The organism is Alteribacter salitolerans, from assembly GCF_016901055.1.
In the GTDB taxonomy this organism is placed as follows: domain Bacteria; phylum Bacillota; class Bacilli; order Bacillales; family Salisediminibacteriaceae; genus Alteribacter; species Alteribacter keqinensis.
Map to the genome: position 1 here is coordinate 1 of NZ_JAFEUX010000003.1, position 230,686 is coordinate 230,686.

Here is a 230,686-nt window from a genome sequence, read left to right on the forward strand (position 1 = left end):
CTGACGTCAGGGGAGCAAGCTCCCCATCAGTCCGCTCGACTTGCATGTATTAGGCACGCCGCCAGCGTTCGTCCTGAGCCAGGATCAAACTCTCCATAGAAAGTTTGATGTCTCTGACATCATTTAATTCATTCATTGACGGGATAATTTGTCATTATCCCACGTTTCGCTTGGCTTTTTGTTTAGTTTTCAAAGGTCACTGTCTTTCGTTTAGCGCTTGGCTTGTTTCCGAAGCGACTTGATTATCATACCATTTTCCGTTAACTTCCGTCAAGTTTTTTCTTAATCTTTTTTAAGAAGAATTTGATGATTATGTTATCACTGGAAAATGTTTGTTGCCTTGTCTTGAGCAACGAATATAAATATACCATGCGACTCACATGGAAACAAGAAGTTTTTAATAAATATTTTAAAATAATTTTACAGTCTTAATAAAATGGCTAATCGACTTTGGAATCAATAAACAGGGAAGTGGCATCAGAGAGTTTAAAAAGTTCGTTGGATGTTAACATGCGTAGAATAGGGCGGGTAGGTTCATTACTCTGTAAAAATACTATTACCCCTTCTTCCCCATTTGTTAAACGTACTTTTTCTCCAATTTTTAAATTAATCAACAGTGATTTTATTTTATCGATTACTAAAGGATCCAAAAGGCCGAAACATTCTTTACCTATGATCTCCAAAACCTTATATGGCGGCTGCCTCTTTTGATAGGGACGTTCGCATGTCATTGCATGGTACATGTCTGCTGCTGCAATAATTTTTGCAAACTGGTGGATACGGTCTCCTTTTATTTTGTTCGGGTATCCGCTGCCGTTTTCCCGTTCATGATGCTGAAGGACTCCTAGACGTGCCTGTTCAGAAACTCCCGTAACTCCTTCCAGCATGGAAAAACCATATCGTGGATGATCGTGTATTTCTTTAAACTGACCTTTCATGAGATTCTTATTTAACAGAATAGTGGAAGATACTTTTGACATTCCGCAATCCGCCATCAAAGCGCTGATCCCCAGCTGTACCAGATCTTTTTCCTGCAGATCAAGCCGTTCTCCTATCATATAACTGAGAACAGCCCTTGCTATGGCATGATGATAGTTGTAGTCAGTTACTGTGGACTGACGATGTAAGTGCAGCAGAATTTCAGGTTCAGGTTTTTCGGAAATGATTTTTAATAGAAGCTGCCGAATTCCATATGCGTCTATTTTTGTCCCACCCTGCCATTTTACAAAGAGCTTCTTATAATCTGCTACTGCTTCTTTGTAATTAATAATAAAATTGGCAGAGGGCTGAACACTCTCTTTATGATTATGAATTGAATCTGCTTCTGTAATTATTTCAGAAGGAGAAAATATCCTTCCATCTGTCAGCTTCGCTTCTACAGGGACATCCTGAATAAAAAAGAGTTTCAGGATAGTAATGTGCTTCTCAGTAATCGTTGTATTCTTTTTTATAAGAGGGCTGGTCCCCTTTTTATAGACGTCTTCTGAAATAATGCATCCCGGAACCAAATCGTTTATTTTTACTCTCATCTGAATACTCCCCTTGTTCTTACATACCTATAATTCCATATGAAAACGAAGCAATAGTCAATCGGACTATCTTTCCTTTTGATACGGCTCTGTATCTGCTTTTGCCTGAACTATCTATAACGCTTTTAAATATGAGAGGACAACATATAAACAAACGCCCCGCCGGATCCCGGCAGGGCGTTCAAGTACATTATTCTTCTGTGCCACTTTCAGAATCGGCCGTCTCATTTGCCGGCGGTTCTTCTTGTGTATCTTCTTCTGCTTCTTCCGGTGCACCTTCTCCGTCCACATCTTCATCGATTTCTTCATCCTCGATGTTAACGAGGGCGACAGTGGATACGTGTTCTTCGTCTCCTACACGGATAAGTCGGACACCTTGAGTGTTCCGGCTTGTCTGGGAGATTTCGTTTACGTGCATACGGATGATAACACCTGAAGTTGTAATAATCATCAGATCATCGTCGTCGGAAACGACTTTAAGAGAAACAAGGTCACCGTTTTTGTCAGTGATATTGCATGTTTTAATCCCTTTACCGCCACGGGTCTGGACGCGGTATTCTTCAATAGTGGTACGCTTTCCGAATCCTTTTTCCGTAACAATAAGAACATCCTGGTCTTCATGGATGATATCCATCCCGACTACTTCATCGTCGTTTTGGAGAGTCACTCCTTTAACCCCGGCTGCTGTTCTTCCCATAAGGCGGACATCTGATTCGTGGAATCGGATGGACATCCCTTTCTTCGTCCCTGCAATCATTTCCTGTTCTCCGTCGGTCAGACGCACGCCGTGAAGTTCATCTTCATCACGAAGATTGATAGCAAATAACCCTACTTTACGAATATTGGCGAACGCACTTAAGACTGATCGTTTCGTTACACCGTGTTTGGTCATAAAGAACAGGTACTTGTCATCTTCAAATTCTTCAATCGGGATGACAGTACTGATGTACTCATCCTGATCAATCTGCAGAAGATTAATGATTGGAATTCCTTTTGCCGTCCGGCCAAGGTCAGGGATTTCATACCCTTTCAAGCGGTACACTTTTCCTTTGTTTGTAAAGAATAAGAGTACGTTATGGGAATTTGTAATAAACAGATGCTGTACAAAGTCATCCGTATGCGTTCCCATTGCCTGAATACCTCGCCCGCCCCGCTTCTGACTTCGGTAGGTGGATACAGGCATACGCTTGATATAACCATTGTGACTCAGGGTAATAACAACATTTTGACGCGGAATAAGGTCCTCGTCTTCAAAGCTGTCTTCACCCAGTGTAATGACTGTCCGCCGGTCGTCACCGTAGCGGTCTTTAATATCAGTAAGCTCTTCGCGGATAATTTCAAGGACCTTTTCATTATCAGCCAAAATGGCTTTTAATTCCTGAATGCGTGCAAGAAGATCCTGGTACTCGGCTTCAATCTTGTCACGCTCGAGACCGGTAAGACGCTGCAAACGCATATCGAGGATGGCTTGAGCCTGCTCGTAGCTAAGCTCAAAGTTTTCCATCAGGCCGTTACGGGCAATATCTGTTGTCTGGGAGCCGCGGATAAGTGCGATGATTTCATCAATATGATCAAGTGCAATACGCAAGCCTTCGAGAATGTGAGCCCGTGCTTCTGCTTTTTTCAGTTCAAACGCTGTTCTTCTCCGGATAACTTCGATCTGGTGATCGATATAGTGGGAAAGAACAGAACGAAGGTCAAGGACTTTCGGCTGCCCGTTTACGAGAGCCAGCGTATTAATACCAAAGCTTGTCTGAAGAGCGGTTTGTTTGTAAAGGTTGTTCAACAGAACGTTGGCATTTGCATCTTTACGAAGCTCGATGACAATTCTCATCCCTGTACGGTCTGATTCGTCACGAAGATCTGTGATGCCGTCAATCTTTTTATCCCGCACAAGCTCGGCAATTTTTTCAATCAGTCTTGCTTTGTTTACCTGATACGGAAGCTCCGTCACAATGATGCGCGGCTTGCCTTTAATTTCATCAATTTCAGCTTTCGCACGAATGATAATCGAACCTTTACCAGTTTCATAAGCTTTACGAATGCCGGAAATTCCGACGATTTCTGCAGCTGTTGGAAAGTCTGGTCCCGGAATGTATTCCATGAGATCCTGGTTCGTAAGATCACGGTCCTTACTCAGGGCAAGAACACCGTCGATGACTTCATTCAGGTTATGAGGTGGAATATTAGTAGCCATTCCTACAGCAATCCCTGATGCTCCGTTAACTAAAAGGTTTGGAAATCTCGCTGGAAGGACGATCGGTTCGCGCTCGCTTCCATCATAATTATCCTGATAATCGATTGTATCCTTATTGATATCCCGGACGACCTCCATGGATATTTTTGCAAGTTTTGCTTCAGTGTAACGCATCGCTGCAGCTGCATCTCCGTCCACAGAACCGAAGTTCCCGTGTCCGTCAACGAGCATATAACGATAGCTGAAGTCCTGCGCCATCCGCACCATCGTTTCATAAACGGCAGAGTCACCGTGCGGGTGATACTTACCGATTACTTCCCCGACGATACGTGCGGATTTTTTATAGGCTTTATCCGGTGTCATGCCGAGTTCGTTCATGGCATACAAAATACGGCGGTGTACGGGCTTTAATCCGTCTCGTACATCCGGCAGTGCACGGCTGACGATAACACTCATGGCATAGTCCATGAAGGACGTCTTCATTTCCTGACTAATATTTATTTCTTTTACTCTGGATTGGTCTTGCTCAGACATTGCGCTTACCTCCGTTTTCTCTTAAGTCAAACGGGTCGGTATGATCCGTTCAGCTGTTCATTTCACATGAACATGTTAGCCTCTGTATTTAAAGACAGAAGCCCATGCAGGTGAAGGTTCACACTGCATGGCCACTGCATCTCTTTTATACATCAAGATTTTTCACGTAGTGGGCATTTTCCTGGATAAAGTCCCGACGTGGTTCTACCCGGTCTCCCATTAACATTTCGAAGACCTGATCAGCCAGCATCGCGTCTTCCATCGTCACTTGAAGTACTGTCCGGTTCGACGGATCCATTGTTGTTTCCCAAAGCTGAGTAGGGTTCATCTCCCCTAAACCTTTGTAACGCTGCAGACCTGGTTTTGGACTATCCGGAATTTCCGACAAAATCCTCTCCATTTCTTTCTCGTTATAGGCGTAGTGCACAACTTTCCCCTGTTGAATCTTGTATAGCGGCGGCTGTGCGATATAGATGTACCCTTCCTCAATCAACGGTCTCATATAACGGTACAGGAATGTAAGGAGAAGTGTCCTGATGTGGGCTCCATCAACATCCGCATCAGTCATGATGATGATTTTGTGATACCTTGCTTTTGTAATATCAAAGTCCTCGCCAATTCCAGTTCCAAGTGCAGTGATAATCGCCCGGACTTCATTGTTGGACAGGATTTTATCCAAACGTGCTTTCTCTACGTTAATGATTTTCCCCCGCAGCGGCAGGATTGCCTGGAAGTGACGGTCACGTCCTTGTTTAGCCGAACCACCGGCAGAGTCACCCTCTACGATATAAATCTCAGAAATAGACGCATCCTTTGAAGAGCAGTCTGCTAATTTCCCAGGCAATGAACTAACTTCAAGAGCTGACTTACGACGGGTCAGTTCACGGGCTTTTTTAGCCGCATCTCTTGCTCGGGAAGCAAGAATTCCTTTCTCCACAAGCTTACGTGCAACAGAAGGGTTCTCAGCCAGAAACTTGGATAAATGCTCTGTAAACAGGGAATCTGTAATCGTACGGGCTTCACTGTTTCCAAGCTTGGTCTTTGTCTGACCTTCGAATTGCGGATCCGGGATCTTTACGCTGATGATCCCCGTAAGTCCTTCACGGACGTCATCGCCCACAAGGTTTGGATCTGCTTCTTTAAACATATTGTTCCTGCGGGCGTAATCATTAATTACCCGGGTTAAAGCTGTTTTGAATCCGGACTCATGCGTCCCGCCTTCATGGGTATTGATATTATTGGCAAAAGAATAGAGGTTGCTCGCAAAGCCTTCGTTATACTGAATTGCGATTTCTATTGTCATGCCGTCTTTTTCGCCTTCCAAAAAGATCGGTGGCTCATGAATCGGTGCCTTTGTACGGTTTAAATGTTCTACGAATGAAGCAATACCGCCTTCATAGTAATACTCGGAACTTTTATCTTCTTCCCGCTCATCTGTAATAAAAATGCGCAGTCCTCTGTTCAGGAATGCAAGTTCACGCAGTCGGTTTGCAAGAATATCGTAGTCATACGTTTTCGTTTCAGTAAAAATTTCAGGGTCTGGTTCAAAACGGATAATCGTTCCCTGCTTTTCCGTATCGCCGATAACAGCAAGGTCTTCCTGAGGTACACCTTGTCTAAACTGCTGATAGTGAATTTTGCCTTCTTTATGAACTTCCACTTCCAGCACTGTTGAAAGGGCGTTTACTACAGAAGCCCCTACACCGTGCAGTCCCCCGGATACTTTGTATCCTCCGCCGCCAAATTTACCACCGGCATGGAGGACAGTCATAATAACCTCAACTGCAGGGCGGCCCATCTTCTCATGAATTCCAACCGGAATACCACGGCCGTTATCTTCAACTGTGATGCTGTTGTCTTCTCCGATCGTCACGCGGATCGTATCACAGTGCCCGCCCATCGCTTCGTCAATACTGTTGTCCACAATCTCCCACACTAAGTGGTGCAGACCGCGTACACTCGTGGAACCGATGTACATACCCGGGCGCTTTCTTACGGCTTCCAGGCCTTCTAATACTTGAATCTGACTTTCATCATAGGATTGCTGTTGATCAATGGTCACACTCTTCACCTACACTTCTTTGCAGTGGATGCACTGCATGGAATGATAATGTTAATAATGATTTCAATTAAACGATGAATCTTTATTTTCCGCTTTTTCGGTCTCATCTTCATCAAAGTCCACAGCCACGTTTGCACGCCGCTTCAGGGTGAGCGATGAAATTGGTGAAAGATAGACGCGTTCTGCAGTTATAACAACTGACTTCACGAGATCCGGCGATATCTGTGTAATGTGGTCCTGTTCTTTCCCGTTAGTCAAAAAATCCTGGTTATCCTGCGACAATCCTCTGCTTTGATGATCAAGAATAGCCACTACATCTTTTGAACGAATCACCGTATCTCCGCCTAAATGGATAAACATATGAACCACCTCATTCTTTTCGCTTGACCGTTCCTTGTTCAACATAAAACAAACGGGCGTTCTGCAGCGTTTCGTGGTGTATACCGTCCACACTCGTTGTTGTTACAAACGTTTGTACTTTCCCCTGTATAGCATCGAGGAGATGGGATTGACGGTAATCATCCAGTTCAGATAATACGTCATCTAATAATAGAATCGGATATTCGCCGACTTTTTCATAGATTAATTCAATTTCTGCTAACTTCAGCGACAAAGCGGTTGTCCGCTGCTGCCCCTGAGAACCGTAGGTCTGTATGTCCCGGCCGTTAACAAAAAATTTCAAATCGTCCCGGTGAGGACCGATTAATGTTGTACCGCGAAACACTTCCCGGTCTCCCATATCATCAAACGCCTCTGTTATCTTACTTTTCATTGTCGACAAGTCCATGTCTTCTGATACGTCACATGTGGGAATATATCTAATCTCCAGCTTTTCAAGACCCCTGCTTATCTCAAAATGTATATCTTCGGCCCATTGCTGAAGTTTCTTTAAAAATGAAAAACGCTTCTGAATCACTTCTGCAGCAGACTCTGTCAACTGTTCAGTGATGACACTCAGCATTATATAATCCTCGTCTTTCCTGGATTTCTGCATGTTTTTCAATAACTGGTTCCGTTGTTTCAGTACTTTATGGTACCGGGCCAGATGGTAGAGATAGAGAGAGTGGATCTGTCCCATTTCCATATCCATAAAGCGCCGTCTTACCTGCGGACTCCCTTTTACCAGATTCAGATCCTCAGGAGCGAACATGACGATGTTGCACGTACCGATGTATTCACTGAGCCTGTTCTTTTCAAGGTGGTTAAGCTTCACTTTCTTTCCGCGCTGTGAAAATATCACTTCCATCTGAAGCGGGCCTGTCCTTTTTGTAAGTTTGCCTTGGATCTTTGCGAAGTCCTGGTCCCATCGTATAAGTTCTTTGTCCCGCGGTGTCCGGTGTGACTTAGCCATTGCAAGTACGTAGATGGCTTCCATCAAGTTTGTTTTACCCTGTGCGTTTTCCCCGATGATCACGTTCACTTCATTTTCAAAAGTCACGTGTACTTCCGGATAATTACGATAGTTTTTGACTGTCAGCTCGTCAATTTGCACGTTGAACCTCCTTGCCTGTCACAGGCAGGGAGCCGTTTATTCAAGAACAAACGCTTCGCCGCCTTCAAATCTAACAATGTCTCCAGGGTATAACTTTCGCCCTCGGCGGGTTTCTTCCTCATCATTGACGTAAACGATGTATTCCTGCAGAAACCATTTGGCCATGCCGCCGGTATCAATGACCCCTGTCTCTTTTAACAACTGTCCAAGCGTCATGTATTCACCTTCGATTTTCACCGCTTCTTCCATCGATGGTCACTCACTTTCCGATTCCTGATATTTGCGCCTGATTATGTAAAAACGCAAATGGCCTCAAACTATATTGTACTAAAAGATGGACGATTTAGCCAACTTTCATTGTATGTTTAGTATAACCATTCGACATATTCCATGTAAAAACGACCTACTTACATGAATCCCTATCTATTTTACGTTGGTTTTCTTAAGCATGGAGGTTGATTTCCGCTCTTTTACGCTTTCGGATTCTGATCATAGCCATCAAGATAAGGGATTGTACCAATTTATAAAGCTGTTGGTGTAGATGCAGCCGGAATGTCCTTCGCTTTCCGCGGAGGTGTCGGCGAGCCTCCTCACTTCGTTGCGGGGTCTCTCCCGGCCCCCACTTCCGCAGGAGTCTGTGGACATTTTGGCTACATCGACTCTCATTCACAAAATACGAAGGTTAACAAAAGTTAAAAATGAGATCGTCCGTAGATTATGACCGACGATAATTCTTATTTATAGCAAAGAGGAGATTCTTCATGAAGAAACAGGATGTAAAAGTCATGAGAACCCAAACAAAATACAATCTCATTTTTAAGTACACTAGGGCGGAAGGCGTCCGCCTGGAGCTGCTAAAATAATCCTAAGAGGCTCAGACAACAAAATAAAATCAAATGCTGACTTCTTTTACTCCCTTATCACAAAGCTGAGGCCGGTTTATATACTTTACTAGCTTCTTTTCAAACGACAACGGTTTCAAAAGAGCGATTTTAAAAAGCTGCCGGGTCAGGCTACAGCCCGATCCGACAGCTTTATTACCTCTGGAATTAATACGTTCTTACAGGTGAAAAAAGGTGCAGCGTATAGTCATGATCCACAGGTTTTAATACAAACGGACTCATGGCCCCGGTGAAATCTACATGTATTTCAGAAGAATCGACAACCTTCAGAGCATCGATGAGGTTTTTCCCGTTAAAGGATATGCGGAGCTCTTCCCCGGTAAGCTCAATCGCTTGCAGATCTTCCGTTACTTTTCCAACTTCAGGAGTTACTGAAGTAATCTCAATCTGTCCGTTATCCATTGTTTTCAGATTCACGACATTGTTCTTACCGTCTCTTGAAAGAAGCAATGAACGCTCAATCGCCTGAAGAAGAACTTTAGTATCGAGCTTCAGTCCTGTTTTAGACGTTGTCGGAATCATGTTCTCTGTTGCGGGATAGTTGCCGTCAAGAAGCCGTGAGAAGAACAAGATGTTCTCAGCTTTAAACAAAATCTGATTTTCTGTGACGATAATATCGATCCATTCTTCAGAGTCGTCGAGAATCTTACTTAGTTCACCCAGGCTGCGCCCAGGGATAATCACATTTGAAAATTCAAGATCATCAGTATTGGTCTCCACTTTCGCTTTTCTCATTGCGAGACGGTGGCTGTCTGTTGATGTACAAATCAGTTCTCCGTCTTCAATCTTCCAGTGAACACCTGTGAGCACTGGTCTTGTTTCTACAGTGGAAACAGCAAAGCCAGTCTGGCGAATGATATTTTTCAGGAGATCTGTCGGCAGCTTAAACACACTGTCCTCTTCAATTTGAGGAAGGCGTGGATATTCTTCCGGATCGAGTCCATTAAGGTTAAAAACCGAAGAACCTGATTTCAGTGTCGTTGCGAACTGGTCCTGCACAGTCACTTCAATCTTGTTTTCAGGAAGTTTTTTTACAATATCCGCGAATACTTTTGCCTGAAGAACAATGCTTCCTTCTTCCTCAATTTCCACGTACTCGTTTTCATCATCCTCTTTTGGAATAAAGCATTCAATAGAAATGTCAGAGTCACTTCCTGTCAGTGTGACACCTTCTTCTGACGCATCAATTTTGATACCTGTAAGAATTGGAATCGTCGTTCTCGATGAAATGGCTTTTGATACGTGTTGTACGCTTTGCACAAATTGTTCCCGTTGAATAGTGAATTTCATAGTTTTCCCCTCTTTTCATTTCGGTTGAATCTTTATTTATCTCAGTCGGTTTTATTATTTATTTTTAAGAATAAAAGAACGTAGTAATCGTAATAGGCGCTGTGTAAATGTGGATAAGTGAGAAAAAACCCAGAAGGGACAAGTTATCCACCTGTGGACAAGCTGTTGATAAACCTGTACCGGTTATTCACAATGTGCACAGAAGCAATCAGCCTGATTTTAGTTGATCAGTAATGTTTTGTACCTGCTTTTGCAGTTCCTGATCACTCGTCAGAAGCCTTGAGATTTTTTCGTGTGCGTGAATGACAGTTGTGTGATCACGTCCTCCGAATTCCCCGCCGATTTTCGGCAGTGAATTATCCGTCAGTTCTCTTGAGAGATACATGGCGATCTGTCTTGGAAATGCGACAGTCTTTGTACGTTTTTTCGCTTTCATTTCTTCTACACGCACGTTGAAGTTTTCTGCTACTGCACGCTGCACATCTGTAATAGTAATTGTTTTTGGCTTGGAGTTCGGAATAATATCCTTTAATGCAACAGCTGCAAGATCGGCATTCATGTCCTGGTTAATAAGGGAAGAATAGGCAACAACACGGATTAGTGCCCCTTCAAGTTCACGGATGTTCGTATCAATTTGATTGGCAATATAAAGCATGACTTCATTAGGAATATCAAGATTTTCTGCTTTTGCTTTTTTACGAAGTATGGCAATCCTGGTCTCCAGATCCGGTGGCGTGATATCTGTAATCAGCCCCCACTCAAACCGCGAACGAAGTCTGTCTTCGAGTGTCGGAATTTCTTTTGGCGGCCTGTCACTGGAAATAACAATCTGCTTCCGTTCCTCGTGCAGTGCATTGAATGTATGGAAAAACTCCTCTTGAGTCTGTTCTTTTCCTGCAAGGAACTGAATATCATCTATTAAAAGCACGTCCACATTTCGATATTTATTGCGGAAGTTGACGGCTTTATTATCACGGATGGAATTAATAAATTCGTTTGTAAATTTTTCCGAACTTAAATAAACCACCTTTGCATCAGGATTATGATCAATTACATAATGGCCGATCGCATGCATTAAGTGGGTTTTCCCGAGTCCGACCCCACCATAAATGAAAAGTGGGTTATAAGCTTTGGCCGGAGCTTCCGCCACTGCAAGGGAGGCAGCGTGTGCAAAGCGGTTGCCGCTGCCGATGACAAATGTATCGAAAGTATATTTAGGATTCAGCATATGCTTTGGTGTTTCATTATCATCTTTCACAGCAGGTTTTTTCGGCTGCTTCATCTTCTCTATCAGATCCAGATTTTCTTCCTGCTCGTCTTTTGGAATTACAAAACGGACATGAAGCTCTGCTCCTGTCAATTCCTGCAGTGTTTCTGAGATCAATCCGGAATACCGGTTTTCAAGCCAGTCCCTGGCAAACTCATTTGGTGCCACTATTGTCATTGTATCCTGGTCAATGGCTTCAGCTTTTGTTGATTTAAGCCACGTTTCAAAGCTCGGTTTACTGACTTTCTCTTCAATATTTTTGAGGGCCTGTTCCCAAAGATCACTTAAATTCTCCAACCGTCTACCTCCTTCAACTTACATTCTGTTCCACAACAGATGAGCCGACCACTTTATTAGAAAGTCAGCTTGTATAACAATTGTATAACGCTAGAAATAATGTTGAATATATATTAATGGGTATACAATGTGGAAAAACAGTATTATAGTAGAAACTCAGAAATACACGTTGTGCACACCTGTGTGGATAAAACAATCAAGATGCCGTGTATAACTATCCACAAAGTTGTACACAGCTGTGGATAGTTATCATTTTAACACAGGTTCTCCACTGAAAAAACAAGAATATATTATCAAAAAAGAAGAACGCCCTCAATAAGTTTCGCGAGTTATCCACAAAGTTCCACGGGTTGTGTTTTTCTTTTTTCCACAACACAAGATCATGTGTAAAACTTGTCGAAAGGCCTGTGTGGAAAACGAAAATAATGTAGAAAGTTGTCCACAGCATATTTTTTGCCCGTACTGTACAATGCATTTATTAAAAGAACTCTTGAAAGACTTCGCGTTTTAAAGCGGTGTTGATTTCTGCTTTCTTTAATGTGGATGATTGGGGACCCGGATCAAGGGTTATACCAGGGGATGAAAAGTGTGAGCTGCAACGACATTTTTTAGAAAAGGCGTTGATTGGAGTGAATGCGCGAAACTCCTGCGGGAAAAGCGAGTTCCGGGGAAACCCCGGAAGCGCAAGGGGCTGAGGATCGAGCCGCTCGCGGAACGTGCAATGAGCGCAAATCAACATCTAACTTTAAGAGCCTGTTTTAAGAAAATGGACTTCTTTTTGAGTGTCCTCTTCTTTCTCTCGGCGACTGAAGTTATGCCCACGGAAAGCGTCCGCCTGAAGCAGAATGTACCTTTATAAGAGCAATAACCTTTACGAAAAGCGTTTAATAAAGATCAATGGAGTATAAAAAATTCAGGAGAAGAAATTTGACTGGATCCCAGGGGAAAATGAACTGTTTTTTAAAAAGGAAGATTCTGTTCAGGAAATAACCTTGACATTCAGCCCGGGAATTTTTATACTTTACAAGACTGTTTATATGGATATTTCCCAGGAGGTGTAAATAGATGGGTAAACCAACTTTCAATCCCAACAACCGTAAGCGTAAAAAAGTACACGGTTTTCGTAATCGCATGAGTACGAAAAACGGCCGTAGAGTATTGGCGAATCGTCGCCGTAAAGGAAGAAAAGTACTATCTGCTTAAAAAAGGCCACTGACCGCTCAGTGGTCTTTTTTTCCTTATCGAGTTAGCGACGGGGGATCAATGACATCAGTGCGGTCGGTAATGAGGGGAACAATGGGGCTGAACGCTCCTTGTTCCCATCTTTCATGTGTGCACCTGATTAAAACCCGGCCTTACGTTGTCTGGTTTTTCATGCGTGCATTAGATATAATGAAATTTGAGTGTCATTCGGGCTCTTTTCAAGTTAAAATTAAAATGCCCGGCTGAACAAAGGTGGACATCCCCATGAAAAAGCGCTATCGGCTGAAAAAAAATCAGGACTTTCAACTCGTTTTCAAAGGCGGCTTCTCTGTAGCCAACCGCCAGTTTGTTGTTTATCAGAAAAAGACACAGGAAAATGACCATTTTCGTGTCGGGCTGTCTGTGAGCAAAAAAGTAGGCAATGCGGTAACGAGAAACAGAGTGAAACGTCTGATTCGTGAAGTGATCCGTGAAGTTGAACCGCAGATGAAAAAGCAGCAGGATTATGTGATTATCGCCAGAAAGCCGACAGCAGAAATGAATTTTCATGAAGTCCGTAAAAGCCTGCTTCATGTCCTGAAGCGTGGAAAGATTATTAAACCCGCAGGCGGCAGAAGCGTGAAGTGAGGTCATGAAAAATGAAATGGCTGTTTATTGGCCTGATCCGATTTTACCAGAAGTACATTTCCCGGTTTACACCGCCCACCTGCCGATTTTATCCAACATGTTCCCATTACGGAATTGAGGCGTATCAACGGTTTGGGGCGCTAAAAGGGACATGGCTGACGGTTAAAAGAATAGTGAAATGTCAACCCTTTCATCCAGGAGGGATTGACCCCGTTCCTGAAAAAAAAGACAAATCATCCGTGTGATAATGATATAGATATTTTTATGCTTCAATGAAAGCAAGGGAGGATCCATCGTGTTAAGAAAATTTGGATTAGTGTCAGTCTTACTCTTTTTAATGGTCATTATGACGGGCTGTTTTAACATTAATGAGCCGATCAACAGTACAAACGGCGGCATCTGGGACAGCTATTTTGTTTATCCTTTGTCCTGGTTGATGATTACGATTGCTGAAGCATTAGGAAACAGCTATGGTTTTGCGATTATTATCGTAACGATTTTACTTCGTATACTTATTTTACCGCTTATGATCAAGCAGACGAAGAGTACGAAGGCAATGCAGGCACTTCAGCCTGATATGGCAGCTCTTCGTGAAAAATACAGTGCAAAAGATCAGCAGACGCAGCAGAAATTGCAGCAGGAAATGATGCAGTTGTTCCAGAAACATGGAGTAAACCCACTTGCAGGGTGTTTCCCGATTCTGATTCAAATGCCGATTCTGATTGCCTTTTACCACGCGATCATGCGTACACCTCAGATTAACCCGGGAGTCGACCCTTCCTATACAGGTGATCCTCAGCAGTTCCTGTGGTTTGAACTTGGTATGGCAGATCCGTATTTCATCCTTCCGCTGATTGCGGGTGCAACAACATTTATTCAGCAGAAGATGATGATGGTAACAGACAACCCGCAAATGAAAATGCTTATGTATATCATGCCGGTCATGATCATGGCATTCGCCGCGTTTTTCCCGGCTGCACTTGCCCTTTACTGGGTTATCGGTAACATCTTTATGATTGTTCAGACATATTTCATTACAGGTCCGAATGTTGGAAAAGATAAGAATGCTGAGCCGAACACAGGGGGAGCGAAGAAATAGTGAAAAAAGTGACTGTTTCAGGTAAAACTGTTGATGAAGCGATCGAGCTGGCCATTGAAAAGCTAGGGGTAAGCCGCGAACAGGCTGATATTCGTATTATTGAAGAAGCTCAAAAGGGTTTTTTAGGCATCATCGGAGGCAAACCAGCTGTTGTTGAAGCAGCTGTGAAGCCGGATCCGTTAAAAGAAGCCCTGACGTTTTTGCGTGAAACCATCGATAAGATGGGAGTTACGGCAAGTGTTTCCCACGAAGTGAACAAGGATACGGTCTCCTTTAATATTGAAGGGGAGGAAATCGGGATCCTCATCGGGAAAAGAGGCCAGACGCTCGATTCTCTTCAGTATCTTGTTAATCTTGTAGCGAACAAAAATTCAGAGCAGTATTTAAGAATCGTACTTGATGCAGAAGGATACCGTGAGCGCCGCAGGGAATCTCTTGAGAAGCTCGCACTCCGTCTTGGAGACAAGGCATTAAGGACCGGACAGGAGGTCCGTCTTGAGCCAATGAACGCCCTTGAGAGAAAGATCATTCATACGACGCTTCAGAATGTAAAGGGCGTAGGCACGTATTCGGATGGAAAAGAGCCGAACCGCCGTATCGTTGTTACACCTAAATAATCAACCAGTCACCTGAGAATTCACTTTTAAACGGAAACCCGCTGCATGTGTGGCGGGTTTTTTTATTGATGTTGACCCGAAAGGTTGATTTTTACCTTTTGGGTCAATATCGAGGCAATGAGCGGAGTCATTGCCAATCTACTGTGACCTTTTGAGACACCTTTTATAGGTCGGGTGGCATGCGTAATTTGTCGTAATATGACTAATTCTCTTTAAATCGCCGGAAGTTCTGCAAAAATGCTTCTGAAGTTTGCATAAACGGACCGAAGTTCCTCATAAAATCACCGAAAGTCTGCAAAAACAGGCTGAAGTTCTCCATAATTTTTCTCCCTGAATTATTGCTCTCAAAACTCTCTCATCTTTTGCTGCTTTTACCCCACTGATTTTGTATTGTATAAACAAATAGTGTGGATAACGATACCACCGGACAGTTACCCACATGTGGAAACGGTTATATTGACTTATTTTCGTCCAAGCTGATAAGGGATACTGTGGATAAAAACATCTTTTTCATTTACCTGCTGCCCGGACAGCACTTCAGTTTCCTTTATTGTCCTTTTGTTAAAAAGGCTATTGTGGTATTCTAATATTTTGGATACAGTTTTTTATTTACCCAATTAACAATAAATGATCGAATAAATGAATGAAGCGAAAGAGAGGTGAAGGGGAATGGAACTTGATACAATCGCAGCGATTTCAACACCGATGGGAGAAGGAGCGATCGGGATTGTAAGAATCAGCGGAGATGATGCGATCGCCATTGCAGACCGCCTGTATAAAGGGAGACGTACCCTCACTGAAGCAGACACCCATACCATTAACTACGGACATATTGTTGATCCGAAAACAGAAGAAACAATTGAGGAAGTTATGATCAGTGTGATGCATGCGCCGAGGACTTTCACAAAAGAAAACCTGGTTGAGATTAACTGTCACGGGGGACTTGTTTCTGTAAACCGGGTTTTGCAGATGGCTTTAAATGAAGGAGCGAGACTTGCAGAGCCTGGTGAGTTTACAAAGCGTGCCTTTCTAAACGGCCGCATAGACTTGTCTCAGGCAGAAGGAGTCATGGACTTGATCCGTGCGAAAACGGACCGTGCAATGAATGTGGCCATGAGTCAGGTAGAGGGACGGTTGTCGAGCAGGATTCAAAAGCTCAGACAGGAACTTTTAGAAACGGTTGCTCATGTAGAAGTGAACATTGATTATCCCGAATACGACGCAGAAGAGATGACTCTGGATATCTTAAAGGAGAAAGCAGGATATGTAAGAGATGAGATCAATCATTTACTGCAGACCGCCCAGCAGGGAAAAATTCTTCGTGAAGGTCTGTCCACGGTTATTATCGGCCGGCCAAACGTAGGGAAGTCATCTTTGTTAAACAGTCTTGTTCATGAAAACAAAGCGATTGTAACCGATATCCCCGGAACGACGCGTGACGTTATTGAGGAATATGTGAATGTTCGCGGCGTGCCTCTTCGCCTGCTTGATACTGCAGGAATCAGGGAAACAGAAGATGTAGTAGAGAAAATCGGAGTTGAAAGATCAAGGAAGCTTGTAAGTGAAGCCGAACTCGTTCTTTTGGTCCTGAACAATAATGAATCGCTCACGGAAGAAGACGAGAAGCTCCTCACAATCAGTGAAGGCAGAGACTCAATCATCATCGTTAACAAGACGGATCTTGAGTCAAAGCTTGATATGGAACGGGTGAAGGAACTGGCAGGGAGCCGCACCGTTCTTACAACGTCCCTTTTGAAAGATGAAGGCATTGACGAACTTGAAGAAGCAATCAAGGAGCTCTTTTTTGAAGGAGACCTTGATTCAGGTGATATGACGTACGTGTCGAACTCCCGTCACATCGCTCTGTTAAATCAGGCGAGCAGGACGATTGACGATGCCCTGTCATCTGTAGATGCAGGCATGCCGGTAGATATGGTTCAAATCGATATTACAAAAGCATGGGAACTGCTTGGTGAAGTGATTGGTGACAGCGTGAATGAAAGCTTGATTGATCAATTGTTCTCCCAGTTCTGTTTAGGAAAATAAATGTACGTGTACGAAAGTTTGATTAAGGAGGTAAATCCCATGAATTATCAAGGTGGAGAATATGATGTTATTGTCATCGGTGCAGGTCATGCAGGGGTGGAGGCAGGGCTTGCTTCTGCCCGCATGGGCGCAAACACGCTTATGCTGACCCTTAACCTGGATGCTGTTGCCTACATGCCTTGTAACCCCTCAGTCGGGGGGCCTGCAAAGGGAATTGTCGTACGGGAGATCGATGCACTGGGCGGCGAAATGGGCCGTAATATCGACAAAACCCATATTCAAATGAGGATGCTGAACACAGGTAAAGGGCCTGCAGTACGTGCACTGCGTGCGCAGGCAGACAAATTTTTGTATCAGCATGAAATGAAAAAGACCATTGAGGAAACACCGAACCTGTTATTGCGGCAGGGGATGGTCGAAGAGCTCATTATTGAAGACGGAGTTTGTAAAGGTGTTGTGACCCAGACAGGTGCCGAGTACCGTTCGAAAGCGGTTGTTGTTACTACGGGAACATACCTTCGGGGGAAAGTCATTTTAGGTGACCTCGCATACGACAGCGGACCGAACAACATGCAGCCGTCGGTAAACCTGAGCCATAACCTGAAAGATCTCGGCTTTGAGATGGTCCGCTTTAAGACCGGAACACCGCCTCGTGTAAACAGCCAGACGATTGACTATTCAAAAACGGAAATTCAGCCGGGGGACGATGTTCCACGAGCATTTTCGTATGAAACGACTAAATATATAACGGACCAGCTTCCGTGCTGGCTTACTTATACAAATGATGAGACGCACGAAATTATTAACAGCAATCTTCAGCGTTCACCAATGTATTCAGGTATGATCGAAGGGACAGGACCAAGATACTGTCCGTCAATTGAAGATAAAATTGTCCGTTTCAGCGATAAACCCCGTCACCAGATCTTCCTGGAACCGGAAGGAAGAAATACGTCAGAAGTTTATGTACAGGGGCTTTCAACGAGTCTTCCCGAAGATATCCAGCTGAACATGCTTAAGACCATTCCAGGTCTTGAAGAGGTTCGGATGATGCGGCCGGGCTATGCGATTGAGTATGATGCCATGGTACCAACCCAGCTATGGCCGTCACTTGAAACGAAAAAAATCGACTCTTTATTTACAGCAGGTCAGATTAACGGCACGAGTGGATACGAAGAAGCAGCCGGGCAGGGCCTCATGGCCGGGATCAACGCTGCACTTAAAGTCCAGGACAAAGAGCCATTAATTCTGGATAGATCTGATGCGTATATCGGCGTTTTAATTGATGACCTCGTGACAAAAGGGACAAACGAGCCGTACAGGCTGCTAACGTCCCGGGCTGAATACCGTCTCCTGTTGAGACATGACAACGCCGATCTCCGCCTCACAGAGCGCGGACACGAGATTGGCTTGATCTCAGACGAGCGATTTGCCCGTTTTGAAGAGAAGAAACAAGCGATTGCAGGCGAGATTAAACGACTTGAAAAAACTACTATTAAAGTTTCCGATGAAGCACAGGCTCTCCTTGAATCGATTCCTTCTTCGCCATTAAAAGACGCCATGAATGCAACGGTTCTTTTAAAGAGACCGGAAGTGAACTACAGCCATGTAGCACAGCTGACACCGCCACAGAAGGAACTGGACGAAGACGTGCAGGAGCAGGTGGAGATTCAGCTGAAGTACCAAGGGTATATTGCCAAGCAGCTTGAGCAGGTTCAGCGTCTTAAGAAGATGGAAACAAAGAAACTTCCAGTGGACCTTGACTATATGTCCATCAGCGGACTGGCCATGGAAGCGAGACAAAAGCTTTCAGAAGTACGTCCACTTACGATGGCCCAGGCATCCCGGGTATCGGGTGTGACACCGGCCGATGTCTCTGTTCTGCTTGTTTACATGGAGCAGGGCCGGTTAAAAAAAGTGCACGCATCAAATAAAGCTGAATCCTGACGTCAGCAGAAAAGGTGAGAGCATGAACGTACAAGAATTTCAACAAGAGCTTAAAAAAAGAGGAATCACTCTGAGCGATCATCAGCTGTCTCAGTTTGAGCGTTACTTTCACATTCTCGTAGACTGGAATGAACGCATGAATCTCACAGCCATTACTGACAAAGAAGAAGTCTATTTAAAGCATTTTTTCGATTCAGTTTCGGCGGCTTTTTACCATGATTTTAATTCAGTTGAAACAGTAGTGGACATCGGCGCCGGAGCCGGCTTTCCAAGCCTGCCCCTTAAAATCTGCTTTCCGCATCTTGACGTGACGATTGTCGATTCGCTGAATAAGCGGATCACATTTCTTCACGCGCTGGCAGAAGAACTCGATCTGACAGGGGTATCGTTTTATCATGACCGGGCAGAAACGTTCGGTAAGAAAAAGGAACACCGTGAACACTTTGATGTGGCTATGGCTCGTGCAGTGGCAAGACTGCCTGTTTTAAGCGAGCTGTGCATTCCTCTCGTAAAAAAAGACGGCACATTTCTCGCAATGAAAGGTGCAGGAGCAAAAGATGAGCTCAGCGAGTCGAAAAAGGCATTCTCCCTTTTAGGCGGGGAACTGATTGAAGCGAATCAATTTACCCTTCCTCAGGAAGAAAGTGAACGATCCATTATTAAAATCAAAAAAGTGAAGCAGACCCCGGGTAAATTTCCACGAAAACCGGGCACTCCGAACAAGCAGCCCCTGGCGTAAAACGCGACTGAATGAATGATTCGGAAAAAGAGACAGTGAAAAACCACGATTTTTAGCGTAATTTTTACCCGTAGTCTAGCAGGATTCTCTTGTGATTTTCTCGAAATGGAGTAAGGTAGTTTTCAGAAGGTGGTGTCGCCATGAAGCAGTCGTTTTCACGCTTGTTTGGCTTGAATGAAAAACAACAAGAAGAAGTTGAAGTGAGTGACAGAGAGGAAATAAGGCAGCTTCCCGTTGCAGATATTGTTCCGAACCGGTACCAGCCCCGTACTGTGTTTCAGGATGAACGAATTGAAGAACTGGCTCAGACGATCAAGACCCACGGCATTATTCAGCCGATTGTCGTCCGTGAGCGGGACGGGAAATTTGAGATTATTGCAGGAGAACGTCGCTGGCGTGCAGTAACCAAGCTTGGGTGGGAAACGATTCCCGGCGTAGTAAAAGAATTTAATGATGCCCAGACGGCATCCGTTGCACTTATTGAAAACCTGCAGCGGGAAGGATTAACCTCCATAGAAGAAGCGATGGCATATGCAAAGCTGATCGATATTCACGGTCTCACACAGGAAAGTCTTGCTCAGCGACTCGGGAAAGGGCAGTCTACTGTTGCAAATAAACTGAGACTCCTGCACCTTCCCCAGGAAGTACAGGACGCCCTCATGGGCCGCTTGATTACAGAACGCCATGCACGTGCGTTAATTTCACTGAAAGATGATGAAAAACAAATCAAACTCCTTGCTCGGATTATTGAAGAGGAACTGAACGTAAAGCAGACTGAAGAACAGGTTAAGCGCATGATTGAACCAAAACCGGAAAAGAAAAAGCCGATCCGTAAAGGTTATTCCAGGGATATGCGTCTGGCTATGAACACGATCCGCCAGTCCCTCGACATGGTGGCGCAGTCCGGAATGGAGCTGGATACAAACGAAGAAGAAAATGATGATTACTATCAGTTCACAATCCGTATTCCTAAATCGTAAATGAACGTATACAAAAAAGCATTCGGCCTCTTTTTAAACAGGGCGAATGCTTTCTTTTTTTGGGGAAATGGACTAAACCGTTAATCCCGACTGCAAACCCGTTAATCAGCCAAAAAAAGGATTGCACTTTTATGCAGTCCTTAGACAAGGGTCTTATTTTTCCAGAAGGGGAATATAAAACACAAGTGTTCTGCCGTCAAGTGCTGCCTGCAGGCGGTAGACAAGCTGGTGTCCGGCGTCATTGGCCTCTTTTGTGGTCAGTTTTCCTTGTTCGTAATGATCTGCCCACTGCATCACGGCCTTTTTTACGAGAGGGGAAATTGTCAATTCTCCGATTTCAAGGTTAGCTGCGCAGTGAGAGCACGTAAGGGGATTCTCACTGTCTGACTGCAGGTGAATTGATTGTAAAGGTGTTTCGCATAAACAGTACATCGTCTGATCAGCCTTTCTTCTAGGAATGGTCGACATTTTTCCTGATTATCTATATAGGTATTTTATCATTTTTCTCAACCGTACTTCCGTTTTTCGGCGGTTTTCGTGGTAAAATAAAACGAGTTACAGAATATTTCGATCGTTTCGGAAAATAGCGACCAGAATGTTTTTATCATGCAGAAAGAATCAGTTTCACTTAATAAAGGAACGTGAAGTCAGGTAGGTGACGAGATGGGAAAGGTAATTGCCATCGCAAATCAGAAGGGCGGCGTCGGAAAAACGACGACTGCAGTTAATTTAAGCGCGTGTCTTGCTGCCCAGGGACAGCGTGTGTTGATCATTGACGTAGATCCACAGGGAAATACAACGAGCGGGGTTGGTATTGATAAAGGTGATATTGATGAGTGCATTTATAATGTCCTTGTTGAAGATGCAGACCCAAAAAAAGTGATTCAGCCTACGTCGACGGAACGACTTCATATTCTGTCATCAACGATTCAGCTGGCAGGTGCAGAAATAGAGCTTGTTCCGACTATTTCCCGGGAAGTAAGATTAAAGCGGGCAATCGATCAGGTAACAAAAGATTACGACTACATTATTATCGACTGCCCGCCATCTCTCGGGCTTTTGACGATTAATTCTCTGACTGCTGCGGACAGCGTGCTTATTCCGGTGCAGTGCGAGTACTATGCTCTCGAAGGCCTCAGTCAGTTACTGAATACAGTGAGGCTCGTACAAAAGCACCTGAATCAGCAGCTGGCGATTGAAGGCGTTCTGCTTACAATGCTGGATGCACGGACAAACCTCGGTATACAGGTGATTGAAGAAGTGAAAAAGTACTTCCGGGAAAAAGTCTTCCAGACGATTATTCCAAGGAACGTCCGTCTTGGTGAAGCACCGAGTCACGGTGAACCGATTATTACGTACGACCCCCGATCCAAAGGGGCCGAAGTATATACAGAACTAGCGAAGGAAGTGGTGTCAAATGGGTAAAGGTCTAGGAAGAGGTATTCAGGCACTCTTTCCGGATGATGAAAAGCAAGAAAAAGTCGATGAGATCAGCATCAGTGAGCTCAGGCCGAACCCTTATCAGCCGCGGAAGCAGTTCAGTGACGAAGCAATTGACGAATTGAAGACGTCCATTGCCCAGCATGGAGTACTTCAGCCGATTATTGTAAGAAAAAGCATTAAAGGGTACGAAATTGTTGTTGGAGAACGCCGGTTCCGTGCTGCAAGAGCAGCGGATTTAAAAACGATCCCGGCTGTCGTGCGGCAGCTCACAGAAGATGAAATGATGGAAATCGCACTGATCGAAAACATTCAGCGGGAAGACCTGAATGCTCTGGAAGAAGCGAAAGCCTATCAGAAATTGATGGAGCATCTCCAGATTACACAGGATGAGCTGGCGAAAAAACTCGGTAAGAGCCGTCCCCATATTGCCAATCATTTAAGGCTTCTTCAGCTTCCCCAGCTTGCCCAGCAGTTTCTCGCTGAAGGAAAGCTCTCCATGGGACACGGCCGTGCCCTTCTTGGATTAAAAAATAAAGAGCAGATTCCGGCAACGATTCAAAAGGTCGTTAACGAAAAGCTGAGTGTAAGACAGCTCGAAGAATATGTTCAAAAGGTCAATGTAGCCGTTTCACGTGAAACGAAGGACAAAAAGAAACAGGTATCCCCATTTGTCAGAGAACGGGAAGCATCACTGAAAAAATATTTCGGCACGAATGTACAAATTAAGCAAGGTAAGAAAAAGGGCAAGATTGAGATCGACTTCTTTTCTGAGGACGATTTGGACCGGATTCTTACGTTACTCGACCGTGAAGGATAACAATGATCGTAAGTGAGACCATCCCCGACGGTGGTCTTTTTTTGCTTAGTACGAGTTGGATCGGAGGGATAGGATGATTTATTTGGACAATGCTGCTTCAAGTTTTCCAAAACCTGAAGGCGTAGCCGAAGCGATGTCGGAAGCGGTTCTTCATTACGGGGCTAATCCCGGAAGAAGTGGTCACCGTCTGTCAAGAAAGGCGTCTTCAGTTATCAGAGACTGCCGCAAAGAACTGGCTGCTTTATTTGACTGTCAAAAAGAGGATCGTGTGCTTTTTTATCAAAATGCCACGACAGCGCTGAACCAGGCAATCTCCGGCTTTCCTTTTCAAAAGGGGGATCATATCGTTGCCACAGTGTTTGAACATAATGCTGTCCGCCGTCCGTTGGAACGGCTGAGAAAAGAAAAGGGTGTAGAGGTAAGCTATATGGAGCCTGATGAAACTGGAAGCTTTACGAAAGGTGTTTTGGAAAGCGCGCTTAAGCCTGAGACCAGAATGGTCGTTGCCACACATGCATCGAATGTGACAGGGGAGATCCTCCCGGCTGCCCAGTGGGGAGAGGTGTTAAAACAGCGGAAAGAGACCGTTTTTTTAGTCGATGCTTCTCAGACAGCCGGAATTATTCCTGTTTCAATGAATGACGGCATTGATATGCTTGCATTTCCGGGTCATAAAGGAATGCTGGGTCCACAGGGAATCGGTGTATTGATGGTTCAGCCGGGAATTGAACTTACCCCTCTGATTTACGGTGGTACCGGCAGCCATTCCGAAGAACCTGGTCAGCCTGATATCTGGCCGGAAGGGATGGAGAGCGGCACGCTGAATACGCCGGGTATTGCAGGCCTGCTTAAGAGCGCGCAGGCGCTGAAGGCTGTCGGAGTAAAAAAGATTGGGGAACATGAACGAATACTTGGGCAGATGCTTGCAGACGCCCTGGGGAAAATAAACGGTGTTCGTGTTTTTTCAGGAAAAGGGGAAAGACTTGGGGTCGTTTCATTTCTGATTGAAGGAGTGGATGCACATGAAACAGCGATGATTCTGGACCAACACTACGACATTGCTGTACGCAGCGGTGTTCACTGCGCTCCTTTGTCCCATCAGTATCTGGATACGTCAAAAAGCGGACTCGTCCGGGCAAGTGCAGGATTGTATAATACAAAAAATGACATCCAGACCCTCGCTCGGGCAGTGGAAGAGATAAAAGAAGGTTTACTTGGATAGGAGAATGACAGATGGTGTTACTCGGTACTCTCGTAAATGGATTGACTATCATTATCGGGGCTTACATAGGAGTTAAGCTGCAACGCATTCCGGAAAAGATGAAAGAAACAGTGATGAAAGCCATCGGTCTTGCCGTCATTATCCTGGGAATCACGATGGCTCTTGATGGCCAGGAATTTCTTCTCGTTATTTTCAGTCTCGCTCTGGGAGGAATCCTTGGGGAACGTATGAATATTGAAGGGAAACTCAATCAGTTGGGCGGCGTTCTTGAGAAAAGAATGAAACGAGGCAGTGAAAGTTCTAATATTGCAGAAGGGTTTGTAGCAGCCACACTGTTATTTGTAGTAGGTGCTATGGCGATTATCGGTGCCTTGGACAGTGGACTTCGGGGAGATCATTCGGTACTTTTGACGAAGAGTGTCCTTGATGGTTTCTCTTCCATTATCTTTGCGGCCACACTCGGGATTGGTGTGATGTTCTCTTCCATTCCAGTCATCCTTTATCAAGGATCGATTGCTCTTGGGGCAGCATATATCGTAGCGTTTGTACCGGAAGAACTTCTTGATTTAATGGTCAGTGAAATTACTGCTGTGGGCGGGATTATGATTCTCGCGATTGGGTTAAACATTGTCGGGATTAAACCGGTGAGGGTGGCGAATCTGCTTCCGGCAATTCCTCTTGCAGTGTTGTTCGTTTTCATTATCAATACGATTGCATAAAAAAAGTCTGCCTCAGAAAGGTCTGTTCGCCTTTTGAGGCAGACTTTTTATGTCTGTGATTTTGTCTGTGTGAGTGTTGGCCAGGTGAACTTCTTTCTTGGTGCAGAGAGACCCCGTGTAGCATGGATAATAGCTTTGGACATTACTTCTGCCATTTCCATGACAACAGAAAGGCGGGTATTCTGCAGGACCATCATCTCCATAAATCCTCCCACATTGACAATACCCGTCATGTGATAGTCACCGACCGGAGGCAGCTGTTTTTTTACAGCAGATCCCGGTTTCAGGGGACCATCAGCGAGACAGACATAGCCGACACTGGTTGAGCGTCCGAGACAGGCATCGATGGCTAAAATCAGTGGATTATCGTACGTATGTTCAATATGTGCGAGTGTTTCTTCCAGATTAACGGCGTGTACCGGGTTCGTGAGCGTTCCGTACACATGATAGCTTCGTACAGGCTGTTCTTCCAGCCTCTTTCCGATGAGCGGACCAAGACTGTCACCTGTTGACCGGTCCGAACCAATACATACAATCACCAGACCCCTTTTCTTTTCAGCTGCCAGCATCGTCTTAAGATGGGTTGACAGTTCAATAGCAGCGTTTGTGTCTTTAGCATGGATGCGGTAAGGGGAAGGGCGGTGATTTTGAAAAAGTTGTCCACGAAACATCATACAACCCCCTGTTCCCAAATAGTATTAACAGTATACGGAATCTTTCACGAATCTATACGTCCCAAAAATGGCAGGAAGAGGGGAAAGAGACCATGTGGCTATCAGGTTTAAAATGGATGTTTCTGATTATAGGCACCATTATTGGTGCAGGCTACGCTTCAGGGAGAGAGCTGTGGGAGTTCTTCGGAAGTGAAAGCGGCCTGGCCATCGTATTATTTGCAATTCTGTTTTTCATTTGCTGTTACGTACTGATGACAATCAGCCATCAGAACCGGACAGAACATTATATGCCTGTATTGAGGAAGCTGATGGGGAAACGGCTTACAGGTGTCTATGATTATATGATCATTCTCTATTTGTTCTCCACAACCATTATTATGATCGCGGGTGGAGGAGCTACCCTTGAGGTTCTTCATATCCCTTACTGGTACGGTGTATCCATCATTTCAATGCTTCTTGTGCTGCTCTTTGTGTGGGGGATATCCGGAATGACCTCCATGAATGCCGTCATCATCCCGGTCCTCATTGTATTTTTGGTTGGTACGCTCTTTGTTTTTCAGTGGACCACAGGGTTTGAAATTACCTTTGATTTAACTGCCCAGCATAACTGGCCCACAGCGTTTACATTTACAGCTTTAAACATCCTTCCACTTGTAGCGGTGCTGGCAGCTATCGGGAAAAAAATCAGACATCCAGGTGAAATCTGGATTGCCAGCTTCGGAAGTGCACTTGTTATGGGGGTTATTTCATTTTTGTATAATGAGTCACTGCTGATTGTAGCTCATGAAGTAATGTTATATGAAATACCCTTATTTGCTATTTTGAAGCATTATCCTTACTTTATGGTTCTCGTCATGTCCGGCCTCCTGTGGGCTGCCATCTACACAACAGCGGCTTCTGGAATGCTCGGACTTTGTACAAGGTTCAGGGAATATGTGAGCCTGCCTTTCTGGCTGATTGCTCTCGTTCTGACTGCGTTGATGATTCCACTCACAACCATTGGGTTTTCAACTCTTATTGCTATACTTTATCCGCTGTACGGGTTACTAAACCTCTACATTCTTGCTGCGATTCTTCTTTATCCGATTCTCCACCGCTTTGATGAAAGGCCGGTTCCTTAAGCAGGAGTGAAATTGAAAGAATGGAGGGAAATCCTCTTTACTAAACTTAGTGGTAGTGTTGTATAATATCAGCAAAGGAACGAGGGCGAAGAGGTGATTAATGATGCCGGACAAGACATTTCAACTGCACGATGTTGTCGAGATGAAAAAGCCTCATCCGTGCGGGGAGAACCGGTGGAAGATTATTCGGATGGGAATGGATATCCGTATCAAATGTATGGGGTGCGACCACAGCGTCATGCTTCCAAGAAAAGAGTTTGGTAAAAAAATGAAAAAGGTGCTTGAACACCACGAAGAATAAAGGGCATGCCCGCGACTCTGAAAAAGAGCTGCGGGCTTTTTTGCAGGTTATGAATCTGAGGGGCAAAACCTAACCACACACCGTCTTGCGCTTTTGCCTGAGACTATCTATAATTGGGAAGGATGAAATTGTCGCGAAAATCACGTAATTATAGACGAAATAAAAACGTAGGTTGTCCGCCGGGCGGGCAAGCACGACGAATAAAGGAGCATGCTTTATGGCATTAACAACAGGAATCGTTGGTTTACCAAACGTAGGAAAATCAACACTATTCAATGCAATTACCCAGGCAGGAGCGGAGTCAGCCAACTATCCGTTCTGTACCATTGACCCGAACGTGGGGATCGTGGAAGTACCCGACGAAAGACTCGACAAGCTTACAGAACTGGTTGATCCCCATAAAACAGTTCCGACTGCCTTTGAATTCACAGACATTGCCGGTATCGTTGAGGGAGCCAGCAAAGGGGAAGGGCTCGGAAACAAATTCTTATCACACATCCGTCAGGTAGACGCAATCTCTCACGTTGTCCGTTGTTTTGAAGACGAAAACATCACTCACGTGTCGGGGAGCGTAGATCCGATCCGTGATATTCAGATTATCAACCTCGAACTTATTCTTGCCGATATGGAAACAGTGGAGAAGCGTCTGGCGAAAGTGAGTAAGATGGCTCGCCAAAAAGACAAGGATGCTATGTTCGAGCTTGAGATCCTTGAAAAATTCCGTGATGCTTTTGAAAACGAAATGCCGGCACGAAGCGTAAGTCTCACAGAAGAACAGGACAAGTTTGCAAAAGGTATGCACCTTCTTACTAAAAAGCCGGTTCTTTACGCGGCAAACGTAAGTGAAGACGAAATTGTTGATCCGAGCAGCAACGAAAACGTGCAGAAGGTCCGTGAGTTTGCAGCGCAAGAAAACTCTGAAGTAATTGTTGTCTGTGCGAAAATTGAATCTGAAATTGCCGAGCTTGACGGTGAAGAAAAGCAGGAGTTCCTTGATGACCTGGGCATTGCTGAATCAGGGCTTGATCAGTTGATTAAAGCTGCCTACAATCTTCTCGGTCTTGAAACGTACTTTACTGCAGGTAAGCAGGAAGTCCGTGCGTGGACGATCAAGCACGGTACCAAAGCACCCCAGGCTGCCGGTGTGATTCACACCGACTTTGAGCGTGGATTTATCCGTGCTGAAGTCGTTGCCTACGAGGATCTCGTAGCTGCAGGAAACATGACTGTGGCGAAAGAAAACGGGAAAGTCCGTCTTGAAGGAAAAGAGTACATTGTAAAAGACGGAGACGTCGTTCATTTCCGTTTCAATGTGTAATATAAAAATGAGAAGAACTCCTGCTGGGGAAGCAGGGGTTCTTTTTTTGTCGTTTTTGCAGGGTGGGGGGGTCTTTGAGCAGGTAATCGCTTGGCGATTTATGATTTTTAAGGAGCCGGGTAAATGGATTCAGGAATGATGTTTGATTTTAAGGAGTCTGTTGGCAGGATTAATGAAAAACGAATCATATTCAGGAATAGGGAAGAAGATTTAAGGATAAAAATTTTCTTTTTAAGGGATCTATCGATTACTTTCAGGAATATGCAGGCTGTTGCTGAAAGATCATTTTCGGAAACACCGTTATAATCATGCAGCCGAAATGGCCGAGACTACCGCGGTAGTGGGAGTCCGGGTGAGACCCGCAGTGCGGAGTACGAGGAGGCTCGCCGGCACTGCAGCAGACAAGGCAACAACATCAATATTCTCCTAAATTCCTATAATTTCTTATTAACGACTCAGGAACTCATATCCTCATTTAAATATTCCATTTATAAAAAAATCCCCATCAATCTTGTCTTTTCAAAAAACACCTGCTATAATTGACAATTGCGAGCAAAAGAGAAATATGCTTGCTCCTTGCTCCTCAAAACGAGGAGCCGCTAAGTCCAAAAGGAGGTGGAAAAACATGCGCAAATACGAAATTATGTACATTGTACGTCCTAACCTTGAAGAAGCAGCTACTAAAGAAATCGTAGAACGTTACAACAAGGTTTTGACTGACAACGGCGCAGAAGTGGAAAAGGTTGAGGAAGTAGGAAAGAAACGTCTTGCTTACGAAATCGATGACTTTAATGAAGGTTACTACGTAATCCTTAAAGTGAACTCTAACCCAGAGGCCATTTCTGAGTTCGATCGTTTGGTGAAAATCAACGAAAACATCTTACGCAGAATCGCTGTTCGCGACGACGAATAGCAGGTAAATAAAGATTAAAAGAATGGGGAGGAGTTCGACTTATGATTAACCGCGTTGTGTTAGTCGGAAGACTGACAAAAGATCCTGAGTTACGCTATACAGCAAACGGCATTGCAGTTGCAACATTTACACTTGCAGTTAACCGTCCTTTTTCCAACCAGCAGGGAAACCGTGAAGCAGACTTTCTGAACATTGTTGTTTGGAGAAAGCAAGCGGAAAACGTAGCAAACTACTTGAAAAAAGGTAGCATGGCCGGTGTGGACGGACGAGTTCAGAGCCGCAGCTACGACAATAACGAAGGACGCCGCGTCTTTATCACGGAAATTGTAGCTGAGAGTGTACAATTCCTTGAAACAAAAGGCGGAGGCGGTGGTGGAAACCGCGAGCAATCCGGCGGCGGAAACTACGGTCAAAGCAACGATGGTTATCAAAACAACCCAGGTCAGCAATCCGGCGGACGTGGGGGACAGTCGGACTTCTCAGATGACCCATTTGCAAATGACGGCAAACCAATCGACATTAATGATGACGATCTGCCGTTCTAATCACGCTTTAAATGACGTGTAAATATAAAAATTCTAAAAGAAGGAGGGGTTCAAATGGCCCGTCGTGGACGTCCAAAACGTCGTAAGGTTTGTTTCTTCACTGTAAACAAAATTACGAAAATCGATTATAAAGATGTAGACTTGCTTAAACGATTCGTTTCTGAGCGTGGAAAAATTCTTCCTCGCCGTGTAACAGGAACTTCTGCAAAGTACCAGCGTCAATTGACTCGCGCAATCAAGCGCTCCCGTCAAATGGCACTACTTCCATTCGTTACTGGTGAGTAATTACCAGCTCGAAAAACCCGTTACCTATTTGGTAGCGGGTTTTTGGTTATTTAGCTGTACCCACTGCATTTGTGTTGAAGAATAACCATTATACGATTAATTTTTTTTGCGATGATACCTGATCAGACGTTCCAGGGCTCATCTGTTTGATTTTGTTCTTTCTCTTTATCTCATGCTACAATAAGAAACGATGAAACCGTATGTGAAACGAGGGAACCAATGATGAACGAAACAAGCCCGATCAAAGAGGGCGCTTTATATATAGGGATTTACCTGCTCCTGATTATGGCAACACTGTTTGTGCCGGTGATCAGTCTGTTCACGATGTTTTTACTTCCTGTCCCGTTTATTATTTTTGCAGCTAAACATGGGTTAAGGCCGGCAATCTTCTTAATGACAGTAAGCTTTGCTGTATTACTGATCATTGCCTACCCGCTGGCCATAATCTTTACCATCACGTTTGCTTCGACCGGGGTCGTCATCGGCGAACTTTACCGGAGAAAGAAAACAGCTTTTGGTGTTCTCCTTGGCGGTTCCCTGACATTTATTGCAGCCATTATTTTAAACTTCATAGGAAGTATCGTCATTCTTGATGTTCATCCAATCGAGAGCGTTCAGGACGTGCTCTATGAATCTGTTGAGACAACAGAATCACTACTGCCGATGCTCGGTCAGGACGACACATTTGAAACGGCAGCCGGGTTCATTGACGGACTCACAACGGTAACGCCGGCATTGTTTATTATCCTGGGGATCTCTTACGCTTTTACAGTCCAGTGGATCGCGTCATTTATTCTGAGAAAAAGAAAAGTGGACGTCACTAGGTTTCCACCTTTGCGTGAGTGGGGTTTTCCGAAATCATTTATCTGGTATTATCTGATTATGTATATCTTTATCTACTTTGTGGATATGGAAGAAGGGTCAGCCCTTTATATGGCTATGTATAACCTCCTTCCGATCCTGGAACTGATCATGGTAATCCAGGGTCTTGCATGTATCTTTTTCTTTTTCCATGTGAAAAAAATTCACAAAGCAGTGCCGGTGGCTATTTTATTTTTGGGAATCCTTTTCCCACCTTTACTGTATCTCATCCGCATTTTAGGTATAATTGATTTAGTGTTTGACCTAAGGAAACGAATGGACACAAACAGGTAGGAGTTGTGAGGAATGCCTAATTTCTTAATGAAGCGGTGGCATGGCTATCACGTCGTGGCGTTACTGGGGATTGCCATCTTATTTACCGGAATTTTAACCTATTATCAATGGCAGATCGGCCTGGTCGGCTTTCTTGGTATTGCCATCGTTTTTATATTTGTTTTGAGAGCCCGCATCCAGTTTGAAAAAGATCTGACGGAGTATGTGTCCACACTATCATACAGAGTCAACAAAGCTGGTGAAGAGGCAGTGATGAAACTGCCGATCGGGATGGTCCTCTATAACGAAGCAGGGACCATTCAGTGGGTTAACCCGTATATGTCCGCTCTTCTTGCAGATGACGTACTTGGGGAGAATGTTGATATTATTTCTGAAGACCTGCCTGTGCTGATGGAAGATGAGGGAAAAGAGTTTCTCCTTACTCTGGGAGAACGGAAATACCGGGTTGTCAACGAATCGAATGAGCGCCTTCTGTACTTTTTTAATGCTACGGAAGAGCAGGAAATAAAAGAACTGTTCGAACGGGATAAGACCGTTATCGGACTCATTTATCTTGATAACTATGACGAGGTCACACAGGGGATGGAAGACCAGCTGAGAAGCAAACTTCTGACCCACGTCACAAACGTATTGAATTCTTGGGCGAAAGATCAGGATATCTTTCTCAGAAGGATTGCCTCGGACCGGTTTATTGCGATCTTTAACGAAGAAGCCCTTTATAACCTGGAAGAAGACCGCTTTACGCTTCTGGATGAAGTGAGAGAAGGTACCGCCCAGGAGAAAGTAGCTCTCACCCTCAGTATCGGTGTGGGTAGCGGGCATTCGTCCCTCCGCGAGCTTGGCGCTCTTGCCCAGTCAAGTCTGGACCTGGCTCTGGGCCGTGGCGGGGACCAGGTGGCCATCAAACAGAGCGATGGTAAAGTACGTTTTTACGGCGGAAAATCAAATGCTATGGAAAAACGTACGAGAGTTCGTGCAAGGGTCATTTCACATGCAATCCGGGATTTTGTAAAAGAAAGTGACCGGGTCATTATTATGGGTCATAAAAACCCTGATATGGATTCCATCGGAGCGGCCATCGGAATGCTGAAGATCGCTCAGGTAAATAACAAGGACGCCTTTATCGTCCTGGATCCGGACAATGTGAACCAGAGTGTTCATAAACTGCTTGAAGCCATTCAGGATCATGACGATCTCTGGGCTCATTTCATTACCCCTGAGGAAGCCCGGGAGGAGATGACAGATGAGACCCTGATGGTCGTGGTAGATACACACAAACCGTCCCTTTGTATTGATGCAAAACTTCTGGATCGTGTGGAGCGGATTATTGTTATAGACCACCACAGAAGAGGCGAAGAATTCATTGAAGAAGCGGTACTCGTCTATATGGAGCCATATGCTTCATCAACAGCAGAACTTGTGACAGAGCTCCTTGAATATCAGCCGAACCATCCGAACCTCGATGTTCTGGAAGCTACAGCCCTGTTATCGGGTATTATCATAGATACGAAGAGCTTTGCAATCCGTACGGGATCGCGAACGTTCGATGCTGCGTCGTATCTGAAAAGTCAGGGTGCGGACACGACATTAGTGCAAAAGCTGATGAAAGAAGATCTGGATCAGTATGTGAAGCGGGCGAATTTAGTCGAGAGAGCATATATTTACACTGCCGGTACGGCCATTGCCAGGGGTGAGGAAAACCAGACCTATAACCAGGTGCTAATCGCTCAGGCAGCAGACACTCTGCTTACGATGAATAACGTGGTCGCCTCGTTTGTCATCTCCGAACTGGAAGACGGCCGTGTGAGCATCAGTGCCCGCTCCCTTGGTGAAATTAACGTGCAGGTTATTATGGAAAACATGTATGGCGGAGGTCATCTGACCAATGCAGCTACCCAGATCTCCGGAATGTCACTGGAAGAAGCGGAAGACTTACTGAAAGAGAAAATAGATAATTATTTTAAAGGGGGACAATCGTGATGAAAGTGATTTTCCTGCAGGATGTAAAAGGAAAAGGCAAAAAAGGGGAAGTTAAAAACGTGGCAGAAGGGTATGCACGAAACTACCTTCTGAAAAATAATCTCGCAGTGGAAGCGAACAGCGGGAATATGAAAGACCTTGAAATGAAAAAAGAAAGCCAGAGTAAAAAGGCCCAGCAGGAACTGGAAGAAGCGGAAGCCTATAAGGATAAGCTTGAAAAAACAACAGTTGAAGTAAAAGCGAAAGCAGGAGAAGGCGGGCGTCTTTTCGGTGCTGTAACGAGCAAGCAAATCGCCGATACGCTTAAGAAAATGAAGATGAAAGTCGACAAGCGTAAGATCGACCTAGATGACCCGATCCGGGCATTGGGGTACCGAAACGTCGATATAAAAATACACCCGAAAGTCACGGCTACTGTAAAAGTCCATGTGATAGAAGAGTAAGATCTACCCTGCTGCAGGGACTGTTTCCTGCAGCTCAGACTCACTAATGAAGGGGCGATTCCTATGAGTGATCTTTTTGCTGATCGTACCCCGCCACAGAATATTGAAGCAGAACAAGCCGTGCTTGGTGCCATCTTTATTGATGATGAAGCCATCGTCACGGCTTCTGAGCGCTTAGTACCAGACGACTTTTACCGTGCTGCGCACCAGCGGATTTACACGGTGATGCTCACACTTTCTGAAAAAGGAGAGCCGGTCGACCTTGTCACGGTTACGTCTGAACTGCAAACGCGTAAGTGGCTTGAAGAAATTGGCGGTGTGACGTATCTCAGTGATCTCGCAAATGCTGTACCTACGGCGGCAAACGTCGAATATTACAGTCAGATGGTTGAAGAAAAATCTCTGCTCAGAAGGCTTATTCGGGTAGCCACAAACATTGCAGCTGACGGCTATGCAGCTGAAGATGAAGTAGACGCCATTTTAAACGAAGCTGAGAAGACCATTCTCGAAGTTTCTCATAAAAAGAATACGAGCGCATTTAAAGACATCAAAGACGTTCTTGTAAATGCCTATGACAACATTGAAATGCTTCAAAATCAAAGCGGGGAAATTACAGGGATTCCAACAGGGTTTAAGGAGCTGGATTCCATGACAGCAGGATTCCAGCGAAATGACCTTATCATTGTGGCAGCCCGTCCGTCTGTAGGTAAGACGGCTTTTGCCTTGAATATCAGTCAGAACGTAGCTACGAGAACCGATGAGAACGTAGCGATTTTCAGTCTGGAGATGGGGGCAGAGCAGCTGATCATGCGTATGCTCTGTGCTGAGGGAAACATTGACGCCCAGCGCCTCCGTACAGGTGATCTGAATGATGAAGACTGGCAGAAGCTGACGATGGCAATGGGAAGCCTGTCCAAGGCCGGAATCTACATTGATGACACCCCTGGCGTAAGAGTAAATGATATTCGTGCTAAATGCCGCCGTCTCAAGCAGGAAAAAGGCCTCGGGATGATCATGATTGACTACCTTCAGCTAATCCAGGGTGACGCCCGAAGCGGTGAAGGCCGTCAGCAGGAAGTAAGTGAAATCTCCCGTTCCCTGAAAGGGCTGGCACGTGAACTTGAGGTGCCGGTTATTGCACTGTCACAGCTGAGCCGTGGCGTAGAGTCCCGTCAGGACAAACGCCCGATGATGAGTGACATCCGGGAATCAGGAAGTATTGAGCAGGACGCCGATATCGTAGCCTTCCTCTACCGTGATGATTACTACGATAAAGAGTCCGAGAACAAAGATATCATTGAAATCATCATCGCCAAGCAGCGTAACGGTCCGGTAGGGACGTGCGAACTGGCTTTCGTAAAAGAATTCAACAAGTTCGTGAATCTTGAACGGCGTTACGATGAGGGAAGCATTCCCCCAGGTGCGTAACAGTTCATCCCCCTTTCTGCCTGGAGCGGAGAGGGGATTTTTGTTTGTGCCGGGTAGAAGGTGTGGGTGAGGTGTGTCGTATTTTGTCGTATTCTCTTTAAATCTACTAAAGTTCTGCATAAATGGAGGAGAACTCTTCATAAATCGTCCCGAAGTCTGCATAAATGGCTCTAAATTATTTATAAATCACAAAAAGTTCTCCATAAAATTTACAAGCACACCATTCAGTCCACTCCCATCCTATTCAAACCCTCTTACACACGAACAAAGAATCTCGAAATCTCTCTAATTGTTCGGATTTGAGTTGACTCATGAACATTCTATTGATAAACTTACTGTGGTTTAATGAAAAGCTAAAATTCAGGGAACGTTAAAAGCGTTAAATATAAGTGGAGGTGCTCATCCATGCCATCGGTTGTTGTGGTAGGAACTCAGTGGGGAGACGAAGGAAAAGGAAAGATTACAGACTACTTGTCTGAACAGGCGGAGCTCGTTGCCCGCTACCAGGGAGGAAACAATGCTGGACATACGATCGTGTTCGGTGGTGAAAAGTACAAGCTTCACCTCATTCCTTCAGGGATTTTTTATAGTGATAAAACATGTGTTATCGGGAACGGAATGGTTATTGACCCGAAAGCACTCGTAAAAGAGCTGAAGTATCTTCATGACAAAGGCGTCGATACGAGCAACCTTCGTATCAGTAACCGTGCCCATGTTATTCTTCCATATCACTTAAAGCTTGATATCGTAGAAGAAGAAAGCAAAGGTGCAAACAAAATTGGTACAACAAAAAAGGGGATCGGTCCGGCATACATGGACAAGGCAGCACGTGTAGGTATCCGTATTGCCGATCTTCTTGATAAAGAAACGTTTGAGGAAAAGCTCGATATCAATCTTCGTGATAAAAACCGTCTTCTCGAGAAAGTGTATGAAGTAGAAGGCTTTAAAAAAGAAGACATTTTAGATGAGTACTTTAACTACGGCCAGGAAATTGCCCATTATGTAACAGATACGTCAGTTGTTTTAAACGACGCTCTTGATTCAGGACGCCGTGTATTGTTTGAAGGTGCCCAGGGAGTAATGCTTGACCTCGACCAGGGTACGTACCCGTTTGTTACATCATCCAACCCGATTGCCGGAGGTGTAACGATTGGATCCGGTGTTGGTCCTTCTAAGATCAACCATGTTGTCGGTGTATCAAAAGCGTATACGACACGTGTAGGTGATGGTCCTTTCCCGACAGAATTAACAGACGAAATCGGTGACCGGATCCGTGAAGTAGGTAACGAATATGGAACGACGACCGGACGCCCCCGCCGTGTAGGCTGGTTTGACAGTGTTGTTGTCCGCCACGCGCGCCGTGTAAGTGGAATTACAGACTTGTCTTTAAACTCCATTGACGTTCTTTCAGGAATTAAAAAGCTTAAAATTTGTGTTGCTTATGAATACAAAGGGGAAATCATTGAGGAATTCCCGGCAAGCCTTAAAGTGCTGGCTGAGTGCAAACCGGTATATGAGGAGCTTGACGGCTGGGACGAAGACATCACAGGTGTGAAGTCTCTTCATGAGCTCCCTAAAAACGCTCTGTATTACGTGGAGCGGGTATCACAGCTTACAGGCATCCCATTGAGTGTATTCTCTGTAGGACCTGACAGAAGCCAGACAAACATGGTCCGCGGTGTATTTGCATAAAATCATTTTCAAAAAAGCCAGACCTGCATGACGGGAAACCGTTGTGCAGTTTTTTTATGGGAGTGAATTAGTTGAATACGATGAATCGCTCGATCGCGAAATGGGAAAAGTATTCAACCAAAGCGGTCATCAGATGGTCCTCCATTTAAGAAGCAACAGTCACAACCATTCAGGAATAAATGGCTGTACACGTCACATTTAAAGTTCATCAGCTTCAGCAGGTAAATGTGAACGGACGTAAAAAGCATGACAATAAGCACCACCATAGAGATAAAGACAAGGGGAGAAGATAAAAACAGCTGAATTTTATTTGACAGTAACTGCGCTTATTGCTTCAAAGGAGTTCACCATAAAGGATCTCCTTTTTTATGTGATCAAAAATCACTGTCAAAAAGACGGTTAGCCTGCTTTTTTCAGGGGAAGTATAAAGTAAATCTCTACTTTCTTTAATGAATAGTATGAAATCTATTGCAAACTTGAATATAATCCGTTATTGTTGATAAGGATGTTTTGTGAAGGAATCCTATTTGTAAAAAAACTTTTCAAAATGTCTTGCATTGATCTTTAAAAGGTGATAATATATTCCTTGTCGCCAAGAAATGAGCCATTAGCTCAGTTGGTAGAGCATCTGACTTTTAATCAGAGGGTCGAAGGTTCGAGTCCTTCATGGCTCACCATTTTACTTTTTATACCCCACAGTGGCCCGTTGGTCAAGTGGTTAAGACACCGCCCTTTCACGGCGGTAACACGGGTTCGAATCCCGTACGGGTCACCATTTTAAATAAAGATTTGCTTTATTTAAAGGCTTAGGGTATAATAAGTTTTGTTGCTTCACATACTTAATAAGGTGAAGAGAACAACATCATTTCTAAAGCGTCACTTTGTAACGGCGCGGGATGGAGCAACGAGCAGTACATCGTTGCATAAACCCCAAGTTGCCTCGACGGATATACTGCGTAGCATAAGCTTGCAGAGGAAGAGGTAGCATCTTGTTTAGCATCGTCCGTATGCTATGTAACGGCGCGGGATGGAGCAGTCTGGTAGCTCGTCGGGCTCATAACCCGAAGGTCGGAGGTTCAAATCCTCCTCCCGCAACCAATTTAACATTGCTTGCCCGGCATATTTTTTTTGCAAAAATGACCGGACGTGCAGTTTCATAGACTATAGATTACATAATCATTGTTTAAGGTCCCGTGGTGTAGCGGTTAACATGCCTGCCTGTCACGCAGGAGATCGCCGGTTCGATCCCGGTCGGGACCGCCATTTAAATGTTGGCTCGATAGCTCAGTCGGTAGAGCAGAGGACTGAAAATCCTCGTGTCGGCGGTTCGATTCCGTCTCGAGCCACCATTTTATACTAATTGCTGGCCTAGCTCAATTGGTAGAGCAACTGACTTGTAATCAGTAGGTTGGGGGTTCAAGTCCTCTGGCCAGCACCACATATATATATAATATCAAACCTATTCTGAAATACAGGATAGGTTTTTCTTATGGGATTACATCTCAATTCGCAGCAAATCGTCTGATGACATACACTAGAATCCGACGCGGTTTTACAATTAATGACACGAATAATACAATTCATTTACAGATTTGTGATAGAACCCACTATTGGAACGAGTTATGATAGAATGATTCCGGATAAGAGTAGGACAATATATCTACTTTTTACCAGCAACAAGAAAATTCTGGAGGACTATATGTTTACTCAAACCAATTCTGTACAAAATATACTCACATACATAGGAATGGCTGTACTCGGTCTTACAGCATTTCTTCTGCTCTCTTTTCCTGCTTCAGCTCAAATACCTGATGATGACAGTGTAGAGGCAGACCAATCAGAGGGAATCAGCACGCTATATCATGTTCACTACGGTGACACATTTGTCGGGTTTGTTGATGATAAATCTGAAGTATATGACATTGTCGATGAGAAAGTGGATGCTTTCGACGAAGATGATGAAGTCCGCCTCACTACAGCGGAGGAGCTTCAGGTTATTCCCGAGCGTGTTTTTCATGCAAAAGCCCTTAATGATGTGACGATTGAAAAATTGGAAGAAATCCTTGAAATTAAGGCAGAGGCCCATGAGCTTACTGTAGATGGTGAACATGCGGGTTATTTAAGCGCTGCTTTTGAAAAAGAAGACTTTATCCGTTTCTGGAAGCTTGAATATGTAACGGAAGATGAACTTGATGTCTTTGAAAAAGATGAAGACGTGGAACTTGAAGAAGGTGACACAATGATTCTTGATATCTATTTATCTGACGATCTTGAATCAGAGGAAGTTCTTGTGGATCCTGACGAACTTCAGTCAAAGGAAGAGCTTGTAGAGATTTTGGAAACAGGAGCTCATGATGAAACAGAATATGAAGTTGAGGAAGGAGATGTGCTGGGAACGATTGCAGCAGATCATGACCTTTCTGTTAAAGAGCTTCTTGATGCAAACGAGGACCTGGATGAAGAAAATTCAATAAGTGAAGGTGACACTCTGACTGTTTACAACAGCGCACCTCTTTTGCATGTTGTTGTAGAAAAGGTGAAAAAAGAAAGTAAAGAGATTCCCTATGAGACAAAAACGGAAGAAGACAGCGACATGGATAAAGGCAAGACGGAAGTGAAGCAGTCTGGTGAAGAAGGCGAGAAAGTAGTAGAAAAGAAAATAATCTCTGAAAATGGCAGTACCGTTTCTACTGAAACGGTTGAAGAAGAGACCGTTTCAGAGCCTGAAGACCGCATCGTGATAAAAGGGACGAAGGAAACGGCGTCCCGTGGAAGTGGAAAGCTTGAATGGCCGGCTGTCGGAGGTTATATCTCAAGTCCAAAAGGACAACGCTGGGGACGACTCCATAAGGGAATTGATATCGCCCGCCCTTCAAGTCCTGAGATCAGGGCAGCAGAATCTGGAACGGTGACGTCGGCAAAAACGGAGAGCGGTTATGGAAAAACGGTCCGCATCCGTCACAGTAACGGGCTGGAAACATTATACGCCCATCTTGACAGTATGAGTGTAAGCGCCGGTGATTCCGTATCGAGAGGAGAAGATATAGGGATCATGGGTGAAACCGGAACAGCAACCGGCGTTCATCTGCACTTTGAAGTGTACAAAGATGGAGAGCTTGAAGACCCTGAAGATTACGTTAGCAAGTAAAAAATATTACTAAAAGAGGCTGTGTCAGACATATGACGCAGTCTTTTTTTTGGCCTTTATCGTAAAGGTTGTTACAGATTGTCAGAGACCCCTGTGGTATTAGGGACTAGGCAAGACGCCGCAGAGCTTCAGGAAAGCACTGAAAAAATCAAAAGCTGTAATTTACTTAACCACATTAGGGATCTGTTGTCGCCAAAAAGAATAATTTCTACTAAAAGATCTTAAAACTTTATTTTTATAAAGATCATTATTGTTTTAAAAAGCGTTGAATGCAGCAAAGCTGCGTGTTGCTTCGACACAGATATCTGCGTAGCGTTACTGGTAGAGAAAGAAGCAGGTATAAGCCTCCTGTAGGCTCACCGGCGTCTCCGCGGAAAGTGCAATAAGCGTAAATCAACAGCTGAGTTTAAAAGAGCCACTCTAAAAGAAGTGCGAACAGTATCATTGTTATAAAAACAGCGTTTTTAATAACCTATCAGACTGGTAATTTACCAGTTTCGTGCAGGTACAACCTTGACTGCAACTGTGATAGAATATAAGAGGATACGTCTGGAAAATCGGCAATTTTAACAAAAAGTGTGCGGGTTTAGAGCCGCAACGGACTATAAATGGAAGCTGGTGGTAAAATGGACAAGCAAAAAATCCTTGTGGTTGACGATGAGCAGCCCATTGCAGATATTTTACAGTTCGGATTGGAAAAAGAAGGGTTTAACGTGATTTGTGCCTACGACGGCAATGAAGCCGTTGAAAAAGTAAAAGAGCACGTACCTGACCTTATATTATTAGATATTATGCTTCCGTACAGAGATGGAATGGAAGTGTGCAGGGAAGTCCGTAAAACGTATGATATGCCTATTATTATGCTGACTGCGAAAGACTCGGAAATTGATAAAGTACTCGGCCTCGAACTCGGAGCAGATGATTACGTAACAAAGCCTTTCAGTACACGGGAGCTTATTGCCCGTGTTAAAGCAAACCTGCGACGTAATCAGAAGTCCCAGGAGCCTGAGCAGGATAACAAGGACATTCAGGTCGGACCGCTTCTTGTTCAGCCTGATGCCTACCTGGTGACGAAACGCGGTGAGCCGATTGAGCTTACTCATCGTGAATTTGAGCTAGTGCATTATTTAGCGAAGCATCTTGGACAGGTCATGACACGGGAGCACCTGCTTCAGGCGGTATGGGGGTATGACTACTTCGGTGACGTACGGACAGTGGACGTTACGGTCAGACGCCTTCGTGAAAAAGTAGAAGACAACCCTAGTCATCCGACATGGATTGTCACAAGACGCGGGGTTGGTTACTACTTACGCAACGCAACCGATCAGGAGAGTTGATTGAATGAAAAAGGTGCGCTTTTATAAGTCAATTCACGTAAAGATCGTTATTATTTACGTGCTTTTGATTTTAATAGCGATGCAGGTCATCGGTGTATATTTTTCGCAGCAGCTTGAAGACAGGCTGGTTGAGAACCATAGTGAGATGATAAGTGACAGAGCGAACCTTCTGGTCTATAACGTTCAGCAGGAGATTCTTGAGGAGCGGGAAGAGGGCGATGAAAGTCTTGAGAGTGATATTAATAATGTTCTTGATCAGCTCTTTGATATAGCCAACGCAAAGGCCCAGGTTGTGGATTCAAACAAAACCATTATCGGCACTTCCGAACAGGAGGAGCGTATAAGGCTTGAAGGTCAGCGGACGACCAACATGCGTATTACACGGACGCTTGTCACAGGACAGGGCGATACCATTCCTATGAGGCGTGAGCTTGACGGAGACCGGGTTTCAGTTATTACCGAGCCTGTGTTTGATGTGGAAGAAGGCCAGGATATTATCGGGGCCATTTACATTGAAGCCTCTTTGGAAGATATTTATGCCCAGGTGCAGCAGATTAACCAGATTCTTATGACAGGTACGGTCATTGCCCTTGCGATCACCGTTGTCCTTGGCGTGCTTCTGGCGCAGACCATAACAAGACCGATTGTAGACATGAAGAAACAAGCACATGTAATGGGAAAAGGGGATTTCTCCAGAAGTGTTACAGTTTACGGAGATGATGAGATCGGTCAGCTTGCCCGTGCTTTTAACAATCTGACAATAAAACTCCAGGACGCTAACGCCACGACAGAAGGGGAGCGGCGAAAGCTTTCCAGCGTTCTTACTCACATGACAGATGGGGTTATTGCAACGGATAAAAACGGAAATGTGATTTTGATGAACCGTCGTGCAGAAGAGATGCTGGAGCGCACTCAGGAGGAGACCCTCGGTGAAAAACTGACGGATGTACTGCACTTAAAAGGGGTTATGAAGATGGAGGATCTGTATGATTACAACGATCCGCTTCTTCTTGACATGGATACAGTGGAGGATGACTCCTTCTTCGAGGCGCATTTCTCTGTTATTTCAAAAGAAAATGGTGAGCAAAACGGGCTTATTGCTGTATTGCATGACGTAACGGAGCAGGAAAAAGTCGAACAGGAGCGCCGTGAATTTGTAGCAAATGTGTCGCATGAGCTCAGAACGCCTCTCACTTCCATGAAAAGCTACCTGGAGGCGCTGGCTGATGGCGCACTGGATACGGATGTGGCACCCCGTTTTATTAATGTCACGCAAAATGAAACCGAGCGGATGATTCGTCTCGTTAATGATTTACTGCAGCTGTCAAAAATGGACAGTAAGGACTACCAGATGACGATGAATTCCATGAACCTTACATCATTTGTGGAGCAGGTTCTTGACCGCTTTGAAATGTCGACAAAAAACCAGTCGATTACATTTAAGCGTAAGCTCCCCGATGAACCGCTGTTTGTTTACGGTGACCGGGATAAACTGACGCAGCTTCTTGATAACATCGTATCCAATGCCGTGAAGTATTCACCTCAGGGCGGTACGATTACATGCAGTGTGAAAGTGGAAAAAGGACGCGTGATTATCAGCGTGCAGGATGAAGGAGTCGGTATCCCGAAAGACAGTATTCCGCACGTGTTTGACCGTTTTTACCGAGTGGATAAAGCAAGAACAAGGAGCCTTGGGGGGACCGGACTGGGCCTTGCGATTGCCAAAGAAATTATCAACGCCCACGGCGGCGATATCTGGGTAAGCAGTGAGTGGGGCAAAGGAACACGAATGTCGTTCAGCCTGCCGGTTCCTGAGGAGGCGAAAGAAGCATAATGGCCATGGAACATTTTAAAACCGTCCTTCTTTGGATTCTCATTCTCACAAGTGTGGGTCTGACCTATTCAATCTGGACCTTTCAGCCTGATTACAGTCCTCTTGGTTCGTCGGAAACAATTGAAAGTCCTGATATAGGAGAGCAGAAGTCATTTTCTGATTTTCTTATGCCTGAAAGTATAACTGTTCATGAAAATGATATTCATTACTGGCTGGCTCCCGGGGAAGAGCGCTTTATGACGCAGATCGAAGCGATACTTGATTTTGAGTATGAGCGTGTGCTTGATATCTCCAGGAGGGAAGTGCCGCAGCTGAATCAGCCGGCCCGGGCGCTGGATTTCAAGTTTAAATCTCCGATCCCCGGAGACGTGATTAATGAGCTTTTCGACTTTGGGGAACAGTCAATGGGAATTACAACAGTAGACAGGATCTATCTGTCAAGGTCCAATACATCGTCAGCGAGTGAAGTGGTTGCCCGTTTTATTTCCTATGCAGATGAAGAAATCTATCAGGTTGATGCCAATATCAGCTATGAACAGCTCGTTGCCTTATATGAAGGAGAACGAGAGCACCTTTATGAAGCGGAAGGTCTTGAGTTTGAAGAAGGAACGTACGGCAATTATGCCTATCTCCCTCTTGAACCACCGCCAATGAGAGAGCTCACATATAACTGGGATTCGACTTCAGAGCAGGATATGCGCACGGTGATGTTCAGCGATCCTGATTTTGTAACAGAGTACCAGCGGGGTGCAACCGTTCGTATGTATTCAGATGGAAGCCGTTTCCTTGAGATCACCCGCCGCGGAAGTGGAAACGTAATGAAGTTCGAGCATCAGCGTACAGGGACTTTTGATGAGGATGAAACAGATACCCACGTATTAATTGATGCGATGGATTTTATCAATACCCGGGGCGGATGGACCGAGAGCTATACCATCGATGAATGGCAGCATGGTTTTAACGACACGGTTTTGTATCGTTTAAATATGGATGAGCTTCCGGTCCTTGCCGGATCATCGAATCAGGATCTGTACTTTACGAAAGAGATAACCCGTTCGGGCAGTCAGATTACGAAGTACGAGCGTCCTCTATTCCGCCTTGATGGGCAGTTTGATCAGGATAAGGTTACACCTCTTGAATCACTTGAAGAAGTTCAGTCCTATTTGGAACAGATGGAAGAGTTTGATCCCCGCAGTATTGAAGATATGCGGATTGGTTATTACATGGACAGTTCCAGTAACTTCATGATTTTTTACCCGGACTGGTTTATTAAACGGGGGAACTGGCAGCGGTTTAGTGAAATCCGGGAAGAGTATGAGAACCGCGAAGATGAGGAAGTTGAAGAAGAAACAGAGGAGGAAGCATAGGATGGACTGGAGCAGAGCAAAAACAATCCTTATTGTTACGTTTTTCTGCCTGAATGTGTTTCTGGTGTATCAGCTGATCGAAAAGCGCAGTGATTCAAGCCAGTTAGGCGTAATGGCCCAGCCCAGCTTCCAGGACCTCCTCCAGAACCAAAACCTTGAGATTGAGCTTAGTGATCCAAGCCGGACACCAACAGGCTATCACGTAACTGGATTTCCAAGAGCGTTTAATGAAGAAGAAGTGAAGGTTGATTACGAAGGTCAGGAAGTGGAGATCGACCGGCAGGAGTATGAAATTGTCGTTGAGCTTGAGGAGTCCCACAGGCTCATTCCGAGCAATTTGTCCGGAAGTGTAAACGCCTTTCTTGGAGGAAATCTCTTAAACGGGGATGAGTATGCCTTCGGGTATTTTAACGAAGAAGAGGGTTATATCCGCGCTTTTCAGACTCACAAAGATGAGCTTCTCCGTTATTTAAGCGGAGATTCCCATGTGAAGCTTGAAGTAAATGAAGACATGGAAATTGAGCGGTATTCACAGCGCTATCTCGACCTCACGCCGCAACTGGAACAGGAGCAGGAGCTGATTTCACCTCTTCAGGCAATTGAAGCGCTTATTGAAGCGAACCTGGTGGGGACGGACCTGACGATCGATGATGATGATGTTGAACTGGGCTATTATAATGTCTATCAGAATGAAGTGAGTGCACCGGAGTTTTACGCACCGATGTGGCGTATTATGCTCGATGACCGTTACCGTTATGTGAATGCTCTTGACGGGGATGTTGTGCGAAACCGAAATGACTGACTGGAGTGACATACAGCATGAGCTTACGATTCAGTGTGTTGGCCAGTGGAAGCACAGGCAACGCAATTTATGTTGAAACGGACAATCAGCGTGTGCTTATTGATGCGGGGTTGAGCGGGAAGAAGATGGAAGCGTTATTTGAAAAGAATGACCTTGATCCGTCTTCCCTTGACGCCCTGTTTATCACTCATGAGCACAGCGATCATATTAAAGGTGCCGGTATTTTTGCCAGGCGCTATCAGCTTCCCATCTATGCGAACGCAAAAACGTGGAACGCCATGGATTCCATGCTCGGGAAGCTTACACCGGACCAGAAGTTTCATTTTGAAGTGGAAGATACGAAAGTATTCGGCGACATGGATGTACAATCTTTCGGTGTTTCCCACGATGCGGCAGAGCCTATGTTCTTTACCTTTGCCCACGGCGGCCGGAAGCTGTCGGTCATCACCGACACCGGCTATGTGAGTGAGCGGATGAAAGGGATTGTGGGCGAAGCCGACGCTTATGTTTTTGAATCCAATCATGATATGAATATGCTTCGTATGGGACGGTATCCGTGGAGTGTGAAGCGGCGGATCCTAAGTGATCTTGGTCACGTATCCAACGAGGATGCGGCACACGCCATGGCAGATATACTTGATACGAATAACAAACCGACGAGCATTTACCTGGCTCACCTGAGTAAAGATAATAATATGAAAGACCTTGCCCGTATGACGGTCAAACAGACGCTGGAGGAAAGAGGCTACCAGGAAGGAAAGTCACTTAAGCTTTATGACACCGACCCTGACCGCCCGACAGCCCTGACGACCGTCTAAGCAATGAGCAGAACCACTGTCCCCCGTTTAATGGACAGGGAGGAAGCCATTGCTTTTTTATTACCGGAAATAGTCTAAAATTCGTCAAAATGGGAAATCGTATTTGTGTATGGAAAATTATCAAAAATAACCAGTCTGAATAGACGGGAAACGCTGGATTTTATAAAATATAATCAAAGTATGAGAGCTTGGACTCGGTACTTTTCTCACCCATGGTGAGAGGTTCTTCTTTACAAAGAAACAGAGTTTATAAAGGAGGGTCATGGAATGGGGTATTACGATAATCATACACAGTCCCGCAGCAGCAAGGAAAAGCGGTCTTCAAAAAGGACAGGCGCTGCTTCTTTTCTGGGGGCGGTGTTTGGCGCACTTCTCGTTGTATTTTCAGTCCCTGTTCTGGCATCCAACGGCTTTTTGCCCTACGATGTGGTGCCGAAAACAGCGGGAAATGAAGAAGCTGTGGAGACGATGACAGAGAGCGGGGAGGCAGTCCCTGAGATGCAGGGCGTAAATGTAGCCGTGACCTCTGAAGTCATTGAAGCAGTCGAACAGGTAAACGATGCTGTAGTAGGTGTTGTAAATATCCGCCAGACATCCGGCGGAGGCTTTTGGGAACGCGGCGGTGAAGGTACAGGATCAGGTGTTGTTTATAAAAAGGATGGAGACAATGCCTTTATTGTAACCAACCAGCACGTGATCGACAGTGCACAGGAAATTGATGTGACGCTCTCAGACGGCTCGCGTATTCCTGCAGAGCTTGTTGGAGAAGATGCCCTGACAGATTTAGCCGTACTTAAAGTAGACGCAGAAAAAGTAGATACAGTTGCTGAGTTTGGGAATTCTGACACATTACGACCGGGAGAGCCGGCCATTGCGATCGGGAACCCTCTCTCCTTTGAGGGATCAGTGACACTGGGTATTATCAGTGCCGTAGAGAGAAGCATTCCGATCGATACTAGCGGGAACGGCCAGCCGGACTGGAATGCAGAAGTGCTTCAGACCGATGCAGCCATCAACCCGGGTAACAGCGGAGGAGCTTTGTTAAACATACAGGGACAGGTAATCGGCATTAACTCTATGAAGATTGCCCAGCAGTCCGTCGAAGGAATCGGATTTGCCATTCCGACTGCGATTGCCGGTCCGGTCATTGAAGATTTGGAGGAGTTTGGAGAAGTGCGGAGACCGCAAATCGGTGTCTATATCCGTTCGTTGCAGGAAATTCCAAGCTTCCACTGGCATGATACACTGGGACTTCCTGAAGAAGTAACCGGCGGTGTGTATGTAGAAGGAACAACAGAAGGTTCCCCTGCGGCTGACGCAGGCATGCGCGAAGGAGACGTGATTGTGGCCCTGGACGGGGAAGAAGTTAAGGATACCCACGACCTCCGGAAGTTCCTTTACACAGAAAAGTCGATTGGTGACACTGTGGAAGTGACGTTTTACCGTAACGGTGAAGAGAAGCAGGTTGAAATGACACTGGAGCAACAGATTTCTTAGATGTCAGGACCAGGAGATAAGCGTCCCCTGGTTCTTTTTGTTGTCCGTTAAAGATTGGTGTCGAGAGGTCCTTACAGGATTTTATGGATAGTCAGGTCGTTCGTCAGACTTTACGCTGGATGGTCTGCACGATACCTTGGCTTTGAACCGATCTTTCTATACAATAGAGAAGGTATGAATAAGTTATCCATAAATGTGGATAAGTTATATGGATATCATTTCCCATATCTTCTGCAACTTAACGGAGAGTAAGGGTTTACAACAAAAAGTTATCCACAGAACCGTGTTGATAACTGAATATAAAGAAGAGAAAAACAACGATACAGGAGGACTAGATGATGTATTTCAGCTGCAGTGAGCACATAGATATGGCAATCGAGGATATTGTCGATTATTACGCTCTTCCACCAAAAATCGACAAACTCACAGAGGAAGAACAGTTGTCCACAGCTTGCAAATACTGTGATAGCAAGGCTTTGTACCGAATCGACAAATAACTCCACAGAAAAACTGTGGAAATGTGGATAACTATTGTGGAAAACTATTCTGAGAGGGGTTATGCACCTGTGAATATCACCATCGTAACCGTCGGAAAACTAAAAGAGAAGTACTTAAAACAGGGAATTGCCGAATACACCAAACGCCTGTCGGCTTATGCGAACGTTCAGGTTGTGGAAGTTCCTGACGAGAAAGCACCTGAAAACATGAGCGAAGCAGACATGCAGATCGTCAAAGAAAAAGAGGGAGCGCGGATCTTAGGGAAAATCAGCCCCGACACCCACGTAATCGCCCTGGCCATCGAAGGACAGAAATGGACGTCGGAGCGCCTCGCCAAAGAAATGGATAACCTGGCCACCTACGGCAAAAGCAAAGTCGCCTTTGTGATCGGCGGATCAGTCGGTCTGAGTAATGAGGTCTTGCAGCGTGCGAACGGAAAGCTGTCGTTTTCAGATATGACATTCCCGCATCAATTGATGAGGTTGATTTTAGTGGAGCAGGTGTATCGGGCGTTTAAGATTAATCGGGGTGAACCGTATCATAAGTAGATGAAGTTTTAAAAAAAATTTCGTAAGCGCAAAATAGGGTAGACAAGTTCCAAAGACCTGACCAAAAATTCACTTTCCTTACAAATACACTCTATATTTTTCATAATCGGGAGATACTCCACCTTCATGATTGGAAATATAATTTCCGACCTCCATGAGTATTTTATTAGACATAATAAGTACTGAGCTCATTCACATTCCTGTTTGATAGTTTTTTCACTCGTATTACTTTCTCCTTTAGTCTACCTCGTTTCCGACTGCATATAATCCAATTTCCTTGTTCAAAATATTCCTTAGCTCAGCTGTTTCTCTTAAAACTGAAGCGTCAGTGTTCTTCCTATATTAGTTTAATTATCATTTATTGGAACGGAAAAAACAGGTCCACATATAATGATCAGAACTAAAAACAAAGGAGAGGTCAGTAATGATTCATCCAGACACTGAGCTTCGCTATGTAAATGATGAAATAGGGTTTGGAGTGTTTGCGACAAAGTTCATTCCAAAGGGAACAATAGTATGGGCACTAGATGATTTAGACCAAGTGCTCGATCCTTCCTTCGTTGAGAGTCTTGATTATCAAAGGAGAAATCAGGTAAAAAAATATTCGTATCGAGATCATAAAGGAAGATACATTCTTAGCTGGGATTTAGGACAATTTGTAAATCACAGCTTCAAAGCGAATTGTATAAGTACGCCTTATGATTCGGAAATTGCCATCAAAGACATCGAACCAGGGACACAGTTAACGGACGAGTATGGCTGTTTGAATTTAGAGGAGCCATTTGCATGTCTACCTGAAAAAGGAGTGGAGAGAACTTACGTATGTAAGGACGACTTACTCGAGTATTACAAAGAATGGGACCAATTACTTTTAAATGCTTATCAATTTGTTGACAAAGTTGAACAGCCGCTTGGTTTCCTGATTCCAAGCGAGGATAAAAAGAAAATGAAACTTGCTGCAGAACAGAAAGAAGTAATTGAGTCAATAAAATCTCTTTACTTTGAAGACAAACCATAGGGGGAAGAGATGTCGTTTACTATTGTAAAGGCGATAAAGTCATCGAGACGCTCTCTCAGGATAAATCCTATTTTAGCTGATAAAATAGGCCTAAATAAGAAAAGAAAGAGAATAGGCATTTGTTATGGAAATCGTCAATATGAAGTAACAATGTATATAACTAAAAAGGTATCTAAGGAAGTTATTAAAATAGATCAAAGCAGTATTGATAAATTAATGATTGATACTTGCTATCGTTATAACTGCCAATATGAAGATGGTAAATTAATCATTGGTCCTTTAATAGGTCTACTATTCACTCATAAAAAAAGATATTTAGAAAAGCGTTTTTCTAATGAAGATAAGAAAAAAAGGTATGACGTCTATGCAAAAATGATGGAAAAGATAGGTGGGGTAATTTATTTTTTTGCAACGGATCAAATAAATTATCGAAAAAAACAAATAAAAGGGTATGTCTATAACAAATCTACATCTACTTGGGATGAAAAGGTTTTTCCTTTTCCGGGAGTTATTTATCGTAAGTTGTCCGTATCAAAGGAGTTAGAAAAGAAAATGAAAGGAAAGATATTAAATTCATATCGTTTTAATAAATATGAATTTTGGAAAATGTTAAAGGACCATGATAAAATAGCAAAACACTTACCTGAAACGACCAATGAGATTACAAAAAGCAGGTTAGACGATCTATTAAGAAATTATGATACAGTAATATTAAAGCATACAAAAAAGAAATTAGGATATGGAATCTACCTAATTACAAGGGAAAAAGATAACTATATCGTTACAAAAAACTTAACATATGACTCTATCTGTATATCTAATGATGAAATGGTAGAATTCTTAGAAAAACATAAGGATAATTCTATCTTTCAGCAATTTATTTCTTTAAAAACGTATGAAAATCGAAAAATTGACTATCGTTTAATATTCACAAAGGATGTAAAGGAAAAATGGGAATGTAAAGGTATTCTAGGTTGGTTAGGTGCTGTTGGAGGGTTTACCATTCATACGTTAGTTGAAACGAATGGGCGAACACTTGAAGAGATGCTTAAAATACAATTTGATTATACCCCAGAACAAATAGCAAGAAAGAAAGAGGAAATGATAAAAATTGGAAAGGAAGTTACTGTGGCATTAGATGCAACTGAACACCTGTATATGGATTTTGGCTTAGATTTTGGGTTAGATGAAAATGAAAAGATCTGGATCTTTGAAGCAAATGTACACCAACAACTTTTGTCTCCTCTTTATCTTGATGACTATGATATGTTTGAACAAATTATAGAGTGTGTCATAAGGTATTTAGAGAAAAAAGCTATGAGCTAGCATTTGGATGTGCTAGCTCTTATTTTTTTATTAAGATAATTATACAAAGATGAACATAGTTACAAAGCGTTTATAAAAATGGTATTAAAAAATGTTCTTTATGTTGGTAGTTAGGAAAGTGAATTAAAAACCTTACTTAGATATAACACGGTGAACCTTGTCACAAATATTCATCAAGCTCATTTCCATAATGCTGTTCATCACAGTGACAAAAAGCTTTTATACTTTTAAACCATCTATAATATATTTTTATTTGCCTTCGGTACCAAATAAGCAGGCATTTCCTCGTCGAGCTCCCAGACAATACTCATTGGTTTACTTCCTGAATGCTTGATATACTTGGCTGTTCCTAAAAAGATAAAAGGGGACGCGATGCTTCCTTTTACTTTTTTGTATTCCCTGACAAACAGGGCAATTTTGCTGCCGTTTTTACGGTGGTGAATGTATCGTTGACTGGTCGGGCTTTCTTCACTTACCCGGCTTTGTGTCTGCCAGTGAAAGAGTTTTTCATTAATCGCATAATCCTCGTAAAGAGTGGAGGGGGAGAAGTCCTTTTCTGATTTGTTCAGCGTAATGAAGAAGATGTCCAAGTCCTTGTCTTTAATGTGTTTGACTCCTTCACGAAAGGCCGGGCTTTTTTCCTCGCTGTAAAAATCAAATCCTGCAAGGATCTGGGCTGTTGAGTACTGGCTGTGAACCTGAAGCGGGCATGGGAACTGAAAGTTTGATTCCAGCTCAATTGTTTCCAAATTATCATAAAGGACAGCTAAAATCTGTTCTATTTCATAAACAAATCCCGGGTGTTCGAGAATTTTTTCTGTTCCTTCATGAATAGAAGAGAACCCTTCTTTTTCAGGATGACGTTGATAAAAAGAATAATAAAACATGTTGATCATAAGTTCCTGTTCTTTACTCTCTATTTGTCTATCTTTAATATACTTTCTTAAAAATGCCAGCAGCTTCTGAGAATTCAGGTGAAGCAAGTTGGGGAGGCGGCTTGTAAGCCACTTCTCTTTTTCATAGTAAAAATCATCAATAAGGTCTGCTTCAGCTGACAGTCGAAGAAAGCTTCGATCCTTATTTCCGCCATAAAAATCATAGAGGTCAAGATGATAATGTGTAAGAACGTTATTCAGTGTTACAGGCCAGCCGGTATCCTGTTCAAAGGTCTTCAGCTTGGATATAAGATTGCCTTTCGTGTTTGTGGAAGAGCGAATGTTTCTTAGGATATATTCTTTAGCCTGCTTTTCCAGTTGAACAAAACAGCCTTTCGGTATGTTGAAAAAGCCATTCTCAACATAGTGTTGAACGGAATGTTTGGACTTACCGATTAACGATCGCAACTTTTCCTCATAGGAATAGTTCAGGTGAGCTTGTCCGACGAAGTCCAAAACAGTTAGACACTCTTTATCTTCATGAAGCCGAAGACCACGGCCTAGCTGTTGAAGGAAGACAGTTAAGCTTTCGGTTGGCCTGAGAAACAGGATCGTATTAATTTCCGGTATGTCGACGCCTTCATTGTATAAATCAATGACGAAAATAAAATGAATTTTCCCGGATACAAGCATCCTTTGCGCTTCTGAACGAACTTGATGTTTTGAGCCTCCATGCAACGCGATGGAAGGGATACCCGATTTGGTGAAAAAGTCAGCCATATACTCTGCATGAGTAATTGAAACACAAAAGCCCAGTCCTTTTACATCACGGACATCGGTCACATATTTCTGGAGACTTTTGATGATCTGGCTGCTTCGTAAATCATTTGACGTATACACGTGCTCGAGAGCTTTTGTGTCGTATCCTCCTCTTGACCATTTGAGATCTGATAAATCAACAGTGTCTGTTACACAAAAGTATTGGAAAGGACTTAAAAGTTTCTGGTTTATGGCTTCCGTCAGCCTCATCTCAGCAGCAATATGGTGATCGAAGTAAGGCAGAATACTTTTTCCATCCATCCGTTCCGGTGTTGCGGTCAGTCCCAGGAGAATGTCCGGTTTAAAATGAGTGAGCAGTGTTTGATAGGAGTCGGCAGCTGCATGGTGAAACTCGTCGACAATGATCATATCGTAAAAATCATGCGTGATGTGCTGGTGAAGCTCTTTACTGTTTAAACTTTGGATACTCACAAAGAGATGATCAAAGGAAGCAGGGTGGTGGGAGCCTGTGAGCATGTCACCAAAGTCCGTTTCCCGCAAAATCGTTCGAAAGGTTGCGAGACTTTGTTTCAATATTTCTTCACGATGAGCCACAAATAATAGTTTAGCAGGCCCGTTGGTTAACTTACGGTACCGTTTATAATCAAAAGCAGAAATCACCGTTTTGCCAACACCGGTAGCAGCTACGAGAAGGTTTTTATACCGGTGATGAACCTCACGCTCAACGTGAAGCTTCTCCAGGATCTCTTTTTGATAATAATAGGGCTGGATATCAAACAAGTATTGAACAGCGGTCTCAGCAACCGAGGCGCTTTTATCCAGTGCCAGCTTCAAAGTTTTTTGGTCTTCCTTATTTTCATGATGAAACGGTTTGAATTCCCGGTCATTCCAGTAGCTTTCAAAAGTGGCTTCACATTTTTTCAGTACATCAAAAGAATCCTTTTCTGTTATTTTCAAATTCCATTCCAAACCAGAGGTGAGAGCAGGGTTTGAAAGGTTGGAAGAACCGATATAAGCTGTACTGAATCCCGTTACTCTTTTGAAATGATAGGCTTTTGCATGAAGTCTAGTTCGTTTTACGTCATAAGAAATGCGGATGTCTATGTTGGGCAGCCGACTGAGCTCCTGTATGGCTTTATAATCCGTTGCCTCCATATAGGAAGTGGTGATAACTCTGAGGCTTCCTCCATTTTCAGTAAAGGTCTTCAGTTCATCCAGAATAATACGGAGACCGCTCCATTTAATAAAGGAAACAAGCATGTCAATCGAATCAGAGGAGAGGATTTCTTTTTTCAGCTCCCCCAGCATGTTTGGCTCATAGCTGGAACCAGTGAACAATGAGCTCTCCGAAATAGGTGTAACCGGACGAATGACCTCTTGCTTCTTTATACTTCTCGTAGTATTCATCTTCCAGTAAATATGGGTTAACACTTCACCTTCTTCGGCTATCTGTAATGAATCAAACTCGCTTTCATCCAGCCTCTGGTTCAGCAGTTGAATAATCTCATTACAGGTTTGAATCTGTTTAAGCAAGGCATTGCCATCATCCTTTTCCCGCTCACGAACATGCTGCAAAGCCTTTCTTGTAACAGAACTAATGTAAGATGATAAAACCTTTCTCGCCTCTTCCACATCCAAAGGTATACGGCCAATATCAATATCCGAATCCGATTGAGCTAACTCTTTATACAGTTTCTGGCTGATGATCTCTTCATAGATCCCCTGTTTCATCATTGCAGGTGTCCTTTCATTGATTCTGGATTTATTTGGTATGATTGTACCAGGTGCAATCCGTTGTTACCACACGTTTCCTTTGATTTGAGAGATTTATAGCAAAAAAGAAAAGACCTTCTCATGAGAATGAGAAGATCTTTTAAAGTTTTATTAATAATGAAACAAGGTTTGATAGAATTATTGAATTTCTACTCCATTTACAAATAGTGTACCGGTACTTGAAACAAGCTCGACACTTTTAACTTTATGGCCTGAGTTTCCAGGGAATTCATCACCAACTTCAGGAATGTTTCCTTCCGTAGTCTCGTTAGCAAATCCTTCTAGATAAAACCCAGTAACTTGTTTCGCCTTTCTAGTGTCGTAATCAACATCACTTGAAAAAGTTGAAGTTCTTTTGTGCTCAACAGTGTGGGTTTTTTCTCCTCTAGTTCCTTCACCTGTGGTCCACTCAACTGTAATTTCATATGTGTCTACTGATTGATAGGTAAATTCAAGTTTATCAGCATTTTGCTGTAATTGTGAATTATTGTACCCCAATGCAGACTGGACATCTCCTTTACCTACAAAGCCCTGTCCATTAGAATAATCGATTGTTCCCCCTGCAAATGCTGAACCGATAAATAATGACATTGCCAATGCTCCTGCTGTTAATCCCGATATAATCTTTTTCATCATCATTTCTCCTCTTAAATAAATTATTATTCTCAAAACTTAAGTAAGAGGGCCGGTTACACCACTGGCTTCATATAACCCAAGGTGTCCAATTAAGGGTTATACTTCATCGCTTCCCTTATATAATGCCTAAGACTTTGATCCTTATTTTCTGTGGCCACTGAGAAAATAATGGTGCAATGTCTCTAATTTGAATTATATATGGGTGTAATGAAAATAGGTACAAAATAATATCGACAAATATTTACATATTTAATTAATCTTTACCATATTTGAAAGAGTGGCTCATCAAGCACAGACGTACCCTTTACCTAAACCCCAAGTGACAACCCCTTCACACTAGGCTATAATAGGACCGTTGTGATCACCTTTCAACTGAAGAAAGGGGTTTTTTTATGATTCAATTGCATCACGTAAATAAACGGTTTGAACAGTTTGAAGCGATCAAAGACGTGTCGCTTACGATCGATAAAGGCGAGATATACGGTATTATCGGCGCGAGTGGGGCGGGGAAGTCGACGCTCCTTCGGTTAATCAATCTGCTGGAGGTTCCGGACTCGGGAGCGGTGGAAGTGAACGGTCGGGGTTTGACCAAACTTCGCGGGAAGAAGCTTCGTGACGCCCGGAAATCGATTGGAATGATCTTTCAAGGGTTTAACCTGGTAGCCAATAAAACGGTCTATGAAAACATCGCTGTGTCACTTGAGCTCTCCAACTACCCGCGAAAAGAACGGCGGAGCAGGGTGGAGGAGTGTCTTCGCTTTGTCGGGCTTGAGGACTTTATGAAAAAGTACCCGGCCCAGTTAAGCGGAGGACAAAAGCAGCGTGTGGCCATTGCTCGGGCACTGGCGAACAAGCCCGAGTTTTTGTTGTGCGATGAGCCAACGTCGTCACTGGACCCGAATACGACGGCTGAAGTGCTCAAAGTACTGGAAGACGTGAACAAGCGGCTTGGTGTAACGATTGTGATTGTGAGTCACGAGATGGACGTGATTAAAAGCTTATGCACGCAAGTGACCGTCATGGCGAACGGGGAAGTGTATGAGACGGTGAGAACAAAGCCCAAAGGCGTCCAGCATATCGACAACAATCCAAAGTACTTCGTAGACCAGCTCGCCAAGGATGGAGAAGTGGACCGTGACTGACATTCTCGTTCAATATAAAGCGCAAATATGGCAGGCCATCGGTGAAACGTTCATTATGGTGGGCGTATCCATCCTCGCCGCGGTCTTGCTTGGCTTACCGGTAGGAACGCTGTTGTTCTTATGCAGAAAAGGAAATCTTCTTGAGAACCGAGCGGCCTTTTCCACGCTAAACCTGTTGGTCAATATCATCCGGTCGTTTCCGTTTTTGCTTTTGGTCGTGTTCTTGATTCCTTTTACCCGGTTCATTATCGGAACGGCGATCGGAACAGCGGCGGCGACAGTCCCGCTGGCGATCATTGCGATTGCCCATTACTCCAGGCTCGTGGAACAAACCCTGTTGGACGTGCCAAAAGGGGTATTGGAAGCGGCCGTTTCCATGGGAGCATCGGTGAAGTCTGTGATTTTTAAGTTTTTGTACGTGGAGGCCCGCTCTGGGCTTGTGGTTGGACTGACCACGTCCACAATCAGCTTTATTTCCTACTCGACGATTATGGGTGTCGTCGGTGGCGGCGGGATCGGAGACTTTGCGATCCGCTTTGGCTATCAGCAGTTCAAAACCGAGTTAATGATGTATATGATCGTGATTATGGTTATCCTTGTACAGACGATTCAATTTACGGGGATGACTATAGCAAGAAAGATTGATAAAAGGTAATACACAGGAGGAAATACGATGAAAAAGCTATTTTTACTCATGACGATGAGTGTGTTCTTTTTGGCTGCTTGTGGTGGTCAGGAAAATGAAGGAAACGATACAGAAGAAGCGCAGGACGAGCCCGAAGAAGAAGTGACATTAACGGTGGCTACTTTGATCCCGCCGATGACGGAAATCCTTGAGCTGGTTGAACCAATGCTGGCAGAGGAAGACATTAACCTTGAAATAGAAGTACTTGGGGATAATGTTCAGCCTAATACGGCTCTTGCCAACGAGGAAGTGGATGCAAACTTCTTTCAGCACGTTCCTTATATGGAGGAGTACAACCGTAACAATAATGCAAAGTTAGAGCCGATTACAGAAATCTACTTCGCTAATTACGGCGTTTATTCGGAACAATATGATTCAATGGATGACCTGCCGGAAGGTTCCGTCATCGCCATTGCAAATGACGCTTCAAACATCGACCGCTCTTTGGCATTACTGGACCAGCATAACGTCATCACACTGGAGGAAAAGACGGGTAACTATTACACCCAAGCAGACATTATTGAAAACCCGAATAATTATGAATTTGAAGAAGTGGACCTGCTGATGCTGGCGAGAACGTACGATGATGCCGATGCTGTTGTCATGACACCGGCCTATGCGGCACCTCTCGGGCTTACTCCAAAAAGCGATGCCCTTCTCACTGAAGGAACCGATAACGAGTTTGCGATTACGCTGGTGGCCCGTGAAGACAATGCGGACTCCGAGGCCATTCAAAAGCTGGCTGAAGCCATGACAAGTGATGAAGTACGTGAATTTTTAGAAGAAAACTACGATGAGACTGCCATTCCGGCGTTCTGACTATCATCGTAACAGGGTATTCGTGTTGTGTTTTACAGCGAATGCCCTGTTTTTTTTTTGAGCAGGGTAAGCCGGTGTGAAAATATATTCTTATTTGATAGAAGTTAACAATCTCCCAGGTACTGTCCTAGCGTCGGGTTTATCTGCTTTATCTATGAAAACATCAGTAATAAAAGAATCATACTCATTTTCGTTAGCTCCTTAAAAGGATCTGAAGTTATCTGTCCATACCATTTTCACATCTCAGAATATAGTATTAAAAAGGTTCTATATTCCAAGAGGTGAGAACGTAAATGGAGATCGTGATTAAAAGAATTAACTATAAAACGGCCCTCTCAGTAAAAAATGCCTATAAAGCAGAAGGTCTGAAATTAAGAGATTTTAAAGGGATGTCCTGGCTGGGGGCTTACGATAACACTACATTAATTGGTGTTGTTGCCTTTCGCAGAACAAAGAAAGGTATTGTTTTTAAAAGTGATATAGTGCTGAAAGAATATCGGGGTATGGGGATTTATAGAAAGTTGTTTACTGAAAGGTTAAAGAGAATAAAGAAAATAAAGGGAACTGGATCCAAAAGGATGTACGCTTATTGTACCCAAAGCAGTCTATCGCTCTTTCTGGAATATGGATTTGTAAAGAAACGTAAAGTAGGTCGATACACCTATGTAGAATACAATAATATAAAGTAATAAAGACTGCCCCGACTTCAATTGAGGGCAGTCTTTCCTAATCTCTTCCTTTGAGTTTCCTATAAGAATACTGCTGAGAATGATAGGATTATCAGCAGTGATGCGCTGAGGTTTATAAATACTCAGATGAAGAATTTTTTTATTAAAATGTTAAGTGTCTTTTCTAACTCAGGAAATTCAATTGTTGTTTTAAAAGTACGCAGCTTCATTGTGTTTACGTCAAAGGTCTTCATAATGTTATTCTATAACAGCGTCTTTTTTACAGGGATGAATTTAATTTTACAACTGAAGAGGGTTTCTTAGAGTTTCCCATTTATCCTGCTTCAAACACGTGAAACGCCATACCGTAGGGGTCTTCAATCATGACGCTGGTTTCGCTGTATGTTTTAGTGACCTTGCATCCTTCTTGAATTAACAGGTCGATAGCCGGTTGGAAGTCATCGACAGCAAATTCAAAGAAGGTACGTGATTGTGAAGGGTGGTTTTCTAAAAAGAAATGAGTTTGATTAATCGAAAGTTTTGCTTCGTTTTCGTTAATAGTATTGAGTTCCATGCCAATCACATTTTGGTAGAAGTGAAGGGCGTTTTCATAATCATTAACTTGTACCGCAACATTATTGGTAAGTTGGAAAGGTGATTTTTTATTTATTTTTTTCTCAGGATGATAGCCTTCGGACTCTGTAGGGAGGAGATCGAATAATGACCAGACAACGCAGTACTCATCTCCCGGTCCAAACCTGGAGGAGGTGTGGTGAAAGAGGTTTTGATCCTTATCCTTTGTAAAAACAGAAACCCCGGGGGAGGTAAGGTCATCTTTTTTAAAGCCTGTATCTTCAGTAAAGGTGTTGTTTGTGGTTGAAATCATGGGAAAAATCCAGCTCCGTTCAGCTGAGATGTCTTCCTGCACCGAAGGAAGATCAGGAGAGGCAACGACAAAGGCGGCTCTTTTTCGAATATGGTGATAGATACTGTTAAACCCATCAGCCCACATCGTGCAGTATGAACAGCTTTTTCCCATATTGTGAATCACAATTAATTCATCGTGGTCGCCAAACAGGTCGAGGATGGTAACTTCCTTATCATTAGAGGATAAAAAACAGTAGTTTCGGACAGGCTCTCCCTGGATCTGCCTGCGTAATTGCTTTATTTTCCGCTTCTTCTCCAGCAGTTCTTGTTCCAGCTGCATGATTTCATTTTTAATGGTCTCCATTATCTTCCTCCCATTTTTGCAGTTTACAGAAATGTCAATTTTGGTTTATTTGCTTATACCATTCAACGCTGATGTGTTATCACCTTTATTTTTACAAAAAAATGCAAATGAAAAAAGCTGCACGTGAGACTTGTCCCAGTGCAACTTTTTTATATCTAATGTAAATTAAGACACAATCCGCTCTTTCTTTTCTTCTTTCTCCTCCCAGCACTCCGTGTTTTTAATACCGAGTCTGGAAGCGTTGAAGGTCGGATTGAGGCCTTGTTTCCGTTGTGCTTGATAGTCTTTTAGTGTTTTAACCGCAATTCCGCTTAAGAGGGCGATAGCCGCAAGGTTAATGATGGCCATCAGACCCATGAAGATATCCGCAAGCTCCCAGACAAACCCGAGACTTGCAACGGCTCCGATCATCACAAAACCCATCGTGGCGAAGCGGTACAAATTAAGAACCGTTTTGTTATCTTTAATAAACTGAATGTTTGTTTCCCCGTAATAGTAGCTTCCGATAATGGAACTGAAAGCAAACAGGAAGACGGCAACTGCGATGAAAATGCTCGCCCAGCCGCCGATTTGCGTACTCAGTGACGTCTGGAGAAGATTAATTCCTTCCTCATTTCCTGCCTGGGAAAGGTCGGTTGAAATGAGAATGATAAAGGCAGTAGCGGTACACACAACTAACGTATCGATATACACACCCAACGTTTGAATAAACCCTTGCTTGGCAGGGTGGGAAACATGTGCCGTCGCTGCTGCGTTAGGGGCACTACCCATACCAGCTTCATTCGAGAAGAGTCCCCGTCTCACTCCGTGCATAATGGCAGCTCCGATACCACCGCCGACAGCCTGCTCAAGACCGAATGCACTGTTTACGATCAGGCTCAGCACGGCTGGAAGCTGGGAAATGTTCGTTACTAAAACAAAAAGAGCGACAGCAATGTAAAGAACAGCCATAATCGGTACGACCACACTCGTTACGTTTGCGATCCGGTGCACACCGCCAAAAATGACGATACCGGATAGAATGACAAGGACAATACCTGTTGCTGTTGTATTGAATCCGAAGGCCCCTTCAAAAGCTGCGGAAATCGTATTACTCTGGACCGAGTTAAAGATAAGTCCGAAGGTAAAGGCGATAAGAACCGCGAAGATTACACCAAGCCATTTTTTGTTGAGGCCTTTTGTAATGTAGTAGGCAGGTCCGCCCCGGAATGTCCCGGGCTTGTCTTTGTCTTTTACTTTATAGACCTGCGCGAGGGTGCTCTCAATAAAGCTGGTAGCGCCTCCGAGCAAGCCTACAACCCACATCCAAAAGACAGCACCGGGACCGCCGAGCGTAACAGCTACAGCCACACCGGCAAGGTTCCCCGTCCCGATTCGTGTAGCCGATCCGATACAGAAAGATTTAAATGATGATATCGATTTTTCTCCCTTTTTAGCTTCAGGGGATTTCTCGAAGATGACTCTTACCATTTCTTTTAAGTAACGAAACTGAATGAATCCTGTTTTATACGTAAAGTAGAGGCCAAGACCCAATAAACCGTAAATTACAAAGTAAGACCAGATAATGTCATTTAACATATCCATGACGTTTTGCATCCCTCCTGTATTTTCAGAAAATTATTTATTTATCATAGAATACTTTGTGTATAAAATCAACACGATTCGACAAAAAACTACATAATTCTAGTTAATCACTTTTGTAAACAACCCACACATGACCGTCTTCACCTATCAAAACGTCTATTTCTTTCCCTTCTATTTCATAAGGAAATTGCAGATCCTCCAGAGCATCTGAGATCAGTTCACTTTTATAGCAGTGCCTTCCACTGGGCATTTAGTTTCACTTCTAAACTCGAGCTGTCTTATTAAATCCTTGATTTTTGCCGCCATTGGGCCGTCCCATATTACCAATGTATACGCCGTCAGATGCTGTTTTGAGATTATTTTTCTCGCAATCTTGTGTTTCCATTTTTTTATTGACTTGCCGTTGAAAAAATCTATGACATTGTCCATTTATTTACTCACTTCTTTATTTTGTGCAACATACATATGGATAACGTGAACATCTATAGAGACAAAAAGAGAGCAACACAAAGGGATTATCCCTTATGCGTTGCCCTCACTGACGACATTACTTTGCTTTAACTTCACTTATAAAAGCATGAGTATTTCCTTCTCCGTCCTTAAAAAAAGTCATCCATGTTTCCGTATCTCCCATTTTAGCGACCAGATGCGGCTCATCAATAAATACAACGCTCTTTTGCTGTAAATCTTCATAAGCTTTTCGGATATCTTTAACCGTGAAATAGATAACCGAGCTTGGGTGATCAAACGCTTTTTTTTCCGGCATGGTCAGCATGAGCCTCAAGCCTTCACAGTCAAAAAAGGCCATGCTGCCGGTGCTGAACAAGAGGGGGAGACCGAGTTTTTCTTTGTAAAAGCGTACAGCCCGTTCGATTTCTTGAACAGGGATGCCGATCTGTCCTACCTTTTGAATGGCTGATTCCATAGGTGACCGCTCCTTTCCAATCTACCGTTAATGGATTCGCCAGGGAAAGAAGATTTCCTTTTATTATTAAATGGGCCAATCGTGTTTGTGATAGGCCATGTCAAAAAACATGTATTCAAGGCGGCAGGCAGTAAGGAAGTGGGAGCGCATTTTCTCACGCTCCTCGTGACCGGCTTTTTCAGCGAGTTCATCGAGCCATTCGGTTGTCTGGTTAATCCGGGGCATCTCCTGAGCTCCGTAAAAGGCGATCCAGTCATAAAAAAGGTGGTTTTTGTTATGATTGATTTCTTTGATCATCCGCTCACCGATATCGAGGTAAATCCACGGGCAGGGAAGGGCTGCGGCCAAAGCCTCTCCCAAAGTGCCGTTACTGGCTGTCTGCATCATAAACTGGCTGTAGTGGTGGGCGACGGGAGCTAATGGCTGCCCTTGAAGATCTTCAAATGACACACCGGCCACGGAACAGAAATTATTGTGTGGATGGGTTTCATCGTTAAGGATAAAGCCGATGCCCTCGTTTAGCAGCGTCATCTCTTCTCGGGTTGTACATTTCGCCATTGTCAGCGCCCTTGTCTGAATCATGGCATTTAAATACTCGTAATCTTGCTTTACATAGTGAATCAGCTGTTCTTTTTCCAGTGTTTCGTTACGAATTCCCTGAACGAAGGGATGTTCGTAAACCTTTTGAAATAACGGGTCTGCTTCTTCTCGCAATTGTTTTGTAAAACTCATCGATAATGCCCTCCTTTTTATTTTACAAGCTCCAGTTGTAAGGAAGGAGGTACTAAAAAACGCCCTTCTCATGAGGATAAGAAGGGCGCGGATCGCAAATAGGCATGCTGAAGTACTGCGATACCACTTCCCTACGCTAGTATGAACTAGATCAGGTTCAAAGGGATCAAGCCATGCTTGTCTCAGCCCTTGCCCGGGCACCCCTAGTGGAACTTGTATATGAAACTACTTGAAGCATAAATGAACAGAGGTGGAAAATCAAGCCATTCGGTTTCTTTATGAACGAATACACAGACTGACAGGAACAAAGGGCTAAATTACTGAAAATAAAAGGATGATCGCTTCATTTTCAAGAATAAATGACAGTAGGTAATAAAAACCATTATAAATTTGGAGGAAAGTATGGACGTTTCAGTAAAACAACCACATCCTGCATTGGCTCCATGGGTAGAAAGCTATTGGAGTGTCGATCTTGATCAAGGTAATAAACAGAAACAGGAAACGATTCTTCCAAATGGAAAAGTAGAGATGATTTTTGCTCTTAAAGGAAATTACAATGTGACAAACCGGAAAACCAGGCAGGTAAAGGAAGCCTGGTTGTCAGGCATTCATCATGAACCGTTAAAGATAGAGTATGTAGGTCAGTCGTCTCTTATTGGAGTGAGATTTTATCCTCAGGGCCTTTTTCCTTTCTTCAACCTTCCCATTCATGAAACCGTAAATGCCGTAGAAAACCTGAGTGATTACTGGGGGACGTTTTATGAACAATTATATGAACAGATAGCATCTGCAAGGAATAATGACGAGATCTTTACTTTGCTTGATACTTTTTTGCTTTTGAAGCTTAATGAGCAAAAAACAAAGTCTCATGTTGTGCTAACAGCACTTATAGATAAGATCAGAGGTGAACCCTTACTGTCCCTAAAAGATTTAGCTCTATTAATGGGGTTTTCACAACGGCATGTCTCGAGGATTTGTAAAGACCATGCAGGTGTCAGTCCGAAGGTTCTTGCACAAATCTACCGGTTTGAAAGGGCCTGTAGTCATTTATACACTCATTCAGACTCTTCAATGGATGTTTCAACGGTCATTGAGCGGCTCGGATACTATGACCAGTCCCACTTCAATAAAGAATTTAAGCGATTCTCAGGAATGACACCGAAGGAATACCGGTCACGGGCCATTGCAGCCCAAAACTTTCTCTAACCCCTATTCACAAAAAATGATGAAAGCGATGAGCACGCAGGCTGCACCTTCATTTTCTGTACTCTAAAGGAAGTGAAACCAGCAACAATCTATGGAGAATCATCTTTCGTATTTGTAAATCTTCGCAAAGCAATGCAAAAAGATGTCCGATTTTTACAATACTGGCTATGACCATTTATTTTAAAATAAGAAGAGTGAAGCAAGGAAGTAAGAGAATAGGCCTGGAAGAGGAGATGCAGATGGATTTTCAGCAATCGATGGAATCAATTAATTATCTGGCAGTATTAGTGGCAGCTTTATCCGCCTTTTTTATCGGTGGACTATGGTATTCCGTGGTATTCGGTAAAGCGTGGATGAAGCTGAACGGCTTCACCGAGGATACTTTTAAAAAAGGGAATATGGTAGCCATATTCGGGGGAGCCTTTGTGCTGTCCTTTGTCATTGCCTGGGTGCTTGTTGTGTTTCTTGGTCCTGAGAGGAATGCGGCGATTGGAGCTACGGCAGGATTTATGGCAGGGCTTTTCTGGGTGGCGGCTGCTATGGGTATTACCTATTTGTTTGAACGAAAACCGGTAAAACTTTTTCTTATTAATGCCGGGTACCATGTTGTGACGTTTACGCTGATAGGCTTTATTTTAGGTGTTTGGCGTTAAAGGGAAATTCTCCTTTTGATGTGGAAAGAAGGGCTGTCTCCACTTTGGGTGAGACAGCCCTTCTAGCTTTTAGTCTTCCTTTTTGAACCCTTCCGTAAAAATCCGAATAGGTCTGGTAAGTCTCCAGGACCTGCTGTTCAATACATCATCCAAACGTTTTTTCATATAACGCCGTACTTCTTCAAGCACTTCAATGCGATGTTCAAGCTGCTTTAGCTTGAGGTTTTTATCCGCCTCTTTATTCATCTTTTTCACCTCTCCGTTTATGTTCAGTACCAGCCGCTCAAGCTCTTCCAAAGCGGGCAGCATAGTGGTGGATATTTCGGTTTCTAAATCCTTCTGTCCGAACTTTTGAAAGTAAAACACAATCAGAGAGTAAAGAAAGAACACCCTCTCAACCGAGGAAAGGGAACCTCCCGTTTCTTTATCCTGTATATAAAGACTGTTGACTTCCTCAAATGGTAAGCGGAGACTCGTTACGTACCTTGCAGTATCAATAAAGCGAGGACCGACGGTATACGTTGTCCAATCGATAATCTGCGGTGATGAATCCTCATTATTTATAAGGACATTCTGGTAGGCAAAATCCCCGTGTAGCAAAGAATAATGTTCATCGGGCACCATTTGTCTGTAGAGCTGGTTGGCCATGATGGCTTTTTCCAGCCTCGTTATGACCTGTTGAACCGCTTCAGGGTAGTTGTGCTGTTTCATGATGGTATGAAGGGATAAAAACAGCTTCTTGTTGTAAGATTCCTTATGGATTTGAGTGAAGAAATGAACGACAGAGATCGCCCGGCCCTTTTTAAACTGATAAACGTATCGCGGAGGGGCGTACTTACGGATGATATCGTTATAGGAAACACGCGTAAGTTTGTGTGAAGCCCTCACGACCTGCTGTGCATGCTTTTTATCGCTGGGGGTGGCATTGATCATCTCAATCGTCAGATAGCTGAGACCGTCAAGATGCCGGGTGTTCACAAAACCCGGCACCAAGGCTTTAAGCTCAGGGAAATCGGAACACACCTCCATATAAAAAGACTCCTCCCTGGCAGCTCCGTTCTTTTTCCCGGTCAGGGCAGAAATCTTCGTGAAATAGCGATGATGCGCATTTTCATGAAGAATAGCGCCAAAGTTATTTTTACCGTCTACATAGCTGTAATGGGATGTGTATGAAGAAGACGAGTAGGGAAAACTGTCCTCAATTTTTTCAATTAATGAAGAAAAGGATGTAAGGTGATTTCGTTCAAGTGCCTTTTTATATGTTTGTCTTGCTTTGGAGTAGTCATCAAGAAAGGAGTAGGTCCGTCCCATGCGAAAGAGGTAATCAGGTTTCCCGGGGTCTGATTTCACCAGTTTCTTTGCAACTGATTTTGCTTTTTTCCATTCAGCGGTAAAGTCATAATGCTGGTGCAGCTCCACTAAGAGAGTTTCGCTTTCCGGAAACTGGTTTAACCCCTGTTGAATAACAGTAAGGGACCTTTTCGGGTGTCCGCTAAAACGCAGTGCCCGTGCCAGGAGTTGAAACACCTGATCAGGAGCGGTACCTTTAGATTCTTTTATGTATGTTTCGTAGCACGCAATGGCTTTTTTCCATTCCCGCTTACGGTGGTGCTGCTTCCCTTCATCAAGCTGATTCACGTTCGTCACTTCCTTTACATCTGTAATTTAACCGGAAGGAAGAGAGGCTGTCAATTAGAAGGTGGAAAGACCTTGGACAAAGTATATCCATGCCTTTACAATGGAAGAAAGTAAACATAACGGAGTGATAACCATGTCTCAAGTGATCGTTTATTCAACGCAAAACTGTGTGGAATGTGACATCGTCAAGCAAATGCTCAAGGAAAACAACATTGATTTTGAAGTGCGTGATGTGATGAGCAGCCGTGAGTATCAAAAAGAAGTAGAAGGGTTCGGCATTATGGGAGTACCGGTAACGGTCTTTGAAGGCGAAGCGGTTAAAGGGATGAACCCTGAACTTCAAACGCTGGTTGAAAAGATCAAACAAACACAATAGAACATCATCAAAGAGGACTGACCAAACTACTGCTGGTGGGTCCTTTTTTTTGTCTTTGTTTCACGTGAAACAGAATTGGGATAGGCTTTCAGGCATATATTTGATTGGATTTGTCTTTCATAACTGAACAGAAGAGAGAAAAATAAAATATGTTTATGAAGTGGATAAAATTCAGAATAGTCAAACGTATTAGGCTATTTATGAAGTATAATGGAAAAAAGTAGAACTTTTCCATTGGGAGGATGCGGGGATGGAGCGGTTTGAAGCACAGTTAAAGCAGATGAAGCTGGCACAGGAGCAACTGACGAAAGAGTATGAAGCGCTTTTAATTGAATTCGAATCCAACGACGTCATTGGGGAAAATACGAAGCTTCGGGAAATGGCAAGTGAGTATAAAAGACGGGCGGACCGCTTAGGCAAAGATCACGAGAAGCTTAAAGAAGAAAACCAAAAAATGCGAATGGCTTTGCAGGAACAGATGTTAAACGAAAAGTGGAACATTGTGAGCATCTCCAAAAAGAAGGTGCAAACCTATTTTGGCGAGGGAATGAAACCTCACGAAAACAGGCTCACAAACCTTGAACATGAGTCCCGGAGTAAAATAGCTGATCTCCGTAAGCGTGCCGAACATGAACTCGATGGTTTGAGCCTGGAGCTCTCAGCAAAAATGAAACAGCTTTCCAAGGAAGTTGAGGAGAATATCAGAATCCATAAAGAAGCCCTTCTTTTAAAGGAAAGAGAATGGAGGCAGGAGAACAGCGCGGCTTTCAATGCGATTGGAAATGAGCCGGTTTCAGAAAAAGTAATGCAGAAAAGAATGAAACAAAACCAGCTTGAAATGCTGATCGGTCTCAACTGGATTAATAAGATCGGGATTATTCTGATTGTACTTGGGGTCGCTGCGGCTTTCAGGCATTCTTATACAAACTGGTTTACAGAAGAGCTGAAAGGGGCAACGTTTTTTGGGCTGGGACTGATGATGCTGGCCGGGGGAGAGTGGCTCATTCGTAAACACAAGAAAACCTTTGGTTTGGGCCTTATAGGCGGAGGGACAGCTGTTCTGTATGGTTCGGTTTTCTTCAGTTATTTCCTCCTCACTATTATCGGGCTGTACACAGCTCTTGGTCTGTCAGTTGCCGTAACTGCTGCAGCGGTTTTACTTTCTTTGCGTTACAGCTCAAGAACGGTGATCTCCCTGGGACTTGTGGGAGGCTACATTCCTTTTTATTCTTATATGTCCGCATTCGGGCTTGAAGGGTTTTCGGTCTATGCAGCGATGCTGTACCTGATTATTTTAAATGGTGCTATACTCTGGATATCTTTTAAGAAGCGGTGGAACATTGTCAGCTATATCAGCTTTGCCTTCCACATTCCGGCGTTTCTTATCCTGATTGCGCTGGCGGGAAGTGCGGGAATCAGCATGATTTACGCTGTGCTCACATTTGCGGTCTATACAGTGGTGACGCTCGGGTATCCGTTCATTCACAAGCAAAAGCTCAGGTGGATGGATGTGACGATGCTCGGATTAAACACAGTCCTTGGATGTTCTGTGATGTATTATTTGTTTTACGATCTTAATTGGGGCAGTTTTACGGGTATACTTGCCGCCCTCTTTTGTGTTCTTTACGCCGGGTTGGGCAAATTCGTTGAAAAGAGAGTGCCCCGGGAAAAACAAGCCAGGATTTTGTTTTACGGAACGGCGGTTACATTTGCTGTGCTCGTGATCCCGTTCCAGTTTGAAGCAGAATGGTTCGTCCTGGGGTGGCTGATTGAAGCCTTTGTCTTAATCGTTTATGCGAACCGGGAGAAACTTCCGAACCTTGAACGGGCGGGCTGGGGTATCCTTTTCTTAACAATGGCGGCGTTTATTATGGAAGTGCTGTATATTACGGCTTCACCCTGGGGGATGTCTGAGTCCTTTAATCTTAGATATTTTGCTGTAACAGCCGGGCTTCTCACGTTAGCGGTCTATTACGCTCGTAAACGTCTGGAAGGAACAGGAGTATTCACTTGGATGAAAGAGCTGCCAAGAGCTGTAAAGTACGTGGCCGTGTTTAACCTTTGGATGTATGCCATCTATCAGAGCAGTTACTATTATCATGAGTGGGTTCCCGTGGCGTTCAGCTACTTTACTTTTTATCATTATCTGATGGTCGCATTCATTACAATCGGGACCGGCTACGTTCTCTCCCGTTGGAAAGTCCTTTATGATCAGGTCATCGGGTATTTCAGCACATTTCTTTACGGATTTGGAAGCTTTATCGGATTCATCATTACCCTCACAATGCCGGTACTTGAGCCTGTGATTACGGAAAATACGACTGTGAACGTGATGGCACTGGGGCTTTTGGTTGCGTTTAATATTTTGGTCTTCTTGATAGGACGGGAGCTGCTGGGAAGATTTCTGCGTGACCGTTACTCAGGCCTCTTTCCAACAATACTGGCTGTCTATTTCCTCATTGTTCTTGGCGCATTCGTAACTGTCCAATTCCAGCTCGGGGACGTTGGTTTTGTATTCAGCTCCATCTTTTTAGTGGTAGCGGTGGGTTACATTCTTTACGGGTTTAAAAAGAAGTACGTCTATATACGCCGGATCGGTCTTGGGTTGACCCTTTTTACTACGGGAAAGCTGTTTTTATACGATCTGTCGTTTTTAACCGAAGTAAGCCAGATTGCTGCCTACTTTGTTTTTGGAGTAACCTTGCTCGGGATCTCGTATATCTATCAAAAAGTATCAAGCAGCTATCAGGATATGGGGGAAGGGATGTAAATAAATATAGGAGCCGTGGCAGGGAAAGAATTCAAGCCACGGCTTTTTTTAATAAATCATCAGGAATTTTCTTTTACTCCCGACATTTTAACCACAAACAATCCGTCCCCTTCAAGGTAATCGGCGTACATGACGTTGCGGGGTTCGTAGATTCCCCGGGCACTGAGTTCGTTTGTGAGCCAGGGACGGGTCAAGCCCAGCTCCTGAAGGTTATCCTCAAGAACCTCCCCGTCTAAAATGACGCTCACAGGGAGGTAGACAGGAGGTTCCTGAAGCTTCAAGTCTTCAATGGTGACTTTTTGATACTTTGATTTTTTCAGTATGCTGATGCCGCCGTTTGATTCAAGAATAGCAAACGCGACCTCTCTCACAGAGAAAACTTCGCTCTGTCTGAGAAGGCTCATAAGCTGGTTGAGGTTCATCCGGTTTTTCTTCAGCTCTTTGCGGTCAATCTTCCCATCACGAATGACAATCGCAGGCTTTCCTTCCAACGGTCCCCTCAGCCCCTTCAACTTCAATAGTCCTTTTTCCATAATCACAAGGAGAATTCCCCATAGGAAAATCGAGTAGACGACGAAATAAACAGGAACGTTTTGTTCAAAGACGGCATTCCCAAGAAGCTCAGACAATACAATTGCTGAAACAAAGTCAAAAGGAGTGAGCTGGTTGATGGTCGTTCGTCCAAGCAGTCTTGTAATGAGAAAGAGAAAGAAGAATCCGAGAATGAGTTTGATTGTCATATCAAGAAAAGAAGGCTCCATGAGATGTTCTCTCCAAACGGGAAGTTTTTTCTAGTATTCTCATTTTTGGAGCATTTTATTCGCAAGAATGATAGATATGCATGACTAAATGTTTAATGAGTATACCCTTACGTCAGTTTATGTGTGATGAAGCTCCGCTGAACGCCATCCGCTCGCTTTCTGCGACGGTGCCGGCAGGGAGAAAGAACCTTGCTTTTTCCTCTAAAAGTAACGCTTCGAAGTGTTATGCGTCGAAGCAACTCGCATAGGACTCACGATGTTTTGCTAGTCACTGTCGCAGGAGTCTCGCTGCTGGCGTTCAGCTGCGCATTACACTTCCGGTTTAGTAAAAGATATTTACTGACTTATAGGGGTACTCATTAAATGTTTTAACTGATCTGCTGTTTAGCCTGCCCTGCTTACTTCCATATTCCCCTCTTCCTTATTTCTTCTGAATACAATCAGGAACATGACGGTAGTCATAATCGAAACGATACCAATAATAACTGCCATATGTGATAAACCAATAATATCGAGCATGGCTCCTGTCATGATCAAGACAGCTTGAAAAATAACCCTGTCCAACATATTTCTAAATGAGAAGAACCGGCCGTGGAACTCTTTCGGTACTTTCGTTTGGAAGATAGTGGCTGCCGCAGGGAAGAAGCATCCTACCGCAAATCCAAAAAGAATGAATGCAAAAATGGTGATCACAGGAATATGAGCAAAGTAGAGGAGCAACTGAGAAGCCCCGACTAAAAATGAACAAAAGAATAGAATGTGGTAGTGTGATTGCTTTTGACTGATCCATTTCACAAAAAAGGCACCAAGCATGAAGGCAGTACCTTCAGCAGCATAGAGTGCCCCTTTTATTTCTGCACTGTTTTGGATTTCACTTATATTTATCACCATTAAGTTAAACCCTCCTAAAAAAAGGAGAGGAATAACGGCCATTGTGAGTGTCATATAAACGATTGGCATTCTTTTTATGACCGGGAAGACGTCTCTAAACGATGTTTCCATTTCTTCTGTGCTGTTGTGTTTTTGTCTCGGGTTCTCTTCTTTAATGGTCAGAAACAACGTCAATATAAATAGGGCCATGTATGCGATTAATGATGCTAAATAGAGCATAGTCAAGGAGATGACGACGAGGAGGGCACCAGCTGCAGCTGTTCCTCCTATCCGTGACAGGGTAGACACGTTCATATATACACCATTGAGTTCCATCAGGTCTTTTTCCGGCACAACAAGGGGGATCGCTGCTTGCAGTGCAGGAAAATAAAAAGCTGCTGAAAGCTGAATAGTAATAAGAAAAACGACCATCCATAAGACGGACTCATTATGTATTGCAACAAACATAAAACAAACGCTGATGGAACGAACAAAGCCTGCAGCGAGCATCACCGTCTTTTTCTTCAAACGATCTGTTATCCGTCCGGCCCATGGTCCTATAGCTATACCTGCCACAAGACCGGAAGCAAGAATGAGAGACTTCATAAAATCAGAGGGAACAAGAGTCTGCATAAACTCCAGGTTTCCTATAATCCCTAACCATAATCCCACACCTGCGACGAACTCTCCTATTAATAAAATCCATACGTTTTTATTTTTCCACATGGTTCCATCCTCACAATTCTAAAACTTTGTTGAAAATGATAATCGTTATCAATTATAATAACAGACATTTGTATATAGCGTAAGGAGGAAAAGTAATGTTTATTCAATTGAAAACAATCACAGTAGTAGAGGGTCACAGTGAGAAAATGGTAGAGAGGTTTGCCGGGAAGGGAATTATTGAAGAACAGCCATGATTTATAGATCAAAGTGTACTTAGAAAAAAACAACGTCGGAGAAATGAAGAAGTGATTGTCATGATCCGGTGGGAGTCTGAAGAGGACTGGAAAGCCTGGGAAACAAGTGATGTACACCTTGCAGGACACAGGGAAAACCGCGGTAAACCAAAACCCTCTTTTATCGTCGAAAGCAAGCAGGATGTCTATCACGTACTCAGTCAAAAGGGAGCTTCTCTATAAATTGTTTGAGAGGAATAGGAGGAGAATCAATTGAGTGTGTTTCATGTTTCATCTTTTTCTCTAAAGCAGGGAGAGCAAAGAAGAATCAATCTTTGGCTGAGCTGAGAAGAGTAGAGTAGAGAAAACTTCACTCTGTATCAGAAGGCTCATAAGCTGGTTGAGGTTCATCCGGTTTTTCTTCAGCTCTTTGCGGTCAATCTTCCCATCACGGATGACAATCGCAGGCTTTCCTTCCAACGGTCCCCTCAGCCCCTTCAACTTCAATAGTCCTTTTTCCATAATCACAAGGAGAATTCCCCATAGGAAAATCGAGTAGACGACGAAATAAACAGGAACGTTTTGTTCAAAGACGGCATTCCCAAGAAGCTCAGACAATACAATTGGTGAAACAAAGTCAAAAGGAGTGAGCTGGTTGATGGTCGTTCGTCCAAGCAGTCTTGTAATGAGAAAGAGAAAGAGAAAGAAGAATCCGAGAATGAGCTTGATGGTCATATCAAGAAAAGAAGGCTCCATGAGAGGTACTCTCCAAACGTAAAGGGTTTTCTTTAGTAATTACAGACTTAGAGAGTTGTATTCTTGGAGATTGATAGAGGGGGAGGTTTTTATGGAGAACTTTTGTGGATTTATGGAGAACTTTGGACGATTTATGCAGACTTAGCGGAAGTTTATGGAGAATTGCTGGTTTATTATGCAGACTTTCAGCCGATTTAAAGAGAATACGACATTTTTCGATACAAACTGGAAGAAGCACGAGTACCTCTGCCGGCCCCCGTGCTTCTTCTAAAATACTACAACACCATCCTCAGGAAATCCTGAGTACGCGGGTTCTGAGGGTTATCAAAAATCTCCTCCGGTTTGCCTTCTTCCATGATTTTTCCCTGGTCCATAAAGATTACACGGTCGCCCATCTCCCGGGCAAATCCCATTTCGTGTGTAACAACGACCATGGTCATTCCTTCTTTGGCAAGATCTTTCATGGCTTCCAGAACGCCGCCGACAAGCTCGGGATCGAGAGCCGAAGTAGGCTCATCGAAGAGCATTACTTTTGGATTCATGGCAAGAGCACGGGCAATGGCGACACGCTGCTTTTGTCCGCCGGATAAGCTTCCTGGATACACATGAGCTTTATCGGAAAGACCGACTTTTTTCAGTAAGGCAAGAGCCAGTTCTTCGGTTTCGGCTTTTTTCATTTCCTTCACTTTTAACGGCCCAAGCATGACGTTCTCAAGGACAGTCATATGAGGGAACAGGTTAAAATGCTGAAATACCATACCTACACGGGATCTGAGTTTATTGATGTTCACTTTTGGATCGGTCAGCTTCTCTCCGTCAATGACAACTTCACCTGAAGTAATTTCTTCAAGCATATTAAGACAGCGGAGAAACGTACTTTTCCCTGATCCGGAGGGGCCGATAACACAGACCACTTCTTTTTCTTTCACATCTGCGTCAATGCCTTTTAATACTTCCAGGTCACCAAACGACTTATGTAAATCTCTGACTTGTATCATTATACGTCCAACTTCCTTTCAATACGCCTCAGTATTACCATGGCCGGTATTGTAATTACCAGATATGCAAGACAAAGCATGATATACGGTACGAACGGACTCGCTGTGGTGCTTACGTACTGTCTTATAAGATAGGTTACTTCATTTAATGAAATAATCGCAAAGATTGATGTATCTTTCAAACTGATGATGAACTGGTTTCCAAGTGGCGGGATCATGCGGCGGAATGCCTGCGGCCAGATGATATACCGCATCGTCTGGGAAGAACTCAGGCCGATCGAGCGGCCGGCCTCGGTCTGTCCTTTATCAATGGATTCGACACCACCGCGTACAATCTCAGCGATATAGGCACCTGCGTTAATCGCGATGGCAATAATACCGGCTGTGACAGCACTGAAGTTAATACCGACAAAATCAGATATACCAAAGTATAAAAAGAGTGCCTGCACGAGAATCGGTGTCCCGCGTACAAGCTCGATATAAACGGTCGCAATGCCGTAAATGATTTTGTTATTGGACAGCCTCATCATTCCGGTGAGGGCTCCGATAATAAATCCGAAGAAGAAGCCGGAGAACGTGATGAAGATGGTTAATTGTAACCCTCGGTAAATAAAAGGGAGGGTACCTGAAATATGCGGGCTTAAAAAATCGAACATCCTGTTTTAACCTCCCGTATGAAAGTAAACGGCGCAACAAGCATGTTACTCGTTGCGCCGCCCTTAAAACTTTATTGAGCTATCATGATTATTCCTCGTTAGATGGGCGCTCACCAAACCATTCTTCATAAATATCACCGTACGAACCGTCTTCCATCATTTCAGCCAGAGCTTCGTTTACCTGCTCAGTAAGCTCGGAGCCTGATGGGAAGGCAATCCCGTACTGCTCACCTGTCAATGTGTCACCAACGGTCTTCATATCGCCAAGGGCTTCCGTTTCGATGTAGTAAAGGACGTTTGGCAGGTCATAGATAACCGCGTCCACACGGCCTGCAGTAAGATCCTGATACGCATTCACGATATCCGGGAATGTCTGGATCTGAGCGTCCGTATTCTCTTCCAGATAATCGTAACTTGTTGTAGCGGCACGTGTGGCAACAGGTCTGCCGTCTACATCGTCAACAGACTGAATTTCCTCTTCATCAGCACGGACAGCCAGGATAAGACCTGCATCATAATAAGGGTCAGAGAAGTCAAAGTTCTCCGCACGCTCTTCTGTAATCGTCATACCGGCAATACCAATATCGTAACGGCCTGTTCCCATTCCAGAAACAATTCCGTCAAACTCTACCGTTTCAAGGTTAATGTCAAATCCAACCCGGTCGGCAATAGCATGGATGAGGTCGATATCAAACCCTTCCATCTCGCCTGTTTCTGTGTTGAGAAACTCAAATGGAACGTAGTTTGTGTCTGTTGCGACTGTGTACTCGGGACGATCTTCTTCTGCCTCTGCTTCACCGGCTTCGTCCCCGCCTGTTTCATCGGCTCCTCCACAGGCTGCAAGTACGGCAGCTGCCATAAAAAACGGCAGACCAAATAGTCTTTTTTTCACGTCGTAATCCCCCTCTGTTTTTATTTGTAAATTAAAATTCTCCCGAATGAATAATCTTAATTTACAAAAAATTCTCACCTAACCTAAATTCTTCAAAAAACGACGAATTCCTCTGACTATTTCAAAAAAATTTTTAAACCCTTGTCATTTCTGATGAAAAAACAGATGTAAGCGCTTTATTAAAGGGTTTTTAAGTGTGTAAAGTTTTATGACACAGGTATTTCATGCTATACTATTTGAAATTATAGAATTGACAAAATAGACTTACGATTTAGAAGGAGGGCGTTTCCATGAGAAAACACGGATATCCTGTTATGCAGGGATTATACGACCCGGTGAATGAACATGAAGCTTGCGGCATTGGAATGATTGCGAATATTGATGGTAGTAAATCTCATGCGATCGTCCAGAATGCGATTAACATTTTGAGTAACCTGGAACACAGGGGAGGTCAGTCAGCAGATGTAAGTACCGGTGACGGGGCTGGTATCTTGACCCAGATCCCGCACCGTTTTTTTGTGAAGCAATGTGACAGAGAAGACATTGTTCTCCCTGATGAAGGGGAATACGGTATCGGTATGGTCTTTCTGCCTGAAGATCAGGATACACGGATGAAGTGTAAAGCGATCTTTGAAGAGATTATTAAAGAGGAAGGACAGACATTCCTTGGCTGGCGTACTGTTCCTGTTAACGATTCGTTTGTGGGAATTGAAGCGAAAAAAACGAAGCCTGCCATCCGTCAGGTGTTTATCCGCTGCTCACAAAAGATAAATGACCAGGACGAGTTTGAACGTCGTCTGTATATTATCCGAAAGCGTACGGAGATTGAAATTTCAAAACGTCTGAAAGGGCAGGATGCTTTTTACATCAGCAGTCTGTCAACCCGTACGATCGTTTATAAGGGAATGCTTGTACCTGAGCAGCTTGACTCCTTTTATATCGACCTGAACCATCCGGAGTTTAAGAGTGCTTTGGCACTTGTACACTCCCGTTTCAGTACAAATACGTTCCCAAGCTGGAAACGGTCGCACCCGAACCGTTATACGATCCACAACGGAGAATTCAATACCCTTCGCGGGAATGTAAACTGGATGCGTGCCCGACAGCAGCTTTGTGCGTCTGAATATTTTGAAGAGGAAGACCTCAAGAAGATTCTTCCGGTTATTGATAAAAACGGCAGTGACTCGTCCATGTTTGACAACTGTTTCGAGTTTTTACACCTTTCCGGACGTTCTCTTGCCCACACTGCCATGATGATGGTGCCTGAGCCTTGGGCAAATGATGAAACAATAGATGAAAGAAAACGGGATTTTTATGAATACCACAGCACATTGATGGAGCCGTGGGACGGTCCTGCAGCCCTTGTTTATACAGATGGGAAGCAGATTGGTGCCACCCTTGACCGCAATGGTCTCCGTCCGGCACGTTACTATGTGACGAAGGACGGCATGATCGTCCTGGGCTCGGAAGTTGGTGCTCTTGATATTTTTGCTGACGATATTGAAATCAAAGACCGCCTCACTCCGGGGAAAATGCTCCTTGTTGACTTGGAGAAAGGCCGGATTATTCCTGATGAAGAGATTAAACTTGAAATAGCAGGCGAACAGCCGTATAAAGAGTGGGTCAATGACAACCTGCGTAACCTGGAAGATCTTCCTGAGTCTCCGATTGAAGCAGGACCAGTTGAAAATCTCCGGGAGCAGCAGCTGGCATTCGGCTATACACAGGAAGAGCTTAACAAGATTCTGAAGCCCCTTGTATCCGGGGGAAAAGACCCGGTCGGCTCAATGGGCTACGACTCACCGCTTGCGGTGCTGTCAAAGAAACCACAACTATTGTATAACTACTTTAAGCAGCTGTTTGCCCAGGTAACAAACCCTCCGATTGATGCCATCCGGGAAGAGATTATCACGATGGTGCAGACAACAATCGGGGCAGAAGGAAGCCTTGTGAATCCGAAACCTGAAAGCTGCAGACACATCCGCTTAAAGACACCGGTTCTCGCCAATTCCGAGCTGGAGAAGCTCCGTGTTCAGTCAGAAGAGGGCTTCAAAGCCGAAACCCTCTCCATCCTTTTTGACGCAAAAGGGGAAGGAGAAATGGACGCGGCATTGGAATCACTCTTTGAAAAAGCCGAGCGTGCCTATGAGGACGGCGCCACCCTGATTATCTTATCGGACCGGGGTGTCTCTCAGGAAAAAGCACCGATTCCGGCACTTCTTGCTGTATCAGGTCTGCATCACCACCTGATCCGAAAGGGAATCCGTACAAGAGTCAGCATTCTTCTTGAGTCAGGTGAGCCGAGAGAAGTCCATCACTTTGCGACCCTTCTTGGTTACGGAGCAGAGGGTATTAACCCTTACCTTGCTTTTGAAACACTCGAAGATATGCGTGAAAAAGGGCAGATCGAGCTTTCTTCATATGAAGAAACAGTAGAACGCTTTGTTTCCGGTGTAACAGACGGGGTTATTAAAGTACTTTCGAAAATGGGAATTTCAACGATTCAAAGTTACAGAGGAGCTCAGATCTTTGAAGCAGTGGGTATTCACCCGGATGTGATTGAGAAGTACTTTACCCGTACAGCATCACGTCTAGGGGGAATCAAGACCGACATGATCGCAAAAGAAGTGCTCATGCGCCATTCCCGCGCTTTTGAAGAAAAGAGAGGATCTGATGAACGCCTTGAGGTAGGGGATGAATTCCAATACCGTGAAAAAGGCGAGGACCATCAGTACAATCCAAAAACCATTCATATGCTCCAGCACGCCTGCCGTTCAGGAGACTATGAGCTGTTTAAGCAGTATTCAAAACTATTAACCGATGAAAATAATAACCTTCAGTCTCTTCGCGGACTGTTGTCATTTAAAAAGCGAAAGTCAGTCCCGCTTGAAGAAGTGGAATCGGTTGAAGCAATCTGCAAGAGATTTAAAACCGGTGCCATGTCCTTCGGTGCGATCAGCCAGGAAGCTCACGAAGCTCTTGCCATTGCCATGAACCGTATCGGCGGCGCCAGCAACTCCGGTGAAGGCGGAGAGAACCCTGAGCGTTTCACAGAGGATGCGAATGGAGACCTGCGCCGAAGCTCCATTAAACAGGTGGCTTCTGGACGCTTCGGTGTAACTAGTCATTACCTTGTGAATGCCGATGAAATTCAGATTAAGATTGCCCAGGGTGCGAAGCCCGGTGAAGGGGGACATCTGCCAGGTAAAAAAGTGTACCCGTGGATCGCAGAAGTTCGTGGTTCCACTACCGGCGTAGAGCTTATTTCACCACCGCCGCACCATGATATTTATTCGATCGAAGACCTGGCTGAACTGATTCATAACCTGAAAAATGCCAATCCCCGTGCGCGTATCAGCGTGAAGCTCGTTTCTGCCGTCGGCGTTGGAACGATTGCTGCCGGAGTGGCCAAAGGTAGGGCAGACCTCGTTCTGATCAGCGGCTACGATGGAGGAACCGGGGCCGCACCACGCTCCAGCATTAAGCACACAGGACTGCCTTGGGAAATCGGTCTTGCCGAAACGCATCAGACCCTTCTTTTGAATCATCTACGCGACAGAATCGTCGTAGAGACAGACGGGAAACTGATGACGGGAAGAGACGTTGTCGTTGCTTCCTTACTGGGTGCCGAAGAATTTGGTTTCTCAACTGCACCTCTTGTGGTTTTAGGCTGTGTAATGATGCGCGTCTGTCACCTGGACACATGTCCGGTCGGTGTAGCAACCCAAAACCCTGAGCTTCGTAAAAAGTTCACAGGAGAAGCGGATCACATCGTAAACTTCATGCGCTTTATTGCTATGGAAGCCCGGGAATTGATGGCAGAGCTTGGCTTCAGATCGATCGAAGAGATGGTTGGTCATACAGAAGTTCTTGAGGCCAACAAGGCCATTGATCACTGGAAAGCTAAAGATGTAGATCTGACGGCTCTCCTTCACAAGCCTGATGTACCGGAATCTGTAAGCCGTTTTAAGACGATTGACCAGAATCATGGTCTGGATAAAGCCCTTGATAACCAGGAGCTTATTCCTCTTTGCCGCGATGCCCTTGAGAAAGGGGAGCCGTTTGAGGCTACACTTGCGATCCGGAACATTAACCGTGTAACGGGGACGATTCTCGGCAGCGAGGTGACCCGCCGTTATGGTCGCGAAGGATTGAGTGAAGATACGATCCGCCTTACGTTTAAAGGTTCAGCCGGACAGAGCTTCGGTGCCTACATTCCGAGAGGGATGACTCTCCGTCTTGTTGGAGATGCGAATGATTACGTCGGGAAAGGTCTTTCCGGCGGGAAGGTCATCGTCCATCCGTCGAACCGGGCCACGTTTAAAGCAGAAGATAATATTATTATCGGTAACGTGTGTTTCTATGGTGCGTCAGGCGGGGATGCCTATATCCAAGGGATTGCCGGTGAGCGTTTCTGCGTAAGAAACAGCGGTGCAAATGTGGTTGTAGAAGGTGTCGGTGATCACGGATGCGAATATATGACTGGCGGTAAAGTCGTGATTCTCGGCGAAACCGGACGTAACTTCGCTGCCGGTATGAGCGGCGGTGTGGCATATGTTCTTGATGAAAAAGGGACGTTTGCCCAGAAGTGTAACCGTGACGGGGTCCTTCTTCAGCCTGTCACCAGTGCCGAGGAAAAAGAAGCCGTCTTCAAGATGATTGAAAAGCATCTTCACTATACAAACAGTTCGAATGCCCGTCGCATTCTTCATAACTGGAATGGGATGATCCAAAACTTCGTCAGAGTTATTCCGAAGCACTATGAGGAGATGAAAAACCGTATTGAATACTTCGAAAATACGGGACTCGAGAGAGACGAGGCAGAGATGAAAGCTTTTGAAGAAAGTCAGAAACCAAAAGTGTCGGCATTAACGTAATTTGATAAGGAGGGTGAGAGGATGGGAAAGCCAACAGGATTTTTGGAATACAGCCGAAAAACCCAGCATGAGCGCGATCCAAAGTCGCGGATAAAAGACTGGGATGACTATACAAAACCGATGCCGGAAGAAGAACTGAAGCAACAGGGCGCACGTTGCATGGACTGCGGCGTGCCGACCTGTCACACAGGCATGGAACTGAATGGTGTAACGACAGGATGTCCTGTCTATCACCTTATTCCGGAATGGAACGACCTGGTGTATCAGGGACAGTGGAAAGAAGCACTGAAAAAAGAACACGAAATGAACAACTTCCCGGAGTTTACCGGATTTGCTTGTCCGGCTCCTTGTGAAGGGGCTTGTGTACTGGGAATTAATGAGCCTCCTGTAGCAATTCGTACCGTAGAGCGTTCCATTATTGAGAAAGGCTTTGCTGAAGGATGGGTCGTTCCTGAGCCCCCTGAAAAGCGCACAGGAAAACGGGTAGCTGTAGTAGGATCCGGCCCCGCCGGTCTGGCCGCTGCCGCCCAGCTTAACAAAGCAGGCCACTCTGTAACGGTATATGAGCGGCATGACCGTATCGGCGGACTTCTCACGTACGGAATTCCTGAAATGAAGCTTCCTTACGAAGTTGTTGAACGCCGTGTGAATATTCTTCGTGAAGAGGGTATTGAGTTCGTGACCAATACGGAGATTGGCAAGGATATTACGTCCGATGAACTTGAAGCAGAACACGATGCTGTCATTCTCTGCGGAGGTGCCACGGTTCACCGTGACGTTCCTGCTGAAGGCAGTGACCTGAAAGGTATTCACTATGCAATGGATTTCCTCCATGCGAATACGAAAAGCCTTCTGGACTCAAACCTTGAGGACGGCAACTACATCAGCGCAAAAGACAGAGATGTGATTGTTATCGGGGGTGGAGATACAGGGACGGACTGTCTCGCCACATCGGTAAGGCACAACTGCAGAAGCTTGACTCAGTTTGATATTTACGATAAGAAAGTGGATACACGGGATGCGGTAGGGAACCCGTGGCCGCAGTACCCGATTATTCACCGTATTGAATACGGCCAGAAGGAAGCGGAAGCAGTGTTCGGCCGCGACCCTCGTGCCTACGCTGTCATGACGAAGAAGTTTGTCGGGGATGAGAACGGCCGCGTGAAGGAAGTTCATACTGTTAACGTCCGTTTGACAAAAGACGAAGACGGTAACCGTCTGCGTGAAGAAATTCCAGGGACAGAAAAAGTATGGAAAGCCGATCTTGTTCTTCTTGCTATTGGCTTTAGTGGTCCTGAGCAGGAACTTCTTGAGCAAATGGAGATTGAAACAGACGACCGTACCCGAGTGAAAGCGGAGTATGGCAAGTACAAAACGAACAAAGACGGTGTGTTTGCTGCGGGTGACATGCGCCGTGGTCAGAGTCTGATCGTCTGGGCGATCAACGAAGGCCGGGAAGCAGCCCGGGAATGTGACCGTTATTTAATGGGATCAACGCAACTGCCGTAGCAGATATAGGTGAAAGCACTCGCTCCTTTTTGGGGCGGGTGTTTTTAGTGTGTGGTTTTTTCCGGGGAAGGGGGGATTTTTGGCTAAACCGTTAATAATGAAAGTGAAGCCGTTAATCCCCTCTCAATGCTTCAGCCACATAATTTGCATCCATTACTAATTGCAAATCTATTGCTAAAGCCAATCATTCTACCAATATTGGTTATAATTCTACCCGAAAAGCTAATAATTCTACCGCAATCCTCTTTTATTCTACAGATCGGTTGAAACTAGCTACGATAACTATGAAGGGTTTATGAAGTGGGCGATTGAGAAAGAGAAGCTATTAACCTTTGAATTTTTCATCCCTTCGGAACAAGCAAGCTGGGAGTAGGCCGAAACAATAAAGCGAGAAAAAAGCCATGGATCTCAGATCCATGGCTTCGTTATAGCGGTCGACTCTCTATGACGCTTTTGTTGCTTCTCCGTCATCCTCACGTTTTTCCTCTGACTCTGACACCATGACGGCACATGTAGCGTCTCCGGTAATGTTAACCGCTGTACGCAGCATATCTAGAATACGGTCTACACCGAGAACAAGGGCAATTCCTTCGACAGGAAGTCCAACGGATGTAAGGACCATAGCAAGCATGATCATTCCGACTCCAGGCACACCAGCCGTACCGATACTTGCAAGGGTAGCAGTCAGGATAACAGTCAGCAAATCACCAAAAGAAAGACTTTGAGCGTATACTTGAGCAATAAAGACTGTTGCCACTGCCTGCATAATCGCTGTTCCATCCATGTTAATTGTTGAACCAAGTGGCTGTACAAAGCTGCTCACAGGTTTGGAAACCCGTAAATCCTCCTGTGCCACACGCATGGAAACAGGAAGCACAGCACTGCTGCTTGACGTACTGAACGCCACAATCATGGCAGGGAAGAACTTTCGTACAAACTCAATCGGGCTCCGCTTTGCAATAAACGCAATAACAGATCCGTAGGTGATCACCGCATGAAGGAGAAGGGCCAGAATAACAGCAGCCATATACAAAAGCATCGCCTGAAGGGCGGACATACCCAGTTCTCCAATCGCAGAGGCGATCAGGGCGAATGCACCGACCGGCGCAAGATACATGACGATTTTTACGAGAAACATCATGATCTCGTTTCCTTGTTCTATGAGCTTTAATACACCGGCTGTTTTGTCACCGAGTCTTGCAAGGGCAAAGCCGATGAGCACGGCAAAGGCGATGATTTGAAGCATTTCTCCGTCAGCCATTGCCTGGACCGGATTTTCCGGAATGATATTAAGAAGCGTGTCCATAATCGGCGGCGCTTCTTCTGCCTCGTAGTCGGCTGTTTCTGTCTCGAAACCGCCGCCGGCCCCCGGCTGAATAAGAAAAGCCATTGACAGCCCGATACCGAGTGCGATAGCAGTCGTTATTAAGTAAAATCCGACAGTCTTACCACCGATCCGGCCGAGTTTTTTCGGATCGCTCACACTCGCTGTACCTAAAATAATTGAAAAGAGTACGAGTGGCACAACAAGCATTGTAATAGAATTAATAAACAGTGTACCTAGTGGTGTAAAGGCATAATTATCTGCATATTGAAACAATTCAGGAGCGAATAAATTAAACCCTATTCCAGTGAATAATCCCAGAATTAAAGCTATGATGATATTCCTGGTTAACTTCATAATTTTTCCTCCTACAAATACTAGATTTTTAGACAAGATTTCTTTTATTTTAAAACTAAACAACACCACACTTCCCACGCGAGAATTACTTTTTTTATAAAAAATTATGTATTTTCAAAACCATTAAGGTAAAAATCCCCTTTTTCCATAAGAAAGAAACCTCGAACACAAAAAAAGAAGAGTCCCTCTGGCGGGATACTCTTCTTTAATCGTAAAAAAATCTCTTTTAAGTCTCCTGGAATTTTTATAGTGGCATAGATTCACCCGCATTGTGGACATATTCTACCGGGAGGCCAGCTTCTATGTAACTCCTTACGATTTTCCAATCGCCATCACTTGGATCTTTTTTGAATGTTTCATAAAACAAATTCGCTCCCTTAAAATACTCTCCGGCAATGACAAGTGAGGCTGTTATTGTAACGATAGCCTCATTTTGGCGAATCGCAACTGAGTGCAGCACACGAACATCCCAGGTGGCTTTATTCTCACTGACAAATTGAAATCCTTGCCGCCAACCTTCCAAACATTCTTCATATTCAAAGTCAACCAACTTCCCGCCCGTCATTTCTCTGCCCTGATATTCAGAGGAGATAAAATGAGACAACTCTTCTAAAGATGATTGCTGCCACGCACTGACAAACCTTTCAATACTGCTTTTTAAAGATTCTTCCATATCTTATGCGCCTCCTGTTTGTCCCTTAATCGGGGAGTTTTTATTGAGAAACAAAGTTGCTCATTTAACATCTACCTGCTTCGTACCGATAAAAAAGATAAGCAAAAGAAGAACGAAATAAAAATCAACACGTTATCAAATATTTACCTTTTTACTATAACTCAGCTATCTCCCAAGCCCAATTACAGGATTTTCTTGCATTTTGTCGAATAAAAAATAATAACAGCAGGATTCTCAGGAACGTAACAATCTAAAAAGCGAGGTGATCGTCGTGGAAGAGCAATCAAGGTATTCCCGTCTGGCTCAAATTACAAAACTCATTAATATGAAACTTGAATTACGTGAGGTTCTCCAACAGGTAACTACGGCTATATCTGAAGAAATTGTCCAGTGTGATTCGGTGGGTATTTATTTGCCACAGGAAGATGGTTCTTTCAGAGGGTTTGTGGGCAAACCGGAGACGATTAACGGCATGACCCTGGATCAGCACGTCATTGATACCGAACATGATTTGCTGGCAAAAGAAGTGATAGAAACGCAAAGGGCAATTTATATTCCTGACACGTCACAGGATACACGCCCGGATCAGCGTGCGGTAAATGCATTCAAAATTAAATCATTGCTCGTTTTGCCTATCTCTTACGAAGGGGAATTGTTCGGCCTCGTCTTTTTGTTTGACTATGGAATCCCGATGAATTTGACACATAATGAAATACAAACGGTAGAAGCATACGTGAATATGGCCGCTGTAGCGATTCAAAATGCGAACAACTTGTCCCGCAAGGAAGAAGTGATTAAACAAAAGCAGCTCCTTTTGGATGTGACCAGTGAGCTTTCCATGTGTTCGGAAATGCAGGAAGCGTTGGATATCTGTTTTCACTACCTTGCCCTCGTCCTGAATAATACAAATATCGGCCTTCATATGCTGGATCCAATGGCTGAGAAAAAGATCAAACCACAAAGCTTGAGCAAAGACAGTGACTGGACAGAAGAAGCTTGGAAGAAGACACATAAAAAGGCAAATATCGATATTTACAAAGACAAGGCACTTGGGGAAGTGATCCGGACGAAAAAAGCCCTCCTTATCCCGGATGTGATGGCGGACCCTCGTCCAAACCACGATGTATGCCGACAGTTTGGGATTAAAGGGATGTTTGTCCTCCCCGTCGTGACTACCGGTAAAGTCCTCGGTCTTATTCCAGTGGTGAATCTAAAAGAAGCGGGTTACACCTATACAGAGACCCAGCAAAAGCTGGCACAATCGGTTGTTGATATCACGGCCGGTACATTATCCAATTTGCTGTTCATGGAAAGACAAGAACTGATTATTCAGGAAAGAACGGCGGAAATAAGCAGAAAGAACGAAGAGCTGAACGATGCTGTAGAAGAATTACAGCATTTAAGCCGGGAAAAAGAACTGATTTTAAACTCTGCCGGAGAAGGAATCTTCGGACTTGACCGGAATGGCAATATTACGTTTTGCAACCCGGCGAGTACAGACATGCTTGGCTATGAATCAGCAGAGGAACTCGTCGGCAGACCATATACAGTTATATTCAAGAGAAAAGGAAGCACTTCAGATGAAAGGGGAAAACTCAATTCTGAACGGCATGACCACGATTCAGTAGAAACGTTTTTTCGGAAGGACAACAGCTCTTTTCCGGTAGAATACGTCATCTCTTCTATAATAAAGGAAGGGGACATTATCGGTGATGTCGTTACGTTCAAAGACATTACAAGAAGAAAAGAGCTTGAAGAAGAAATTAAATATCATGCTTATTATGACAGTTTGACAGATTTGCCTAATCGGCTGCTGCTTCACGACAGGCTTACCCAGAGTATTACGTACTCCAAGCTTCACGAAAAACAACTGGCTGTCCTTTTTCTCGATCTCGACCGTTTTAAGGTAGTCAATGATACGTACGGACATAGTTTTGGAGATGCCCTGTTAAAGGAAGTGGCTGAACGGCTCTGCAGATCAGTACCTTCAGGAGCCACCGTTTCAAGACAGGGGGGAGATGAGTTTACGGTCGTGATCCAAAATGTCCAGTCAAAAGGAGAACTTGTAAGTGTTGTTGACCGAATGAATCTCGCTTTCTCAAAGCCGATTATTATTGAAGGCCATGAAGTGTATGTAAAAAAGAGCATTGGAATCAGTTTATATCCCGAACATGGAGAAACAACAGAAGAGCTGATTAAAAATGCTGATGCAGCCATGTACAAGGCAAAAGAATTATCCGGAAACAACTATCATTTTTATCAGGAAAAAACCGATACACCGGCTGTACAGAAAATGGAGCTCGAAAACGCCCTCTATAAGGCACTGGATCAGGAAGAACTTGAAGTTTATTATCAGCCCCAGGTGAATTATAAAACAGGAGAAGTGATTGGTGCTGAAGCGCTTCTTCGCTGGCATCATTCCGAAAAGGGGCTTATTTCCCCGGCTGACTTTATTCCCATCGCTGAAGAAACAGGACTCATCGTACCCATCGGTGAATGGGTAATAAAAACGGCGTGCAGACAGTTGAAATCCTGGCAGCTGCAAGGAAGCAGGCAGATGGGCGTCTCAGTAAACCTGACCGTGCGTGAGTTTGAACAGGCGGACTTGTTCTCTAAAGTGAAAGACATCATTGAAGAAACCGGACTCGATCCATCATGCCTGAAACTTGAAATTACAGAAAATCAAATTATCAAACATACAGAATCCACCTTAAATAGGCTGGAACTGTTTAAAAACTACGGAATCGATGTTTCCATTGATGATTTTGGCACGGGCTACTCCTCTTTATCCTACTTAAGAAGGTTTCCAATTCAGACGTTAAAAATCGATAAAACCTTTGTACAGGATATTAAAAGCAGTGAAGACGAAGCTCCGATCGCAAGTACGATCATTACTCTGGCACAGAATTTAAACATGGATGTTATTGCAGAAGGGGTGGAAACAAAGGAACAAGCTTTATTTTTAAGTTCGAGAGGCTGTTACCTCATGCAGGGTTTCTACTTCAGCCGCCCTCTTGGGTCTCTGTTATTTGAGGAAAAATACATTACCAATTGTGAAGCAGTCAACTAGAGGAGGAAATAGAATGAAAGCTGTAAGGGGTGTACTGGATTATTTGAAATCCGGCGGAGTGGAATATATATTTGGAATTCCCGCAGGTTCTGTAAATGCTTTTTTTAATGAACTGTATGATATGCCGGAGCTCATTCCTGTTGTGACAAAGCATGAAGGGGCAGCGGGGTACATGGCTTGCGCTTATGCCAAATATAAACAGGAGCTTGGCGTGTGCATCAGCTGCAGCGGTCCGGGTGCCACGAACATGGTAACCGGAGCAGCCAATGCCATGCGCGAACATCTGCCCGTGCTGTTTTTAACAGGAGCTGTACCTGTAAGGACGATGGGGTTAAATGCTTCTCAGGAGCTCGATGCGCATCCTGTGTTTGAACCTGTGACCAAATACAGTGTGACAGTGACAAGGGCGGAAGACTTACTTACAGAAGTAGCAAAAGCAACAGACATCGCCCTCTCGGGAGTCCCGGGTCCCGTTCATGTGGCGATGCCCATTGACGTGCAGCTGGGTGATATTGAGGAGATGAAGCTTCCTGAATTCCCAGCCGGACGAATGCCGGTCGTCCCTCAGGCAGAAACGATTGCTCAAGTGGCAAAAGAGCTGAGTATGCGTGAAAAAGGTATTGTTTTTGCGGGACAGGGAATTCGTCATGTGAGCGAACAAGTCATACAAGTGGCCGAGCTTCTCGGCTGGCCGATCGTCACTTCCCCTCAGGCAAAAGGGTTTATTCGAAGCGATCATCCTTTAGCAGCTGGTGTTTTTGGCTTTGCCGGTCACGAAAACGTGTCTTCCTTGATTCATAGGAGTGGTGAAGAAGAGGGATTGCTCGTGCTTGGTTCAAGTTTGGGTGAAACAGCAACGAACAATTGGAACCCAAACTTAACGGAAGGACGATTTACAATCCAGATGGACTTTGACGAAACGGTGTTTAACCGAAAATACAATGTAAATATTCCGGTCCTCGGGGATCTTGACCTGAGTCTGTTGTTTTTAATTGATGAATTGAAGGCATTGGGCCTGGAAAGAAAAGAGACCGCTTGTGTAAACAATGAGTTTAATCTTTATGGAACAGATGAATATACGACACGTAATGTCATGCTTGCTTTGCAGGAAAAGGTACCTTCGACCACCCGCTACACCATCGATATTGGGGAGTTCATGGCCTATGTGATCCATGATATGGGTGTGAAAGAACCATCGACATTTGATATCAACGTCCATTTTGGAGCGATGGGAAGCGGAATAGGCTCGGCGATCGGATCCGCTCTTGCTGAACCGGACCGCCCTGTGGTGAACATTACCGGGGATGGCTGTTTCTTCATGCACGGCATGGAAGTACTGACTGCGAAGGAATACAAGCTTCCTATTTTGTTTGTGGTCATGAACAACGCACGCCTTGGAATGGTCTATCACGGTCATACTTTACAATACAAGCGTTCTCACAAGGCCTTTGAACAAATCCCCGTTGATATTTCGGCTATGGCAAAGGCGATGGGTGTACCAGGCATCAGAATAAGGACGATGGAAGAGTTAGTGAACGCTGATCTCCAAAAGCTGATGACCGGAAACGGTCCATCAATAGTGGAGATCGATCTGGTTGACAACGCGGTCCCCCCGATGGGCGACCGGGTGAAGTTTCTTTCGTCGTTCGGTAAATAAGTCTGTTGAGTTGCCGTTAGGATACAGCATGGAGGCTTTTTACAATAAAATTCTAATTATTTCATAAAAGAGGATTTTCCCCTTATAATTGGCAGTAGAGCAAATTTAAATGAAGAGGGGACCTATTGTGAAAAACGTAAAATTGGTAGCTGCGTTGGTTTTTGTTTTATGTATCGGAGGAGGCGTGCTCTTTTCGTTCCTTCTAGGTTCTCACGGGCAGGATGCTTTTGGTCAGGAAGCAGGGGACATCGGCTATCTGACAGAGTATGGGGAAACAGACGAAGTCATGTTTGACCTGGCTTTTGATACAACGTTTACTGCACGTGTGAACATAACGTCTCCTGAAGAAGTCGGCTACATTTATTCAGCTGTCAATATCTATGAATACGGAGAAAGAGTGGCTCATCATTTGATTGCGTCCTGGAGTTTTGATGAGCAGTTTCCTTTTGAATCGAGCGAACTCAGCCTTGCTGCAGGAGGACTGAAGGTGGAAGGAGAGGATGAAGGTTTACTCTGGAGTACCGTCATGCATGGGAAACACGAGACGGGAACGTACTCCCTGAAAAGTTCACTTGACCTGAGAGAGGAAGGCAGCTTTCAGGTGTGGAATTCAAATTACTCCGCACCTGTGAATGAAGGAGAACCGGTTATATACGGTTACGGTGTGGTGGAAGGGAACATGTCCTTGTACTCACACCTGCCAAACCGCGACCGCTTTTTTGAATGGGCCAAGGATCAGGAAAAAGTCATAACGTTTGAAATAATGATTACTTCCGATGAAATTGAGATGGGGAACTGGGAATAAAAAGAGACCTCTTGAAGGAACCGGGCCTGTGGGTTCGGTTCTTTTTTACCTTTTTGGGGTAAAAAAAGAAGAGGAGGTGCAGAAGATGGGCGATATCCGTATCGGAAACCAGAAACGATTACTCATTTCCATTACCCTTCTTATACCCTTTATCCTGCTGTTTAGCGGCCCTGTCAGGTCTGGAACAGCAGAATATTTCAGAGGGCTCGATTATTTAATTATAAGTATGGTGCAGAGTCTTCACAATGAAACGTTCACGACAGTCGTTTTAGCTGTTACCTTTTTAGGCGGTATTCCTGCATTAACGGGCGTTGTTGCATTGGCGGCTGTTGTATTTTTGTATTACAAGCGTTGGATAACGGCTCTTTTTTATGCGGGGGCAGTCGCTCTTGGCGGAGGATTAAATTCTTTATTAAAATGGTTGTTTCAAAGAGACAGACCGGATTTTAATCCTCTTGTCATTGAACAGGGGTTCAGCTTTCCCAGTGGGCATGCGATGGGAGCAACCATTACATATGGACTCCTTGCTTACTTTGTCGTCATTCATTTACAGGAGAAAGGAGCAAAAGCAACGGTCATTTCTGTTGCAGTGACGTTAATCCTTCTTATCGGACTTTCACGAATATATTTAGGTGTTCATTACTTTACTGACATTATTGCCGGTTTTTTAGCCGGCGCTCTTTGGATTATGATCTCGGTCTTTATTTGGAAACGAATAACGAAAGGAAGTACGGCAGGTGTATGAAAAAGCTGTCCAAAAGGTGTTGGAACCTTTCAGACAGCTTCGGAAGCCGTATGCTCGTTTTAATCCTTAAACGTGACTACAATCTCCACAACCTCTGAGCGGCTTCCAAGGCGGAGAGGGGGTCCCCAGAAGCCGAACCCGCTTGAGACAATCGTGTGAAGTGTATCTTTTTTCAGATAACCCCAGTCCACCTCGTACATCCGGCGGGTGATCCAGTTGTTCGGATACATCTGCCCCCGGTGGGTGTGGCCGGAAAGCATGAGGTCTGCTCCGGCTTTTTCAGCACGTTCCAGCTCAAACGGCTGATGATCCAGAAGAATCACTGGCTTGGACAAATCCAATCCCCCGATCAGCTCTTCTACAGGCTTCCGGTTTTTTTCCGTCCTATCCCGCCGGCCAATAAGGTAAAAACTGCCGGCAACCTCAGTAACTTCATCGGTCAGCATCGTCACACCAGACCGGCCGAGTTCATTTAAAATCTCAGTAACTTTACGCCCGTAATACTCATGATTGCCAAGAATCCCGTAAACACCATAGGTGGCTTTCAGCTCTTTCATCAAAGGTCCCATGTTCTTTTTCTGAAACACATCCGGGGAGTCATCAATAATGTCTCCAGGCAGGACAATCACATCTGCCTCCATCTTGTTGAGTTCATTTATAAGCCTGCGTAAATGGGTCTTACCTGACAGGGTGCCAAAATGCATATCTGAAGCCATACCAATCTTCAGTGATGTAAGAGAGCCGGTACGTTTCGGTAAAGAGACGGAATACGTCTGTTTTACAGGGCTGTAGGCATTAAATGTCCCTGTCAGAAAGATGCCAGCTAAGGCGGTCAAGGTAACCAGCCCTGTATATAAAACAGCTGCATCCTCGTCCACCCCTCCAATAAGAAGGGCGATGACAACAAGATTCGCAAAAGGAAATAAAAGCAGTCCGTACTGAAACAATCCAACCCAGTAAGCCCCCACCACTTTAAAAAACGTAAGGTTCACCCGGCCGATGAGGTACGCATAGGCGAGCAGAGCTGTTGCAGCTGTGTAAAGCCATACGTGTTCAAAGCCGAATGCTGTGTTCAGCCATATCCAGCCGTTCCAGCCAATATAAAATGTAAGTACATTATAGATAAGTAAGAAGATTCCAAAATTCAAAATGGCTTTTCCATTCATCGGCATTCATCCTTTGTTCTCCGGCTAGATAATCGTATCACCATTGAACCTGATCTGCTATTTTAACGTCTTAAAAACGTCCTTGGTTAATCGGAATATAACATAGAAGGAAAAAGAGGGAGGGGCAGTTTCTCCGTTTCTTAAATTCAATTCAGTTGAGGTTCAGCTGACCATGGGAGATAATACTGCTATACAAATGGATTGGAGGAATTATCATGAACGTTGATGTATGGTCGGACATTGTCTGCCCGTTCTGCTATATCGGCAAGCGTCGGTTTGAGCAGGCTCTTGACCGCTTTGAACATAAACAAGACGTTACTCTGGCATTCAAGAGCTTCCAGCTCGATCCGAATGCCGAGAAAAATTCAGGTAAAACAATGCACGACATTTTATCAGCAAAATACCAGATGAGTCTTGAACAAGCACGTCAGACAACGAATAACGTAGCTGCTCAGGCAAAAGAGGTGGGTCTGGACTACGACTTCGACGCTATGGTTCCGACCAACACCGCAGATGCCCACCGCCTCAGCCACTATGCGAAACAGGAAGGGAAAGTGGACGCCCTGATGGAGAAGATTATGCACGCCTTTTTCACTGAGGGAAAGAACATCGGCGATCACGAAACCCTTGAGAGTCTGGCTGAAGACGCAGGTCTGGATAAACAAGAAGCGTCCCGCATACTCAAAGGAGATGCGTATGCCGGCGAGGTGCGCTCTGACCAGGAACAAAAGCCTCTTACGGTGCTGAATCAGAAAAATAATACCAACTGTGATGACGGTTCCTGCAATATATGAACCTGAAGCTGTCTGTTTTTAAGCAGGCAGCTTTTTTTAAATGAGTCGAAAAAAATGAAAAGAGTAAAGAGGGAGGGGGGAGGGGGTGGAGTGGTAATCGCATAAAAAGCAAAAAAAGTGACACGGCAGGAGCTGGTCCGCCGCACCACTATTTTTAGTCCTGGCTGTTGACTGAATCGAGCTCTGAAAGGAAATAGTCCCGGTCCTCCATTTTTTCGATGTGATCTGCCGCTTCCTTTGCTTTTTCAAAGTAATAGTTACATTTCCTGCGATTATTGCAAGCATAATATGCCCGTGCCAGCGCTTCATAGGCAAAGGCCAGATCAAAACCTCCAATCTGATTGTCTGTACAGATCTCAAGACAGTGCTTAGCGTGATAGACGGCACTTTCTGCCATTCCCGTCAGAGCGTAAACCCTTGAAATCTGCCATTCTCCCCGGGCAAACTCAACAGGAGTTCCAATCTCACCCCAGTGAAAGCGGGAAGCGTGTGCGGTATGGATCATCAGTAAATCATCTGCCGTTGTCCGCTCGTTCTTTTCAATCAGGTCCCAAGTGGCATTAAAGTTGTGTACGGCTTGCTTTTTATGCCAGTCGTGGACGGACAGCGTCTGGTCTTTCATATAAATACCTCCGGAATTTCAGTAGTTTTTATACAGATTCCATAAAACGATGGAAATTCCTGCTTCGAAAATGAGTGCTGCAGTAGTAGAGAAACTTCCTGCATGCTCTTTACTTTGGATACCCTGAAAAGACAATTTTGGGGCATTCTAAACCTCTTATCGATGTTCTAAGCTTCGTTGATAACCAGAGGATAAGGATAACCTTACCAAAAAGACCGCATGCCTATTTTCATACACCATGTTGTGAATAATTAGCATGGGTGTCTGTTTTCGTAAAGATTGCTGCTTTTACTGATAAAGGTAATGAAGCCGAAGTGCCTGAGACTCCTGTGGCAGTGACGAGCATTTACATCTCGAATGAGCTTCGAGTTGCTTCGACGCAGATAGCTGCGAAGCGTAACCGGAAGAGGAAGAAGCATGGTGATTTCTCCAGGCTTGCCGGCACCGCCACGGAAAGCGAAGGCACATAGGCTTCATCTTCATTTTCTGTACAATGATTGAAGTGAACTATGCAAAAACAGTGAATGGAAGATGTCCCTGCGAAAGAATCATTTAAATAAATATCCGGTTTTTACGGCAAAAAAAAATCCGCCACTTTTACAGTGACGGATTGAGTTGAGCGGGCATCAGGCGAGACAGGACAAAAAATTGTCCCTCGCCAATGCTTGTATAGCTGGTAATTTTGCAAGATCCACATTGCCGCCGCTCACGACGACACCACAATGTTGGGATGAAAGTTTCGCCCCGTGAACGAGAAGGGCAGCAATTGCTGCAGCTCCCGCTCCCTCTACGAGGGTTTTCTTTCTCTCAAGCATATACATCATGGCAGTTGCAAGATCGTTTTCTGACACAGTGACGATATCATCCACATACTCATGAATGACCGGGAGCGTATTAGCACCCGTTTTTTTAACAGCGATTCCTTCAGCAATTGTTGAAACCGTCGTTAAAATTTTTGGTCCCTGCTTGTGAAAATGATTGTAGGCAGCGCTTGCGGCCCGTGCCTGAACACCGACAATACGAATATCAGGCTTGATGTGTTTGGCAGCAACCGCAATTCCAGAGATAAGACCGCCGCCGCCGATCGGGACGATGATGGTATCAAGATCCGGCTGGTCTTCCAGCATCTCAAGAGCAATCGTTCCCTGGCCGGCCATAACATCGGCATCATCAAAGGGGTGAACGAATGTTGCTTTCGTTCGTGCCTGCTCTTTACAAGCAGCTTCGTAAGCTTCCTGAAACGATTCACCAGTTAGAACCGTCTTTGCTCCGTAATTTTGTGTAGCAAGAACTTTGGCATTAGGGGTTTTCTCCGGCATAAAGATCGTTGCCTGAACGCCTCTTTTCGCAGCGGCAAGAGCAACGCCCTGGGCATGATTTCCGGCTGACGCGGCAATCACACCTCTTCTGCACTCTGCATCAGTAAGGCGGGAGAGTTTATAGCATGCTCCCCGTAATTTAAATGCGCCTGTTTTCTGCTGGTTTTCCATCTTCAGGAACACGTTTTTTCCGGTCATTTTATTCATGGTATTGGATGTGGTGAGTGGCGTACGGTGTACATTCTCTTTCACGTACTTGTGCGCCTCAATCACCTTTTGTCCTGTTAAGCAATTCCCAACGTCTTCACGCTCCTTGTTCAAATTGTGTGATTTTTTCTTCAAGTGTTAACGTAATCGAGATATCGTCCCAGCCATTTAACAGCATTTCTTTATGATAGCCGGGGATGGAGAAGCCTGCTTCAAAGCCGTCGTCATCACGAACGATCTGCTTCCCAAGGTCTACAGTAATGGAACACGTATCATTTTCAGCTTTCTTTAACACCTCCTGGACTTCGTCTTCCGTGAGCTGAACCGGTAAGATGCCGTTCTTTACACAGTTGTTGTAAAAGATATCGGCAAAGCTTGAGGCAATGACTACTTTAAAACCATAGTCCTCAAGCGCCCATGGTGCATGCTCACGGGAAGAGCCGCAGCCAAAATTTTCACCGGCCGCCAAAATACTTGAACCATCATACTTTGGGTTATTTAATATAAAATCCTGCCGGGGATTACCATCGTCGTCAAAACGCCAGTGATAAAAAAGAAACTGGCCGAAGCCCTGACGCTCAATTCGTTTTAAAAACTGTTTTGGAATAATCTGGTCTGTATCTACGTTGGCCCGGTTTAGAGGGGTCACAACGCCTGTGTGTATACGAATCGGTTCCATTGTGTGTTACCTCCTTAAGATGATACGGGCTCGCTCGTAAGTGTTCGTACATCTACAAAGCGTCCCTCAATGGCAGCAGCAGCGGCCATCTCCGGACTTACAAGGTGGGTTCTTGCCCCATTTCCCTGTCTGCCCTCGAAGTTTCGGTTTGATGTAGAGGCACATCGCTCGCCAGGAGGGATGACATCATCGTTCATCGCGAGACACATACTGCATCCTGCTTCCCGCCATTCAAAACCTGCTTGTTTAAAAATGACGTCGAGCCCTTCTTTTTCAGCTGCGGCTTTCACGCTTTTTGAACCAGGTACGACAAGTGCTGTAACAGATGGCTTCACTTTTTTCCCTCTAACGACCCCGGCAGCTTTACGTAAGTCACCAAGCCTGGAGTTTGTACACGATCCGATAAACACGTGGTCCACCGTAACAGAGGATATCGGTTCATTTGCTTCAAGACCCATGTACGTAAGAGCACGGCTGATCTCATCTTTTTCTCCGCTTTTTTCACAAGCTTCAGGGTCAGGAACATTGGCACTGACCGGTATACACATGCCGGGGTTTGTACCCCAGGTCACCTGAGGCTCAACTTTTTCTGCGTCGATTTCTACAGTAGCATCGTACTTGGCTCCATCGTCTGTAGCAAGAGTCTTCCAATTCTCTACAGCTTCGTCAAAAGCCTCATCCTTTGGTACATGACGGCGGCCTTTCAAATACTCAAATGTCGTTTCGTCAGGAGTGATTAAACCGGCACGGGCGCCTGCTTCAATACTCATGTTACAGACGGTCATCCGTTCTTCCATCGTAAGGTTCCGGATCGCTTCACCTGTGTATTCAATCACATAACCGGTGCCAAAACGAACACCGTATTTTCCGATAATGGCAAGGATAAGATCTTTTGCAGTTACCCCTGTGCCAAGCTTTCCGTTTACTTTAACGTTCAGCGTCTTTGGAGGGGCCTGCCAGAGTGTTTGTGTAGCCAGGACGTGCTCGACTTCACTGGTACCGATACCGAATGCGAGGGCACCAAAGGCTCCGTGGGTAGATGTATGGCTGTCACCGCACACAATGGTCATGCCCGGCTGTGTAAGGCCAAGCTCAGGTCCGATTACGTGAACGATCCCTTGGTCAGGGTGGGTAATGTCCGCAAGCCGGATACCAAACTCGTCACAATTGTGCTTCAATGTTTCCATTTGCTTTTTTGAAACAGGATCATTCACTACGAGCTGATTAATGGTAGGGACGTTATGGTCCATCGTAGCGTAGGTCCGGTCGGGACGGCGTACGGTGCGTCCTTTCATCCTGAGGCCCTCAAACGCCTGTGGAGAAGTGACTTCATGGATGAGGTGAAGGTCGATGTAGAGAAGGTCAGGCTTTCCTTCTTCCTGATGAACCTGGTGCTGTTCCCAGATTTTCTCGACAATGGTTTTTGGTCTGGTCATTGTATCAACTCCTTGATTTTTGACTTTTGCGTAAAGGTGTTTTCGTGTATATTTTTCAGCCAGTTGTTGATTTCCGCTCCTTTGCGCTCCCTTTCCGCGGGCGGCTCGATCCTCGACGCTTTGGCTTTGCGTCTCCGGGGTCTCCCCGATACTCGCTTTTCCCGCAGGAGTGTCGCGCAATCGCTCCAATCAACGCTTTTTTAAACAAGTGGACGTTTACCTTCCTGCTTCGAGGTCTCATTCTGACGCCTAAACCTGAAAGAGAAAGAGTCTCGGATGCTTCGGCTTCTTCCTTTTTTAATAAAATGACCTATAACTTCGAAAACAGCCTTTAGTTATGAGAAGGGAGGGGGGGAGGGGGTGACACCCGGTCCCTCCAAAATTCCTTATGCGTAGCAACTCATGATGCAATTAGATGTGCTTTCTGATTTGATATATTCGACTACTTTTTCGGTCATTTCTTTTGTTCTGAGCTTCTGACCGCCATGTACTTGAAGGTCAGCTGTATGATAGCCGCGGTCAAGAGCTTCTTTAACGGCATTTTCAATGATCTGTGCCTCATGATCGAGGCCGAATGAATGGCGGAGCATGAGAGCAGTGGATAAAATCATTGCCAGGGGATTTGCAATCCCTTGACCGGCAATATCAGGGGCTGACCCGTGCACCGGTTCATAAAGCCCTACACCGTCTTCGCGGACGCTTGCCGAAGGGAGCATTCCAAGAGATCCTGTAAGAACCGAGGCCTCATCACTTAAAATGTCCCCGAACATGTTTTCCGTTACGATAACGTCAAACTGGGAAGGGTTCGTGATCAGCTTCATGGCTGCGGCATCAACGAGAAGGTGTTCTACCTCAACATCCGGGTACTGGGCTTTTTTCTCTTCTACCACTTCACGCCACAGCTTACTCGATTCAAGAACGTTTGCTTTATCAACCGATGTGAGCCGATTACGGCGGAGCTGTGCACTTTCAAACGCCTTATCAACGATACGTTCAATTTCATGACGGGTATAGGACAGCGTATCTACAACGGATTGACCGTTATTCTGCCTTTCACTCGGGGTGCCGAAGTAAAGGCCTCCGGTCAATTCCCTAACGATTAGCAGGTCGCTGTCTTTTACGACTTCTTCTTTTAATGGAGAAGCGTGGAGGAGCTTTTCAAACCCTTTAACCGGCCGCAGGTTGGCAAAAAGACCAAGTGCTTTCCGGATACCGAGAAGGCCTTTTTCGGGACGGAGGTGGGAAGGGTACGCATCCCACTTTGGACCTCCCACAGCTCCTAAAAGGACAGCATCGGCTTTTTTGCACGCTTCGACAGTCTGATCGGGGAGAGGAGTACCATGTTCATCCACGGCACTGCCTCCAATTGATTCAGTCTGAAAGGAAAACGAATGACCATATTCTTCACTGACAGTATCCAGGACAGCTTTTGCCGCTTGAATGACTTCCTGCCCGATCCCGTCACCGGGTAAAAGTACGATGTTTTTTGTCATTGCAGTTTCCTCCTTTTATAGTTGAGCTGCCTTTTTTGGCTCGTGTGATTTGTTAAACAGATAACGGTTAACAGCGTTCAGAAATGCTCTGGCTGAAGCTTCAAGAACATCCTGGGCGGTACCGCGGCCGCTCACATCTTCTCCGTTAACATACATTTTCACGTACACATCAGCCAGTGCATCCCGGCCTTTGCCAACAGAGTTGAGCTGAAAATCCGTAAGGTTAATTTTTTCTTCCATTAATGCCTCGAGTGTATTGTAAAGGGACTCAACACTTCCCTGACCGGTTCGGGCCGTTTCAACATGCTCACCTTCCGGAGTGTGAAGAGCAACGGTTGCCGTTGGCAGGTTAGAAGAACCGTACTGAACCTGGAAAGCGTGAAGTTCGTATTTCTTCACATTCGTCACGGCTGTCTGAATGTCTGTAAGAATCGTTGCGAGATCCTCGGCTGTGACTTCCTTTTTCCGATCAGTAAGTGACTTGAATGTTTTAAAAGCTTCATTGAGTTTCTCATCTGACAGTTCGTAACCGAGCTGCTCGACTTTATCTTTAAAAGCACGGCGTCCGGAGTGTTTCCCGAGGACGAGATTGTTAGACTCCACACCTACAAGAGCAGGGGTGATAATTTCATAGGTAGAAGCATTTTTCAATACCCCGTCCTGGTGAATGCCTGATTCGTGAGCAAAGGCATTGCGGCCGACAACTGCCTTATTGCCTGGAACGACCATGCCAGTAAGTTTGGAAACAACATCGCTCGTTCGCTTGATTTCTTTTAAAACAAGGTTTGTTGTATAAGGGTATTGATCTTTTCTAATGTTTAATGCTACCGCCAGTTCTTCCAGTGCGGCGTTGCCGGCCCGTTCACCGATGCCGTTGATTGTGCCTTCCACCTGAGTTGCGCCATTTTCCACTGCAGCAATCGTGTTGGCTACAGCCATCCCCAGGTCGTTATGACAGTGTGCGGAGAGCTGGACGCGATCGATGTTTGGCACCCGCTCCCGGACCGTCTTGAACAACCGGCCGTATTCCTGCGGCGTCGCGTAGCCCACAGTATCTGGAAGGTTAATGACGGTAGCTCCGGCATCAATCACTCTTTCAATAATGTTGACGAGAAAGTCCATGTCGGAGCGGGTAGCATCCTCGGCGGACCATTCTACGTGAGGGAACTTTTCTCTGGCGTATTTGACCATTTCAACGGCCTGCTGTGCTACTTCCTCCGGTGTTTTCTTGAGTTTGTAGGTCATGTGGATAGGGGAGGTCGCAAGGAAAATGTGCAGCCTTGGCTCACTTGCCCCTTTTAGTGCTTCCCACGCTGTATCGATATCCGATTTTTTCGCTCTTGCAAGACCTGTTACACTAGCATTTTTAACCGTGTCGGCTACCGCTTTTACCGCTTCAAAATCACCTTGGGAGGAGGCGGGAAACCCAGCCTCCATAATGTCGACCCCAAATCGTTCCAGATGTTTCGCAATTTCAAGCTTCTCGAGCTTGTTGATATTGACTCCCGGAGACTGTTCGCCATCGCGCAAGGTGGTATCAAAGACGTTAACGTGGGGCATTCGAGACCACTTCCTTCTTGGATTTTTTAGGCTGCTGTGCCGCTTTGACAAATGGCATCAATTCACGAAGCTCGCGGCCGACTTTTTCAATCTGATGTTCGCTTTCCCGTTTATTGACTGCGTTGAACTGCGGACGGTTAACCTGGTTCTCAAGGATCCAGCCTTTCGCAAATTCACCGTTTTGGATATCAGAGAGTACTTCTTTCATTCGTTCTTTCGTTTCTGCATTTACAACGCGTGGACCTGAAACGAAGTCTCCCCACTGAGCTGTATCAGAGATGGAGTAGCGCATGCCTTCAAGCCCGCCTTCGTACATGAGATCAACGATAAGTTTGAGTTCGTGTAAACATTCAAAGTAAGCGACTTCCGGCTGGTATCCAGCTTCGGTTAACGTTTCAAACCCTGCTTTTACAAGGCTTGTCAGTCCGCCGCATAAAACAGCCTGCTCTCCGAAGAGGTCTGTTTCTGTTTCTTCCTGGAAGGAGGTCTCAAGAACTCCTGCACGCCCGGCTCCGATTCCTTTAGCGTAGGCAAGTGCCAGTTCTTTTGCCTGACCTGTGTAATCCTGCTCGATTCCGTAAAGGGCAGGTACCCCGGCTCCTTCTGAGTACGTGCGGCGTACGAGGTGCCCCGGTCCTTTTGGTGCAACAAGAAATACGTCAACGTTGGATGGAGGCACGACTTGGTTAAAGTGAACGTTAAATCCGTGTGCAAAAACAAGAGCGTTTCCTTCGTCCAGGTTTGGCTTGATGCTTTCCTCGTAAACTTTCGGCTGGTGCTCGTCAGGGAGAAGGACCATTACAACCTCCGCCTGTGCTGTCGCTTCGGCTACTGTTGCCACCTGAACGCCGTCTTCTTTTGCTTTGTCCCATGACTTTCCTTTTCTTAGTCCTACAACGACGTCAAATCCGGATTCTTTTAAGTTCAGTGCGTGGGCGTGGCCCTGTGATCCGTATCCGATTACTGCTACTTTCTTTCCTTTTAAAACTTCCTCTTGAATGTCGTTATGATAAAGTACTTTTGCCATGATTGGTCATCCTTTCGAATTTGGGTTGTTTGGTTTGGTCTCTTCTAATCTCTGCTCAGCTTTTTTTGCTCTGTTAAATATGAATGTTGATTCATCGTTTCAACTCCAACATCCAGACGAAATCATCTCTTTTAATCTCTTTTATTTCATCATTGCAGAGTAGGAGTTGAGTTCTGCCACCTGGGGCTGCTGGCCCCGGAGGAAGGCGGTCATTCCGGTTCTTGCAATCTCCTTGATTCCGTAAGGGCGGAGGAGGTCAATCAGTGCCTCGATCTTATCCGGCTTTCCTGTCACCTGGATGGAAAGGCTGTCTTTACTGACATCGATAATGGATGCTCTGAACGGTTCAATAATCCCTTTCATCTCGTTTATGAGATGTCCGTTACTTACCACTTTAATAAGGGCAAGTTCCCGAGCCACGATCGCTTTATCTGTTATATCAGATACTTTCAACACGTCAATTTGCTTGTGAAGCTGTTTTGTAAGCTGTTCAAGCTTCTGGGAGTCGGCAATTTCAACGACAAAGGTCATTTTGGAGATTCCTTCTGTTTCTGTTTTGCCGACAGATATGCTTTCGATATTGAACTGTCTTCGCTGCATCAGTCCTGTGAGACGGTTAAGAACGCCACTTCGATCCTGGACGAGTGCAGTAATAATTCGTTTCATGGTCTCACCCCTATCATTTCGTGGAGGCCTTTGCCTGGTGCGATCATCGGGTAGACGTTCTCAGCCTGGAGTACTCTGGCGTCTAGAACGACCGGCCCGTCGTAAGCAAACACTTCAGGGAGTACTTGAACGAGCTCTTTCTGGCTGTCGACTTTCATTGCTTTCAGGTAATAGCTTTCGGCCAGTTTTACAAAATCAGGCTGGCATCCAAGCAGGGATTCTGAGTAGCGTTTATCATAGAAGGCTTCCTGCCATTGCCGTACCATGCCGAGTGCTTCGTTGTTAACGATGATGACCTTAACCGGAAGCCCCCGCTCCTGAAGCACGCTCAGCTCCTGCATCGTCATCTGAAAGCCGCCGTCACCGACAATGGCAACGACTGTCCGGTCCGGTTTCGCAAGCTGGGCGCCGATTGCGGCAGGGAAGCCGAAGCCCATTGTGCCAAGGCCTCCTGATGTTACCCACCGGTTTGGCTCATTAAAGGAATAATATTGAGCTGCCCACATCTGATGCTGTCCAACGTCCGTAGTAACAATCGCTTCGCCGTTTGTCATCTCGTGAACCTTTTCCATCAGCCACTGGGGACACATTTCCTGGTCCGGTTTGTTGTACCATAGAGGATAGCTTTTTTTGTTGTTGTTCAGTTTTTCCATCCACTCTGTATGATTCGGATGTTTTGCTGCCTGACGGTTCAGTTCAGCCAGTGCTTCTTTTGCATCCGAAACAATCGGAATATGAGTGGTGACGTTTTTACCGATTTCAGCCGGGTCAATGTCGATATGAGCGACCGTGGCATTCGGAGCAAAATGCTTAAGGTTTCCTGTTAATCTGTCGTCAAACCTGGCACCTACATTGATAAGAAGATCACATTCATACAGGGCCATGTTTGCTGTATAGGTTCCGTGCATTCCCGCCATCCCAAGTGACAGTGGACTTTTCCCCGGGAAGCACCCGAGCCCGAGAAGGGTAGTTGTCACAGGAAGGGAATGGTGCTCTGCAAAAGCTCTCAGTTCCTGTGAAGCTTTTCCGTGTATGACACCTGCACCGGCTAATATGACTGGCTTTTTTGATTGTGCAAGGGCGTCAGCCAGTTTTTTAACCTGCAGCGGATTCGGCTTTATTGTCGGCTGGTAGCCGGGAAGGTAAAAAGATGCATCATAATGGTCATCACACATGTTTGCGCTGATATCTTTAGGCACATCCACTACAACAGGTCCCGGTCTGCCGGTACTGGCTATGTGAAACGCCTCTTTCACGATTCTTGGCAGATCCCGAACATCTTGAACCTGGTAGTTCTGTTTTGTGATCGGAGTTGTAATTCCCATCACGTCCGCTTCCTGAAAAGCGTCCGTTCCAACAACTGTTCTGGCAACCTGACCGGTGAAGACGACGAGAGGGAGGGAGTCCATCATGGCATCTGCAATTCCGGTGATTAAGTTGGTAGCGCCAGGTCCTGATGTGGCAATCACAACGCCCGGCTTTCCGGATACTCTTGCGTACCCTTCAGCTGCATGAATAGCACCTTGTTCGTGCCGCGTGAGGATATGGGAGAACTCATCCTCGGCTCTGTAAATGGCATCATAAATCGGTAATACCGCACCTCCCGGGTATCCAAAAATCGTGTCCACCTTTTCCTCAACCAATGTCTGGATGAGAAGGTCTGCTCCGGTTTTCGTCTGAACAACCGCTTCACGGCCTGCCTTTGCATCTAAATTCACGTTTCTATCCCTCCTGTAATCAGAATTATCAGGTAATTATTTGTGCAACGTTCCCGTGGAACGAAACTTTCGAGTTTAAAACTGAAAAAGTCCCTTCCTCTCGCGCTAAACCACACGTATGCGGTTTAACGGGGAGAAAAGGACTTCCTTTTCACGGTACCACCCGGATTTGCAGCATTTTCGCAAATACTGCCTCAAAGAGCTGGCGAATCTTCTTACCAGTTCCTTTTTGATAACAGGTAGTTTTGATGCTACCTGATTAAGCCTACTGCCAAAGGGTTCAGCTTAACACTCAGGGACGATGTCGAAGCAGGTAGCATTTCCGGGCTTCCAGCAACCCCGGCTCTCTGTAAATGCAACGTATCTGCTTCTTTATTCCCTTCAACGTTTTTAACGCTATTGATTTTTCAAATGCCGCTTTTCTTAGCTTACATGTGATTGTTTTTCTTCTTGGTCGTAACATTTCACGCCGTCCTGAGTGACGAGTTTTCGGAACTCAGACAGTAAGTGGTTCGTAACTTTACCCGGCTTACCATCCTGAATCTTACGGCCGTCAACTTCTACAACAGCGATAACTTCAACAGCTGTACCCGTCAGGAAGACTTCATCGGCCACATAGACATCGTGTCTTGTAAACGGTGATTCCTTCAGCTCGTAACCTTTTTCACGTGCCAGATCGATAATGGCGTTCCGTGTAATACCTTCAAGCGCTCCCAAATAGACAGGAGGTGTATAGATGGTGCCGTTTTTTATGATGAAGATATTATCGGCAGAGCCTTCGGTTACATATCCCTGATCATTTAACATTAACGCCTCGTCAACCCCTGCCTGGTTGGCTTCGAGTTTTACGAGGATATTATTTAAATAGTTAAGTGATTTAACCTGGGGACTCAAAACGTCCGGTCTGTTCCGGCGGCTGGCAACACTGCCGACCCTGAGTCCTTTTTGATACAGTTCCATAGGAAAGAGGGCCAGCTCTTCAGCTATGACGATAACCCGTGGCTGTGAGCAAAATGCAGGATCCAGTCCGAGGTTTCCGGCACCGCGGGAAACAACCACGCGGATATAAGCACTCTCTAATTTATTTCTTCGCACAGTCTCGACAATAATCTGTTCCATCTCCTCCTTTGTGTATGGAACATTTAACATGATGGACTGAGCGGAATCATATAGCCTGTGGATGTGTTCGTCGAGTTTAAAGACGTTACCGCTGTAAACGCGAATCCCTTCGAACACCCCGTCTCCGTAAAGAAATCCGTGATCGTAAACCGATACAACGGCATCTTCTTTTTTGACAAATTCGCCACTCAGATAAATCCATTGAGTATTACTCATACATAACCACTCCTTTCCTTTAATGATTAAACGCTTTAATTTGTTGAAATCTGGAATAAAAGAAAGAACCTTGCATGATCTTCATTTGTTTGAAGTTCAAAAAGGCCGTTCATCAATAAACCGTTGGATAATGCCCGCCAGTACCTGTCGGAACGTTTATCTTGTTTGTGATGTTGACGATAATCTTACAACCATAAAAAACTCAGGTCAACAGGTTTTTTTAAATAAATCAGACAATTTTAAATAATAAAATTTAGAATCCTCCTGTAACCCTTGAGGCAAGTGACTTGGAAAGTTTTCTATTTCACAATGTAAATTTTTTCGAAGCGCTTACATGAGCGGTGGCTCAGTGGTTTGCAGATGGAATTATTTATGAGGGATGGATTAAAAAAGGAGGTTACAGATCGTTCCTGTTTTTTACCCGGTACAGCTTATGCCGTAATCTATATCTTGACGTTTAAACATGTTACTATAAGTACATAGTAGAGGTATCTTACGTACCTTCAAAAGAAGCGATAGAGAGGTTGAATGCTATGGAGAATAAGGATAATTCATCCAATTTTATAAAGACAATCATGCAGGAAGACTTGCGATCCGGGAAGCATAATGACATTATCACACGCTTCCCGCCGGAGCCAAATGGTTACTTACATATCGGACACGCGAAGTCGATTGCCCTGAATTTCGGACTTGCAGATGAATTTAAGGGTAAGACGAATCTCAGGTTCGATGACACGAATCCGCTAAAAGAAGATCAGGAATACGTTGACGCAATTAAGGAAGACGTAAAGTGGCTTGGATTCGACTGGGACGGCTTGCACTTCGCCTCCGACTACTTTGAGGAAATGTATGAGCGGGCGATTGTTCTGATCAGGAAAGGTCTCGCTTATGTAGAAGACCTCTCTATTGATGAGATCCGTGAATACCGTGGTACACTCACAGAGCCGGGAAAAGAAAGCCCTTCACGATCCCGAAGCGTAGAAGAGAACCTGGAATTATTTGAACAAATGAAGGAAGGCAGGTTCGGGAACGGGGAAAAGGTCCTGCGCGCCAAGATTGATATGTCGTCCGGAAACATGAATATGCGGGATCCGGTATTATACCGTATTTCACATACAACGCACCATAACACGGGGGATCAGTGGTGTATCTATCCGATGTATGCATTTGCCCATCCTCTGGAGGATGCGATTGAAGGGGTAACCCACTCAATTTGTACAACAGAATTTGAAGAACAGCGGCCGTTATACAACTGGGTCGTTGAAAATACAGATATGCCGGTTCAGCCGCAGCAAATTGAGTTTGGCCGTTTGAATTTGACAAATACAGTTATGAGTAAGCGAAAATTGAAGCAGCTTGTGGACGAGAATGTTGTCGACGGGTGGGATGATCCCCGTCTACCGACGATTTCCGGCCTTCGCCGCCGCGGATTTACACCTGAAGCCATTCGGGAATTCATTTACGAAACCGGTGTCTCAAAGGGGAATGGTGCTGTAGATGTACAAATGCTCGAGCATTACATTCGTGAAGACCTGAAATTAAAAGCTCCACGTACAATGAGCGTAATCCGTCCGTTGAAAGTGGTTATTACGAACTACCCTGAAGGAGAAAGCGAGATGCTCGAAGCGGAGATCAATCCGGAAAACCCCGAGATGGGAACCCGTCAGATTCCATTCTCCCGTGAGATTTACATCGAGCAGGAGGACTTTATGGAAGACCCTCCTAAAAAGTACCACCGCCTTTATCCGGGTAATGAAGTGCGCCTGAAACATGCTTACTTCATTAAGTGCGAGGATTTCGTTAAAGACGAAGAAGGAAATGTTGTTGAGCTTCACTGTACGTACGACCCTGAAACGAAGAGTGGTTCAGGCTTTACAGGACGTAAAGTCAAAGGAACGATTCACTGGGTCGATGCCAACGACTCGAAGCCTGCTGAATTCAGGCTTTACGACAGCCTTATCCTTGATTTGGAGGACGAAGAGGAACTTGAAGGAGCGGAAGAGAAAACATTTATGGACCTTGTGAATCCCAACTCTCTTGAAGTGCTTCAAGGGTTTGTGGAGTCAAATATGAACGATGTAAAAGCTCAGGATAAGTTCCAGTTTTTCCGACACGGCTATTTTAATGTTGATCCGAAGCACACAACCGAAGAAAAGCCGGTATTTAACCGGATTGTTTCTCTGAAAAGCTCATTTAAGTTTAAAAAATAATTGTTAATAAAAGCCTGTGTCCTAAATGATTTCTTTAGGAGACAGGCTTCTTTCATTTCTTATTCAGGTGAAGCTTTTCCGCACCTGAATGAATGATCGTGGCTTCAGCGTTAATTTCTGTCAGCAAATCCTTTGTAAGTTCGAGTTCTCCTGCCTCGTTTGTGAATTCTCTCCATTTTTCAGGGTCTTTTCTATACAGGCTGTGTGATAGGTTGTAGATATCGGCACCTATTTCGACACCTTTTTCAAACGTACGTCTGATATGGCCTTCCACCACTTTTTCGGTGTTTTCAATCAGGAACTGTTCGTCTACCTCTTCCGTAATCTCGATAACCGTTGCTGTCACAGCCAATTCAATGGAAAAAGCAACAGAATCACCGGTAATCTCAGGCACTACTTTTAGTTTAGGATCAGTAACAATCTCTGTGACAACAGGCCTGTCATTCTTACGAAGAATAGTCGCATTTCTTCCGGCTTCATCATCAATATAAACCAACCCGTTAATGTCTGCTCCTGCAAGACTGCCTTTGTAGGAATCTTTTGTTAGAAAGCCTGCCTTGTTTAAGCTGAGGTTATTTCCGTAATCCAGCGGGTCGTACCATTTTTTTCGGACGATGTTGACAGACGGGAGGCTGACAGTTCTTCCCGGTTCGTACAGTTCAGCTTCAAAACGACTTTTACGAATAGGTTGGACCCGTGAACTTTGCTCATAACTTTCGCCAGGTTCGCCTAAAAAAGAGTAGAGAATGCTTGTCTGCATAACAGGGAAGGTTCCTAAAATTTCGTTTACAGGGTCTGAAGTAATAAACATCCATAGGGTGGGCCTGATTTCATAGTACCTGGAAAAGTCATCGAGTACATTTTTAAAGGCTTCCCCCATTACCCGTTCATGAAAGACAACGGAAGAAAGGTGCCCCCAATAAATTCTCCGTTGTGTTGACACGTATAAATTATGAATTGCTGCCACCACCGACTCCCCTGTTCCTTTGGCAATACTCACATTTTCATGCTGGTTACCAATAGTTCCTCCACTGTCCCCATCTTCCCCCCCTCCGGCAAAGTTAATAATCTGTCCATAGACAACATATTTTTCATCTACATAATCTACACCAATGGAGTGGATGTAGTACTGTCCTTCCAGTTCTTTTGAATCCCAGCATCCCCCCAGTGTGAGACAAGAGAGGCAGAGGAGAAGAACGTTTGTGATGATTCTCAGCTTCATTGTGATTTTCCCTGCCTTTCATCATCATCCGTATGGAGAATAGCAGGTCTTTTCGTCTGTATTTTCCTGGGAATTCTTAAAATACTTGATAGCCATTCTCTCGCCCTGAAAGGTCCAAGTGGTGCCATATACGGAATTGAATAGGAGCGCAGATTACTCACATACAGCAGGATAAAAAAGGCACTGATAAAAAAGCCGAACAGGCCCAGCGCAGCGGAACTTAGCAGAACAAAGAAACGCAAAATGGTTATTGTTCCCTGCAATGCCTGGCTGACGAGAGTAAAGGTAGCTACTGCAGAAGTGGCTACGATAACAACCATGGCAGGGTTGGTCAGGCCTGCATTAATCGCAGCATCCCCTATAATTAACCCACCTACAACGGCGAGTATTTGCCCAATAGCCAGGGGAAGGCGCAGTCCGGCTTCGCGGAATAATTCAAAGAGGCTAACAAGAACGAAGGCTTCCAAAGCTGTCGGTAAAGGGACTCCCTGCCGCGTTTCAGCGACACTTGCCAATAAAATAAACGGAACCTGGTCCTGATGAAAGGCCGATAAGGCAACCCAAAATCCAGGAAGAAAAGTGGCCACCGACAGACCTGCAATTCTCAGCACCCTCTCGAGACTGTTGTAATGCCAGCTGTACTCTGCATCTTCAGCTGTTTTTAAGAATAAGGTGATGGTCACAGGTGCCACAACAGCCTGGGGAATACCGTTAATAAACATCACGAATCTTCCCCTCAGCAATGCGTCACACACGTAGTCAGGTCTTCCGGAATTCTGATACATAGGAAACAGTCTGAAAGAGGATTCAGTAAGCAATTCTTCAAGCTGTTGAGAGTTTAAAATAGCGTCAGTTTCGATTTCTTCAAGAGACTTACGAATGTGTTCGATCATTTGAGGTCTCGCTATATCCTTCATGTACAGGAGGGCGACTTTTGTTTGACTTCTTTCTCCAATAACAAACATTTCACATGACAAGGAAGTTGTTTTAAGCCTTTTGCGAACGAGTGCAAGGTTTATGTCAAGTTCCTCAATAAAGCCGTCTCTTGGCCCCACTACAGATATTTCATTGTTGGGCTGCTCTGGACGGCGTTGGGGGCGTTGTGAGATTTCGATCGTGTAGACTTCTCCGCTGTTTTTCTCAAAAAGGATTAGATCACCGTTAAACGCACTGTCTATAACCTGATTCATGCCGGTTATCCTTTTAAACGTTGAGTTTTTCCTGTATGTCTCCAGGCTTTTTTCATTTAATAGGTGGGTTTCAATGGTAGGAATAACGGTTTTGTTCAGTAATTCGAGATTTGTAAGTCCTTTTGTATAGATTAACAGGACCTGGGAAGAAGGCTGTTCATTAAATTGATAATCTTCCACTACAACATCGCTGCAATGCTTAAATGCTTTTCTGAGTTTTTCCTCCGACACAGCATGATCATTTTCATGAGGAAGGGTCGGATTTGTTTTGTTCTCAGGTTGCGTTTTTTTTCTTTTTTTGAAAAAAATCATTTCTTGGCACCTCCTTTCGTTTTAATCAGGGTAATCATGAGCAGGAGCAGGGAACTGCAAAACAAAAAAGCCAGCGAGAAAGGAAGGAAGTATGTCTGCATAAACTTTATAAACTGCATATCTGAAAAAGGTAAATAGAGGGAACAAACAATAATCACAGAGAGAAAAGCAAGCCCGATTACCCGGTTCTTACCAGGTTTTATGTCGAGCAGGTCCACGACAATAAACAACATCAGCGAAATCCTAATAAACGCCCCTGAAAGCCATTGGTAAATAGAGAGAAAATCCACGTGTTCAATATAGCGGCCCATCGTTACAAGGCCCCATTGCTGATAGGCAGGGAAACGAAGCTGCTTCATCTGCTCTACACCGAATGCAGCGATACCCCCGGTGAGGGGGCCAAAGGAGAGACCGCCTAATAAAATGACGATCAATGCCACTTGCCAATATTTATAACGGAATTTTACACGGTGCTGGATTAGAAGGAGGAGAAAAAGCTCTGCCAGTCCTGCGCCTGGATAAATCATTCCCCGAATGACTGGCTGGAAGCCATGTTCCAATACAGGGGTTAATAAGGAGTAATCTTTCACCGGTATATTAACAGATGCGACAAAAATGCCAAATATAATGATGATTGGCAACAGGAGAATGTTTAAAATCGCCAATGTCCGGATGTTGGTAACAGCTGTGCAGAAGCACAATAGGATGTAAGTGATTACAAGGATGAGCTTCGGTGTCTCCGGTAAATACGAAACTTTTGTCCAGGTGACCAGGTCATTCAGAGTGACAGCTGCGAGGGAAAGTAAAAAGAGGATAAGGACGAATACCACGATATTTGCTGTGACACTGCCGGCATGATCAATTAACCATTTGTATATATTCTTTTGATTGCTCTTTTTATTTATAAAGACAATAATATACACCCACAGGAGTGCAATAGCGTTTGCAAGGATTATTGATATCCAACCGTCTCTTCCTGCGGTTTCTACTAATGGCGGAAGAATAATGACGTGGTTTAGAAGCCCTATTGAAGTGATGAAAAGAGCCAGGGTATGAAAAACATTTATTCGTTCATTTTTTCCATGCATGGTTAGACCCCATTTAGTGTTATTACTTGTAGCATCTACTGTAAGTACACAAATATGCATATTTTGGAATAAAAGCTGTTAACCAATGAAAGAGGTCAAATGGTGTAAATGTACCTGTAAGTCTGGGATTTTAAGGTTTATTGGGGAGTAGTCATCATGGTCTGTAGGAAAAGAGGGGTTTTTGAAGAAAACAGAATTGGAGTCTAACGAAATATATTTACCCTAAGCGAAGAGCAGTTGGTTATGTTCCCGATAGAAGGAGTATGTCTGTATAAACATACAGCAGGCTGTCCCTGAGGTTGTTGGCCTTTTGGGACAGCCTGTTGCTGTGCAATGTGGTTATTCACATGTGAATAACTAAAGTGAGGAGGATCGAGTCGATGTTCCTTTCAGGAGGTTTTCTTTTGAGAGGAGGTTCTCAAATCCTTCTCTAAGTCTGATGATCGCAGATTCCTTCCATTCTTTTTCTTTAGGGTAGTATAAGTCTCTGAACGAATCAAAAATCCTCTGTGCGTCTTTTTCTTTTTCCGCTCCATACCAATAGAGCTGGTTTTCATTTATGACTGCTTTCATTACATTCAGCTGGTCGTCCATTCCTTCACCCATTGTTCCAATTTCAAACAGGCCGGTAATAAGGGAGCGCTCCGGGTAATATTCCATCGCTCTCCTGTAAAAGAATTGTTTGATTCTCCTACACCGTCTTCCTTGCCGTTCTTTTGAACATTCTTTATGCCATAAAAATCACTTACTTCCGGCTCACTGCGGTCGTCATAGGCGGATATGACGTAAGTCAGCTCCTGCGTTGGTCCAAGTCCTGTATGAAGGTCTACGTGGACAATATGCTCGAAGTGTCTAAGGACCTCATCCTGAATGTCCATCATAACTTTACTGGAATCCTCGTAACCGGCTCCACCGTAGTAAACACCTTTTTCAAACTGGTACTGTCCCTTGGATTTGGCACTTTTCACGCCTTTATAGCCTTCTTTTATCAGGTTTTTAAGCAATTTTGAATGAATTTTCGTATTTTGCTTAGTCAAATCGTCAATTTCACCTGCAGGGTTATATAAGTCCGCGTTTTTTTTATAGTCTTCGTTAAATGTTGCAGGATGGTTTAACCAGTCTCGAATATAGTTGCGGTTCAAATCAATGTTGTTTTCGGTAACTCTCCGCCAATGTCTCATCCCCCAAGGGTTTATGCCGTGAACAAAGTAGACACCTGTCGTTTCAGGGTTCAGCTTGTGCAGATACTCTTCGAAAAACATTTGAAGAGCAGCTGCCCCTGTATATCCTTCAATGCCGTGTTCTCCTGTAGTAATGAATACAACATTTTCATTACGTTCTATGGCTTCAGATTTAATAACATCAATCGTATTGTCTTCTTTATTACCGATGGGGTAGGAGTGGAGTCCGGCCTGTGGCCAGAATTCCTTTATGTTCGACAGACTCTCTCTGAATCTCATTCTGGAATGCTCGTAAGTATCTGAAAAATAGTGAAGCATAAACAGACACCTCCTAATAGGGTTCTATTTTCCGCTCTACCTCTCGCGACTCTATATAAAACCTAAAAGGAGGGCAAGCAGAGAATTGCATACCTTTATCTTAATTCGATAGCCTTTCCTATCTGTTTTATTATTACTTTTTTTAAAAAATAGGTAAGAATAACAAGAACAAAGAGAGTAGACGCAGGGAGGTATACAAATGCCTGAAGGTCCGGAAATCAGAATTGCTCCCGTTCGTGTGGCTCTTACTCCCTCTCCGGTGTTGGATATTTCCTTCTCTTTCGAGGCTCTTCAAGTCTATGAAAATTGTTCTTAGAGGTGCACGGGTGAGACCGGTAGATACTAAGGGCAAGGCAATGCTTATAAGGTTTGATAATGGCTATACCATCTATTCTCATAACCAGCTCTACGGTAAATGGATGATTAGCAACGCTTATCAATACCCAAGAACAAATCGCCAGCTTCGACTCGCTATTCACAATGAAAAGAAATCGGCATTGCTTTACAGTGCCTCCGATATTGACGTTTTACGAGATGAAGAGGTTCCCGCTCATCCTTTTGTAAGCAGGGCAGGTCCTGATATATTAAGCGAAAAAGTTGCAACCGTGGATCTTTATCATCGTTTTTGCTCAAAATCCTTCGTCGCTCGACGGTGGTCGGGGCTTCTTTTGGACCAGGCTTTTATTGCGGGAATTGGTAATTAATTGCGAGTAAAATCCTTTCTGCCCAAAGATTCCTCCCTCTTTTCGACCTAAGGACTGGACAGACTTGCAGTTAAGGACTGCATCACATGCAGTCATCGATTTAATGACACATTCCTACGATACAGGTGGGATTACGACATATTTGGATCTCGTTAAAAAGCTCAAGCATAAAGGCCTTACCATAGGGAATTATCGTCATGGGGTTTTTACCGTGAAGATCAGTCTTGTCGTATATGCGGTACTGAAATCAGTAAGATTATTGCCAGTTCAAGACGATTTTATTTTTGTCCGGAATGCCAGTCATAATTGAAGATAGTTCTTGCCTAAACCAAATACGGTGATAAACAGAAGACTTTATTTCCAATTAACGTAAGTTCGAGAGGAGGCTTACTCCCCACAGAAGTAATGTATACAATTTTGTATACAAGTAAACAAAAAGTACACAGCGTGTATACAAATATATTTACAAGTATACAAAATTGTGTACATGTTGTCATTTCAAGGTGTATACGGGTTTGTACACTTGTATACACTTTTGTGCACAAGTGTACAAAAATGAATACAACTAAAGGATCATTGACGTTTCAAGTAACCTGCTATACTCTTTAATATAAATGGTACAAGTTACTATTTTTTACCTTATAACTCTATTTATTTTTATGAAGGGATGATGAAATTGAGTAAATCAAGAATTGCTGCAGTTGATGTGGGGAACGACTCCGTTAAAGCATTATTTGGGAAGGCGGATGCTGAATACTACATACCAAACGTCATTGCAAGAGATGTTGAAGATCGTCCTGTTATTGGCATCGAAGAACTGGATGAAAAAGATCCATTGGACGGCATCCATATTCGTGTTCACTCACCTGCGCTGGCAGAAAATAACGTTATTTACCGTGTTGGAAATCTTGCAACAAAAGCAGACAATGCTACTGAACTTGACCCGGGAAGCAGTAAATCTGAGGAAGACCAGACACTCGTCATGCTTTTTGCATCATTAGCTCTTGATGCTGTAAATGATCAAAATAAAGATCGTTTCAAAAAGAATAACAACGTAGTTGAAGCAAACTACACGCTTGGGACAGGGCTGCCTTTACGTGAAGTAAAAGAAGGAAAAGACGTAGGCTACCGTTCGCAGCTTTTAAGTTCTGTTCACCAGGTGGAGTTTTTAGTAACGCCTAAATATCAAGGGATTAAAGTAAACATCAAGTTTGATGAAGTAAAAGTTTATCCTGAAGGGTTTGCTGCTTACATTAATCTTGTAATGGACAAAGACTTAAACATTATCAATCGTGACTTGATAGACAAGCAGATTCTTATTCAGGACATTGGCGGACTATCCACAGATATTGCTGTGATTCGTAATCGCAACGTTGACGACGACAAAGCACAAGGATTTAACATCGGTGTATCCGAATCTCTTGAACAAATTCGCGAAGAGATCCGCTCCAAGCACGGGGTAGAATTGGACAGCCGCCGTGATGTGGTGGATATTCTGACGAAGAAAAACGACCGTAATCACATTATGGTAAAAGGAAGCCGCACAAGCGTTCACGATATTACAGACCGCATTCTTGTTGAACTGGCTAAAAAGCAGTACCGCCATCTTCGTAATGTATGGGCGAAAAACTCTCAGACAGAGATCTGCTATTTTGTCGGCGGAGGCGCAATGGTACTGAAGGATTACCTGAAAACACTTAACAACAATCTTGATGGTTACAACATCGACTTCTTTGAAGATGAAAAGGAAAGCATCTGGATGATGGCCAATGCTTACTATAAACTCATCTCAGACTCTGTTCGTAAGCAGCAAAAAGCGGAAGAGAAAAAGGGCAAAGAAGAGAAAAAAGCAGTAAAAAACTAACCGGGTGATTCCATGGCTAAAAAGGGGACAAGCGGAATAGAAAGAGGGCAGGCGATTACTTTTCGGCTGCCTTCCGATACACCTGACCATCTAATAAAACAGTTACAAGAGTTGAAAGAAACAGAGAAAAGAAATTTTTCAAGCAAGATTGCACAGTTCGCGCTTGAAGGGGTTAGCCAGTCGCTTCAGAAAGAACGGGAAACGATTACGATCCCCTTGCCGAAAGGGTTGAGCAAAGAACAGCGGAACTGGATTAAACATGCCCATTCCGAAGCCCTTCTCGGTAATATCGTCTATCAGCTGCTTGCAGACCCGATGAGAGCTTCGTCAGTGCTGGCTTCTCTTAACAGCAGTTCGCTGGATATAGACGAGGCTCTCTACCTTCAGGAAGGACCGTCACAGCGTTTTGAGCATTCATACAGTCAAATGCCTGCAGAAGAAAGTTCAAATCAATCTGAGGAGCACTCAAACCGTATGAATAAATCCGAATTTGATGACCAGCTGGACAACTTTGACTGGGGGCAAGCACAGGCAGAGCAGGCTTCTTCATCAGAAACGGAGAAAGAGCCTGAAGAGGAAGATGCAGATGATTTGCTCGGAGGATTTCTGGACCGGATGAATCGTTAAGCGGGTGCCTGTCACCACCCGGATCCTGTCGAAACCATAGGACTTTTCCACACCAGGATAGAAAAAGACCTATGAATACGACAAAATTCGGGGAGTGACAGGCACCAACGAACCAACCAGCCATGGAGCAGAATATGCGTCCATGGCTCTTTTTTTTGTGGAGATGGAGTATTTCGGTCTAAACGTAGAATATAAGTGAATAAGTGTAAAAAAACGAAAGCTATCCGTAATAACAATAGATTGTGCGTAGATTCATTAATAGGAGCTAGCCACAATGTCATTCCCTACCGCGGTCATGGGCAGATAGACTGTTATTGTGTTTGAATTTTCAAAATTTAAGGAAATTTGGTCTATTGGCAAGTTTATCCTGTTCACCGAAACTAGAATAGTAGATTACTATTTCGGATTTCTAAATGTTGAACAGGAGGGTGTATATGAAGAAAGGTCTTGTTGCTTTTTTAGCTTCATTAATGGTGTTAACTGTGCCGATGGGGTTCAGCGGAAGTTCACTGGGTTCAGGGCAGACTGTCTATGCGGAGGCGCCGGGTGAATCAGGATCGGCCTTTGACAAAAGAATTACCCAGAGGTTTGATACAGATCGTGTGATGGATCATATTTATTATCTTACTGAAGAGATCGGTCCAAGGGTGGCAGGAACAGAGGAGGAAAAAGAAACCGCTGCCTACATCCAGGATCAGTTAGAAGAGTATGGGTATGACGTTTCAACCCAGGAGTTTGATATTGCCAACCGTCTCTCAGGAACGCTGATCAGCGGGGAGGACGAGTTTGCAATCCGGATTTCACCAGGCTCTGCTTCAACAGGTGAAGAAGGGGTCTTAGGGGAGATCGTTTACTCCGGTTTAGGTCTTGAAGGTGACTTTCCTGCAGAGGTGGATGGAAACATTGCGCTGATTCAACGAGGAGAGATTCCTTTTTGGGATAAAGTTAATCGTGCCCAGGAGGCTGGGGCTGCCGGGGTAATCATTTTTGATAACGCAGAAGCCCTTGTGCCGCCTACACCAAGCCTGGGAGCTAACCAAGCCGATGTTCCGGTGGTAGGTATTACGAAAGCCGATGGAGAACGCCTTCTTGAGGAAAACATGACCGCTGTCATTACGATCAGCGAGGTGACCGATCAGGTATCACAAAATGTCATTGCTGTAAAAGAACCTAAAGGTAAAAAGTCAAACGATGCTGAAATTGTGTATGCAACTGCCCATTACGACAGTGTTCCTTACTCCCCTGGTGCCAGCGACAATGCATCGGGAACAGGGGTAGTGCTTGAGCTGGCCAGAATTATGGCCCCTTATCCGACAGAAAAAGAAATCCGCTTTGTTTTTGTGGGGGCAGAGGAAATCGGGCTTGTAGGATCACGTTATTATGTCAGCCAGCTGAGTGAAGGTGAGATTGCCCGTAGTGCGGCAAACTTCAACTTGGATATGGTGGGCACGAACTGGGAGCCGGCAACGAGTCTGTATGTAAATGTTGTAGATGGAGCGCCGAACCAGGTTTGGCAGTCTGCCAGTGGCGCAGCAGAAAGGCTGGGGAATGATTCTCTTATTTTATTTGAACGAGGGGCTTCCGATCATGTCGCTTTCTATGAAGCTGGAATAGATGCTGCGAACTTTATAAGAAGAGAGCCTGGAACCGCTGCTCTCGAGCCGTGGTATCATACCCCGTTTGATACGATTGATAAAATCAGTGAGAGCCGCTTACAGGAAGGCGGCCAGCTGATTGGTGCAGCGATCTATGACTTTGCCCGGAAAGAACATCCTGGAAAAGGGAAGTCGGAAAACAGAAGAGCAACTGTATCAGGTGCCTATCTCCTGAACGAAGATCAAACTGCGCCTGAAGCAAGGTAACAGCGTAATGTATTAAACCGCCCTGGTTTTTGACCGGGCGGTTTTTTACTATGATGAAAATTACTTGGCCGCCGGCTGAAATTTTAAATAGAAAAAAGACCTATGAATACGACAAAGTTCGGGGAGTGACAGGCACCCGCAGCATATGCGTCCATGACTTTTTTGCAGGGATGAAGTGTTTTGGCCTAACTGTAAAAACCGTTAAAATAAGTGTAAAAAAACAAGGTAGAAGCGTAAAAAAGTTCCTGCTAAGTGTAGAATACCTCCTGATAAGTGTAAAAAACAGAAACCTATCCGTAAAAAAGGCTGACCTAAAAAGTTAAAAATCCTTTTAGGTCAACCTATTCTGAAAGAATTATGAAGCTAAGCTTGATGCGCTGTCTTCCTGCTTTTCTTTTCTATGAACGTAAATCTGTCTGATGTACCAGGCAAGAACAAAGCTTGTGAGTGTCAGGCCAATTGCGAGAGAAGGCTGGTATGCCATACCGAAACCTTCCGGTGCGTAAAAAATGTACGTACAAACGACACTCGTCATAAACATAGCGGGTATGCCGCAGATCCAATGAAACTTGAAATGTTTAAGAAGATACATCGTTGCTGTCCAGAGCATAACCGTAGCAACAACCTGGTTTGTCCACCCTACATAGCGCCACAGGAATGTGTAGTCGATTGTAGCAAGATAAATAGCCGGGACAGTAACCGGAATCGTCGCAAATACGACTTTCTTTTTGCCGGAAATACCTTTAAATGACTTGCCTAAAAACTCAGTCAGCATCATTCGTGATGAACGAAGGGCTGTATCACCAGTCGTAATTGGAAGAATGATAACACCGAGAATAGCAAGGATACCGCCGATCGTTCCAAGTAAGGAAGTAGAGATCTCGTTGACTACACCTGCTGGTCCTCCGGCTGCCAATGCACTTTCCAGTCCGACTGTGCTTCCGAAGAATGTCATACCTGCAGCTGCCCAGATGAGGGCGATAATTCCTTCGGCTACCATGGCACCGTAAAATACTTTACGTCCATCCGATTCCTTTTTTATTGTCCGGGCAATAATCGGGCTTTGAGTACTGTGAAAACCGGAAATCGCACCGCAGGAAATCGTCACCATTAAGAGCGGCCATAACGGCAGCGATTCAGGATGCAGGTTCGTCATTGTCAGATTTGGTATCGGCTGATTTGTAAACAGCAGCGCACCGGCAATAGCCACTGCCATGAAGATAAGGATTGCGCCGAAAACAGGATAAATCTTACCGATAATTTTGTTGACCGGAAGGACTGCTGCAATCAGGAAATAAGCAAAGATAAACCCTAAAGCAGCAAGGAAACTTAGTGGTGTCAGCTCCGCGATCAACTGTGCCGGACCAGCGGTGAAAGCTGCTGCTACTAAAATCATCAGTATAATTGAAATAATATAAATAAAGACTCTTACGTATTTTCCAAGATACCGCCCTACGATTGTGGGATACTGCTCGCCATTGTGGCGAAGTGACAGCATTCCGGAAAAGTAGTCATGAACCGCACCTGCAAACAGACAGCCGACTACAATCCAGATAAAGGCTACCGGCCCATAAAGGGCACCGAGAATCGCCCCGAAAATAGGCCCAAGCCCTGCGATATTAAGCAGCTGAATCAAACTGCCTTTCCACCAGCTCATAGGGACGTAATCCATGCCGTCACGGCTTTTATATGCCGGTGTTTCGTTCCGGTCGTTGATTCCGAAGATTCGCTCGACCACTTTTGAGTAAACCATATAACCAAAAACAAGCAGTAAAATTGAAACGATGAATGTCATCATGGTGTCTGACCCTCCTTGATGCCCGCGCTACCCGGCGTAAGCTTTTTCCAATTTGACATCTGGATAGCAGGAGACCCCGTCGGTCGTCACAAGCTCTCTGAATTTAGAAAGCAAATGTTTTGTTACTTTTCCAGGCTTTCCATCGGCAATTTTACGGCTGTCCACATCAACGACAGCAATGACTTCGACGGCTGTGCCGGTAAGGAACACTTCATCAGCCACATATACATCGTGGCGGGTGAACGGCTTTTCCTCTAACGTATATCCATGCTCTTTTGCCAGATCAATGATGGCGTTCCGGGTGATGCCTTCCAATGCGCCCAGATAAACAGGAGGTGTATAAATCGTGCCTTTTTTTACGATGAAGATATTATCGGCAGAGCCTTCTGTTACGTACCCCTGATCATTAAGCATCAGTGCCTCATCCACACCTGCCTGATTGGCTTCCGTTTTTACGAGGATGTTATTTAAATAGTTTAAAGATTTTACCTGCGGGCTCAGTACATCGGGACGGTTTCGCCTGCTGGCTACTGAACCGACGCGAAGCCCTTTATCATATAATTCCTTTGGAAACATATTAAGTTCTTCAGCGATCACAACCACTTGTGGTTTTGAGCAGTGTGAAGGGTCGAGACCGAGGTTACCGGGACCTCTGGATACAACAACGCGGATATAGGCGCTGTCCAGCTCGTTCTTTTGAACGGTGCCGACAATAATCGCTGCCATCTCCTCCATTGAATAAGGTACGTTCAACATGATCGACTGGGCTGAATCGTATAAACGATTCAAGTGTTCTTCAAGTTTGAAGATGTTTCCGCTGTAAACGCGAATTCCTTCGAACACCCCGTCGCCATATAAAAATCCATGATCATAAACTGATACTGTTGCTTCTTCCTTCTTTACAAATCTGCCACTGAGAAATATCCATTGACTGCTCATGTAAACCACTCCTTTCTTTCATGGTGAGACGCTTTACTTTAATAAAAAGCAAGGTTGTAAAAAGACCGTTCCTGCTGCTTGGAAAAATGTCAGGAAAAGTCTGTTTATTGCGTCTTTTGAAATAACAAAGCTAATAATACGCCCGTTCGAAAGGAAGGTCAACACTAAAAAAAAATTATTCAGAACATTTTTATTAAACTGATTTTATCTAAGCGCTTACACGCTTGCAGCAAGCCGGATTGAGCCGTTTATAAAAAATGATGTAAACTCTGCCCCTTAATGGTGAATCGTTGGAGAGCTTCCAGTACTTTCATTCTTTAAGGAAATATGGAGTTCAGCCTGATCGTTTACAGAAGCGAAAAAGATGTTTTCAGTACCGGTAATTCCGTGTTTTTCCAACTCTTTTGATAGCCAGTTACGGGGAATTTCCAGATTATCCAGCACGGAAGGGTACACAATCCCCTCAATAATTAACGGATACGATATGCTTGAATGCAACTTTGATATATTCATATCCTCATTTGTGACAGGATGCTTGGCCGGTTTTTTAAACACGCTGACAGCCCCGTTTGCTTCTACAATAGCTGTATCAACTTCACTAAGGTCAAATACCCCTTTTTCCCTGAGCATTTGAAGAATGTTATCGATGGAAAAACGGATTTTTTTTAGGTTTTTCGGGATAAACTTGCCGTCTTTTACAACGATTAAAGGCTCAAAGGTGGCAAAGCGCCCGATCTTGCGGTTCTTTATTTTCCATGATGAAACAAGCCGTTGCAAAATGCCGATAGCAACAATTGCGATTGCTGTAGGAAGATGTTTAATATTCGGGTCGGCAATATCAGCTCCTACTACAGCGCCAAGGGTTATAATGATCAGGAAATCAAATACCGGAAGTTCACCTATTGCTCTTCGTCCCATGAACAGTGTGATGAGAAGGAGAAGAGGAAGGATCGTGATGATTCTGCCGAGGACCAGGAAAATTTCGCTTACCGTTTCCATGTAGCTCACCTCTTTCTAAAAAGCTAACATTACTGTTCGTTATTATGGGTAAATTATGCAGTATATGATGCTTTTGTGGGGAGGCAGAGCTTTGTTTAAACCAATAGACGAGAAATTTTTTCATAAACCAACGATTGATCTGGCAAAAGAATTACTGGGAAAGATCCTTGTGAAAAACACGGAGGAGGGAGTCAGTGCCGGCAGAATTGTAGAAACAGAAGCTTATTTAGGACCTGATGACAGGGCGGCTCACAGCTTTGGAGGAAAGAGAACGAAGCGGACAGAAGCCATGTTTCACGGGCCGGGTACAGTGTATACATATGTGATGCACACTCACTGCCTTGTAAATGTAGTAAGCGGAGGCGAGGGTGAGCCGGAAGCGGTTCTCATCCGGGCGGTTGAGCCTGTAGAGGGTCTCGGTCTTATGTATAGGCGCAGAGGGGAAAACAAACGGCTGTATGACCTTACAAGCGGCCCCGGAAAGCTTACAAAAGCCCTGGGAATAACGCCGGAGGACTATGGTCGGCAGTTTTACGGCCATCCGTTATTCATTTCAGAGGGCGATGGAGATACGTTTGATATCTCCACAGGTCCGAGAGTGGGCATTGATAACAGCGGGGAAGCAAGGGACTACCCGTGGCGGTTCTGGATAAAGGATAATCCGTTTGTGTCGAAGCCGAGAAAAGAAGTGAAGGTCATAAAGGGCTTTATCAGCAGCTAAAGGGCAGGTGTCTATTCATTCATTTTCTATTTAAAGGTCATTTTGAATTATACGTGCTGAATTGTGCGGAATGAGCGGGTACAGATCCTTTAAATAACACTTGTCATAAAAAAACGAACAGGCTGTCAGGCCTCTTCGTCTTTTACAATCTCTTTTACCCTTCCGACCTGGCCGTCCTGAAGGCGGACCTTAATTCCGTGTGGGTGGCTTGGTGACTTTGTAAGAATATCTTTAACGATCCCGGAAGTGAGTGTGCCGGTACGCTGATCTTTCTTCAGTACAATTTTCACACTTGCCCCCGGCCTAATGTCTTTGCGGTTTTGTCCGTTCATATAAGTGAAGACTCCTTTAAAACGTAGTGTGCTTTATTTTATCATGAATCAATCAAACCCGATACGTTGGTTTCTGTTATAATACACTGATGGATAATGAGTAAATGCGAGTAGAACTTAGGAGGAAAACAGATTGAAAGGCTTTTTACATTTAGGAATAAAAGAAGAAACGAACAAGGTTTTAGAAACCCTTGGAATTATAGAACCAACACCGATACAGGAGCAGGCAATTCCCGTGCTTCGATCAGGAGAAAACGTGGTGGCCCAGTCTCAGACAGGTACGGGGAAAACACTGGCATTTGTTCTGCCAATGCTTGAAAAAATCGATACGGGAGCCAGCCATACCCAGGGGCTGATCCTTGCTCCGACGAGAGAATTGGCTCTACAGATAACAAAAGAAGTGTCCAAGCTTACAGAAAGCGAGCCCGAGGTGAAGATACTGGCTGTTTACGGGGGACAGGATATCGAGAAACAGCTTCATAAATTAAATAAAGGTACCCATATAATTATTGCTACACCAGGAAGACTTCTTGACCATCTGCGAAGAGGCACAATCCGTCTTGATAAAGTGGACATGCTGGTCCTTGATGAAGCGGATCAGATGCTTCACATGGGCTTTTTAAATGAAGTGGAAGAGATCATCGCCAAGACGCCTGTTACGCGCCAGATGACGCTCTTTTCGGCAACCATGCCAAAGGAAATCAGGGATCTTACAAAGCGCTATATGAAAAAGTCCACGTTTATTAAAGTTGCAGCAACACGAATTACCGTTGAGGAAATTGACCAGCTCGTGGTTGAAACAACAGACAGGGCAAAGCAGGCAGCACTCCGGGGACTGCTGGATGAACACCAGCCGTTCCTTGCAATCTTGTTCTGCCGGACTAAGCGCCGTGCTTCTGCACTGAATGAGGCTCTTCAGGAGCGGGGTTACAATTCGGACGAGCTTCATGGTGATTTGTCCCAGGCCAAGCGAGAAAAGGTAATGAAAAGCTTTCGTGACATGAAGATTCAATTCCTTGTTGCGACTGATGTAGCTGCGAGAGGGCTTGATGTGGAAGGCGTTACCCATGTTTATAATTACGACATTCCCCATGACGTGGAAAGCTACGTGCACCGGATCGGTCGTACAGGCCGCGCCGGAAATGACGGACTGGCTGTGACTCTCGTGGCACCAAAAGATAGAATGCACCTTGATTTAATTGAAAAAGGAATTGGCTTCAGCATCCGAAAAGTGCAATCTGAGGCCACAGCGGATCAAAATCACGACAGCGGTCCATCGCGGGGTGGTGACCGTAGTAAAAGCAGAAATTCCTGGCAGGACCGGAACCGGAAAGGGTCTAAGCCGAAGCAGAGAAACGGAAGGGAAGGCCGAGGCGGACGTCAGGGATCGAGGCGGGGACGGTAAAGGAGCCGGCTGGACTCAGGTGTTTGTCGAAAAGAAGTGACAGGGGTGCCAAAACCTACCTTTGACTTTGTCCCAAAAATAGACGATGATGAAGCTATATTTTACAGCGCGTGTAAAGGAGGTGAATGCAGATGTTTCTTGAGCATTATCATGATCTGGTGCCGATTCTGATTTCGATCAGTATACTCGTGGCGCTTGCCGGGGCCCAGTGGGTCAACTATTTGTCCCATGACTGCATGGTTCGGAACCGCCATATGGCGAACAGCAGGATCCGCTCGCTTCAACGGGCGCGTTTAGACGACGATGAAGCAGTGGAGAGTAAAGAAGAACGCCAAAGCTTTATTACCAGGATTGTAAAAAGAAAAGAAGCACCGGAAGATGATGCGGATTATTTTTCCTTCTCGTTGGAAATGATGAATGAAAGCGAGGAGGATAAATATGGAGAAAACATCTGCATCACTTAGGAAGTATCAGCTTTTGATTGTTTTTGGTTTATTACTCGTTACTTTAGCGGGCTGTGGAGCTTCCACAGAGCCCATCAATGCGGAAACGACAGGGGTTTTTAACCACTACGTCGTATGGCCGTTTTCGTTTTTAATTAAATTCTTTGCAGGAATGTTTGCAGGAAATTACGGGCTGTCCCTTGTGTTCATGACCTTCCTGATCCGTCTGGCACTTATGCCGCTCATGATGAAGCAGTATAAAGGTCAACGCACAACAAGGGAAAAAATGGCGCACATTCAGCCGGCTATGAAAGAGATACAGGAAAAATACAAGGACCGGAAGAATCCGGAGAACCAGAAGAAGCTTCAGCAGGAGATGATGGCTCTTTACAAGGAGCATAATTTTAACCCGATCACATCCATGGGGTGTCTGCCGATGCTGATTCAATTCCCGATTATGATTGGTTTTTACTATGCGATCATGCGGACACCGGAAATTGCTCAGCACAGCTTTCTATGGTTCAATCTTGGACAAACAGATATGATTCTCCCTTTTATTGCAGGGGGGGTCTACTTGATTCAATTCAGAGTTTCCATGTCCGGCATGGATGATCAGCAGCAAAAACAAATGGCGATGCTCGGCTATGTTACACCGATCATTATGGGAGTCTTTTCGTTCAACGTAGCGGCAGCTCTCCCCCTTTACTGGTCCGTAAGCGGTCTGCTGCTTATTTTCCAGACACTGCTCTTTAAAACGATGTACAACAGTAAAAAGCAGACAGCGGAAACAACAACGGTATAGACTGAAGAGGCTCTCCATACGGAGGGCTTCTCTTTTTTGTGGCGGAGTTTTTTTATGGTGAACTTTCGGGGATTTATGGAGAATTTTAGTGACTTTATGCAGACTTTCAGATCGTTTATGCAGAACTTCGAAGGGTTTGTAAAGAGTTTGCAGTGATATAAAGAGAATAGGTCAATTTTCGACATATTTTTAAAAACGGGTTTTTAAAATCCATATAAAGGGTATTAAATCAAAAGATTTAAAGAAAATTGTTGGTCTGGAGGTAAGGGGAATGTGGGATGTTAAGATTGTTGATACAAAAAATCACATTATTTATCTAAAATGGGCAGGTCTTGTCAAACCGCGTGAAGTAGGGGAGGCAAATAATAAGCTGGCTGAATGTATCGATCAGCTGGGATCACGCTTCGATATGGTGGTAGACATGGCTGAGCTGAAAGTGTGGACACCTGAAACGCAGCAGGAAATCGTTAAGCACCAGCAGTGGCTGATTGGAGCTGGCCTTGGAAAGGCAGCTGTAGTGGTAAACGGTGCCATTGCAAAAATGCAGCTTAAACGGACGGCGAAAGAATCGAGCCACAGTAATGAGCATCACTTTACAAGCTATGAGGATGCGATGGCATTTCTGCAAAAAGAAGCGGTAGTATAGAAGGCTCTCCTTTGGGGGTCTTTTTTGTGTTGCCTGTAGCTTTCGGCAGGGGGAGACCCCGGAGTGCGGTGATCATAATTCAACATTTGAGTTTAACAGAGCCTTGAAGAAAAACCCATTCCCGTATTTGTTTTCATCCTCTTTTCGTGAAAGAATAGAAGCATAATGGTTAAAGAAATGAGGATGAACAAATGACAGAAGTGACATTGAAAGTAAAACAGAAGTTTTCCCATAAATTTAAACAAGGACAGCCGCTTATTTTTAAGGAAGCGATCACCAACCTGGACAGTCTGAAGGAAGAGGGAACAATTGTATCCCTTGAAGATGAAAGAGGAGGCTTTCTGGGGCGCGGTTATTACGGGCGGCAGAATAAAGGCTACGGCTGGATGCTGACGCAGAAACAGAAGGAGCAGATCGACCAGGAATTTTTTGAGCGGAAGTTTGCAAAAGCCTGGAGTAAGCGAAAGTCTTTTTTCAACAACCCGGATACGACTGCTTTCCGCCTTGTGAATGGGGAAGGTGACGGGCTTGGGGGTCTGACAATTGATTACTTCGACGGTTTTCTTCTTCTCAATTGGTACAGCGAGGGGATTTATTCCTTTAAAGATGAAGTGATTGAAGCTCTTGAAAGAACAGTGGACTTTAAGGGTATTTATGAGAAGAAACGGTTTAACACGGGCGGAAAATATATTGATGACGATGATTTTGTTACAGGGGAACGTGGTGAATTTCCTTTGATTATAAAGGAGAACGGCATACAGTTCGCTGTTTATTTAAACGAAGGGGCAATGGTCGGGGTCTTTTTGGATCAAAGAGACGTTCGGCGGACGATTCGTGATCACTATTCAGAAGGCAAAACCGTGCTTAACACATTTTCCTACACAGGTGCTTTTTCCGTGGCAGCGGCCTTGGGGGGAGCGAGAGAAACGACGAGCGTGGATTTAGCCAACCGGAGTTATGAAAAGACGGTGGAGCAGTTTGCCATTAACGGTATTGATTACGAAGCGCAAAAGATCGTCGTCCAGGACGTGTTTGATTACTTCAATTACGCAGTAAAAAAAGGGCTGTCTTTTGATACGGTTGTTCTCGATCCTCCAAGCTTTGCCCGTTCAAAAAAGAAAACGTTCAGTGCGGAAAAGGACTACAAGGATTTGTTAAAGCAATCCATTGCCATTACTGAAAAAGATGGTGTCATTGTAGCATCAACGAATGCGGGGAAGGTACCGATGGCCAGGTTTAAAGGGTTTATTGATCAAGCGTTTAAAGAAACCGGACATAAGTACGCCATCCTGGAAGAATTCACATTACCCCATGACTTTGCTGTTGATCCGAAGTTTCCTCAAGGCAACTACCTGAAAGTGGTGTTCGTCAGGAAGAGGTAGATATAAAGTTGGAAGCTGTTCTTTATATCGTATTTATAATGTAAAATAAGCCCCTAAGGTAGCTTTACTTACATGAACCGAAGCTATGCCCCCGATAAAAAAGAGTGCCGGACGTAATGACCGGCACTCTTTTTTATACTGTTATGTGCGAAATTTCTGACGGCGAACCCAGAGAGTGGATGCCCACTTTTCGCCGGAAATGACCGGTGAACCTGCGTGGAGGGTGAGTGCATTGATTTTAGGGTCGTTGTAGAAGTATTCAAAGTACAAAGCAGTTCCACGTTTTGGCGGAATGGAAATACCAAGCTTCGGGAATAGTGTTTCCCCGCCTTCTTCCACGTTATTTAAGTACACAACCATTGTGGCAATCCGGTTGTTGACATCAGGTTTGGTAAAGGAGTCCATATGAGCTTTATATTCCTCACCAGGCCGGTAATGCAGAATGTGCAGGTTCTCGGCGTGGGAGAGGGGCATGCCTATTATGGCGCAAAGGCGGTTCTCTACCTCGGAAACAACGTGTGAATGGTGATTATCAAGAAACGCGCCACGGCTCGTGCGCATAGCGTGTTCTTGTTTATCGGTGCCAACTTTGGACCGCTTCAGTTCTCCGCGGCTCAATTCGATGATGGCGTTGCACTCCTCATCATCGAGGACGTTTTCAAAAACAGCGACAACAGGTTCTTCTGAAAGTCGTTTCAGGTTCATTTGGCGTCCGTTCACTTCCAGTGAACCTCCGGAATAAGAAAACATCGACTGCTCTTTAATTTGATTCAACCAGGTTCCTCCTTAACGGATATGAATCCGTTTTCTTTAGTGTAGCAGAACCGGTGATTAAAAGGCTTTTTAATTTGGTGAATCAAGTGTCTTTAAGGTGAACTTTCAAGGACCGACTTCATGTAACAAAGGCTGAATTAAAAAAAGCTGTACCGGAGAAAACCGGCACAGCTTTTTATGATCGTTTAAATAGATGGTGGTCCGTCTGTTGGATCGTTGGAATCACGCTGAATTTTTCTTTCAAAACGGTCCAGGTTACGTTTGGCAAAGTCACGTCCGCCGATACCAAAGGAGATGGCAAATGCGATGCTTAGACCGCCAAGAATGAGCAGGAAGCCGATGTTGACGATGGTTGTAGCGAATCCGAGCTGATCAAGAGCCATAAACACTGCGAAGATGATGACAATGTACTTTACAAGTGCAGCTGAGAACGGACTGTTGGTGTAGCGTCTGATCACGCCTTGCAGCAGTGTTCCCCCAGCGATTGCAAGCCCCAGAATAAGTAAAGCACTGACAACCATAGGCAGGTAAAGAATAACGGCATTACCGATCTGATTGAGTACGTAAAGCTGAAGGACATTTAAGGCCTCAACTGTAAAGAAGACAATAATCAGTACTTTAACAACTTGTCCAATGATGTTGGCAAGGTCAAAGCGTTTGCTGTCTCCGCGTTCAATACCGATGAAATCATAAACCGTGTTAATTCCTGTACGCTGCAGGAGGCTGATAAGCAGATCTGAGATGAACTTAGCAAGGTAGTAACCTGCAATCACAAGAATAATTGCCACAAAAATATTTGGAATCATCGTGAGTACAGTGTTCAGCACTGATGTAATGGGCTCTGAAATAGTCTGAATGTTTAATGTTTCAAGAGCCACAGTTACGATTGGGATCATGATGACAACGAACACAATGTTGGAGAGAATTTTAGCAAGTGTGAGCTTGTTCTGTGCAGCCGGCTTTTCACCAGGGGCTGCAGGTGCAGCGGAATCAGCCGGTGCGGCAGTTCTGGTTTGGGTATGACCGAGGCGGTTAAACCAGTGATCAATATTTAAACTCAATAAAAGGTTGTGAACAAGATTTCGTACGAGCCTTGCAATATAGAAACCGATAACGAGGATCACGACAGCGGCAAAGATATTAGGAAGGAAGGCAAGGAACTGCTCGACCATATTTGTAATTGGCTGTGCCACTGACTGCATGTTCAATGCATCCAGGATACTCGGGAGGAAGAGGATGAAAATGAGGAAAAAGAATACATTTCCGATGGACCTTAAGACGTCTCTTCCCTGTTCTTCGGATGTTACGACGCGTGATTTAACCAAACCGCGCGGGGCACCGAGTTTACCGAATCCTTTAACGATAACACCTCGTACCAGGCTCGCTACTATGTATGCGAGTAATAATAAGAGCAGTGCAACAATGACATTTGGGATCGCCTGAACCAGCGAGGCCAGTGCAGATTCAAAACTGTTCGATACATTATTCAATACAATCACTCCTAATGCAGAATATAGACCAATATCCTGTAAATGGAGTATCTAAACAAGAATTAATCACTTTTTCATGGTTTTGGTTAATGTTGGTACCAACGGCCCTCCTTATACCACAATTTCACACAAAATTGTGCGGGGACAGACCCCGTTCGAAGGCGGTGATTGCTTCCTGTATATATTCAAGAAGGGGAGGGGCAATTGGGTAAAGATTCAGACGGGCTGATTTTTCCGGTGATTTACGTATTTTCCAGAATTCCTGTTGTTTTTGTTCATCTCCTTCAAACAGTTCGGCAGATTTATCAATGATCATTTTGCACAGCTTTTGAAGGGATGGGTCGTCGTAAGGGGTTTGGCTTTTAAAATGACTGTTGAACGCCTGGAGAATTCCCACCCACTCCCGGCTGATATCATCCTTACCTCCCAGTGCCGGGAGATGGCTTAGCATATCAACATATTCAGCCCTGTGTTTTTCAGCAGTGGAGCTTTCGGAAATAAGTGAAAACAGAATGTCCCAGTCCAGTTTCTGCTCTATTGCAATGATGTTCTTTAAGCTGGTAAGCTGCTGTTTCATTTCCCGGATTCTGGCTTCCTCACGTTCGAGCTGACTCAGCTGTTCTTCAACAGCCTGTTCAGGGTTTTTCAGGTCCAGCAACTGCCCGATTTGCTTTAATGAGAAACCGAGATCTTTCCAGACGGCAATCTGCTGGAGAATAAACAGCTTATCCTCTCCGTAAAGCCTGTGCCCATGCTCATTTTTCATGCTTGGAGGAAGCAGGCCGATCTCTTCGTAATGATGCAATGTGCGAACAGACAGACCTGTCTTTTTGGCTACTTCACTTACTTTAAACAAAAATAACACCCCGCGGATAAAGTTATTGTTGCCCCTGACGTAACGTGAGGGACTATGATTAACAGGTATTCAAGAAAACTCTGGAAAAACCTTTTTGGAGGGTGTAATGGACACAATTATTCACTATCAATGGGAGTTGTTTATTGCTACAGAAGTCATTGCCGTCTTGTCAGTTGCTGCATTTGTTGTGTTTCGCTATGTGGCAGGATCACCGAGGTATGCCAGGATCAGCCTGTATGTTTTTGTAGCAGCAAATTTGTTTGATGTAGTCGTGGCTTTTCTTGTGTATCGCCACACAGGAGAGTTATCCATGTTCCAAGTCGTCATTTTTATATTTGTGATGTACGCCATCACGTTTGGCAGAAGTGATTTTAAAAAACTCGACTTTTGGCTGCGGACGCAGATTGATCGTTTTGCAAGGACAGATCTTGTGACCTCCGAAGAGCGGGAAGCCTATGAGGAAAAGAGGTACGGTAAGGCTCAGGTTCATCGGACGCTGAAAGAGTGGGCAATGCATGGTGGACTGTTCGTCACAGTCCAAGCGGTGTTTTTTCTAGTGTTTCCGAGCTCTTCTGTGACCGTGGCAGAAACATTGACTCAGGAAGGAATATCCAGGTGGATGGATGCACCGGAAAGTTATGGGCTGTTCAGTGAAGCGGCGATTAACCAGGTTGCTCTGGTATGGGGAATCATTCTTATCGTCGATACAGTCATTACCCTCAGTTATGTGGTCTTTCCTGAAAAAAGCAAATAAGGTACCTGGACACCATCCCTTCAAGGGAGGTGTTTTTTATTGGCTTTTTATTAAAGTTAAAGAGCATTGTTGAGTTATTAAAAATGTTGATTGCGGCGAATGTGCGACACTCCTGCGGGAGCAACGAGCGGTTTCACCACGAATCAGCTGCGAGTTGCTTCGACGCTTAAAGCTGAGAAGCATTACTGGCAGAGGAAGAAGCAGGCATAACCACCTGCAGGCTCACCGGCTCCCCCGCGTAGAGTGCATTGAGCGTAAGCGTAAATCAACACCTGACTTTAACAGAGCCTTCTATTAAAAGTTTTTTCTGAACAAGCGGAAGCTTTCTCTACACAAAATGAAATTCCTTCTACATAACAGCTCATACTCACTTTCTTATTCCTGACTGTCCATCCCATAATTTCACACAAAATTGTGCGGGGACAGACCCCGGTGTTATACTTGGTGTATGCGTTTTCAAAGTGCGTGAGAATAAGAGAGAAGGGTGATTGGTATGGGGAAAACGAAACATCAGGGACCGATGAAGCTGCCGAAGACACCGGATCCGAAGCATTGGGTAAGCATGGTTCCCTTTGGACTTGGGAAAGTAAAGCCAAAGCATATCCGTGATACGGCCAAGGTTGTCTGGGATAACAAGGATAACCTGCCTTACGCGACGCGGATTTTAACCCAGGGAGTGTGTGACGGATGCGCTCTCGGTGTGGCTGGTTTATATGACCAGACCCTGTCCGGACCTCACATCTGTACGACCAGGCTTAACGTTCTGCGCTTAAACACGATGCCGGCCATTAAAGACGATATTTTGTTTCAGGATATAGATGAATTAAAGAAAATGAACAGTTCCGAATTGAGACAGCTGGGTCGTATCCCTTATCCCCTTTCAAGAAAACCGGGGGAAAAGAAGTTTACGAGAATCAGCTGGGATGAGGCTCTCGACCGTGTAGCCGGAAAAATTAAAACGATTAACCCGAAACAGCTGGCGTTTTTTCTGACTGCACGGGGGATTACGAATGAATCGTATTATGCAGCCGGAAAAGTCGCCCGTTTTCTAGGGACGAACAACATTGACAATGCTTCCCGGATCTGTCATTCCCCGAGTAAAACAGCCCTCAAACGTTCCCTCGGGATCGGGGCATCGAGCTGTAATTACCAGGACTGGATCGGGACGGACGTTCTTGTATTCTGGGGATCGGTCGCATCCAATAACCAGCCGGTATCAACAAAATACATGTACGCGGCAAAACGAAAAGGGACAAAAATCATTATGATTAACCCGTACCGGGAGCCGTCAATGGATCAGTACTGGATCCCGTCGATCCCGGACAGTGCTTTGTTCGGTACAAAGCTTGCCGATGACGTTTATCAGGTTAATATCGGCGGGGATATCGCCTTTATGAACGGCGTAATGAAGCATTGGTTTGAGATGGAGCAGAAAAACCCCGGCTCAGCCATTGACCGCAGGTTTATTAATGAACACACGAATGGATTCAACGACCTTAAAGGCCATGTGGAAAAACAGGACTGGAGTGTCCTCGAGAAATCTTCAGGCCTTACAAAAGAACGCATGCTTGAGTTTGCACAGCTTTTAGCCAAATCAAAAAGCGGGGTCTTTGTCTGGTCTATGGGTCTTACCCAGCACCGCTTTGGTACCGACAACATTTCCCAGGTGGCGAACCTTGCCATGCTCAGGGGGTTTCTCGGACGGAAGCATTGCGGAGTCATGCCGATACGGGGTCACTCCGGGGTACAGGGGTCCGGTGAGATGGGGGCTGATCCATTTGTCCTTCCCGGCGGAGACTTTGACGAAAAAAACCGGAAGCGCGTCCAGAAGCTATGGCGGTTTGAAATACCGGACTGGCAGGGGGATATCGTAGGCGTTACTCTCGAAAACGCTGTTCTTCCTGAAGATCACGAACGAAAACTCAAAGTCTTTTATACGTCAGGGGGCAATTTCCTGGAGACGATGCCCGACCCTGCCTTTGTGGAGAAGTGCCTCCAAAACGTTGACATTCGTATTCACCAGGATATCATTTTAAACACCTCAACTCTCGTCGATGCAAAAGAGGAGGTCATCGTTCTTCCTGCAGCCACACGCTATGAACAGGCAGGCGGCGGAACGTCGACATCAACGGAGCGAATGGTTTATTTTTCTCCTGAAATTAAAGGGCACCGCATTGAAGAAGCCCGCTCTGAGTGGGAAATTTACGTGGACCTTGCTAAACGGGTCAAGCCATATAAAAGTGAACTTATTGATTTTAAAAACGCCCAGGAGATCAGAAACGAAATTGCAAAATCCCACCCGATGTACGACGGAATTCAGCACCTTCATAAAAAAGGGGATGTGTTTCAGTGGGGGGGAGCATGGCTTTTGGAGGGAGGCGTGTGTCCGACGGAGGATGGAAGAGGAAACCTGCTTCCGATCGTTCTTCCCGAACTTCGAAAGCCGGAAGGACATTTCTATGTGACGACCCGACGTGGAAAGCAGTTTAATTCCATGATCTACAGTGAAAAAGACCCCAACAACAACGCCGGCAGATATGATATTCTCCTTCATGCCAAGGACTGTGAAGAGCTGGGAATCAAAGAAGGGGAAGCGATCGTGGCCTACAACAAATACGGTGTTTATCACGGGCGTGCAAAAGTAGATGATACAAAACAAGGCAACATCCAGGTTTACTGGCCGGAGGGGAATGTGCTGATTCCAAAAGGGGTATATGAACAATACGCTGGTATACCGGAATACAATACGGCTGTAGTCGTGGAAAAGGCTGAAACCTTTCATGCGAAAAAGGATACGAAATACGTAGAACGACGCATTGAAGAGCTGGAAACTGAACTGAGCTGAAAAGGAGCGTAACCGATTATGGGCGAGATCATGCACGAGCGGGCGATCGTAAAATATGAAAATGGCAGACTGGTAAACCTCCGTGATACGATAGCAACAGAAACAGCTCTTACAGTACGTGTTAACAACGAGGAGTTTGCCACGATGGTCTGTACCCCTTCCCATATGGAGGAACTCGTCACAGGCTTTCTCGCTTCTGAAGGGCTCATCCGTTTACCTGAGGACATTGAGTCTCTCACCGTAGACACAGGCAAAGGCTATGCTTATGTGACCCTTAAAAATAAAAAAATCTCCTCCGCTGATTTTGTGACGAAAAGGGTGATCGGCTCGTGCTGCGGAAAGAGCCGCCAGTTTTATTTTCACAACGACGTACAAACAGCAAAAACCGTTACGACAAAAACAACAATAACTCCGGAGCAGGTTATCAGCCTGATGAAAAAAATGCAGGAAGGTTCGTCAGACTTTCAAAAAACCGGAGGCCTTCACAATACCGCTTTATGTACGACGGAAGATATTCTGCTTTCCCGTTCAGACATCGGCCGGCATAACGCCCTGGACAAGATCTACGGTCACTGTCTTGCCAACCGGATAACCTTAAAAGACAAAGTCATTGCCTTCAGCGGACGGATTTCTTCGGAAGTGCTCCTCAAAGTGTCAAAGATCGGAGCAGGTATTCTCATTTCGAAATCAGCCCCGACGTCACTTGCCATTGATCTTGCAGAGGATCTCGGCATCACGGCAGTCGGGTTTGTCAGGGGCGGGCGGTTCAATGTTTATTCACACCCTGAGCGAATTGAAGGGTAAGAGTAAGACTGAAAATAAAACCAGGGAGACTTTCTGCGAAGGTTGCAGTTGAACGAAATACGCTTCCTTTCCCCGGACTGGGGCTTTCGCAGGAGTGACGCATCAACTACGCACATGCGTTGAAAGTCAGAGGAGAAAGATAAGCTTGCAGAAACCGGCAGCATGCCAATTATCATGCGACTTGGTGCGAATTTAAATATCATGGGTGAGTGTGTTAAAGGTCATTGTTGTTTTATAAAAAAGTGTTGATTTGAGCGATTGCGCGACACTCCTGCGGGAGGAGCGAGTTCCCGGGAAACCCCACAGCGCGAAGCACGAGGAGTCTCCCGAACCGCCCGCGAAAGGGAGCTCAAAGGAGCGGAAATCAACACTAACAGAGGTTAATCATTAAGGGAAAGGAGTGTTCCTCATGCAAAAACGATCAAAAGTATACGACTCCTTGTTTCGGCCATTGAAAGATTTAAGAATTTCAGTAACCGATCAGTGCAACTTCAGGTGTTCATACTGCATGCCGGCAGACGTGTTCGGACCGGACTTTCCCTTTCTGAAAATAGACGAGCTTCTTTCTTTTGAAGAGATTACAAGACTTGCAGCCCAGTTTGCAAAGATGGGTGTTGAAAAAATCCGTATTACCGGAGGAGAACCCCTCCTGAGGAAAGATCTCCACTTCCTCGTAAAAGAGCTTAAAAGAATCGAAGGAATCAACGATATTGCCTTAACAACAAACGGTGTTTTTTTAACAAAGCAGGCAGAAAAGCTCAAAGAAGCAGGGCTTGACCGGATTAACGTAAGTCTTGATGCCATTGAAGACCGTGTCTTTAAACAGATGAACGGGAGAAATGTCCCGGTGGCGCCGGTGCTGAAAGGAATCCGTCATGCACAGGAGGCGGGGCTTCCGGTTAAAGTGAATATGGTTGTAAAAAAAGAGGCAAACGAATCACAGATTATCCCCATGGCCCGCTTTTTTAAAGGGACCGGAGTGATTGTGCGGTTTATCGAATTTATGGATGTAGGCAATACAAACGGCTGGGACTACAGCAGTGTGGTATCCAAAAAAGAAATCATCCGCAAGCTGTGCGAGTCTTACCCGGTAGAACCTGTTAAAGCGAACTACTACGGAGAAGTAGCAGACCGCTTCCGTTACATGGACGGTGACGGGGAAGTCGGTGTAATCTCCTCTGTGTCGGACTCCTTCTGCTCCAGCTGTACAAGAGCAAGATTAAGTGCAGACGGAAAGCTGTTTACTTGTTTATTTGCCCAAAAAGGAACAGATCTTCGTGAAAAACTCAGGTCCGAGGGTGATGATGAAGCCCTTTATTCCTTTCTCTCAGATGTGTGGAAACACCGGCATGACCGCTATTCAGATGAGCGTACCAAAGCATCTGTAAAAGAAAGACAGGCCGGACCGAAGATTGAAATGTCCTATATTGGCGGGTAACCTTGACGATTGAAATGTCAATCGGTATACTCGAAATTAATGTTGGAGAAAATTTCATAAAGCTGTTGTTTAAGCAGGAGACGACAGGTCAAACCTGTTTAACAACGCGTAATCTTCTTATTAAGAGAGGTGGAGGGACTGGCCCTTGGAAGCCTCGGCAGCGGATTGAACTTCAATACCGTGCTAAATCCTGCTGGCTGCTCAGTGCAGACCGGAAAATAAGAAGGGGAACATGGATTAAACCCCTCTTCTTACCTTACGTTGGAAGAGGGGTTTCTTTTTCCCTGAAACAAGGAGGAAGGGATTGTGAGTAAGAACGCAGAGGAATACCTTGAAAGCCGCCGCCAGGAATTGATTGAAAAACTACTTAACAAAGGTGTATTTAAAATAGGCGGCCATCAGCTGTATCACCTGACACTTCGCGAGCTTGAAGCTGAATATGCCCATGTGGCGACCCGTCATCAGGAAGTATGAAGAGGGCGTGAAAACGCCTGAAAAAAAGAACCTCAAAGGCTTCTGCCTCCGGGGTTCTTTGCTTTACTCATTTATTTCGATGCTTTGTGCTATCTGGAGGAACTCGGCTATGAGAGCGTCCGTTTCTTTTTCCAGTTCGTAATTAAATGTGAAGATGATCCGACGGTCTTTTTCCACTCTTACCAGCGTATGAAAGGCCGTATCAGTGTTTAGAAACTGGTTCGGCACGGGGAGGTCGTTTCCTTCTATGTATCCGGACGTGACGAGGTAATAATCAAAGGTTTCGGCAAGGGGAGGGTAGTCTTCCAGCTCTACGTCAACAACGTCGAGCTTTTGGGCTGATTTCTCCTGCTCTTTTTCCATATGCTTTTCCTTTTCTGTTTCAAGGTCGAAATCCTCCAGGTAATCTTCTGCCGTTGCCTCATTTACGCTGAGAAAGGAGGAGTGATGGCCTGATCCCAGGATCAGCATAGCGTTATCCTCATTAAAGTTATGTGGGAGAAAAGAAGGGACAAGCACCGTGAGGCCGAATTCCGCTTCTCTCTCCTCAAGATTAAAATCAAATTGATCTATGGTCTCCTGATCAATCAGAGTATAGGCGGGAGCTTCCTGTAGGGTTTCGCTTTCTTCTGCAATCTCCTTTGCAGTGTCCTGATCGTGCTCTTCGACTGCAGCGGTTTCCTCATTCTCTTCGTTTTCTTTAATTTCCTCCAGCTCTTCAATCTCATCTGCCGTATTTTCTTCAGAGGGTTCTTCGTCTATTGGTTCATCCTGTTCATTCTCTGTTTCGTGAACTTCTTCCACATCTTCATCTTCTGCAACATCGGATGGCTCCTTTTCGTCATGGATCCCGTCATTCGGTTCGTTTACATTCTCTCCTGCCGACTCTGATTCTGTGCCGGAACAGGCAGTGAGTACTGCTGCGCTAAGCAATCCTGTAGTTACTAATGCTGTACTTCGTTTCATTGTTTTTCTCTCCCAGCGGTTAAATAAAGGCTGTTTTGGATAGTTTGTTGCTTTTCCTGCAAAAGGTAATGAAGGCGGAGTGCCCGAGATTCCTGCGGTTGTGAGGGCCAGGCAAGACCTCACAGAGCTTAAGCTTGAGGAGTTGCCGGCACCACCGCGAAAAGCAAAGGGTGCAGGTTTGTTCTGCTTTACTGTGATAAAGAGAAAAGACTGAAAGCAACAAACTTTATGTGAACAGCGTAAATGGTAAAAGTGGTGCACCGTAAATTTTACGTGAAAAGGCGCAGATGCCAATAGCAATAGAGGAAAAAATGACCTATAGGCTAGCAAAAAAATACCCAATCCCATCTTTATAACGATAAATCTTCTATAATTTGCAAGTCGGAAATTTCGAAATTTTAAGTAGCCTGGTGGACAAATCTCTAGTAGAATGAGTAATTGGAAGTGTATGCGCTTACATTTTGGCTGCTCTGCGAAAAATTGGAGGGATTACAAATGGGAAAAACAGATTACGAGAAGTATATCCGGACAGATGAACTTTTAAATTTACAAGTCTCAGAGGATACTGCAAGCTGTGACGAAGAATTAACCTTTCAAGTTATTCATCAGATTTCCGAGCTTCACTTTAAACTGATTATCCAATACATTCATCAGGCTGACAGTCACATGGGAAAAGCGGAACTTACAAAGGCAACAGAGAAATTGCAGAGGGTCACGATGCATTTGGAGCATCTGCCTCCTGTTTTTGATATGGTCAAGGTTATCAGTCCGAGGGATTACCATACAATTCGCCTTGCTCTTGGAAGAGGGAGTGGACAGGACTCCCCCGGCTTCAATGAAATTCTGAAACTGGGCCCGACTCTCTGGGAGCCGTTTAAAGCATTACTTGAGGCGGAGTCCGTCAGTGTGGTTGACCTCCACGAAAATGCAAAAGACCGTTTTGAGCTGTTTCAGCTCATGCAGGGGCTTACCCGTTTTGACGAATGCTTTCAGTCGTTCAGACATCAGCACATCCAGCTTGTACGCCGGATGATCGGATTAAATACAAAGAGCCTGAAAGGAGTACCGGCGCAGATGCTTGAAAGAGGGGCGAAATTTGAATTTTACCCTGAACTCTGGCAGGCCATCAGTGACCTTACTGACCTTACAGGCTCGAGCTATAACCCACGCCCTCTTGGAGAAAAGAAAGGCTGACTGGATTAAGAAGAATGTGTCTCAAAAGGTCCAGGCAGATTGGAATGTCTCCGCACGCTGCTGGCCTGACAGGGGGAAATCCACTCCTGCCGGGCTTTCTTAAAGAGGAAAGCGGCTCCACTCATTACTTCGAGGTTGACTTAAAAGGGAATAAACGACCTTTTGAGTCAACCTCTTTTTTACATTGTTTTCCATGTTATAATAATGCTGAATAGTCTGAAAAAATAACGAGTGTGGAGGAAATTTCCGTTGAAAAAGAGGTTGTCTTTAATCGTAACAGTGATGATTATTATTGTTTTAACAGGATGCGGCTTAGGAGCAGAAGAAAGTGGAGAGGCACAGGAAGAAACAGACTTCAATGAAAGTGACGACAGCATCGTTATTGCAGAAGGATATCGCAACATTCAGCCGAAGAGGGAGCGTGATCTTGGTATGTACAGAAAAGAAGAGACTCTCACAATAGAAGAGGAGCTGGAACAACCAGCCGACAGGGCAGAAGAGCCGGTGGAAGATGAGAAACCACAGACGAAAGAGGTTGCACAGGCAGAAGATGAGGTTCCGGCGGAAACAGCTCCTGAACAGCAGGAGGTCACAGACGCCAGTGGAACGTACTACATAACTGCTCCTTCCATCAATGTGAGGTCAGGAGGGGGAACAAGCTACGGCGTGATCGGACAGATAAAACAGAATGAACCTGTAAAAGTCGACGGCAAGACATCAAATGGCTGGTTCAGGTTTGAGTTTCAGGGTCAGGAAGGGTTTGTAAGCGGGAGTTTCCTGGGAGAGGAGAAGGTGGAAGTGAAGGCAGCTGTGAGTTCCCCGGGCAGCACATCTTCACCGGCAGCCTCATCAACTTCAGAGAGTAGTGAGGAGCAGGAGAAAGAGGAACCGTCCAGTTCATCAGAAGAAACCAAAACAGAAGAAAAGAAAGAGGAGCTGCCGGCTGTCGCCAGAACGAAAACAGCTTCCAATACAGATCAGATTCTCACTGTTGTGAGCACCGGTGGAGGAAGTGCGAAGGTGGAGTACTGGAAAAAGTCCGGAGGCACCTGGAACAAGGAGATGTCGACAAACGGATTTGTAGGAAGCAACGGTGTGAGTGCAAACAAGGTTGAGGGAGACCGGAAAGCACCGACTGGCGCTTACCGTTTAGGATTTGCCTTTGGAACCGAAAATCCCGGAACGAAGAAATCGTTCAGGCAGATTACAGACAACTCTTACTGGATTTCCAATGTGAATGATCCTGAATACAATACGTGGCAGGAGCGGGAATCTTCTCATGCCCACGACGAACACCTGATCAAATACAGGGATCAGTATAAGTACGCCATGGTAATCAACTACAATACGCATAATCCGGTAAGCGGTAAAGGGAGTGCGATATTCCTTCACATCTCAAACGGCACTCCGACCCTTGGCTGTGTGTCGGTTCCGGAAGCACAGATGAGAATGCTTATGCAGGAGCTGGGTGACAATGCCTATATTATTATTGCAGGCAGTGAGAGTGAACTGGCGGGTTACTAGTAATGAGTTTTATCTTGATTGCCGCTCATTGCACTTTCCGCGGGCAGTTCGGGAGCCTCCTCGGCGTGCTGCGCCTGCGGGGTCTCCCCGGAACACACTTTTCCCGCAGTAGTGTCGCACATTCGCTCCAATTACACTTTAATTCAACAAAATTTTGACACAGTTACTAATTTAAAGGGCGTCTGAAAAGGGTATTCTACCTTTTCAGACGCCCTCTTATCGTTATCGGAAGATAGACGTGCTTACTCCAAATCAAGCTTCCTTAACGGCTTGTCTGCAGGGCCTTCTATAACCTCTCCTTGAACATTGAACCTTGAGCCGTGGCAAGGGCAGTCCCACGTTCGGTCGCCGTCGTTCCATTCACATTCACATCCCATATGGGTACAAGTTGTATCCACTGCATGGAGGAGGCCGTCCGGATCTTTATAGGCTCCTGCACGCTTGCCTTTTACGGTGACAACACCGCCTTCATCACTCGCCAGATCCTCCGGTTTTCTGCGGACCATCTCCGCTTTTCCTTTCACAAAATACTTAGCTACGTTTGCATTCTCTTTTACGAACTCCTTAATACCCGGATCGGCTTTCATCCGATGGGGAGTGAACAATTCCCGGTACGTGTTTTCTTTTTCCAAAATGCCGTCCCGGATGATTTTTGCTGCAATGGTTCCGTTCGTCATACCCCACTTGTGAAAGCCGGTTGCAACAAAAATGTTTTTATGACGTTCGGTGATGTGGCCGATATACGGCAGTTTGTCCATCGTGATAAGGTCGTGAGTTGCCCAGCGGTAAAGGATTTCAGCATCGGGAAACATTTCGCGGCTGTAGGCTGCAAGTGCGTCGTAATGCTTCGACGTATCGATGCCCTGACCGGTTTTATGCTTCTCGCCTCCGATAATCATCAAATACCCGTCTTCTGCCGGTGTGCAGCGAATCGAACGCTTGGGATCCTCCGCATTAATATACATGCCTGAAGTAATTGGTTTGGATGTTTTCACGGCAAGAGAATATGACCTTTCTGCGTGCATCCGGGCGAAGTAAAAGCCCATTCCGTCATAGAAAGGGAAGTGAGAAGCAGCCACCACATGATCGCACGTGATTTCATGCCCTTCTCTCGTGATCACAGCAGGACGGTCACCGGTTTTGACATCACTGGCCGTTGTGTTTTCGTAAACCGTTCCTCCTGCTTTAATAAACGCATCTGTCAGGGCGTTAAGGTATTTCACAGGGTGAAACTGGGCCTGGTCACGCATCACAATCGCCGCTCTGGTGTAGAATGGCAAGGTTTTTTCATCGATCAGGCCACCGTTAATATCAAGCTGCTGGTAGGCTTCATCTTCTTTTTTTATCTTAAAAATTTCATCCGGGTCCTGTGTAAATACGAATGCATCTTCATGACTGAAATCACAGTCTATGGAAAGCTCATTAACCAGCTCTTCAATAAACTCGAGTCCTTCCTGGTTGGCATCATAGTAATGACGTGCTTTCTCTTTACCAAAATGGTTGATCAGCTCGTCATAAAACAGCCCGTGCTGAGACGTGATTTTAGCTGTAGTATGACCGGTTGTTCCGTTAATGAGCTTTCCAGCATCAATTAACACGACATTCTTTCCTTCTTTTTGCAGCAGGTATGCAGTTGTAATTCCTGCAATCCCTCCACCGACGACCGCAACGTCACAGTCTGTATTATCGGTAAGTGCAGGGTACTCAGTGGTTTCACTTTCCTTCCGCCAGAACGGCTCCGGGTATCTCGGCATGTGTTCGCTCATAATTGTTCAGCCTCCTCTTGTATACGAAGCCACTGAAAAAGTGAAAACCAACTTTCTCAGTGGCTTTTATTAAAGTGGCAATGGCTCCATCGGTTGCTCGCCTGTTACGAGAAACCCACTCATAACAGGCTTTTAAAACATGCAACCGCTCCGCTCATTGCTTAGAAGGCACTGAAAAAGTTAAAGGTCAAACTTTTTCAGTGCCTTCTATACACACATAACTTTTCCCAATCTATTTAAAACATGTATTTCCATAACCGGCCATCTTATGCTGAGGTGAGCGGGGGCCACGGAGACGGTAAAACCGATAAAATAAAAATAGGCTGTTCTGAAAAAGAATTAGGAATGATTTTAAAACCCTTCAATGAATTTCAGCTTTGTTGAACGGAATACGCTCTCTTTCCGCGGACTCGCGCCGAGCCTCCTCGGGGCTTGGCCCTTGTGGGGTCTCGTCTGTCTCGCACTTCCGCAGGAGTCTCGCGTATTCCGTTCAACTGCGCATGATGCGCTGTGAAAATCATAGGAAAAGGATAACTCAGCTGAAAAAGACAGCATTCCTATTTTCATGCACTATGGTTTGAATAAATTAGCATGAGTGTCGTGTTCATAAAGATTGTTGCTTTTGCTGACAAAGCCCCTTCAAATATGATTAGCTCGACTTTCCTGAAGTTCTCTGTTTTTACGACAATGTTCATTCTCTGTGTAAAGGAATTTCGCGCTTGCATGAAGAATGTATAAAAATAATAAGTCTTCTCAGTCATACCGTTACTCTAATCTCAAAAAATACAAGTGTAAAAAATTTCAAAAGAGGGAAAAGGATGGACACTGTGTTAATAACGTTTCCCCAGGGAGGAGATGGATGGGTGTTAAAGCAATATGATTCTAAGACCTTTTTTGATGAAATGATGGAGATGGACGGAAAGCCCAAGTCTCACTATGAGCAGTTTCATGATATTCTTAACCGTTTTTCGGTGGAGGATCTTCACGAAAAGAATGAAACAGCACAGCTCAGTTTCCTGCGACAGGGAATAACATTCACGGTTTACAGTGACAAAACAGGAACGGAACGGACTATGCCCTTTGATTTTATTCCTGTTATTATTCCGCCCGATCAGTGGGAGCAAATCGAGAAAGGGATGAAGCAGCGTGTGAAGGCGCTCAACCTGTTTCTTGAGGACATCTATAATGATCAGCAGATCCTTAAAGACGGATTGATTCCGAGAGAGCTGATTGAAGACAATCCTTATTACTATAAAGAACAGGCAACGGGGCTTAAAATCCCGAACGATAATCACATCTTTTTAGCCGGAATAGACCTAATCCGTGATCACAACGGAGAGTACCGGGTCCTTGAAGATAATCTGAGAAACCCGTCGGGGATGTCCTACGTATTTCAGAACCGTTTTGTTATGCGCCGTGTTTTTCCTGAATTCTTTAACAGTCATCAAATCTGCACCCTTGAACATCAATTGTCCAACCTCCATGAGGCTCTGTGCAGCCACGCTCCGGAAAACAGTGAGGACAAGGACCATCCGATTGCTGTCCTTCTTACACCTGGAAGTCACAATGCTGCTTATTATGACCATGTCTTTCTTGCCCAGCAAATGGGGATTGAGCTTGTGGAAGGGCGTGACCTGATCGTAAAAGACGATTGTGTATATATGAAAACGATCCGCGGACTTCACCGCGTTGATATTATTTACCGCCGTATAGACGATGATTTCCTCGATCCAAAAGCGTTTAATCCTGAATCTGTCCTCGGTGTGCCGGGGCTGCTTGAAGCATACAAAAAAGGAAATGTAGCGATTACGAACGGGATCGGAAACGGTGTGGCGGATGATAAAGCCATCTATGCATATGTTCCCGACATGATAAGGTACTACCTGGGTGAAGAACCACTTATTAAAAATGTTGAAACGTACTTTTTACGTGATAAAGAAGCCCGTGAGCATGTTCTTGAAAACCTGGAAGAGCTCGTTGTAAAAAATGTCGGTTCTTCAGGGGGCTATGATATGCTTATCGGACCTCACGCCACAAAAGCTGAAATCGAACTGTTCCGCGAAAAAATCATTCAGGAACCCGCGCAGTACATCGCCCAGCCGACAATCAAGCTGTCACGTGCACCTGCCTTCCAGAAAGAGCGTTTTTACCCTTGTCACGTGGATCTTCGCGTATTTGTTATGGGAGGAAAAGAGTTGAAGGTGCTCCCTGGCGGATTGTCCCGTGTGGCCTTAAAAGAAGGGTCGCTTGTGGTGAATTCCTCTCAAGGTGGAGGCGGCAAAGATACGTGGGTACTGAAACAAGGGAGTGATGATTCATGCTGAGCCGTGTTGCGGATTCGTTATACTGGATGGCAAGAAACATCGAACGTGCCGAAAACAACAGCAGAGTATTAAATGCAAGGTTAATCAATATGCTCGAAGCCTCTGATACCGATGCAGTTGCTGAACGTGACTGGGAAGAGGTTATTGAAATTTGTGCTTCCTTTTCTGATTACAAACAGGAATATTCTACCTTTAACCCGGATACAATTGTCCAGTACCTGGCATTTCAGGAGCAAAACCCGAACTCACTTGCCAACTGTATCGGCTATGCCCGGGATAATGCAAAATCAGCCCGTGAGATTATTCCTCATGAGCTGTGGGAGTGCTTAAACGAGTGCTACTGGAATAGCATTGACGTAGATCGTCAGTATTGGAATTTGAAAGAAGTGGATCACCTGCTACGGGAAATCAAGCTGATGTCCTTTACGACTCAGGGGGTTATTGAATCCTCCATGACCAGAGACGAAACCTATACCTTTATTCAGATCGGCAAGTGGCTTGAGCGGGCAGAAAAAACTGCGCGGATCCTGAACGTCATGTGTGAAAAAGCACGGAAAGAAGCAGAAAGCCCTGAAGCCCATCATTATTATTACTGGCTGGCAGCACTGCAGTTTGTGAATGGTCACGATGCTTATCTGAAAAAGTATCCACCGACCATTTCAGCTAAAGATGTCCTGGCCTTTTTAATCACTGATGGCACGTTCCCACGCTCCATTCAATACTGTGTAAACCACGTTTGGGATGCAGTTAAGGACATGGAAGGCGGGAAAGTGTCCCATTACTCGGAAGAGCTGTTTGATGCGATCGAACGGGTGAAGATTGAATTTGATGAAATGAAGATCAAAGATCTGCAAATGCACGAGCTTGGTGAATTTCTGGATCAGTTCCAAAATCACTGTAACAACATCGGACAGATTTTCTCAAAAACCTATTATTTGATTGAACCGGCTGATTCGTCAGTGGGGGTTATGACACAGTTCCAGAATTGAGAGGGGAAGGCAGGCATGAAATACCAGATCGAGCACACCAACATATTTCACTATGAGACGCCGGTAGACCAGAGTATGAACCACATCCGGTTAAAGCCGAGAACCGACGAGTGTCAGCGACTTTTATCGTACCGCTCTGAAATCAATCCAAGCTCGTTGACAAAAGAGCAAGTAGACCTCTGGGGGAATACGGTTGAAACGTTTTTTATTCCGGAAGTCCATGAAAATCTGGAAGTGAAAACGACGTCCATCGTGAGTATCCAGCGAAGTCCGTTTATCAAAATGGTCGATTATTCGACTGAGATGAGAAACATCTACCATTCGGACTTGTTCCGAAAGCATTATCTTGCTTATTTGAACGACACACCCTACACGTTCTTGTATAAAGAACAAGTAGATGAAATAGTGGCGGAAGTAGGCGACATTCACAATCCTGTACAATTCGCCATTGAAGTGATGCGCTATATCCATGAACGATTCTCGTATGACACGAATGTAACCAATGTAACTACAAAAGCGCACGAGTCGTTCCCTCTTAAAGCAGGTGTGTGTCAGGACTTCACGCATGTGATGCTGGGTGTTCTTCATGCCCGGCTCATTCCGGCCCGGTATGTTAGCGGCTATTTGTATGTTGGAGAGAATTCAGCACTGATTGGTGATGCAGCAACACATGCCTGGGTAGAAGTGATGGTACCGGGTATCGGCTGGTGCGGACTGGACCCGACAAACAATGTCGAGGCTCTTGAGCACCACATCCGCGTAGGTACAGGAAGGGATTATTCAGACCTGAGCCCGCTTCAGGGAGTGTATCGAGGCGGCCAGCATACCTTGACGGTAAACGTAAGCTGTACCCTTCTTGACTCTCAGTAACGACAAGGTTCTTAAAAAGCATCTGGCTTTTTAAGGACCTTTTTTCGTAGCCGGGTGATTCTGAACCGCGGTGCATAAACCGATATCAGGGACATACCTTCTTCATAGGAGGTGCCTGTCTTGTTCTTAAAAGGATTAAAGGAATTCGCAACAAGAGGCTCCGTGGTGGACATGGGGATCGGGATTATTATCGGTGCGGCCTTTGGGAAAATCGTCAGTTCTTTCGTTTCGGATATTGTCATGCCTCCTATAGGTCTTCTTCTCGGCCGTGTCGACTTTTCCAACCTCTATGTAAATCTGTCGGGAGGAAACTATCATTCACTGGCTGATGCTCAGGAAGCAGGAGCTGCGACAATTAACTACGGCGTGTTTATTGAAGCAGTCCTCCACTTCGTCATCATCGCATTTGCAGCGTATTTGCTAATTCTTCAGATGAACCGTTTAAAACGGCTTCCAAAAGAGGCAGGGCGGCAGAAAACGTGCCCTTTCTGCTTTTCGGATATCTCGCTTCGTGCCATGAGATGCCCCAATTGTACGAGTCATCTCGGTAAAGAAGAGGAGAACCGTCCTCAGCCGGGTTATCGCGTCAATATTCGCTAAAGCGATACTCAAGAGTAAATGGGCTTTTTGTTATAGTTAAAGGAAGGTAACAAGTTGGCAAGGAGGAAAACGAGTGAGTATGATCCAATCCATAAAGCCTGCGGGCGACCGTGCTGTCCGTATAGGCTTCAAAGAAGAAATATCAGATACCGTACACCAGCACATTCGGTCTTTTTGTGCTGTACTCGAAGAGGAAAACCACTCGGCCATCGCAGAATGGGTGCCAGCCTATACTTCGGTGACCGTTTTTTATAAACCAGAGCTCGTGAAGTACGATGAAATAGCCCTATGGCTTAACGGGTTATCGGAGCGGGCAGGGACCTCTGTGTCCCGTCCTGTCCGGGTCATTTCCGTTCCTGTCTTATACGGCGGCGAAAAGGGACCGGATCTTTCCCGCCTGGCAGCCCGCCATCAATTGGAGGAAGAGGAGGTAATCCGCCTCCATACTGAGCCGGATTATCTTGTTTATATGCTAGGGTTTGCACCGGGATTTCCATATCTGGGAGGTCTTTCAGATCGTCTTCATACCCCCCGGCTGGACAAGCCAAGGCAAAAAGTAAGTGCAGGATCAGTAGGGATTGCCGGGGAGCAGACAGGAATTTACCCTCTCGACTCACCAGGCGGATGGCAGCTGATCGGTCATACGCCGGCAAGGTTATTTGACCCTGATAAAGAAGATCCGTTTTTGTTCCGGGCAGGAGACCGGCTCCGCTTTTTTGCCGTGGAAAAAGAAGAGTACGAGGAACTTCTCGCACGCGCTGAAGATGGCAAAAGTGTCGTAAAGATAGAGACAGAGGAGGCGGACGCAAATGAGCATGCGAATTGATCTAAACAGTGATCTGGGAGAAAGCTTTGGAAACTATGTCTTCGGAAACGATGAAGGCATCCTCGAGCTTGTCAGTTCGGCGAACATTGCCTGCGGCTATCATGCAGGTGACCATAACGTGATGCAGCGCACGGTGAATCTGGCTGTACAGAATGGAGTTGGTATCGGGGCTCATCCAGGCCTGCCTGACCTCGCCGGCTTTGGAAGGCGTTATATTGAAGTAGACCCGGAAGACGTCTATAACATGGTCGTGTATCAGATTGGAGCTCTCCGGGCGTTCGTTGATCTGAAAGGAGCTCACATACAGCACGTAAAGCCTCACGGTGCTTTGTTCAATATGGCTGCCAAAGATCGTGCAGTAGCTGATGCAGTGGCTCGTGCAGTCAGCGATCTTGATCCGTCATTCATTTTATTTGGCCTTGCGGGAAGTGAGCTTGTGAAAGCAGGTAAAGAGCAGGGGCTCAATGTAGCGGAAGAAGTGTTCGCAGACCGCGCCTACCAGGCAGATGGCTCCCTCACCTCCAGAACAATCGCAGGTGCTGTGCTTCACGATGAGAATGTTGTGATTGAAAGGGCCGTACGAATGGTGCGGGAGGGCAAAGTTGAAGCCGTGGACGGTACGCTTGTGCCTGTTCAGGCAGACACCATTTGCGTGCACGGAGACGGTGCACAGGCACTGGTTTTTGTAAAACAGCTTCGGGAAGCATTTACCCAGGCGGGCATTGAGATAAAGCGGGTGAGTGACAAGTGACCAATCATCCAACAACAAAAAGCAAGGAAAATAATGGCGGGATTTCGGTTATCAAACCGGGACTTCTCACCACCGTTCAGGATCTCGGCAGGGAAGGTTATCAGCAATTCGGTCTCGGAACAAGCGGAGTGATGGACAGCTATGCTTTGCAGGTAGCCAATGTCCTCGTTGGAAACTGGCGCGACGAGGCGGCTCTTGAGATGACCGTTTCAGGCCCTGTTTTGAGAGCGGAAGAAGATATGGTTGTTGCTTTCACCGGTGGTAACATGAAGCCGGTCATTGCAGGAGAACCCGTCAGCATGTGGAAGAGCTATTACGTTCAGGCAGGTGACGAAATCCGTTTCGGTCATGCCGGGAACGGCGTTCGAACATACATGAGTGTTCGCGGCGGGATCGATGTTCCTGTTGTTATGGGCAGTAAAAGTACAGCTGTCCGGGCAGGAATAGGTGGATTTGAAGGCCGTGAACTGAGAAAAGACGACCGGCTGAAGGTCGGGAAAAGGACAGGAGATCTCGGTGTCCACGGAGGGCGCCAAGTGAAATCTGAGCATATTCCGGAGTACAGTAAGTCGGCTCGGGTACGGGTGATCATGGGTCCCCAGCAGGAAGCATTTGCTGATGAATCACTGGAGCGGTTTTTTCGTGAGGAGTACCGGGTCAGCCCCCAGTCTGACCGAATGGGCTGCCGTCTTGAGGGGGAGGTGCCTCTTTCCCACCGGGAGGAGACAGGTGCGGATATCTATTCCGACGCCATAGCCCCCGGGTCGATTCAAGTCCCTGGTGACGGTCAGCCCATCATTTTGCTTGCTGACCGCCAGACAACCGGCGGTTATGCGAAGATAGCCACGGTGATCAGTGTGGATTTGTGGAAAGTAGCCCAGCTTCCACCGGGCGGGACAATTACGTTTGAAACCGTTGACGTCGGGACGGCTCAAAAGCTGTGGCAGGAACAGGAAGATATCCTGATTCAGCTGTCGTCGTATGGACCGAGGTAGGTGAGTTATAGCTGTTGTGTGGATGTTGGGAATGCCTCTCTTTTCAGGGGGGCATTTTTGATGGGGTAATTTTCTTTGGCAACCCGGAGCACGTGCGTGGGGCGTGGGTGGGGGTATCAATTCTAACTGTAAAATAGAACGTGTTAAGTGTATAAAACGGAGTGAGAAGTGTAAAATACCGGGCGATAAGTGCAAAAAGCAGAGAACTAACCGTAAAATCGGTCTTGCAAAGTGTAATAACGGAGCAAGAAAATATGTATGATTGTTCAGGAAATCACCTCCAACCCACCCCTCCATCTATGCTAAACTATACTCAAATCACCCTAAAAACCAACATCCACAAGGAGGACATCCATTATGAAAATCCAACCTGTACAAACCAGCCATGCACCTGATGCCATAGGCCCGTACTCCCAAGCTGTGACAGTTAACGGCTTCGTTTACACATCCGGGCAGATCGGTCTTGACCCGGAAACGATGGAGATGGTGGCAGGCATTGAAGCTCAGACCCACCGCGTCATGAAAAACGTCAATGCGGTTCTCGAAGCAAGCGGAACTTCCCTCAAGCAGGCAGTTAAACTGACGATCTTCCTGCAGGACATGAACGACTTTGCTACGGTAAATGAGATTTATTCTTCATATTTGTCCGAGCCATACCCTGCAAGAAGCGCGGTGGAAGTGGCCAAGCTGCCAAAAGGGGCACTGGTGGAAATCGAAGCGGTTGCTATTAAGGAATAATTCTGTGACAAAACTCTGGGACGGAGAACAGATAGTAGGAGAGGGGGCGGCCGCTGACCTGATTGCCGGACAGTTCCCCGGGTTCATTCCAGTTACTGTCCGGAAACTTGATCAAGGGTTCGATAATACCGTCCACCTGGTCAACGGTACGTATGTGTTTCGTTTTCCAAGGCGTCAGGTTGCGACAGCCCTTTTGGACACAGAAGCGAGACTGCTGCCTGAACTTCCGACATTCGAAGGCATTGCTATTGCCCGTCCAGAATTTTTCGGGAAGCCCTCTCATGGCTATCCTTGGCCGTTTCTTGGCTATAAACACATTCCGGGTAAACAAGCGTATGATCTTTCAGAAAAAGAACGGGCTCATTCAGCCAGACCACTGGGTGAATTTCTTAAAAAACTCCATAATGTTGATGTGAAGCCCGAGTGGAAAGTACCGGAGGACTATCTGCACCGGACAGACATTCATAAGCGCCTGCCCAAACTCCACTCGTATATTCAAGACATCAAAGGAACCGGTGAAACAGCGCTATACCAAAAGCTTACCGGTTATGTGGAAACCATAGACACAAACGGCTTGACTGACTCCTATAAACCAACTCTTGTCCACGGAGATTTACATATCAAGAACGTACTGATTGACCCAAAAGAAAACCTTCTAAAAGGAATCATCGACTGGGGAGACGTTCATAAAGGAGATCCGGCCGTTGACTTGTCCTTTGCATACAGCTTTCTGCCTCCGGAAGCCAGACCGGCGTTTTTCCACGCCTACGGGGATGTCAGTCAGGCTGTAAAAGTAAAAGCGCAGTTTGTTTCCCTTTGCATTAGTACGCTTCTTTATCTGTACGGCTGTGATTACAAAGACTACAATCTTTCACACGCAGCCAGTCAGTCTGTTACCAGGGCACTAGTGATCTGACTTTTCACCCGGATCAAGGTAGTTCGAAGGCTTCATCCACCGGTCTTGGATTTGCTTTTCGAATACCTACGTGATATAGTGAAGAAGATTGAAAATCTGGATATCGAAAAACATTTTTTCCGGCCTCGTAAGGATTTTGGAGAAACATGGTTTTACGGTAATTCAGTTTTCACGAATTTTCTTTTCTTTTAAAGGAGGCCGTCAATTATGACAGGTAAAGTAAAATGGTTTAACTCAGAAAAAGGTTTCGGTTTTATCGAGCGTGAAGACGGAGACGACGTTTTCGTACACTTCTCTGCGATCCAATCTGAAGGTTTCAAGAGTCTTGAAGAAGGTCAAGACGTTGAATTTGAAATCGTTGAAGGCGACCGCGGACCACAAGCAGCAAACGTTGTACGTCTGTAATTTAACTCGATTCCAATAGGAATGAACGGGCATATTCCAACGTATCAGGAATATGCCCTTTTTAGTGCTTACGGGGGCCACCCCCGGGGCAGTATATATAATAACGGCTCCGCCATTGATACAGCCTGGTTTTGCCCGGGTTTTCTTTATGCCTTTGTTATAGAAGGTCTCATTTAAAGTGAAAATAGAGGATAGATTACGCTCATCCTGAACATAAATGGATAATAATAGAAGTCTCCATGATAGTTGTTACTAGAAAGACGGGGGACAGATTATCCCTTGTTCATTTTGAACACGCGTGAACGTGGAGAGCTGTTGATTATATAAATTTAAAAATAAAGGAGTTCGGTTTTTTTGGCAGTTTTTGCAGAATTAGATATTCATCCGATGATTTTAAAGTCTTTAGATCAAATGGGGTTTGAAGAAGCTACCCCGATTCAAAAGCAGGTGCTTCCGATTGCCAAGGCTGGAAGAGACGTTCTTGGTCAAGCACAAACAGGTACAGGTAAAACGGCAGCATTCGGTATCCCGTTAATAGAAAAGATGGAACAAGAAGCGCGGCACCCACAAGGGATCGTTCTTGCGCCTACACGTGAACTTGCGATTCAAGTAGCTGAAGAGCTTAACAAAATCGGTCGTTACAGCAACGTTCGCTGTTTACCAATTTACGGCGGACAAGAAATTGGCCGTCAAATTCGCGGGTTGAAGAAAAACCCGCAAATTATTGTTGCAACACCGGGTCGTCTTCAAGACCACATGAGAAGAAAAACCATTTCTCTTAGCAACATTAACACTGTTGTGTTGGATGAAGCTGACGAAATGCTAAGCATGGGATTTGTTGAGGAAATTGAGGAGATTCTTGAAAGCGTGCCGGACGAGCGCCAGACATTGCTTTTCTCTGCTACAATGCCTCCGCGCCTGCAGACGATTTTGAACAAGCACATGAACAACCCTGAGCAAATCAAGGTTAAAGCGAAGGAAATGACGGTATCGAATATTGACCAGCGTTACGTAGAAGTACAGGAACGCCAAAAGTTCGATACACTTTGCCGTTTGATCGATATTCATTCTCCGGAACTTGCCATCATTTTCGGTCGTACAAAGCGTCGTGTAGACGAGCTGTCTGACGCACTTTTCCAACGTGGTTATGAAGTAGAAGGGATCCACGGTGACCTTCCGCAAAACAAGCGTGACAAAGTGATTCAGAAGTTTAAACAAAAGCGCATTGAAATTCTTGTAGCGACAGACGTTGCTGCTCGTGGACTTGATGTTAGCGGCGTATCTCACGTATTTAACTTTGACTTGCCACAAGATCCTGAGAGCTACGTTCACCGTATTGGACGTACAGGTCGTGCCGGTAAACACGGTATGGCATTCTCATTTGCAACACCACGTGAGAAAGAGCATATCAATATCATCGAGAAAACAACGAAGAAGAAGATGACGGTTGAGAAAGCACCAACTCTTCAAGATGCCAGTGTCGGCCGTCAGCAGCAGGCAGCAGAGCAGCTCCTTGAAGTCGTAACGGGCGGCGATTACGCAGACCTTACGGATAAAGCAGAAGAGCTTCTTGAAAACTACGATGCCGTTACATTGGTTGCAGCAGCCCTTAAAACGGTAAGCAAAGAGTCATCCAATGAAGTGAAAATCACCTTGACCAGTGAGCCGCCTGTACGCATTAAGCGTGGCTCCGGACCTAAAGGCAAAGGTGGCGGCGGCTACCGTGGAGGAAACAAAGGCGGCAACCGCAGTAATGACCGTCATCGTTCCGGTGGAGGGAAAGATCAGCGCCGCGGCGGAGGAAACCGTCCTGAAGGCAAAAAAGAATTCTCTTTTTCCGGAAAGCGCCGTAAAAAATAGTGAAGATAAGCCATGGACTTTATATAGGTCCATGGCTTTTATTATAATGGATGTGTTAAAGGTCATTGTTGACCTTTAACAATGTTGATGATGCGCGGCACTCCTGCGGGAGCTGGAGGCTCACCGGCGCCCCTGAGTGCAATAAGCGTAAACCAACTATAATAAGTCCAGGTGAAAACGGGTATATGAATAAGATAATGAGAATGGAAATGAGGGAGCTTACATGCTTGAACAAATCTTATCTGACATTGTCGTCAGTTTTATTGTCGTTGCCGTCCTGTTCCTGGGGGTTCTTTTGATCAGCAACTGGGTGTTTTTAAACCGGTTCAGAGAGGACGTCCTCTATTTGAAAAAAGGACAGGATGAGGAAGGGGAGAAAAAGGCGGAGGAACTGCCAAAGGCTCTTGTTACGTACCTTTCAAAAGTGAACATCGCCTCACAAATGGATCTTAAACAGGCTTTCATCACGTATGAAGGGTTCCACCGTGTGAAACAAAAAGGACCGCTCGTTCCTGTAAAAGGGGAGCAGTTCTTTTTAACCGACCGGCCTGCCTACATGTGGATGGGATTTTCAAAGCTGAACCCGGTTATCCGCATGAGCAGCCTGGAAAAATTAAAACCGGAAGAAGGAAGTTCTTTTACCCGTCTGTGGTCCGTATTTCCGGTTAACAAAGCATCGGGGCCGCAAGTGATAAAAAACCACAGATTCCGTTATGCTGCAGAGATGGCCTGGTTTCCTCAATCCTTTGTTCATAACAACTCGTTGATTTGGACGGAAAGCGGGGAAAGGGAAGTGAAGGGAGAGTTTCACGGAGTTGAACCGTTGAGCTATACGCTCACCTTTAATGAAGAAGGTCTCATTGAGCAAGTACAGGCAGAAGAAAGAGTCAGAGATGGTCAAAAAGAACGGTGGACTGTTCATTATTCAAATTACAAAGCAAATCAGGATAACGTACTTGTCCCGTACCGCGTTGATACGTTTTGGAACACAGCCAACGGAGACGTTCACGACTCGAGAATCTTCTTAAAGACTGTGCATTACGAATAAAAAAGACCAGACAGCCTTTAGGAGGCTGTCTGGCTTTTTAATGAGTTGGCGGTTTGCTAAAGGTGGCGGCTTAATTTTATCATGGGTTTGTGTTAGGGGAGGGTGGATTTTGTCGAAAAATGACTAATTCTCTTTAAAGTGTCCAAAGTTCTGCATAAAAGGTCAGAAGTTCTCCATAAATCGTCCAAAAGTCTGCATAAAAGAGCAAAGTTCTCCATAAAACGGCCAAAGTTCTGCATAAAGAATTTCAGAGTCTCAGAAATCAGCCTCAGAGTCACCCAAATTCGTCCCAACTACTTCCTAACATCCCGAAAGCATCCATAAACAGCCAGAAAATCTGCCTTACCTGAAAAAAACCGCCCCTCTCAAAAAAGAAAAGGGCGGTTCTGTAATGGTTAAGTCATATCTTCGGGAGAAATAGCTTCTGTTGCATTCATTGACTCATGAGCATCCTCGATGGCCTGCTGAAAATAGCGGTTTCCCATCGCTTATTGCTCCTATATCTCTCGTACTTTATACTCTTTATCGTATTTTACAACCTGCCAATTTTTTAATTCCGGGTAATCTTCCAAATCTCTTCAAGGACAGGCATTTCCCTCTTTTCTTCATCCGTAACCCGGTCCCAGACAATTCCCTTAGGCTTTTCGTATGGTGTGTTTGTAGCAAACACCTCATGTTCCGTAGCGATGTAATCCACTGCAAGGTCATATTCGTCCCTGGGAATATCATCTTTTACAAGCTGAACAGCATTGACGGTTCCGATCACAGGGATTTCAGGGTTGCCCAATTCCCGGAGAATGGCGTATTCGCGGTCCGCATAGCCTTCTCCTTTTCCGAGGCGGCGTCCGTCGCGGTGAAGAGCGACAGATCCGACTACGAGGAGGTCGATTGGAGGCAAGGCGTCAAGGGGAGTTACTTTTCCATAGCTGTTCATATGTTTCAAGCTTGCCGCTTTCCGTTCTTCCCCCGGAGGTACGTGAGCCGGATCGATTATAACAAATCCGTCCTTCAGGCGGGGAGTAGGGATGAGCAGTGTCTTTCCATCCTTTAGTACCTGTGCGCGTATCGGCAGCTGCGGTGAGTCGGGATTAACTTTTACAACCTTTGCATTTTTATATACGTCGAGGCCGAACACATGTCTGGCAGCCGCTTCAGCCCCTTTAAAATTAGGTATTCTTCCTCTTAACGGGAAAGGAAAGCGTCCGACTTTTTCCTGTTCCATTGTCTCCCATACAGTTTCGCGTATTTCATGTTTTGATTTTGTCACTGTTATCCTCTCCCATAACATAGGTTGTCTTTCTGTAGTATACGATGTCCATTGGGAAAATCAAACATTGTTTCACGTGAAACGACAAAAGAGCCGAAAGGGAGTGACCTTTCGACTCTCAGGTTTCTATACCTCTGACGGATCTTTTACAGTAAAGGACGGCAGGGGATCGTGAAATTCAGACCAGTCCTGTTTCATTTCTTCATCGGTAAGGACGCATTCGTCCAGGGACCGGCTTACTTTATCATCGTCCATCTCGATGCCGATAAAAACAATCTCATTGGCGCGGTCACCGTAAGGCTCTTCCCATCCCTTTTTCAACTCAGGGTCCTGGGCAAATAACTGTTGCTGTTCTTCTTCTGGATAAGAAGCGATCCAGTCCCCGGCTGCGGAAATGGTGATGGACCCGCCAGCCTGGGAGAGAAGACCCGCCATGTCATTGCGTGTGGCAGCCCAGAAAAATCCTTTCGCGCGAATCACGTCTTCCGGCCAGTTTTCCAGCCAGTTCATGAGGCGCTCGGGGTGGAAAGGGCGTCGTTTCCGGTAAACAAACGAAGAGATACCGTATTCGTCCGTTTCAGGTATGTGTTCTTCATTGAGTTCTTTAATCCATCCTGCGCTGTGGCTTGCCTTTTCAAAATCAAAGCTTTTCGTATCAAGAACCTCCGTAAGAGGGACATTGCCAAAAGAAGAGCTTATGATTTTGGCATCAGGGTTCAGCTTTGTCAGAACAGCTTTCAGCTGAGTGGCATCCTCTTTACTTATTTTGTCTGTTTTGTTTAATACAATCACATTGGCAAACTCAACCTGGTCAATTAACAGGTCCACAACATCTCGATGATCTGTTTCATCTACACCTTCGCCTCGTTCCACCAGGGTATCGCCGCTCGCATAATCGTTCCAAAAAGAATAAGCATCAACAACGGTCACCATTGTATCAAGTCTGGAGATGGCCGTGAGATCCACATTCATGTCTTCATCCATATACGTAAACGTCTGGGCAACGGGAACGGGTTCGCTTATCCCTGTTGACTCAATGACGAGGTAATCAATATCTCCTGCCTGAATCAGCTTTTCAACTTCAAGAATCAAGTCTTCCCGGAGAGTACAGCAGATACATCCGTTTTGCATTTCTACGAGCTTTTCTTCCGTCCGGGAGAATCCTCCCTGATTAATCAGATCACCGTCAATGTTGATTTCGCTCATATCATTGACGATAACGGCAACTCTTTTATTATCCCTGTTGGCTAAAATATGGTTCAGTAATGTTGTTTTACCTGCTCCGAGAAAACCGCTTAAAACCGTAACAGGTACTCTTATCTTTGTCATTGGATCATCTCCTTGAAATGGTTGATAAACAAAATCATTACGATCTATAGTGCGTGCTGAACGATACGGCCGGCACCTCGTCTGGCACCGGATATATTTCTGGCAGTAGGGCCGAGCTCGAGCTCCGCCAATCCGCCCATCAGATAGAGGTGATCACACCACTCAAGACTTTCAGAAACGACAGGATAACCGCACTCAGCGCACTTGAGCTTATGGTCTTTTATCAGAGGTTCAAGCCAGTTCATACCCGGTGCTTCCTGTATAAAACCGGTAGCCAGAATAACAGTACGGGTCTGATGAAGGACGTTGTTATCCCCGTATAAAGTAATAAGGCCGTCTGAGGTTTGTGCTGCATGTGTAATGTCTCCATGGTTAATCTTAAGTCTGCCGGAACGTTCCAGATGCAGAAGGTTCATGTGCAGCTCCTGAGGAATCGATCCCCGGTGTCTGGCCTGACGAATGATCCGGCGTCGCTTGGCGAGATCATTGACTTTTTGAAACCGGCTCATGTTTTTAGGACCCATCCATCCTGAATCGCTGTCGAACTCATGAATACGGAAGGGGTGGCGTTTAAGAAGGGTAACATTACCGGGCTCTTGACCGGCCAGTTTTACAGCAAGGTGTGCTGCGGTAATCCCGCCGCCGACAATGGTAACCGGCCCTTTTATGGAATCCGTGTCCAGATCTCTGTCAAATACATGGGCAACAGCGGAAGGGGAGTCACTTCTGATCTCTTTTGCCCACTCAGGCCAATATGGCTGTTCGCCAAGCCCGATAGCAGCGACGACGTGTCTGGAGTCTATCAGTCTTCCATCAGATAAGCGGAGCTGCCAGTGGTTACGGACTTTTCTTATCCCCGAGACACGGCTTTTAATCCAACTCTGGTTCAGGCCACGGTCTGTAAGAACAGTATCTGAATGAGCATTAAACATTTGAAGAAGCGGGCGTTTCCGCCTTCCGAAAAACGGCTTTACAAACTCTTCTTTTTTCGCATAGGAATCAAGAGAGAAGGGGGATTGCGCAAGGTGATGAACGAAGGGCGATCTCAGGTAATCCATTCCTATTTTAGACGTGCAGTGTTTCCAGTTTGCCAAAGGCTCTTCATTAGGGTCAATCACGGCAATCTGAGCAGGTTCTACACCGGAATCAGTAAGGAAACTGGCCATAACAGCTCCTTGTATGCCGCCCCCGATAATCGTCCAATTAAACACATCACACACCTCCACAATGTTGTAAAGCGAAATTATTACGATTTAAAGTGTACGTTACTCTGTTGTTTTTTGCAATAGAAGAAAGCTAAAAACGTCCGGAAGAGTAACTCCCCCGAACGTTTTGACCTATTAATTAAACAATGTCAATGTTTTCATAAGGCGTACAGCAGCTTCATAAAGGAGCGGTTCTCCGTTTATCATGGCTTCTTCAAGTGCCATCGGGCCGGTTGCGAGTGGGTGAATCACGCTCACGCCGTACTTCTCGAGCTCCTCGCTCCCTTTACCGATGGTACCTGCAAAGGCAACCAGTGGTATACCATGACGTTTGGCGAGCTTTCCAAGGCCGACAGGCACCTTTCCAAACAGCGATTGTCCATCTACTTTTCCCTCACCTGTAATAATCAGATCAACAGAAGGGAGGAGTTCCTCAAGTCTGCTCTCTTCAACAACCAATTCGAGGCCAGGTTTGAATGTGACATCCAATAAGGAATGAAGCAAGTAACCGATTCCCCCGGCAGCTCCACTCCCGGGTGTCTGTATTTCATTACGGCCTGTGTGGTTTGATACTACGGTGGAGAAGTGTCTCATGCCATCTTCAAACCGTTCCAGAAGTTCCGGTGTGACCCCTTTTTGAGGACCGAAAACAGAGATGGCACCATTTGGGCCGAGCAGAGGGTTTGTTACGTCAGACGCGACTATGATCGTAACATCATGAAGCCTCTTGTCTAAATCAGAGGTGTCCAGGCCGGCGATTTGTTTCAGGTTCCCTCCAGGGTACTCAATCACTTCACCGCTTTTGTCGTAAACACGCAGGCCAAGCGCCTGAAACAGGCCGACACCTCCATCGACCGTTGCACTGCCTCCAAGTCCCAAAATGATCGTCTCAGCCCCCACATCCAGTGCTTCTTTTATTAATTCACCTGTTCCATAGGTGGAACAGGTGTGGGGGGCAAGCTCTTCTGGCTTTAGTAAGGGCAGGCCTGAGGCGGCGGCAGTCTCGATGACTGCCGTTTTTTTGTCTGGAATCCATCCGAAGTCTGCGTTAACTGGACGAAACAGGGGATCCTGTACTTTTTTCGTGATTCGTTCTCCACCGGTGGCCGTCATGATGGCATCTACCGTTCCTTCTCCTCCGTCTGCCATTGGAAAAGACCGGGTTACTGTGCCGGGAGAAACAGATTGTATGGCTTTCTCTATTGTTTTAGCGGCCTGAACGCTGGAGATCGAGCCCTTAAATGAATCGGGGGCAATCAGTATGTGCATCTCTAATCACTTCCTGTCTCTTTAATGAGTGTATTGCTTTTGAAAATCTGGGTTATTCTTTCACCCAGATGTATTGGTAAGGAGTGAGTGTTACTGCTTTCACGGAACTTTCTCCTGTGAACAGGTTGGTACCTGCCTCTGGAAGGTCGATAGAAACGTGTTCACTGGTTACGTTAACAACAGCATAGACAGTGTCACCTGTTTGTGTATTTGTACGTTTCAAAGCAAACACAGAAGCACCGAGATCGAGAACCTGCTGGTTGGCATATGGAGAAAAAGCAGGTTCATTTTGGCGGATGCGTACAAGCTCCTGCATTCCTTCGAAAATGGATTTACGGTAGGAATCTGCTTTTAATTCGTCGGAAATTCTGCTGTATTCAAGCTTTTCTCTGTTTATACGGCGGTTGATTCCTGAAGCTTCAAGTCCCGCGTAGTCATTTTTGGAGCCCAGAAGCGAGTGGTAATAAATCGCAGGTACTCCCATAAAGGAGATAAGAACGGAGTGGGCTGCAAGGGACTTCTTTACAGCTTCTTCATCAGATTCCCCATCTCCTTTATTGACCAGAGCTTCAGAGTAATTAATGTTCAGCTCGTATACGGACTGAGAACCGTCAGGGTTACTTTTAAACGAAACGCGGCCCCCGTTCTCCTGAACTTTATCAACGAGCATCTGTTTGTCTTCCTCGGAAAGAATACCTTCTGTCGGGCGCATGCCGATGCCATCATGGCTTGCGAGGAAATTAAAGTAGGTTGCTTCGTCAGAAACCTTCCCGATTGTTTTTGCCCATTCTGTCAATTTTGTGCTGTCGTGTGTTGTGAGTGTATACAGCATAAGGGGCGGGAGAGAGAACTGATAAACCATGTGCGCTTCGTTTTCCCCGTCACCAAAGTAGCTGATATTTTCTTTATGAGGGACGTTTGTTTCAGTGATGATCTGTGTTCCTTCTTTGAAGTAATCAAGAACAAGGTGCCACAGCTCTATAATAGCGTGTGTTTCCGGAAGATGGATACTTGTTGTTCCCGAGCGTTTCCACAGGAAGCCGATGGCATCCAGTCTGATACTTGTGCCTCCTTTTTGTGCGTACTCAAGCAGAATGTCCGTAAGCTCCAAAAGAACAGGGAAGTGGCGGACATTCACATCAACCTGGTCTTCACTGAACGTGGTCCAGGCTGTTTTAATTCCGTTTTTCCCCTCATACTCATGATAGAGAGGAGAGGTGCGGGGTCTGACTACATGGCTTGTATCAAAGCTTTCATCTTTTGGAATGAAGTAGTCTCTGTATTTCGGGTCATCGTTCAAATAGCCCTTAAACCATTCGGAAGATTTCGAGATGTGATTAGCGACAAAATCGAACATGAGACGGTAGTCTTCCGACAAAGCTTCAATGTGTTCCCAGTTTCCCAGTTCAGGATTGATCTCGCGATAATCCGTAACAGAAAAGCCGTCATCTGACGTGTAAGGAAACATAGGCAGTAAATGAACGTCGGTGATCGTTTCACCGATATTATTTTTCAGGAATTTGTGAAGAGTTTCCAGCGTAGGTCTTCCGTTTTCATAAAAGCTGTCTCCGTAAGTAATCATATAAACGTTTCGCTCGGAAATAGGGCGGGGCTGTTCAAAGTTCCTGGATTCCCAGCTGGAAACAAGGTCCTTCATGCCTTCCATATACGACTTTTCGTATTCGTCCCCGTATATAAACCGGAGCTTTTCTTCTATCTGTGAAAGAAGGGTTTGTTTATCCACTGCTATCATCCTTTTTTATACTGAATTTCCGCTTAAACGGCGGCGCGTAAGGTAAAGGGAGGAGGGGTAACCCAAAAGGCTGGTTAACCTCTGAATTACCCCCTGGTTTTCGTTTTTAAGAAATGGATGGCATATCTTTCATTAATACTGTGAATACGTTAAGGTGCAAAACAACATGCTCATGAAAGTTCGTGTTCCATAAATAACCTTTCAAACATAAGAAATGGAGCGAAAGGCGGCGACTCCTGCGGGAACAGCATCGTCTGAAGACCCCGCAGGGTGGTTTTCCCGAGGAGCTGAAGCGGTGCCCGCGGAAAGCGTCCGCCTGTAGCGTAATTTCCCTTGTGAGGGTAACAACCTTTAAGAAAAGAGCATCATCTTAACCGTTACATATCCCCGTGCAGGAACGTCAATAGACCGGCCGGTTACTTTCTTTTGTTCTTTTTCATTAAGATCACAGACAATCAGCTCGCCCTGGAAGTCTTCGCATGTTGTCTGAAGAGGCTGATCGGTTGGGTTAAATAACCGGACCATCACGCCATCCTGGTCGTGACCGAGCTTACACATACTCATTTTCACTTTTTCATTGGTGAAGGAGAACAAAGAGTATTCCGGTGCAATCCCTGTTAATGGATATGGAATCTCAAACCGTTCAAGACGCTCTTCAAACGTGTTAAGTGACTGCTTCTGATACGTATCGTATCTTTTAGTGTATTCATCAGCAAGAGAGAACAACGTATTTGGATCATGGGTTTCGCTTTCGAACACATAAGCATATTCAAAAGTGAGATCCTGCTGCATTTGTGCATCCGGTGTGTAAACCACCTTATTATTTATTCCGGAAGCACGCCCCGGACGCCAGGCAAGATCGTCCCTCCCCAGAAGACCCACAGAGCGGAAAAGGGTGAGTGAAAGAGCAGAGTCTTCCTCTGTGACCTGGTATTCTTTCAGTCCTTTTGTAATAACAGCAGCCATGCCGTTACCATTGGCTACCCCTGCAAAGTTTTCAAGAGGGTAGATGGAAACCGGTGCTTCCGCATAGCCTTTTTCTTTCCAGTTGCTAAAATGCGGATTCTGTACAGGACGTTCTATTAAGCTGAATCCCTGATCCGCAAAGGAGTGGGAAGGGTTGTCCGCCCCCGTGGCAAGATTAACCCGGACCCGGTGGTCTTTTATCTGGTTGTTGATACGGTGAACAATCCTTACGTACGATTCGCCCTGACACAATGTAAGGGTTGTAGTGATCGAAAGAAGGGACGTTTCTTTATTTGATTTTCGTTCATCAAGGTTTGCTGGTACAGAGCGCGCATGCTTAACGGTCATCGTCTGACTGTGAGGTCCTGCTTCCACACCTGCAAGTGTCCCTTCCGTCAGCCAGTAAGCTTCATCACCTTCCAAAGGTGAATAGTCATACGAATCGCCTGCGTCGGCTCTGTTTTCAAAAGTGAGCAGGTTTTCGATTTGTTTACCCGACCGTTTATCTGTAAGGGTAAGCCGGCCGTTTTTGAATGTAATGAGAAGATTGTCATTCTCAATTTGCTCTTTGTTTGCCGGTTCTTTTAGACCGAGGTCACCGTTTTCTTCTTCAATAATGAATGTTTGATAGCCTATCGCCGGGATCTTCGTATTTGTAAGTGTCACTTCACTGCGGTAGTAGCCCGGCTCTTCCACTTGTTTTTCCCCTTCAGCAGTGACAACGATCTTTGTTCCGCCGCTGATGTAGGACTGGGAAGTGAGCTCTGCAGGAATAACATCGCCATCACGGGTTTTCACGGAGAACACTTTTTCCCTGGTGAAAATAACGGATTCTGCGGCTTTTTCAGCTGCAGCCGGAGTGAAGTTGAATACCGTTAAAAGATTGTCGCGGCCGATTTCGCAACTGACGGCTTCGGTAATTTGTTTCTTTTTTAAGTTGATGAGTCCGTCACAGATCCGTTCAACTTTCTCCAGACGCACCATAATATCGTTATTCGTATCGTCTGAATTACAGCCGCCGATCGAGTCGTGGGCGTGAACATCGAACAGCTTTTTCCACATTTCGTCCATCCATGCCTGAGGGTAGCTCAGACCGAGAGACTTTCCGATGACACTTAACGGCTCAAGGATGGTGAGAAGCTTGTTTTCTACACGGTAATTCAGCTGTTTAATGTCGTAGCGCTGAGACCGGATGGTGTTATGAATCCGGGACTTCTGGGAAGCAATCAGTTCGCCTTTAATTTGATTTTCGAACGCGTTTTCATCTGACCACGCTGCCTCCATGAAAGATTCATAGTCGCTCAGTACATACTCCCGCTCCGGGTCTTTCTCATTTAGCCTGCGGACTGTTTCAGGGAAATGTCTGCGAACGAGAACCTGATCTCCTCCGGATGGAAGGAGGACATTAGATGTACCATCATTTAAATCACTGAGCTTTTCAAGGATGGGTACAAGCCGTTCGTTAAAATAATCATCTTCATCTGATAAAAACTTACCCGGGCCGTACCCGTAGTACATGTTGTTTGTTTTGACTGATTCGCCATCAGGTGAAGTCCAGTGGAAATTCATACTTCCTTTCAGCTCATCTGTATAAACCCCGCGCTGCAAAATGCTGTAGTCAAGACCGAACCCTCTGAAAATCGATGGAAGGTATGCATTCTGGCCGAAGATATCGGGAAGGTAGCCGATATTCATGTTGTGACCGTAATCCTCTGCGATACGGGTACCGTAGAGGAGGTTGCGGATCATGGACTCTTTGTTTACAAGAAGGGAGTCCGTCTGGGTATACCAGGGTCCGATAAACAGCCGCTTTTCTTTTACCAGTCTTGACACACGTTCTTTTTCATTGGGACGTCTGGCAATATATTCATCGATAACAGAAGCCTGGCCGTCAAACATATATGCGTGGTATTCAGGGTCCTCATCAAGTACATTTAGCAGGTAGTCCATATTTTCAATTAATAACACATTGGAATCTTCTATTGTAAAGTACCATTCGCGGTCCCAGTGGGAGTGAGGGACCACGAATACGGTTTGTTTTTTTGATGACATGTAACATGCCTCCTGAAGTCTGTTTTAAATCTTGCTGCTTAAGCTGATTTGCGTTCGTTGCGTACCATCAGGGCATAGCGGACAAAGATATTGGCAAAAGCAATGAAAAATGCACCGACAGCGAGTCCGATAAAGTAAGCCCAGAAGCTTTCTACCAGTGGCCAGCCCCATACTGCCGGAAGCGGATACCATTGAACAGCCCCGAGGAATACGGCCGTACAAGCTCCGATCACAGCCCCGAGGATGTTAATCGGAATGGTGATCAGCGGGTTTCGGAGCATAAATGGAATGGCTCCTTCACTGATGGCAATAAAACCAAGCAGCAGTGACGTTTTACCTGCCACATAAAGGTTGGCGTCAAAGACACGGCGGCCAACGGTATAACGGTCAAGAAGAGTAGCCAGTCCAAGACCGATTGGTGGAATAACAATTGCAAGAACGCGTGGTGTTAACGGGAAAATCTGATCTGCTGCAAGACCGATGGCAATGGCACCGGCTGCCTTGTTTACAGGTCCGCCTAAGTCAAACGCTGTGGCAGAAGCGATAATGGCTGATAATACCAGTGTTCCAGAGCCCTGTGCAGACTCAATCAGGTTTGTGATCCCCGCATTTAAAGCCCCGAATACAGGGTCTACGAAATAAAAGTTGATCAGGAAAATAGACAATACACTCACTGCAGGAATGATGAGCATCGGCTTCATGGCCTGCAGGTTTTTATGAAGTTTAATTTTTTCATTCAGAAACTTTGCAGTGTAACCGGCGACAAGACCGAGAAACAGCGCTCCTAAAAATCCGGATTCAACGGCTCCTTCAACACCCCAGTACTGGAAGTGCATGCCTGTTGCAAAAGCACCGCCGATAAAACCGGCTACAATACCGGGACGGTTGGCAATAGAGAAGGCGAGAAACGCTGCAAAAACAGGATACATAAACTGAAATATTAAAGCACCAAATTTATCAAGGTGATGCAGTAACACGAATAGCGGGTTTTCATGAGTGGCAAAGCTCGGCTCATGAATGTCGTTCACAAGTCCAAACGGCATAGCCCCGAGTTTTGCAATTCCAATCATTAAACCGGCAGAGACAATGACGGGAATCATGTACGAGATACCCGTTAGGATCCCTTGTCCCATTTCCTTCAAGAGGCTGGTCTTTTCTCCGTTACCGGCACTGCTGCCTTCATCGCCTTCCACCTGAACGGTTCCATCAGGACTGTTTAATGCTTTATCAATAAGTTCAGGTCCTTTTTTAAGGGGTTCAGCAACCCGGGTCTGAACATAAGGCAACCCGTTGAAGCGCTCTTTTCCCCGGGGGGTAATGTCTGTAGCGAAAATGACGGCATCTGCTTCTTTAATGTCCTGTGCAGTCAGACCATCTTCAATTCCGTTGGCACCTTGCTTTTCCACTTTTACCTGGATACCATTTTCACGACCGGCTTTTTCAAGGGCTTCTGCTGCCATGTATGTGTGGGCAATCCCTGCTGCACAAGCAGTAATCGCAACCACTTTTTTGCCGGTTACCGGTTGTTGTGGAGCCTCCGTGTCAGCAGCTTTGTCTGCATCAAGGGCTTCAAGAAACTCAGAGGCGTTTTTAGCATTGAAAAGGTTTGCATAATATTCCTCATTCATGAGACGGGTGCTGAGTTCTGAAAGAATCTTCAGGTGTGTCGATCCGCCTTCAGATTCAGGAATCGCCAGAAGGAAAACGAGCTCTACCTTGTTGTCTGGGTCAATACTTTCCCAGTCTGAGAGAGGACGGTTCAGTCGCGCAACGGCAAAAGCCGCTTTCTTTACAAAAGGTGATTTACCGTGGGGGATGGCCAGGCCTTTCTCCATGCCCGTGGCTGAGACTTCTTCACGCTCGTAAACGGTATTCAGGAAATCCTGCCTGGATGTTAAAATACCTTCTTCATCAAGGGCATTTACCAGTTCTTCAAGTACTTGCTGTTTCGTTGACCAGTTCACATCAAAAAAGATAAGGTTTTCCGATGTTTGAGAACGTAGTTCCATGTTGGTCACTCCTTTTCTATCGTTGAATTTAAATGGTAGGGTCGATGTGGTTTCATCACTGAAAGTTGTCCAGTGCTTAAGTAAAACGCTTACACATTATTTGTAACATGAGATACAGCGGTGTGAATGTACAGTCACTGTATATATGTACAGTCTGTAATTTACGCTTATTTGTACTATAATAAACAGGACTGCTGTTATTGAGGCGGTGTTATCCGGAGGTGCTGACTTTCGGCCCCTCACAGAAACTTCATGCAGCCAATCTGAAAGAAATCAGGTGCCGTTTTTATGGGAAAAATTACGACTCATTTTGCAAACAAAGTACCAGCCCTCAGCTACACGGAAAAGCACGTGTTGTATTTTATCGACGCTCACCTTCCGGAGGCAAAGGGGATGGCTCTTACAACGCTTGCCAAAGAAGTCAACGTCAGCACCACATCCGTTATCAGGATGTGCCAAAAGCTTGGTTTTGACGGATTTTCGGAGTTTAAATATGCTTTAAAGGAATTAGGAGAGGAAACAAGGAGAGAGGTAACGGACAGTTCGATCTCCAGATTTCATAAAGATTTAGAAAGTACCCTTTCAAACCTCGATGAGAAGGATATAAACAGAATCTGCAGACGGATGAAAGAAGCGGACCGGGTGGTGATCATAGCAGTAGGCCTGTCCAAAATGTTCGGTGAGTACTTCAGCAAACTTCTTATGCAGGTAAACAAGCCGAGTATGTATATTTACGAATCCCATATGATTGACTTGTTTTCCAACAAAGTGACTAAGGGAGATTACATTATTTTTATTTCTTCAAGCGGGGAAACTAAAACGCTTGTGGAAACGGCGGACAAAATGACCCACCAGTATGTTTATACAGCGGCTATTACAAACAACATTAACTCCACCCTTACCACACTTGTAGATGATTCGATCAGTACACAGGTGGAGCGGGCGGAATATGGCGGTTATGACCTGACCGCACGTTCACCCCTCGTTCTCCTGGTTGATCTCATTTTTGAATCCTATATAAAACTGATTATTGAAGAGTAACTTAAGATAAAAGAGCATTCTGACACACGCAGATTCCTATCGGGGACTGCGTGTTTTTTTGTGTGGTTGGAGCTGTACCTCGAAACAGAGAAAACGGAGAAATAGTGCCGTTTTTTTCAAGCATAGCCATGAAAAACCGATAAAAGAAAATGAAAATAGTACCAATTCATATGATGTCAGGTATAAGGTCTTTCTTCAATGTGGTTGTTATTACCCTTTATTTTAACAACGCATCGTGCGAAGTTGAACGGAATACGCGACACTCCTGCGGAAATGCGAGACAGGCGAGACCCCACAGGGGTAAAGCCCCGAGGAGGCTCGGCGCGAGTCCGCGGAAAGGGAGCGTATTCCGTTCTACGAAGCTGAATTTCAATGAAGGATTATTGCTCCTTACTACTTCAATATTCAGGATAGGGTAAAAAACAAAAAAACACCCGCCTGGAACAATCCGTTCCAGGCGGGTGAATACATTAAAAGATCAAATGAGCAACGATTGTAATAATCGGCAGTGTAATCAGTGTACGAAGCAGATAAATAATAAGCAGGTCACGGAACTTCACCGGAATTTTTGATCCAAGAAGAACTCCCCCGACTTCAGAAAGATAGATCAGCTGCGTAACGGACACACAGGCAATAATAAAGCGGGTCAATTCACTTTCAATACCGGAAGCAAAAATAGCAGGGAGGAACATGTCTGCAAAACCGACAACCAATGCCTCCGATGCAAGGGCAGCTTCAGGAATCTGCATCAAATTCAGAATTGGAATAAACGGAGCTCCGAGCCATGAAAAGACAGGAGTGAACTCGGCCACTACAAGGGCAAGTGTACCGAAAGCCATAACAACCGGTGCCACACCAAGCCACATGTCGAGAACGTTCTTACCGCCGTCTTTCATAAATTCTCCCGGCCCTTTACTTTGAGCAGCACGTTTTTTTGCCTGCTTGAATCCCCAGGAAAATGCATTATAGCCTTTTGGAATCGACTCATCAAGCTGGCTTTCCTGACCGTTTGCATAAGTATTCGCTTTTCTTGACAGCGGTGGAATACGCGGCATGATCAGTGCAGCAATAAATCCGGCTAATGCAACTGTTCCATAAAACTGGAAGAACATATGCTCAAGGCCGACTTCCATAATAACGACCAGGCTGAATGTAATGGAAACAACAGAGAAGGTCGTACCGATAACAGCCGCTTCACGTTTTGAATAAAAGCCTTCTTCGTATTGTTTACTCGTTAACAGAACCCCGATAGTCCCGTCCCCAAGCCATGAAGTAAGGGAGTCAATCGAAGAACGTCCCGGTAATTTAAAGAGGGGGCGCATAAGCTTCGTTAACAATGAACCAAACAGTTCGAGTAAACCAAAGTTTAAGAGCAGGGGCAAAAACAGCCCGGCAAACAAAAATACTGTGAAGAGAAGGGGAAGAAGCCCGCCCTCCATTAATAACAAGCCGCCGGTATATTCGTTGTATACTGCTTCAGGTCCGATCTGGAAGAACGTCATAATTGCAAGAACGAAAGCAACAAAACGAACAATGAGCCAGAAAGGACCTACAACGAGAAGCCTCTCAACAAACGGTGTATTGGAAAAGGTCTGAGGTTTTCCTTTTTTCATTAAAATAGCAATGAGTGAACCAATAAAGCTGAGAGAGATAATAATCGTTAAAATTGCCGGAAGCACAGAAGCGAGTGTGTCTTCTAATAAGTTTGCCAGTATAGCAACGGGAATTGTTACTTCACCGTCAACGGGTACCGGTGTCATAAACAACCCGATCCCAATTAATGAAGGAATTAAAAATTTCCAGAAAGAACCGGATTGTGATGTATCATGTTTTTCCTTGTTCATGTCAGTCACTCCTGTTGGATGTCTATTGTCATAGTATGATAGTATCGATAATTATTCACTGATGAAAATATTAATACAATTTGAGTAAAAATACAAGATAATTTTTAAATAAACACTATGCTGCTAAAGTAATTTTATTATAAAGCGCTTACACATAAAGCGCAATAAAACGCTCCGCCACCAGAAAGACCGGCAGCAGAGCGTTCCGCAAAGTGGTCATTAACTCGCAGATCTTGCCCTTTCTTTTTCTTCCCTGGCTACTTTCAGGAATCGGTTGGTTTCAGCAACAACGACTCCGGAGAGACCGAGAAGACCGATTAAGTTAGGTACAGCCATTAACCCGTTCAGGACATCGGCAACGCCCCATACAAAGCTCAGTTCAGTGATTGCACCAACAAAGATCATGAGTACAAAGGCAAAACGGTAGAATTTAACCGCATTTCCTTTCACCAGATATCCAAAGCATTTCTCACCATAGTAAGACCAGCCGAGGATAGTAGAGAAAGCAAAGAATGCAAGACCGATGGCTACAATCATGGAACCGGCACCACCGAGGAAGAACTCAAATGTTGCAGCAGTCAGGTCAGCACCATTTAAATCTCCGCTTGCATACATGTTACCCATGACTATCGCGATACCCGTGATGGAACAGACAACAATTGTATCAATAAATACCTGCGTCATAGAGACAAGTGCCTGACGGCCAGGGTAGTCAGTACGTGCGGCAGCTGCAGCAATTGGTGCAGAACCAAGACCCGCTTCGTTTGAGAAGACCCCTCGGGCCACACCCCAGCGGATAACAGCACCAATGGCACCACCGGCCACTGCTTCTCCTGTAAACGCATCAGTGAAAATCAGCCCGACAGCAGCAGGTACAAGGTCAAAGTTTTGAATCATGAGAACAAGACCGGCGATAACATAAAATAATGCCATAAACGGAACAAAGTAAGCCGTAACTTTACCGATACTCTTAATTCCGCCAAGAATAACAAGGCCGGCTAAAACAGTAAGTACCACACCTGTGAGCCAGAATGGCACATTAAAAGACGATTCCATGGCGCTGGCTACAGAGTTGGACTGCACCAGGTTTCCAATACCAAATGCAGCTATGGCACCGAATACTGCGAAAAGAACGGCAAGCCATTTAAGCTTAAGTCCTTTTTCAATGTAATACATCGGACCGCCGGACATTGTACCGTCTGCGCCTTCTTCCCGGTACTTAACGGCGAGAATGGCCTCTGCATACTTTGTGGCCATCCCGAACAAGGCGGAGATCCACATCCAGAAAACAGCCCCCGGTCCTCCGAGAACAACGGCTGTTGCCACCCCGGCAATGTTACCGGTACCAATCGTAGCAGCAAGAGCTGTCGTTAATGCCTGAAAGTGAGAAATGTCCCCTTTTGACTTCTTATCCTGGCTTTTTGGATTGAAGGACAGCTTCAGTGCATAAGGCAGCATCCGAAACTGCAGGAAGGCAAGCCGGAATGTCAAATAGATTCCTGTCCCGACAAGAAGGACAAGCAAAGGCACTCCCCAGACCAGATCACTTAAAAAGCCAATAAAATCGTTTAATTGTTCCATCATTCTCCCCCTTTTTATCTTTTATCAGACAAGTATAATAGAAAATTCTGAAAAGTAACAGAATTTAACTATTCATTTTTAAAAAAAATTGATCTGGTCAATGAAAAGTTGATTACTAATGTCTTCGTGACCAAAAGATGACTTCTGTCATCATAAAGATATGTTCAGATTAAAACATGCATGCAGGCTGTACTTAAAGCAAATAACAGCACGACTCTCTGTCGGAAACAGGAGGATAATAGAAACTTTTAGCCTTTAGGCACGATGACTGTAAAAGAAGTAGTGTTTCTTCCAGGACAATTGAAGAAACGAACCGCGAACTGCTTCCGGAGTTACGGGTTACGATGAGTTTTGGCTTCAGCAGGTATGCTGGGGAGAAAGCAGAATCCTTTATTTCACGCACTGACAAAAAGCTGTACGAAGCAAAAACAGGCGGGAAAAATCAGGTTGTGGGATCTGGATAAAAAAGACAATTTATTAAGAACAAAGAACTACTTTTGTGCGGTGAAGCGTTTGCATGTAAGGACACTGTTGACACTCTCCGGCACGGGAGGTTATGATTACTCTCAATTATTAATTTTTCCATAATTAAAGCTAATCAAATAATAAATCTTCTTATCAAGAGAGGCAGAGGGATATGGCCCTGTGACGCCTCGGCAGCGGACTCCGGTGACGACTGGAGAACTGTGCCAATTCCATCGAGCTTACCTTACCGATAGGCTCGAAAGATAAGAAGGGCGGTATTTGCTAATTTACCCTCTTCTTATTTTGATAAGGAGAGGGTTTTTTGCATTCAAAGGGAGTGGAGGAATCATGATAACCTTCGACAACGTTTCAAAAGCGTATGAAGGAAAAGAAGGAACAGTAACGGCAGTCAAAGACGTGTCGTTTACCGTAAATAAAGGTGATATCTTTGGTGTCATCGGATTCAGCGGTGCAGGGAAGAGTACCCTCGTCCGGTGTGTAAACCTTCTTGAAGAACCTACTGCAGGTGAGGTAAGGGTCAACGGACGGGACATGAAAAGCCTTTCGGCAAAAGAGCTGAGAGAAGCAAGGAAAAAAATCGGCATGATATTTCAGCACTTTAACCTGTGCGAATCCAAGACCGTTTACGCAAATATCGCTATTTCCCTTCAGCTGAGCAAGACGCCGAAAGCGAAAGTAGAAAAGAGAGTAAAGGAGCTTCTGTCCTTTGTTGGTCTGAGCGACAAAGCTGAAAGTTACCCTGATCAGCTTTCGGGAGGTCAGAAGCAGCGGGTGGGTATCGCACGTGCGCTGGCTACTTCACCGGAAGTGCTGTTGTGTGACGAAGCAACATCGGCACTTGATCCTCAAACAACAAAAGCGATTCTCGAGCTGCTGAAAAAAGTGAATCGCGAATTTGGTATTACGATACTTATAATCACGCACGAAATGCCGGTCATTCGTGATATTTGTAACCGGGTTGCAGTAATGGAGAATGGGGAAGTCATTGAGTCGGGCAGCGTATTCGATGTTTTTTCACGTCCACAGGCAAAAACGACGAAGAACTTTGTCAGCTCTGTGATGCAGGACAAGCTCCCGGCCTCGGTGCTTACTCATTTACAGACAGATGGAAAAAATCATCACATCTACCGGATTCTTTTTGAAGGAGAAATGGCGAGTCAGCCTGTCCTGTCAAAAGTGGGAAAGCAGTTTGACCTGGAAGTGAACGTCCTCCACGGCCATATTACCGAGCTTCAGGAAAAGCCGTTCGGCAACCTGATTGTCGAATTCCACGGCGAGTCCCGGCTGATCGAAGAGGCCGTCTCGTTTATCGGAGAAAATTTCACCATAAGGGAGGTGGACATCCATGAGGAGTACTGATTGGAGTACTTTTTGGGTCCGGGTGTGGGAAGCCACCCTTGAAACCCTGGCCATGACAGCTTTTCCTTTAGTCTTTGCCAGCCTGATCGGAATTCCGCTCGGGGTAGCGGTAGTTGTAACACGAAAGGGTCAGTTATTTGAAAACAAAGTAGCCTTTATCATATTAAATACCATTGTTAACATGGTCCGTTCCGTGCCGTTTATTATTTTGCTGGTTGCACTTATCCCATTAACAAGGCTGATCGTAGGCACAACTATTGGAACAACGGCTGCCATGGTCCCGCTCGTGATTTTCGCGGCACCCTTTATTGCCCGTCTCGTTGAAAGCAGCCTTTTGGAAGTCGATCCCGGAGTGACGGAAGCAGCCAAGTCCATGGGAGCAACCCCGTGGCAGATCATCTTCAGATTTTTAATACCCGAAGCTCTGAGCTCACTCGTGCTCAATTTAACCATTGCCACCGTTGGTCTTGTAGGGGCCTCGGCTATGGCAGGGGCAATCGGTTCCGGTGGACTTGGAGACCTGGCCATTGCTTATGGGTATCAACGTTTCCACACAGACGTTATGATCGTAACGGTGATTCTGCTTATCATTATCGTTCAGGTTATCCAGGCAGGTGGTAACCACTTATCAAGGGCAATCCGCCGCAGGTAACAGATATGTTAATTTCTGAACTCGTGGACATGGGGGAGTTCTGTTCTTGATTTCAATCAGACTCGATCTAAAAAATATTGCCGCAAAGGATGTATAGAGCCGATATCCAGTCTCTTTTCAGCAGGATGTTTTCGCAAAGATTATGGCTTATCGTAAGAGGATGAAGAAGCCGGAGTCTCCTGCGTGAGGAGGCTCACCGGCACCCCGCGGAAAACGAAGGTTACGCAGCTTCATCTACAATAACTGTGTTTATGTCAAAGTACTCTCAACAACCTATAAGGAAAGAGAGTTTCGGTATATCCTTAGGATTTCAATAAGGGGTTATTGCACCTTCGAGATTCTATTTAAAAAAATTGGGGTTTAACAGGAGGAATACAGAAAATGAAGAAAGCATTAACAACAGCGTTATCAGCATTATCTCTTACGGCACTTGCTGCTTGTGGAGGTGGAGAAGACGACGAAAATACAGTAACAGTCGGTGTAAACGGATCAGGTATCCCTTTGTGGGAATACATGGCTGAGAAAGCAGCCGAAGAAGGCATTACGATTGAAATCCAGGAATTCTCCGACTATGTAAGACCAAATATGGCACTGGCCGATGGAGAAGTGGATTTTAACGCATTCCAGACGATTTCCTATTTTGATAATTTCATTGAAGAGCACAATCTGGACCTGGAGCCGATTGCAGGAACGTACATTGCACCTATGGGTCTTTATTCCGATAAATATGAATCTCACGAAGAGATCCCGGAAGGGGCAACCATTGCCGTACCACAGGAAGAAACAAACCAGGGGCGTGCACTTCTCCTTCTTCAGGAAGCAGGATTTATTGAACTCCCTGAAGACTTTGACGGTATTGGAGATGCCAGTGACATCGTGGAAAACCACCATGATCTTAACATTGAAGAAGTACAGGCTGCCCATACACCACGCGTAATTCCTGATGTGGATGCATCCGTTATCAATAACGGTGTTGCAGTAGAGGCTGGCTTTATCCCGGTTAACGATGCCATTTTCATCGAAGACGCAGACGGTGCTGCTGCATATGTAAATATTCTGGCAGTGCAGGCTGAAGACAAAGACAATGAGACACTCCAGCGTATTGCCGAGCTTTATCATGAAGAAGATACTCAGGAGTTTATCATCGACCTTTACGAAAACTCACTTCTACCAACCTTTATTGATGACGTGGATGAACTGAGAGATTATTAATATATAAATGAAGCACCTCGCATAGTTTTACTGTGCGGGGTGTTTTGCCGTTTTACTGTACTGGTTCTGGGATCCCGAAAATATGTTAACTTCGGTTTACAAACTTTTAGTAATGTGGAAGGGTGGATTTAAAGAAAGGTTGATAGGAACGATACTGGGAACTTTTTGAAGACAGTTTGCGTAGCTGATGGAAGGGATGGTGATTAAGGTGTCATTGAAAAAATCAGTGTTGTACGTGGTTCTTGCCATGTTGTTTATTAGTTTGTTTTTTGCAGGTGATCAACTGTCAGAACAGATGCGTCAACAAATGGCCCGTAATTTTGCGGTAATGCCCTATGTCCTGCTCATTCCGCTAACCGGTTTACCAATGGGTCTCATCATTGGCGTACACTGGCTCATTGGGGAGGTACGGAAAACAGGGAGATGGCTGATCAGGTGGGAGAAGATGATCTTCTTTGGTTTACCCTTTTTGTATCTCATGCTTTACCCGGCTCTTTTCTATTCAAACATTACCTTTCTTATACTACCGGTAAATACCTTTTCATTGACGCTCTTAAATGCTCACAGTGCAATTATTGGAGGGATGGCATTTGGGTATGCTGTTGTGACGAGCTTTTATAAAGCAGAGGAGAAGTCGGAGAAACGATGAATGATTAAGGAAGGGATGTCCTCAAAAATGAGGACATCCTTTTTTGGGGAGATGGTTGGAATATATCTGTCCAATTGCGGCATTTATCCGTCAAAATCTATGATTTATCGGTCAAATTAATTGCTTTATCCGTCAAAATAGCACGCTTATTGTTCAATCGACAAGAATACCTAAGATTCAACAAGCCTTCTCCAATCCTCCTTCAGGCTCACTTACTGCTCGCGGTTGGCGTAACGTTTAACCGGCCCAATGTATTCATTAAGGGCAAAAGAGCCTTCAATGGCTTTTGAGATAAAGACCTTCGCATCTCTTACAGCTGTTCTTACATCTTTGCCGGTCGCAAGTCCTGCGCAAATAGCGGAAGAGTAGGTGCAGCCTGCACCGTGAGTATAATCCGTGTCGATTTTCTCTGACTCAAGAATTTCAAAATCCTCTCCGTCGTAAAGAACGTCAACGGCTGTTTCTCCGATGGAACCGCCGCCTTTAACAAGAACGTAGTCTGCGCCAAGCTCCTTGATTCTCGCTGCAGCCTGTTTCATGTCATCAAGTGTTTCAATAGGGTTTACGCCGCTCAATTGAGAAGCTTCAAACAGGTTTGGCGTAACAACGGTCGCTTTAGGAACGAGGGCTTCACGGTAGCTTACTGTATGCTCAGGGTGAAGTGGCTCGTCGGCACCTTTACATACCATTACCGGGTCCACAACGACGTTCTTAATGCCTTTTTCATCTATTGTACGGGCAGCCATCTCGATCATCTCACTGGATCCGAGCATGCCTGTTTTCATCGCATCAACACCAACCCCGTCTAGAATGGTTTCAAGCTGCGTTTCAACGAGTTCCATCGGCTGCGGAAATACATTATGGGACCATCCGTTTTTAGGGTCCATTGTTACGATTGTTGTAAGAGCTGTCATTCCGTATACACCAAGCTCCTGGAAGGTTGAAAGGTCAGCCTGGATACCGGCGCCTCCGCTCGTATCCGACCCTGCAATTGTAAGTGCTTTTTTCATTGTAGTACCTCCTAATATGCCTGAGGTCACTGAAAAGTATAATATAACTTTTTCAGTGCCTTTTATTTGAGTTGCAATGGCTCCACTCGGTTGCGCGCATGTTACGAAAAACCCACTCGTACCAGGCTTTTTAATAATGTAACCGTTACGCTCATTGCTTAGAAGGCACTGGAAAAAGGTAAAGAGCGAACTTTTTCAGTGCCTTCTGTCTTACTCTAAAGCTTGTCCTTATTATAGTATAGATGGGCGTGAGAAAAAACCGTGAAAGGCCCTTGTCCAGAAGAAAAGCTATCCATAAAATACGCCCGGCCTTTTTTACAGGACCGGGCGGGTTAATTGCAGATTAATCGTTCGTTGCCCATTCACCGTTTCTGAATACCGGCTCACGGCTTCCGTCTTCTTTAATTCCATCAATGTTCATGTCAGCTGAGCCGATCATGAAATCAACGTGTGTGATGCTGTTATTGATTCCGAGCTCTTCCTGCTCTTCCTTGCTCATGTCAGGGCCGCCTTCAACACAGAATGCATAGGCGCTTCCAAGAGCAATGTGGTTGGAAGCATTTTCGTCATAAAGTGTGTTGTAGAAAAGGATGCCGGACTGGGAGATTGGAGAACTGTGAGGAACAAGTGCAACCTCACCCAGATACCGGGCGCCTTCGTCTGTATCAAGAAGGTGTTTAAGTGTTTCGTATCCTTCTTCTGCTTCAAAGTCTACGACCTTACCGTTTTCAAAAGTAAGGGAGAAACCGTCAATCAGGTTACCGCTGTAATTTAAAGGCTTTGTATTGCGGACTGTGCCGTTTACGCCGCCTTTTTTCGGTGCTGTAAACACTTCTTCTGTCGGCATGTTGGCGATGAAGTGAGTGCCTGATGTGTTTGCACTGCCGCCGCCGGCCCATATATGCCCTTCCGGAAGTTCAATTGTAAGGTCTGTTCCTTCAGCAGTGTAGTGAAGGGCTTTATATTTTTGTTCATTAAGAAATGTCGCTTTTGTGTTAAGTGTCACATCGTGATCTTTCCATGCCTGGACAGGGTCTTCCGTATTAACGCGTACAGCTTCAAAGATGGCTTCCCAAAGTTTTTCCTGTGCTTCTTCTTCAGAAGCCTCTGGGAACACTTTCTTAGCCCATCCCGGAGAGGGTGCTGCAGTGACGCACCAGGCAACTTTGTCCGACTGCACAAATTTACGGAAAGTGTTTGTTGCTTCGCCGGCTGTTTTATTGTTTGTTGCAATACGCTCGGCAGGAACACCTTTGAAGAGATCAGGATCTGTTGATTTTATCGTTAAAAATGCAGCTCCGTTTTCTGCAAGTGTCTCAAGTCCACGGGCTTTCCATTCAGGGAATTCCTTAAATGCATCCATAGGTGCCAGGTCGTAGCGGATGCGTGCAGACTCATCGTCATGCCATTCAATATGTACGTTTTTAGCTCCGGCTTCGTAACACTCTTTTACAACCAGGCGGACAAAGTCGGCAGAGGTAACAGGTGCGTTGACTACAACGTCCTGTCCTTCCTGGACGTTGATTCCCATACGGACTGCCAGTTCGGCATATTTAGCAAGCTTTTGTTCGAATTGACTCATATTGATAACCCCTTTGATATAAAATAGTGACGTCAGTTATGTTTATTTTAACAGTTTACAGTCTTTTTTGAAACTTTAGTAAAAATTGCAGAATCCATTTGTGTGATAGTTGATAGAAAAAAGGGTAAAGAGGGTAGTGTATAAGAATATGGGAAATGTATTAAATCGTGTAATCGCGCAGGTTTTATTTGTAAACGAATTGGAAGGTTATTAAAATCGGAGTAGGTATGATGCAGTTTACAGTAAAGAGGTGTCAGTTCAGATGAGAACGTTTTTTCATAACCACCGTTTGTTCATCCTTTGTCTTCTCACTTTGTGGTTAAAGACGTTTATCGTTTCAGCGTTTGTGTTTCAGGTAACGATAAGCAACATCCTTCAGGCAATCGTTTTCATCCTTAATCCTCTTTCATTTATACTTGTGTTCTTTACGATAGGGCTTTTGTTTTATGAAAAAGTCCAGCGTTGGTACTTTACAATCCTTTTGCTGCTCCTCAGCATTACCTTGTACAGCAACGCCGTTTATTTTCGGGAATTTACCGACATTATCACGCTGCCTATGCTTGTGATGAGCGGAAATGCGGGAGATCTGAGCACAAGTGTTTTTGAACTCATAAAATGGTACGATATCCTGTTTTTCATAGACTTTATTGTATTTGCACTTCTGTTATGGAAGAGGCCGGGTCTTCTTCCGGTAACGCAGCTCGGTTTCAGTAAAAACCGCAGATTGTTCGCCGTGGCAGGAGTCATTGTCCTCGTGGTCATCGCCCTCTCCCAGGTGGAGAGGCCCCAGAATCCTGAAACCATGACTCATTCCTTTGACAGAGAAGGGCTGATTAAGCGGTACGGCCTGTATAATTTTTATGTCTACGATGCTTTTTTACACACAAGAACCGCGGTTCTGGCTGTGATCTCTGAAGAAGACGACTGGGAAGACATTGAAGATCATTTGTCCCAGTATCGTAAGCCTCCTAATCCGGAAGCATTTGGAATAGCTGAAGGAAAAAACGTCGTGTTCATTTCAATGGAATCAATTGAGAGTTTTGTTATAGGGGAGACGGTGAATGATGAAGAAATCACCCCTTACTTAAACGAACTTATAGAAGATAGCTATTACTTCCCCAACTTTTATGACCAGACCGGACAGGGGAAAACATCAGATGCGGAGTTTATGATCAATACCGGTCTTTATCCCGTGGGCAGGGGGGCTGTTTTTCATACCCACACAGATAACGAATACATGGGACTCCCTGACATGTTAAGGGACGAAGGCTACTACACGGCATCCTTTCACGGGAATGACCGCACGTTCTATAACCGTGATGTCATGTACGGAAACCTCGGGTACGATTATTATTATTCAAAAAGTTATTATGACGTAACAGAGGAAAACAGTGTGGGCTGGGGTCTTAAGGATATTGATTTCTTTGAGCAGTCCATGGACTATGTCAAGGATCTGCCCGAGCCTTTTTATGCAACGTTTCTGACTTTAACCAATCACTTTCCTTATGAGCTGGATGAAGAGGATCATTTCATTGAGCCGTATACGTCTTCCAGTGACATCCTGAACCGTTATATCCCAACTGTCCGTTATACGGATGAAGCAATCAGGCTGTTCATGGAAGATATGAAAGAAGAGGGCCTCTATGAAGATACCATCTTTGTGCTTTACGGGGACCATTACGGTATTGCGGAGAGTCATAACGAAGCGATGGGGGAGTTTCTCGGTAAAGAGATTGATCCGTTTGAAAATACCCAGCTTGCAAGGGTTCCATTAATCATTCACATTCCCGGCCAGGAAGGGGAAGAGGTTGATACGGTTGCAGGCAAAGTAGATATTAAGCCGACGATCATGAACCTGCTTGGTATACCGGAATATCCCCACGTTCTCTTTGGTACCGATCTGTTATCCAATCAGCGGGAAGACTTTGCCGTACTCCGAAACGGTACGATCATCTCAAATGAGTACATGTACACTGCAGAAACCTGTTATGACATGGAAACGAAAGCGCCCACAACCCCGGAGTCATGTGATCCGATCCGTGACCGGGGAGAGTGGGAGATCTTCTACTCCGACAGTATTATTTATGGTGACCTCCTGAGGTTCCGCTAGCCCAAAAACCAGTCTGCCGATAAAGGCAGGCTGGTTTTTGTATCAAAAAATTGTGCGGGGTCTGTCCACAATTTCGTGCGGCAGTTTTTCCTGCCTGTTCCACTGCAAGCGTGTGGTTACATATGTATGCGTGTGGCTGGTTAGTAAAGTTCATTGGTACAGTGGTCCTGCCAGGGATCGCTGCACGGTTTTTTACGCTTACATTGGTCTTTTTTACGTTTGGATCCTGCTATTTTACAGTTATACCGAGCTATTTTACGTTTAGTTACTCTCTTTTTACGTTTAGGGCCACATTCTCCCATTCAAACCTGCAGCAGGGAAAATAAAATTTTGGGGTCTGTCCCCGCACAATTTTGCTCCACAGGTTTGACAGTTGTTTGGGGAGGGTAATGGTATACTTCGGGCTCAAAGTGGCTGAGATATTTTAGCGAATCATTGAAGGACCACACTAGTTTTGTCGAACCTGAAAATATATTTTGAATATTTAGAACATTGCTGGTATAGTTTTGTATTAAACCTCAATAAAAGGAGGGAACAATGATGGCAGGACCATTTACGGATAAGTACGTGAGATATGTTTTAAGCTGGCTTTTGTTTGGTCTGTTCGGTTTTACGTATCTGCTGCAATTTTCATGGAGTTTAGCCTTCGGCAGTGTCCTTGTGGGAGGGGTTCTTACTTTCGGGATCGATTACGTGTGCAGGCAGATTGTAAAAATGAAAACGAACAGCCTTGTTGATGAGAAGCCGCAATGCATGGTCGATGCATTTCGCCACGGCAAAGATAAGAGGGGATACCTCGTATTGACCGAGAACTATTTACTTTTTGTACCAGTACTTGGAAAGGTACGAACTGTTTTTCATGCCAGTCAGATCGTCAGAAGAGATGTAGATGGCCTTACAGCAGAATTCACTGCGAAATTAAGACATCAGTACAGGAGGTTTACGTTCTCCATTCTTACAAAGCAGAAGTTTAAGGAAGCATTTGAGGAAGCCACAAACCCTTCCCTTCCATACAAGGGCAAAATGCTGAAGTAAAAGGGTTCGTAAATCAATTGGAAGTGTTCCTCAGCTGCGTGGCTGGAGGAGCATTTTTTGTATGAGGCAATTTCAGCCAAACCGGAAATAAATGCTTTGAAGCCGTTAATGTCCTTTATCAACACGTTAAACCGGATCTTTAAGCCGTTAATAACCTCGAATCCCATAAAAAACCCCCCGGACCGGGCAGGCGCGGTTACACGGGATATCCACAGAATCTTCCTCTTCGAACAGGCACTGAATAGGACTTAAAGAAAAAACAAGTTACCCACATGTGGATAACAAAAACTCCCGACAGCTGTACAACTTATCCACGATCCCTTGCTTTTTTATCCACATATGCACATGAAACGAAGAAAAGGATGATCCCGGACGGAGTGCTGTGCACTGGCACCGGGGTCATCCTTTTAATTATTCATTATCCACCGGATACGTCCAGAACCGTTCGGTGTTCATCCGGTCTTTCATCGTTTCATCGTGTTCAAGGAAGCGCTGCTTCATAGTCTGAAACACGCCGGCTGTCTGTGATTCGTGGGCTTCAATGACTTTCATTTTCTGGTCTGCAAATGCACTCACGTCGTGAATAATATCCGGCTCGCCGATGATCTTTTCACAGCCTTCAGAAAAAGCGAGGGCATGAACTGTCGGCCTGCTTTCAGGCGGCATCTTCTGAACAGCCTGAATGACCGCTGCGGCCGTAGCATCGTGATCGGGGTGTACGGCATAACCCGGATAAAACGTAATAATAAGAGAAGGATCTACATCATCAATGACTTCTCCGAGCCTGTTTATGAGCATGGCATCGTCTGTGAATTCAATCGTTTTATCTCTCATACCGAACCGTCTTAAGTCCTCAATACCCAAAAGGCGGCATGCTTCTTCAAGCTCTTTTCTGCGAATGTCAGGAAGAGTTTCCCGGTTGGCGATAAGCGGACGCCCCATGTTTCGTCCCATCTCTCCGAGCGTCAGACATACATAAGTGACAGGGGTTCCGTTTTGCGTATGGGAAAGGATTGTTCCGGCAACACCAAATGCTTCATCATCTGGGTGCGGAAAAATAACGAGTACATGTCGTTCCATTGTTGGTTCACATCCTTAAAGTAGGAGTATTATTTGCGGAAAGGTTTTTCACTGAGCTGAAAGGCTATGGCCAGTCTGCCATCAGGATCGTGCCCTGCCAGTAGAACCTGATTGTTATCGTCCACTTCCCAGTCTGTCAGTCCTTCAGCATAAGCCCATCCGCCCTCAAGTTCAAGGCCGATTCGGAAAGGACCCGGGCCGGTGATTTTCCCCTGGACATAGTTTATGCGTGCATTACGCAAAAAGGTCCCTACGGAAAAGAAGCCCTGGTTTTTATGGGAGGCATAGGCACCGTTCGTCGTTTCCAAATGCACATAAAGCTCTTTTCCTGCGAGCTCATCAATCTTTTCCTGAACAAGCTTTTTATCAATCGGTTTCATGACTATTTCCCTCCTCGGGGTCCTTGCTCTGATCTATTGCCATTATATCAAACCTTAGGGCAGAGGATAAAATACGAACGCTTAGTGACTTTGTCCTAATGGTACTAAAAAAGTGAGCGGTTGTCCCAGACGCACGCTCACTTTTGACTATTACCGGCTGGCAGGATGCAGCAGGAGGGCCAGCTCCTGTTTTAAGTGGGCGGCGACTGCCTTCATGCCGAACTTTCCGGCCTTTGCTTCTGCCTGGGGGTTATAGTTTGTATTCGTATTTACATCGTATGTGTAGGCTGTTCCATCAGCATCTTCGATAAACTCAATGCCTGCAAAGGTAATACCGTTAGCTGCAAGAAAAGCTTCATATTTTTCAATAAGAGGGCTGTTAAAGCGGTCAATAATCTCAAACTTCGGCCGTGCGGCTTCCGATTCCGTTGTCGGACATGCGCCTTCACCTATTTCGCATGCCTCTGCAGGGCACAGCTCAAATCCTTCAGACGTATCTACCTGTACGGCATAAAAGAACGTTCCGCCGATAAATTCACAGCGGGTAATCGTCTTTTGAGGCGCATCAATAAACTGCTGGAGGAGAGTGATGCCGTCTACAGAGTCATCGAACTGGCTTCCTGAAACGTACCGCTCCAGCGTTTTTGCATCGTCAAACCTCATGACACCAAGACCTTTGCCGGCGCGGTTGTGCTTTGTAATAAAAGGAGCGGGAAAGTTCTTTGCCGCCTTAATAAGCTGGTCTTTTCCCACGGCAGCGACTGTATCGGGGGTGCGGATGCCAAATTGCTTCAACCGCTCATACTGAATGACCTTACTTAACTCAAGAGTCAGGGCTCGGCTGTCATTAAGTACAGTCCGGCCGTGGCTTTCAAGCCAGGTAAGCACAGCGGCTGTGAGTTCAGGGGCAAAGCGGTGCCCTCTTGTATGGGATGAAGCACTCATCCGGTTATAAAAAATTCCTTCAGGCGGTTCTGTCTGCAAATCCACCGTTCCTTCACTCAGGTGCCAGTCTTCAAAAGGAACCTCAAGATCCTTCAGAGCTTTCTTTAAAGGTGCCGTCCATTCTTCGTTTTCATGAATAATATATACTTTTGTCATCCAATCGCTCCCTTCATATGCCAATTCCGATAAAGAAGATAGGTTTTATATTATTTTATCAAGACACCTTCCTTTTTGCCACAGCTAACGCTTACATTCCGTAAAAAAACGAGGAGTTTGGTTACAATACAAAAGAATCTTTCAGTGAAAGCGGTATCTTTCCTTATTTGCGTTGCGGCAGAGGGAAGGTTATGGCAACATGTAGGGTATAAAATAAAGAAAAGGTTGACCAAAAAGGTAGCCTTTGAATTAACCTCGAAGCGATAAGCCAACCACTGCCTTCTAAAAAAAGAGCGGTACAGGCGGTCTTCTCCCTGCCGATGGGGCAGCAAGATTGACAGACCACATCCACGCAGCACATACATAACAGACGTAAAGAGGAGGACTATACATGAATAAAGGAATTGTAAGTTTAGGTGAAGCCCTTATTGATTTTATTCCGCTTGACGATAACAACGAAACGTTTCAAAAAAGCCCGGGCGGTGCCCCTGCAAATGTAGCTGTAGGTGCAGCGAGGCTCGGGGCAAAGTCCACGTTTCTTGGAAAGGTCGGAGACGACGTTCTTGGACGCTTCCTGGAAGAAACATTAAAAGGGTATAACGTGAACACAGATCACCTGTCCTTTTCCCAGGATGTCCGGACCGGTGTGGTGTTTGTGACCCTTGGTGAGGGCGGGGAAAGAAGCTTTGAATTTTATATTGACCCAAGTGCAGACCGCTTTTTAAAGGAAGATGAAATCGATTCCTCACTGTTTGACGAACACAATCTTGTTCATTTCGGTTCCATCAGTCTGATCAGTGAACCATCCCGCTCGGCAACAATAAAAGCAGTGGATCTGGCACGTGAAAAAGGAGCTATCGTTTCCTATGACCCGAACTTGAGGCTTGGTCTCTGGGAAGATGAAGAGACCGCACGCGGGGCCATCATCTCCATGCTTGATAAAGCTGACGTAGTAAAAATCTCAGAAGAAGAGCTCGAGTTTATTACAGGTGAAAGTGACATTGACGAAGGAGTGAAAGCACTCAGCCAGTATGAAATCCCTCTCGTACTCGTCACATTGGGCGGCGAAGGGAGCTATGTGTTTACCAGCGGTGAAAAGCTGCACGTTCCCGCTATGAAAGTGGATGCAGTAGATACGACGGGAGCAGGAGATGCATTCGTTTCAGGCATGCTCTATCAGCTTCACAACAGCGGCAAGCCCATCCGTGAGCTGACTGCTGAAGAAGTTGCTGAGATGGCCGGATTTGCAAGTGTATCGGGGGGGCTGGCCGCGTCCACAAAAGGCGCAATGACAGCTCTTCCAACTTTGGATAAAGTAAAGGAAATTCTATCCGGACAAGGCAGGGGAAAGCGATGACAGAAAGAGAACAAGCCCTAATTGCACAGGCTGATGATGAAGTGGCAAAGCACGAAGAGAACATAAAGAACGATCCATACCGGCTAACCTATCACCTAATGTCTCCTGTGGGTCTGATCAATGATCCGAACGGCTGGATTCAGTGGAACGGCATGTATCATATGTTTTACCAGTGGAATCCCTTTAAGGCGGGGCACGGCGCGAAGTTCTGGGGTCACTATACGTCCACAGATCTTGTGAACTGGAAGCATGAACCCATCGCCCTTGCACCGAGTGAGTGGTATGAAAAAAACGGCTGTTACTCGGGAAGTGCCGTAGACCTTGACGGCAAACTCACGCTCTTTTACACAGGAAACGTGAAAGATGAACAAGGCAACCGTGAGTCTTATCAGTGTATCGCTCAGTCGGAAGACGGGATTACCTTTGACAAGCAGGGCCCTGTCATTGATGGACTGCCTGAAGGATATACTGCCCACTTCAGAGACCCGAAAGTGTGGAAGCATAACGGCATGTGGTACCTGGTAATCGGTGCTCAGACAGAGGACCTGAAGGGGCATGCCCTTTTATACCGCTCCGGGGACGGCCGGGAATGGACAAACCTCGGTCCGGTGGCAGGAGCCGGGATCCCGCCCCTTCAGTCCTTCGGCTATATGTGGGAATGTCCCGACATGTTCAGCCTGGGCGATAAGGACGTGATGATTGTTTCCCCTCAGGGGCTTGATCCTGAAGGCATGCATTATCACAACACATACCAGGCCGGCTATTTCGTAGGTGAACTTGACTATGAGACGCCGAAATTTCACCACGGAGCCTTTGATGAGCTCGATCGCGGCTTTGAATTTTACGCACCCCAGACAACAGAAGATGAGAAAGGAAGACGGATTCTTGTAGGATGGATGGGTGTACCGGATCAACAGGAAGACCAGCACCCGACGGTCGATAACGGCTGGATCCACTGTCTTACGATTCCCCGCGAGCTGCGTCTGCAGGGGGACCGTCTGATCCAGGTGCCTGTAGAAGAGCTAAAAGACATGCGCGCCGGTGAAGTAGAGCATACTGCGGCCAACTTGCAAGCCGGATCACAGATGTTGGAAGACGTATCAGGGGACGTAGCTGAGCTTGAGCTTACGGACTTCTCAGATCTACCTTCGTTTTTTGAAGTAGAGCTCCGGGGCACTGCCCGTCTCATTTACGACAGGGAAGGAAAGGTCCTCACATTGGAGCGTAAAAACTTCGCCGACCGTCTGACAGAAAAGCGTCAGTGTCACCTTGAGGAACTGAGGTCTATCAGGATATTCATGGACACCTCTTCTCTTGAGATCTTTGTGAACGGAGGAGAGGAAGTATTCACACTCAGATACTTCCCTTCACCTCAAGCGCGAGACATTACATTTACTTCATCGGAAAAGGCCGTTGTTACGGTGAAGAAGTGGGGACTGAAGGGGTAGGGGCACAGAGAGAATGTCGAACCTTAACGAATTCTCCATAAATCCACTAAACTTCTGCATAAACCATTAAAACTTCTCCATAAATACGCTGAACTTCTGCATAAACCATTAAAACTTCTCCATAAATACGCTGAAGTTCTCCATAAAACCAATAAAGTTCTCCATAAAAAGACCTGAGGCACCGCCCCCCGCGTGCCTCAGGTCTTTTTTATGTACTTTTTTCTGCTATCTGGCCAGTGCCTTGGTGATTGCTTCTCGAATCCGCACTTCATCAAAAGGTTTCACGATGAAGTCGATCGCCCCGTGCTTGATGGCGTCCATTACCATAGCCTGCTGTCCCATTGCGGAGCACATCAGGACTTTTGCACCGGGGTTTTTCGTTTTTATTTCTTTTAATGCCTCAATTCCGTTCATCTCGGGCATTGTAATATCCATCGTAACGACGTCAGGTTTTGTTTCATCATACAGCTTAACGGCTTCTTTACCGTTAGCAGCTTCTCCAACCACTTCGTATCCCGCATCGGTGACAATTTTCTTCAGGGTCATTCGCATAAACGCTGCATCATCAGTAATTAACAGTCTGCCCACCAAAACTCCTCCTTTGAACCTGGGTATATTGTCCTTGTTCCCTTAAATATAGTCATAATAATACTGTCTGTCAATTACCAATTTCCAGTTAACCGGTACTTCCTACAAGGAAAAAGAGATCTTTTCCCGTATACTTATAAGAGAGCAGAGCGTTTAACGTCGTTATTAAATAGGAGTGAAACGATGAGTGAACAAGTGAGCAAGCTCAAAGCACTGTTTGATGAAAACAAAAATGCGGCAAATACGGGCCCGATGGAAGCTTACATGAAACATCACTTCCCTTTTTTAGGGATCAAAGCTCCTGAACGCACCAGACTGACACGGCAGTTTCTCAATGAAACAGCTATACACAAGGGAAAAACGCTGCCAGTTTCTTTTTTAAAGGAGCTGTGGGCCCTTCCGGAAAGAGAATACCATTACACCGCCATTGAAATTACGGCACGGATGCATAAAGTCTATGAAAAAGAACACCTTCCCTTTTTTGAAGAACTGATTGTGACAAATTCCTGGTGGGACAGTGTTGACGGGCTTGCCCCGAATGTTCTGGGGCCTTATTTTAAAGCGTACCCGGACCGACTCCATCACGCGGATAAATGGGCTCTGCATGAGAATATGTGGCTCCGTCGGACAGCGATTTTATATCAGCTCAAAGAAAAAGAACAAACCGACGAGGAGAGGTTATTCCGCTACTGCAGAAAGAACGCTCAAGACCCTGAATTCTTTATCAGAAAAGCAATCGGCTGGGCTCTAAGGGAATATTCCAAAACGAAGCCAGGACCGGTTGAGAATTTTATCGATAAAGAGTCGTTATCAAACCTCAGTAAACGGGAAGGTTTAAAACAGATTCAACGTGTAAAAAAGGAGTGTAGCTGGTGATCACATTTGACATGGAGAGGATCACAAACGAACACCGCAAAGAGCTGGAGGACTTCTTCAGTGCTTATTGGGGAGACGACAGAATGGTCTACTCCCACGGGGTTTATCAGTGCAGTGAGCTGGAAGGCTTTATCGCCCATGACGGGGAATCGATCGTCGGGGCCGTAACATTTTACGATCATAAAGAGGAGAATGTAAGGGAGGTCATCTCCCTTGACAGCCTGATAGAACGAAACGGAGTAGGCGGCAACCTGATGGAGCTAGTTGAAAATGATGCCATTACGAGAGGACTTGAAGAACTTTGTCTTGTGACTACAAACGATAACATTCACGCCCTTGGTTTTTACCAGAAGCGAGGGTACAAGCTCGTGGAAATAAGACAGGACGCGGTGGAGAAATGCCGTAAAATAAAACCTCAGATTCCTCTTACAGGCACGAATGATATAGAGATCCGTGATGAATGGGTGATGAAAAAGCCGGTTCAGACACAATCGTAATTGAATGCAGGCAGGTGAGACTGGTGAAAATCATAACGAACGACTGGGAAGATCATATCGGAGAGGAATTTTCCAAACCTTATTATAAGGAGTTGCGCGCATTCCTCGTTGAAGAATACAACAAAAAAGCCATCTTCCCCCCAATGCACGATATTTATAATGCTCTCAATACAACGTCATTTAAAAACACAAAAGTCGTGATTCTCGGACAGGACCCTTATCATGGTCCGAATCAGGCCCACGGCTTAAGCTTTTCCGTAAAGCCTGGCGAAAGGGTTCCTCCGTCCCTGAGGAACATGTATCAAGAGCTGAACGCAGATCTTGGCTGCCCGGTTCCGGAACACGGTTATTTACAAAAGTGGGCAGAAGAAGGCGTCCTTTTATTAAATACCGTTCTGACTGTGCGGAAGGGAGAAGCAGGATCCCACCAGGGCAGAGGATGGGAAACGTTCACCGACCAGGTAATCCGGACCCTTAACGAACGGAGCCGGCCTGTTGTATTTATTTTGTGGGGGAAACACGCACAGAAAAAGCAGGAGCTTATTACAAACCGCCGGCATCTGGTCATTAACTCCCCGCACCCGAGTCCATTTTCCGCCAGACGGGGCTTTTTTGGCAGCCGTCCTTTTTCAAGAGCGAACGCATTTTTGCACGAAACAGGTTCAGGGAAGGTTGACTGGACTTTGCCTGTAACCGTTGATCAGACAGAGGAGGAGAAAGTATGAAATCCATTCACGAACGAACAACGCTGAATAACGGGGTTAAAATGCCGTGGCTCGGCCTCGGTGTTTATAAGGCTGAGGACGGCAGGGAAGTGATCAACACGATCAAAGAAGCCGTGAGTGCCGGTTACAGAAGCATTGATACTGCTGCAATTTATGAAAATGAAGAAGGTGTCGGGGAAGCAATCAGACAGGTGGATGTGCCCCGTGAAGAGCTGTTTATCACAACAAAGGTATGGAATGACCGACACGGATATGATGAAGCCATAAAGGCTTTTGAGGAAAGCAGGGAAAAGCTCGGTGTTGATGTGATTGACCTGTATCTTATCCACTGGCCGGTAACAGGCAAATTCACGGAGACGTGGAAAGCCCTGGAACATCTTTATAAAGAAGGGCGTGTCCGGGCGATCGGGGTGAGTAACTTTAACATTCACCACTTGGAAACTCTCCTGGAAGAAGCCGAAATCGTGCCTTCCGTTAACCAGATGGAGTACCATCCGTTACTGGCACTCCCGGAGCTGCATGCGTTCTGTAAAGAAAAAGGCATTCAGCTTGAAGCGTGGAGCCCGTTAACACGGGGCCGTATTTTTGACGATCCGATTATCACGTCCATTGCCGAGAAACATGGTAAATCACCGGCTCAGATTATCCTGCGCTGGGATCTTCAAAATGAAGTGGTGACGATCCCTAAATCGGTAACACCATCAAGAATCCGTGAGAATGCAGCCATCTTTGACTTCGAGCTCGATCAGGAAGACATGGACAAAATCAACAGCATGAACAAAAACCACCGCTTCAGCGGAGACCCGGATACATTTGCATAAGTCATATCAAAAGGCACGCTTCACGCCTTTTGATATGACGAAGCAATGAGCGAAGCCGCTGCTGTCACTTGAAGCCTGTCGCGGCGCACTTCCGCGACAGGCGCGCAGCGAGCGAAGCCATTGCAAAAAGAGATCCTGAAAGGCACGCTTCACGCCTTTTGATATGACGAAGCAATGAGCGAAGCCGCTGCTGTCACTTAAAGCCTGTCGCGGCGCACTTCCGCGACAGGCGGGCAGCGAGCGTAGCCATTGCAAAAAGAGATACTGAAAGGCACGCTTCACGCCTTTTGATATGACGAAGCAATGAGCGAAGCCGCTGCTGTCACTTTAAGCCTGTCGCGTTTTGACAGGCACTGTTTCACCAGAAAATCTGTTACCAAAAATGGATTGTTGTTTTATAAAAGCAGATGCAGCCGAAATGCCCGAGCCTCCTGCGGGAGTGGGAGTCAGGGTGAGACCCCGCAGAGCGAAGCTCGCGGAGGCTCACCGGCGCCCCCGCGGAAAGCGAAGGGCATTTCGGATGCATCTGTACCTTCGCAATTGAGAAAATCCTAATAAAGAGATCCAACTGAAAGGAAGATCATGATGCAGACTGAGAAAACGACAATAGGCTTTATCGGCACCGGTGTAATGGGTAAAAGCATGGCCGGTCACTTGATTGATGCTGGATACAACGTCCATGTCTATACCCGTACAAAAGAAAAAGCAGACCCGCTGCTTAATCGCGGAGCCACCTGGTGTGATAACCCGGCTGACATAGCCCGCTTAAGTGATGTCATCATTACTATTGTAGGCTATCCCAAAGACGTGGAAGAAATCTACTCTGGCGAATCCGGCCTCCTGATGAATGCAAAAGAAGGAACCATATTAATAGACATGACCACATCGTCACCTCTGCTGGCAGAGCGGTTACATAACGAAGGGAAAGATCATGGTGTACACGTATTGGATGCCCCTGTTTCCGGTGGAGATATCGGCGCAAAAGAAGGAAGACTTGCCATTATGGTCGGGGGCGAAGAAAGTGCCTTTGAACAAGCACGTCCTGTTCTGTTGCATCTAGGTACAAATATCGTATACCAGGGACAGGCTGGCAGCGGCCAGCATACAAAGATGAGCAATCAGATCGCTATTGCAGGCACGATGCTTGGTGCCAGTGAAGCCCTCGCATATGCAAAAAATGCCGGGCTTGAGCCTGAACAGGTATTGAAGAGCATTGAAACCGGTGCAGCAGGGAGCTGGACATTAAGCAACCTTGTTCCAAGGATGATCCAGGAAGATTACAGTCCCGGATTTTTTATCAAACATTTCATCAAGGATATGAAAATAGCCCTGGATGTAGCAGAAGAACTGAATCTCCGCACCCCCGGTCTGAGGCTTGCAAAAGAGCTTTACGAAGAGCTGGCTGAGAATGGTGAGGCTGATTCAGGGACCCAGGCACTGATCAAATACTATCTATCAAAATAAGGAAGTTTTTATACAGAAGAAGGAAGGTCGATATGTGTCGAACCTTCTTCTTTTTTTATGGCGAAATGACCATGAAAATGGGAAAACTACTGTAACAATCCTGCAAAAATATGTTCATCTTCGTAAAGAAAGTGAAAAAAATGTCGTATTATCTCCACATAATAGCTGCCGGTATACTATAATGAGACTAACGAAGAATGTTGCAAGGGAGAAAATAAAATGTTTCAAACGCTAAGAGCCAAGCTGCTGATCTTTTTTCTGCTTGTAACTTTTATTCCTCTGAGTGTTGTCGGGGTGATGGGTTACTATGCTCAAAAAAGCGAGCTTACTGCCAATCTGGAAAACTCCTTGTCGACACACACGCAAAGCCTGTCGGCTGAAATAGAAACCTTTATAAAAGAACGATTATATGATGTTGAATACCTTGCAAGAAACCCGATCATCAGTGACGAAGAATCAGGAACCCAGGAAGTTCGTCAGCAGTTTAACCAGTTTCTTTCCATTCACGATATTTATTTTGGCGTTGTCCTTTCAGACACAGAAGGAATGGTTATTGCTGACACCGATAATAACATTGTCGGCTCCGATATAGCGGACAGGGAATGGTATGAACATTCCATGGAAGGAGAATCATTTGTATCGGATATGTATTATTCTCCAGTTATTGATGAAAGTGTCATTGTTTTATCTTCCCCTGTATTTAATACACAGGACGATATTATCGGAGTGATTACGCCGCTCTTTGATCTTGAAGAACTCACCAAAACCCTTCAGAATTTTAACCGCTCCCAGCAGGCCGGGGATTCAGAAAGTTATGCCTTTCTTATAAACGGGGATGGTGTTGTCATTGCACATCCGAACCAGTCCAAGGTACTTGAGGTTAATTACTTCGACCGGTTTAATACTTCTGCAGAAGAAGTGAGGATTCTTGCAGAAAATCAGACTCTGACTACCTACTCTGGTGAAGACGAAGTTCATGCTTTCTCTGAAATCGCCCAGGTTCCCGGCTTTCAGAATGACTGGTATATCGGTGTTGCTGCGGACGGTACTGAGCTGTACGCACCGCTTACACGGCTTTTGTATCAGTATCTGATTGTATTTGGTCTTGTTTTATTAATTATGACGTTTGCTGTATTCCGTCTCTCCCGCTATATCGTAAGACCGGTAGAACAGCTGGTGGACGCTACAACGGATGTGGCATTCGGCAAGCGCACAGCACCTAAGTATGTAACGGCTTACGAAGAGGTTAACCGTCTTAACAATACGTTTGATGAAATGATGAGAAAATTGGAAGAACGGGAAAAGGGGCACAAGAAAAGCTCTCTTATTCTTGAAACAACCGATAATGGTGTGTTTGCCCTGAACCGTTTTACGAGGGAAGTAAGTCTGTTTAACCGTCAGTGTGAAGAAGTGTTCGGTTTTTCAAGAGAGAATGTGATTGGACAAAAAGCGTGCACTGTTGCCGGTGAGGCTGAAGCATTCCGGACATTTTTAACCGCGTCCCAGCTTGTAGATCTTCTCGGCAAGGACGAAGTGAAAAAAACCTTTGAAATTGAATGCTTAATCGATAACAAACCACATTATTTTTATCTGAGTGTCTCGTCACTGCCGAGCATGGCTGACGAATCCGTTCATGAAGACCTACTCGTCGTTTTTCATGACCTGACTGAAAAAAGGCTTATGGAACGGGAACTGATGCGCTCTGAAAAACTGAAAGTAGTAGGGGAAATGTCGGCTGGACTTGCCCATGAAATCCGCAATCCTCTTACGACAATCCGCGGATTTATTCAGCTTTTTGACTCAAAGAAAGAAGCATCGAACGAACGTTATTACAACTTGATTATAAAAGAAATTGACAGAGTCAACGGTATTCTTACAGACCTTATGAACATTGCTAATCCGAAACTGTCTGAGAAACCCCGGGAAACGAACCTGGAACTTCTCATCGATGACCTGCTTTTACTGCATCAGTCACAGATGAAGAAAAAAGGCATTGAAGTGAATACGTATTTTCACGGCAGGCTGCCCGCTGTTTATCTTGATGCCAATAAGATTCAGCAGGTATTTCTGAACCTTTTACAAAACGCCTGCGATGCTATGGAGGCAGGTGGCAGGCTGACGGTCAGCACAAGCTACCGCAAACAGGAAGAGGAGATTGTGATTTCTTTTGCCGATACAGGTATCGGAATGGATGAACGAACCATTGAAAAGCTTGGTACCCCGTTTTATACAACGAAGGAATCGGGAACCGGGCTCGGCCTTACTACAAGCTACCGGATTATTGAAGAACTTGAGGGTACGATTTCTGTTACTTCGAAAAAAGGCGTCGGTACGACGTTCTCTGTCCATATACCGGCAGACGAAGAAAAACCAGAGGAAAAGACCGGGACGGATGACTAGGGGAATATACCCTGTTCATCCGTCTTTTTTATAGTTGGAATTAGTTGTTTCAATTTTCTTTTTATTTTTTTAGTGATAAAGTGGAATTACCAAGTGAAGAGAGGTGCTCATGAGTGAAAACGGCATTAGTAGCTGGAACTACAGGACTGGTTGGTGAAAAACTCGTCCGGGAGCTCATCAAAAGTAACGTCTATGAAAAGATTACCCTGATCTCAAGAAGAGAGACCGGGTTCAGTGAAGAGCAGTCCGTTCATGAACGCCTGGTATCGTTTGACGATCTGGCAAAGGATGAGGACTGTTTTGCGACAGACGATATCTTTGTATGTCTTGGGACAACCTTAAAGAAAGCCAAATCAAAGGGCCAGTTTGAAAAAGTTGATTATGAGTACCCTGTAAAGATGGCTCAGCTGGCAAAAAAACAAGGAGCGAGCAGGTTTCTTATTGTTTCTGCAATCGGAGCCGATCCGGAATCTTCGTTTTTTTACAGTAAGGTGAAAGGCCGGCTGGAAGAGGCACTCATCATGCTCAGACTGCCTTCCCTTCACATCCTGAGACCCTCCTTACTCCTCGGCAGCCGTAATGAGTTCCGGCTTGGGGAAAAAACAGCCGAAGTTCTGGGGAAACCCCTGAGTTTAGCTCTGGTTGGTCCTCTGGAGAAGTACAAGCCCGTGAAAGCTGAACACGTGGCTATGGTTATGTGTGCCCTCGCTCAGGAAGAAAGCAGTGGTATTCGCATCTATGAATCGGACAGGATCAGACACCTGGGTAAAGTTCTTGAAGAAAAGCCAATGTAGTAAATTCCCCTTACATTACGGAGCCGCTTAACACCAGAGTTTCGAAATCACTGTCAGAAAATGAAGAGGTGTTCTTCAAAAAAAGGAGCACATTTCAGGAAACCGAAGGGCATGCTGCTCCTACGTGCTTCAATTATCAAGCAACGAAAAAAAGCTGATTAGGTATATGTTGCTCTTGGATGAAAGAGGATGAAGCCGGAATGCCCGAGACTCCTGCAGAAGTGGTAGGCCGGGGGAGACCCCACAGTGCGAAGAGTGAGGAGGCTCACCGCTACCTCTGCGGAAAACGAAGGGCATGCAGGCAGCATCCACATAATCCATGAGTCATGTATTTTTCTAAAACCAACAATCTTTTATACAAGCAGAGACAAGAAAGGGGATAGAAAGATGAAACAGATGAGTCAGGTTTGGGATTTGGAGACGATTTTTCCAGGAGGAAGCGAGTCTGATAAATTTCAATCCTTCCTTTCGACACTTGAAGAGGATATTTCACAGTTTCAGAAGGATTTAAGCAACAGAAGTGTACCTGAAACAGAAGAGGAACTTTTCGGTATCGTTCACGTTCTGGTGCGCGCCCAGGAAATTTCAAAGCGCGTCCGGGAGTCGGGGGCATTTGTAAGCTGCCTGACAGCACAGAATACGAAAGACGAACCGGCAAAATTACTTACGGGGCGCGTAAAGCAGCTTTCATCCTCGTATTCTTCTTTTATGACATCTCTTGATGAGCTTCTCCTTGGTCTTTCTGATGACCTTTGGGAAAGCCTCGTAAACCTGGATGAAGTAAAACCACTTACATATAATCTTGAGGAGCGTCGCCGCCTCGCGAACGACAAACTCCCTGCTGAAAAAGAAAAGCTCATGCAGTCCCTGTCTGTAGACGGTTACCATGCATGGGGGGATATGTACAATACGATTGTCGGGCGGATGAGCGTTGAAGTAGAAGAAGACGGTGAAACAAAGTCTCTTTCTGTCGGCCAGGCAGCAAACAAAATGACGAGTAAAGACCGGAATACGAGACAGCATGTAGCAGAACAGTGGGAAAAAGCCTGGGGAGACGAAGCGGAATTGTTTGCCAATACCCTCAATCATCTCGGTGGCTTCCGGCTTCAAACGTACGAAGCCCGGGGATGGGATCATGTCCTGAAAGAGCCGATGGATATTAACCGTATGCAGCAAAAGACGCTGGATGTGATGTGGAAGACAATCGAAGATAACAAGCCGGTCTTTACTAAATACCTGAAGCGCAAAGCAGAACTCCTCGGTCTTGAAAAACTGGACTGGACTGATGTGGGAGCTCCTCTTACGAGTGAAGTGGAAGAAGTGTCCTATGACGATGCAGCGAATATGATCGTCCAGCAGTTTGAATCATTCAGCCCGAAGATGGCCCAATTTGCAGAGAAAGCTTTTTCTAAGCGGTGGATCGAAGCAGAAAGCCGCCCCGGCAAGCGGCCGGGAGGATTCTGTACGAGCTTCCCTGTAAAAGAGCAGTCACGCATTTTTATGACCTATGACGGATCTGCTTCAAATGTCGCAACCCTCGCCCATGAGCTGGGACATGCGTATCACCAGCATGTCATGAACGACCTTCCGCAGATGGCGCAGCGCTATGCCATGAACGTGGCTGAGACAGCTTCGACCTTTGCTGAAATGATCGTAGCCGATGCCACGGTGAAGCAGGCTGCGACAGAAGAGGCGAAAGTGCAGCTTCTTGATGATAAACTGAACCGGGCTATTGCGTTCTTTATGAACATTCACTCCAGGTTCCTGTTTGAGACAAAGTTTTATGAGGAGCGAAAAAAAGGACTCGTCAGTGTACACCGGTTAAATGAGCTGATGCTGGAAGCCCAAAAAGAAGCATACTGCGATGAACTGGGCTCTTATTCACCGCATTTCTGGGCTTCAAAACTTCACTTTCACATTACGGGCGTTCCGTTTTATAACTTTCCGTATACATTCGGTTATCTTTTCAGTATGGGGATTTACGCGAAAGCAGAGGAAGAAGGAACGGCGTTTGAGGAGCGTTACATTGAGCTTCTTCGTGACACCGGCCGTATGCAGGTTGAGGACCTCGCTCAAAAACACCTGGACGCAGACCTTACAAAGCCTGAATTCTGGCAAAGTGCGATTGATCTTGTAGCAAAAGACGTAGAGACGTTTATTGATTTGACCGAAAAATAAAGCTATGCTAAACGTACGAAACTGTTCAAAGGAGGAGGGATACACCATGAACATTTCAGCAAAGACCGTAGTAGCAAAGATGGAGCAGGAACTGGGCCAGGTGCGAAAGCATATTAATACGGGTTCGTCAGCGGACATCCGAGAGCACGTCACGGCGCTCAGAACCTACTGTGATCTGCTGCTGGCAACGGAATCTTCCTCTGAGGCAGCGAAGAGCGATGCATCAGCTATGGATATCCTTGAAAGGCAGCGGATGATGGGGGATCTCGATGATGATAAGTCATCTGCACCCCGCCAGCCAAAGCGCTCGGCTTACGACGATGATGACAAGCCTGACAGCGACAGCTTATTTGATTTTTAGAGCCGGCATTTTTTCAGCCTGGTACGGAAATGACCCCGTGCCAGGCTGTTTTGTATTTATTTCCGGTATCATGACTGCCTTCTTTTCCACTCCACTATCACTGCACAGTCTTTCGATTCCTCATCGTCCAGATAGTTTTCCATCACTTGAACAGGTGTCATTCCCTGCCGGATCATGAAAGAAAGGACCAGGTCGTCGATTCGTCCGTTCCTTACTTCCACCATATAGTCCTGGGGGGAGAGGCGGTCTGCATGCTTGTGGTAGCCCGGAATTCTGCAACCTGCCATAAAGCGAGTCAGCTTCAGCTTTTCTACCAGTGACTTCCTGGCCTCGTACAAAGCTTTGGCAACGCCTTTTCCGCGAAACTCAGGCCTGACGCACACATCAATGCCGTAGAGGGAGTCTCCTTTACGGTTATGGGACCGTGCAATATAGCCTTCATCCGCCACTTCATCCCACGTATGAGGTTTCCCGTCAAACAAAATCATGAGGGCCGTGGCAGATCCGGCAGGTTCCCCGTCAATCTCTGCAATCATGGCACCCTCAGGAAAGGTCTCAATATGGGAGCGGATCTGGTCTTTACTCCACCACAATTCTTCAGGGAAAGGGGGAGGGAAGGCTTCTTTCTGGATTGTAAGTAAAGCTTCATAATCAGCCAGGGTGTAGTTCCGTACGCTAATGGTCATGACGGTCATCCTTTCTGCCTTGGAATATTATTTTTAATGAGTATACCCTTACGTCAGTTTATCTGAGCTCCGCTGAACGCCATCCGCTCGCTTTCCGCGACGGTGCCGGTGAGGAGAATGAACCCTGCTTCTTCCTCTACAAGTAACGCTTCGAAGTGATCTGCGTCGAAGCAACTCGCAGAGGACTCATGAAGTTAACGCTCGTCACTGTCGCAGGAGTCTCGCTGCTGGCGTTCAGCTGCGCATGATACTAAAAGGATTATCACACTTCCATTTTAATAAAAGAAATTTACTGACTCAGAGGGATACTCCTTTTATTTTATAAGCTCTGTTAAAATCAGGTGTTGATTTAGCTCATTGCACTCCCTTTCTGCGGGTTTTTGGGCTGAGTTTCCCTGTTCCTCTGATTTATACAGCACAGCGCATCGTAGTTGAACGGAATACGCGAGACTCCTGCGGAAGTGCGAGACAGACGAGACCATGCAGAGACAAAGCCCCGGGGAAGCTCGTCGCGAGTCCGCGGAAAGGGAGTGTATTCCGTTCAACGAAGCTGAATATCAATGAAGGGTTATAACATTCTTCTAATTTCTTTTTCATAGCAGCCTTATTATAAAAAAGTGTGTCTTCTCGAATGGTTTCACAGGAAACTGGGGAACTTTGTTAATACAACGTTGCAAAGGAGTGCCACACTATGATCTACAACACAGGTAATTCAGGACTGCCTCTTTATTTCAGGGTATTTGAGGGGGAGCAGTATGACGGAAAGCTCACAGAAGACCGTTATGAGATGTATGTGAACAATCATTATGTAGGGGACCATACCCTTTATACAGAGAAGGAACACGCGTCCTCAGTAAAAGACTTCCTTCACCAGCAGGGGTTCCGTCATGTGAATATGGAAGTGAACGGAGATCACGTTGTTGTCATTACACCCAGTCATGAAGAGGCAGAGCGGATGGAAAACTGTCTGCGTATTTTTGCCCAGAACCGGTAATGGTTCAAACCGCATTTTCCCTTTCTGACACGAGTGTGATATTCTGACATTGGACAGGATCGAAAGGAGAAACACTCACATGAAGTTATTTTTACTGCTCGGAAGTATCAGCTCGTTTTTGTTTGTAGCGCTTGGGGCTTTTGGTGCCCATGCCTTAAAAGATAAGCTTGAGGCTACGGGCTATATGAAGACATTTGAAACAGGTGTTCAATATCATATGATCCATGCACTGGCAATTATCGCAGTGGCGATTCTGACGAAACACTTGTCTTCTACAGGACTTCTTCACGGTGCGGGATGGGCCTTCTTTATCGGGATCATTCTTTTTTCCGGAAGCTTGTACGTCATGAGTCTAACCGGTATCCGCGTACTGGGCGCCATTACCCCGATCGGCGGCGTTGCATTTCTGGTAGGATGGACACTGATTTTTATCGCAGCTTTAAATCATTCAGGATAAAAAATAACGGCTCCCAAGGCGGCATTACACTTTGGGAGCCGTTATTTTGAAGAGCAAAGTACTATCTCGGAGCAAATGTCGCCAGGTCCGGCCCGTTGTCAAACGGATAATCGTACTCAAGAGGCTCATCGAACGTCACGTAATCAAGGTTGACCATCAGAAGCAGGAAGCGTTTGTCAGTCTGCGGGTCACTGATAATAATGTGGTCACGCCCCGCAGCTTCAATAACCCCTTTAAAAATCTTCGCATTCCACTTCTCGTTTAACTCATATGTCATGTAAAACGTACCGATTTTTCCACGGTTTAAACGGAGGATATTCTCAATATAGGACTGTTCAATCGGAAGCATGCCGGGCATTTGCGCTGATATGCCGAATGGTCCGCCTGACTGTTGCTGTTGCTGACCGCCGGCAAATGCAGGCTGAGGAGGTTCCGGTGTGCCCGGGAGAAACTGCTGCTGACCGTTTCCGTTCATGCCATTCATTCCGTTTTGCTGATTAAAGCCCATTCCCTGACCTGGAGCCCGGAACGCATTTTGACCAAATTGTGGGTACTGTTGATACATACGATCACGTCCTTTTAAGAATTTCGCAAGTCATCAGAGCAGACAGAATCATCAATAAGAAGCGGCGTAATGCCTCTATTACGCAAGGTTGTTTCTGACTGGACCTGTGGCCTTCACCCATAAGCTCTTACAAAAGCAAGAAGCTTCTTATTTACCGGAATTAGCACAAACTTCTGCCGTTCCATTCACCCCCTGACGCTGCTAACTCTCAGATGCGAAGACTTCGTTCGGGAAAGTTAAATATAAAAGCCGGCGCTCCTGCGCTATTTTAATACTATGAAACAAGGTGTAAGCCTATGCTCATTTGTTTTTTCCATAAAAAAACGACCGGGTAAGGGTCGTTTTAATAGACATCATATACTTCTTTACAATCAACGTATTCCGGCCTGTAAAAGCAATGAAGTTTGAAACGGCCTGTGTTCGGCTGGCCCCACCACTGCGGAGGACAGTCACCGGGCGGCCGGAAAAACCATAAGGCGTGCTCGGCAATTCCTGTTCGTTCGCCTTGAATGAGCCGGCGTGCAAGGCGCTTATCCCGTTCTCTTGCCCGCTGGTAGAAATACCCCTTTTGAGTGGCTTCAAATCCGCCGGGAGACTGATAAACCATTCGCTCAACTGTATTTATATCCTCAAAATCCAGACACCGTACTCTTACCCGGTTGACCATGACGCTTCCGGCTTTCATCATGCCAATTTCGCCTTCCCCTTCAGCTTCAGCCCTTAACAGCCGGGCGAGGAGTGCCACATCGCTCTCCGATGCATTGATCACTGCCATTGTATTCGACCTCCTTCGCTGTGCGCACGTGCGCTCCTATATCCTATGTGGGAGGTGCTGCAGGTATGAATGGGAGAGGAGGGAGAGCGGAGTGAAAAATAAATGTATGGAAATGAAGAATAAAGCGGTAAAAGTAAAGAATAAATGCGGAAAAGTAAAAAAAATCTGGTGAAACTGAACGACGAAACCGCCCCAATAATACCTCCAGCCGCAAAAAAAGGCGGCCGTGAACCGGCCGCCTTCATCTTAAATTCAGATATAAAGAAACTTGGAAAGGGAGTCTTCATCAAGGTAAGTTCCCACATAGAAAGAACCGAATTCTCCGTAACGGGCACTAACCTCATCGAAACGCATTTCATAAACAAGCTTCTTAAATTCCAGTACGTCATGAGCAAACAGCGTTACGCCCCACTCCCAGTCGTCAAATCCGACAGAGCCGGAGATGATCTGGCGTACTTTTCCTGCATATTTGCGGCCGATCATGCCGTGACTGCGCATCATCGCTTTACGGTCTTCCATCGGCAGCATGTACCAGTTGTCTTCACCGTCGCGGCGCTTGTCCATTGGATAGAAGCAGGCATACTGCCAGCGCGGGAGGATTGGCTTTAAGCGGGCCTGAATTTCAGGGTCTGTTTCAGGGTCCACATCCGGCGGAAGGTAGTTGCTCAGTTCCACAACGGATACGTAGGAATACATCGGAATCGTGTATTCTGCAAGACGTGTTTTATTAAACGCTGTTTCCAGCTCGTTAAGCTCATCCATTGTCGGACGAAGAAGCATCATCATGAAATCGGCTTTCTGTCCGACAATGCTGTAAAGAGCATGGCTTCCATTAAATTTTTCCTGGGTTGTTGCCCATTTATCCAGCAGGTGACGGAACTCGGCAATGATGCTTTCGCGCTCTTCAGACTCAAGCTTCTTCCAAGAAGCCCAGTCCATCGTACGGAAATCGTGGAGAACGTACCAACCATCTAACGTTTTAGCGGCTTCACTCATTCAAAACACTCCAATCTTTTTATAAATCGATAACGTGAGAGAAGGGGAGAACCCCGACTCCTATGTACAGTTTCGCAACTCTTATTATACTATTAGAAAAACGAAAAACCAAACGGTCTGTTCCGCCTGGTTTTTCTTATTGTAAACGCTGTTAGTTTATGGTTTGCTGTGGGACAGAAGCAAGTTTGCCAATGGACAGATGGAGTACTCTCCGCCAACTGCTTTTTTCTAAAAGAGGTCACGAAGCAGGAGTGCCTGAGACTCCTGCGGTTGCAGGGGCCAGGCAAGACCCCGCAGAGCGCCACCTCGAGAAGGCTTGCCAGCACCACCGCGGAAAGCGAAAGGCACGCAGGCTTTGTCTGGATTTTACATGAAAGGATTAACAACAAGGTTATTTCTTAACCCCTTTTAAGAAATGAAGCAGGGCCTGGCGGTGCTCGTCGGACTTTCCGGCCTGCTGCTGGCCTTTTCGCTCTTCTTCCAGCACATCGTCAAGGCTCAGGTGAAGCCCGCACTTCATGTTGTTTTTCATATTGGAATAGGCGGTCGGGGGCGCCTGTTTCAGCGTCTCCATAAGCTGATCCGGGTTACCGATCCGGTGAATCAGTCCAATTCTGTAAGCTTCCTCCGCACTAATTGATTCACCGAGAGAGAGCTCAAGAGCTTTGGACAACCCGATCAGCCTCGGCAGAAAGTAAGAGGCACCCGCATCAGGAACAAGTCCGATTTTCATAAAGCTCAAGGCCAGTTTCGCATCGTGCTCCGCAACCCTGAAATCACAGGCAAGAGCGATGCTGAGTCCGGCACCGACTGCTGTTCCATTTAAGTAGGCAACGGTCGGCTTGTTTATGGCGTCAAGAAGTCTTACAAGCTTATTATACGTACGTTCAAGATATTCCCCGTGGTCAAAATGTTCCAGCTTCTCTACCGGGATGCTTTTTAAGTCGGCCCCGCTGGAAAACGAACCGTTTGTGCCCTGGAGTACGATGACACGCACGTTTTCATCAGAGCGCGCTTCCTGAAGGCAGTCAAACAATTCTTCGTGCATTTTTTCATTGATCGCATTTTTTACTTCGGGGCGGTTCAGGGTGATTGTACCTGCACAGTTACCCACTTCATAAGCTAATGTTTGATAAGACATGTCGTTTCCACTCCTTCAAAAGGTTAAATTGCCCGTCCGACTAGCGTACCGTCGTAAATCGCTTTTTTTGCATCAAGTCCGAGTGCGTGCTTCGCGCCACCGATGATGTGAACGGTTTTTCCCTGCGATTCGAGCGTTTCCGCAAGGGCGTTATTGACGAGCTGACCGCTGGCTAAAAGAACGGAATCAGCCGGTACAGTCTGCTCGTTCCCGCCTGCGCTGATGACTACACCGTTTTCGTTAATCTCTTTGTACTCCAATCCGCCAATCATCTGAACCTTATTCTGCTTAAGTTCCATCAATGTTGTCCATCTGGTCGTTTTTCCGATTCCCCTGGCGAAGGTTTTGCCCCGCTGGAGAAGGGTAATCGATTCGACACCTTTCTTTTTCAAGTAGAGGGCGAGGTCACAGGCAATTCCGCCGCCTCCGATAATTACTGCCGTTTTGCCGACAGTGGCTTTTCCATCGAACACGTCCCGGTAACTGGCCACGTTTTCCCGATCCACCCCTGGAATCTCCGGTATTCTAGGTGTAATGCCTGTAGCAAGGATCACTTCGTCTGCTTTTTGCAAAAGAGAGTCCTGATCGGTGAGGCGGTGTCCGAGCACGACGTTAACTCCCAGGAGACGAAGCTGTACATCAAAGTAGCGAAGGGTTTCATAAAACTCTTGTTTCCCTGGAATCCGCTTGGAGTAGTTCAGCTGCCCGCCTATTTCCTCTTTTTCATCCACGAGGGTGACTGAATGACCCCGCTCAGCGGCCACCCTTGCTGCTTCAAGCCCAGCAGGTCCTGCTCCGACAACGAGAATGTTTTTCTGGTTAGAAGTCGGCTTCAATGTAAGCTCCGTTTCCCGTCCTGCCTCAGGATTCACGAGACACGTAGCCGTTTTCCCTTCAAACACATGGTCAAGACAAGCCTGGTTACAGGCAATACACGTGTTGACCTCATCATGGCGGCCTTCCCGCGCCTTCGTAAGGATCTTAGGGTCTGCCAGGAACGGCCGAGCCATGGAAATCAGGTCAACGGTGCCTTTTTCAAGAAGTTTCGCTCCGTCCCGGGGGTCGTTGATCCGGTTGCTGGCCACAACTGGAATGGAGACAGCTTTCTTAATTTTTTCAGCCACAGGGACGAACTGCAGGCGGGGTACCTTCATGGAAATGGTCGGCACTCTCGATTCGTGCCACCCAATCCCGATGTTTAAAACGTCGGCGCCGGCTTTTTCAATGGCTTTTGCCCAGGCGAGTGTTTCCTCTTCAGACGTGCTGTTGTCCACAAGATCAAGGCCTGACATCCTGAAAATAACCGGGAAGTCTTCTCCCACTTGTTCCCGTACCGCTTCGGTAATTTTCAGAGAGAAGGCGATGCGGTTTTCAAAACTCCCGCCCCATCGGTCCGTCCGTTTATTTGTAGCAGGGGAGGTAAACTGGTTGATCAGGTAGCCTTCCGAACCCATAATTTCAACAGCGTCAAAGCCGGCTGCTTTGGCACGGCGTGCACCCTGGGCGAAGTCATTAATCGTTCTTTCCACATCGGCGTCAGAAAGGGCCACGGGAGGGTCCGGGTTAATCGGCGCCTGAATGGCAGAAGGGGCAACCGGATCCTGCCCGATCATCATTTTGTACGCATAGCGTCCTGCATGAAAAAGCTGAAGAGCGATCCGGCCTCCTTCTTCGTGGACACCTGCCGTCAGAGGCTTCCAGCGTTCGATGTCGTCTTCGTGGTCAATCATCATAAAATCAAGACCGCCGCTTCCTTCACGGTTTACAGCGGCACCGCCTGTTACAATTAATCCTACATGGTGGCGGGCGCGAAGTTTGTAAAACTCCGTCAGCTTTTCGATTCCATTTTCCAATCCTTCAAGTCCTACGTGCATCGATCCCATCATGACACGGCTTTTCAGTGTAAGGTTGCGGATCGTAAGCGGCTGAAATAAAGCATCACAGGCCATAAGAGTCCTCCTTGTTTTTTTTGGTTAATAGTCAAAATAATGAGAAAATGAGTGATTATTCATTCATTATACTGAAGTTTCCCGGCCGGAACAATGAATAGGTGAAATTTAGGAAGTTCGGTTCAAGCATATAGGTGAATGAAATGAGTGTGGCACGGGTAAAAGAGAACTGAGGATGTCTGAAAATTAGAACTTTGTGAAGAATTGATCACAACAATTTATTTTTTTAAACGAAAGGAGTATCCTTATGGATAAAGGTCAGAATAGGTATGAAAACAAGGAGGAATCATTGTGAGCAACTTATTTAGAGGCATTTTGGAAAAAGTGAAGGCACACAACCCGACGATCGTTTTCCCGGAAGGAACGGACGAGCGTATTATTGAAGCAACAGCGCGGCTAAAGAAAGACGGGGTTCTTAAGCCGGTACTGGTTGGAAATAAAGAGGAAGTTACCAAAAAAGCAGGTGAGATCGGGGTTTCTGTAGATGGAATTGAGATCTTCGACCCGGAAACGTACGAGCACTTCGAAGAGCTTGTTGAAGCTTTCGTTGAGCGTCGTAAAGGAAAAGCGTCCCACGATGATGCACGCCAGATTCTGAAGTCTCCAAACTACTTCGGAACCATGCTCGTTTACCTGGACAAAGCACACGGTCTGGTCAGTGGTGCGGCCCACTCAACAGGTGACACGGTCCGTCCGGCACTTCAGATCATCAAAACAAAAGAAGGCGTGAAAAAGACGTCCGGCGTGTTTGTAATGGTGAAAAACGAAGAGAAGTACATTTTCGGTGACTGTGCGATTAACATTGCCCCGGACAGCAGCGATCTTGCAGAAATTGCTATTGAAGCGGCGAAAACAGCTCGGGTCTTTGATATCGATCCAAAGGTAGCGATGCTCAGCTTCTCAACAAAAGGTTCAGCGAAAAGCCCTGAGACAGAGCGCGTGGTAGATGCGACTCAAATCGCAAAAGAGCGTGAGCCGGAATTGACACTGGACGGCGAATTCCAGTTTGACGCAGCCTTTGTTCCGTCTGTGGCAGCGAAAAAAGCTCCGGACTCTCCGTTGAATGGAGAAGCGAACGTGTTTGTTTTCCCAAGCCTTGAAGCAGGGAACATCGGCTACAAAATTGCCCAGCGTCTCGGAAACTACGAAGCGATCGGACCGATCCTGCAGGGCCTTAACAAACCTGTGAACGATCTATCCCGCGGCTGTAACGTAGAAGATGTCTACAAGCTCGCTTTAATCACTGCCATGCAGGGACTTTCTGAATAATACGGTTGATGCAGTCTCACCCCGGTGCGGGTGGGGCTGTTTTTTTGTCTTGGGAAGGACAGCCAGGGGCTAAACGTAAAATACTGGTGCTTAAGTGTAAAAAGAGGAGTGGAAAGTGTAAAAAGACAACTGCTAACCGTAAAAAGAGTGTTCCTAAGTGTAAAAAACCAAAGACTAAACGTAAAATCCCCCAGCCCCCCCTCCAAGTAAATGTAATAACCGCCCCGCCCCTAACAGGCGAAGCGGCTGCGGCTGCGCTATTTCATCAATTTCTCATTTCTCTTAACCATCCTCGCGAGGTTCTCCTCATAGACGTCCCACTGCTCCATGCCGAGGCTCAGGTTGCCGAGTTCATCTGAATACTCCTTCAACGTAAGAAGCATCGAATGAAGAAGCCCGTCTACGTTTAACCGCTCCCCTGTGAGTTCCTCAAGGGACGCCATCCGTTCAGGCACAATGCGGGGGTACGTAAACTTCGACTCTTCTCCGCCCGCACTAACCTCATAAAAGCGGCGGACGAGGTCGGCCCGTTCACTGCCGCTCCCTGTTACAGCGAGATAAATCTGAACAGCAACACCGCCGCGAAGCCTACGCTGGGAAATGCCGGCGAACTTCTGTCCGCCGACACTCAGGTCGTAACGTCCCGGACAGTAACTTTCCGCAATTTCCCCGTCCACAATCTCAAGCCCGCAGCCACGGAACCAGTACCGCACAAATTCGACCATTGCTTCATAGCCGCTGTCAATACTCAGGCGCTTCTCATCTTTAAAGATCAGGCTCACATTCAGCACGCCTTCATCGAGAACAACGGCAAGGCCGCCGGAATTTCGCACGATTACGTCAAAACCTTCTGTACGTAAAAAATCAATCCCTTTGTCAATATAGGGAAGCCGGCTGTCCTGAATACCGAGGACGATGGTCCGGTCGTGAACCCATGTCCGTGCAATGCCCCAGTCTGCTTCAGCGGACACGAGACGGCAGAGGGTGTCATCCATGGCAAACGAGTGCATCGGATTTTCGCTCAAACCTGTGATGGATTCATCCATTACGTACCAGCTGTTTCTATGTAAAATACTCATTGTGTTTTCTCCTTCAGATACATTAATCAAACGGTTAAATTATATCACAAAATGGACAAGGTTACCGTTGCATTCGCCTGTCTCTGCATAGTAAAATACACGATAGCGGCAAAAAAGCCTTAACTAAAAATTGAAAATAAAGTGGTGGTTAAAGTGGCAAATGAATTTCGCATCTGTGACGATTGTCAGGCCACAAATATCCAGACACTCGTTCCAAAATTAAAGGAACTGGATCCCGAAGCTGACATAAAAGTAGGGTGCCAGGCCTATTGCGGACCGGGGCGGAAAAAAGTCTTTACCTTCGTAAACGACAGGGCAGTTGCCGGTCTCAGCGAAGAGCAGCTGATTGATAAAGTTCAAAAACGAATGAAAAAATAAAAGGTACATCCGATGAGGAGGGGGTACCGGGGGAAAGCACCTCCGGCAGGCGCCCTCCTTTCTATTGCTCTGAACTCATACAATTCCTGTAAAAACCTCCACAAATATCGACAAAAAGTTCCTTTTTCCTATTGTTCTTTAGTATAATAAGAACATGGAATTGAACGGTACAGAAGACATATACAACACAGAATGACAGCTGCCCCAGGAGTGCGGAAGGCATCGAAAAAGTTCAGTCTATAACTTTTCCGGTGCCTTCTAAGCAATGAGCGTAACGGTTGCATTTTTTAAAAGCCTGGTACGAGCGGGTTTCTCGTAACCGAGTGGAGCCATTGCAACTCAAATAAAAGGCACTGAAAAAGTTGTTTTTACTTTTTCAGTGGTCTCAGAGCAGGAAAGGAGCCTTTCATGACCGGCCCATTTAAAAAATTAAGTGAAGAAAAGGTGTTTAAAGATCCGGTTCACCGCTATATTCATGTGCGCGACGAATTAATCTGGAAGCTGATCGGAACGAGAGAATTTCAGCGTCTGCGCCGGGTCAGACAGCTTGGAACGACATACGTAACGTTTCACGGTGCAGAACATACGCGTTTTAATCACTCACTTGGGGTATATGAAATTATGCGCCGTATGGTTGAAAATATAGAGGAAAAAGAAAACTGGGACCCGGAAGAGCGTCTTGTCTGTCTGAGTGCCGCCCTTCTTCATGACGTAGGACATGGTCCATTTTCCCACTCCTTCGAGAAAGTGTTCCACACCGATCATGAGCACTGGACCCGTGAGATCATTCTCGGGCAGACGGAAATCAATGCTGTATTAAGAACAATCAGCGATGCTTTTCCTCAAAAGGTTGCAGATGTGATCGGAAAAACATACGACAATAAACTCGTGATCAGCCTTATTTCCAGCCAGATTGATGCCGATCGTATGGATTACCTTCAGCGGGATGCCTTTTACACTGGTGTGAGTTACGGTCACTTTGACATGGAACGGATTTTACGTGTTATGAGACCGACAGAAGATCAGGCTGTGTTTAAGTACAGCGGTATGCATGCGGTGGAGGATTATATTATGAGCCGCTACCAGATGTACTGGCAGGTCTATTTCCATCCGGTGACAAGAAGTGCTGAAGTGATTTTGAGTAAGATCCTGCATAGAGCCAAACACCTTTATGAAGAAGGCTACTCATTTAAAGACGAGCCCCGTCATTTCATCTCCCTTTTCTCAGGGAGTATTACGCTGGAAGACTACCTGAAGCTTGATGAAGCGGTTATTATGTATTATTTCCAGATGTGGCAGGAAGAAGACGATTCAATATTGAAGGACTTGTGCGACAGGTTTATGGATCGCCGTCTGTTTAAATACGTGGAATGCGATCCGAGCACCCAGATGAAAATCTGGCCGGAGCTTCTTCAGTTATTTAAAGAAGCAGGCATCGATCCGGCTTACTATCTCGTTATCGACTCATCTTCAGACCTTCCCTATGATTTTTACCGTGGGGGAGAAGATGAGGAACGGCTGCCGATCCACCTGCTTATGCCGGGGGGAGAGCTTCGTGAATTGTCCCGTAAATCAGATGTCGTAGAGGCCATTTCGGGTAAAAAGAGAACCGACCACAAGTTGTACTTTCCAAAAGACTTTCTCGATGACGACAGTACACATAAAGAGATAAAGAATAGAATTAAGACTTTACTTATGACTCAGGGGGGATAACCATGCTTAACGAGCATGCAAAACTGCTGTCACTTATTCAGCAGGCTGGCGAAATCGTCGGGCGTAAAAAACTTCAGAAAATCGTATACATCGTCAAGAAGCTCGACCTTCCTTTTTACGAAAAATACCAGTTCAGAATGTACGGACCTTACTCCGAGGAGCTGTCTGTCCGTATGGAGGAAATGCGGGATCTCGGATTTATATCAGAGGTGAAAGAAGACAAAAGCAGCTATCACCAGTTTCGCTACTCTCTGACTGAAAAAGGAGAAGAGTTTCTGACAATCTCAGACTTTGAGTTTCCGGATCCTAAAGAAATGCTTGACGATCTAAACAGCAAAAGCTCCCGATTCCTGGAGCTTGTATCCACAATGTTTTATTTTGAAGATTTATCCAATGAGGAAATTAAGCAAAAGGTGTTTACAATCAAGGCGAAACAAAACTACACTGAAGAAGAAGTAGAAGAGGCCTTCAGTTATATCAAGGCTCTTCGCCAAACAAAAGTAAACTAACGGTTTGCTTTTTAGAGGAGAGTGTTATTTTTGTATATCGTCCACTCAGTTGTCACGATTCCGGAAGAAAAATCAGACGAAGTAATCGGACTTTATCAAAACCGCTCCAAGCTGGTTGATGAAGCAAAAGGATTTATCTCCTTCAAGCTTCTTCAGAACCGCCATAAACCAGGTGAGCTTACGGTACAAATGGAGTGGGAAACAGAGAAGGATTACACCGACTGGATCCGGAGTGATGATTTCAAACGGATACATGAACTGGAAAAGAAATATCCGGATAAAGAACTGGCTAATGTAAAAGCGCGGGTTCATCAATACAAGGTGGTGGCGACGTGATCTCCCAGGCAGAAGAAGAGCGTATCGCCATAAAGCTGACCGACCGTTTTTACGAAGAATACGGGGAAATGCTTAAGAAGTTTGGTGACCGTGGCAGGACGCATACAAAGAATGACATTCATCATCATTTTAACTATTTAAAAACAGCTCACGAACTTAACAATAAAACAACCTTTACAGACTATGCGATCTGGCTGAACACTGTTCTTACAAGCCGTGGCGTTCCTACTGAGCTGCTTGAGAAAAACTTTCAGTGGCTTATTGAAGAGTTTGAAAATCATGACGACCCGGAAGTGTTTTACATTGAAACACTTGAGCTTGCTTTACAAGAACTTCGTGAAGTTGAACAGCATCATAAATAACGCAAAGACGACCGCAGCGGGTCGTCTTTTTGTGCAGATCGGGTTATGGCATCACATCGCTGATCCGTTCACCGTTTACTCCGTAGTTGGCCGGGGACATTTCTTCAATAATCACGGCGACTTTCTCCCGGGGAGCCCCTGTTGTTTCTGAAACAGCATCAGTAACCTTTTTTACGAGTTCACGCTTTTGGTCGTCAGTACGGCCTTCAATCATTTTTACTGTAACGTATGGCAATGTTCATCCATCCTTCCTCATGATAGGTCGATCGTTTAATACACTAATAGACGTTCTTGTTTCACTTTAAACCGAATGACGCCATTCGTCACGTTTTTTACCGCCAATGCCATGCAAGATTGAAATTGAATATGATAAACTAAACGAAACGCTGTTTTCGTAAACATTGTTGCTTCTATAAAAGTAATGAAGAAGCCGAAGTGTCCGAGACTCCTGTGGCATTGGAGGCTTGCCTGCACGGCCACGGAAAGCGAAGGGTGCGAAGGCTTAAACAATTATCTCGGAAAAAGATAGCAACAATTTATATGGAAACAACTAAACGAAATGACGTTCGAATGGAGGATGATTATGAATAACTTGTTTGATGATAATAAAGGTAAAAAGCGCGGACAGGGCTTTAATATATTGAGTTCAGATTCTACTGATGGGCACGGAGGCTACGGTTCCGGGGTCCTTAACCTGAACAACATGTCTCCGGTTTTCATCGATGTACAGGAAGGAGAAGCCTTTGTGGATATGGGGGCGCTCCACGCAAGAAGCTCGGTGGAGAAAGGGATTAAGTTTCTTCGTGAAAAAGACCAGGTACCAAACGGGAAGCCGTACTGGCTTGTCTGGGTAACCGTGGAAGACAAGGGGGACGGCCCTTTTTACCATGGGGTAACTGCATGTGAACTTACTGTGAACCGTGAAATCCGCCGGGGATATAAAAGCCTTCCCGAGCACGTAAACAACATGGACCGCTCACTTAAAGGGCGCGTCATCATTAGTCATATGGATGAGAAATCAAAAAGCGTGCTTGCTGGTTTCCTCGAAGGGCATAACAAAGAGGTCTGGGACCGTTCACCGGATTCATTGAAAGAAGGGCTTAGAGCTGAATAAAAGCAACCGCAAATGTGAACGTCTTGTGAACAAATCTTAAAACGTCAGAAATGTCTCTTGCGATTTTCACACGAAGTTTGTAAACTTAGACTTACGTGTCTGACACACACAATATACTAAGACAAAAAGACAAGCGAAGGGAATGCCAACCCTTCGCTTGTCTTTTTTTGTACACAAAATAATGCTGGAATTATGGGCTGTTGCCGCGGGAATGCTTTCTGCGGCAACAGCAGAGCTTTAGGAGCCCGCTGAAAAAGTCAAAGTGCGTTAAATTCAACATTCTTTGGGCTCGAATTGCAGTAAAAAACGGGTTTTGATTCTTTAATGTGCTAAAGATCATTGTTGTTATAAAAAGTGTGTTGATTGGAGCGAATGCGCGACACTCCTGCGGGAGGAGCGAGTTCCGGGGAGACCCCGGAAGCGCAAAGCGAGGCCACTGAAAAGTACAAACCAACTCTTTCAGTACCTTTTATTTAAGTGGCAATGGCTCCATTCGGTTGCTCGCCTGCTACGAGAAACCCACTCATAACAGGCTTTTAAAACATGCAACCGTTCCGCTCATTGCTTAGAAGGCACTTAAAAAAGTTAAAGACCGAACTTTTTCAGTGCCTTCCGCAAAGCGCTGAGGATCGAACCGCCCGCGGAAAATGCAATGAGCGGAAATCAACACCTTACCTTTCTGAAACCTGATTAATCAAACCACTTAAAGAAACGGTCGATGAAGCTTGACGGTTCTTCATCGGGTTCTGCTGCTTTTTTACCCGGCTCCCGTCCTTCCTTGTGATCCGTGCAGTACTCTGTCGGCTCTGTTCCCTGAAGGAAATAGGAGGTCCGCTGTATTGGGCACGCATCTGTGGCAAGCTTCCCGTTCAATGGGTTGATGTCGACTCCGACAACATTCGGCGGCTGCTCAAATGGCAGGATCAGCTCATCCTCCAGCGCTTCACGCATGAACTGGGCCCAGATTCGTTTTGAATACAGTCCCCATTCATTGGATGATGGCAGGTTGCTAAGCTGTTTGTCATTTCCTATCCATACCCCTGTCAGCAGCTGCGGCGTATAGCCGATCATCCAGCTGTCATGAGTAGTGGATCCGCTTTTTCCTGCGATAGGACGGTTCAGAAGATGAATCAGGCTGCGCCCGGTTACCGCAGTACCGGAACGTGGATCATTCAGCCCCATTTCAAACATCCCATGCATCATATCGGTCATTAAAAATGCGTAAGCCGGATCGATGACTCTGGACGGTTCGTTCTCCGCCCGGTAAAGCTCATTTCCATTCCGGTCGACAACACGGGTCACAAGGGTCGGTTTTACTCCGTAACCTCCGTTGGCAAACGGGCTGTAAGCGTTGGTCATCTCAATGACACTCACATCGGCAGCTCCGAGCGCGAGTGAAGGAACCGGACTGACAGGACTTTCAATGCCAAATCGCTTGACGGTATTTACAAGCGTGTCGAACCCTAGAAGGAAGTGGGTTTTCATCGCATAGATATTGTCTGATACAGCGAGTGCCTGCATCATCGTCACGTTGTCTTCCGCGTAACGGTCGTTGAAGTTTTTAGGCGAATAGGTTTTTCGTCCATAGTCATATACGAAATCCGTTGCTTCAATTTTAAATTGCGTATTTGGTCTGAAGCCTTCCTCCAGCGCTGCATAATATAGAAGGGGCTTCATCGTGGATCCGGCCTGTCTTCTTGCCTGGGTTGCCCGGTTGAATGAGCTTTCCTGATAATCCCGGCCCCCGACCATGGCCTTCACGTAACCGGTCCTTGGATCCATTGCTACAAAAGCGACCTGTAAATCATAGGGTCCTGCCATTTCCTTTTCGATCCAGTCCTCGGCGAGGCGCTGCTGTTCCTGGTCCAGGGTCGTGTGGATTTCAAGACCGGAAGAATGGATGGCAGCAGCGTCCATTTCCAGTTCTTCTTCCAAAAAGGTCTGTACAGCGTCTTGAAAATAAGGGGCTGTTCTTTTACCCTGAAAGTCACTGAACGCTTCCGGTTTAACAACTTCCCCGGAAGCCCGGGCGTACTCTGCCTGTGTAATGCTTTCAGTATCCAGCATGGCTTTTAGGACAATGGCTTGTCTCCCACTTGCCTGGGTGGGGTTGTTGTGCGGTGAGTAAAGCCCCGGTCCTTTTGGAATTCCTGCTAGCATGGCGGCCTCAGCGACGGAAAGTTCTGAAGCAGGCTTACCGAAATAAAAGTTGGCTGCGGCTTCGATGCCGTAAGCACCGTGCCCGTAATAAATCGTATTTAAATAACCCTCAAGGATTTCTTCTTTCGTATAATGCATCTCAAGCCTCAAAGCGTACATCGCTTCGTTAAGCTTTCTCACCCACGTTTTATCATGAGTCAGATACAGGTTCCGGGCGTACTGCTGGGTGATTGTACTCGCGCCCTGGAGTTTTGAGCCGGCTGTCACGTTTGTCATCGCGGCTCTGGCGATTCTGAGCATATCAAACCCGTGATGATCATAAAACTTCCTGTCCTCAATGGCAACTGTGGCGAGAAGAATGTTGTCGCCCATCTCCTCAAGAGGGATCCAGTGCCGGTTCTGCCCTTCATGCTGCTCACCGATGACTTCACCGTCTGCGGAGTAAATCACCGTTGTTTCAGGAACTGAAAGGGATGGTGCCCCCAACTGATAAACGTAGCCAAGGAGAATGGCGGTAACGACCAGCTTACTGACCATAGAGAATAACCATAATCGAATAAGCTGGCGCAGGGGCCTGCTTTTTTTGCGCTGCTCTGTCCTTGTTCTGATTTCCATCCCTTTTCACCTCATTAGCGGTAAATATAAGAGTGCTTTCCACAGTTTTCCACAAAGGTGAGGGAGATATACATAGGGAGCAGGGGACTTTTGAGGAAAGGGAGTGTGGATTAAGGAAACAGGATTTACAGTAAGGAATCGAGCCTGTGTTTTAAGGAAAAAGCATGGAGGAATAGGGGGTTATCTTCAGGAATTGGCTAACCGGAGTAAGGAATAATCGTTTGTATTAAATAAAACGTTGTTTTAAGGGGAAAAGATCGGCGGAGGGAGTTTTCAGGATAAAGTAAAGATTGTTCAGGGTATATGTTTTTTGTCAGGAAAAACAGCTGATAGTTCAGGATATTTTTCATTAGTCAGGATAAAGAGCGGATTCTTCAGGAAAACCCCCAACCACCCGTCTCCGATGTCCTCCACCCTTCGAAAAACTCCATAAAAACTATTCCCATTTCAAAAAGGATCGGCTATACTTCAATAGATTAGAACATCATCCACCGCCCAAAGCCTGTCCGGTGCAAGTTTTACAGCGTGCCTGGTTACGTTAAAGATGTTTACAAAAAAGGCGCGGCGTGAAATCAATAAATAAGATCCACACATACTTAAAGAGGTGAAAGTTTTGTCTATTTGGTTTACAGAAAAGCAGACGAAAGATTTTGGTATAACAGCACGCATTAAAAAGACGTATCACAGTGAAAAAACAGACTTCCAGCAGCTCGACATGGTGGAAACCGCTGAGTTTGGCAACATGCTTCTTCTTGACGGCATGGTCATGACAACGGAAAAAGACGAGTTTGTCTACCATGAAATGGTGGCACACGTACCGCTATTTACCCACCCGGATCCGAAAAACGTCCTTGTTGTGGGCGGCGGTGACGGCGGCGTGATCCGTGAGATTCTGAAGCACCCGTCAGTGGAAAGAGCAACGCTTGTTGAAATCGACGGAAAGGTTATTGAGTACTCTAAAGAATTCCTGCCGTCCATTGCCGGGAAACTGGAAGATCCCCGTGTAGAGGTAAAAGTAGACGACGGGTTTATGCACATTGCGAAAAGTGAAGCAGACTATGACGTGATCATGGTCGATTCCACCGAGCCTGTTGGCCCTGCTGTGAACCTGTTTACAAAGGGGTTTTATGAAGGAATCGCAAAAGCCCTTAAAGAAGACGGCGTGTTTGTAGCCCAGACGGACAACCCTTGGTTCCACCAGGACCTGATCCGTAACGCCTACCGTGACGTAAAAGAAACGTTCCCGATTACCCGTCTTTACACAGCGAACATTCCAACGTACCCAAGCGGACTCTGGACGTTTACGATCGGATCAAAGAAACACGATCCTCTTGAAGTGGCGGAAGACCGTTTTCATGAGCTTGATACAAAATACTACACAAAAGATATCCACCGTGCAGCGTTCGTGCTGCCGAAATTCGTGGAAGATCTCTTGAAATAAGGAGGCCTTTTCATGTTTTTTGACCAAGGCTACTCCGGTCGTGTATTCATTATGGGGGACCGTTCCTACGAAGAGAGCAATATCGTTATTTTTGGCATGCCGATGGACTATACTGTGAGCTTCCGTCCCGGTTCAAGGTTCGGGCCGAACCGTGTCCGTGAAGCATCCATCGGACTTGAAGAGTACAGTCCGTATATGGATCGTCATTTAGAAGACGTGAAGTATCATGATGCAGGGGACATGCTGCTGCCGTTCGGGAATGCAGCGAAAAGTCTCGATATGATTGAGCAGTATGCCGAGCAGCTGATCACTGACGGAAAATTCCCGCTCGGAATTGGCGGAGAGCATCTTGTGACGTGGCCGATTATCCGTGCTATGCACAAAGAGTATGATGAGCTTGCTGTTATTCATATCGATGCCCACGCGGACCTTCGTGAGGAGTACGAAGGGGAGGAGCTCTCCCATTCAACTCCGATCAGAAAAACCTGTGAGCTGATCGGACCGGGGAACGTATACTCATTCGGGATCCGCTCGGGTATGCGTGAAGAGTTTCAGTATGCAAAAGAGAGCGGCATGCACATGAGCAAGTTTGAAGTGGCTGCACCTCTTAAAGAGGTTCTGCCAACCCTCAAAGGGCGTCCGGTCTATGTAACCATTGACATTGACGTGCTTGACCCGGCATTTGCACCGGGAACGGGAACGGCGGAAGCAGGAGGGATTTCCTCCAAGGAGCTTCTCGAAGCCATCCAGGCGATTGCCCACTCCGGCATCAACGTGGTCGGCTGTGACCTTGTTGAGGTGTCACCGCCTTATGATCCGTCCGACCAGACAGCGATTGCTGCAAGCAAATTCATCCGCGAAATGATTTTAGGCTGGCCAAAAAAATAATCACTCTCCAGCTGAAAATACCCGCATCAAAACATTGCAAAAGGCACGAAGAACTGTTCTTCGTGCCTTTCAGTGTGGTTACCAGGATGAAAAGTGACCGGCAAAAATGACAAATATCTGATACAAAAGAAAAAAAGCACAGGCAAGATACACGACCCATCGTTTTCTTTTTTGTCTATAGTTGTTGGTCATACTTACTAAAAACCACATTCCAAGATAAAAGAAAACGGCAGAACTAATAACCTCGATACCGTCTAATCCAATCTGATACATGGAAATGATAAATATAACGAAGAATATCCCGCCGAGACCAAGCACTTTTAATGTTTTTGTATTCATTTTATCCATTGTCTCGGTCCTTTTTTGTACATCACGGTCTGCTCTCAAGACGACTCACTCCTCCAAGTTACAGTTTCCATACTTCGTTAATTATTCTTTACGGTTAAAGCCTCTCAAAGTTTCAAGTTTTAACGGCAGTCAAGCTTAACTGTTATTAAACACTCTCAATGATTATGCCGGAATGTGTAATATCCTCTCTTGTATTTTCCAAATCCATTCCCTGCACAATATAGGGGCCATGAAAGAAAAAGTCATTTTAAAGAACGTAGTGGTGATTACCAGAACCCCGCACCTTGAATAATAGGGGTGAAATCAGCTATAATACTTAAGTTATAAGGTTTTTTTAAAGTGTTAATGATAGACATATAACGAAAGTTCGGTGACAGAAATGGAAGGACTTCTAGTCCATATTCATATGAAAACACAAATACATGACCAGGGTCGTAAGGAAACGAACACGGTCAAAGCAACAGGTCGTCTCATGTCCAAAGGGCAGGTAACCTACCTTCGTTTTGAAGAACCTGCTGAAGAGGGCATTGATAAAACGATGCAGACCGTAAAGGTGCAGCAAGGGGAAATGTCGGTGATCCGAAAAGGAGCCGTCAATATGAACCAGCGCTTTGTAACCGGCGTCGAAACGGAAGGGACGTACCACAGCCCGTACGGCCCTATGCGGATGCTCACGGATACAAAAAACGTCCGGTTTTTGTGGGACGAGTCCGCAAGCAAAGGGGAAATACAGCTCAGCTACGCCCTCACACTCCAAGGGGAATTTGCAGGGGATTATGAGATGCGCGTGACATTAAAGGAGGACAAAGAAAGACAATGAGCCAAGTAGAGGAAATGAAACAGCTATTAAAAGATGAAATTAAGCAGTCGGTAATCAGCGCAGGCCTCGCTTCGGAAGAGGAGATTCCAGAGCCGGTCATTGAGCTGCCTAAGGACAAGGCCCACGGAGACTATGCAACAAACATGGCCATGCAGCTTGCACGGGTGGCTAAAAAAGCACCTCGGATGATCGCAGAGGAAATGGCTGCGAACTTTAATAAAGAGCGTGCCCATGTTAATAAGATCGACATTGCAGGACCGGGATTTATGAACTTCTTCATGGATAACAGCTATTTGAGCGATGTGGTCCGTACCGTACTTGAAAAAGGGGACGACTACGGCCGTACGAACTTTGGCGGGGACAAGTCCATCCAGGTGGAGTTTGTATCCGCAAACCCTACAGGAACCCTTCACTTAGGTCATGCCCGGGGCGCTGCCGTCGGTGATTCTCTTTGCAATATCCTGGATAAGGCTGGCTATGATGTGGCCCGTGAATATTACATCAACGATGCCGGCAATCAGATAGAAAACCTCGCTGTAAGTCTTGAAACGCGTTACCTGGAGGAGCTTGGGGAACAAGCCGAAATGCCAGAAGACGGATACCGGGGACAGGATATTATCGGCTTTGCGAAAGAAATCGTTGAAGTTTACGGAGACCGTTTCCAAGATGTTCCCCGTGAAGAGCGTCTTGATTTCTTCCGCGAATACGGTCTGAAGCGCGAGCTGGATAAATTAAAAGAGGATCTGGCAAGTTTCCGGGTCAACTTTGACAACTGGTACTCTGAAACATCTCTTTACACAACAGGCAAAGTGGAAGCCATTCTTGAAGAGCTTCAGGAAAAAGGGGAGACGTATGAAAAAGACGGCGCCCTCTGGTTCGAATCTACAAAATACGATGACGATAAAGACCGTGTTCTTGTAAAAGGTGACGGATCCTATACTTACCTGACACCGGATATTTCCTACCACAAAGACAAGTTTGCCCGTGGCTTTGAAGAACTGATCAACATCTGGGGTGCTGACCACCACGGCTACATCCCCCGAATGAAAGCAGCGGTTCAGGCTCTTGGCTACGACCGCGACCAGCTTGGTGTACAGATCATTCAAATGGTAAACCTGTTCCAGGACGGGGAACGAGTGAAGATGAGTAAACGTACAGGAAAAGCCGTTACCATGCGCGACTTGATGGAAGAGGTAGGCACGGATGCCACACGCTATTTCTTCGCTATGAGAGCAGCAGACACCCACATGGATTTTGATATGGATCTGGCTGTTTCCAAGTCCAACGAAAACCCGGTTTACTACGTGCAGTATGCCCATGCACGCATTTGCAGTATGATCAGACAGGCAAAAGACGCTGGATTTGAGGCCGATCCGTCTGTTGACCTGACTTGCTTAAGCAGTGAAAAAGAACTCGATCTCCTGAAAAAAGTCGGCGAATTCCCTGAAGTCGTCAGTGACGCTGCAGACAAACGCGCACCGCACCGCGTAGCCAATTACGTATTCGACCTTGCCCAGGCACTGCACAGCTTCTACAACGCTGAAAAAGTAATCAACGAAGACGACGCAGACCTCACAAAAGCCCGCCTGGCGCTCATGGAGTCAGTCCGTATTACACTAGCCAATGCACTCGCCCTAATCGGCGTATCCTCACCCGAGAAAATGTAAGAGGAAAACGGGAAGGTCGAACTTAACCTTCCCGTTTTCCGAAGCGATGAGCGAAGCCGCTGCTGTGTTTTGAAGGCTGAGAGGCGCATTTCCTGTCAGCCGCGCAGCGAGCGGAGCCATTGCAAAAGAATGAAGGTCGAACTTAACCTTCCCGTTTTCCGAAGCAATGAGCGAAGCCGCTGCTGTGTTTTGAAGGCTGAGAGGCGCATTTCCTGTCAGCCGCGCAGCGAGTGAAGCCATTGCAAAAGAATGAAGGTCGAACTTAACCTTCCCGTTTTCCGAAGCGATGAGCGAAGCCGCTGCTGTGTTTTGAAGGCTGAGAGGCGCATTTCCTGTCAGCCGCGCAGCGAGCGGAGCCATTGCAAAAGAATGAAGGTCGAACTTAACCTTCCCGTTTTCCGAAGCAATGAGCGAAGCCGCTGCTGTGTTTTGAAGGCTGAGAGGCGCATTTCCTGTCAGCCGCGCAGCGAGTGAAGCCATTGCAAAAGAATGAAGGTCGAACTTAACCTTCCCGTTTTCCGAAGCAATGAGCGAAGCCGCTGCTGTGTTTTGAAGGCTGAGAGGCGCATTTCCTGTCAGCCGCGCAGCGAGCGGAGCCATTGCAAAAGAATGAAGGTCGAACTTAACCTTCCCGTTTTCCGAAGCAATGAGCGAAGCCGCTGCTGTGTTTTGAAGGCTGAGAGGCGGGTTACCTGTCAGCCACGCAGCGAGCGGAGCCATTGCAAGAGAATGAAGGTCGAACTTAACCTTCCCGTTTTCCGAAGCAATGAGCGAAGCCGCTGCTGTGTTTTGAAGGCTGAGAGGCGCATTTCCTGTCAGCCGCGCAGCGAGTGAAGCCATTGCAAAAGAATGAAGGTCGAACTTAACCTTCCCGTTTTCCGAAGCAATGAGCGAAGCCGCTGCTGTGTATTGAAGGCTGAGAGGCGGGTTACCTGTCAGCCGCGCAGCGAGCCCGGAAGATCTATAATGTAAGAGGCGCCGGAGGAGAATTCCCCGCTGGCAGCCTCTTTTATTTTCCTCAAGTATAGATGTACGGACCTCTTTCTGGTACGATAAAGGGTGTCTATAAGTAAAGCGCTTACGTACATACTAATAATAAGATAAAATTGTGTTGAAAAGGGTGAACCGCATGCAGGAGATATTCATGGCTTTAATTGCAGGCCTTGTAGTAGGGTTTGTTTTTGCACTTATCAAGCTTCCAATCCCGGCACCGCCGGCTATAGCAGGAATCGTAGGGATTTTCGGGATTTACCTCGGCTACAAGCTGTTCAGCTTCGTATCAGGTTATTTCGCATAGAAAACAGGGTGGACAAAGAGGCAGCTGCTTCTCTGTTCAGCCTGTTTTTATATATATGGAGTGATAAATGGCAGATATATCTTCAAAAATGATCGATATGTTCGCAAAGGGAGGACAGTCCATGTCGTGTGGACACTCGACAGACGAATATCCGTAAAAGGAGCCAAGTCGATGAATAAAAGAACAAACTCGATGAACAACTCGACGAAGGTGATGAACAACTGCTTAAACCGGCAAAACGCCCCCCCTCGAGAAGATCATTGTTTATTTTTTGAACAGTTAATTGCAGCGGATGCGTGACACTCCAGCAGGACCAGGAGGCTCACCGGCACCCCTCGGAAAGGAAGAGCAATTGAGCGGAAATCAACACCAGAGTTCAACAGAGTAAATTTATAAACATATTAATAATACACTCTGAAATGAGACACTATAAGAGTGATTATTAACGAGGGTGGTGGATTGGATGCCGTGGACATGTGATCGGGATCAGGCGGGTATTTACTATGAAATAAAGGGGCGTGGTCCGTCCATTTTATTTATTCATCCACCCAGCATGGGGCATGTGACATTCCGCAATCAGACTGAAGCACTGGTGGATTCTCATACCATTTTGGTTATTGATATAAGAGGGAACGGACGAAGCGGACTTGATGACACGCCTTTGTCCATGGAGCTTCTGGCAGATGATATAAGAAGGGTTCTCGACCACGCCGGTATCCGCCGGACATTTATCTGCGGCTATTCAAATGGAGGGTCCATCGTTCAGGAATTCTGTATCCGCTATCCCGAGAGAACAAGAGGAATGATTCTCCTCGGAGGTTTTTCCGAAGTAAACAGCTTCCTGCTGCGAAATGAATTCCGTTCAGGCATAGTGGCAGCACGGCTGAAAAAGATGCGGACCATATCAGAAGTTCTTGCAGCTGCTCACGAAAAAGGCGGGAAAAGAAAAGAACTGGCGGAATATGTACGCCGCACATCACCTTCCTTACTGGCAGATCTTTACGAACTGGGGCTCCACTATAAGTCAACAGACAGGCTGCATCACATCACCTGTCCGGTCCTTCTCGTCTATGGTCAGTGGGACTACTACGTACATCATTACCGGTTTATTTTCCAGAAGAAGCTTAAGGTCCCTTGCGATGTTATTTTTATCGGGAAAGCGACCCACCAGCTGCCTACAAAGCATTCAAAAGTACTGAACCACGTTCTCCATGAGTTTATTGTTAAATCGATTAAGAATGAACGGAAAAAGCGCGTACAACAATAAAGAAAGCATGACAAAAGCGCCCAGGGCATCATTGTTTCCTGAGCGCTTTTTACATACTTCATCTGTTGGTCCCCACACAGACAACTATTTTTTATACTCAATAGATGCACCTGACGTTCGTTTTACGCCGCGCACTTTCGATATGTCTTCCATAAAGGCGAGAAGAGCCTTGTCTTTCTGCTTGGCTTCAATCATGACGTCGAAGTCCGTATCAAACTGGCGCATCGTTTCAAGAAACGGTCTCACAAACGAGGTATCAAGTCCTTCGGCGTGTGAACGGGACCGCTCGCCGTCCTTAGGAGAAGAAAGATGAACTTTGGGTCTGAGCCCGGTTGCTTCCCACGTCTCCAAAACTTTAGGCAACGTTTCCTCCAAAGGCTCTGCCCCCGGGTAAACAACATGGTGATGGTAGTCAAAGACAAGAGGGAGGCTTTCCTTTTTGCAGATAAGAAGCACATCGTTTGTGTGATAGGATTTGTCGTCATTTTCAATCATAAGCCTGTTTTTCAAGTGGGACGGAATGTCGTTTATGTTTTTTGTGAAACGCCTGACTGCCGTTTTTTTATCCCCGTATGTACCTCCTACATGGAGAACGAACCGGCACTCCTGAAGACCCATAGCCTCAGCCATCTTATGGTGGTAGGTGAGATCCTCAACAGCCCTATCAGTGACGTCCTGTTTTTCAGACGTGAAGAGGGTAAACTGATTTGGGTGAAAACTTGTCCGGATGCCATGATTCCTCACGAGTTCACCAATCTCTGCCCATTTTTTCTTGAATGGCGTTACATAATCCCACGCAGCTTCGGGGTGGGTGGCGAGAGGGACCATTGATGAGGAAAACCGGAACAGTTCAATTTCGTGGGCCATGCAGTAATGGACTGCACGCTTTGTGTGAGCGATGTTCCTAGCGGTGATCTGATGGAGTTTTTCAATGCGGTCTGCTTTAGACAGTCTTTTAGCATGTGCCCATGTTGTTGTATGAGCAGGGGAAGCATTCCATAACGAAAGGGCATGTGAGACAAAACCAAACCGAATGATCATGAAAAACCTCCTTCTTCCGGCTACATTAAAGGACCAATGGCTGAAGCCAGTGCTTCTTTACTTCTTTTCAGCAATGACCGTTTGTTTAACTGTTCAATCGTTACCCGGTCGCTGCGGTTCAGATCTTCTTTTACCTGTTCCATCACCTGTTCAATCCAGCTTTCGTTATAAATCAGACAGTTCACTTCATTGTTCAGGTAGAAACTCCGTTTATCAAAATTGGCCGTTCCGATGTCACAGATATTGTCGTCTACAATGATGGCTTTTGAATGATAAAAGCCCTGAAAGTAAAGGTGTATTTCCACACCTGCTTCAATAAGAGGGCGGAAGTAAGGGTAGGCAGCATGGATCACGAGAGGGTGATCAGGGTTTTTGGGCATAAGCACCCGAATGTCCACTCCGCGCTTGGCCGCTTGGATGAGTGCGTCTTTTACCTTTTTACCCGGAACAAAATAAGGGCTGCCGATAATTAACGACCGCTTGGCTTTGGAAATCAGTGTAAGAGCAAGCTCTTCCACATGAGCCCCGTCTGATGGGAAGATCTGAATTTGTTTTTTCCCTTCGTGCTGGGGAGGGTAGAAACGGTCTTCGTGAACAAGATCCTCCGAAGACCCGCTTTTCCAGTCAATAAGGAACTGCTTCTGCAGGTCGATGACACCTTCTCCTTTAACTGCCAGGTGATAATCACGCCAGGGGCCGAATTCCGGGTCACGCCCCAGATACTCATCACCCACGTTATAACCCCCGATATAGCCAATCCGCCCATCAATCACAGTAATTTTGCGGTGATTACGCTGGTTGGCACTGTAAAACAGAAAAGGAAGCTTTGGTTTATTTGTAATGGTAAGCTGTACACCGGCTTGCTCTAACGCTTTTCTCCCTTTCCTTGAGACTCTTATTCCCATGAAATCCACCATAAGCCTGACCTCTACACCGGCCTTTGCTTTACTTTTCAGCTTTTCAAGCATCTTTTTACTGATGTCATCTTCCCTGAAAATATAAAAGAGCATATGAATATGCTGCTCCGCCTGCTCAATCTCTCCAAAAAGATGATCAAAGAGTTTGTCACCTCTTGCAAAAAATTCAACATCGCTTTTTCTGAAGGGAGGCTCCTGATAGGGTGGAATATTTTTATGGTGAATGTAGCGTGCAATATTAAAATCGATAATAAATAAAAGGATAACGGCTAAGAGAACAAGAATAATGATTAGAAGAATATTCAGGATTGCCATATTCGGACCTCCTTACGTGTGGGATCTTGCGCCGCATCAAGCTGCTGACACTTCTTCTAGTTTCCCTCTTCAAGTGAAAATCAATCCATCCGGATAAAAAAATGACCATGAATGAATACTCATTCACTATTCGTTGTGGTATAATTAAAAACAAAATTCATTCTATTTTCTGAAAAGGGTTTTTCTTCCGATTTTTCCAGGCGGGAGAAAAATGTCTGAAAGGGGCTGTCTACATCATGGATCCAATCCTCATCAACTGGCTGATGTTCATTCTTGTAACCGGTTACGCGCTTTATTTGTTTGCGACACTGGTCAAAACAAGAATCGAATACATCAAGCTTGGTCAAAAAGCGGAGTTTACCCGTTCGGTAAAAGAACGGAAAGATGTGTTCTTTAAGCAGGTATTCGGTCAGGAAAAGCTGCTGAAGGATAAGAAGAGCGGTATTATTCACCTTATGTTTTTCTATGGCTTTTTACTCGTGCAGTTCAGTGCCATTGACCTGATCTGGAAAGGTCTTGCCATTGGCTCACACCTGCCTTTGGGACCGGTATATCCGTTCTTTACGTTCTTCCAGGAAATTGTTGTCTTAATGATCCTTGTAGCCGTTGTCTGGGCATTCCACCGGCGCTACGTTGAAAAGCTTGTCCGCCTTAAGCAAAATGCCAAAGCGGGGCTTGTTCTCATTTTCATCGGCGGCTTAATGATTTCCAAGCTGTTCGCCAAAGGAACGGAAATGATCTGGCTCGGAAAATCAGCAACCTGGGCTGAGCCGATTGCGACTGGAATTGCAACTGTTCTTTCGCCGATCGGTACAACTGCAGCAGGTGCCCTGTTCTTCGTATTCTGGTGGGCACACCTGTTATTCCTGCTCGTCTTCCTTGTGTACATTCCACAAGGGAAGCACGCTCACTTAATTGCAGGACCGGCAAACGTATACTTAGGACCAACACATAAAACAGGTCAGCTGAAACCAATCAATTTTGAAGATGAAGATGCAGAGAAGTTTGGTAAAAACCAGATCGAAGAGTTTGACCAGAAGCAGCTTCTTGATCTTTACGCCTGCGTGGAATGCGGACGCTGTACGAATATGTGTCCGGCAACGGGAACAGGGAAGATGCTGTCTCCGATGGACCTGATCGTAAAAATGCGTGATCATTTAACGGAAAAAGGCGCAGCTGTCACGTCACGCAAACCGTGGATGCCGACGTACGCCTTTGATAATACCCGTGCCAATCAGCTGGCGGCTGCCGGAGCAGCCGGGCAGGAAGCAGCAGCTGCTTCTGAAGCTTATGACGTAAGCCTTATCGGTGACGTCATTACAGAAGAAGAGCTGTGGGCTTGTACTACCTGCAGGAACTGTGAAGATCAGTGCCCGGTAGCCAACGAGCACGTGGATAAAATTATCGACATGCGACGCTACCTCGTTTTAACTGAAGGAAAAATGGACCCTGAAGCACAGCGGGCCATTACAAACATTGAGCGCCAGGGCAACCCGTGGGGGATCAACCGTAAAGAGCGTGAGAAATGGCGTGACGGCCGGGACGATATTTACGCACCTACGGTAAAAGAACTGAAAAAAGCGGGAGAAGAATTCGAATATCTCTTCTTTGTAGGCTCAATGGGCTCATATGATAACAGAAGCCAGAAAATTGCCCAGTCTTTTGCTAAAGTGATGAATGAAGCGGGCGTTAAATTTGCTATTCTAGGAAACAAGGAAAAGAACTCCGGTGATACTCCTCGCCGTATCGGAAACGAGTTCCTGTTCCAGGAGCTTGCCACAGCGAATATTGCGGAATTCGAGAAAAACGACGTGAAGAAAATTGTCACGTTCGACCCTCACGCATACAACACGCTGAAAAACGAATACCCAGACTTCGGTTTGGAAGCAGAAGTGTATCACCACACCGAGCTTCTTTACGAACTTGTCCGTGACGGACGTCTGAAGCCGGCAAAAGAAGTGAATGAAGTCATCACATATCACGACTCCTGTTACCTCGGCCGCTACAATGATGTATATAATCCGCCGCGTGAAATCCTGAAAGCGATCCCCGGCGTCCAGGTCGTGGAAATGGAACGTAACCGTGAAAACGGTATGTGCTGTGGGGCCGGCGGAGGAATGATGTGGATGGAAGAAGATACTGGAACCCGTGTAAATGAAGCCCGTACCGAACAGGCACTTGCTGTGAGCCCATCGGTCATCGGCAGTGCGTGTCCTTACTGTCTGACCATGCTCAGTGACGGTACGAAATCGAAAGAAGTAGAAGAGTCCGTGAAAACAATGGATATTGTAGAAATTTTAGAAAAATCTTTGGAAACAAAAAAGGAATCTGTCACTGTATAAAGAAGTAAGTAAAGTGATGAAAAAGTAAATCACATCCGGGAGGAGGGAGGATCATTCCTTCTCTCCGGGTGTTACAGCATTTTTTTGGGAGCCTTTTTGAAAGCGCTTTATTCTTTGTCATGTAATTGGTCTGAGCGAGCGTTCAATCATATTGTTCAAATTTAAAGGAGGAATAATCAAATGGGAAAAACGGTCATTGTTAGCGGAGCCAGAACACCGGTTGGGAAACTGGGCGGAAAACTTTCAGGATTCACAGCATCGGAACTTGGGGGAAAAGCAATCTCTGAAGCTTTGAAACGAGGAAACGTAGACACAGGTGATGTTCAGCACGTCATTATGGGGACAGTGCTGCAGGGCGGACAGGGGCAGCTTCCATCACGACAGGCACTGCACCATGCAGGCCTTCCTTGGGAGACGGAAACAGAAACCATCAATAAAGTCTGCGCATCCGGTATGAGAAGTGTCACATTAGCTGATGTATTAATTCGTTCCGGCGAACACGATACGGTTGTGGCCGGCGGGATGGAATCTATGAGTAATGCACCGTATTTTGTGAAAAATGCCAGATTCGGCGTCAAAATGGGACCAACGAAATTTGAAGACATGATGATTCATGACGGACTGACTTGTACGTTCACCGGTGTTCACATGGGTACCTACGGAAACAAAACAGCGAGCGAATATGAACTTACCCGTAAAGTGCAGGATGAGTGGTCCTACAGAAGTCATCAGAGAGCGACTGATGCCATCAGCGCAGGAAAGTTCGCTGACGAGATCGTGCCGGTGGAAGTACCGCAGCGAAAAGGGGATCCTCTCGTTGTAAAAGACGACGAATCTCCACGGGCAGATACGTCTGTTGAAAAGCTTGCGAAACTAAAGCCTGTATTTGGTGCAGACGGGACGATTACAGCAGGAAATGCTCCTGGTGTAAACGACGGAGCCGCAGCATTGGTCGTTATGGACGAAGCAAAAGCAAAAGAGCGGGGTCTTGAGCCGCTTGCAACAATTATCGGGCATACACAGCTTGCAGTAGAGCCGGAAAACTTCCCAAAAACACCGGGTCTTGTCATTAACAAACTTCTTGAGAAAACAGGAAAATCCTTAAGCGATATCGATCTGTTTGAAGTGAACGAAGCTTTCGCAGCCGTGTCACTTGCAAGCGGAAAAATTGCAGATCTCGATCCTGAAAAAGTAAACGTAAACGGCGGAGCAGTAGCACTCGGTCACCCAATCGGTGCAAGCGGAACCCGAGTCATCCTTACCCTTGCCTATGAACTTAAAAGAAGAGGCGGCGGAATCGGTATTGCCTCCATCTGCAGCGGCGGAGGACAGGGCGACGCCATCATGATCCAAGTGTAATAAACCTGCATGTAAAGATGACGATTGGTCTTGTATAAAAGACGATGCAGCAGGAATGCGCGTCACCACCGGGGAGATTGAAGGGGATGGAAGCAGCAACGATATTACTGAAAACTTGCTTAAATCCCACAAAGGAAAAACCTTTTAAATAGTTCACCCTGGTATTTTTTGGGACTCTCAACTACTCATCGCCATTCTAAGCTTCGTTGAATGGAATACGCTCCCTTTCCGCGGACTCGCGCCGAGCCTCCTCGGGGCTCTGCCCCTGTGGGGTCTCGCCTTTCTCGCACTTCCGCAGGAGTGTCGCGTATTCCGTTCCACTCCGCACAATGCGCTGAGGAATAAGAGTACAAGGATAACCATACCGAAAATAGACAGCATGCCTGCTTTGGATTTTGTAAAAAAAGGTGATGAAGCCGAAGTGCCAGTACCACCGCGTAAAGCGAAAGGCACGCAGCCTTTATCTCAAGTGTCCTGATTAAAGAGAAGATAAACAAAGGAGGCTGACTATTCGGCCGAGGTATCTTTATCCTCTTGTCAAAGTAATGCGCAGTTGAACGGATATATGCGACACTCCTGCGGGAAAAGCGAGTTCCGGGGAGACCCCGCAAGCGCGCAGCGCTGAGGAGGCTCCTGAACCGCCCGCGGAAAGGGAGCATATTCCGTTCAACGAAGCTGAATTTAAATAAAGGACTATAGCATCCTTCCAAAGCCAACTAGGCGGTAAGTCAAAACACTGTCAAAAGGAGTCGTTAAACCCCATGGATATAAAACGCGTAATGGTCGTAGGTGCAGGACAAATGGGCTCAGGAATTGCCCAGGTATGTGCCATGAACGGCTACGAAGTCATTCTTCACGACCTGAAGGAAGAATTCGTCCAAAAAGGTATTGAAGGAATAAAAAAACAGCTTGAAAAGCAAGTCAAAAAAGAACGGATTTCAGAAGCAGACATGGACCGGTTCCTCCGTCAGGTACATCTGTCCACAGACTTAAACAATGCTTCTGACGTGGATCTTGTTATTGAAGCTGCAGTAGAAAACATGGAAGTAAAAAAGAATGTGTTCAAGCAACTAGACGCCATATGCCCGGAACATACGATTCTCGCCACAAATACGTCCTCTCTTCCGATTACAGAAATCGGAGCGGAAACGAACCGTCCATCGAAAGTGATCGGCATGCATTTTATGAATCCGGTACCGGTCATGAAGCTTGTTGAAATTATCCGTGGACTCGCTACAGACCAGGAAGTTTATGATGCAATCCGGACCATGTCCGAAAACTTGAAGAAAACACCAGTTGAAGTTCAGGATTTCCCTGGCTTTGTATCAAACCGCATTCTTATGCCGATGATCAACGAAGCCATTTATACGGTATATGAAGGTGTGGCATCACCAAACGACGTGGACGAAGTGATGAAGCTCGGAATGAACCATCCAATGGGCCCGCTCACGCTTGCAGATTTCATCGGCCTTGATACATGCCTGTACATTATGGAAACCCTTCACGAAGGATTCGGCGATGACAAATACCGGCCGTGCCCGCTTCTCCGTAAATACGTAAAAGCCGGCTGGCTCGGCAAGAAAACAGGTCGGGGTTTTTACGAATACAGCTAGAGAGGCGTGAAGCACCATGGAACTGAGATGGAACGAAGAACAGGAAATGATGCGGAAGATGGTCCGCCAGTTTGCAGAGGAGAAAGTAAGCAAAGCAGTACAGCGAATGGAAGAGACCGACGAATTTCCTGCTGAGATCGTTAAGGAAATGGGAAGCCTAGGACTTATGGGGATCCCTATTAAAGAAGAATACGGCGGAGCCGGAATGGATTTTACATCCTACATTCTGGCGATTCATGAACTGTCAAAAGTAAGCGCCACACTGGGCGTTGTCTTATCTGTTCATACTTCGGTAGGAACAAACCCGATACTGGACTTTGGAAACGAAGAACAGAAAAAGCGATACGTACCCAAGCTGGCATCAGGTGAGTATATCGGTGCCTTCGCTCTAACCGAGCCAGGCTCCGGAAGTGATGCGGCCGGGATGAAGACGACCGCTGTAAAAAAAGATGATCATTACATTCTGAACGGATCGAAAGTGTTTATTACAAATGCAGGTGCTGCCCAAACGTATATCGTTTTTGCCAAGACAGATCCGACTGCAGGCGTTAAAGGCATCAGCGCATTTATCGTGGAAAAAGATACACCGGGATTTACGGTCGGCGCGAAGGAAAAGAAGATGGGCCTTCACGGTTCAAACACGTCTTCCCTTTCATTTGAAGATGCCAAAGTACCTGTTGAAAACCTTCTTGGTGAGGAAGGAGAGGGCTTTAAAATCGCCATGGCAAACCTCAATTTCGGCCGGATCGGCATCGCTGCCCAGGCGCTCGGGATTGCTGAAGCGGCCCTCGAGTATGCAACAGCCTATGCTAAAGAACGAAAGCAATTCGGCCGCTCGATCGGCTCCCAGCAAGGTGTCGCCTTTAAGCTTGCAGACATGGCCACTAAAGTGGAAGCAGCCAAGCTCCTCACCTACCGTGCAGCAAACCTGAAAGAACACGGACGCTCCTGTGGAATGGAAGCATCCATGGCGAAGATGTTCGCCTCTGACACTGCCATGAAAGTGGCAACAGAAGCGATTCAGGTCCTCGGGGGATACGGCTATGTAAAAGAATACCCGGCAGAGCGTTTCTTCCGCGATGCAAAAGTCACACAAATCTACGAAGGAACCAACGAAATTCAACACCTCGTAATCAGCAAAGCACTACTAAACAACTAAATGCTATGTCTGATTAACCGACAAAAGAGCTGTGTTGATGCAAGAACATCACAAGATTCCAAGACGAAAGCACCTTCCCACAGATGAAGCGGGAGTGCCCGAGACTCCCGGGGAAGTGGGGGCCAGGCGAGACCCCGCAGTGCATGCAGGCTTCATCAGATCCATGAGGAGGAGGCTTACTTGCACCTCCTCGCATTAAAACGATCCCTTACAAAGTTATTACCAGCAAGCAAAACAACCGAACAACGAGAATAAGAGGCTGAAAGCATGACAGCCCAACCTATGGAGGAATAAAAATGGATTTCTTACTCAGTGAAGAACAACAGATGATCCGGAAGATGGTCCGGGATTTTGCAGAAAACGAAGTAGGACCGACAGCGGCGGAACGTGACGAGGAAGAACGATTCGACCGCGCCATTTTCGACCAGATGGGAGAACTCGGACTGACAGGCATTCCATGGCCGGAAGAGTACGGCGGTATCGGAGCCGATTATTTAAGCTACGTCATTGCCGTAGAAGAACTTTCCCGTGTCTGCGGATCAACAGGCGTAACCTTATCCGCCCACATCTCACTGGCAGGGTGGCCGATCTATACGTTTGGAACAGAAGAGCAAAAGCAAAAGTACCTTCGTCCAATGGCCGAAGGAAAGAAGATGGGAGCCTACGGGCTGACAGAGCCCGGATCCGGAAGCGATGCTGCCAGTATGAAAACTGTGGCAAAGCGAGACGGGGACGACTACATCATTGACGGTTCGAAAATTTTCATTACCAATGCCGGCGAAGCAGAGATCTATGTTGTTTTTGCCCTCACAGATCCAGAGAAAAAGCACAAAGGATGCTCCGCCTTTATCGTTGAAAAAGGAACGCCTGGCTTCTCCATGGGGAAAAAGGAAAGCAAACTTGGCATCCGTTCGTCTCCAACCCTTGAAATTATTTTCGATCA

General features: G+C 45.5%; 200 protein-coding genes, 6 tRNA genes, 1 rRNA gene, 2 pseudogenes and 4 riboswitches (1 of these 213 cut by a window edge). Of the genes and pseudogenes, 130 read left to right on the forward strand and 79 right to left on the reverse strand.

Going from position 1 to position 230,686, the window contains the following annotated elements; genetic code table 11:
• From JSY36_RS06255 to dnaA, 9 genes are all read right to left on the reverse strand, one after another.
• Positions 1-100 (reverse strand): 16S ribosomal RNA (locus JSY36_RS06255); the annotation flags it as partial.
• A 340-nt stretch (positions 101-440) separates the two neighbouring features.
• Complete coding sequence (locus JSY36_RS06260) at positions 441-1,529, reverse strand: HD-GYP domain-containing protein (RefSeq protein ID WP_205165744.1); 1,089 nt, start codon at positions 1,527-1,529, stop codon at positions 441-443.
• A 190-nt stretch (positions 1,530-1,719) separates the two neighbouring features.
• Positions 1,720-4,260: a DNA gyrase subunit A gene (gene gyrA, locus JSY36_RS06265; protein WP_205165745.1), complete on the reverse strand. Its 2,541-nt coding sequence runs from the start codon at positions 4,258-4,260 to the stop codon at positions 1,720-1,722.
• A gap of 145 nt (positions 4,261-4,405) precedes the next feature.
• The gene (gene gyrB, locus JSY36_RS06270) at positions 4,406-6,316 is read right to left on the reverse strand and encodes a DNA topoisomerase (ATP-hydrolyzing) subunit B (RefSeq protein WP_183163904.1); all 1,911 of its coding nucleotides are present in this window, start codon (positions 6,314-6,316) and stop codon (positions 4,406-4,408) included.
• 69 nt (positions 6,317-6,385) lie between these two features.
• Positions 6,386-6,682, reverse strand: coding sequence for an extracellular matrix regulator RemB (gene remB, locus JSY36_RS06275; RefSeq protein WP_205165746.1), 297 nt, complete (start codon positions 6,680-6,682; stop codon positions 6,386-6,388).
• A gap of 10 nt (positions 6,683-6,692) precedes the next feature.
• Positions 6,693-7,814 (reverse strand): DNA replication/repair protein RecF, encoded by a 1,122-nt coding sequence (gene recF / locus JSY36_RS06280; RefSeq protein ID WP_205165747.1) that lies wholly within the window; start codon positions 7,812-7,814, stop codon positions 6,693-6,695.
• A 36-nt stretch (positions 7,815-7,850) separates the two neighbouring features.
• The gene (gene yaaA / locus JSY36_RS06285) at positions 7,851-8,063 is read right to left on the reverse strand and encodes a S4 domain-containing protein YaaA (RefSeq protein ID WP_205165748.1); all 213 of its coding nucleotides are present in this window, start codon (positions 8,061-8,063) and stop codon (positions 7,851-7,853) included.
• Positions 8,064-8,863: 800 nt separating this feature from the next.
• On the reverse strand, positions 8,864-10,006 hold the full coding sequence (gene dnaN / locus JSY36_RS06290; protein ID WP_205165749.1) for a DNA polymerase III subunit beta: 1,143 nt from the start codon (positions 10,004-10,006) through the stop codon (positions 8,864-8,866).
• 208 nt (positions 10,007-10,214) lie between these two features.
• Positions 10,215-11,570, reverse strand: a complete 1,356-nt coding sequence (gene dnaA / locus JSY36_RS06295; protein WP_122900025.1) for a chromosomal replication initiator protein DnaA — start codon at positions 11,568-11,570, stop codon at positions 10,215-10,217.
• A gap of 1,065 nt (positions 11,571-12,635) precedes the next feature.
• Here dnaA and rpmH point away from each other — a divergent pair.
• The 9 genes from rpmH to noc all read left to right on the forward strand — a co-directional run bounded on the left by rpmH (position 12,636) and on the right by noc (position 20,825).
• Positions 12,636-12,773 (forward strand): 50S ribosomal protein L34, encoded by a 138-nt coding sequence (gene rpmH, locus JSY36_RS06300; RefSeq protein ID WP_026691795.1) that lies wholly within the window; start codon positions 12,636-12,638, stop codon positions 12,771-12,773.
• Between the two features lie 264 nt (positions 12,774-13,037).
• A complete protein-coding gene (gene rnpA, locus JSY36_RS06305) occupies positions 13,038-13,400 on the forward strand; it encodes a ribonuclease P protein component (protein WP_122900021.1) in 363 nt (120 codons plus the stop codon).
• A gap of 11 nt (positions 13,401-13,411) precedes the next feature.
• On the forward strand, positions 13,412-13,645 hold the full coding sequence (gene yidD, locus JSY36_RS06310; RefSeq protein WP_205165750.1) for a membrane protein insertion efficiency factor YidD: 234 nt from the start codon (positions 13,412-13,414) through the stop codon (positions 13,643-13,645).
• A 50-nt stretch (positions 13,646-13,695) separates the two neighbouring features.
• Positions 13,696-14,499, forward strand: coding sequence for a YidC family membrane integrase SpoIIIJ (spoIIIJ, locus tag JSY36_RS06315; RefSeq protein ID WP_122900017.1), 804 nt, complete (start codon positions 13,696-13,698; stop codon positions 14,497-14,499).
• Positions 14,499-15,116, forward strand: a complete 618-nt coding sequence (jag, locus tag JSY36_RS06320) for an RNA-binding cell elongation regulator Jag/EloR (RefSeq protein WP_122900015.1) — start codon at positions 14,499-14,501, stop codon at positions 15,114-15,116. Before spoIIIJ ends, jag begins: the two co-directional genes overlap by 1 nt.
• A gap of 669 nt (positions 15,117-15,785) precedes the next feature.
• Positions 15,786-17,162, forward strand: coding sequence for a tRNA uridine-5-carboxymethylaminomethyl(34) synthesis GTPase MnmE (gene mnmE, locus JSY36_RS06325; RefSeq protein ID WP_205165751.1), 1,377 nt, complete (start codon positions 15,786-15,788; stop codon positions 17,160-17,162).
• Positions 17,163-17,201: 39 nt separating this feature from the next.
• Positions 17,202-19,106, forward strand: coding sequence for a tRNA uridine-5-carboxymethylaminomethyl(34) synthesis enzyme MnmG (gene mnmG / locus JSY36_RS06330; RefSeq protein ID WP_122900012.1), 1,905 nt, complete (start codon positions 17,202-17,204; stop codon positions 19,104-19,106).
• A gap of 22 nt (positions 19,107-19,128) precedes the next feature.
• Positions 19,129-19,845, forward strand: coding sequence for a 16S rRNA (guanine(527)-N(7))-methyltransferase RsmG (gene rsmG / locus JSY36_RS06335; RefSeq protein ID WP_205165753.1), 717 nt, complete (start codon positions 19,129-19,131; stop codon positions 19,843-19,845).
• A 140-nt stretch (positions 19,846-19,985) separates the two neighbouring features.
• Complete coding sequence (gene noc, locus JSY36_RS06340) at positions 19,986-20,825, forward strand: nucleoid occlusion protein (protein ID WP_205165754.1); 840 nt, start codon at positions 19,986-19,988, stop codon at positions 20,823-20,825.
• Between the two features lie 153 nt (positions 20,826-20,978).
• Here the strand turns inward: noc and JSY36_RS06345 are convergent, their stop codons facing one another.
• Complete coding sequence (locus tag JSY36_RS06345) at positions 20,979-21,257, reverse strand: hypothetical protein (RefSeq protein WP_122900006.1); 279 nt, start codon at positions 21,255-21,257, stop codon at positions 20,979-20,981.
• Positions 21,258-21,488: 231 nt separating this feature from the next.
• On the opposite strand from JSY36_RS06345, the gene JSY36_RS06350 reads away from it, so the two are divergent.
• The 4 genes from JSY36_RS06350 to JSY36_RS06365 all read left to right on the forward strand — a co-directional run bounded on the left by JSY36_RS06350 (position 21,489) and on the right by JSY36_RS06365 (position 25,026).
• Positions 21,489-22,250 (forward strand): ParA family protein, encoded by a 762-nt coding sequence (locus JSY36_RS06350; RefSeq protein ID WP_205165755.1) that lies wholly within the window; start codon positions 21,489-21,491, stop codon positions 22,248-22,250.
• A complete protein-coding gene (locus JSY36_RS06355; protein WP_122900001.1) occupies positions 22,243-23,085 on the forward strand; it encodes a ParB/RepB/Spo0J family partition protein in 843 nt (280 codons plus the stop codon). The genes JSY36_RS06350 and JSY36_RS06355 overlap by 8 nt, the downstream gene beginning before the upstream one ends.
• A gap of 73 nt (positions 23,086-23,158) precedes the next feature.
• Entirely contained in the window at positions 23,159-24,307 is a 1,149-nt protein-coding gene (locus JSY36_RS06360; protein WP_205165756.1) for an aminotransferase class V-fold PLP-dependent enzyme, read from the forward strand.
• A gap of 11 nt (positions 24,308-24,318) precedes the next feature.
• Entirely contained in the window at positions 24,319-25,026 is a 708-nt protein-coding gene (locus JSY36_RS06365; protein WP_205165757.1) for a DUF554 domain-containing protein, read from the forward strand.
• Between the two features lie 47 nt (positions 25,027-25,073).
• On the opposite strand, the gene yyaC is transcribed toward JSY36_RS06365, so the two are convergent.
• Positions 25,074-25,697, reverse strand: a complete 624-nt coding sequence (gene yyaC, locus JSY36_RS06370; RefSeq protein WP_236784642.1) for a spore protease YyaC — start codon at positions 25,695-25,697, stop codon at positions 25,074-25,076.
• Positions 25,698-25,792: 95 nt separating this feature from the next.
• On the opposite strand from yyaC, the gene JSY36_RS06375 reads away from it, so the two are divergent.
• The 29 genes from JSY36_RS06375 to JSY36_RS06515 all read left to right on the forward strand — a co-directional run bounded on the left by JSY36_RS06375 (position 25,793) and on the right by JSY36_RS06515 (position 51,074).
• Complete coding sequence (locus tag JSY36_RS06375; RefSeq protein ID WP_122899995.1) at positions 25,793-26,821, forward strand: YkvI family membrane protein; 1,029 nt, start codon at positions 25,793-25,795, stop codon at positions 26,819-26,821.
• 103 nt (positions 26,822-26,924) lie between these two features.
• On the forward strand, positions 26,925-27,122 hold the full coding sequence (locus JSY36_RS06380; RefSeq protein ID WP_183163897.1) for a DUF951 domain-containing protein: 198 nt from the start codon (positions 26,925-26,927) through the stop codon (positions 27,120-27,122).
• Positions 27,123-27,339: 217 nt separating this feature from the next.
• On the forward strand, positions 27,340-28,440 hold the full coding sequence (gene ychF, locus JSY36_RS06385; RefSeq protein WP_122899991.1) for a redox-regulated ATPase YchF: 1,101 nt from the start codon (positions 27,340-27,342) through the stop codon (positions 28,438-28,440).
• 123 nt (positions 28,441-28,563) lie between these two features.
• Positions 28,564-28,746, forward strand: a complete 183-nt coding sequence (locus JSY36_RS06390) for a hypothetical protein (RefSeq protein ID WP_205165759.1) — start codon at positions 28,564-28,566, stop codon at positions 28,744-28,746.
• Between the two features lie 319 nt (positions 28,747-29,065).
• On the forward strand, positions 29,066-29,353 hold the full coding sequence (rpsF, locus tag JSY36_RS06395; RefSeq protein WP_122899986.1) for a 30S ribosomal protein S6: 288 nt from the start codon (positions 29,066-29,068) through the stop codon (positions 29,351-29,353).
• 41 nt (positions 29,354-29,394) lie between these two features.
• Positions 29,395-29,898 carry a single-stranded DNA-binding protein gene (gene ssb / locus JSY36_RS06400; RefSeq protein WP_122899984.1) on the forward strand — a complete coding sequence of 168 codons (504 nt, stop codon included), beginning with the start codon at positions 29,395-29,397 and terminating at the stop codon, positions 29,896-29,898.
• A 54-nt stretch (positions 29,899-29,952) separates the two neighbouring features.
• Positions 29,953-30,183, forward strand: coding sequence for a 30S ribosomal protein S18 (gene rpsR / locus JSY36_RS06405; RefSeq protein ID WP_122899982.1), 231 nt, complete (start codon positions 29,953-29,955; stop codon positions 30,181-30,183).
• 219 nt (positions 30,184-30,402) lie between these two features.
• Positions 30,403-31,338, forward strand: a complete 936-nt coding sequence (locus tag JSY36_RS06410; protein WP_205165760.1) for a YybS family protein — start codon at positions 30,403-30,405, stop codon at positions 31,336-31,338.
• A gap of 12 nt (positions 31,339-31,350) precedes the next feature.
• Positions 31,351-33,318, forward strand: coding sequence for a DHH family phosphoesterase (locus JSY36_RS06415; RefSeq protein ID WP_205165761.1), 1,968 nt, complete (start codon positions 31,351-31,353; stop codon positions 33,316-33,318).
• Positions 33,318-33,761 carry a 50S ribosomal protein L9 gene (rplI, locus tag JSY36_RS06420; RefSeq protein ID WP_205166058.1) on the forward strand — a complete coding sequence of 148 codons (444 nt, stop codon included), beginning with the start codon at positions 33,318-33,320 and terminating at the stop codon, positions 33,759-33,761. Before JSY36_RS06415 ends, rplI begins: the two co-directional genes overlap by 1 nt.
• Positions 33,762-33,824: 63 nt before the next feature.
• Complete coding sequence (dnaB, locus tag JSY36_RS06425) at positions 33,825-35,189, forward strand: replicative DNA helicase (RefSeq protein ID WP_205165762.1); 1,365 nt, start codon at positions 33,825-33,827, stop codon at positions 35,187-35,189.
• 405 nt (positions 35,190-35,594) lie between these two features.
• Positions 35,595-36,881 carry an adenylosuccinate synthase gene (locus JSY36_RS06430; RefSeq protein WP_205165763.1) on the forward strand — a complete coding sequence of 429 codons (1,287 nt, stop codon included), beginning with the start codon at positions 35,595-35,597 and terminating at the stop codon, positions 36,879-36,881.
• Between the two features lie 601 nt (positions 36,882-37,482).
• A tRNA-Lys gene (locus JSY36_RS06435) sits at positions 37,483-37,558 on the forward strand.
• Between the two features lie 23 nt (positions 37,559-37,581).
• Positions 37,582-37,656, forward strand: a tRNA-Glu gene (locus tag JSY36_RS06440).
• A gap of 246 nt (positions 37,657-37,902) precedes the next feature.
• Positions 37,903-37,979, forward strand: a tRNA-Met gene (locus JSY36_RS06445).
• An 89-nt stretch (positions 37,980-38,068) separates the two neighbouring features.
• A tRNA-Asp gene (locus JSY36_RS06450) sits at positions 38,069-38,144 on the forward strand.
• A gap of 10 nt (positions 38,145-38,154) precedes the next feature.
• Positions 38,155-38,230 (forward strand) — tRNA-Phe (locus JSY36_RS06455).
• A gap of 13 nt (positions 38,231-38,243) precedes the next feature.
• Positions 38,244-38,319 (forward strand) — tRNA-Thr (locus JSY36_RS06460).
• Positions 38,320-38,580: 261 nt separating this feature from the next.
• Complete coding sequence (locus JSY36_RS06465; protein WP_205165764.1) at positions 38,581-40,029, forward strand: M23 family metallopeptidase; 1,449 nt, start codon at positions 38,581-38,583, stop codon at positions 40,027-40,029.
• Positions 40,030-40,655: 626 nt separating this feature from the next.
• Positions 40,656-41,366 carry a response regulator YycF gene (gene yycF, locus JSY36_RS06470; RefSeq protein ID WP_205165765.1) on the forward strand — a complete coding sequence of 237 codons (711 nt, stop codon included), beginning with the start codon at positions 40,656-40,658 and terminating at the stop codon, positions 41,364-41,366.
• Positions 41,367-41,370: 4 nt separating this feature from the next.
• Entirely contained in the window at positions 41,371-43,200 is a 1,830-nt protein-coding gene (gene walK, locus JSY36_RS06475) for a cell wall metabolism sensor histidine kinase WalK (protein ID WP_122899959.1), read from the forward strand.
• Entirely contained in the window at positions 43,200-44,567 is a 1,368-nt protein-coding gene (locus tag JSY36_RS06480) for a YycH family regulatory protein (RefSeq protein ID WP_205165766.1), read from the forward strand. The genes walK and JSY36_RS06480 overlap by 1 nt, the downstream gene beginning before the upstream one ends.
• Position 44,568: 1 nt before the next feature.
• Positions 44,569-45,369, forward strand: coding sequence for a two-component system regulatory protein YycI (locus JSY36_RS06485; RefSeq protein ID WP_205165767.1), 801 nt, complete (start codon positions 44,569-44,571; stop codon positions 45,367-45,369).
• A gap of 17 nt (positions 45,370-45,386) precedes the next feature.
• The gene (locus JSY36_RS06490; protein ID WP_205165768.1) at positions 45,387-46,187 is read left to right on the forward strand and encodes an MBL fold metallo-hydrolase; all 801 of its coding nucleotides are present in this window, start codon (positions 45,387-45,389) and stop codon (positions 46,185-46,187) included.
• A 267-nt stretch (positions 46,188-46,454) separates the two neighbouring features.
• Positions 46,455-47,684 (forward strand): S1C family serine protease, encoded by a 1,230-nt coding sequence (locus JSY36_RS06495; RefSeq protein ID WP_205165769.1) that lies wholly within the window; start codon positions 46,455-46,457, stop codon positions 47,682-47,684.
• Positions 47,685-48,022: 338 nt separating this feature from the next.
• Positions 48,023-48,181 carry a CxxH/CxxC protein gene (locus JSY36_RS06500; protein WP_122899949.1) on the forward strand — a complete coding sequence of 53 codons (159 nt, stop codon included), beginning with the start codon at positions 48,023-48,025 and terminating at the stop codon, positions 48,179-48,181.
• 69 nt (positions 48,182-48,250) lie between these two features.
• The gene (rlmH, locus tag JSY36_RS06505; protein WP_122899947.1) at positions 48,251-48,730 is read left to right on the forward strand and encodes a 23S rRNA (pseudouridine(1915)-N(3))-methyltransferase RlmH; all 480 of its coding nucleotides are present in this window, start codon (positions 48,251-48,253) and stop codon (positions 48,728-48,730) included.
• A gap of 424 nt (positions 48,731-49,154) precedes the next feature.
• Positions 49,155-49,748, forward strand: a complete 594-nt coding sequence (locus tag JSY36_RS06510; protein ID WP_205165770.1) for an SET domain-containing protein — start codon at positions 49,155-49,157, stop codon at positions 49,746-49,748.
• A gap of 9 nt (positions 49,749-49,757) precedes the next feature.
• Positions 49,758-51,074 (forward strand): YheC/YheD family protein, encoded by a 1,317-nt coding sequence (locus JSY36_RS06515; protein WP_205165771.1) that lies wholly within the window; start codon positions 49,758-49,760, stop codon positions 51,072-51,074.
• Positions 51,075-51,310: 236 nt separating this feature from the next.
• Here JSY36_RS06515 and JSY36_RS06520 read toward each other — a convergent pair whose 3' ends face one another.
• Both JSY36_RS06520 and JSY36_RS06525 read right to left on the reverse strand, forming a co-directional pair.
• Positions 51,311-54,463, reverse strand: a complete 3,153-nt coding sequence (locus JSY36_RS06520; protein ID WP_205165772.1) for a DEAD/DEAH box helicase — start codon at positions 54,461-54,463, stop codon at positions 51,311-51,313.
• 177 nt (positions 54,464-54,640) lie between these two features.
• Positions 54,641-55,135, reverse strand: a complete 495-nt coding sequence (locus JSY36_RS06525; RefSeq protein ID WP_205165773.1) for a hypothetical protein — start codon at positions 55,133-55,135, stop codon at positions 54,641-54,643.
• Between the two features lie 41 nt (positions 55,136-55,176).
• Positions 55,177-55,261, reverse strand: a riboswitch (cyclic di-GMP riboswitch).
• A 269-nt stretch (positions 55,262-55,530) separates the two neighbouring features.
• On the opposite strand from JSY36_RS06525, the gene JSY36_RS06530 reads away from it, so the two are divergent.
• The 4 genes from JSY36_RS06530 to JSY36_RS06545 all read left to right on the forward strand — a co-directional run bounded on the left by JSY36_RS06530 (position 55,531) and on the right by JSY36_RS06545 (position 58,473).
• Complete coding sequence (locus tag JSY36_RS06530; protein WP_205165774.1) at positions 55,531-56,280, forward strand: methionine ABC transporter ATP-binding protein; 750 nt, start codon at positions 55,531-55,533, stop codon at positions 56,278-56,280.
• Positions 56,273-56,935, forward strand: a complete 663-nt coding sequence (locus JSY36_RS06535) for an ABC transporter permease subunit (protein ID WP_205165775.1) — start codon at positions 56,273-56,275, stop codon at positions 56,933-56,935. The genes JSY36_RS06530 and JSY36_RS06535 overlap by 8 nt, the downstream gene beginning before the upstream one ends.
• A gap of 18 nt (positions 56,936-56,953) precedes the next feature.
• On the forward strand, positions 56,954-57,784 hold the full coding sequence (locus JSY36_RS06540; RefSeq protein ID WP_205165776.1) for a MetQ/NlpA family ABC transporter substrate-binding protein: 831 nt from the start codon (positions 56,954-56,956) through the stop codon (positions 57,782-57,784).
• Between the two features lie 293 nt (positions 57,785-58,077).
• The gene (locus JSY36_RS06545) at positions 58,078-58,473 is read left to right on the forward strand and encodes a GNAT family N-acetyltransferase (RefSeq protein WP_205165777.1); all 396 of its coding nucleotides are present in this window, start codon (positions 58,078-58,080) and stop codon (positions 58,471-58,473) included.
• Positions 58,474-58,786: 313 nt separating this feature from the next.
• Here the strand turns inward: JSY36_RS06545 and JSY36_RS06550 are convergent, their stop codons facing one another.
• The 5 genes from JSY36_RS06550 to tenA all read right to left on the reverse strand — a co-directional run bounded on the left by JSY36_RS06550 (position 58,787) and on the right by tenA (position 62,924).
• Positions 58,787-59,683 (reverse strand): DUF899 family protein, encoded by an 897-nt coding sequence (locus JSY36_RS06550; protein WP_205165778.1) that lies wholly within the window; start codon positions 59,681-59,683, stop codon positions 58,787-58,789.
• Between the two features lie 165 nt (positions 59,684-59,848).
• Positions 59,849-61,279 carry an alanine/glycine:cation symporter family protein gene (locus tag JSY36_RS06555; protein WP_205165779.1) on the reverse strand — a complete coding sequence of 477 codons (1,431 nt, stop codon included), beginning with the start codon at positions 61,277-61,279 and terminating at the stop codon, positions 59,849-59,851.
• Between the two features lie 91 nt (positions 61,280-61,370).
• Positions 61,371-61,517, reverse strand: coding sequence for a hypothetical protein (locus tag JSY36_RS06560; protein ID WP_205165780.1), 147 nt, complete (start codon positions 61,515-61,517; stop codon positions 61,371-61,373).
• Positions 61,518-61,814: 297 nt separating this feature from the next.
• Positions 61,815-62,192: a VOC family protein gene (locus JSY36_RS06565; protein WP_205165781.1), complete on the reverse strand. Its 378-nt coding sequence runs from the start codon at positions 62,190-62,192 to the stop codon at positions 61,815-61,817.
• 66 nt (positions 62,193-62,258) lie between these two features.
• Positions 62,259-62,924, reverse strand: coding sequence for a thiaminase II (gene tenA / locus JSY36_RS06570; protein ID WP_205165782.1), 666 nt, complete (start codon positions 62,922-62,924; stop codon positions 62,259-62,261).
• A 111-nt stretch (positions 62,925-63,035) separates the two neighbouring features.
• Positions 63,036-63,139: riboswitch (TPP riboswitch) on the reverse strand.
• A gap of 187 nt (positions 63,140-63,326) precedes the next feature.
• Between tenA and JSY36_RS06575 the strand changes: the two genes are divergently transcribed.
• Together JSY36_RS06575 and JSY36_RS06580 are read left to right on the forward strand one after the other, a co-directional pair.
• A complete protein-coding gene (locus JSY36_RS06575) occupies positions 63,327-64,130 on the forward strand; it encodes an AraC family transcriptional regulator (RefSeq protein WP_205165783.1) in 804 nt (267 codons plus the stop codon).
• 239 nt (positions 64,131-64,369) lie between these two features.
• The gene (locus tag JSY36_RS06580; protein ID WP_205165784.1) at positions 64,370-64,783 is read left to right on the forward strand and encodes a DUF1761 domain-containing protein; all 414 of its coding nucleotides are present in this window, start codon (positions 64,370-64,372) and stop codon (positions 64,781-64,783) included.
• Between the two features lie 69 nt (positions 64,784-64,852).
• Here JSY36_RS06580 and JSY36_RS06585 read toward each other — a convergent pair whose 3' ends face one another.
• On the reverse strand, positions 64,853-66,421 hold the full coding sequence (locus JSY36_RS06585; protein WP_205165785.1) for a phosphotransferase: 1,569 nt from the start codon (positions 66,419-66,421) through the stop codon (positions 64,853-64,855).
• A 133-nt stretch (positions 66,422-66,554) separates the two neighbouring features.
• On the opposite strand from JSY36_RS06585, the gene JSY36_RS06590 reads away from it, so the two are divergent.
• Positions 66,555-66,797 (forward strand): glutaredoxin family protein, encoded by a 243-nt coding sequence (locus tag JSY36_RS06590; protein ID WP_236784645.1) that lies wholly within the window; start codon positions 66,555-66,557, stop codon positions 66,795-66,797.
• A gap of 250 nt (positions 66,798-67,047) precedes the next feature.
• Positions 67,048-69,567, forward strand: a complete 2,520-nt coding sequence (locus tag JSY36_RS06595) for a DUF2339 domain-containing protein (protein ID WP_205165786.1) — start codon at positions 67,048-67,050, stop codon at positions 69,565-69,567.
• A gap of 59 nt (positions 69,568-69,626) precedes the next feature.
• On the opposite strand, the gene JSY36_RS06600 is transcribed toward JSY36_RS06595, so the two are convergent.
• Together JSY36_RS06600 and JSY36_RS06605 are read right to left on the reverse strand one after the other, a co-directional pair.
• Complete coding sequence (locus JSY36_RS06600; RefSeq protein ID WP_205165787.1) at positions 69,627-70,328, reverse strand: DUF421 domain-containing protein; 702 nt, start codon at positions 70,326-70,328, stop codon at positions 69,627-69,629.
• A 384-nt stretch (positions 70,329-70,712) separates the two neighbouring features.
• On the reverse strand, positions 70,713-71,924 hold the full coding sequence (locus JSY36_RS06605; protein WP_205165788.1) for an MFS transporter: 1,212 nt from the start codon (positions 71,922-71,924) through the stop codon (positions 70,713-70,715).
• A gap of 95 nt (positions 71,925-72,019) precedes the next feature.
• Here JSY36_RS06605 and JSY36_RS06610 point away from each other — a divergent pair.
• Positions 72,020-72,340 (forward strand): annotated as a pseudogene (locus tag JSY36_RS06610) (antibiotic biosynthesis monooxygenase family protein).
• 60 nt (positions 72,341-72,400) lie between these two features.
• On the opposite strand, the gene JSY36_RS06615 reads toward JSY36_RS06610, so the two are convergent.
• Positions 72,401-72,853, reverse strand: coding sequence for a DUF421 domain-containing protein (locus tag JSY36_RS06615; protein ID WP_205165789.1), 453 nt, complete (start codon positions 72,851-72,853; stop codon positions 72,401-72,403).
• Between the two features lie 63 nt (positions 72,854-72,916).
• Between JSY36_RS06615 and JSY36_RS20645 the strand changes: the two genes are divergently transcribed.
• Positions 72,917-73,051, forward strand: coding sequence for a hypothetical protein (locus JSY36_RS20645; RefSeq protein WP_272873267.1), 135 nt, complete (start codon positions 72,917-72,919; stop codon positions 73,049-73,051).
• Between the two features lie 77 nt (positions 73,052-73,128).
• Here the strand turns inward: JSY36_RS20645 and JSY36_RS06620 are convergent, their stop codons facing one another.
• The 3 genes from JSY36_RS06620 to JSY36_RS06630 all read right to left on the reverse strand — a co-directional run bounded on the left by JSY36_RS06620 (position 73,129) and on the right by JSY36_RS06630 (position 75,399).
• Positions 73,129-73,851 carry an amino acid ABC transporter ATP-binding protein gene (locus JSY36_RS06620; RefSeq protein WP_205165790.1) on the reverse strand — a complete coding sequence of 241 codons (723 nt, stop codon included), beginning with the start codon at positions 73,849-73,851 and terminating at the stop codon, positions 73,129-73,131.
• Positions 73,851-74,507, reverse strand: coding sequence for an amino acid ABC transporter permease (locus JSY36_RS06625; protein WP_122899902.1), 657 nt, complete (start codon positions 74,505-74,507; stop codon positions 73,851-73,853). The genes JSY36_RS06620 and JSY36_RS06625 overlap by 1 nt, the downstream gene beginning before the upstream one ends.
• Before the next feature lie 88 nt (positions 74,508-74,595).
• Positions 74,596-75,399, reverse strand: coding sequence for a glutamine ABC transporter substrate-binding protein (locus JSY36_RS06630; RefSeq protein ID WP_249414108.1), 804 nt, complete (start codon positions 75,397-75,399; stop codon positions 74,596-74,598).
• A gap of 290 nt (positions 75,400-75,689) precedes the next feature.
• On the opposite strand from JSY36_RS06630, the gene gltB reads away from it, so the two are divergent.
• Positions 75,690-80,276 (forward strand): glutamate synthase large subunit, encoded by a 4,587-nt coding sequence (gltB, locus tag JSY36_RS06635; RefSeq protein ID WP_205165791.1) that lies wholly within the window; start codon positions 75,690-75,692, stop codon positions 80,274-80,276.
• Positions 80,277-80,297: 21 nt separating this feature from the next.
• Entirely contained in the window at positions 80,298-81,785 is a 1,488-nt protein-coding gene (locus JSY36_RS06640; protein ID WP_205165792.1) for a glutamate synthase subunit beta, read from the forward strand.
• 442 nt (positions 81,786-82,227) lie between these two features.
• Here JSY36_RS06640 and JSY36_RS06645 read toward each other — a convergent pair whose 3' ends face one another.
• Both JSY36_RS06645 and JSY36_RS06650 read right to left on the reverse strand, forming a co-directional pair.
• Positions 82,228-83,466, reverse strand: coding sequence for a dicarboxylate/amino acid:cation symporter (locus JSY36_RS06645; protein WP_205165793.1), 1,239 nt, complete (start codon positions 83,464-83,466; stop codon positions 82,228-82,230).
• Positions 83,467-83,710: 244 nt separating this feature from the next.
• Positions 83,711-84,139: a flavoprotein gene (locus JSY36_RS06650; RefSeq protein ID WP_205165794.1), complete on the reverse strand. Its 429-nt coding sequence runs from the start codon at positions 84,137-84,139 to the stop codon at positions 83,711-83,713.
• 325 nt (positions 84,140-84,464) lie between these two features.
• On the opposite strand from JSY36_RS06650, the gene JSY36_RS06655 reads away from it, so the two are divergent.
• From JSY36_RS06655 to JSY36_RS06670, 4 genes are all read left to right on the forward strand, one after another.
• Entirely contained in the window at positions 84,465-87,209 is a 2,745-nt protein-coding gene (locus tag JSY36_RS06655) for a bifunctional diguanylate cyclase/phosphodiesterase (protein ID WP_205166060.1), read from the forward strand.
• Between the two features lie 13 nt (positions 87,210-87,222).
• A complete protein-coding gene (locus JSY36_RS06660; RefSeq protein ID WP_205165795.1) occupies positions 87,223-88,866 on the forward strand; it encodes a thiamine pyrophosphate-binding protein in 1,644 nt (547 codons plus the stop codon).
• A gap of 127 nt (positions 88,867-88,993) precedes the next feature.
• Positions 88,994-89,671 carry a hypothetical protein gene (locus JSY36_RS06665; protein ID WP_205165796.1) on the forward strand — a complete coding sequence of 226 codons (678 nt, stop codon included), beginning with the start codon at positions 88,994-88,996 and terminating at the stop codon, positions 89,669-89,671.
• A gap of 85 nt (positions 89,672-89,756) precedes the next feature.
• Positions 89,757-90,416, forward strand: a complete 660-nt coding sequence (locus tag JSY36_RS06670) for a phosphatase PAP2 family protein (protein WP_205165797.1) — start codon at positions 89,757-89,759, stop codon at positions 90,414-90,416.
• Positions 90,417-90,475: 59 nt separating this feature from the next.
• On the opposite strand, the gene JSY36_RS06675 is transcribed toward JSY36_RS06670, so the two are convergent.
• The gene (locus tag JSY36_RS06675; protein WP_205165798.1) at positions 90,476-91,582 is read right to left on the reverse strand and encodes a metallophosphoesterase; all 1,107 of its coding nucleotides are present in this window, start codon (positions 91,580-91,582) and stop codon (positions 90,476-90,478) included.
• A gap of 215 nt (positions 91,583-91,797) precedes the next feature.
• Here JSY36_RS06675 and JSY36_RS06680 point away from each other — a divergent pair, with 215 nt between their 5' ends.
• Positions 91,798-92,376 carry a DsbA family oxidoreductase gene (locus tag JSY36_RS06680; protein ID WP_205165799.1) on the forward strand — a complete coding sequence of 193 codons (579 nt, stop codon included), beginning with the start codon at positions 91,798-91,800 and terminating at the stop codon, positions 92,374-92,376.
• Positions 92,377-92,530: 154 nt separating this feature from the next.
• Here JSY36_RS06680 and JSY36_RS06685 read toward each other — a convergent pair whose 3' ends face one another.
• From JSY36_RS06685 to ilvE (JSY36_RS06730), 10 genes are all read right to left on the reverse strand, one after another.
• On the reverse strand, positions 92,531-92,998 hold the full coding sequence (locus JSY36_RS06685) for a hypothetical protein (protein ID WP_205165800.1): 468 nt from the start codon (positions 92,996-92,998) through the stop codon (positions 92,531-92,533).
• A 626-nt stretch (positions 92,999-93,624) separates the two neighbouring features.
• Entirely contained in the window at positions 93,625-94,569 is a 945-nt protein-coding gene (gene ilvA / locus JSY36_RS06690; RefSeq protein WP_205165801.1) for a threonine ammonia-lyase, read from the reverse strand.
• Positions 94,570-94,621: 52 nt separating this feature from the next.
• The gene (leuD, locus tag JSY36_RS06695) at positions 94,622-95,203 is read right to left on the reverse strand and encodes a 3-isopropylmalate dehydratase small subunit (RefSeq protein ID WP_205165802.1); all 582 of its coding nucleotides are present in this window, start codon (positions 95,201-95,203) and stop codon (positions 94,622-94,624) included.
• Between the two features lie 14 nt (positions 95,204-95,217).
• Positions 95,218-96,639: a 3-isopropylmalate dehydratase large subunit gene (gene leuC / locus JSY36_RS06700; protein WP_122899875.1), complete on the reverse strand. Its 1,422-nt coding sequence runs from the start codon at positions 96,637-96,639 to the stop codon at positions 95,218-95,220.
• Between the two features lie 386 nt (positions 96,640-97,025).
• Positions 97,026-98,132 carry a 3-isopropylmalate dehydrogenase gene (gene leuB, locus JSY36_RS06705; protein ID WP_205165803.1) on the reverse strand — a complete coding sequence of 369 codons (1,107 nt, stop codon included), beginning with the start codon at positions 98,130-98,132 and terminating at the stop codon, positions 97,026-97,028.
• Between the two features lie 15 nt (positions 98,133-98,147).
• Positions 98,148-99,692, reverse strand: a complete 1,545-nt coding sequence (locus JSY36_RS06710) for a 2-isopropylmalate synthase (protein WP_205165804.1) — start codon at positions 99,690-99,692, stop codon at positions 98,148-98,150.
• Positions 99,679-100,719, reverse strand: a complete 1,041-nt coding sequence (gene ilvC / locus JSY36_RS06715) for a ketol-acid reductoisomerase (RefSeq protein ID WP_205165805.1) — start codon at positions 100,717-100,719, stop codon at positions 99,679-99,681. The genes JSY36_RS06710 and ilvC overlap by 14 nt, the downstream gene beginning before the upstream one ends.
• A 141-nt stretch (positions 100,720-100,860) precedes the next feature.
• Complete coding sequence (ilvN, locus tag JSY36_RS06720; RefSeq protein ID WP_122899867.1) at positions 100,861-101,385, reverse strand: acetolactate synthase small subunit; 525 nt, start codon at positions 101,383-101,385, stop codon at positions 100,861-100,863.
• Positions 101,382-103,103, reverse strand: coding sequence for an acetolactate synthase large subunit (gene ilvB, locus JSY36_RS06725; RefSeq protein ID WP_122899865.1), 1,722 nt, complete (start codon positions 103,101-103,103; stop codon positions 101,382-101,384). The genes ilvN and ilvB overlap by 4 nt, the downstream gene beginning before the upstream one ends.
• A gap of 423 nt (positions 103,104-103,526) precedes the next feature.
• A complete protein-coding gene (ilvE, locus tag JSY36_RS06730; RefSeq protein ID WP_122899863.1) occupies positions 103,527-104,438 on the reverse strand; it encodes a branched-chain-amino-acid transaminase in 912 nt (303 codons plus the stop codon).
• 533 nt (positions 104,439-104,971) lie between these two features.
• On the opposite strand from ilvE (JSY36_RS06730), the gene JSY36_RS06735 reads away from it, so the two are divergent.
• The gene (locus tag JSY36_RS06735) at positions 104,972-106,648 is read left to right on the forward strand and encodes a glutamine--tRNA ligase/YqeY domain fusion protein (protein WP_205165806.1); all 1,677 of its coding nucleotides are present in this window, start codon (positions 104,972-104,974) and stop codon (positions 106,646-106,648) included.
• A gap of 52 nt (positions 106,649-106,700) precedes the next feature.
• On the opposite strand, the gene JSY36_RS06740 is transcribed toward JSY36_RS06735, so the two are convergent.
• The 4 genes and pseudogenes from JSY36_RS06740 to JSY36_RS06760 all read right to left on the reverse strand — a co-directional run bounded on the left by JSY36_RS06740 (position 106,701) and on the right by JSY36_RS06760 (position 111,959).
• On the reverse strand, positions 106,701-107,870 hold the full coding sequence (locus JSY36_RS06740) for a Ger(x)C family spore germination protein (protein WP_205165807.1): 1,170 nt from the start codon (positions 107,868-107,870) through the stop codon (positions 106,701-106,703).
• The gene (locus tag JSY36_RS06745; protein WP_205165808.1) at positions 107,867-109,372 is read right to left on the reverse strand and encodes a spore germination protein; all 1,506 of its coding nucleotides are present in this window, start codon (positions 109,370-109,372) and stop codon (positions 107,867-107,869) included. Before JSY36_RS06745 ends, JSY36_RS06740 begins: the two co-directional genes overlap by 4 nt.
• Positions 109,369-110,460, reverse strand: coding sequence for a GerAB/ArcD/ProY family transporter (locus tag JSY36_RS06750; RefSeq protein ID WP_205165809.1), 1,092 nt, complete (start codon positions 110,458-110,460; stop codon positions 109,369-109,371). The genes JSY36_RS06745 and JSY36_RS06750 overlap by 4 nt, the downstream gene beginning before the upstream one ends.
• A 357-nt stretch (positions 110,461-110,817) precedes the next feature.
• Positions 110,818-111,959 (reverse strand): annotated as a pseudogene (locus tag JSY36_RS06760) (M14 family metallopeptidase).
• Between the two features lie 326 nt (positions 111,960-112,285).
• Between JSY36_RS06760 and JSY36_RS20425 the strand changes: the two are divergent.
• From JSY36_RS20425 to JSY36_RS06785, 6 genes are all read left to right on the forward strand, one after another.
• Entirely contained in the window at positions 112,286-112,663 is a 378-nt protein-coding gene (locus JSY36_RS20425) for a hypothetical protein (RefSeq protein WP_236784647.1), read from the forward strand.
• A gap of 258 nt (positions 112,664-112,921) precedes the next feature.
• Positions 112,922-112,969, forward strand: a complete 48-nt coding sequence (locus tag JSY36_RS20820; RefSeq protein WP_336511459.1) for a hypothetical protein — start codon at positions 112,922-112,924, stop codon at positions 112,967-112,969.
• Positions 112,970-113,339: 370 nt separating this feature from the next.
• Entirely contained in the window at positions 113,340-114,527 is a 1,188-nt protein-coding gene (locus JSY36_RS06770; protein ID WP_122899851.1) for a ParM/StbA family protein, read from the forward strand.
• A gap of 12 nt (positions 114,528-114,539) precedes the next feature.
• Positions 114,540-115,154 carry a hypothetical protein gene (locus JSY36_RS06775; RefSeq protein ID WP_205165811.1) on the forward strand — a complete coding sequence of 205 codons (615 nt, stop codon included), beginning with the start codon at positions 114,540-114,542 and terminating at the stop codon, positions 115,152-115,154.
• A 434-nt stretch (positions 115,155-115,588) separates the two neighbouring features.
• A complete protein-coding gene (locus JSY36_RS06780) occupies positions 115,589-117,016 on the forward strand; it encodes a M28 family peptidase (RefSeq protein WP_205165812.1) in 1,428 nt (475 codons plus the stop codon).
• Positions 117,017-117,066: 50 nt separating this feature from the next.
• Positions 117,067-117,339 (forward strand): hypothetical protein, encoded by a 273-nt coding sequence (locus JSY36_RS06785; protein ID WP_205165813.1) that lies wholly within the window; start codon positions 117,067-117,069, stop codon positions 117,337-117,339.
• Positions 117,340-117,371: 32 nt separating this feature from the next.
• On the opposite strand, the gene JSY36_RS06790 is transcribed toward JSY36_RS06785, so the two are convergent.
• From JSY36_RS06790 to JSY36_RS06800, 3 genes are all read right to left on the reverse strand, one after another.
• Positions 117,372-118,814, reverse strand: coding sequence for a carbon starvation CstA family protein (locus JSY36_RS06790; RefSeq protein ID WP_122899846.1), 1,443 nt, complete (start codon positions 118,812-118,814; stop codon positions 117,372-117,374).
• A 27-nt stretch (positions 118,815-118,841) separates the two neighbouring features.
• A complete protein-coding gene (gene ilvE, locus JSY36_RS06795; RefSeq protein ID WP_205165814.1) occupies positions 118,842-119,753 on the reverse strand; it encodes a branched-chain-amino-acid transaminase in 912 nt (303 codons plus the stop codon).
• Positions 119,754-120,029: 276 nt separating this feature from the next.
• The gene (locus JSY36_RS06800) at positions 120,030-120,752 is read right to left on the reverse strand and encodes a DUF421 domain-containing protein (protein WP_205165815.1); all 723 of its coding nucleotides are present in this window, start codon (positions 120,750-120,752) and stop codon (positions 120,030-120,032) included.
• Between the two features lie 67 nt (positions 120,753-120,819).
• On the opposite strand from JSY36_RS06800, the gene JSY36_RS06805 reads away from it, so the two are divergent.
• Complete coding sequence (locus JSY36_RS06805) at positions 120,820-121,473, forward strand: DNA-3-methyladenine glycosylase (protein ID WP_122900145.1); 654 nt, start codon at positions 120,820-120,822, stop codon at positions 121,471-121,473.
• A gap of 125 nt (positions 121,474-121,598) precedes the next feature.
• On the opposite strand, the gene JSY36_RS06810 is transcribed toward JSY36_RS06805, so the two are convergent.
• Positions 121,599-121,805 carry a YwbE family protein gene (locus tag JSY36_RS06810; RefSeq protein WP_122899840.1) on the reverse strand — a complete coding sequence of 69 codons (207 nt, stop codon included), beginning with the start codon at positions 121,803-121,805 and terminating at the stop codon, positions 121,599-121,601.
• 133 nt (positions 121,806-121,938) lie between these two features.
• On the opposite strand from JSY36_RS06810, the gene JSY36_RS06815 reads away from it, so the two are divergent.
• The 5 genes from JSY36_RS06815 (at position 121,939) to JSY36_RS06835 (ending at position 126,483) form a co-directional block, all read left to right on the forward strand.
• Complete coding sequence (locus JSY36_RS06815; RefSeq protein ID WP_205165816.1) at positions 121,939-123,210, forward strand: DEAD/DEAH box helicase; 1,272 nt, start codon at positions 121,939-121,941, stop codon at positions 123,208-123,210.
• Positions 123,211-123,341: 131 nt separating this feature from the next.
• The gene (locus JSY36_RS06820; protein WP_122899836.1) at positions 123,342-123,674 is read left to right on the forward strand and encodes a hypothetical protein; all 333 of its coding nucleotides are present in this window, start codon (positions 123,342-123,344) and stop codon (positions 123,672-123,674) included.
• Positions 123,649-124,455, forward strand: coding sequence for a membrane protein insertase YidC (yidC, locus tag JSY36_RS06825; protein ID WP_122899834.1), 807 nt, complete (start codon positions 123,649-123,651; stop codon positions 124,453-124,455). The genes JSY36_RS06820 and yidC overlap by 26 nt, the downstream gene beginning before the upstream one ends.
• 271 nt (positions 124,456-124,726) lie before the next feature.
• Entirely contained in the window at positions 124,727-125,101 is a 375-nt protein-coding gene (locus JSY36_RS06830) for a hypothetical protein (protein WP_122899831.1), read from the forward strand.
• A gap of 191 nt (positions 125,102-125,292) precedes the next feature.
• Positions 125,293-126,483 (forward strand): class I SAM-dependent rRNA methyltransferase, encoded by a 1,191-nt coding sequence (locus JSY36_RS06835; protein WP_205165817.1) that lies wholly within the window; start codon positions 125,293-125,295, stop codon positions 126,481-126,483.
• A 141-nt stretch (positions 126,484-126,624) separates the two neighbouring features.
• Here JSY36_RS06835 and JSY36_RS06840 read toward each other — a convergent pair whose 3' ends face one another.
• From JSY36_RS06840 to JSY36_RS06850, 3 genes are all read right to left on the reverse strand, one after another.
• Positions 126,625-127,233, reverse strand: coding sequence for a 2OG-Fe(II) oxygenase (locus JSY36_RS06840; protein ID WP_205166062.1), 609 nt, complete (start codon positions 127,231-127,233; stop codon positions 126,625-126,627).
• Between the two features lie 209 nt (positions 127,234-127,442).
• A complete protein-coding gene (locus JSY36_RS06845; RefSeq protein WP_205165818.1) occupies positions 127,443-128,747 on the reverse strand; it encodes a mechanosensitive ion channel in 1,305 nt (434 codons plus the stop codon).
• A gap of 124 nt (positions 128,748-128,871) precedes the next feature.
• A complete protein-coding gene (locus JSY36_RS06850) occupies positions 128,872-129,603 on the reverse strand; it encodes a MerR family transcriptional regulator (protein ID WP_205165819.1) in 732 nt (243 codons plus the stop codon).
• Positions 129,604-129,709: 106 nt separating this feature from the next.
• On the opposite strand from JSY36_RS06850, the gene JSY36_RS06855 reads away from it, so the two are divergent.
• From JSY36_RS06855 to JSY36_RS06875, 5 genes are all read left to right on the forward strand, one after another.
• On the forward strand, positions 129,710-130,357 hold the full coding sequence (locus JSY36_RS06855; protein WP_205165820.1) for a hypothetical protein: 648 nt from the start codon (positions 129,710-129,712) through the stop codon (positions 130,355-130,357).
• Positions 130,358-130,850: 493 nt separating this feature from the next.
• Positions 130,851-133,202 (forward strand): FdhF/YdeP family oxidoreductase, encoded by a 2,352-nt coding sequence (locus JSY36_RS06860; protein ID WP_205165821.1) that lies wholly within the window; start codon positions 130,851-130,853, stop codon positions 133,200-133,202.
• Between the two features lie 18 nt (positions 133,203-133,220).
• On the forward strand, positions 133,221-134,006 hold the full coding sequence (gene fdhD, locus JSY36_RS06865) for a formate dehydrogenase accessory sulfurtransferase FdhD (protein WP_205165822.1): 786 nt from the start codon (positions 133,221-133,223) through the stop codon (positions 134,004-134,006).
• Between the two features lie 409 nt (positions 134,007-134,415).
• Positions 134,416-135,444, forward strand: coding sequence for a GTP 3',8-cyclase MoaA (gene moaA, locus JSY36_RS06870; protein WP_205165823.1), 1,029 nt, complete (start codon positions 134,416-134,418; stop codon positions 135,442-135,444).
• A 114-nt stretch (positions 135,445-135,558) separates the two neighbouring features.
• Positions 135,559-135,669, forward strand: a riboswitch (SAM riboswitch).
• Between the two features lie 81 nt (positions 135,670-135,750).
• Positions 135,751-135,918, forward strand: coding sequence for a Fur-regulated basic protein FbpA (locus tag JSY36_RS06875; RefSeq protein ID WP_122899812.1), 168 nt, complete (start codon positions 135,751-135,753; stop codon positions 135,916-135,918).
• A 63-nt stretch (positions 135,919-135,981) separates the two neighbouring features.
• On the opposite strand, the gene JSY36_RS06880 is transcribed toward JSY36_RS06875, so the two are convergent.
• Positions 135,982-136,884, reverse strand: a complete 903-nt coding sequence (locus JSY36_RS06880) for a hypothetical protein (protein WP_122899810.1) — start codon at positions 136,882-136,884, stop codon at positions 135,982-135,984.
• A gap of 495 nt (positions 136,885-137,379) precedes the next feature.
• Between JSY36_RS06880 and JSY36_RS06885 the strand changes: the two genes are divergently transcribed.
• Together JSY36_RS06885 and JSY36_RS06890 are read left to right on the forward strand one after the other, a co-directional pair.
• Positions 137,380-138,078 (forward strand): tryptophan 2,3-dioxygenase family protein, encoded by a 699-nt coding sequence (locus JSY36_RS06885; RefSeq protein ID WP_205165824.1) that lies wholly within the window; start codon positions 137,380-137,382, stop codon positions 138,076-138,078.
• Positions 138,079-138,327: 249 nt separating this feature from the next.
• Positions 138,328-139,602 (forward strand): SH3 domain-containing protein, encoded by a 1,275-nt coding sequence (locus tag JSY36_RS06890; protein WP_205165825.1) that lies wholly within the window; start codon positions 138,328-138,330, stop codon positions 139,600-139,602.
• Positions 139,603-139,844: 242 nt separating this feature from the next.
• Here the strand turns inward: JSY36_RS06890 and JSY36_RS06895 are convergent, their stop codons facing one another.
• Positions 139,845-141,371, reverse strand: coding sequence for an FAD-dependent oxidoreductase (locus JSY36_RS06895; protein ID WP_122899803.1), 1,527 nt, complete (start codon positions 141,369-141,371; stop codon positions 139,845-139,847).
• 899 nt (positions 141,372-142,270) lie between these two features.
• On the opposite strand from JSY36_RS06895, the gene JSY36_RS06900 reads away from it, so the two are divergent.
• From JSY36_RS06900 to JSY36_RS06955, 12 genes are all read left to right on the forward strand, one after another.
• A complete protein-coding gene (locus tag JSY36_RS06900) occupies positions 142,271-143,692 on the forward strand; it encodes a circularly permuted type 2 ATP-grasp protein (protein ID WP_236784672.1) in 1,422 nt (473 codons plus the stop codon).
• Positions 143,686-144,681 carry an alpha-E domain-containing protein gene (locus JSY36_RS06905; RefSeq protein WP_205165827.1) on the forward strand — a complete coding sequence of 332 codons (996 nt, stop codon included), beginning with the start codon at positions 143,686-143,688 and terminating at the stop codon, positions 144,679-144,681. Before JSY36_RS06900 ends, JSY36_RS06905 begins: the two co-directional genes overlap by 7 nt.
• Positions 144,682-144,696: 15 nt before the next feature.
• Complete coding sequence (locus tag JSY36_RS06910; RefSeq protein WP_205165828.1) at positions 144,697-145,551, forward strand: transglutaminase family protein; 855 nt, start codon at positions 144,697-144,699, stop codon at positions 145,549-145,551.
• 120 nt (positions 145,552-145,671) lie between these two features.
• A complete protein-coding gene (mscL, locus tag JSY36_RS06915) occupies positions 145,672-146,151 on the forward strand; it encodes a large conductance mechanosensitive channel protein MscL (RefSeq protein ID WP_205165829.1) in 480 nt (159 codons plus the stop codon).
• Positions 146,152-146,230: 79 nt separating this feature from the next.
• Positions 146,231-146,977, forward strand: a complete 747-nt coding sequence (pxpB, locus tag JSY36_RS06920; protein ID WP_205166063.1) for a 5-oxoprolinase subunit PxpB — start codon at positions 146,231-146,233, stop codon at positions 146,975-146,977.
• Complete coding sequence (locus JSY36_RS06925; protein WP_205165830.1) at positions 146,961-147,728, forward strand: LamB/YcsF family protein; 768 nt, start codon at positions 146,961-146,963, stop codon at positions 147,726-147,728. The genes pxpB and JSY36_RS06925 overlap by 17 nt, the downstream gene beginning before the upstream one ends.
• On the forward strand, positions 147,725-148,723 hold the full coding sequence (locus JSY36_RS06930) for a 5-oxoprolinase subunit C family protein (protein WP_336511453.1): 999 nt from the start codon (positions 147,725-147,727) through the stop codon (positions 148,721-148,723). Before JSY36_RS06925 ends, JSY36_RS06930 begins: the two co-directional genes overlap by 4 nt.
• A gap of 357 nt (positions 148,724-149,080) precedes the next feature.
• Entirely contained in the window at positions 149,081-149,461 is a 381-nt protein-coding gene (locus JSY36_RS06935; RefSeq protein ID WP_205165831.1) for a RidA family protein, read from the forward strand.
• 4 nt (positions 149,462-149,465) lie between these two features.
• Positions 149,466-150,377, forward strand: coding sequence for a phosphotransferase (locus JSY36_RS06940; protein ID WP_205165832.1), 912 nt, complete (start codon positions 149,466-149,468; stop codon positions 150,375-150,377).
• A 204-nt stretch (positions 150,378-150,581) separates the two neighbouring features.
• Entirely contained in the window at positions 150,582-150,782 is a 201-nt protein-coding gene (locus JSY36_RS06945; RefSeq protein WP_183163903.1) for a cold shock domain-containing protein, read from the forward strand.
• Between the two features lie 354 nt (positions 150,783-151,136).
• On the forward strand, positions 151,137-152,642 hold the full coding sequence (gene cshA / locus JSY36_RS06950; RefSeq protein ID WP_272873269.1) for a degradosome RNA helicase CshA: 1,506 nt from the start codon (positions 151,137-151,139) through the stop codon (positions 152,640-152,642).
• Positions 152,643-152,865: 223 nt separating this feature from the next.
• On the forward strand, positions 152,866-153,690 hold the full coding sequence (locus tag JSY36_RS06955) for a DUF6544 family protein (protein WP_205165833.1): 825 nt from the start codon (positions 152,866-152,868) through the stop codon (positions 153,688-153,690).
• Positions 153,691-154,240: 550 nt separating this feature from the next.
• Here JSY36_RS06955 and JSY36_RS06960 read toward each other — a convergent pair.
• The 7 genes from JSY36_RS06960 to JSY36_RS06990 all read right to left on the reverse strand — a co-directional run bounded on the left by JSY36_RS06960 (position 154,241) and on the right by JSY36_RS06990 (position 165,540).
• Entirely contained in the window at positions 154,241-154,957 is a 717-nt protein-coding gene (locus tag JSY36_RS06960) for a 5-formyltetrahydrofolate cyclo-ligase (protein WP_283234592.1), read from the reverse strand.
• 126 nt (positions 154,958-155,083) lie between these two features.
• Positions 155,084-156,286: a GTP-binding protein gene (locus tag JSY36_RS06965; protein WP_122899786.1), complete on the reverse strand. Its 1,203-nt coding sequence runs from the start codon at positions 156,284-156,286 to the stop codon at positions 155,084-155,086.
• A 44-nt stretch (positions 156,287-156,330) separates the two neighbouring features.
• The gene (locus JSY36_RS06970) at positions 156,331-157,497 is read right to left on the reverse strand and encodes an FAD/NAD(P)-binding protein (RefSeq protein ID WP_205165834.1); all 1,167 of its coding nucleotides are present in this window, start codon (positions 157,495-157,497) and stop codon (positions 156,331-156,333) included.
• 129 nt (positions 157,498-157,626) lie between these two features.
• Positions 157,627-158,760, reverse strand: coding sequence for a glycerate kinase (locus JSY36_RS06975; protein WP_205165835.1), 1,134 nt, complete (start codon positions 158,758-158,760; stop codon positions 157,627-157,629).
• Positions 158,761-158,812: 52 nt separating this feature from the next.
• Positions 158,813-160,504, reverse strand: coding sequence for an alpha-amylase family glycosyl hydrolase (locus tag JSY36_RS06980; protein WP_336511454.1), 1,692 nt, complete (start codon positions 160,502-160,504; stop codon positions 158,813-158,815).
• Positions 160,505-160,864: 360 nt separating this feature from the next.
• Positions 160,865-163,531 carry a glycoside hydrolase family 38 N-terminal domain-containing protein gene (locus JSY36_RS06985; protein WP_205165837.1) on the reverse strand — a complete coding sequence of 889 codons (2,667 nt, stop codon included), beginning with the start codon at positions 163,529-163,531 and terminating at the stop codon, positions 160,865-160,867.
• 38 nt (positions 163,532-163,569) lie between these two features.
• On the reverse strand, positions 163,570-165,540 hold the full coding sequence (locus JSY36_RS06990; protein ID WP_205165838.1) for a fructose-specific PTS transporter subunit EIIC: 1,971 nt from the start codon (positions 165,538-165,540) through the stop codon (positions 163,570-163,572).
• Positions 165,541-165,828: 288 nt separating this feature from the next.
• On the opposite strand from JSY36_RS06990, the gene JSY36_RS06995 reads away from it, so the two are divergent.
• A complete protein-coding gene (locus tag JSY36_RS06995; protein WP_122899774.1) occupies positions 165,829-166,581 on the forward strand; it encodes a MurR/RpiR family transcriptional regulator in 753 nt (250 codons plus the stop codon).
• A 470-nt stretch (positions 166,582-167,051) separates the two neighbouring features.
• Here the strand turns inward: JSY36_RS06995 and JSY36_RS07000 are convergent, their stop codons facing one another.
• Positions 167,052-168,425, reverse strand: coding sequence for a YjiH family protein (locus JSY36_RS07000; protein ID WP_122899772.1), 1,374 nt, complete (start codon positions 168,423-168,425; stop codon positions 167,052-167,054).
• A gap of 219 nt (positions 168,426-168,644) precedes the next feature.
• Positions 168,645-170,009 carry an alanine/glycine:cation symporter family protein gene (locus JSY36_RS07005; protein WP_122899770.1) on the reverse strand — a complete coding sequence of 455 codons (1,365 nt, stop codon included), beginning with the start codon at positions 170,007-170,009 and terminating at the stop codon, positions 168,645-168,647.
• 609 nt (positions 170,010-170,618) lie between these two features.
• Positions 170,619-170,741: riboswitch (SAM riboswitch) on the forward strand.
• Positions 170,742-170,819: 78 nt separating this feature from the next.
• Here JSY36_RS07005 and JSY36_RS07010 point away from each other — a divergent pair.
• From JSY36_RS07010 to JSY36_RS07025, 4 genes are all read left to right on the forward strand, one after another.
• Positions 170,820-171,851 (forward strand): methionine ABC transporter ATP-binding protein, encoded by a 1,032-nt coding sequence (locus tag JSY36_RS07010; RefSeq protein ID WP_122899764.1) that lies wholly within the window; start codon positions 170,820-170,822, stop codon positions 171,849-171,851.
• Positions 171,838-172,503 (forward strand): methionine ABC transporter permease, encoded by a 666-nt coding sequence (locus tag JSY36_RS07015; protein WP_122899762.1) that lies wholly within the window; start codon positions 171,838-171,840, stop codon positions 172,501-172,503. The genes JSY36_RS07010 and JSY36_RS07015 overlap by 14 nt, the downstream gene beginning before the upstream one ends.
• Before the next feature lie 381 nt (positions 172,504-172,884).
• Positions 172,885-173,715: a MetQ/NlpA family ABC transporter substrate-binding protein gene (locus JSY36_RS07020; protein WP_122899761.1), complete on the forward strand. Its 831-nt coding sequence runs from the start codon at positions 172,885-172,887 to the stop codon at positions 173,713-173,715.
• Between the two features lie 208 nt (positions 173,716-173,923).
• On the forward strand, positions 173,924-174,364 hold the full coding sequence (locus JSY36_RS07025) for a hypothetical protein (protein WP_205165839.1): 441 nt from the start codon (positions 173,924-173,926) through the stop codon (positions 174,362-174,364).
• A gap of 212 nt (positions 174,365-174,576) precedes the next feature.
• Here the strand turns inward: JSY36_RS07025 and pdxK are convergent, their stop codons facing one another.
• Positions 174,577-175,374, reverse strand: a complete 798-nt coding sequence (gene pdxK / locus JSY36_RS07030; RefSeq protein WP_122899756.1) for a pyridoxine/pyridoxal/pyridoxamine kinase — start codon at positions 175,372-175,374, stop codon at positions 174,577-174,579.
• Between the two features lie 343 nt (positions 175,375-175,717).
• Entirely contained in the window at positions 175,718-176,956 is a 1,239-nt protein-coding gene (locus tag JSY36_RS07035) for an aminopeptidase (protein ID WP_205165840.1), read from the reverse strand.
• Positions 176,957-177,218: 262 nt separating this feature from the next.
• Between JSY36_RS07035 and JSY36_RS07040 the strand changes: the two genes are divergently transcribed.
• A complete protein-coding gene (locus JSY36_RS07040) occupies positions 177,219-179,066 on the forward strand; it encodes an LTA synthase family protein (protein ID WP_205165841.1) in 1,848 nt (615 codons plus the stop codon).
• Positions 179,067-179,603: 537 nt separating this feature from the next.
• A complete protein-coding gene (locus tag JSY36_RS07045; RefSeq protein ID WP_205165842.1) occupies positions 179,604-180,101 on the forward strand; it encodes a hypothetical protein in 498 nt (165 codons plus the stop codon).
• Positions 180,102-180,512: 411 nt separating this feature from the next.
• Here the strand turns inward: JSY36_RS07045 and bshB2 are convergent, their stop codons facing one another.
• The 3 genes from bshB2 to JSY36_RS07060 form a co-directional block, all read right to left on the reverse strand.
• Entirely contained in the window at positions 180,513-181,181 is a 669-nt protein-coding gene (bshB2, locus tag JSY36_RS07050) for a bacillithiol biosynthesis deacetylase BshB2 (protein WP_205165843.1), read from the reverse strand.
• 29 nt (positions 181,182-181,210) lie between these two features.
• Complete coding sequence (locus JSY36_RS07055) at positions 181,211-181,561, reverse strand: YojF family protein (protein WP_122899743.1); 351 nt, start codon at positions 181,559-181,561, stop codon at positions 181,211-181,213.
• Between the two features lie 150 nt (positions 181,562-181,711).
• On the reverse strand, positions 181,712-182,662 hold the full coding sequence (locus tag JSY36_RS07060) for an ATP-grasp domain-containing protein (RefSeq protein WP_205165844.1): 951 nt from the start codon (positions 182,660-182,662) through the stop codon (positions 181,712-181,714).
• A gap of 391 nt (positions 182,663-183,053) precedes the next feature.
• Here JSY36_RS07060 and JSY36_RS07065 point away from each other — a divergent pair, with 391 nt between their 5' ends.
• Positions 183,054-184,019, forward strand: a complete 966-nt coding sequence (locus tag JSY36_RS07065; RefSeq protein WP_205165845.1) for an aminoimidazole riboside kinase — start codon at positions 183,054-183,056, stop codon at positions 184,017-184,019.
• Entirely contained in the window at positions 184,016-185,467 is a 1,452-nt protein-coding gene (locus JSY36_RS07070; protein WP_205165846.1) for a glycoside hydrolase family 32 protein, read from the forward strand. Before JSY36_RS07065 ends, JSY36_RS07070 begins: the two co-directional genes overlap by 4 nt.
• 225 nt (positions 185,468-185,692) lie before the next feature.
• Here the strand turns inward: JSY36_RS07070 and JSY36_RS07075 are convergent, their stop codons facing one another.
• Positions 185,693-186,058 (reverse strand): response regulator, encoded by a 366-nt coding sequence (locus tag JSY36_RS07075; protein ID WP_205165847.1) that lies wholly within the window; start codon positions 186,056-186,058, stop codon positions 185,693-185,695.
• Positions 186,059-186,238: 180 nt separating this feature from the next.
• On the opposite strand from JSY36_RS07075, the gene JSY36_RS07080 reads away from it, so the two are divergent.
• From JSY36_RS07080 to JSY36_RS07120, 9 genes are all read left to right on the forward strand, one after another.
• Positions 186,239-186,931 (forward strand): DNA alkylation repair protein, encoded by a 693-nt coding sequence (locus tag JSY36_RS07080; protein WP_205165848.1) that lies wholly within the window; start codon positions 186,239-186,241, stop codon positions 186,929-186,931.
• On the forward strand, positions 186,928-187,428 hold the full coding sequence (locus JSY36_RS07085; RefSeq protein WP_249414101.1) for a GNAT family N-acetyltransferase: 501 nt from the start codon (positions 186,928-186,930) through the stop codon (positions 187,426-187,428). The genes JSY36_RS07080 and JSY36_RS07085 overlap by 4 nt, the downstream gene beginning before the upstream one ends.
• Positions 187,429-187,448: 20 nt before the next feature.
• A complete protein-coding gene (locus JSY36_RS07090; protein WP_205166066.1) occupies positions 187,449-188,153 on the forward strand; it encodes a uracil-DNA glycosylase in 705 nt (234 codons plus the stop codon).
• Positions 188,150-188,974, forward strand: a complete 825-nt coding sequence (locus JSY36_RS07095; protein WP_205165849.1) for an aldo/keto reductase — start codon at positions 188,150-188,152, stop codon at positions 188,972-188,974. Before JSY36_RS07090 ends, JSY36_RS07095 begins: the two co-directional genes overlap by 4 nt.
• 585 nt (positions 188,975-189,559) lie before the next feature.
• The gene (locus tag JSY36_RS07100) at positions 189,560-190,438 is read left to right on the forward strand and encodes an NAD(P)-dependent oxidoreductase (protein ID WP_205166067.1); all 879 of its coding nucleotides are present in this window, start codon (positions 189,560-189,562) and stop codon (positions 190,436-190,438) included.
• Between the two features lie 219 nt (positions 190,439-190,657).
• On the forward strand, positions 190,658-192,838 hold the full coding sequence (locus JSY36_RS07105; RefSeq protein WP_205165850.1) for an ATP-binding protein: 2,181 nt from the start codon (positions 190,658-190,660) through the stop codon (positions 192,836-192,838).
• A gap of 113 nt (positions 192,839-192,951) precedes the next feature.
• Positions 192,952-193,632, forward strand: coding sequence for an NAD-dependent epimerase/dehydratase family protein (locus JSY36_RS07110; protein WP_205165851.1), 681 nt, complete (start codon positions 192,952-192,954; stop codon positions 193,630-193,632).
• Between the two features lie 387 nt (positions 193,633-194,019).
• Complete coding sequence (locus tag JSY36_RS07115; protein WP_122899723.1) at positions 194,020-195,810, forward strand: M3 family oligoendopeptidase; 1,791 nt, start codon at positions 194,020-194,022, stop codon at positions 195,808-195,810.
• A 46-nt stretch (positions 195,811-195,856) separates the two neighbouring features.
• Entirely contained in the window at positions 195,857-196,171 is a 315-nt protein-coding gene (locus tag JSY36_RS07120; protein ID WP_122899722.1) for a DUF5327 family protein, read from the forward strand.
• Positions 196,172-196,239: 68 nt separating this feature from the next.
• Here JSY36_RS07120 and JSY36_RS07125 read toward each other — a convergent pair whose 3' ends face one another.
• A complete protein-coding gene (locus JSY36_RS07125) occupies positions 196,240-196,857 on the reverse strand; it encodes a GNAT family N-acetyltransferase (RefSeq protein WP_236784651.1) in 618 nt (205 codons plus the stop codon).
• A 691-nt stretch (positions 196,858-197,548) separates the two neighbouring features.
• On the opposite strand from JSY36_RS07125, the gene JSY36_RS07130 reads away from it, so the two are divergent.
• The gene (locus tag JSY36_RS07130) at positions 197,549-197,851 is read left to right on the forward strand and encodes a hypothetical protein (protein WP_122899720.1); all 303 of its coding nucleotides are present in this window, start codon (positions 197,549-197,551) and stop codon (positions 197,849-197,851) included.
• A gap of 79 nt (positions 197,852-197,930) precedes the next feature.
• On the forward strand, positions 197,931-198,308 hold the full coding sequence (locus JSY36_RS07135; protein ID WP_122899718.1) for a DUF423 domain-containing protein: 378 nt from the start codon (positions 197,931-197,933) through the stop codon (positions 198,306-198,308).
• A 61-nt stretch (positions 198,309-198,369) separates the two neighbouring features.
• Here JSY36_RS07135 and gerQ read toward each other — a convergent pair whose 3' ends face one another.
• From gerQ to JSY36_RS07160, 5 genes are all read right to left on the reverse strand, one after another.
• On the reverse strand, positions 198,370-198,873 hold the full coding sequence (gene gerQ / locus JSY36_RS07140; protein ID WP_122899716.1) for a spore coat protein GerQ: 504 nt from the start codon (positions 198,871-198,873) through the stop codon (positions 198,370-198,372).
• A gap of 343 nt (positions 198,874-199,216) precedes the next feature.
• Complete coding sequence (locus JSY36_RS07145) at positions 199,217-199,648, reverse strand: cell wall hydrolase (RefSeq protein ID WP_122899715.1); 432 nt, start codon at positions 199,646-199,648, stop codon at positions 199,217-199,219.
• A gap of 252 nt (positions 199,649-199,900) precedes the next feature.
• Positions 199,901-200,644 (reverse strand): hydrogen peroxide-dependent heme synthase, encoded by a 744-nt coding sequence (gene hemQ / locus JSY36_RS07150; protein ID WP_122899713.1) that lies wholly within the window; start codon positions 200,642-200,644, stop codon positions 199,901-199,903.
• Between the two features lie 391 nt (positions 200,645-201,035).
• Positions 201,036-201,785: an enoyl-CoA hydratase/isomerase family protein gene (locus JSY36_RS07155; RefSeq protein ID WP_205165853.1), complete on the reverse strand. Its 750-nt coding sequence runs from the start codon at positions 201,783-201,785 to the stop codon at positions 201,036-201,038.
• 23 nt (positions 201,786-201,808) lie between these two features.
• Positions 201,809-203,734, reverse strand: coding sequence for an oxidoreductase (locus JSY36_RS07160; RefSeq protein WP_205165854.1), 1,926 nt, complete (start codon positions 203,732-203,734; stop codon positions 201,809-201,811).
• Positions 203,735-204,025: 291 nt separating this feature from the next.
• Between JSY36_RS07160 and pta the strand changes: the two genes are divergently transcribed.
• Entirely contained in the window at positions 204,026-205,003 is a 978-nt protein-coding gene (pta, locus tag JSY36_RS07165) for a phosphate acetyltransferase (protein ID WP_205165855.1), read from the forward strand.
• Positions 205,004-205,260: 257 nt separating this feature from the next.
• On the opposite strand, the gene JSY36_RS07170 is transcribed toward pta, so the two are convergent.
• The gene (locus JSY36_RS07170) at positions 205,261-206,082 is read right to left on the reverse strand and encodes a lipoate--protein ligase family protein (RefSeq protein WP_205165856.1); all 822 of its coding nucleotides are present in this window, start codon (positions 206,080-206,082) and stop codon (positions 205,261-205,263) included.
• A 153-nt stretch (positions 206,083-206,235) separates the two neighbouring features.
• On the opposite strand from JSY36_RS07170, the gene JSY36_RS07175 reads away from it, so the two are divergent.
• The 5 genes from JSY36_RS07175 (at position 206,236) to JSY36_RS07195 (ending at position 209,380) form a co-directional block, all read left to right on the forward strand.
• Positions 206,236-206,460: a YuzB family protein gene (locus JSY36_RS07175; RefSeq protein ID WP_122899703.1), complete on the forward strand. Its 225-nt coding sequence runs from the start codon at positions 206,236-206,238 to the stop codon at positions 206,458-206,460.
• Between the two features lie 408 nt (positions 206,461-206,868).
• Positions 206,869-208,173, forward strand: coding sequence for an HD domain-containing protein (locus JSY36_RS07180; protein ID WP_205165857.1), 1,305 nt, complete (start codon positions 206,869-206,871; stop codon positions 208,171-208,173).
• A gap of 2 nt (positions 208,174-208,175) precedes the next feature.
• Complete coding sequence (locus JSY36_RS07185; protein WP_205165858.1) at positions 208,176-208,682, forward strand: YwgA family protein; 507 nt, start codon at positions 208,176-208,178, stop codon at positions 208,680-208,682.
• 30 nt (positions 208,683-208,712) lie between these two features.
• Positions 208,713-209,018 carry an antibiotic biosynthesis monooxygenase family protein gene (locus JSY36_RS07190; protein ID WP_122899697.1) on the forward strand — a complete coding sequence of 102 codons (306 nt, stop codon included), beginning with the start codon at positions 208,713-208,715 and terminating at the stop codon, positions 209,016-209,018.
• Positions 209,015-209,380, forward strand: a complete 366-nt coding sequence (locus JSY36_RS07195) for a hypothetical protein (RefSeq protein WP_122899695.1) — start codon at positions 209,015-209,017, stop codon at positions 209,378-209,380. The genes JSY36_RS07190 and JSY36_RS07195 overlap by 4 nt, the downstream gene beginning before the upstream one ends.
• A 43-nt stretch (positions 209,381-209,423) precedes the next feature.
• Here the strand turns inward: JSY36_RS07195 and JSY36_RS07200 are convergent, their stop codons facing one another.
• Positions 209,424-209,615 carry a 2-hydroxymuconate tautomerase gene (locus JSY36_RS07200; protein ID WP_122899693.1) on the reverse strand — a complete coding sequence of 64 codons (192 nt, stop codon included), beginning with the start codon at positions 209,613-209,615 and terminating at the stop codon, positions 209,424-209,426.
• 348 nt (positions 209,616-209,963) lie between these two features.
• Here JSY36_RS07200 and JSY36_RS07205 point away from each other — a divergent pair, with 348 nt between their 5' ends.
• Positions 209,964-210,494, forward strand: coding sequence for a YwhD family protein (locus JSY36_RS07205; RefSeq protein WP_205165859.1), 531 nt, complete (start codon positions 209,964-209,966; stop codon positions 210,492-210,494).
• 690 nt (positions 210,495-211,184) lie between these two features.
• Here the strand turns inward: JSY36_RS07205 and JSY36_RS07210 are convergent.
• Positions 211,185-213,269: a transglycosylase domain-containing protein gene (locus JSY36_RS07210; protein ID WP_205165860.1), complete on the reverse strand. Its 2,085-nt coding sequence runs from the start codon at positions 213,267-213,269 to the stop codon at positions 211,185-211,187.
• 613 nt (positions 213,270-213,882) lie between these two features.
• Here JSY36_RS07210 and speE point away from each other — a divergent pair.
• Positions 213,883-214,710, forward strand: a complete 828-nt coding sequence (speE, locus tag JSY36_RS07215; RefSeq protein WP_122899687.1) for a spermidine synthase — start codon at positions 213,883-213,885, stop codon at positions 214,708-214,710.
• 12 nt (positions 214,711-214,722) lie between these two features.
• Positions 214,723-215,598: an agmatinase gene (gene speB / locus JSY36_RS07220; RefSeq protein ID WP_205165861.1), complete on the forward strand. Its 876-nt coding sequence runs from the start codon at positions 214,723-214,725 to the stop codon at positions 215,596-215,598.
• A 78-nt stretch (positions 215,599-215,676) separates the two neighbouring features.
• Here the strand turns inward: speB and JSY36_RS07225 are convergent, their stop codons facing one another.
• Entirely contained in the window at positions 215,677-215,985 is a 309-nt protein-coding gene (locus tag JSY36_RS07225) for a hypothetical protein (RefSeq protein ID WP_122899683.1), read from the reverse strand.
• 340 nt (positions 215,986-216,325) lie between these two features.
• Here JSY36_RS07225 and JSY36_RS07230 point away from each other — a divergent pair, with 340 nt between their 5' ends.
• Both JSY36_RS07230 and argS read left to right on the forward strand, forming a co-directional pair.
• Positions 216,326-216,766, forward strand: coding sequence for a YwiB family protein (locus tag JSY36_RS07230; RefSeq protein WP_205165862.1), 441 nt, complete (start codon positions 216,326-216,328; stop codon positions 216,764-216,766).
• Positions 216,763-218,433 (forward strand): arginine--tRNA ligase, encoded by a 1,671-nt coding sequence (gene argS / locus JSY36_RS07235; RefSeq protein WP_205165863.1) that lies wholly within the window; start codon positions 216,763-216,765, stop codon positions 218,431-218,433. The genes JSY36_RS07230 and argS overlap by 4 nt, the downstream gene beginning before the upstream one ends.
• Here argS and JSY36_RS07240 read toward each other — a convergent pair.
• Positions 218,416-219,273, reverse strand: a complete 858-nt coding sequence (locus JSY36_RS07240; RefSeq protein WP_205165864.1) for a hypothetical protein — start codon at positions 219,271-219,273, stop codon at positions 218,416-218,418. The genes argS and JSY36_RS07240 overlap by 18 nt on opposite strands.
• Before the next feature lie 289 nt (positions 219,274-219,562).
• Here JSY36_RS07240 and JSY36_RS07245 point away from each other — a divergent pair, with 289 nt between their 5' ends.
• The 3 genes from JSY36_RS07245 (at position 219,563) to JSY36_RS07250 (ending at position 220,997) form a co-directional block, all read left to right on the forward strand.
• Positions 219,563-219,730 carry a XapX domain-containing protein gene (locus JSY36_RS07245; RefSeq protein ID WP_122899675.1) on the forward strand — a complete coding sequence of 56 codons (168 nt, stop codon included), beginning with the start codon at positions 219,563-219,565 and terminating at the stop codon, positions 219,728-219,730.
• A 171-nt stretch (positions 219,731-219,901) separates the two neighbouring features.
• Positions 219,902-220,030 (forward strand): hypothetical protein, encoded by a 129-nt coding sequence (locus JSY36_RS20650; RefSeq protein ID WP_272873270.1) that lies wholly within the window; start codon positions 219,902-219,904, stop codon positions 220,028-220,030.
• Between the two features lie 163 nt (positions 220,031-220,193).
• Positions 220,194-220,997, forward strand: coding sequence for an alpha/beta fold hydrolase (locus tag JSY36_RS07250; protein ID WP_205165865.1), 804 nt, complete (start codon positions 220,194-220,196; stop codon positions 220,995-220,997).
• Between the two features lie 84 nt (positions 220,998-221,081).
• Here the strand turns inward: JSY36_RS07250 and uvsE are convergent, their stop codons facing one another.
• Positions 221,082-222,038: a UV DNA damage repair endonuclease UvsE gene (gene uvsE, locus JSY36_RS07255; protein WP_205165866.1), complete on the reverse strand. Its 957-nt coding sequence runs from the start codon at positions 222,036-222,038 to the stop codon at positions 221,082-221,084.
• A 20-nt stretch (positions 222,039-222,058) separates the two neighbouring features.
• Positions 222,059-223,270 carry a cardiolipin synthase gene (gene cls / locus JSY36_RS07260; RefSeq protein WP_205165867.1) on the reverse strand — a complete coding sequence of 404 codons (1,212 nt, stop codon included), beginning with the start codon at positions 223,268-223,270 and terminating at the stop codon, positions 222,059-222,061.
• 236 nt (positions 223,271-223,506) lie between these two features.
• On the opposite strand from cls, the gene JSY36_RS07265 reads away from it, so the two are divergent.
• From JSY36_RS07265 to JSY36_RS07285, 5 genes are all read left to right on the forward strand, one after another.
• Complete coding sequence (locus JSY36_RS07265) at positions 223,507-225,612, forward strand: (Fe-S)-binding protein (protein WP_122899667.1); 2,106 nt, start codon at positions 223,507-223,509, stop codon at positions 225,610-225,612.
• Between the two features lie 180 nt (positions 225,613-225,792).
• Complete coding sequence (locus JSY36_RS07270) at positions 225,793-226,971, forward strand: acetyl-CoA C-acetyltransferase (protein ID WP_205165868.1); 1,179 nt, start codon at positions 225,793-225,795, stop codon at positions 226,969-226,971.
• 761 nt (positions 226,972-227,732) lie between these two features.
• Complete coding sequence (locus tag JSY36_RS07275; RefSeq protein ID WP_205165869.1) at positions 227,733-228,584, forward strand: 3-hydroxybutyryl-CoA dehydrogenase; 852 nt, start codon at positions 227,733-227,735, stop codon at positions 228,582-228,584.
• A gap of 16 nt (positions 228,585-228,600) precedes the next feature.
• On the forward strand, positions 228,601-229,743 hold the full coding sequence (locus JSY36_RS07280; protein ID WP_205165870.1) for an acyl-CoA dehydrogenase: 1,143 nt from the start codon (positions 228,601-228,603) through the stop codon (positions 229,741-229,743).
• A gap of 296 nt (positions 229,744-230,039) precedes the next feature.
• A protein-coding gene (locus JSY36_RS07285; RefSeq protein WP_205165871.1) for an acyl-CoA dehydrogenase crosses the window boundary here: on the forward strand, positions 230,040-230,686 show its 5' portion. 496 nt of this gene lie beyond the right edge of the window; 647 of the gene's 1,143 nt are visible here — the first part of the coding sequence; it begins with the start codon at positions 230,040-230,042; its stop codon lies off the right edge, out of view.

Coding starts and splice junctions, on each gene's coding strand:
- JSY36_RS07105 (WP_205165850.1), top strand. CDS start 190,658: ATGTTTCAAACGCTAAGAGCCAAGCTGCTGATCTTTTTTCTGCTTGTA.
- JSY36_RS06780 (WP_205165812.1), top strand. CDS start 115,589: ATGAAGAAAGGTCTTGTTGCTTTTTTAGCTTCATTAATGGTGTTAACT.
- JSY36_RS07040 (WP_205165841.1), top strand. CDS start 177,219: ATGAGAACGTTTTTTCATAACCACCGTTTGTTCATCCTTTGTCTTCTC.
- JSY36_RS07270 (WP_205165868.1), top strand. CDS start 225,793: ATGGGAAAAACGGTCATTGTTAGCGGAGCCAGAACACCGGTTGGGAAA.
- JSY36_RS06480 (WP_205165766.1), top strand. CDS start 43,200: ATGGCCATGGAACATTTTAAAACCGTCCTTCTTTGGATTCTCATTCTC.
- JSY36_RS06900 (WP_236784672.1), top strand. CDS start 142,271: ATGATGGAGATGGACGGAAAGCCCAAGTCTCACTATGAGCAGTTTCAT.
- yidC (WP_122899834.1), top strand. CDS start 123,649: ATGGAGAAAACATCTGCATCACTTAGGAAGTATCAGCTTTTGATTGTT.
- JSY36_RS07205 (WP_205165859.1), top strand. CDS start 209,964: ATGAATAACTTGTTTGATGATAATAAAGGTAAAAAGCGCGGACAGGGC.
- JSY36_RS06710 (WP_205165804.1), bottom strand. CDS start 99,692: ATGCCCCACGTTAACGTCTTTGATACCACCTTGCGCGATGGCGAACAG.
- JSY36_RS06520 (WP_205165772.1), bottom strand. CDS start 54,463: ATGATGAAACAGGGGATCTATGAAGAGATCATCAGCCAGAAACTGTAT.
- yyaC (WP_236784642.1), bottom strand. CDS start 25,697: ATGTTTCGTGGACAACTTTTTCAAAATCACCGCCCTTCCCCTTACCGC.
- JSY36_RS06975 (WP_205165835.1), bottom strand. CDS start 158,760: ATGCACATACTGATTGCCCCCGATTCATTTAAGGGCTCGATCTCCAGC.
- yidD (WP_205165750.1), top strand. CDS start 13,412: ATGAAATGGCTGTTTATTGGCCTGATCCGATTTTACCAGAAGTACATT.
- dnaN (WP_205165749.1), bottom strand. CDS start 10,006: ATGAAATTCACTATTCAACGGGAACAATTTGTGCAAAGCGTACAACAC.
- gyrA (WP_205165745.1), bottom strand. CDS start 4,260: ATGTCTGAGCAAGACCAATCCAGAGTAAAAGAAATAAATATTAGTCAG.
- leuB (WP_205165803.1), bottom strand. CDS start 98,132: ATGACAAAAAACATCGTACTTTTACCCGGTGACGGGATCGGGCAGGAA.
- JSY36_RS06365 (WP_205165757.1), top strand. CDS start 24,319: ATGGTGTTACTCGGTACTCTCGTAAATGGATTGACTATCATTATCGGG.
- JSY36_RS06355 (WP_122900001.1), top strand. CDS start 22,243: ATGGGTAAAGGTCTAGGAAGAGGTATTCAGGCACTCTTTCCGGATGAT.
- rplI (WP_205166058.1), top strand. CDS start 33,318: ATGAAAGTGATTTTCCTGCAGGATGTAAAAGGAAAAGGCAAAAAAGGG.
- pdxK (WP_122899756.1), bottom strand. CDS start 175,374: ATGAAAAAAGCACTTACAATTGCAGGGTCGGATACGAGCGGAGGCGCC.
- JSY36_RS07240 (WP_205165864.1), bottom strand. CDS start 219,273: ATGGCTTCACTCGCTGCGCGGCTGACAGGAAATGCGCCTCTCAGCCTT.
- JSY36_RS06560 (WP_205165780.1), bottom strand. CDS start 61,517: ATGCCCAGTGGAAGGCACTGCTATAAAAGTGAACTGATCTCAGATGCT.
- JSY36_RS07070 (WP_205165846.1), top strand. CDS start 184,016: ATGACAGAAAGAGAACAAGCCCTAATTGCACAGGCTGATGATGAAGTG.
- JSY36_RS07135 (WP_122899718.1), top strand. CDS start 197,931: ATGAAGTTATTTTTACTGCTCGGAAGTATCAGCTCGTTTTTGTTTGTA.
- JSY36_RS06680 (WP_205165799.1), top strand. CDS start 91,798: ATGAACGTTGATGTATGGTCGGACATTGTCTGCCCGTTCTGCTATATC.
- ychF (WP_122899991.1), top strand. CDS start 27,340: ATGGCATTAACAACAGGAATCGTTGGTTTACCAAACGTAGGAAAATCA.
- JSY36_RS06465 (WP_205165764.1), top strand. CDS start 38,581: ATGTTTACTCAAACCAATTCTGTACAAAATATACTCACATACATAGGA.
- JSY36_RS06500 (WP_122899949.1), top strand. CDS start 48,023: ATGTATTTCAGCTGCAGTGAGCACATAGATATGGCAATCGAGGATATT.
- rpsR (WP_122899982.1), top strand. CDS start 29,953: ATGGCCCGTCGTGGACGTCCAAAACGTCGTAAGGTTTGTTTCTTCACT.
- JSY36_RS06260 (WP_205165744.1), bottom strand. CDS start 1,529: ATGAGAGTAAAAATAAACGATTTGGTTCCGGGATGCATTATTTCAGAA.
- JSY36_RS06910 (WP_205165828.1), top strand. CDS start 144,697: ATGAAATACCAGATCGAGCACACCAACATATTTCACTATGAGACGCCG.
- gltB (WP_205165791.1), top strand. CDS start 75,690: ATGAGAAAACACGGATATCCTGTTATGCAGGGATTATACGACCCGGTG.
- JSY36_RS07010 (WP_122899764.1), top strand. CDS start 170,820: ATGATAACCTTCGACAACGTTTCAAAAGCGTATGAAGGAAAAGAAGGA.
- JSY36_RS06595 (WP_205165786.1), top strand. CDS start 67,048: ATGGAGCGGTTTGAAGCACAGTTAAAGCAGATGAAGCTGGCACAGGAG.
- JSY36_RS06605 (WP_205165788.1), bottom strand. CDS start 71,924: ATGTGGAAAAATAAAAACGTATGGATTTTATTAATAGGAGAGTTCGTC.
- JSY36_RS07185 (WP_205165858.1), top strand. CDS start 208,176: ATGCTTAACGAGCATGCAAAACTGCTGTCACTTATTCAGCAGGCTGGC.
- JSY36_RS06810 (WP_122899840.1), bottom strand. CDS start 121,805: ATGAACGGACAAAACCGCAAAGACATTAGGCCGGGGGCAAGTGTGAAA.
- JSY36_RS06990 (WP_205165838.1), bottom strand. CDS start 165,540: ATGGAACTACGTTCTCAAACATCGGAAAACCTTATCTTTTTTGATGTG.
- JSY36_RS06790 (WP_122899846.1), bottom strand. CDS start 118,814: ATGATGACATTCATCGTTTCAATTTTACTGCTTGTTTTTGGTTATATG.
- JSY36_RS06430 (WP_205165763.1), top strand. CDS start 35,595: ATGCCATCGGTTGTTGTGGTAGGAACTCAGTGGGGAGACGAAGGAAAA.
- JSY36_RS06575 (WP_205165783.1), top strand. CDS start 63,327: ATGGACGTTTCAGTAAAACAACCACATCCTGCATTGGCTCCATGGGTA.
- JSY36_RS06985 (WP_205165837.1), bottom strand. CDS start 163,531: ATGTCATCAAAAAAACAAACCGTATTCGTGGTCCCTCACTCCCACTGG.
- JSY36_RS06350 (WP_205165755.1), top strand. CDS start 21,489: ATGGGAAAGGTAATTGCCATCGCAAATCAGAAGGGCGGCGTCGGAAAA.
- JSY36_RS06820 (WP_122899836.1), top strand. CDS start 123,342: ATGTTTCTTGAGCATTATCATGATCTGGTGCCGATTCTGATTTCGATC.
- JSY36_RS06620 (WP_205165790.1), bottom strand. CDS start 73,851: ATGATACAAGTCAGAGATTTACATAAGTCGTTTGGTGACCTGGAAGTA.
- JSY36_RS06650 (WP_205165794.1), bottom strand. CDS start 84,139: ATGGAAGAATCTTTAAAAAGCAGTATTGAAAGGTTTGTCAGTGCGTGG.
- JSY36_RS07065 (WP_205165845.1), top strand. CDS start 183,054: ATGAATAAAGGAATTGTAAGTTTAGGTGAAGCCCTTATTGATTTTATT.
- JSY36_RS06885 (WP_205165824.1), top strand. CDS start 137,380: ATGGGAAAAACAGATTACGAGAAGTATATCCGGACAGATGAACTTTTA.
- JSY36_RS07095 (WP_205165849.1), top strand. CDS start 188,150: ATGAAATCCATTCACGAACGAACAACGCTGAATAACGGGGTTAAAATG.
- JSY36_RS06670 (WP_205165797.1), top strand. CDS start 89,757: ATGGGCGATATCCGTATCGGAAACCAGAAACGATTACTCATTTCCATT.
- JSY36_RS06540 (WP_205165776.1), top strand. CDS start 56,954: ATGAAAAAGCTATTTTTACTCATGACGATGAGTGTGTTCTTTTTGGCT.
- JSY36_RS07160 (WP_205165854.1), bottom strand. CDS start 203,734: ATGGCCTGTGATGCTTTATTTCAGCCGCTTACGATCCGCAACCTTACA.
- JSY36_RS07115 (WP_122899723.1), top strand. CDS start 194,020: ATGAAACAGATGAGTCAGGTTTGGGATTTGGAGACGATTTTTCCAGGA.
- JSY36_RS07130 (WP_122899720.1), top strand. CDS start 197,549: ATGATCTACAACACAGGTAATTCAGGACTGCCTCTTTATTTCAGGGTA.
- JSY36_RS06510 (WP_205165770.1), top strand. CDS start 49,155: ATGATTCATCCAGACACTGAGCTTCGCTATGTAAATGATGAAATAGGG.
- JSY36_RS06965 (WP_122899786.1), bottom strand. CDS start 156,286: ATGACAAAGATAAGAGTACCTGTTACGGTTTTAAGCGGTTTTCTCGGA.
- gerQ (WP_122899716.1), bottom strand. CDS start 198,873: ATGTATCAACAGTACCCACAATTTGGTCAAAATGCGTTCCGGGCTCCA.
- JSY36_RS07280 (WP_205165870.1), top strand. CDS start 228,601: ATGGAACTGAGATGGAACGAAGAACAGGAAATGATGCGGAAGATGGTC.
- ilvE (WP_205165814.1), bottom strand. CDS start 119,753: ATGAGCAGTCAATGGATATTTCTCAGTGGCAGATTTGTAAAGAAGGAA.
- JSY36_RS06490 (WP_205165768.1), top strand. CDS start 45,387: ATGAGCTTACGATTCAGTGTGTTGGCCAGTGGAAGCACAGGCAACGCA.
- argS (WP_205165863.1), top strand. CDS start 216,763: ATGAGCCAAGTAGAGGAAATGAAACAGCTATTAAAAGATGAAATTAAG.
- JSY36_RS07125 (WP_236784651.1), bottom strand. CDS start 196,857: ATGACCATTAGCGTACGGAACTACACCCTGGCTGATTATGAAGCTTTA.
- JSY36_RS06955 (WP_205165833.1), top strand. CDS start 152,866: ATGCTTGAACAAATCTTATCTGACATTGTCGTCAGTTTTATTGTCGTT.
- yaaA (WP_205165748.1), bottom strand. CDS start 8,063: ATGGAAGAAGCGGTGAAAATCGAAGGTGAATACATGACGCTTGGACAG.
- JSY36_RS06655 (WP_205166060.1), top strand. CDS start 84,465: ATGAAACTTGAATTACGTGAGGTTCTCCAACAGGTAACTACGGCTATA.
- ilvC (WP_205165805.1), bottom strand. CDS start 100,719: ATGGCAAAAGTACTTTATCATAACGACATTCAAGAGGAAGTTTTAAAA.
- JSY36_RS06735 (WP_205165806.1), top strand. CDS start 104,972: ATGGAGAATAAGGATAATTCATCCAATTTTATAAAGACAATCATGCAG.
- JSY36_RS06525 (WP_205165773.1), bottom strand. CDS start 55,135: ATGAAAAAGATTATATCGGGATTAACAGCAGGAGCATTGGCAATGTCA.
- JSY36_RS07055 (WP_122899743.1), bottom strand. CDS start 181,561: ATGAAACCGATTGATAAAAAGCTTGTTCAGGAAAAGATTGATGAGCTC.
- JSY36_RS07005 (WP_122899770.1), bottom strand. CDS start 170,009: ATGATGGAACAATTAAACGATTTTATTGGCTTTTTAAGTGATCTGGTC.
- JSY36_RS06740 (WP_205165807.1), bottom strand. CDS start 107,870: ATGAAGCTGAGAATCATCACAAACGTTCTTCTCCTCTGCCTCTCTTGT.
- yycF (WP_205165765.1), top strand. CDS start 40,656: ATGGACAAGCAAAAAATCCTTGTGGTTGACGATGAGCAGCCCATTGCA.
- JSY36_RS07035 (WP_205165840.1), bottom strand. CDS start 176,956: ATGAGTCAATTCGAACAAAAGCTTGCTAAATATGCCGAACTGGCAGTC.
- JSY36_RS06375 (WP_122899995.1), top strand. CDS start 25,793: ATGTGGCTATCAGGTTTAAAATGGATGTTTCTGATTATAGGCACCATT.
- JSY36_RS06600 (WP_205165787.1), bottom strand. CDS start 70,328: ATGGAGCCTTCTTTTCTTGATATGACAATCAAACTCATTCTCGGATTC.
- rsmG (WP_205165753.1), top strand. CDS start 19,129: ATGAACGTACAAGAATTTCAACAAGAGCTTAAAAAAAGAGGAATCACT.
- JSY36_RS06625 (WP_122899902.1), bottom strand. CDS start 74,507: ATGTTCGATTTTTTAAGCCCGCATATTTCAGGTACCCTCCCTTTTATT.
- fdhD (WP_205165822.1), top strand. CDS start 133,221: ATGGGCGAGATCATGCACGAGCGGGCGATCGTAAAATATGAAAATGGC.
- JSY36_RS06805 (WP_122900145.1), top strand. CDS start 120,820: ATGCTTTTGTGGGGAGGCAGAGCTTTGTTTAAACCAATAGACGAGAAA.
- JSY36_RS06750 (WP_205165809.1), bottom strand. CDS start 110,460: ATGCATGGAAAAAATGAACGAATAAATGTTTTTCATACCCTGGCTCTT.
- JSY36_RS07250 (WP_205165865.1), top strand. CDS start 220,194: ATGCCGTGGACATGTGATCGGGATCAGGCGGGTATTTACTATGAAATA.
- JSY36_RS06360 (WP_205165756.1), top strand. CDS start 23,159: ATGATTTATTTGGACAATGCTGCTTCAAGTTTTCCAAAACCTGAAGGC.
- JSY36_RS07100 (WP_205166067.1), top strand. CDS start 189,560: ATGCAGACTGAGAAAACGACAATAGGCTTTATCGGCACCGGTGTAATG.
- JSY36_RS06410 (WP_205165760.1), top strand. CDS start 30,403: ATGATGAACGAAACAAGCCCGATCAAAGAGGGCGCTTTATATATAGGG.
- JSY36_RS07060 (WP_205165844.1), bottom strand. CDS start 182,662: ATGACAAAAGTATATATTATTCATGAAAACGAAGAATGGACGGCACCT.
- JSY36_RS07000 (WP_122899772.1), bottom strand. CDS start 168,425: ATGAACAAGGAAAAACATGATACATCACAATCCGGTTCTTTCTGGAAA.
- JSY36_RS06835 (WP_205165817.1), top strand. CDS start 125,293: ATGACAGAAGTGACATTGAAAGTAAAACAGAAGTTTTCCCATAAATTT.
- JSY36_RS06515 (WP_205165771.1), top strand. CDS start 49,758: ATGTCGTTTACTATTGTAAAGGCGATAAAGTCATCGAGACGCTCTCTC.
- ssb (WP_122899984.1), top strand. CDS start 29,395: ATGATTAACCGCGTTGTGTTAGTCGGAAGACTGACAAAAGATCCTGAG.
- JSY36_RS06345 (WP_122900006.1), bottom strand. CDS start 21,257: ATGTACTGTTTATGCGAAACACCTTTACAATCAATTCACCTGCAGTCA.
- moaA (WP_205165823.1), top strand. CDS start 134,416: ATGCAAAAACGATCAAAAGTATACGACTCCTTGTTTCGGCCATTGAAA.
- walK (WP_122899959.1), top strand. CDS start 41,371: ATGAAAAAGGTGCGCTTTTATAAGTCAATTCACGTAAAGATCGTTATT.
- tenA (WP_205165782.1), bottom strand. CDS start 62,924: ATGAGTTTTACAAAACAATTGCGAGAAGAAGCAGACCCGTTATTTCAA.
- cls (WP_205165867.1), bottom strand. CDS start 223,270: ATGGCAATCCTGAATATTCTTCTAATCATTATTCTTGTTCTCTTAGCC.
- JSY36_RS07230 (WP_205165862.1), top strand. CDS start 216,326: ATGGAAGGACTTCTAGTCCATATTCATATGAAAACACAAATACATGAC.
- rnpA (WP_122900021.1), top strand. CDS start 13,038: ATGAAAAAGCGCTATCGGCTGAAAAAAAATCAGGACTTTCAACTCGTT.
- JSY36_RS06530 (WP_205165774.1), top strand. CDS start 55,531: ATGATTCAATTGCATCACGTAAATAAACGGTTTGAACAGTTTGAAGCG.
- speB (WP_205165861.1), top strand. CDS start 214,723: ATGTTTTTTGACCAAGGCTACTCCGGTCGTGTATTCATTATGGGGGAC.
- JSY36_RS06855 (WP_205165820.1), top strand. CDS start 129,710: ATGGACACAATTATTCACTATCAATGGGAGTTGTTTATTGCTACAGAA.
- leuC (WP_122899875.1), bottom strand. CDS start 96,639: ATGACCAGACCAAAAACCATTGTCGAGAAAATCTGGGAACAGCACCAG.
- JSY36_RS06555 (WP_205165779.1), bottom strand. CDS start 61,279: ATGCAAAACGTCATGGATATGTTAAATGACATTATCTGGTCTTACTTT.
- JSY36_RS06995 (WP_122899774.1), top strand. CDS start 165,829: ATGGGAAAAATTACGACTCATTTTGCAAACAAAGTACCAGCCCTCAGC.
- JSY36_RS06380 (WP_183163897.1), top strand. CDS start 26,925: ATGCCGGACAAGACATTTCAACTGCACGATGTTGTCGAGATGAAAAAG.
- JSY36_RS06860 (WP_205165821.1), top strand. CDS start 130,851: ATGGGGAAAACGAAACATCAGGGACCGATGAAGCTGCCGAAGACACCG.
- bshB2 (WP_205165843.1), bottom strand. CDS start 181,181: ATGGAACGACATGTACTCGTTATTTTTCCGCACCCAGATGATGAAGCA.
- JSY36_RS06545 (WP_205165777.1), top strand. CDS start 58,078: ATGGAGATCGTGATTAAAAGAATTAACTATAAAACGGCCCTCTCAGTA.
- JSY36_RS06775 (WP_205165811.1), top strand. CDS start 114,540: ATGGCTAAAAAGGGGACAAGCGGAATAGAAAGAGGGCAGGCGATTACT.
- JSY36_RS06840 (WP_205166062.1), bottom strand. CDS start 127,233: ATGTTTTCTTATTCCGGAGGTTCACTGGAAGTGAACGGACGCCAAATG.
- JSY36_RS07245 (WP_122899675.1), top strand. CDS start 219,563: ATGCAGGAGATATTCATGGCTTTAATTGCAGGCCTTGTAGTAGGGTTT.
- pxpB (WP_205166063.1), top strand. CDS start 146,231: ATGATCCAATCCATAAAGCCTGCGGGCGACCGTGCTGTCCGTATAGGC.
- JSY36_RS07275 (WP_205165869.1), top strand. CDS start 227,733: ATGGATATAAAACGCGTAATGGTCGTAGGTGCAGGACAAATGGGCTCA.
- JSY36_RS07180 (WP_205165857.1), top strand. CDS start 206,869: ATGACCGGCCCATTTAAAAAATTAAGTGAAGAAAAGGTGTTTAAAGAT.
- JSY36_RS06935 (WP_205165831.1), top strand. CDS start 149,081: ATGAAAATCCAACCTGTACAAACCAGCCATGCACCTGATGCCATAGGC.
- JSY36_RS06580 (WP_205165784.1), top strand. CDS start 64,370: ATGGATTTTCAGCAATCGATGGAATCAATTAATTATCTGGCAGTATTA.
- JSY36_RS06785 (WP_205165813.1), top strand. CDS start 117,067: ATGATGAAAATTACTTGGCCGCCGGCTGAAATTTTAAATAGAAAAAAG.
- JSY36_RS20650 (WP_272873270.1), top strand. CDS start 219,902: ATGAATAAAAGAACAAACTCGATGAACAACTCGACGAAGGTGATGAAC.
- JSY36_RS06390 (WP_205165759.1), top strand. CDS start 28,564: ATGGATTCAGGAATGATGTTTGATTTTAAGGAGTCTGTTGGCAGGATT.
- hemQ (WP_122899713.1), bottom strand. CDS start 200,644: ATGAGTGAAGCCGCTAAAACGTTAGATGGTTGGTACGTTCTCCACGAT.
- JSY36_RS07080 (WP_205165848.1), top strand. CDS start 186,239: ATGAGTGAACAAGTGAGCAAGCTCAAAGCACTGTTTGATGAAAACAAA.
- mnmG (WP_122900012.1), top strand. CDS start 17,202: ATGAATTATCAAGGTGGAGAATATGATGTTATTGTCATCGGTGCAGGT.
- JSY36_RS07015 (WP_122899762.1), top strand. CDS start 171,838: ATGAGGAGTACTGATTGGAGTACTTTTTGGGTCCGGGTGTGGGAAGCC.
- ilvE (WP_122899863.1), bottom strand. CDS start 104,438: ATGAGTAATACTCAATGGATTTATCTGAGTGGCGAATTTGTCAAAAAA.
- JSY36_RS06590 (WP_236784645.1), top strand. CDS start 66,555: ATGTCTCAAGTGATCGTTTATTCAACGCAAAACTGTGTGGAATGTGAC.
- JSY36_RS07045 (WP_205165842.1), top strand. CDS start 179,604: ATGATGGCAGGACCATTTACGGATAAGTACGTGAGATATGTTTTAAGC.
- JSY36_RS06495 (WP_205165769.1), top strand. CDS start 46,455: ATGGGGTATTACGATAATCATACACAGTCCCGCAGCAGCAAGGAAAAG.
- JSY36_RS06485 (WP_205165767.1), top strand. CDS start 44,569: ATGGACTGGAGCAGAGCAAAAACAATCCTTATTGTTACGTTTTTCTGC.
- JSY36_RS06745 (WP_205165808.1), bottom strand. CDS start 109,372: ATGATTTTTTTCAAAAAAAGAAAAAAAACGCAACCTGAGAACAAAACA.
- JSY36_RS07120 (WP_122899722.1), top strand. CDS start 195,857: ATGAACATTTCAGCAAAGACCGTAGTAGCAAAGATGGAGCAGGAACTG.
- dnaB (WP_205165762.1), top strand. CDS start 33,825: ATGAGTGATCTTTTTGCTGATCGTACCCCGCCACAGAATATTGAAGCA.
- JSY36_RS06415 (WP_205165761.1), top strand. CDS start 31,351: ATGCCTAATTTCTTAATGAAGCGGTGGCATGGCTATCACGTCGTGGCG.
- JSY36_RS06565 (WP_205165781.1), bottom strand. CDS start 62,192: ATGGAATCAGCCATTCAAAAGGTAGGACAGATCGGCATCCCTGTTCAA.
- JSY36_RS06640 (WP_205165792.1), top strand. CDS start 80,298: ATGGGAAAGCCAACAGGATTTTTGGAATACAGCCGAAAAACCCAGCAT.
- JSY36_RS07170 (WP_205165856.1), bottom strand. CDS start 206,082: ATGAGTATTTTACATAGAAACAGCTGGTACGTAATGGATGAATCCATC.
- JSY36_RS07265 (WP_122899667.1), top strand. CDS start 223,507: ATGGATCCAATCCTCATCAACTGGCTGATGTTCATTCTTGTAACCGGT.
- JSY36_RS06615 (WP_205165789.1), bottom strand. CDS start 72,853: ATGGAGCCTTCTTTTCTTGATATGACCATCAAGCTCATTCTCGGATTC.
- JSY36_RS06830 (WP_122899831.1), top strand. CDS start 124,727: ATGTGGGATGTTAAGATTGTTGATACAAAAAATCACATTATTTATCTA.
- rpmH (WP_026691795.1), top strand. CDS start 12,636: ATGGGTAAACCAACTTTCAATCCCAACAACCGTAAGCGTAAAAAAGTA.
- mnmE (WP_205165751.1), top strand. CDS start 15,786: ATGGAACTTGATACAATCGCAGCGATTTCAACACCGATGGGAGAAGGA.
- uvsE (WP_205165866.1), bottom strand. CDS start 222,038: ATGATCATTCGGTTTGGTTTTGTCTCACATGCCCTTTCGTTATGGAAT.
- JSY36_RS07155 (WP_205165853.1), bottom strand. CDS start 201,785: ATGTCTTATCAAACATTAGCTTATGAAGTGGGTAACTGTGCAGGTACA.
- noc (WP_205165754.1), top strand. CDS start 19,986: ATGAAGCAGTCGTTTTCACGCTTGTTTGGCTTGAATGAAAAACAACAA.
- JSY36_RS06550 (WP_205165778.1), bottom strand. CDS start 59,683: ATGGAGACCATTAAAAATGAAATCATGCAGCTGGAACAAGAACTGCTG.
- JSY36_RS06660 (WP_205165795.1), top strand. CDS start 87,223: ATGAAAGCTGTAAGGGGTGTACTGGATTATTTGAAATCCGGCGGAGTG.
- JSY36_RS06685 (WP_205165800.1), bottom strand. CDS start 92,998: ATGAAAGACCAGACGCTGTCCGTCCACGACTGGCATAAAAAGCAAGCC.
- JSY36_RS07210 (WP_205165860.1), bottom strand. CDS start 213,269: ATGGAAATCAGAACAAGGACAGAGCAGCGCAAAAAAAGCAGGCCCCTG.
- JSY36_RS06880 (WP_122899810.1), bottom strand. CDS start 136,884: ATGAAACGAAGTACAGCATTAGTAACTACAGGATTGCTTAGCGCAGCA.
- JSY36_RS06800 (WP_205165815.1), bottom strand. CDS start 120,752: ATGGAAACGGTAAGCGAAATTTTCCTGGTCCTCGGCAGAATCATCACG.
- leuD (WP_205165802.1), bottom strand. CDS start 95,203: ATGGAACCGATTCGTATACACACAGGCGTTGTGACCCCTCTAAACCGG.
- JSY36_RS06925 (WP_205165830.1), top strand. CDS start 146,961: ATGAGCATGCGAATTGATCTAAACAGTGATCTGGGAGAAAGCTTTGGA.
- JSY36_RS07145 (WP_122899715.1), bottom strand. CDS start 199,648: ATGGCAGTGATCAATGCATCGGAGAGCGATGTGGCACTCCTCGCCCGG.
- rpsF (WP_122899986.1), top strand. CDS start 29,066: ATGCGCAAATACGAAATTATGTACATTGTACGTCCTAACCTTGAAGAA.
- JSY36_RS06645 (WP_205165793.1), bottom strand. CDS start 83,466: ATGAAGTTAACCAGGAATATCATCATAGCTTTAATTCTGGGATTATTC.
- ilvN (WP_122899867.1), bottom strand. CDS start 101,385: ATGAAACGAATTATTACTGCACTCGTCCAGGATCGAAGTGGCGTTCTT.
- JSY36_RS06675 (WP_205165798.1), bottom strand. CDS start 91,582: ATGAATGGAAAAGCCATTTTGAATTTTGGAATCTTCTTACTTATCTAT.
- remB (WP_205165746.1), bottom strand. CDS start 6,682: ATGTTTATCCATTTAGGCGGAGATACGGTGATTCGTTCAAAAGATGTA.
- JSY36_RS06905 (WP_205165827.1), top strand. CDS start 143,686: ATGCTGAGCCGTGTTGCGGATTCGTTATACTGGATGGCAAGAAACATC.
- JSY36_RS07020 (WP_122899761.1), top strand. CDS start 172,885: ATGAAGAAAGCATTAACAACAGCGTTATCAGCATTATCTCTTACGGCA.